The organism is Micromonospora sp. CNZ286 (assembly GCF_014207755.1).
The window spans coordinates 1137231-1367916 of sequence record NZ_JACHIZ010000001.1; the positions used below are offsets into that span (position 1 = coordinate 1137231).

General features: G+C 73.3%; 210 protein-coding genes, 1 other RNA gene and 2 pseudogenes (1 of these 213 running past the window's edge). 130 read left to right on the forward strand and 83 right to left on the reverse strand.

Annotation, left to right across the window (positions count from 1 at the left end; genetic code table 11):
* Positions 1–321 precede the first annotated feature (321 nt).
* The 3 genes from FHX31_RS05480 to FHX31_RS05490 all read right to left on the reverse strand — a co-directional run bounded on the left by FHX31_RS05480 (position 322) and on the right by FHX31_RS05490 (position 5114).
* Complete coding sequence (locus FHX31_RS05480) at positions 322–2034, reverse strand: ABC-F family ATP-binding cassette domain-containing protein (RefSeq protein ID WP_402883898.1); 1713 nt, start codon at positions 2032–2034, stop codon at positions 322–324.
* Positions 2035–2234: 200 nt separating this feature from the next.
* Entirely contained in the window at positions 2235–4082 is a 1848-nt protein-coding gene (locus FHX31_RS05485) for a glycoside hydrolase family 15 protein (protein ID WP_013287814.1), read from the reverse strand.
* A gap of 75 nt (positions 4083–4157) precedes the next feature.
* Positions 4158–5114, reverse strand: a complete 957-nt coding sequence (locus tag FHX31_RS05490) for an NAD(P)/FAD-dependent oxidoreductase (RefSeq protein WP_123111262.1) — start codon at positions 5112–5114, stop codon at positions 4158–4160.
* A gap of 79 nt (positions 5115–5193) precedes the next feature.
* Here FHX31_RS05490 and FHX31_RS05495 point away from each other — a divergent pair, with 79 nt between their 5' ends.
* Positions 5194–5778 carry a helix-turn-helix domain-containing protein gene (locus FHX31_RS05495; protein ID WP_013287812.1) on the forward strand — a complete coding sequence of 195 codons (585 nt, stop codon included), beginning with the start codon at positions 5194–5196 and terminating at the stop codon, positions 5776–5778.
* A gap of 52 nt (positions 5779–5830) precedes the next feature.
* Entirely contained in the window at positions 5831–6628 is a 798-nt protein-coding gene (locus FHX31_RS05500; protein WP_013475636.1) for an alpha/beta fold hydrolase, read from the forward strand.
* Between the two features lies 1 nt (position 6629).
* Here the strand turns inward: FHX31_RS05500 and FHX31_RS05505 are convergent, their stop codons facing one another.
* Together FHX31_RS05505 and FHX31_RS05510 are read right to left on the reverse strand one after the other, a co-directional pair.
* The gene (locus FHX31_RS05505) at positions 6630–8057 is read right to left on the reverse strand and encodes an MFS transporter (protein WP_184975327.1); all 1428 of its coding nucleotides are present in this window, start codon (positions 8055–8057) and stop codon (positions 6630–6632) included.
* Positions 8058–8131: 74 nt separating this feature from the next.
* Complete coding sequence (locus tag FHX31_RS05510; RefSeq protein WP_013287809.1) at positions 8132–8590, reverse strand: MarR family winged helix-turn-helix transcriptional regulator; 459 nt, start codon at positions 8588–8590, stop codon at positions 8132–8134.
* Positions 8591–8694: 104 nt separating this feature from the next.
* Here FHX31_RS05510 and FHX31_RS05515 point away from each other — a divergent pair, with 104 nt between their 5' ends.
* The 7 genes and pseudogenes from FHX31_RS05515 (at position 8695) to FHX31_RS05545 (ending at position 16180) form a co-directional block, all read left to right on the forward strand.
* A complete protein-coding gene (locus tag FHX31_RS05515; protein WP_013475639.1) occupies positions 8695–9570 on the forward strand; it encodes a universal stress protein in 876 nt (291 codons plus the stop codon).
* A gap of 421 nt (positions 9571–9991) precedes the next feature.
* Positions 9992–10723 (forward strand): NUDIX hydrolase, encoded by a 732-nt coding sequence (locus FHX31_RS05520; protein ID WP_114921093.1) that lies wholly within the window; start codon positions 9992–9994, stop codon positions 10721–10723.
* Positions 10720–11874: a 5'-methylthioadenosine/S-adenosylhomocysteine nucleosidase family protein gene (locus FHX31_RS05525; protein ID WP_114921092.1), complete on the forward strand. Its 1155-nt coding sequence runs from the start codon at positions 10720–10722 to the stop codon at positions 11872–11874. The genes FHX31_RS05520 and FHX31_RS05525 overlap by 4 nt, the downstream gene beginning before the upstream one ends.
* On the forward strand, positions 11874–12593 hold the full coding sequence (locus FHX31_RS05530) for a hypothetical protein (protein ID WP_402884451.1): 720 nt from the start codon (positions 11874–11876) through the stop codon (positions 12591–12593). The genes FHX31_RS05525 and FHX31_RS05530 overlap by 1 nt, the downstream gene beginning before the upstream one ends.
* A 105-nt stretch (positions 12594–12698) precedes the next feature.
* Positions 12699–13481: a transposase family protein gene (locus FHX31_RS05535; protein WP_091331585.1), complete on the forward strand. Its 783-nt coding sequence runs from the start codon at positions 12699–12701 to the stop codon at positions 13479–13481.
* A gap of 6 nt (positions 13482–13487) precedes the next feature.
* Positions 13488–14813 (forward strand): annotated as a pseudogene (locus FHX31_RS05540) (hypothetical protein); the annotation flags it as partial.
* Positions 14814–14965: 152 nt separating this feature from the next.
* Positions 14966–16180 (forward strand): ROK family transcriptional regulator, encoded by a 1215-nt coding sequence (locus tag FHX31_RS05545; protein ID WP_091331049.1) that lies wholly within the window; start codon positions 14966–14968, stop codon positions 16178–16180.
* Between the two features lie 146 nt (positions 16181–16326).
* Here the strand turns inward: FHX31_RS05545 and FHX31_RS05550 are convergent, their stop codons facing one another.
* Positions 16327–17259: a phosphotransferase gene (locus FHX31_RS05550; RefSeq protein WP_114921090.1), complete on the reverse strand. Its 933-nt coding sequence runs from the start codon at positions 17257–17259 to the stop codon at positions 16327–16329.
* Positions 17260–17300: 41 nt separating this feature from the next.
* Positions 17301–17876: a dihydrofolate reductase family protein gene (locus FHX31_RS05555; RefSeq protein ID WP_013475646.1), complete on the reverse strand. Its 576-nt coding sequence runs from the start codon at positions 17874–17876 to the stop codon at positions 17301–17303.
* 92 nt (positions 17877–17968) lie between these two features.
* On the opposite strand from FHX31_RS05555, the gene FHX31_RS05560 reads away from it, so the two are divergent.
* Positions 17969–18547, forward strand: a complete 579-nt coding sequence (locus FHX31_RS05560; protein WP_013475647.1) for a TetR/AcrR family transcriptional regulator — start codon at positions 17969–17971, stop codon at positions 18545–18547.
* Positions 18548–18621: 74 nt separating this feature from the next.
* The gene (locus FHX31_RS05565; protein WP_114921088.1) at positions 18622–19767 is read left to right on the forward strand and encodes a polysaccharide pyruvyl transferase family protein; all 1146 of its coding nucleotides are present in this window, start codon (positions 18622–18624) and stop codon (positions 19765–19767) included.
* Between the two features lie 9 nt (positions 19768–19776).
* On the opposite strand, the gene FHX31_RS05570 is transcribed toward FHX31_RS05565, so the two are convergent.
* The gene (locus tag FHX31_RS05570) at positions 19777–19983 is read right to left on the reverse strand and encodes a hypothetical protein (protein ID WP_114921087.1); all 207 of its coding nucleotides are present in this window, start codon (positions 19981–19983) and stop codon (positions 19777–19779) included.
* Positions 19984–20068: 85 nt separating this feature from the next.
* Between FHX31_RS05570 and FHX31_RS05575 the strand changes: the two genes are divergently transcribed.
* On the forward strand, positions 20069–20590 hold the full coding sequence (locus FHX31_RS05575) for a DinB family protein (RefSeq protein WP_114921086.1): 522 nt from the start codon (positions 20069–20071) through the stop codon (positions 20588–20590).
* Between the two features lie 4 nt (positions 20591–20594).
* Here FHX31_RS05575 and FHX31_RS05580 read toward each other — a convergent pair whose 3' ends face one another.
* Positions 20595–21455, reverse strand: coding sequence for a carbohydrate kinase family protein (locus tag FHX31_RS05580; RefSeq protein WP_114921085.1), 861 nt, complete (start codon positions 21453–21455; stop codon positions 20595–20597).
* Between the two features lie 85 nt (positions 21456–21540).
* On the opposite strand from FHX31_RS05580, the gene FHX31_RS05585 reads away from it, so the two are divergent.
* Positions 21541–24852 (forward strand): DEAD/DEAH box helicase, encoded by a 3312-nt coding sequence (locus tag FHX31_RS05585; RefSeq protein ID WP_184975330.1) that lies wholly within the window; start codon positions 21541–21543, stop codon positions 24850–24852.
* Positions 24849–25895 (forward strand): SWIM zinc finger family protein, encoded by a 1047-nt coding sequence (locus tag FHX31_RS05590; RefSeq protein ID WP_184975333.1) that lies wholly within the window; start codon positions 24849–24851, stop codon positions 25893–25895. The genes FHX31_RS05585 and FHX31_RS05590 overlap by 4 nt, the downstream gene beginning before the upstream one ends.
* Before the next feature lie 51 nt (positions 25896–25946).
* On the opposite strand, the gene FHX31_RS05595 is transcribed toward FHX31_RS05590, so the two are convergent.
* Positions 25947–26204, reverse strand: coding sequence for a DUF3040 domain-containing protein (locus tag FHX31_RS05595; RefSeq protein ID WP_018787065.1), 258 nt, complete (start codon positions 26202–26204; stop codon positions 25947–25949).
* Between the two features lie 450 nt (positions 26205–26654).
* Between FHX31_RS05595 and FHX31_RS05600 the strand changes: the two genes are divergently transcribed.
* The 5 genes from FHX31_RS05600 (at position 26655) to FHX31_RS05620 (ending at position 32911) form a co-directional block, all read left to right on the forward strand.
* Complete coding sequence (locus FHX31_RS05600; RefSeq protein ID WP_091331054.1) at positions 26655–28700, forward strand: DUF1800 domain-containing protein; 2046 nt, start codon at positions 26655–26657, stop codon at positions 28698–28700.
* Between the two features lie 14 nt (positions 28701–28714).
* Positions 28715–30088, forward strand: a complete 1374-nt coding sequence (locus FHX31_RS05605) for a DUF1501 domain-containing protein (RefSeq protein ID WP_402883839.1) — start codon at positions 28715–28717, stop codon at positions 30086–30088.
* Positions 30085–31500, forward strand: a complete 1416-nt coding sequence (locus tag FHX31_RS05610; protein ID WP_184975339.1) for a ferric reductase-like transmembrane domain-containing protein — start codon at positions 30085–30087, stop codon at positions 31498–31500. Before FHX31_RS05605 ends, FHX31_RS05610 begins: the two co-directional genes overlap by 4 nt.
* Positions 31501–31514: 14 nt before the next feature.
* Positions 31515–32108, forward strand: coding sequence for an FMN-binding protein (locus FHX31_RS05615; protein ID WP_013287793.1), 594 nt, complete (start codon positions 31515–31517; stop codon positions 32106–32108).
* Positions 32109–32182: 74 nt separating this feature from the next.
* Positions 32183–32911, forward strand: coding sequence for an FAD:protein FMN transferase (locus FHX31_RS05620; RefSeq protein WP_184975342.1), 729 nt, complete (start codon positions 32183–32185; stop codon positions 32909–32911).
* A gap of 480 nt (positions 32912–33391) precedes the next feature.
* Here the strand turns inward: FHX31_RS05620 and FHX31_RS05625 are convergent, their stop codons facing one another.
* Complete coding sequence (locus FHX31_RS05625; protein WP_091331058.1) at positions 33392–34063, reverse strand: bifunctional DNA primase/polymerase; 672 nt, start codon at positions 34061–34063, stop codon at positions 33392–33394.
* 217 nt (positions 34064–34280) lie between these two features.
* Here FHX31_RS05625 and FHX31_RS05630 point away from each other — a divergent pair, with 217 nt between their 5' ends.
* The 7 genes from FHX31_RS05630 (at position 34281) to mctP (ending at position 40958) form a co-directional block, all read left to right on the forward strand.
* The gene (locus tag FHX31_RS05630) at positions 34281–35510 is read left to right on the forward strand and encodes a helix-turn-helix domain-containing protein (RefSeq protein ID WP_013287790.1); all 1230 of its coding nucleotides are present in this window, start codon (positions 34281–34283) and stop codon (positions 35508–35510) included.
* Positions 35507–36088 carry a flavoprotein gene (locus FHX31_RS05635; protein ID WP_184975344.1) on the forward strand — a complete coding sequence of 194 codons (582 nt, stop codon included), beginning with the start codon at positions 35507–35509 and terminating at the stop codon, positions 36086–36088. The genes FHX31_RS05630 and FHX31_RS05635 overlap by 4 nt, the downstream gene beginning before the upstream one ends.
* 94 nt (positions 36089–36182) lie before the next feature.
* Positions 36183–37055 (forward strand): Nif3-like dinuclear metal center hexameric protein, encoded by an 873-nt coding sequence (locus FHX31_RS05640; RefSeq protein ID WP_013287788.1) that lies wholly within the window; start codon positions 36183–36185, stop codon positions 37053–37055.
* Complete coding sequence (locus FHX31_RS05645; RefSeq protein ID WP_047891550.1) at positions 37045–37782, forward strand: zinc ribbon domain-containing protein; 738 nt, start codon at positions 37045–37047, stop codon at positions 37780–37782. The genes FHX31_RS05640 and FHX31_RS05645 overlap by 11 nt, the downstream gene beginning before the upstream one ends.
* A 5-nt stretch (positions 37783–37787) precedes the next feature.
* Positions 37788–38936, forward strand: a complete 1149-nt coding sequence (locus tag FHX31_RS05650) for a bifunctional RNase H/acid phosphatase (RefSeq protein WP_013475660.1) — start codon at positions 37788–37790, stop codon at positions 38934–38936.
* Positions 38937–39063: 127 nt separating this feature from the next.
* A complete protein-coding gene (locus FHX31_RS05655) occupies positions 39064–39306 on the forward strand; it encodes a DUF3311 domain-containing protein (protein ID WP_047891548.1) in 243 nt (80 codons plus the stop codon).
* Positions 39306–40958: a monocarboxylate uptake permease MctP gene (gene mctP / locus FHX31_RS05660; protein WP_013475662.1), complete on the forward strand. Its 1653-nt coding sequence runs from the start codon at positions 39306–39308 to the stop codon at positions 40956–40958. Before FHX31_RS05655 ends, mctP begins: the two co-directional genes overlap by 1 nt.
* A gap of 55 nt (positions 40959–41013) precedes the next feature.
* On the opposite strand, the gene FHX31_RS05665 is transcribed toward mctP, so the two are convergent.
* Positions 41014–41481: a MarR family winged helix-turn-helix transcriptional regulator gene (locus FHX31_RS05665; protein ID WP_013475663.1), complete on the reverse strand. Its 468-nt coding sequence runs from the start codon at positions 41479–41481 to the stop codon at positions 41014–41016.
* Between the two features lie 56 nt (positions 41482–41537).
* Between FHX31_RS05665 and FHX31_RS05670 the strand changes: the two genes are divergently transcribed.
* Positions 41538–42761, forward strand: a complete 1224-nt coding sequence (locus tag FHX31_RS05670) for an MFS transporter (RefSeq protein ID WP_114921077.1) — start codon at positions 41538–41540, stop codon at positions 42759–42761.
* A 24-nt stretch (positions 42762–42785) separates the two neighbouring features.
* On the opposite strand, the gene FHX31_RS05675 is transcribed toward FHX31_RS05670, so the two are convergent.
* Positions 42786–43547, reverse strand: coding sequence for a sulfite exporter TauE/SafE family protein (locus tag FHX31_RS05675; RefSeq protein WP_030273139.1), 762 nt, complete (start codon positions 43545–43547; stop codon positions 42786–42788).
* Between the two features lie 213 nt (positions 43548–43760).
* Between FHX31_RS05675 and rnpB the strand changes: the two genes are divergently transcribed.
* From rnpB to FHX31_RS05695, 4 genes are all read left to right on the forward strand, one after another.
* Positions 43761–44169, forward strand: an RNA gene (rnpB, locus tag FHX31_RS05680) — RNase P RNA component class A.
* A gap of 415 nt (positions 44170–44584) precedes the next feature.
* Complete coding sequence (locus FHX31_RS05685; RefSeq protein WP_235437420.1) at positions 44585–44800, forward strand: hypothetical protein; 216 nt, start codon at positions 44585–44587, stop codon at positions 44798–44800.
* 123 nt (positions 44801–44923) lie between these two features.
* On the forward strand, positions 44924–45334 hold the full coding sequence (locus FHX31_RS05690; protein WP_047891545.1) for a tyrosine-type recombinase/integrase: 411 nt from the start codon (positions 44924–44926) through the stop codon (positions 45332–45334).
* Positions 45321–45935, forward strand: a complete 615-nt coding sequence (locus FHX31_RS05695; RefSeq protein WP_184975347.1) for a hypothetical protein — start codon at positions 45321–45323, stop codon at positions 45933–45935. Before FHX31_RS05690 ends, FHX31_RS05695 begins: the two co-directional genes overlap by 14 nt.
* Before the next feature lie 314 nt (positions 45936–46249).
* Here the strand turns inward: FHX31_RS05695 and FHX31_RS05700 are convergent, their stop codons facing one another.
* Complete coding sequence (locus FHX31_RS05700) at positions 46250–46627, reverse strand: ADP-ribosylation/crystallin J1 (protein ID WP_123111273.1); 378 nt, start codon at positions 46625–46627, stop codon at positions 46250–46252.
* Between the two features lie 99 nt (positions 46628–46726).
* On the opposite strand from FHX31_RS05700, the gene FHX31_RS05705 reads away from it, so the two are divergent.
* The 4 genes from FHX31_RS05705 to FHX31_RS05720 all read left to right on the forward strand — a co-directional run bounded on the left by FHX31_RS05705 (position 46727) and on the right by FHX31_RS05720 (position 49195).
* On the forward strand, positions 46727–47065 hold the full coding sequence (locus FHX31_RS05705) for an immunity 51 family protein (protein WP_013287779.1): 339 nt from the start codon (positions 46727–46729) through the stop codon (positions 47063–47065).
* Positions 47066–47250: 185 nt separating this feature from the next.
* Positions 47251–47595, forward strand: a complete 345-nt coding sequence (locus tag FHX31_RS05710; protein WP_013287776.1) for a DUF6331 family protein — start codon at positions 47251–47253, stop codon at positions 47593–47595.
* A 68-nt stretch (positions 47596–47663) separates the two neighbouring features.
* Positions 47664–48059, forward strand: a complete 396-nt coding sequence (locus FHX31_RS05715) for a VOC family protein (protein WP_047891543.1) — start codon at positions 47664–47666, stop codon at positions 48057–48059.
* Between the two features lie 179 nt (positions 48060–48238).
* Positions 48239–49195 carry a threonine/serine dehydratase family protein gene (locus tag FHX31_RS05720; protein WP_013287774.1) on the forward strand — a complete coding sequence of 319 codons (957 nt, stop codon included), beginning with the start codon at positions 48239–48241 and terminating at the stop codon, positions 49193–49195.
* Positions 49196–49398: 203 nt separating this feature from the next.
* On the opposite strand, the gene FHX31_RS05725 is transcribed toward FHX31_RS05720, so the two are convergent.
* Positions 49399–49884 carry a roadblock/LC7 domain-containing protein gene (locus FHX31_RS05725; RefSeq protein WP_013287773.1) on the reverse strand — a complete coding sequence of 162 codons (486 nt, stop codon included), beginning with the start codon at positions 49882–49884 and terminating at the stop codon, positions 49399–49401.
* On the reverse strand, positions 49881–50252 hold the full coding sequence (locus tag FHX31_RS05730) for a hypothetical protein (RefSeq protein WP_013287772.1): 372 nt from the start codon (positions 50250–50252) through the stop codon (positions 49881–49883). Before FHX31_RS05730 ends, FHX31_RS05725 begins: the two co-directional genes overlap by 4 nt.
* A gap of 238 nt (positions 50253–50490) precedes the next feature.
* Between FHX31_RS05730 and FHX31_RS05735 the strand changes: the two genes are divergently transcribed.
* Together FHX31_RS05735 and FHX31_RS05740 are read left to right on the forward strand one after the other, a co-directional pair.
* Complete coding sequence (locus tag FHX31_RS05735) at positions 50491–50817, forward strand: PadR family transcriptional regulator (RefSeq protein ID WP_013287771.1); 327 nt, start codon at positions 50491–50493, stop codon at positions 50815–50817.
* Entirely contained in the window at positions 50811–51776 is a 966-nt protein-coding gene (locus FHX31_RS05740; protein ID WP_235437417.1) for a hypothetical protein, read from the forward strand. Before FHX31_RS05735 ends, FHX31_RS05740 begins: the two co-directional genes overlap by 7 nt.
* Before the next feature lie 17 nt (positions 51777–51793).
* Here the strand turns inward: FHX31_RS05740 and FHX31_RS05745 are convergent, their stop codons facing one another.
* Positions 51794–52462 carry a M48 family metallopeptidase gene (locus tag FHX31_RS05745; protein WP_184975350.1) on the reverse strand — a complete coding sequence of 223 codons (669 nt, stop codon included), beginning with the start codon at positions 52460–52462 and terminating at the stop codon, positions 51794–51796.
* A gap of 143 nt (positions 52463–52605) precedes the next feature.
* Here FHX31_RS05745 and FHX31_RS05750 point away from each other — a divergent pair, with 143 nt between their 5' ends.
* The 4 genes from FHX31_RS05750 (at position 52606) to npdG (ending at position 55909) form a co-directional block, all read left to right on the forward strand.
* Positions 52606–52809 (forward strand): hypothetical protein, encoded by a 204-nt coding sequence (locus tag FHX31_RS05750; protein WP_030273123.1) that lies wholly within the window; start codon positions 52606–52608, stop codon positions 52807–52809.
* Positions 52810–52886: 77 nt separating this feature from the next.
* Positions 52887–53645 carry a histone gene (locus FHX31_RS05755; protein WP_221488015.1) on the forward strand — a complete coding sequence of 253 codons (759 nt, stop codon included), beginning with the start codon at positions 52887–52889 and terminating at the stop codon, positions 53643–53645.
* A gap of 62 nt (positions 53646–53707) precedes the next feature.
* The gene (locus tag FHX31_RS05760; RefSeq protein WP_184975355.1) at positions 53708–55144 is read left to right on the forward strand and encodes an RNB domain-containing ribonuclease; all 1437 of its coding nucleotides are present in this window, start codon (positions 53708–53710) and stop codon (positions 55142–55144) included.
* A 66-nt stretch (positions 55145–55210) separates the two neighbouring features.
* Positions 55211–55909: an NADPH-dependent F420 reductase gene (gene npdG / locus FHX31_RS05765; RefSeq protein ID WP_013287766.1), complete on the forward strand. Its 699-nt coding sequence runs from the start codon at positions 55211–55213 to the stop codon at positions 55907–55909.
* Between the two features lie 86 nt (positions 55910–55995).
* On the opposite strand, the gene panB is transcribed toward npdG, so the two are convergent.
* Both panB and FHX31_RS05775 read right to left on the reverse strand, forming a co-directional pair.
* Positions 55996–56841 (reverse strand): 3-methyl-2-oxobutanoate hydroxymethyltransferase, encoded by an 846-nt coding sequence (gene panB, locus FHX31_RS05770; RefSeq protein WP_013287765.1) that lies wholly within the window; start codon positions 56839–56841, stop codon positions 55996–55998.
* A 119-nt stretch (positions 56842–56960) separates the two neighbouring features.
* On the reverse strand, positions 56961–58721 hold the full coding sequence (locus FHX31_RS05775; RefSeq protein ID WP_123111276.1) for an NAD+ synthase: 1761 nt from the start codon (positions 58719–58721) through the stop codon (positions 56961–56963).
* Positions 58722–58925: 204 nt separating this feature from the next.
* Here FHX31_RS05775 and glnA (FHX31_RS05780) point away from each other — a divergent pair, with 204 nt between their 5' ends.
* The 6 genes from glnA (FHX31_RS05780) to FHX31_RS05805 all read left to right on the forward strand — a co-directional run bounded on the left by glnA (FHX31_RS05780) (position 58926) and on the right by FHX31_RS05805 (position 68562).
* The gene (gene glnA, locus FHX31_RS05780) at positions 58926–60275 is read left to right on the forward strand and encodes a type I glutamate--ammonia ligase (RefSeq protein ID WP_013475676.1); all 1350 of its coding nucleotides are present in this window, start codon (positions 58926–58928) and stop codon (positions 60273–60275) included.
* 80 nt (positions 60276–60355) lie between these two features.
* Entirely contained in the window at positions 60356–60781 is a 426-nt protein-coding gene (locus FHX31_RS05785) for a DUF350 domain-containing protein (RefSeq protein WP_071098227.1), read from the forward strand.
* Between the two features lie 32 nt (positions 60782–60813).
* Positions 60814–61506 (forward strand): helix-turn-helix transcriptional regulator, encoded by a 693-nt coding sequence (locus FHX31_RS05790; protein WP_013287761.1) that lies wholly within the window; start codon positions 60814–60816, stop codon positions 61504–61506.
* Between the two features lie 68 nt (positions 61507–61574).
* Complete coding sequence (locus tag FHX31_RS05795; RefSeq protein ID WP_184975358.1) at positions 61575–64922, forward strand: NACHT domain-containing protein; 3348 nt, start codon at positions 61575–61577, stop codon at positions 64920–64922.
* A 40-nt stretch (positions 64923–64962) separates the two neighbouring features.
* Complete coding sequence (locus tag FHX31_RS05800) at positions 64963–65328, forward strand: VOC family protein (protein ID WP_114921071.1); 366 nt, start codon at positions 64963–64965, stop codon at positions 65326–65328.
* Positions 65329–65535: 207 nt separating this feature from the next.
* Positions 65536–68562 carry a carbohydrate binding domain-containing protein gene (locus FHX31_RS05805; protein WP_184975361.1) on the forward strand — a complete coding sequence of 1009 codons (3027 nt, stop codon included), beginning with the start codon at positions 65536–65538 and terminating at the stop codon, positions 68560–68562.
* Positions 68563–68695: 133 nt separating this feature from the next.
* Here the strand turns inward: FHX31_RS05805 and FHX31_RS05810 are convergent, their stop codons facing one another.
* Positions 68696–69244 (reverse strand): hypothetical protein, encoded by a 549-nt coding sequence (locus tag FHX31_RS05810; RefSeq protein ID WP_013475680.1) that lies wholly within the window; start codon positions 69242–69244, stop codon positions 68696–68698.
* Positions 69245–69425: 181 nt separating this feature from the next.
* Between FHX31_RS05810 and FHX31_RS05815 the strand changes: the two genes are divergently transcribed.
* Positions 69426–70319 carry a Vgb family protein gene (locus tag FHX31_RS05815; RefSeq protein ID WP_184975364.1) on the forward strand — a complete coding sequence of 298 codons (894 nt, stop codon included), beginning with the start codon at positions 69426–69428 and terminating at the stop codon, positions 70317–70319.
* A gap of 66 nt (positions 70320–70385) precedes the next feature.
* Here the strand turns inward: FHX31_RS05815 and FHX31_RS05820 are convergent, their stop codons facing one another.
* Positions 70386–71267 (reverse strand): S66 peptidase family protein, encoded by an 882-nt coding sequence (locus FHX31_RS05820; RefSeq protein WP_221488452.1) that lies wholly within the window; start codon positions 71265–71267, stop codon positions 70386–70388.
* 112 nt (positions 71268–71379) lie between these two features.
* On the opposite strand from FHX31_RS05820, the gene FHX31_RS05825 reads away from it, so the two are divergent.
* Positions 71380–72147, forward strand: a complete 768-nt coding sequence (locus FHX31_RS05825; protein WP_123111279.1) for a type 1 glutamine amidotransferase — start codon at positions 71380–71382, stop codon at positions 72145–72147.
* 2 nt (positions 72148–72149) lie between these two features.
* On the forward strand, positions 72150–75173 hold the full coding sequence (locus FHX31_RS05830) for a bifunctional [glutamine synthetase] adenylyltransferase/[glutamine synthetase]-adenylyl-L-tyrosine phosphorylase (protein WP_071098238.1): 3024 nt from the start codon (positions 72150–72152) through the stop codon (positions 75171–75173).
* A 185-nt stretch (positions 75174–75358) separates the two neighbouring features.
* Here FHX31_RS05830 and FHX31_RS05835 read toward each other — a convergent pair whose 3' ends face one another.
* Entirely contained in the window at positions 75359–77083 is a 1725-nt protein-coding gene (locus FHX31_RS05835) for a hypothetical protein (protein WP_184975366.1), read from the reverse strand.
* Between the two features lie 36 nt (positions 77084–77119).
* Here FHX31_RS05835 and mptB (FHX31_RS05840) point away from each other — a divergent pair, with 36 nt between their 5' ends.
* Together mptB (FHX31_RS05840) and mptB (FHX31_RS05845) are read left to right on the forward strand one after the other, a co-directional pair.
* Positions 77120–78532, forward strand: coding sequence for a polyprenol phosphomannose-dependent alpha 1,6 mannosyltransferase MptB (gene mptB / locus FHX31_RS05840; protein ID WP_221488016.1), 1413 nt, complete (start codon positions 77120–77122; stop codon positions 78530–78532).
* 11 nt (positions 78533–78543) lie between these two features.
* Positions 78544–80025 carry a polyprenol phosphomannose-dependent alpha 1,6 mannosyltransferase MptB gene (mptB, locus tag FHX31_RS05845; RefSeq protein WP_184975369.1) on the forward strand — a complete coding sequence of 494 codons (1482 nt, stop codon included), beginning with the start codon at positions 78544–78546 and terminating at the stop codon, positions 80023–80025.
* On the opposite strand, the gene FHX31_RS05850 is transcribed toward mptB (FHX31_RS05845), so the two are convergent.
* Together FHX31_RS05850 and glnA (FHX31_RS05855) are read right to left on the reverse strand one after the other, a co-directional pair.
* Entirely contained in the window at positions 80015–80554 is a 540-nt protein-coding gene (locus FHX31_RS05850) for an ATP-binding protein (protein ID WP_013475688.1), read from the reverse strand. The two genes, mptB (FHX31_RS05845) and FHX31_RS05850, sit on opposite strands and share 11 nt — an antisense overlap.
* Positions 80555–80718: 164 nt before the next feature.
* On the reverse strand, positions 80719–82143 hold the full coding sequence (glnA, locus tag FHX31_RS05855; RefSeq protein ID WP_013287749.1) for a type I glutamate--ammonia ligase: 1425 nt from the start codon (positions 82141–82143) through the stop codon (positions 80719–80721).
* A gap of 183 nt (positions 82144–82326) precedes the next feature.
* Between glnA (FHX31_RS05855) and FHX31_RS05860 the strand changes: the two genes are divergently transcribed.
* Complete coding sequence (locus FHX31_RS05860; protein ID WP_041784213.1) at positions 82327–82728, forward strand: RDD family protein; 402 nt, start codon at positions 82327–82329, stop codon at positions 82726–82728.
* A gap of 61 nt (positions 82729–82789) precedes the next feature.
* Here the strand turns inward: FHX31_RS05860 and FHX31_RS05865 are convergent, their stop codons facing one another.
* Positions 82790–83479, reverse strand: a complete 690-nt coding sequence (locus tag FHX31_RS05865) for a DUF4191 domain-containing protein (protein WP_013287747.1) — start codon at positions 83477–83479, stop codon at positions 82790–82792.
* A gap of 213 nt (positions 83480–83692) precedes the next feature.
* Here FHX31_RS05865 and FHX31_RS05870 point away from each other — a divergent pair, with 213 nt between their 5' ends.
* Together FHX31_RS05870 and FHX31_RS05875 are read left to right on the forward strand one after the other, a co-directional pair.
* Positions 83693–83863 carry a hypothetical protein gene (locus FHX31_RS05870; protein WP_013475691.1) on the forward strand — a complete coding sequence of 57 codons (171 nt, stop codon included), beginning with the start codon at positions 83693–83695 and terminating at the stop codon, positions 83861–83863.
* 212 nt (positions 83864–84075) lie between these two features.
* Entirely contained in the window at positions 84076–87000 is a 2925-nt protein-coding gene (locus FHX31_RS05875) for an ATP-binding protein (RefSeq protein WP_486481652.1), read from the forward strand.
* A gap of 201 nt (positions 87001–87201) precedes the next feature.
* Here the strand turns inward: FHX31_RS05875 and FHX31_RS05880 are convergent, their stop codons facing one another.
* Both FHX31_RS05880 and lipA read right to left on the reverse strand, forming a co-directional pair.
* Entirely contained in the window at positions 87202–89085 is a 1884-nt protein-coding gene (locus tag FHX31_RS05880; RefSeq protein ID WP_486481653.1) for a DUF423 domain-containing protein, read from the reverse strand.
* A gap of 60 nt (positions 89086–89145) precedes the next feature.
* Entirely contained in the window at positions 89146–90135 is a 990-nt protein-coding gene (lipA, locus tag FHX31_RS05885) for a lipoyl synthase (protein WP_013287743.1), read from the reverse strand.
* Between the two features lie 412 nt (positions 90136–90547).
* On the opposite strand from lipA, the gene aspS reads away from it, so the two are divergent.
* Positions 90548–91834: an aspartate--tRNA(Asn) ligase gene (gene aspS, locus FHX31_RS05890; protein ID WP_184975377.1), complete on the forward strand. Its 1287-nt coding sequence runs from the start codon at positions 90548–90550 to the stop codon at positions 91832–91834.
* 439 nt (positions 91835–92273) lie between these two features.
* Here aspS and FHX31_RS05895 read toward each other — a convergent pair whose 3' ends face one another.
* The 3 genes from FHX31_RS05895 to FHX31_RS05905 all read right to left on the reverse strand — a co-directional run bounded on the left by FHX31_RS05895 (position 92274) and on the right by FHX31_RS05905 (position 95199).
* Complete coding sequence (locus FHX31_RS05895; protein WP_013475695.1) at positions 92274–92666, reverse strand: VOC family protein; 393 nt, start codon at positions 92664–92666, stop codon at positions 92274–92276.
* Positions 92667–92671: 5 nt separating this feature from the next.
* Positions 92672–93313, reverse strand: a complete 642-nt coding sequence (lipB, locus tag FHX31_RS05900; RefSeq protein WP_030273076.1) for a lipoyl(octanoyl) transferase LipB — start codon at positions 93311–93313, stop codon at positions 92672–92674.
* Between the two features lie 74 nt (positions 93314–93387).
* Positions 93388–95199: a DUF6311 domain-containing protein gene (locus FHX31_RS05905; RefSeq protein ID WP_184975380.1), complete on the reverse strand. Its 1812-nt coding sequence runs from the start codon at positions 95197–95199 to the stop codon at positions 93388–93390.
* A 173-nt stretch (positions 95200–95372) separates the two neighbouring features.
* Here FHX31_RS05905 and FHX31_RS05910 point away from each other — a divergent pair, with 173 nt between their 5' ends.
* Positions 95373–96614 carry an extracellular catalytic domain type 1 short-chain-length polyhydroxyalkanoate depolymerase gene (locus FHX31_RS05910; RefSeq protein WP_184975383.1) on the forward strand — a complete coding sequence of 414 codons (1242 nt, stop codon included), beginning with the start codon at positions 95373–95375 and terminating at the stop codon, positions 96612–96614.
* Between the two features lie 28 nt (positions 96615–96642).
* On the opposite strand, the gene FHX31_RS05915 is transcribed toward FHX31_RS05910, so the two are convergent.
* A complete protein-coding gene (locus tag FHX31_RS05915; protein ID WP_091331079.1) occupies positions 96643–97542 on the reverse strand; it encodes a TIGR01777 family oxidoreductase in 900 nt (299 codons plus the stop codon).
* A gap of 123 nt (positions 97543–97665) precedes the next feature.
* Between FHX31_RS05915 and FHX31_RS05920 the strand changes: the two genes are divergently transcribed.
* Both FHX31_RS05920 and FHX31_RS05925 read left to right on the forward strand, forming a co-directional pair.
* Positions 97666–98136 carry a helix-turn-helix domain-containing protein gene (locus FHX31_RS05920; protein WP_013475700.1) on the forward strand — a complete coding sequence of 157 codons (471 nt, stop codon included), beginning with the start codon at positions 97666–97668 and terminating at the stop codon, positions 98134–98136.
* Between the two features lie 11 nt (positions 98137–98147).
* A complete protein-coding gene (locus FHX31_RS05925; protein ID WP_030273069.1) occupies positions 98148–98696 on the forward strand; it encodes a PIN domain-containing protein in 549 nt (182 codons plus the stop codon).
* A gap of 28 nt (positions 98697–98724) precedes the next feature.
* Here FHX31_RS05925 and FHX31_RS05930 read toward each other — a convergent pair whose 3' ends face one another.
* The 4 genes from FHX31_RS05930 to FHX31_RS05945 all read right to left on the reverse strand — a co-directional run bounded on the left by FHX31_RS05930 (position 98725) and on the right by FHX31_RS05945 (position 102724).
* Positions 98725–99735 (reverse strand): aldo/keto reductase, encoded by a 1011-nt coding sequence (locus FHX31_RS05930; protein ID WP_114921060.1) that lies wholly within the window; start codon positions 99733–99735, stop codon positions 98725–98727.
* Positions 99736–99746: 11 nt separating this feature from the next.
* The gene (locus FHX31_RS05935) at positions 99747–100694 is read right to left on the reverse strand and encodes an LLM class flavin-dependent oxidoreductase (RefSeq protein WP_184975386.1); all 948 of its coding nucleotides are present in this window, start codon (positions 100692–100694) and stop codon (positions 99747–99749) included.
* 83 nt (positions 100695–100777) lie between these two features.
* Positions 100778–102112: a low temperature requirement protein A gene (locus FHX31_RS05940; protein WP_114921059.1), complete on the reverse strand. Its 1335-nt coding sequence runs from the start codon at positions 102110–102112 to the stop codon at positions 100778–100780.
* A gap of 45 nt (positions 102113–102157) precedes the next feature.
* On the reverse strand, positions 102158–102724 hold the full coding sequence (locus FHX31_RS05945; RefSeq protein ID WP_013475705.1) for a TetR/AcrR family transcriptional regulator: 567 nt from the start codon (positions 102722–102724) through the stop codon (positions 102158–102160).
* A gap of 147 nt (positions 102725–102871) precedes the next feature.
* Between FHX31_RS05945 and FHX31_RS05950 the strand changes: the two genes are divergently transcribed.
* A complete protein-coding gene (locus FHX31_RS05950; protein ID WP_013287732.1) occupies positions 102872–103807 on the forward strand; it encodes an SDR family NAD(P)-dependent oxidoreductase in 936 nt (311 codons plus the stop codon).
* 62 nt (positions 103808–103869) lie between these two features.
* Here the strand turns inward: FHX31_RS05950 and sucB are convergent, their stop codons facing one another.
* Both sucB and lpdA read right to left on the reverse strand, forming a co-directional pair.
* Entirely contained in the window at positions 103870–105711 is a 1842-nt protein-coding gene (sucB, locus tag FHX31_RS05955; RefSeq protein WP_184975388.1) for a 2-oxoglutarate dehydrogenase, E2 component, dihydrolipoamide succinyltransferase, read from the reverse strand.
* A 64-nt stretch (positions 105712–105775) separates the two neighbouring features.
* A complete protein-coding gene (lpdA, locus tag FHX31_RS05960) occupies positions 105776–107167 on the reverse strand; it encodes a dihydrolipoyl dehydrogenase (RefSeq protein WP_184975391.1) in 1392 nt (463 codons plus the stop codon).
* Between the two features lie 179 nt (positions 107168–107346).
* Between lpdA and FHX31_RS05965 the strand changes: the two genes are divergently transcribed.
* Positions 107347–107676, forward strand: a complete 330-nt coding sequence (locus FHX31_RS05965) for a hypothetical protein (protein ID WP_013287729.1) — start codon at positions 107347–107349, stop codon at positions 107674–107676.
* Between the two features lie 74 nt (positions 107677–107750).
* Here FHX31_RS05965 and FHX31_RS05970 read toward each other — a convergent pair whose 3' ends face one another.
* On the reverse strand, positions 107751–109319 hold the full coding sequence (locus FHX31_RS05970; RefSeq protein ID WP_184975395.1) for a leucyl aminopeptidase: 1569 nt from the start codon (positions 109317–109319) through the stop codon (positions 107751–107753).
* A gap of 166 nt (positions 109320–109485) precedes the next feature.
* Here FHX31_RS05970 and gcvT point away from each other — a divergent pair, with 166 nt between their 5' ends.
* Complete coding sequence (gene gcvT / locus FHX31_RS05975; RefSeq protein WP_184975398.1) at positions 109486–110610, forward strand: glycine cleavage system aminomethyltransferase GcvT; 1125 nt, start codon at positions 109486–109488, stop codon at positions 110608–110610.
* A 10-nt stretch (positions 110611–110620) separates the two neighbouring features.
* Here gcvT and FHX31_RS05980 read toward each other — a convergent pair whose 3' ends face one another.
* The 3 genes from FHX31_RS05980 to FHX31_RS05990 form a co-directional block, all read right to left on the reverse strand.
* A complete protein-coding gene (locus FHX31_RS05980) occupies positions 110621–111910 on the reverse strand; it encodes a DUF2314 domain-containing protein (protein WP_114921057.1) in 1290 nt (429 codons plus the stop codon).
* 63 nt (positions 111911–111973) lie between these two features.
* The gene (cobS, locus tag FHX31_RS05985) at positions 111974–112747 is read right to left on the reverse strand and encodes an adenosylcobinamide-GDP ribazoletransferase (RefSeq protein ID WP_091331087.1); all 774 of its coding nucleotides are present in this window, start codon (positions 112745–112747) and stop codon (positions 111974–111976) included.
* On the reverse strand, positions 112737–114710 hold the full coding sequence (locus FHX31_RS05990) for a bifunctional adenosylcobinamide kinase/adenosylcobinamide-phosphate guanylyltransferase (protein WP_184975401.1): 1974 nt from the start codon (positions 114708–114710) through the stop codon (positions 112737–112739). The genes cobS and FHX31_RS05990 overlap by 11 nt, the downstream gene beginning before the upstream one ends.
* Before the next feature lie 269 nt (positions 114711–114979).
* Between FHX31_RS05990 and FHX31_RS05995 the strand changes: the two genes are divergently transcribed.
* Both FHX31_RS05995 and FHX31_RS06000 read left to right on the forward strand, forming a co-directional pair.
* Positions 114980–115180 (forward strand): hypothetical protein, encoded by a 201-nt coding sequence (locus FHX31_RS05995; RefSeq protein ID WP_013287723.1) that lies wholly within the window; start codon positions 114980–114982, stop codon positions 115178–115180.
* Positions 115177–115971, forward strand: a complete 795-nt coding sequence (locus tag FHX31_RS06000; RefSeq protein WP_013475714.1) for a site-2 protease family protein — start codon at positions 115177–115179, stop codon at positions 115969–115971. Before FHX31_RS05995 ends, FHX31_RS06000 begins: the two co-directional genes overlap by 4 nt.
* 52 nt (positions 115972–116023) lie before the next feature.
* Here FHX31_RS06000 and FHX31_RS06005 read toward each other — a convergent pair whose 3' ends face one another.
* Positions 116024–117022, reverse strand: coding sequence for an aldo/keto reductase family protein (locus FHX31_RS06005; protein WP_184975403.1), 999 nt, complete (start codon positions 117020–117022; stop codon positions 116024–116026).
* Between the two features lie 44 nt (positions 117023–117066).
* Entirely contained in the window at positions 117067–117726 is a 660-nt protein-coding gene (locus FHX31_RS06010; protein WP_013287720.1) for a TetR/AcrR family transcriptional regulator, read from the reverse strand.
* A gap of 80 nt (positions 117727–117806) precedes the next feature.
* Here FHX31_RS06010 and FHX31_RS06015 point away from each other — a divergent pair, with 80 nt between their 5' ends.
* Entirely contained in the window at positions 117807–118286 is a 480-nt protein-coding gene (locus FHX31_RS06015) for a cupin domain-containing protein (RefSeq protein ID WP_184975406.1), read from the forward strand.
* Positions 118287–118367: 81 nt separating this feature from the next.
* On the opposite strand, the gene FHX31_RS06020 is transcribed toward FHX31_RS06015, so the two are convergent.
* Positions 118368–120233: a WG repeat-containing protein gene (locus FHX31_RS06020; RefSeq protein WP_184977752.1), complete on the reverse strand. Its 1866-nt coding sequence runs from the start codon at positions 120231–120233 to the stop codon at positions 118368–118370.
* 2433 nt (positions 120234–122666) lie between these two features.
* On the opposite strand from FHX31_RS06020, the gene FHX31_RS06025 reads away from it, so the two are divergent.
* From FHX31_RS06025 to FHX31_RS06040, 4 genes are all read left to right on the forward strand, one after another.
* On the forward strand, positions 122667–123251 hold the full coding sequence (locus FHX31_RS06025) for a hypothetical protein (RefSeq protein ID WP_141722606.1): 585 nt from the start codon (positions 122667–122669) through the stop codon (positions 123249–123251).
* 1152 nt (positions 123252–124403) lie between these two features.
* Positions 124404–125255 carry an ABC transporter permease gene (locus FHX31_RS06030; RefSeq protein WP_013287715.1) on the forward strand — a complete coding sequence of 284 codons (852 nt, stop codon included), beginning with the start codon at positions 124404–124406 and terminating at the stop codon, positions 125253–125255.
* A 28-nt stretch (positions 125256–125283) separates the two neighbouring features.
* On the forward strand, positions 125284–126084 hold the full coding sequence (locus tag FHX31_RS06035) for an ABC transporter permease (protein ID WP_184975409.1): 801 nt from the start codon (positions 125284–125286) through the stop codon (positions 126082–126084).
* On the forward strand, positions 126081–127058 hold the full coding sequence (locus FHX31_RS06040; protein WP_030273040.1) for an ABC transporter ATP-binding protein: 978 nt from the start codon (positions 126081–126083) through the stop codon (positions 127056–127058). The genes FHX31_RS06035 and FHX31_RS06040 overlap by 4 nt, the downstream gene beginning before the upstream one ends.
* On the opposite strand, the gene FHX31_RS06045 is transcribed toward FHX31_RS06040, so the two are convergent.
* The gene (locus FHX31_RS06045; protein ID WP_013287712.1) at positions 127042–127602 is read right to left on the reverse strand and encodes a helix-turn-helix domain-containing protein; all 561 of its coding nucleotides are present in this window, start codon (positions 127600–127602) and stop codon (positions 127042–127044) included. The two genes, FHX31_RS06040 and FHX31_RS06045, sit on opposite strands and share 17 nt — an antisense overlap.
* Positions 127603–127669: 67 nt before the next feature.
* Between FHX31_RS06045 and FHX31_RS06050 the strand changes: the two genes are divergently transcribed.
* Together FHX31_RS06050 and FHX31_RS06055 are read left to right on the forward strand one after the other, a co-directional pair.
* The gene (locus FHX31_RS06050) at positions 127670–128458 is read left to right on the forward strand and encodes an AzlC family ABC transporter permease (protein ID WP_013475720.1); all 789 of its coding nucleotides are present in this window, start codon (positions 127670–127672) and stop codon (positions 128456–128458) included.
* Positions 128452–128760, forward strand: coding sequence for an AzlD domain-containing protein (locus tag FHX31_RS06055; RefSeq protein WP_013475721.1), 309 nt, complete (start codon positions 128452–128454; stop codon positions 128758–128760). The genes FHX31_RS06050 and FHX31_RS06055 overlap by 7 nt, the downstream gene beginning before the upstream one ends.
* Before the next feature lie 69 nt (positions 128761–128829).
* Here FHX31_RS06055 and FHX31_RS06060 read toward each other — a convergent pair whose 3' ends face one another.
* The 3 genes from FHX31_RS06060 to nadA all read right to left on the reverse strand — a co-directional run bounded on the left by FHX31_RS06060 (position 128830) and on the right by nadA (position 132295).
* Positions 128830–129435, reverse strand: coding sequence for a DUF3043 domain-containing protein (locus FHX31_RS06060; RefSeq protein WP_013287709.1), 606 nt, complete (start codon positions 129433–129435; stop codon positions 128830–128832).
* Positions 129436–129549: 114 nt separating this feature from the next.
* Positions 129550–130905: a UDP-N-acetylglucosamine 1-carboxyvinyltransferase gene (murA, locus tag FHX31_RS06065; protein ID WP_030273035.1), complete on the reverse strand. Its 1356-nt coding sequence runs from the start codon at positions 130903–130905 to the stop codon at positions 129550–129552.
* 214 nt (positions 130906–131119) lie between these two features.
* Complete coding sequence (gene nadA / locus FHX31_RS06070; RefSeq protein ID WP_030273033.1) at positions 131120–132295, reverse strand: quinolinate synthase NadA; 1176 nt, start codon at positions 132293–132295, stop codon at positions 131120–131122.
* A 43-nt stretch (positions 132296–132338) separates the two neighbouring features.
* Here nadA and FHX31_RS06075 point away from each other — a divergent pair, with 43 nt between their 5' ends.
* The 4 genes from FHX31_RS06075 (at position 132339) to FHX31_RS06090 (ending at position 135710) form a co-directional block, all read left to right on the forward strand.
* On the forward strand, positions 132339–133499 hold the full coding sequence (locus FHX31_RS06075; protein ID WP_184975412.1) for a glycerate kinase family protein: 1161 nt from the start codon (positions 132339–132341) through the stop codon (positions 133497–133499).
* Positions 133500–133639: 140 nt separating this feature from the next.
* Positions 133640–134008 carry an iron-sulfur cluster insertion protein ErpA gene (gene erpA, locus FHX31_RS06080; RefSeq protein WP_013287705.1) on the forward strand — a complete coding sequence of 123 codons (369 nt, stop codon included), beginning with the start codon at positions 133640–133642 and terminating at the stop codon, positions 134006–134008.
* A gap of 179 nt (positions 134009–134187) precedes the next feature.
* Entirely contained in the window at positions 134188–135162 is a 975-nt protein-coding gene (locus FHX31_RS06085; RefSeq protein WP_013287704.1) for a carbohydrate kinase family protein, read from the forward strand.
* The gene (locus tag FHX31_RS06090; RefSeq protein ID WP_030273028.1) at positions 135159–135710 is read left to right on the forward strand and encodes a P-loop nucleotide/nucleoside kinase family protein; all 552 of its coding nucleotides are present in this window, start codon (positions 135159–135161) and stop codon (positions 135708–135710) included. The genes FHX31_RS06085 and FHX31_RS06090 overlap by 4 nt, the downstream gene beginning before the upstream one ends.
* 66 nt (positions 135711–135776) lie before the next feature.
* On the opposite strand, the gene FHX31_RS06095 is transcribed toward FHX31_RS06090, so the two are convergent.
* On the reverse strand, positions 135777–136004 hold the full coding sequence (locus tag FHX31_RS06095; RefSeq protein WP_030273026.1) for a sulfurtransferase TusA family protein: 228 nt from the start codon (positions 136002–136004) through the stop codon (positions 135777–135779).
* Positions 136001–137152: a cysteine desulfurase family protein gene (locus FHX31_RS06100; protein ID WP_184975415.1), complete on the reverse strand. Its 1152-nt coding sequence runs from the start codon at positions 137150–137152 to the stop codon at positions 136001–136003. The genes FHX31_RS06095 and FHX31_RS06100 overlap by 4 nt, the downstream gene beginning before the upstream one ends.
* Before the next feature lie 171 nt (positions 137153–137323).
* Here FHX31_RS06100 and ctaC point away from each other — a divergent pair, with 171 nt between their 5' ends.
* Positions 137324–138295 (forward strand): aa3-type cytochrome oxidase subunit II, encoded by a 972-nt coding sequence (gene ctaC / locus FHX31_RS06105; protein WP_030273023.1) that lies wholly within the window; start codon positions 137324–137326, stop codon positions 138293–138295.
* Positions 138296–138305: 10 nt separating this feature from the next.
* Positions 138306–138734, forward strand: a complete 429-nt coding sequence (locus FHX31_RS06110; RefSeq protein WP_013287699.1) for a cytochrome c oxidase subunit 4 — start codon at positions 138306–138308, stop codon at positions 138732–138734.
* 924 nt (positions 138735–139658) lie between these two features.
* Here the strand turns inward: FHX31_RS06110 and FHX31_RS06115 are convergent.
* The 4 genes from FHX31_RS06115 to FHX31_RS06130 form a co-directional block, all read right to left on the reverse strand.
* Entirely contained in the window at positions 139659–139868 is a 210-nt protein-coding gene (locus tag FHX31_RS06115; RefSeq protein ID WP_013287698.1) for a hypothetical protein, read from the reverse strand.
* 145 nt (positions 139869–140013) lie between these two features.
* On the reverse strand, positions 140014–141057 hold the full coding sequence (trpD, locus tag FHX31_RS06120) for an anthranilate phosphoribosyltransferase (RefSeq protein WP_184975418.1): 1044 nt from the start codon (positions 141055–141057) through the stop codon (positions 140014–140016).
* Between the two features lie 81 nt (positions 141058–141138).
* Positions 141139–141537: a response regulator gene (locus tag FHX31_RS06125; protein WP_123110991.1), complete on the reverse strand. Its 399-nt coding sequence runs from the start codon at positions 141535–141537 to the stop codon at positions 141139–141141.
* A 104-nt stretch (positions 141538–141641) separates the two neighbouring features.
* Positions 141642–142595 carry a cytochrome c oxidase assembly protein gene (locus tag FHX31_RS06130; RefSeq protein ID WP_013475726.1) on the reverse strand — a complete coding sequence of 318 codons (954 nt, stop codon included), beginning with the start codon at positions 142593–142595 and terminating at the stop codon, positions 141642–141644.
* A gap of 108 nt (positions 142596–142703) precedes the next feature.
* Here FHX31_RS06130 and ctaE point away from each other — a divergent pair, with 108 nt between their 5' ends.
* The 5 genes from ctaE (at position 142704) to FHX31_RS06155 (ending at position 147872) form a co-directional block, all read left to right on the forward strand.
* On the forward strand, positions 142704–143303 hold the full coding sequence (ctaE, locus tag FHX31_RS06135; RefSeq protein ID WP_013287694.1) for an aa3-type cytochrome oxidase subunit III: 600 nt from the start codon (positions 142704–142706) through the stop codon (positions 143301–143303).
* A 72-nt stretch (positions 143304–143375) separates the two neighbouring features.
* Complete coding sequence (gene qcrC, locus FHX31_RS06140) at positions 143376–144209, forward strand: cytochrome bc1 complex diheme cytochrome c subunit (protein ID WP_013287693.1); 834 nt, start codon at positions 143376–143378, stop codon at positions 144207–144209.
* Between the two features lie 67 nt (positions 144210–144276).
* Positions 144277–145365, forward strand: coding sequence for a cytochrome bc1 complex Rieske iron-sulfur subunit (gene qcrA / locus FHX31_RS06145; RefSeq protein WP_013287692.1), 1089 nt, complete (start codon positions 144277–144279; stop codon positions 145363–145365).
* Entirely contained in the window at positions 145362–146993 is a 1632-nt protein-coding gene (gene qcrB / locus FHX31_RS06150) for a cytochrome bc1 complex cytochrome b subunit (protein WP_013287691.1), read from the forward strand. The genes qcrA and qcrB overlap by 4 nt, the downstream gene beginning before the upstream one ends.
* A gap of 210 nt (positions 146994–147203) precedes the next feature.
* Positions 147204–147872 (forward strand): DUF4142 domain-containing protein, encoded by a 669-nt coding sequence (locus tag FHX31_RS06155; protein WP_013287690.1) that lies wholly within the window; start codon positions 147204–147206, stop codon positions 147870–147872.
* 61 nt (positions 147873–147933) lie between these two features.
* Here FHX31_RS06155 and FHX31_RS06160 read toward each other — a convergent pair whose 3' ends face one another.
* The 5 genes from FHX31_RS06160 to FHX31_RS06180 form a co-directional block, all read right to left on the reverse strand.
* Positions 147934–148221 (reverse strand): Lrp/AsnC family transcriptional regulator, encoded by a 288-nt coding sequence (locus tag FHX31_RS06160; protein WP_013287689.1) that lies wholly within the window; start codon positions 148219–148221, stop codon positions 147934–147936.
* Positions 148222–148273: 52 nt separating this feature from the next.
* On the reverse strand, positions 148274–149149 hold the full coding sequence (locus FHX31_RS06165; protein WP_091331094.1) for a nucleotidyltransferase family protein: 876 nt from the start codon (positions 149147–149149) through the stop codon (positions 148274–148276).
* Positions 149146–149673, reverse strand: a complete 528-nt coding sequence (locus tag FHX31_RS06170; RefSeq protein WP_013287687.1) for an NUDIX hydrolase — start codon at positions 149671–149673, stop codon at positions 149146–149148. The genes FHX31_RS06165 and FHX31_RS06170 overlap by 4 nt, the downstream gene beginning before the upstream one ends.
* Before the next feature lie 39 nt (positions 149674–149712).
* Positions 149713–151500 (reverse strand): RelA/SpoT family protein, encoded by a 1788-nt coding sequence (locus tag FHX31_RS06175; RefSeq protein ID WP_030273955.1) that lies wholly within the window; start codon positions 151498–151500, stop codon positions 149713–149715.
* A 129-nt stretch (positions 151501–151629) separates the two neighbouring features.
* Positions 151630–153384 (reverse strand): DEDD exonuclease domain-containing protein, encoded by a 1755-nt coding sequence (locus FHX31_RS06180; RefSeq protein WP_091331095.1) that lies wholly within the window; start codon positions 153382–153384, stop codon positions 151630–151632.
* Positions 153385–153511: 127 nt separating this feature from the next.
* Here FHX31_RS06180 and FHX31_RS06185 point away from each other — a divergent pair, with 127 nt between their 5' ends.
* The 4 genes from FHX31_RS06185 to FHX31_RS06200 all read left to right on the forward strand — a co-directional run bounded on the left by FHX31_RS06185 (position 153512) and on the right by FHX31_RS06200 (position 158002).
* Complete coding sequence (locus FHX31_RS06185) at positions 153512–154909, forward strand: NYN domain-containing protein (RefSeq protein ID WP_091331096.1); 1398 nt, start codon at positions 153512–153514, stop codon at positions 154907–154909.
* Positions 154910–155126: 217 nt separating this feature from the next.
* Entirely contained in the window at positions 155127–155348 is a 222-nt protein-coding gene (locus tag FHX31_RS06190) for a hypothetical protein (protein WP_013287683.1), read from the forward strand.
* Between the two features lie 273 nt (positions 155349–155621).
* Complete coding sequence (locus FHX31_RS06195; RefSeq protein WP_071098289.1) at positions 155622–156881, forward strand: M48 family metallopeptidase; 1260 nt, start codon at positions 155622–155624, stop codon at positions 156879–156881.
* A complete protein-coding gene (locus tag FHX31_RS06200) occupies positions 156878–158002 on the forward strand; it encodes a glycosyltransferase family 4 protein (RefSeq protein ID WP_013475732.1) in 1125 nt (374 codons plus the stop codon). The genes FHX31_RS06195 and FHX31_RS06200 overlap by 4 nt, the downstream gene beginning before the upstream one ends.
* A 141-nt stretch (positions 158003–158143) precedes the next feature.
* On the opposite strand, the gene FHX31_RS06205 is transcribed toward FHX31_RS06200, so the two are convergent.
* The 5 genes from FHX31_RS06205 to FHX31_RS06225 form a co-directional block, all read right to left on the reverse strand.
* Positions 158144–159820, reverse strand: coding sequence for a putative bifunctional diguanylate cyclase/phosphodiesterase (locus FHX31_RS06205; protein WP_225319615.1), 1677 nt, complete (start codon positions 159818–159820; stop codon positions 158144–158146).
* A gap of 76 nt (positions 159821–159896) precedes the next feature.
* Positions 159897–160709: an SAM-dependent methyltransferase gene (locus tag FHX31_RS06210; RefSeq protein ID WP_091331098.1), complete on the reverse strand. Its 813-nt coding sequence runs from the start codon at positions 160707–160709 to the stop codon at positions 159897–159899.
* A 196-nt stretch (positions 160710–160905) separates the two neighbouring features.
* The gene (locus FHX31_RS06215) at positions 160906–161574 is read right to left on the reverse strand and encodes a response regulator transcription factor (RefSeq protein WP_013287678.1); all 669 of its coding nucleotides are present in this window, start codon (positions 161572–161574) and stop codon (positions 160906–160908) included.
* Between the two features lie 7 nt (positions 161575–161581).
* Positions 161582–163276: a sensor histidine kinase gene (locus FHX31_RS06220; protein ID WP_013287677.1), complete on the reverse strand. Its 1695-nt coding sequence runs from the start codon at positions 163274–163276 to the stop codon at positions 161582–161584.
* 14 nt (positions 163277–163290) lie between these two features.
* The gene (locus FHX31_RS06225; protein ID WP_013475734.1) at positions 163291–165093 is read right to left on the reverse strand and encodes an AMP-dependent synthetase/ligase; all 1803 of its coding nucleotides are present in this window, start codon (positions 165091–165093) and stop codon (positions 163291–163293) included.
* A 166-nt stretch (positions 165094–165259) separates the two neighbouring features.
* Here FHX31_RS06225 and FHX31_RS06230 point away from each other — a divergent pair, with 166 nt between their 5' ends.
* The 6 genes from FHX31_RS06230 (at position 165260) to FHX31_RS06255 (ending at position 170805) form a co-directional block, all read left to right on the forward strand.
* Positions 165260–165715 (forward strand): SRPBCC family protein, encoded by a 456-nt coding sequence (locus tag FHX31_RS06230; protein ID WP_013287675.1) that lies wholly within the window; start codon positions 165260–165262, stop codon positions 165713–165715.
* 41 nt (positions 165716–165756) lie between these two features.
* Positions 165757–166392, forward strand: coding sequence for a hypothetical protein (locus FHX31_RS06235; RefSeq protein ID WP_013287674.1), 636 nt, complete (start codon positions 165757–165759; stop codon positions 166390–166392).
* A gap of 73 nt (positions 166393–166465) precedes the next feature.
* Entirely contained in the window at positions 166466–167413 is a 948-nt protein-coding gene (locus tag FHX31_RS06240) for an ROK family glucokinase (RefSeq protein WP_013287673.1), read from the forward strand.
* 1 nt (position 167414) lies between these two features.
* Entirely contained in the window at positions 167415–168113 is a 699-nt protein-coding gene (locus tag FHX31_RS06245) for an endonuclease/exonuclease/phosphatase family protein (protein WP_013287672.1), read from the forward strand.
* Positions 168114–168574: 461 nt separating this feature from the next.
* Positions 168575–169981 (forward strand): flavin-containing monooxygenase, encoded by a 1407-nt coding sequence (locus FHX31_RS06250; protein WP_013475736.1) that lies wholly within the window; start codon positions 168575–168577, stop codon positions 169979–169981.
* Positions 169978–170805: an alpha/beta hydrolase gene (locus FHX31_RS06255; RefSeq protein ID WP_145751774.1), complete on the forward strand. Its 828-nt coding sequence runs from the start codon at positions 169978–169980 to the stop codon at positions 170803–170805. Before FHX31_RS06250 ends, FHX31_RS06255 begins: the two co-directional genes overlap by 4 nt.
* A 15-nt stretch (positions 170806–170820) precedes the next feature.
* Here the strand turns inward: FHX31_RS06255 and FHX31_RS06260 are convergent, their stop codons facing one another.
* Both FHX31_RS06260 and FHX31_RS06265 read right to left on the reverse strand, forming a co-directional pair.
* Positions 170821–172239 carry an alpha,alpha-trehalose-phosphate synthase (UDP-forming) gene (locus FHX31_RS06260; RefSeq protein ID WP_013287669.1) on the reverse strand — a complete coding sequence of 473 codons (1419 nt, stop codon included), beginning with the start codon at positions 172237–172239 and terminating at the stop codon, positions 170821–170823.
* Between the two features lie 170 nt (positions 172240–172409).
* Positions 172410–173249 (reverse strand): DUF308 domain-containing protein, encoded by an 840-nt coding sequence (locus FHX31_RS06265; RefSeq protein ID WP_013287668.1) that lies wholly within the window; start codon positions 173247–173249, stop codon positions 172410–172412.
* 186 nt (positions 173250–173435) lie between these two features.
* Between FHX31_RS06265 and FHX31_RS06270 the strand changes: the two genes are divergently transcribed.
* Entirely contained in the window at positions 173436–174131 is a 696-nt protein-coding gene (locus tag FHX31_RS06270; protein WP_123110985.1) for a lysophospholipid acyltransferase family protein, read from the forward strand.
* Positions 174132–174133: 2 nt separating this feature from the next.
* Here the strand turns inward: FHX31_RS06270 and FHX31_RS06275 are convergent, their stop codons facing one another.
* Positions 174134–177601: an ATP-binding protein gene (locus FHX31_RS06275; RefSeq protein ID WP_184977753.1), complete on the reverse strand. Its 3468-nt coding sequence runs from the start codon at positions 177599–177601 to the stop codon at positions 174134–174136.
* A gap of 139 nt (positions 177602–177740) precedes the next feature.
* On the opposite strand from FHX31_RS06275, the gene FHX31_RS06280 reads away from it, so the two are divergent.
* Positions 177741–177983: a hypothetical protein gene (locus FHX31_RS06280; protein ID WP_013287665.1), complete on the forward strand. Its 243-nt coding sequence runs from the start codon at positions 177741–177743 to the stop codon at positions 177981–177983.
* A gap of 78 nt (positions 177984–178061) precedes the next feature.
* On the opposite strand, the gene FHX31_RS06285 is transcribed toward FHX31_RS06280, so the two are convergent.
* Complete coding sequence (locus FHX31_RS06285) at positions 178062–178754, reverse strand: Crp/Fnr family transcriptional regulator (RefSeq protein WP_013287664.1); 693 nt, start codon at positions 178752–178754, stop codon at positions 178062–178064.
* A 247-nt stretch (positions 178755–179001) separates the two neighbouring features.
* Between FHX31_RS06285 and FHX31_RS06290 the strand changes: the two genes are divergently transcribed.
* The 4 genes from FHX31_RS06290 (at position 179002) to proC (ending at position 182164) form a co-directional block, all read left to right on the forward strand.
* Positions 179002–179505 carry a polyadenylate-specific 3'-exoribonuclease AS gene (locus FHX31_RS06290; protein ID WP_013287663.1) on the forward strand — a complete coding sequence of 168 codons (504 nt, stop codon included), beginning with the start codon at positions 179002–179004 and terminating at the stop codon, positions 179503–179505.
* Positions 179506–179563: 58 nt separating this feature from the next.
* Positions 179564–180067 carry a pyridoxamine 5'-phosphate oxidase family protein gene (locus tag FHX31_RS06295; protein ID WP_013287662.1) on the forward strand — a complete coding sequence of 168 codons (504 nt, stop codon included), beginning with the start codon at positions 179564–179566 and terminating at the stop codon, positions 180065–180067.
* A 178-nt stretch (positions 180068–180245) separates the two neighbouring features.
* Positions 180246–181274, forward strand: coding sequence for a 6-phosphofructokinase (locus FHX31_RS06300; RefSeq protein ID WP_030273929.1), 1029 nt, complete (start codon positions 180246–180248; stop codon positions 181272–181274).
* 77 nt (positions 181275–181351) lie between these two features.
* Positions 181352–182164 carry a pyrroline-5-carboxylate reductase gene (gene proC / locus FHX31_RS06305; protein ID WP_091050175.1) on the forward strand — a complete coding sequence of 271 codons (813 nt, stop codon included), beginning with the start codon at positions 181352–181354 and terminating at the stop codon, positions 182162–182164.
* Positions 182165–182199: 35 nt separating this feature from the next.
* Here proC and FHX31_RS06310 read toward each other — a convergent pair whose 3' ends face one another.
* A complete protein-coding gene (locus tag FHX31_RS06310; RefSeq protein WP_236619233.1) occupies positions 182200–182928 on the reverse strand; it encodes a YoaK family protein in 729 nt (242 codons plus the stop codon).
* 137 nt (positions 182929–183065) lie between these two features.
* Between FHX31_RS06310 and FHX31_RS06315 the strand changes: the two genes are divergently transcribed.
* The 15 genes and pseudogenes from FHX31_RS06315 (at position 183066) to FHX31_RS06385 (ending at position 195317) form a co-directional block, all read left to right on the forward strand.
* A complete protein-coding gene (locus FHX31_RS06315) occupies positions 183066–184481 on the forward strand; it encodes a sugar porter family MFS transporter (protein WP_013475746.1) in 1416 nt (471 codons plus the stop codon).
* Between the two features lie 94 nt (positions 184482–184575).
* The gene (locus FHX31_RS06320; RefSeq protein ID WP_013287657.1) at positions 184576–184878 is read left to right on the forward strand and encodes an urease subunit gamma; all 303 of its coding nucleotides are present in this window, start codon (positions 184576–184578) and stop codon (positions 184876–184878) included.
* Between the two features lie 42 nt (positions 184879–184920).
* Positions 184921–185424: an urease subunit beta gene (locus FHX31_RS06325; protein WP_030273923.1), complete on the forward strand. Its 504-nt coding sequence runs from the start codon at positions 184921–184923 to the stop codon at positions 185422–185424.
* A 40-nt stretch (positions 185425–185464) separates the two neighbouring features.
* Entirely contained in the window at positions 185465–187183 is a 1719-nt protein-coding gene (locus FHX31_RS06330) for an urease subunit alpha (RefSeq protein ID WP_184975424.1), read from the forward strand.
* A 59-nt stretch (positions 187184–187242) separates the two neighbouring features.
* Entirely contained in the window at positions 187243–187806 is a 564-nt protein-coding gene (locus FHX31_RS06335; protein ID WP_013287655.1) for an urease accessory protein UreE, read from the forward strand.
* A gap of 18 nt (positions 187807–187824) precedes the next feature.
* Complete coding sequence (locus tag FHX31_RS06340; RefSeq protein WP_223201363.1) at positions 187825–188502, forward strand: urease accessory protein UreF; 678 nt, start codon at positions 187825–187827, stop codon at positions 188500–188502.
* A gap of 29 nt (positions 188503–188531) precedes the next feature.
* Positions 188532–189161: an urease accessory protein UreG gene (ureG, locus tag FHX31_RS06345; protein WP_013287653.1), complete on the forward strand. Its 630-nt coding sequence runs from the start codon at positions 188532–188534 to the stop codon at positions 189159–189161.
* Positions 189158–190075, forward strand: a complete 918-nt coding sequence (locus FHX31_RS06350; protein WP_184975427.1) for an urease accessory protein UreD — start codon at positions 189158–189160, stop codon at positions 190073–190075. The genes ureG and FHX31_RS06350 overlap by 4 nt, the downstream gene beginning before the upstream one ends.
* 18 nt (positions 190076–190093) lie before the next feature.
* Positions 190094–191128: an urea transporter gene (gene yut / locus FHX31_RS06355; RefSeq protein WP_030273918.1), complete on the forward strand. Its 1035-nt coding sequence runs from the start codon at positions 190094–190096 to the stop codon at positions 191126–191128.
* A gap of 13 nt (positions 191129–191141) precedes the next feature.
* A complete protein-coding gene (locus FHX31_RS06360; protein ID WP_184975429.1) occupies positions 191142–192782 on the forward strand; it encodes an ammonium transporter in 1641 nt (546 codons plus the stop codon).
* Positions 192783–192838: 56 nt separating this feature from the next.
* A pseudogene (locus FHX31_RS32535) lies at positions 192839–193210 on the forward strand (maleylpyruvate isomerase N-terminal domain-containing protein); the annotation flags it as partial.
* Complete coding sequence (locus tag FHX31_RS32540) at positions 193188–193625, forward strand: hypothetical protein (protein ID WP_402881403.1); 438 nt, start codon at positions 193188–193190, stop codon at positions 193623–193625. The pseudogene FHX31_RS32535 and the gene FHX31_RS32540, both read left to right, overlap by 23 nt.
* A 158-nt stretch (positions 193626–193783) precedes the next feature.
* Positions 193784–194134 (forward strand): DUF2203 domain-containing protein, encoded by a 351-nt coding sequence (locus tag FHX31_RS06375; RefSeq protein WP_041784221.1) that lies wholly within the window; start codon positions 193784–193786, stop codon positions 194132–194134.
* Between the two features lie 8 nt (positions 194135–194142).
* Positions 194143–194322 carry a hypothetical protein gene (locus tag FHX31_RS06380; protein ID WP_184975432.1) on the forward strand — a complete coding sequence of 60 codons (180 nt, stop codon included), beginning with the start codon at positions 194143–194145 and terminating at the stop codon, positions 194320–194322.
* Positions 194323–194513: 191 nt separating this feature from the next.
* A complete protein-coding gene (locus tag FHX31_RS06385) occupies positions 194514–195317 on the forward strand; it encodes an SGNH/GDSL hydrolase family protein (RefSeq protein WP_013287645.1) in 804 nt (267 codons plus the stop codon).
* Positions 195318–195380: 63 nt separating this feature from the next.
* Here the strand turns inward: FHX31_RS06385 and FHX31_RS06390 are convergent, their stop codons facing one another.
* Together FHX31_RS06390 and FHX31_RS06395 are read right to left on the reverse strand one after the other, a co-directional pair.
* Positions 195381–195743 (reverse strand): hypothetical protein, encoded by a 363-nt coding sequence (locus FHX31_RS06390; RefSeq protein WP_184975434.1) that lies wholly within the window; start codon positions 195741–195743, stop codon positions 195381–195383.
* A complete protein-coding gene (locus FHX31_RS06395) occupies positions 195724–197493 on the reverse strand; it encodes a hypothetical protein (RefSeq protein ID WP_184975437.1) in 1770 nt (589 codons plus the stop codon). Before FHX31_RS06395 ends, FHX31_RS06390 begins: the two co-directional genes overlap by 20 nt.
* A 342-nt stretch (positions 197494–197835) precedes the next feature.
* Between FHX31_RS06395 and FHX31_RS06400 the strand changes: the two genes are divergently transcribed.
* The gene (locus FHX31_RS06400; RefSeq protein WP_184975440.1) at positions 197836–198744 is read left to right on the forward strand and encodes a hypothetical protein; all 909 of its coding nucleotides are present in this window, start codon (positions 197836–197838) and stop codon (positions 198742–198744) included.
* Between the two features lie 31 nt (positions 198745–198775).
* Here the strand turns inward: FHX31_RS06400 and FHX31_RS06405 are convergent, their stop codons facing one another.
* Positions 198776–199264 (reverse strand): glutathione peroxidase, encoded by a 489-nt coding sequence (locus FHX31_RS06405; protein ID WP_013287644.1) that lies wholly within the window; start codon positions 199262–199264, stop codon positions 198776–198778.
* Positions 199265–199407: 143 nt separating this feature from the next.
* Here FHX31_RS06405 and FHX31_RS06410 point away from each other — a divergent pair, with 143 nt between their 5' ends.
* From FHX31_RS06410 to FHX31_RS06425, 4 genes are all read left to right on the forward strand, one after another.
* Positions 199408–201042: a glycosyl hydrolase family 18 protein gene (locus FHX31_RS06410; protein WP_184975442.1), complete on the forward strand. Its 1635-nt coding sequence runs from the start codon at positions 199408–199410 to the stop codon at positions 201040–201042.
* A 173-nt stretch (positions 201043–201215) separates the two neighbouring features.
* Positions 201216–201746, forward strand: a complete 531-nt coding sequence (locus FHX31_RS06415) for a hypothetical protein (RefSeq protein ID WP_184975445.1) — start codon at positions 201216–201218, stop codon at positions 201744–201746.
* Between the two features lie 57 nt (positions 201747–201803).
* Positions 201804–203210 (forward strand): class II 3-deoxy-7-phosphoheptulonate synthase, encoded by a 1407-nt coding sequence (locus FHX31_RS06420; protein ID WP_013475760.1) that lies wholly within the window; start codon positions 201804–201806, stop codon positions 203208–203210.
* Positions 203211–203314: 104 nt separating this feature from the next.
* Positions 203315–204289, forward strand: coding sequence for a threonine aldolase family protein (locus FHX31_RS06425; RefSeq protein ID WP_402881415.1), 975 nt, complete (start codon positions 203315–203317; stop codon positions 204287–204289).
* Between the two features lie 43 nt (positions 204290–204332).
* Here the strand turns inward: FHX31_RS06425 and FHX31_RS06430 are convergent, their stop codons facing one another.
* Together FHX31_RS06430 and pknB are read right to left on the reverse strand one after the other, a co-directional pair.
* A complete protein-coding gene (locus FHX31_RS06430; RefSeq protein WP_184975451.1) occupies positions 204333–205202 on the reverse strand; it encodes a deoxyribonuclease IV in 870 nt (289 codons plus the stop codon).
* A complete protein-coding gene (gene pknB / locus FHX31_RS06435; RefSeq protein WP_145751796.1) occupies positions 205199–207184 on the reverse strand; it encodes a Stk1 family PASTA domain-containing Ser/Thr kinase in 1986 nt (661 codons plus the stop codon). Before pknB ends, FHX31_RS06430 begins: the two co-directional genes overlap by 4 nt.
* 142 nt (positions 207185–207326) lie before the next feature.
* On the opposite strand from pknB, the gene FHX31_RS06440 reads away from it, so the two are divergent.
* Positions 207327–207707, forward strand: a complete 381-nt coding sequence (locus tag FHX31_RS06440) for an Rv2175c family DNA-binding protein (RefSeq protein ID WP_013287637.1) — start codon at positions 207327–207329, stop codon at positions 207705–207707.
* Between the two features lie 144 nt (positions 207708–207851).
* On the opposite strand, the gene FHX31_RS06445 is transcribed toward FHX31_RS06440, so the two are convergent.
* The gene (locus FHX31_RS06445) at positions 207852–208934 is read right to left on the reverse strand and encodes a polyprenyl synthetase family protein (protein ID WP_013287636.1); all 1083 of its coding nucleotides are present in this window, start codon (positions 208932–208934) and stop codon (positions 207852–207854) included.
* A gap of 62 nt (positions 208935–208996) precedes the next feature.
* Complete coding sequence (locus FHX31_RS06450; RefSeq protein WP_184975454.1) at positions 208997–210445, reverse strand: NsdA family TPR-like regulatory protein; 1449 nt, start codon at positions 210443–210445, stop codon at positions 208997–208999.
* A 226-nt stretch (positions 210446–210671) separates the two neighbouring features.
* Between FHX31_RS06450 and metF the strand changes: the two genes are divergently transcribed.
* Positions 210672–211589 carry a methylenetetrahydrofolate reductase [NAD(P)H] gene (gene metF / locus FHX31_RS06455; protein ID WP_013287634.1) on the forward strand — a complete coding sequence of 306 codons (918 nt, stop codon included), beginning with the start codon at positions 210672–210674 and terminating at the stop codon, positions 211587–211589.
* Between the two features lie 44 nt (positions 211590–211633).
* Positions 211634–212323 (forward strand): CDP-alcohol phosphatidyltransferase family protein, encoded by a 690-nt coding sequence (locus tag FHX31_RS06460; protein WP_013287633.1) that lies wholly within the window; start codon positions 211634–211636, stop codon positions 212321–212323.
* A 102-nt stretch (positions 212324–212425) separates the two neighbouring features.
* Here the strand turns inward: FHX31_RS06460 and FHX31_RS06465 are convergent, their stop codons facing one another.
* The 6 genes from FHX31_RS06465 to FHX31_RS06490 form a co-directional block, all read right to left on the reverse strand.
* The gene (locus tag FHX31_RS06465) at positions 212426–213913 is read right to left on the reverse strand and encodes a phytoene desaturase family protein (RefSeq protein WP_013475765.1); all 1488 of its coding nucleotides are present in this window, start codon (positions 213911–213913) and stop codon (positions 212426–212428) included.
* Between the two features lie 12 nt (positions 213914–213925).
* Entirely contained in the window at positions 213926–215053 is a 1128-nt protein-coding gene (locus FHX31_RS06470) for a glycosyltransferase family 2 protein (protein WP_184975457.1), read from the reverse strand.
* Positions 215050–215856 (reverse strand): carotenoid biosynthesis protein, encoded by an 807-nt coding sequence (locus FHX31_RS06475; RefSeq protein ID WP_114921034.1) that lies wholly within the window; start codon positions 215854–215856, stop codon positions 215050–215052. Before FHX31_RS06475 ends, FHX31_RS06470 begins: the two co-directional genes overlap by 4 nt.
* A gap of 117 nt (positions 215857–215973) precedes the next feature.
* Positions 215974–216528, reverse strand: a complete 555-nt coding sequence (locus tag FHX31_RS06480; RefSeq protein ID WP_013287629.1) for a GNAT family N-acetyltransferase — start codon at positions 216526–216528, stop codon at positions 215974–215976.
* On the reverse strand, positions 216525–217253 hold the full coding sequence (locus FHX31_RS06485) for a monooxygenase (RefSeq protein ID WP_013287628.1): 729 nt from the start codon (positions 217251–217253) through the stop codon (positions 216525–216527). The genes FHX31_RS06480 and FHX31_RS06485 overlap by 4 nt, the downstream gene beginning before the upstream one ends.
* Positions 217250–217738, reverse strand: a complete 489-nt coding sequence (locus tag FHX31_RS06490) for a YbaK/EbsC family protein (RefSeq protein ID WP_013287627.1) — start codon at positions 217736–217738, stop codon at positions 217250–217252. Before FHX31_RS06490 ends, FHX31_RS06485 begins: the two co-directional genes overlap by 4 nt.
* 562 nt (positions 217739–218300) lie before the next feature.
* Between FHX31_RS06490 and FHX31_RS06495 the strand changes: the two genes are divergently transcribed.
* The 9 genes from FHX31_RS06495 (at position 218301) to FHX31_RS06535 (ending at position 228843) form a co-directional block, all read left to right on the forward strand.
* Positions 218301–218804: an SAV_6107 family HEPN domain-containing protein gene (locus FHX31_RS06495; RefSeq protein WP_013475768.1), complete on the forward strand. Its 504-nt coding sequence runs from the start codon at positions 218301–218303 to the stop codon at positions 218802–218804.
* Positions 218805–218944: 140 nt separating this feature from the next.
* A complete protein-coding gene (locus tag FHX31_RS06500; protein WP_184975461.1) occupies positions 218945–219706 on the forward strand; it encodes a hypothetical protein in 762 nt (253 codons plus the stop codon).
* Positions 219703–221376 carry a Y-family DNA polymerase gene (locus FHX31_RS06505; RefSeq protein WP_184975465.1) on the forward strand — a complete coding sequence of 558 codons (1674 nt, stop codon included), beginning with the start codon at positions 219703–219705 and terminating at the stop codon, positions 221374–221376. Before FHX31_RS06500 ends, FHX31_RS06505 begins: the two co-directional genes overlap by 4 nt.
* Positions 221377–221394: 18 nt before the next feature.
* Complete coding sequence (locus tag FHX31_RS06510; RefSeq protein ID WP_013475771.1) at positions 221395–224745, forward strand: error-prone DNA polymerase; 3351 nt, start codon at positions 221395–221397, stop codon at positions 224743–224745.
* A gap of 96 nt (positions 224746–224841) precedes the next feature.
* The gene (locus tag FHX31_RS06515) at positions 224842–225021 is read left to right on the forward strand and encodes a hypothetical protein (protein WP_013287622.1); all 180 of its coding nucleotides are present in this window, start codon (positions 224842–224844) and stop codon (positions 225019–225021) included.
* A 31-nt stretch (positions 225022–225052) separates the two neighbouring features.
* Positions 225053–225784: a methyltransferase domain-containing protein gene (locus FHX31_RS06520; RefSeq protein ID WP_013475772.1), complete on the forward strand. Its 732-nt coding sequence runs from the start codon at positions 225053–225055 to the stop codon at positions 225782–225784.
* On the forward strand, positions 225781–226956 hold the full coding sequence (locus tag FHX31_RS06525; RefSeq protein ID WP_114921031.1) for an alkaline phosphatase family protein: 1176 nt from the start codon (positions 225781–225783) through the stop codon (positions 226954–226956). The genes FHX31_RS06520 and FHX31_RS06525 overlap by 4 nt, the downstream gene beginning before the upstream one ends.
* 110 nt (positions 226957–227066) lie before the next feature.
* Positions 227067–228326, forward strand: a complete 1260-nt coding sequence (locus tag FHX31_RS06530; RefSeq protein ID WP_184975468.1) for a DNA polymerase IV — start codon at positions 227067–227069, stop codon at positions 228324–228326.
* A gap of 115 nt (positions 228327–228441) precedes the next feature.
* Positions 228442–228843 (forward strand): DUF3040 domain-containing protein, encoded by a 402-nt coding sequence (locus FHX31_RS06535; RefSeq protein WP_013287618.1) that lies wholly within the window; start codon positions 228442–228444, stop codon positions 228841–228843.
* A gap of 805 nt (positions 228844–229648) precedes the next feature.
* On the opposite strand, the gene FHX31_RS06540 is transcribed toward FHX31_RS06535, so the two are convergent.
* Positions 229649–230686, reverse strand: partial view of a transglutaminase TgpA family protein gene (locus FHX31_RS06540; RefSeq protein ID WP_013475775.1) — the 3' end only. The gene runs 1428 nt beyond the window's last position; only the last 1038 of its 2466 coding nucleotides appear in the window; its start codon lies beyond the right edge, outside the window — the gene reads right to left on this strand; the stop codon is at positions 229649–229651.

Here is a 230686-nt window from a genome sequence, read left to right on the forward strand (position 1 = left end):
AGGCTAGGCGATTTGCGAGGGCAGCGTCGGCCGTCGCGGTGCGGCGTAGCGCGGGGTCAGCGGATGCGCGTGGTGGGCGCGGCTGACTCCGTACCCCTGCTGGCAGGTGGAATGGGCGACCAGCCGGCAGGCGCGGGCGGTCACCGCGCGGTTCCTGGAGGACGCGCGGTGACCACCCACGGCCCGGTCATGCCGGGTCTGGCCTTGCGCCGGCCGGCGCACTGCACCGCCGCTTCGTCGGGTGGACCCGGGAGGTCCGTCCGCACGAGCGATATGACTGAGAGGCATATTTATGCCTCTCAGTCATATCGCTCGAAGTCATCAACCTTCCGGCAGGCATGACCCTGTGTGACCGGACGGCCCGGCGTCGTCGGCGGTGAGGGGCAGCGTGGGCCAGGCCGCCAGGTCGTGGAGCATCTGCCGGTCGTGGGTGGCGACGACCACCGCGGCCCTGGTCGTCAGCAGGGCGGCGGTGAGGTCGTCGACCAGCGGCGCGGACAGGTGGTTCGTGGGTTCGTCGAGGATCAGCAGGTCGGGACGTTCGGCCAGCCGCAGCGCCAGGTTCAGCCGCCGTTGCTGTCCGTGCGACATCCGGCCGACCGGGGTACGCCGGGCCTCGGCGTCGAGCAGGTTCGTCGCGCCCAGCGGCAGGGCCGTGCCGGAGCCGAGGCGCCCGGTGGAGCGCAGCCGGCCCACGTGCTGCTCGTACAGGTCGTGGGCGAGCATCAGGGGCGGCCAGTCGGGCACCTCCTGGCCGAGGTACGCGACGCGCGCCCCGGACGGGTGACGGACCTCCCCGGTCGACGGCACGAGGTCGCCGGCCAGCACGGAGAGCAGCGTCGACTTGCCCGCGCCGTTGGGCCCGGTCACCAGCAGGCGGTCCCCGCCGTCGAGCGTGAGCGTGACCCGGGTACGCAGACGCCCGGTCACCGTCACGTCGTGGCACCGCAGGATCGGCAGTCCGGCCCGGGTGTCCAGCGGCGGCCAGCGCAGCGGCTGCGGTGGCTCCGGGAGGGTGATCCGGTGCTCGTCGAGCGCCTCCTGCCGGCGTCGCAGCGCCTGCACCAGGCCGGGGGCGCGGGACTGGCGCTGGTGCTTGCCGTGGCCCTTCTCCGGACGCCAGCCGGTGCTGAGCCGGCCCTGCGCCTCCCGTACCGCGTCGGCCAGCCGCTGGTGCTCGGCCTGCTGCGCCTCGTGGTCGCGTACCCAGTGCGCGAAGTCGCGTCGGCGCCCGTCCTGCCAGGCGGTGTAGTCCCCGGCGTAACGGCGCGGGCGCCCGTCCGCGCTGGGGTCGAGGTCGAGGAACTCCGTGGCCACGTCCCGCAGCAGGGCGCGGTCGTGGGTCACCAGCACCACGCCGCCCGGGTGCTCGCGCAGCCGCGCGGTGAGGAAGGCCAGGCTGGCCGCGTCGAGGTGGTTGGTCGGCTCGTCCAGCATCAGCAGGTCGACCCGGGCCCCGAGCAGGCACGCCAGCCGGACCCGGTAGCGCTGGCCGACCGACAGCGTCGCCAGCGGGCGGTCCCGGTCCGGGCAGGCGTCGAGACCGGCCAGCGCCACGTCGACGCGACGCTGCGCGTCCCAGGCGTCCAGCCGGGTCGCCGCGTCGAGCGCTGTGGCGTACGCGTCGTCCGCGCCCGTCCGGCCCTCGGCCAGCGCGTCGGCGGCGTCGTCCAGCGCCCGCAGTGCGCGTTCGGACTCCCGGATCGCCCCGTGGACGAGCGTGCCCACCGTCTCGCCGTTGCGCGCCTCCAGGTTCTGCCGGGCGACGCCGATCGTGCCCAGCCGTTCCACGGTGCCCTGGTCGGGCACGAGGATGCCGGCCAGCACGTGGAGCAGGGTGGTCTTGCCGCGGCCGTTCTCGCCGACGACCGCCAGGCGGGATCCGGCGGAGACGGTCACGCCGACGTCGGACAGCACGACCCGGCCGCCGCGGACGACGCGAACGCCGTCGGCCCGGACGTGCGCCCGGTGCCCGGCGGGCAGCGAACCGCCTGAGGTGGATGGGGATGAAGGTACGTGGTCGAGGTTGTTCACAGTCCGCTCTCGGCTCGTCGTGGAGCCGGGCAGCGCGAGGACACCGCCCGGCGGGAACGCCAGGACGGCGGAGCAGAGCTGGTACGTCAGAAGAAGCCGGTCACCCTGCCGCCGTCAGCGGAGGGACCAGGGCTTCATGACGGCGGCGTGGAACCTCATGCGGTGAAGGCTACCCGGGACCGGGCCGGAGATCACCGGAGTTACCGGCGGAGCCGGGCGTCGGCCTCCGCGTCGAGCAGGTCGTTCACCGCCAGCGCCGAGTTGATCAGCGCGAGGTGGCTGAACGCCTGCGGGTAGTTGCCGATCTGCTCACCGGTGGAGGCGATCTCCTCGGCGTAGAGGCCGAGGTGGTTGCTGAAGGTGAACATCTTCTCCAGGGTGAGCCGGGCGTCGTCCAGCCGGCCGGAGCGGGCCAGCGCCTCGACATACCAGAAGGTGCACATGTTGAACGTGCCCTCGTGGCCGGGCAGCCCGTCGGGGGAGTGCAGCGGGTCGTACCGGTGGACCAGGCTGTCCGAGACCAGATCCCGCTCGATCGACTCCAGGGTGGACAGCCACAGCGGGTCGCTGGGCGTGACGAAGCCGACCGCCGGCATGTAGAGCAGGGCGGCGTCGAGCACGTTCTCGTCGTACGCCTGCACGAAGCTGCCGCGTTCCCGGTGGAAACCGCGGGCCATGACCTGGTTGTAGATCCGGTTGCGTTGCTCGGTCCAGCAGCTCATGTCACCGGGCCGGCCGGTCCGGGTGGCCAGCCGGATGGCCCGGTCCAGCGCCACCCAGGACATCACCCGGCCGAACGTGTAGTTGCGGGGGTGGTGCCGGCTCTCCCAGATGCCGGCGTCGCGCTTGTCCCAGTTGTGGCAGAGCCAGTCGACCAGGCGCACGGTGCTCTTCCACACCTGGTGCGACACCCGGATGCCCTGCTCGTCGGCGAGGTGCATGGCGTAGAGCGCCTCGCCGTGGATGTCGAGCTGGAGCTGGTCGGCCGCGCCGTTGCCGATCCGAACCGGGCGGGAGCCCCGGTATCCCTCCAGGTGGTCGAGCACCTCCTCGTGCAGGTCCGAGGACCCGTCCACCCGGTACATGATCTTCAGCGGGTCCTGGTGGTCGCCTGCTTCGCGGATGCGCTCGTCCAGCCAGTCCATGTACCGGCTGACCTCCTCGGTGAACCCGAGACCGAGCAGCGCGTGCACCGAGAACGAGGTGTCGCGTACCCAGGTGTAGCGGTAGTCCCAGTTGCGGGAGCCGCCGACCAGCTCGGGCAGCGCGGCGGTCGGTGCGGCGATCATCGCGCCGGTCGGCGCGTACGTCATGAGCTTGAGCGTGATGGCGGAGCGCTCGACCATCTCCCGCCAGCGCCCGGTGTAGCGGGAGCGTTCGACCCAGCGCCGCCAGTAGTCCCGGGTCCACTCGAACATGCCCTGGACCTCTTCCGGCGGGATGATCCGGGGTTCCTCACTGCCGGTCTCCAGGATCACCCCGCCGGTGTCGCCCTCCTTCAGCGTGCCGTAGGCGATCAGGTCGCCGCCCTCCATGCGGATCTCGCCGGTCTGGGCCCAGAGCTGCCGCACCGGGTCGATCGGGTTGAAGGTGAGCGTCGCCGACGGGCTGCGGAACAGGTAGCCGTTGCGATGCCGCTCCAGGTCGTGGCGCTCGCGTGCGTAGTCGAACCGGGGCCGGCACTCCACCCGGAAGCGCATGCTGCCGCGCACCATGTTGACCATGCGAACGATGCGGTGCGAGTCGGTGACCCGTTCGCCGGTGACCGGCATGAAGTCCATCACCTCGGCGACGCCGTCCGCGCTGATGAACCGGGTGATCAGGATCGGCGTGCCGGGCAGGTAGAGCTGCTTGGTGACGTACCGGACCTCGTGCGGGGCGATCTGGAAGAAGCCGCCCTTCTCCTTGTCCAGCAGCGCGGCGAAGATGCTCGGCGAGTCGAAGCGCGGAGCGCAGAACCAGTCGATCGTGCCGTCACAGGTCACCAGCGCGGCGGTCTGGAGGTCGCCGATGAGCCCGTGATCCTCGATCGCCGGATAGCCCTTCACATCGCCCCCCAGGTTCCGACTGCCCTCTCCGACTCAACCTAGGGGAAGAATTGTCAGGTTAGGGGTGATTCGTGGTCACCCACCCGCCCGCGCGCCACGGTGCGCCTCGACCGCCCGCTGGGTCTCCGCCTGCACCAGGTCCGCGTTGATCATCGCCGCGGTCCAGGCGCCCGCCGCCGCGGCGGCGCCGACCTGCGCCGACAGGTTCGTCACGTTGCCCGCGACCCACACCCCAGGCACATCGGTACGCCCCGACTCGTCGGCCGGCAGGTACTCGCCCATCCCGCTGGGGTGCGGTTGCGGACGCAGGCCCAGCCCGGCCAGGAACCCGGCGCGCGCCACCATCCGGGGCGCGACTGTGAGCACCTCGCGGTCGACGGTGCGGCCGTCGCGCAGGCGTACCCCGGTCAGCCGGTCCCCGGCCGTCTCGACGGCAGCGATCTCGCCCTCGATCACAGGCACGCCGCGCGCGGCGAGCTGCTCCGCCTGCTCGTCGGTGAGCGGCGGCGCGGTGTGCCGCAGGTAGACCACGTCGTCGCTCCACTGCCGGAACAGCAGCGTCTGGTGCACCGACATCGGGCCGCTGCCGATCACCCCGATCGGCCGCTCGCGCACCTCCCAGCCGTGGCAGTACGGGCAGTGCACCACGTCCCGCCCCCAGCGCTCGCGCAGGCCGGGCACGTCCGGCAGCTCGTCGACCAGGCCGGTGGCGACCAGCACGTGCCCGGCACGTACCCGGCGGCCGTCCGCGAGCGCCACCGCGAACCCGTCGCCGTCGCGGTCCACCGTCTCGACCCGGCCCTCGGTCAGGTGCCCGCCGTAGCGGCGCACCTCGTCCCGGCCGCGCGCCAGCAGCTCGGCCGGCGGCACGCCGTCGTGCCCCAGCAGCGCGTGCACACCGTCGGCCGGCGCGTTCCGGGGCTCGCCCCCGTCCACCACCAGCACCGAGCGGCGTGCCCGGGCCAGCATCAGCCCGCCGTTGAGCCCGGCCGCGCCGCCGCCGATCACCAGTACCTCGTAGTTCTCGGTCATCGTGACCACCTCCGCGACCAGACTGCGGCCGGACCCGGCAGAACTGCAAACTCTGTTGCTGATGTGGCAAACTGGCGGCATGGACGACGACCTCGACCAGGCCCTCGACGCGGTCGGCCCCCGGCTGCGCGCGCTCCGCCGCGAGCGGGAGACCACACTCACCGACCTCTCCGCCGCCACCGGCATCTCGGTGAGCACGCTGTCCCGGCTGGAGTCCGGCGGTCGCAAGCCCACGCTGGAACTGCTGCTCCCGCTCGCCCGCGCGCACGGCGTCACGCTCGACGAACTGGTCGGCGCCCCACCCACCGGCGACCCGCGCGTCCACCTGCGGCCGGTCGCCGCGTACGGGATGACCATGCTGCCGCTCACCCGCCGCGCGGGCGGCATCCAGGCGTACAAGCTGATCATTCCGGCCGGCGGGCGGTCCGAACCCGAGCCGAAGACCCACGAGGGATACGAGTGGGTCTACGTGCTCAACGGGCGGCTGCGGCTCGTGCTCGGCGAGCACGACCTGGTGCTCGAACCCGGTGAGGCGGCCGAGTTCGACACCCGCGTACCGCACTGGTTCGGCCGCGCCGACAGCGAGGGGGTGGAGTTCCTCAGCCTCTTCGGCAGCCAGGGCGAACGCGCCCACCTGCGCGCCCGCCCCCGCGCGTCCCGCTGAGCGGCGTCCGCGAACGCGCCCGCCGCGGCGCCGGGGGCGCGACGATCGGCGGGTGACCTATGCGGACGTCGGCGGGCTGCGGATCTGGTACGAGGAGCACGGCACCGGCAAGCCGCTGGTCCTGCTGCACGGCGGATACGGCTCGACGGAGACGTTCGCGCCGGTACGGCAGGCGCTCGCCGCGCGCCGCCGGCTGATCGCCGTGGACCTGCGGGGCCACGGCCGCACCGGCGGTCTGGACCGGCCGCTGCGGTACGAGTCGATGGCCGACGACGTCGCCGGGCTGCTGCGTCACCTCGGCCTGCCGCGCGCCGACGTACTCGGCTACTCGCTCGGCGGCGGGGTGGCCCTGCGTACCGCGATCCAGCACCCCGCGCTGGTCCGCCGCCTGGTGCTCGTCTCCACGCCGTTCCGGCGGCAGGGCTGGTACCCGGAGACGCTGGCCGCGATGTCCGCCCACGACGAGCGCGCCGCCGAACGCATGCGCGGCACCCCGCCGTACGAGCGGTACGCGCGGGTCGCGCCCCGCCCGCAGGACTGGCCCCTGCTCTGGGCCCGCAGCGGGGACCTGCTGCGGCGCGACTACGACTGGTCCGCCGAGGTGGCCGCGCTGCCGATGCCGGTGCTGCTGGTCTTCGCCGACGCGGACGAGATCCCGGTCGGTCACGCGGCGGAGTTCTTCGGCCTGCTCGGCGGCGGCCACCGGGACGCGGGCGGCGACGGTGCCGCCCGGCCCGCGTCCCGGCTCGCGGTGCTGCCCGGGCTCACCCACTACGACGTGGTGGCCTCGCCCGCGCTGCCGGCGGCGGTGCTGCCCTTCCTCACCCATCCGGCGCGCGCCCCCGGCTGACTCACCCCACGAGCGCCGGAGCCTCGGCGCGCTCGGCCGTGCGGGGGCGCAGCAGCGCGTACGCGAGCACGACGGCGACCACCACGAGCCCCGCGCCGACCGCGAACGCCGCGTGGAAGCCGCTGGTCAGGGCCGTTGCTCTGTCGTCGCCGAGCGCGACCCGGTCGGCGGTACGGGCGGCGGCCAGCGTGGACAGCACCGCGACGCCGAACGCCATGCCGAGCTGCTGTGTGGTGTTGAACAGCCCGGAGGCGAGTCCGGCGTCCTCGGCGCGGGCGGCGGACATGCCGAGCGCGGTGAGCGCCGGCAGCACCAGCCCGAACCCGCCGGCGAGCAGCATCACCGGGAGCACGTCGGGCAGATAGCGGCCGTCCACCGGCACCCTGGCCAGCAGCGCGAACATGGCGGCGAGCAGCACCAGTCCGGCGATCAGCACGGCCCGCTCGCCGAAGCGGGCGTTGAGCCGGGCCGAGACGCCGAGCGACACCGCGCCGATGACGACAGCCGCCGGGAGCAGCGCCAGCCCGGTGCGGGTGGCGTCGTAGCCGAGCACCTGCTGGAGGTAGAGCGTGACGAGGACCTGGAACGCGAACGTCGCGGCCACGGTGAGGATCTGCACCACGTTCGCCACGGCGACGCCGCGCGAGCGCAGCAGCCGCAGCGGCATGAGCGGGCGGCGCGCGGTGGCCTGCCGGAGCACGAACCCGGCGACCAGCGCGGCGGCGAGCGCGCCCAGGCCGAGCGTGTGCGCCGACGTCGCGCCGTACCGCTCGATCGTGACCACCGTGTAGATGCCCAGCACGAGCCCGGCGGTGACCAGCAGCGCGCCCGCCACGTCGGCGCCGGCGGCCAGGCCCAGGCCCCGGTCGGCGGGCAGCGTACGGACCGCGAGCGCGATCGTGGCAAGTCCGATCGGCAGGTTGATCAGGAAGATCCAGTGCCAGCCCAGCGCGTCGGTGAGCAGGCCGCCGGCGACCTGGCCGATCGCCGCGCCGGCGGCGCCGGTGAACGCGAACACGGCGAACGCCCGCGCCCGCCCGGCGGCGTCGGGGAAGAGCGTGACCAGGATGCCGAGGCTCACCGCCGTGGCCGCCGCGCTGCCGACGCCCTGGAGGAAGCGGGCCGCGACGAGCGTGGCGCTGTTCGCCGCCACCCCGGCCAGCACGGAGGCGGCGGTGAACAGCGCGGTGCCGCCGAGGAACATCGTCCGGCGCCCGATCAGGTCGCCGAGCCGGCCGGCGAGCAGGAGCAGGCTGCCGAACGCGATCAGGTACGCGTTCACCACCCAGCTCAGGCCGGCCGGGGAGAAGCGCAGGTCGCGCTGGATGGCCGGCATCGCCACGGTGACGATGCTGCCGTCGAGGATGGTCATCAGGGCGCCGGTGGCGAGCACGCCGAGGGCGAGCCGCCGGGAGCGGGGAACGGACATGGAGTCCTCCTGTCGAGAGGTGCGACAGGAGAGACCGTAGCGGATAGTTCCGTTACAGACAATCTATTGAGGGACTATTGGCGGGCCCGGCGGGCCGGCTTCGGGCTCTGCACAGGCGTGGCCAGGTGGCCTGCGGTCAGGCGTTCCAGCGCGCGCAGGAAGACCTTCCGCTCGTCGTCGGGCAGGCTCGCCAGCGCCTCGGCGTGCACCCGGTCGACGATCTCCTGGCTGCGCGCGGCCACCCGGGCGCCCTCCTCGGTCACCGCGATGATCCGCGCCCGCCGGTCCGTACGCGACGGACGCCGCTCGGCCAGCCCGGCCTGCTCCAGAGCGTCCACCGTCACCACCATCGTCGTCTTGTCCATGTCGCCCATCTCGGCGAGCTGGATCTGCGTACGCTCCTCGGGCAGCGCGTGCGCGAGCACGCAGTGCATCCGTGCGGTCAGCCCGATCTCGGCGAGCGCCGCCGCCACCCGGGTACGCAACACGTGGCTGGTGTGGTCGAGGAGGTACGACAGGTCCGGGGTGCTCATCCGCCCAGCATACCGATGATTCCGTGGCGGATGATCCGGCTCGGATCCGGTCCGGGCCCGGATACGATCTTGTGAGATGTCGTCGGTGAGAGAGGTTGGGTGCGGTGAGCGACGAGCACGGCAGGCAAGTGGTGGTGGGTTACGACGGGTCTCCGGCCGCTAGCGCCGCCATCGAGGTGGGCGCGTTGCTGTTCCCCGGCGCGCACGCGTGGATCGGGCATCTGTGGACGCCTCCGTTCGCCAGCGAGGAACTGCGCAAGCGGCTCTGGACCGGCACCCGCAACATCAACGTGTTCGTGGAGGCGATCGAGCGCGAGGGCGGCCGGGAGGCCGACCGGATGACGGCGGTCGGCGTGATGCTGGGCCGGGCCGCCGGCTGGGACGCCGAGCCGCTCGTGTGCCGCAGCTACGGCGGCGAAGGGCTCCGGCTCGCCGAGCTTGCCGACGAGAAGCAGGCCGACGTGCTGCTGCTCGGCTCGCGGGGCCTCGGCGGCGCCCGCGCGGTGCTCGGCAGCGTCTCCGACATGGCCGTGCACTACAGCCCGCGTCCCGTGCTGGTCGTGCCGCACCCGCTGCTGACCGACGAGTACGACGCGCTCGCCGCCGGGCCGGTGGTGGTCGGCTGGGACGCCTCGGCCGGATCCGAGGCCGCGCTCGCCGCCGCCCGTCGCCTCTTCCCGGAGCGTGAGGTCGTCCTGGTCGCCGTCGATGGCGACGAGGGGGATGCGCCGGAGACTGTCGACGGGCAGCCGGTGACCACGGTGCGCGTCCGCGCCGGAGGCGGCGCCCCGGGCCGCGCGGTGGCCGACGCGCTCTCCGTCGTCGCCACCGAGCGCAAGGCGAGCGTGGTCGTCGTCGGTTCGCGCGGCCGCACGGCGGTCCGCAAGATTTTGCTCGGCAGCGTCGCCATGGCCACGCTGCACCGCGCCCACCGGCCGGTGATGGTGGTGCCGCAGAGCCCGGTCCGCGAAGCCGAGTAGCCCGCCGGCGCGCCCGTCCGCGCCGACTGGAACGTCACGGGTGTCTCCCGGTCCGGGAGATACCCGTGACGTTCCACCCGCCTCCACCGCCAGCCCAGCCGGCTTGCCGCTCGCTGCCATGCCCAATCCGGCAGTCAATGCGGTGGAGGTAGTGCCCGCCCGGCAGTCGGGTGCCCGTTGCGGCCAGCCCGGTGCCGGGCAGCAGTGCGAACCAGAGTTCATCTGTCTCGTGGCCGAGCCCGCCACCCATGCTCGTCTTGGCCTGGTAGGTCCGCGATCGGTTGAGGGTGGACGCCGATCGAGCGTCGACCCCCTTGCCCGCCATCGGCGTCGAAAGACGCAACCTCCCTCTCGGTGCCCCGCTGAAATCCGACAGTCGGCAGCCTTCCTGTCAGAGTGACAGTAAGTCTATGGTCGATTCATGTCTGGCGATCGCTGGGTTCCCCCGGCCGTTCTTCTTGCGGTTGACCTCGTCATCCTCACTTTGCGGAAATCCTGCCTACAGGTGCTGTTGATCGAGCGAGGGATCGAGCCCTACCAAGGTGCCTTGGCCCTGCCCGGCGGGTTCCTTAACCATGAGAAGGAAGATCTCGTAGAGGCTGCCCAACGAGAGCTTGCCGAGGAGGCTGGCTTGGGGCCGCATCAACTGCACCTCGAGCAACTCGGCGTCTATGGTGCGCCGGATCGTGACCCGCGAGGGCGGGTGATCTCGGCGGCTTACCTGGCCATCGCGCCTCGATTGCCCGAGCCGATTGCCGGCACTGACGCCTCACAGGCGTGTTGGATCCCTGTGGCGCAGGCGTTGTCAGATGAGACGCATCTCGCCTTCGATCATGAGCAGATCCTGGCCGACGGTGTCGAGCGGGCGCGCGAAAAGCTGGAGCGCTCCGCGATCGCCACTGCCTTCTGTGGCCCGACCTTCACGATCGCAGAGCTTCAGGAGGTCTACGAAGCGGCGTGGGGCGTGCGACTGGATCCACGGAACTTCTACCGGAAAGTGCAGAGCGTGGACGGCTTCATTGTCCCGGCCGGCCCGACTTACAAGAAGCCCGAAGGGGGCCGTCCCGCTCGGCTTTTCCGTCCCGGCCCTTGCACGACTCTCCACCCCCCGATGACCCGACCCCATGGTCTGGAAAACAAGGAGACAACGTGAGCGCGAACAGCGGCCTCGTCGTGATTCTCACGGCACTGGACCTTGAGTACGAAGCGGTTCGCGATCAACTGCTCGACCTCCGGGTGCGCCGCCATCCGGCCGGCACCCGCTTCGAGGTTGGCAGGATCGACCAGAGCGGCTGCCGGATCGCGCTGGGTTTGGTTGGGAAGGGCAATCATCCGGCTGCGGTGCTCGCGGAGCGGGCGATGGCCGAATTCTCCCCGGCAGCTGTGCTGTTCGTGGGAGTCGCCGGTGGTTTGTGGCCCAACATCCGGCTGGGTGACGTCGTCGTTGCCAGCAAGATCTATGCCTATCACGGCGGTACCAGCGAAGACGACGGCTTGAAGGCCAGGCCGAAGGCGTGGGAGATCCCACATGAGGCCGACCAGATCGCCCATCACGTCGCCAGGTCCAGCGTTTGGCGTCGGAGTCTTCCCCCAGGATCAGATCCTTTCGTCCATTTCGGCCCGATCGCTGCGGGAGAGGTGGTCCAGGACTCGGGCATCTCCGAACAGGCCCGCTGGATCCGTCAGCACTACAACGACGCTGTCGCAATCGAAATGGAGGCGGCTGGCGTGGCCCAGGCCGGCCATCTCAACCGTGCCCTGCCCGTGGTGGTCGTTCGTGGCGTTAGCGACCATGCCGACGGCAGCAAGGCAGCCACCGACGGGCAGGACTGGCAACGAAAAGCCGCACGTCACGCCGCCGTCTACGCCACCGCGTTGGCGCGAGAACTGATCATCGATGGATCTGCCAGCCAAGGCGGTTCCGAGAGGGACGGGAGCCCCACGATGTCGATCAACAATCGCAACGTCGCCACCGGCAACGCCCGTGTCGGGATACAGGCCGGGCAGATCAATGGCAACGTCACTATCGGCGGCGGGGCCGATGGGTCGATCGACCTGGCAGCCAGCATCGCGGAACTGCGAACCCGCCTCAAGCAGGCCCACCTTGACGGGCAACTGAACGAAGAGACCTATGCCGCAGCCGAGTCGGAACTGGAGACGGCAACCGCATGCGTCTCGGCAGGCACAACCGAGAAGAGGAGTGGCCTGATGGTCGCGCTCCTGCGGTTGCGGGGCCTGGTGGCCGACGTGTCTGAGTTGGCGGTGCGGCTTGCGGCGATCATCGCTGTGGTGCGGGGGATGTGATGACTGCCCCGACCACGACAAACGTCGCACAAGGGAATGCCCACGTCGGCGTGCAGGCGGGGGTAGTCCACGGCGACATCAACTTCTACCGGGTACCGCCGGGCTCCAGCCCTGAAGAGGAGTTCGCCCTCGGGCTGAAGTATCTCGACGGGCGGGTGCGTGACCGGGCACGGACGCTCATTGAGAAGGCGGTCGCCAGGGGCTATCTCACGACGGAAGTCCAGTTCTACCGGCTCATCGCCCTGTTGAGCGGACGCACGCTGCGTCAGCTGTCCGACCAGGAACTGGACCATCTCGAGGCCGTCTGCGCCGGTCTGTCCCGCCTCGACGATCATGATGAATGGGCAGCAGGCTCGAGTGTGATCATCCATCACCTCCTGGCTCCTGCTGGCGTCGCGGAGACGGATCGTGCAGTCAAGGAAATCGACGCGTTGAAGCAGCGTCAGCGCGACGAGATCTACGGTCATCTTGAGGCACTGCTCGACGGCGCGATGCAGGAGGCCATGTGGCGAAAGTCCGTGGCGCTGGCCGAATCGCAGCGCACAGCCGGGAACCGGCTCAACCGGGTTTGGAAATTCTTCCATCCCACACCCGCCCAACCTCGGACATTGCCAGTGCGGCCCGCTGCTGTCCCTCTTCGTGATCAGCTCCGCGCTGGTATCGGCGCCGCTGCGTTCACCCTCGCGGTAGTGCAGATGATTGAGCCATTTTCATCGTGACGGCGCAGGTCACGGGCGGTGTGGGAGGCCGGTGTCCAGGTAGGACGAGGCTCCCGGTAAGACAGCAATCGACCAAGATCAGATGCCCCAACCGGGAGCCTCGCTGTGCTGTCTTACCCTGCCGCGATTCCGTTGTCCACCCGCAGCCTGAACCACCTCGCCGCCCTCATCCGAACCCGCCGCCAGCAGCAACGGTCTCGGTGGCGACGCCTCGACCCCGGCCGGCAAGCCCTGCTCGCCCTGGCCCACCTGCGCAACGGCGACACCTACACCCGCCTGGCCGCCGGATTCGACATCGGCGTCACGACCGCCTGGCGTTATGTCCACGAGGCCATCGACCTGCTCGCCGCGACCGCCGACGACCTGGCCACGGCCATGACCAGGATCCGTCTGCTCGCCTACGCAATCCTCGACGGCACCCTGATCCCGATCGACCGGGTCGCCAACCAGAAGCCGTACTACTCCGGAAAACACAAGCGTCACGGCGTGAACGTGCAGGTCATCGCCGACGCGGCCGGGCGTCTCGTCTGGGCCTCGGCCGCGCTGCCCGCCTCGACGCACGACCTGACCGCCGCCCGCACCCACGGCATCATCGACGCCCTGGCCAGCACCGACGTGATGACCTTCGCGGACAAGGGCTATCAAGGCGCCCCCGGCAGCGTGCGCACCCCGTTCAAGCGGCGCCGCTTCCGGCCGAAGCTGTCACGCCGGCAGAAGGCCGTCAACCGAGCGCACGCGAAGATCCGCGCCCGCGGCGAACGCGCGATCGCCACCCTCAAGACCTGGAAAATCCTGGTCAAGCTGCGCTGCTGCCCACGCCGAGCGACCGCGATCGTGCAGGCCATCCTCGTCCTGCACCGCGTCGAAGCCGACCGCCACGCAGGATGAAAATGGCTCATTGTGCTCGTCGCGGCTCGCGGCATGCTCGACCCGCTGCTCGGGCTGCTCGCCGGCTTGGTCGGACTGGGCGCCTTCTGCGTCGGCGGGGCGGAGCGGTACTACCGCGCGGCGCGGCTGCGCGCGAAGGAAGCAGAGATCCGTCCACCCCGGCAACGGGGGCGAGAAGCGCCTCAGGGAGGCTTCGCCCGCAAGATGGACGTGCTTTTCAATCGCTATTTTGGTCGATATGTTCCCGATGGAACTGACCGGACCTACTGGCGCTCCCAGACAGCGGGCATCCAGCGGCACCTCCGCGACGAACTGGTCGAGCTTTACCGTGAGCAGCGTATCGACGCCAACCGCGTCGCCTGGCTCGTTCGGTATCTCGTAGGCGACGTGCGAAGGCAGTGGGAGCAAGACACTCTGACGGCCTATCGTCAGGCACTGCGCACGCCGGTCAAGGCCAAGGCGCTCCAGGTCGGCGGGCTGGCTCTGCTCGCCCTCGGAAGCCTCTGGTTCGTCCCGGCTGTCGTGACAAGCGCTCCTCTGGCGGGCGCAGGATGGATCCTGCTCGCGGTGGCGTCTGCCGTGCCGGCGGTGCGCTCCTCGTTCCGCATCGTCGCCGAGCGACGTAGGGTCGCCGACGATCAAGCGGAGAGGGAAGTCAAGGATGCGGCACGCTGGGCGGCGTACCACCGATGGTGCGAGAAGCTGTCCGACAAGCCGTCAGACACAGAGATGGCTGCCTGGTTGGAGAGCGACCGGAAAGTCTTGGTCGACAAGGCCATGCGGCAATACCGGCTCCACCCGAGCCAGATAATTGCACACGCCTTCATCGAGGCGCCTGCTCCCCCTTGTAAGAAGGCACGGTACCCGCAAGGGCCATGGCGTTACTCGCGATACCGTCTGCTGCTGTTCCTGCTGACAGACGACGGCGTGCGGCAAGTAAACATCGACCTCGACTTCGAGACGGTCGTCAGCCGCGTCACCCAACGGCTCAACTATCGTTTCGATGCCGTCGCCGCGGTCCGGATCGACGGAATCGCCAAGCAGCAGCAGGTATTCGAGCTGACGTTGTTCAGCGGAGAGCCGATCTCGCTCCGAGTGAGCGAACCCGAGAACGAAACCCTCCAGTACGACGAGAGCGCCACCAAGATCGCCGAGCTGTCGCTCGACGCCGCTGGGCTCGGGAACACCTTGCACGTACTCGAAGGTGTTGCTGCCGAAGGCAAAGAATGGGTGAAGCACCGACGCCGCCGTGCCGACGAGAGACTCGCGGAACTCGGCAGCGCTATCCGTGGATCCGATGACAAGGCTCGTCGAAAGCGCGGCACGAAATAGTCGAGTCTGTCAATGGGTCGTCGTGGGCTCCTTGGCCGTCGGAAGCAACTCCGACGTGCGGCGGGGCCGTACTCCGGGTACGCGCTGGCAGCGGTCGATGTATGGCCACTACCCTGGGGCCACGAGCCAGTCGCCATCCGACGGAGTTGTCGATGCTGAAAGGTCTGGCAGCAGACCGGCACGCGCAGGGGGACAGCCGCCGGCTCAACCTCGGCGCGCTGCTGCGGCGCGTCCACCTGACCGGCCCGGTCACGCGCGTCGAGCTGGCCGACTGGATGGGCGTCAACCGCAGCACGGTCATGGCGCTCACCGCGGAACTGGCGGCGGCCGGCTTGGTCCGCGAGGTGACGGCGGGTGGCAGCGGGCGGGCCGGGCGTCCCTCGCGTGTGGTGCGTCCCGCCTCCGACACCGTCTACGTCCTCGCCTTCGACATCGCCGTGGACCGGCTCGTGGCCGCCCGCGTCGGGCTCGGCGGTGTGGTGGCGGCGCGGCTGGAGGCCGAACGGCCACGGGCCGGCGCCGACCTCGACTCCGTTGTCTCGGTGCTCGCTGACTTCGGGCGGGCCCTGCACCACGCCGCGCCACCCGGATCGGTCTGCGTCGGAGTGGGCGCCTCCTACTGCGGCATGATCCGGCCGGGCGACGGGATGGTCCGCTTCGGACCGGACATGGGGTGGGTGGACCAGGCGTTCGGTGCCGAGCTGGCCCGGCGGCTCGATCTGGGCCTGCCCGTCCTGGTCGGCAACGAGGCGCACCTCGGGGCGCTGGCCGAGCATCAGCGCGGTGCCGGTGTCGGCGTCCAGAACCTCGTCTACCTGCACGGTGACGTGGGTGTCGGCGGCGGGATCATCGTGGGCGGCGAACTGCTCGACGGCGACGGCGGGTACGCCTCCGAGGTCGGGCACATGCTCGTGAACCCGTACCAGGGGCGGCCGTGCGGCTGCGGCTCGCGCGGGTGCCTGGAGGCCGAGGTCGGTGAGCGGGCGCTGCTCGACGTCGCGGGCCGCCCGGCACAGGAGAAGGGGCGCGAGGCGGTACGTGCGGTGGTCGCCGCCGCCGCTCAGGGAGAGCCGGCCGCCCGGGACGCGCTGCGGCACATCGGTGACTGGCTGGGCATCGGCGTGGCGAACGTGATCAACCTGTTCAACCCCGGCGTGGTGATCTTCGGGGGCACGCTCCAGGAGGTCTTCCCCGCCTCGGCCGCCCACGTACGCAGCCGGATCGCCGCGAACGTGCTGCCCATCTCCCGCGACAAGGCCCGCCTGCGCGTGTCCGCACTCGGCTACGACGCCACCTTGATCGGCGCCGCCGAACTGGGCTTCTCCCCGTTGTTCGCCGACCCCCTGGGCGTCCCCACTGCCGGGTGATCCGCGCCGTGCACCGCCGCGCCTCCAGCCCTCTCGATCGCGTTGATCTTGCAGTTCCGGCCCCGACAAAGCGCGCCAAAGCGGCGTCCCAGAGGCCGAAACTGCAAGATCGCCTGGCCGGGCCGGGCCGGGCCAGGGCGGGGCGGTCAGGGCTTCAGGCGGTGGGTCAGCCAGGGGAGCAGGGACTCGCCCTGTAGGCGTTGGAATGCCCGTACGGTCGGGATGCCGGGAGGCGGTGGCTGGCGGGCGCCGTCGAGGAAGAACCCGGTGAACCCGGCGAGCACTCCGGTCAGGTCGGCCGGGTCCACGTCGGCGGCCACCGCTCGGGCGGCCAGCAGGGCGTCCGGGTCGTGTCCGCCGTACACCTGCACGTTGACCACTGTGAGCAGCGTGTCCAGCCAGGCCGGCCCGCGGCAGGCCCAGGGCCAGTCGACCACTGTGACCGAACCGTCCGGGCCGAGCAGCAGGTTGTCGGCGCGCACGTCGACGTGGCAGAGCGTGTCGCCGTCGAGTGCGGCCAGTCCCCGGTCGGCGGCGGCGCACAGCTCGGGCAGGTGGGACCGGGCCCACGGGTCGAGGTCGGCCGGCGGGTCGGACGCGAGGCGCCGCCAGCCGCCGAAGTCGTGTGCGAGCCGCTCGGCGGCGGTGGGGGTGGGCGCGGCGGCCGGCGCCGGGGTGAGCGCGCCGGCCATCGTCTCCAGCGTGGACAGCACGGCGGCCAGCTCGTCGGCCCGCCACGGGGTGACCGGGTGCCGGCCCTCCACGTCGGTGAAGACCAGCGCGATCCAGTCGCCGTCGTCGTAGCTGCCGAGCAGCCGGGGCGCGGGCGTGTCCGGCGGCAGGGCCGTGGCGATCCGGGCCTCGGCGCGGTGCAGGTCGGGACTGCGGTCGTTCTGCGCCGGGCTGACCGCCTTGACGAAGGCCCGGCCACCACCTGCGGTACGGACCCGGTCGGCGGTGCCGGGGGAGAAGCCGCCCGACTGGGACCGCGCCGCCACCACCCGGTCGCCGAGGACGGCCTCGACGCCGTCGCGGACGTGTGCGGGCAGTTCGTGCCAGTGCAGCCGGGTCTTCGTCACCGCTCCACGGTGCGTGCCGCCCGCCGTCCGGGGCAACCGGGTTAACCGTTGCGCGTGTAGTGCAGGACGACCACGCCGGCGTCGAACGGCCGCGCCGAGGTGAGCGTGAGCCGGCGCGGATCGAAGCCGCTGTCGACGAGCTTGATGCCGCTGCCGACGACCACCGGGTTGAGCTTGACCACCAGCTCGTCGATCTCGTCGAGGAGCTGACCGGCGAGCTGCCCGCCGCCGCAGAGCCAGATGTCGCGTCCGGGCCGGGTCTTCAGCTCCCGGACGAGGGCGGCCGGGTCGCCGTCGACGACGTGCACGTCCGGGTAGTCGGCAGGGGGCAGGGAGCGGCTGAACACGTACTGCTCGAGGTGGGCGTACGGGCTTGTCACGCCGAGCTGCAGACCCGGCTCGTAGCTGCCGCGGCCCATCAGCACGGTGTCGAAGCGGCCGTTCGGCGGGGAGTCGATGCCGAGCTGGGCGTGGGCGAACGTGGGCAGCGTCTGGGGCCACTCGGCCACCAGGTGGGGCGCCAGGTCGGGTGTGAGCGGGAGGAAGTCGAACGACCCGTCGGGTGCGGCGATGAAGCCGTCGAGGGTGCTGGCGACGAAGTAGACGAGCTTGCGCAAACCGGCTCCGATGTCCGAGGTGATCCACGACGGCTGTCGTGGTTCGGCGATGAATGTACAACACCTGTCGTGGTTATTGCTAGTGTGTTCGCGTGGCCAGGAATCCGGAACGCCGTACCCTGCTCGCCGACGCCGGCCTGCGGGTGCTCGCCGAGGCGGGCGCGCGCGGGCTGACCCACCGGGCGGTCGACGCCGAGGCGGGCGTGCCCACCGGCACCACCTCGAACTACTTCCCGTCCCGCGCGGCGCTGCTCGCCGGACTGGCCGAACGCATCTTCGACCGGATCGCGCCCGACCCGGCCGTGCTGGCCGACCTCGGCCGCCGCGAGCCGTCGCTCGCGCTGATGACCGACTACCTGCGCGACATCGTCGCCCGCACCACCCGCGAACCGGGCCTCACCCGGGCGCTGTTCGAGCTGCGGCTGGAGGCCGCCCGCCGCCCGGAGCTGCGGGCCGCGCTCGGCGGCGTGCTGCGCCAGGGGTACGCCGACGACGTCGCCCACCACACCGCCGCCGGACTGCCGGGCGGGGCGTACGAGGTGGCGCTGCTGCACTTCGCGGTCGACGGGCTCCTGCTCGACCTGCTCACCACCTCGATCGACGCCGGGTTCGACACCGATCAGGTGGTCTCGGACCTCGTCTCCCGTCTGGTCGGCGAAGCCACCGGTTGAGCCTCCTCGCCGTGCGTTAACCCGGGGCGGCCAGCGGGAACGCTGGCGCGGACGCCCCTGGGAAGGAGCAACGGATGAGGGAACGCACCGGACTGACCATCGGCGTGCTCGGCTCCTACGGCGGTCGCAACCTCGGCGACGAGGCGATCCTCACGGGTCTGCTGGACGATCTGCGCCGCCACGAGCCCCATGCCCGGATCATCGTCTTCTCCCGCAACCCGGCGCACACCGCGCTGGCCCACCCCGAGGTCGAGGCGGTGCCGTGGGAGGGCGTCAGCCGGGTCGACTCGTCCCCGGTGCTCAACCAGCTCGACCTGCTCATCCTCGGCGGCGGCGGGATCCTCTACGACAAGGAGGCCCGGCGCTACCTGCGGGTGGTCCGGGTCGCCCAGGAGCGCGGGCTGCCGCTGATCACGTACGCGGTAGGGGTCGGCCCGCTCACCGACACGCTGGACAGCGGCATGGTGCGCGAGACGCTGGCGCAGGCCGTCGAGGTGACAGTCCGCGACCAGGAGTCCCGGATGGTGCTGGAGGAGGCCGGCCTGGTCAACCCGATCACCGTCACCGCCGACCCGGCGTTCCTGCTCGAACCGGAGGAGTTCCCCCAGCAGTGGCTGCGTGAGGAGGGCGTACCGGCCGGCTCCCGGCTGGTCGGGCTGAGCGTGCGCGAGCCGGGCCGGGCCGCCGAACGGCTCGACGTGGACGGCTACCACCGCCTGCTCGCCCAGATCGGTGACTTCCTGGTGCACCGGATCGACGCGTACGTGCTGTTCGTGCCGATGGAACGCGACGACATCCGGCACTCCCACGGCGTGCTGTCGCACATGACCGCCGCCGATCGGGGCCGGATCCTGCACGGCGACTACCGTCCGGCGCAGATCCTCGGCCTGATGCGCCACTTCGACCTCGCGGTCGGCATGCGCCTGCACTTCCTGATCTTCGCGGCCATGATGGGCACGCCGTTCCTGCCGCTGCCGTACGCCGGAAAGGTCTTCGACCTGGCCCAGCGCCTCGGTGTGCCGGCGCTGCGCGGCGTGGAACGCGAGGTGGAGGGCCCGTTGCTGGCCGAGGTGGACCGGCTGTGGGACGAGCGGGAGGCCCGGGCCGACGCGACCGCGCGCCGGGTCGCTGAGGTGTGCGAGCAGGCGCGCGGCACCTCGCAGGTGACCCGCAGCGTGCTGGACAGCATCCGGGCCCGCACGCTGACGCACGCGCTGTGAGCCGGGCCGTCAGACCGCCGGGCCGCGCCAGGCGTAGACCCACTCGCGGCCCGGCTGGTCGCTCGACTCCAGCTCGTAGATCTGCGCCTCCGCGAGCCCCTGCGGCCCGAGGTGGTGGTGGGTCAGCGGCGGGCGGCCGTTGACGTCCAGCTCGACGGTGACGGTCTCGCCGTCGGCCGCGCCGCCCACCAGGGGGATCTGCACCGTGGAAGCCATGCGCCCATCCTGCCCCGGCCGGCCCGCCCGCGCAGGGGATCACGCGGGGCAGCGGGGCTAGCACACCGCGTACTAGGGTCCGGGGATGGCGCACCCGACGATCGATCCGACACTCGGTCCGGTCCTCGCCCGCACGGGCGGCGAACGGGCGATCCTCGACGCGTTCCTCGACTTCCACCGGGGCACCGTGCTGCGCAAGACGCGCGGCCTGACCGACGCCGACGCCGCCCGGCGCCTGGTGCCCTCGCTGACCACCCTGGCCGGGCTGCTCAAGCACCTGACGGTGGTCGAGGGGAACTGGTTCCGCTGCCTGTTCGACCCCGAGCCGGGCGACGTCTACGTCACCTCCCAGGCCGACGCCGACGCCAGCTTCACGCTGGGCGCCGGCGACACCGTCGAGTCGCTCGTCGCCGCGTACGAGGCGGCGTGCGACGAGTCCCGCCGGGTCGCCGCCCGGTTCGACCTCGACCACGTGGTGCCGCACCCGCAGCTCGGCGAGGTGTCGCTGCGCTGGGTGCTGGTGCACCTGATCGAGGAGACCGCCCGGCACGCCGGGCACGCCGACATCCTGCGCGAGCTGACCGACGGCGAGACCGGCGCGATCTGACGGGTCACTCGCGGGGCAGCAGCCCGTCCGGATACTCCATCCCGTCGTGGGTGCAGGCGGCGGCCGCCACCCGGGCGGCGTACCTGGCCGCGTCGAGGACGCCCGCGCCACGCAGCCGGGCGGCGATCACCCCGGCCGCGAACGCGTCCCCGGCACCGTTGGTGTCCACCACCGGTCCGGGCGGGGTGGCGGCGGGCACGTGCGTCGGTGGCACGCCGGGCGTGTGCAGCGTCGCGCCCGCCGCCCCGCCGGTGACCAGCACCGTGCGCGGCGCCAGCTCCGCCGCCTCCTTGGCGGCCCGCTCGCCGAGCCGCGTGTCGCTGACGAAGACCAGGTCCGCGATCCGGGCGAACGGGCGGTGGTAGTCGTTCTCGCCGTCCCAGTCGTGCAGGTCGGTGGAGACCGACGTGGCGGCGCGCAGCACCGGAAGTGCGTCCCGGGCCCAGTCCATGATCGACAGGTGGACGTGGGTCGCCTCGGCGACGAGAGCGGCCAGCTCCGCCTCGCCGAACGGCGCCGGCCCCGACCAGGGACGCGGGTCGTGCAGCGACATTCGCCGCCCCGCCGGGTCGACCAGGTTCACCGAGCGGCGGGTACCGGCCGGCGCGTCCGCGAGCGTGGTCCGGATCGAGGTACGCGCCAGCGCCGCCCGCACCACGTCCCCGGCCGCGTCGGCACCGAGCACGTCGACGAGCGCCACCCGCAGGCCGAGCGCGTGCGCGGCCAGCGCGACCCCGGAGCCGGTGTTGCCGATCCGCAGGTCGATCGGCGGCACCAGCAGCGAGTCGGCGACGGGCGGCGGCAGCGCGGACACCTGGACGCGGATGTCCACGCCGAGCCCGCCGATCACGAGAAGGTCGACCATGGCGCCGACGATAGCGGCGCCCGGCGGCCTATCCTGACTCCCCGGGCGCCGTCTTCCGGCCCCGGGGCGTCGTCGAGGGGGAGCAGTGCTGGTCATCCACGGGTTGTGGCTGCCCGGCGCTGGGCTCGCCCTGTGGGCCGAGGACAGCACGCTCCCGGCCCGCGCGCCCCGCCGCCCCGGCCGCGTACCGCGCGAACGCCCGCACCCGTTCGCCGCCGACCACGCCGCGCTCGCCGCCGCGCTCGACGGCCCGCCCGGCGAGCCGATCTCCGTCCGGCTGGACCTGCCGACCCGGGCCGGCTCGCCGCTGGACTCGCCGGAACTGGTCCGGGCCACCGTCGGGGAACCGGTCCGCGGCCCGGTCACCCGCGCCGGATGGCGCGCTCCCGCCCTGGGGTACGCCCCGGACGACGCGTACGCGCTGCTGCGCGCCCCGATGCCGGGCCCGGTCGGGGCGAGCCTGCGTCACCTGTGCGAGCTGGCCGGCTTCGCCGCCGACCTGGTCGTACGCGGCCGGCTGCTGCCGGTCGTGCTCGAGGCGTACCCCGGTGGTGGTGGACCCGACAGCGGATCGGCCGCGACCGGCGGGCGGACCTCGGCGCGGCGGTCACCGGCGGCCTCGGGCGCGGGTGTCGCGGGGGCCGGGCGGCGGCTGCGGGCCGTTGGGGTGGACGACGTGGCGACCGGGTGGGCGCTCTGGCGGCCGCTGCTCACCGGCACCGATGCGGGCTGGGCGCGTGACCTGGCGACGGCGTTGCCACCGGCGGCCCGCGCCGCCCGGGAGTGGCAGCCCGAGCCCGGGGATGCACCTGCCGCCGTCGCGGCGGCGTCGGCCGGTGCGGGCGGTCCGACGGGCGGCGCGTGGGCCGGTGCGGGCGGTCCGACGGGCGGCGCGTGGGCCGGTGCGGGCGGTCCGACGGGCGGCGCGTGGGCCGGGCGGGCCGACGACATCGGGGCCGGTGAGCTGGTCGCGGAGGCGCTGGACGCGCTCGTCGACGCCGCCGCCCGGGTGGCGCTGACCGACACCCGGCTGCACCGGGGGATGCGCCCGGTCGGCGCGGTGCCGCGCTGGCTGGCCGCGCTCACCGGCCCGGAACGCGCCTTCCCGGCCGAGCCGGACGCGCTGGCGACGCTGCGCGACGAACTGGACGCCTGGCAGCGCGACGCCGCGGGCGGCGCGGTACGGGCCACGTTCCGCCTCGTCGAGCCGGCCGTCGACCCGGTCGCCGAACTGGTCGAGGACGCCGCCTGGCGGGTCGAGTTCGGCCTGCACCCGGCCGACGAGCCGGGACTCGTGGTCGACGCCGCACACATCTGGCAGCGGCCCGCACCGGCGCTCGCCGCCCGGGGCGTGGAACCCCAGGAGACGCTTCTCGCCGAGCTGGGCCGGGCCAGCCGGCTGTGGCCCGAGGTGGACGCCGCGCTGCGTACCGCCGCGCCCGAGGGAATGGAGCTGGACGCCGAGGGCGCGCACCGGTTCCTGCGCGAGGGCGCGCCGGTGCTGCACGCGGCCGGGTTCGGGGTGCTGCTGCCCTCGTGGTGGCGGCGCTCCTCGTCGCGGCTGGGGGCGCGGTTGCGGGCACGCAGCCGTACCGCCCCGGGCGCTGTCGCCACCACCGCCGGGAAGCTGGGGCTGGACGCGCTCGTCGACTACCGCTGGGAGCTGGCGCTCGGCGACGAGCCGCTGACCGCCGAGGAACTGGCGTCGCTGGCCGACCTGAAGTCGCCGCTGGTCCGCCTGCGCGGCCGGTGGGTCGAGCTGGACCCGCAGCGGCTGGAGGCCGGGCTGAAACTGCTGCGCTCCTCCGGCGAGCTGACAGTGGCCGACCTGCTGCGGATGGGACTGTCCGGTGACGACCGGGCCGGTGAGCTGCCGGTGCTGGACGTGGTCGCCGACGGCGCACTCGGCGACCTGCTCGCCGGTGAGGCGGAACGGCGTCTCACCCCGGCCGACCCGCCGCCGGGGTTCACCGGGACGCTGCGGCCGTACCAGCGGCGCGGGCTCGCCTGGCTGGCGTTCCTCCAGTCGCTCGGACTCGGCGGGATCCTCGCCGACGACATGGGCCTCGGCAAGACCGTGCAACTGCTCGCGCTGCTCGCCGGTGACCCGCCGGAAGCCGGGCCCACACTGCTGGTCTGCCCGATGTCGCTCGTCGGCAACTGGCAGCGCGAGGCGGCGAAGTTCGCGCCCGGGCTGCGCGTCCACGTGCACCACGGCGCCGAGCGCACCCGGGGCGAGGGCTTCGCCGCCGCAGTGGGCGAGGCGGACCTGGTGCTCACCACGTACTCGGTGGCCGCCCGGGACGCGTTCGAGCTGGCCGGCGTCGACTGGCACCGGGTGGTGGTGGACGAGGCGCAGGCGATCAAGAACGCCGCCACCCGCCAGGCCGAGGCGGTCCGGTCACTGCCCGCGCGGCACCGGGTCGCGGTCACCGGTACGCCGGTGGAGAACCGGCTCGCCGACCTCTGGTCGATCATGCAGTTCGCGAATCCGGGGCTGCTCGGCCCGGCCGCGACGTTCCGCAAGCGCTTCGCCGAACCGATCGAGCGGCACGGCGACGCCGAGGTGGCCGAGCGGCTGCGCCGGATCACCGGACCGTTCGTGCTGCGCCGCCTCAAGACCGACCCGACGATCATCACCGACCTGCCGGAGAAGCTGGAGATGGAGGTGGTCTGCAACCTCACCGCCGAACAGGCCGCCCTCTACCAGGCCGTGGTCGACGACATGATGGCGAAGATCGAGTCCAGCGACGGCATCGAGCGGCGCGGGCTCGTGCTCGCCACCATGACCCGGCTCAAGCAGGTCTGCAACCATCCCGCCCAGCTGCTGCACGACGGCTCCGTGCTGGACGGCCGGTCCGGCAAGCTGGAACGCCTCGACGAGATCGTCGACGAGGTGCTCGCGGCGGAGGAGAAGGCGCTGCTGTTCACCCAGTACGCCGAGTTCGGCGGCATGCTGCGCGGGCACCTGTCGGCGCGTACCGGCCGGGAGGTGCTGCTGTTGCACGGCGGCGTCGGCAAGGCCGAACGGGACGCCATGGTGACCCGGTTCCAGACGCCGCAGGGTCCGCCGCTGTTCGTCCTGTCGCTCAAGGCCGGCGGCACCGGGCTCACCCTGACCGCCGCCAACCACGTGGTGCACGTGGACCGGTGGTGGAACCCGGCCGTCGAGGACCAGGCCACCGACCGGGCGTTCCGCATCGGACAGCGCCGCCGCGTGCAGGTACGCAAGTTCGTCTGCGCCGGCACCGTCGAGGAGAAGGTGGCCGCGATGATCGCCGACAAGCGCAGCCTGGCCCGGTCGGTGGTGGGCAGCGGCGAGCAGTGGGTCACCGAGCTGTCCACCGACACGCTGCGCGACCTGTTCCGGCTGGAGTCCGGGGCGGTGGTCGAGTGAGCCCCGGTTTCGACGACTACGGCCCGCCGGTACGCGTCGAGGGCGGCCTCCGGGCGCGCAGCACCCGGGGCGCGATCGGGCAGTCCTGGTGGTCCCGGCGGTTCGTGGAGGTGCTGGAGTCGTTCGCGCTCGGCTCCCGGCTCACCCGCGGCCGGGCGTACGCGCGCCGGGGCCAGGTGCTCCGGCTGGACGTGTCGCCGGGCGAGGTCACCGCCGAGGTGCAGGGCTCCCGGCCACGGCCGTACCCGGTGCGGATCGGACTGGCCGCGTACCCGTCGAAGGTGTGGCGGCGACTGGAATCGGAGCTGGCCGGGCAGGCGTTCTTCAGCGCCCGGCTGCTCGCCGGTGACCTGCCGGCCGAACTGGAGGAGCTGTTCGCCGAGGCGGGCGCGCCGCTGTTCCCGGCCGAGATCGGCGAGCTGGACCAGCGCTGCGGCTGCCCGGATTTCGCGGTGCCGTGCAAACACCTGGCGGCCACGTTCTACCTGCTCGCCGAGGCGTTCGACGCGGACCCGTTCCACCTGCTGCACTGGCGTGGGCGGTCCCGCGCCGAGCTGCTGGACCGGCTGCGTACGCTGCGCGCCGCCGACGCCGGCAGCTCAGGTGGAACCGGCGGTGCCGGCGGAGCCGGTGGTGCGAGCGGGGCCGGTGGTGCGGGCGGAGCCGGTGGCGCGGGCGGAAACGGCGGTGCGGGCGCGGAGCCGGGCCCGGGTGCCGGGCCGGAGTCGGGCGCCGGGCCGGAGCCGGCCGGGACGACCGGTGTGCCGGTGGTCGGCGCGGCGCGGGCCCTGGCCGGGTTGCCGCCGGTCGAGGCGGAAGCCGAACCGGACCGGTTCTGGCTGTCACCGGTGCCGCTGCCGGACCGGCCGCCCACGCTCGCCACCGGCTCGGAGCTGCTGTTGCGCCAGCTCGGTTCACCCGGTGCCATGATCGGTGGGCCGGGCCTGGCCGAGCGGCTGCGCCGGGCGTACCGGGAGTTCGGTCGCGGCGAAGCCGCGTCCCCCAGGGAGTTCAGCCGCGGCGAGGCCGCAGGCGAGCGTTAATAAGGGGCCCTTCCTCTACCGGAAGCGTTAATAAGGGGCCCTTCCTTGCACCTAAAGGAGGCGGCGGCGGAAGCGCCACATCACTGCGGCGTTGGCGACGAGCACCACCGCGCAGATCGCCCCGGCGAGCCGTCCGACGAGCACTGTCATCGCCGGCAGCGACGCCCACAGCACGATCGTCAACAGCATCATGTACCGGCCCCGGCGGCCCTTGATCCGGCTGTCCAACCGGGCGAAGAAGCGTGGATCACTCTCCCGCAGATGACGGGTGATCTGTTCGAACCTGCGCTGATCCTCTTGGCTGAGCATGGCGGTGCCCTTCCCCTCACGGCTTCAGCGGTTCGGCGGCATACCCGGATCGGAGGCCGGTCACGCGCCGCCGCTGCTGCTGTTTCGCCGGACCGGACAGGCGGAACGAGGTTCTCAGCGCAGGCTTATCCGTACCTTAATTTTCGGTGAGGCGATGAACGCCCCCGGCGGCGTCGCCGCTGTGCGAAACCTCGCATCCGGGCAGTGCGCGTCCGGGTCGGCCCTGCTCCGGACGCCGCCGCGCCCCTGCCGCCGCGACGGGCCCTCCGCGGCGGGCCTGAGCACCGTCTTAAGTGCGCTCACGAGCGCGTTCGGCGCGCCTTGAGCGGCCGGGACGGCATGGCTACTTTCCCGTAGGCAACTTCTCCGGCAACCGTCGCCGCCCCTGCGCCACCCCGACCCCCATCGGGTGGCAGGCGTGCCGGCGCTCGAAGAAAACGGGATAGGTACATGGCCGACCTGAACGTGCCACCGCGTCGACCCCGGGACGACCGCGGCTGGGACGGATACCAGCACCCCCATCCGGACGGGTACCGCGACCCGCACGCGCCGCACCCCGGCGCCCACCCCGCCCAGGGCCCGCAGTGGGTCGGGCCGAACGGCTTCGCCCCCGCCGCGCCGGCACCCGCCGGCTACCCCCAGTCCGGCGGTTACGCCCAGCCCGCCGGCGGGTACGGCCCGCCGCCCGGTGGCGGACTGCCCGACCTGGACGACGACGGCGACGAGGCCCCGAAGCGGGGCCGGCGCCGGGCGCTGGCCACCCTCGGCGGTGCCGTGGTGGTCGCCGGTGGCGCCGCCCTGGCCATGTCCCCGCAGGTGCGCGGCCTGTTCAGTGACGCGCCGGCCGGTGACGCCACCGGTACGGTGACCACCGACGGCAACGCGGCCCGGCCCAGCGGCCAGCAGCCCAGCACGGTACGGACCTACACCGAGCAGAACGAGAGCTACATGGGCTCCCGGGCCGGCGAGGCGCTCAAGCGCAACGCGCCGTCCGGTGGCCGGCTCTACGGCAGCCCGGCCGCCGCCGCCGAGGCGACCAAGGTGACTGTGAAGACGGTCCTCGCCAAGGACCCGATCCGGCACCTCGCCACCCGCACCACGTTCGCCGCCACCCCGAAGGTGATGGCCGACATCAAGCGGCTCGGCATCGACGACTGGCTGCGCCAGCAGCTCGAACCGGAGAAGATCGCCCCGACGAAGGCCGAGCTGAAGCTGGCCGAGCTGCAGTCGCTCAAGCTCAGCCCGACGCAGCTGCGCGACCAGCGCGAGCAGCTCAACGAGAAGGGCGTCGACCCGGCCCGGGAGACGGTGGACGCCACCATCGCCCGGCAGATCTGGTCGGACCGGCAGCTCTTCGAGGTGATGGTCGACTTCTGGAACGACTTCCTGCACGTCGCCGCCGACTTCGACGGCGGGGAGAACTACCGCAACGCGTTCGACCGGGACGTCATCCGCAAGCACGCGTTGGGCAGCTACCCGGAGATGCTCGTCGCCGCGAACAAGCACCCGGCGCTGCTGCTCTACCTGAACCAGGTCGACTCGCGTAAGGACGCGGTCAACGAGAACCTGGCCCGGGAGAACCTGGAGCTGTACTCGGTCGGCGTCGACGGCGGCTACACCGAGAAGGACGTCCGCCAGGCCGCGCTGCTCCAGACCGGACGCGGTGTCGCCGACGGCAAGTACAAGTTCTTCGCCGAGCGGCACTACCTCGGCAAGGTGAAGATCCTCGGGTTCAGCCACGCCAACAACTCCGACGACCCGGTGGCCGCCGACAAGGTCATCGACTCGTACATCCGCTACATCGCGATGCACCCGTCGACCGCCCGGTACGTGGCACAGAACCTCGCCACCCGGTTCGTCTCCGACACCCCGCCGAAGTCCGTGGTGGACCGGCTCGCGAAGGCGTACACCACGAACAAGGGGCAGATCCGGCCGGTGCTGGCGACGCTGTTCAGCTCCTCGGAGTTCTGGGCGGCGATCGGCCAGAAGGTACGCCGCCCGATGGAGTACCTGGTCGCCACGTACCGGGTGCTCGGCGTCTCGCCGGACGCGGCCCCCGGCTTCACCGGCGACAACCGGCGCACCCCGTTCGCGCAGGGCCTGCGGCAGATCCAAGACAAGATGCGCGAACTCGGCCAGTACCCGATGGGCAAGCCCACCCCGGACGGCTACGCCGACGTCTACCTGGCCTGGACCTCGGCCGGGACGATGATCGACGGCTGGAACGAGGCCGGTGACCTGATCGGCGGCTGGCGCAAGCAGTTCACTTTCGTCAAGCCGGAGAAGCTGGTCGCGAAGCCGCCGGCCACCGCCGGGGCGTACGTGGACGCGCTGGCCCAGCGGCTGGTGCAGCAGAAGCTCAGCGCCAAGGAGAAGAAGCTCGTGCTCGCCGTGGCCGGTGTGGCCGAGAGCGCCAAGGTCGACGCCACCTTCAACGGGGCCATCGCCGCTGTCGCGCGGACGATCCTCGCGTCCCCCCAGCACCACCTCCGGTGAGGCATTCGATGGAGATGACCGTGAACCCGTACCCCCTGCACCCCGAGTGCCCCGACCTGCAGCGGCTGGCCGACAACCCGGCCGAGGCGCTGCTGCGCGCGGAGGCGGACATCGTCGCGGCCGAGAACGCGGCCGAGACCGACCGGTACCGCCGGCTGGAGGAGATCGAGGAGGCGCAGCAGGACGGCCGGGGCGTCACCCGGCGTACCTTCGTCGCCGGCGCCGCCGCGACCGCGACCGCGCTCGCGACGGCGCAGTTCGTCACCACCTCGGCGTCGTTCGCCGCGACCAAGACCGGCACGCTGATCCACGTCTTCCTCTACGGCGGGCTGGACGGGCTGAGCCTTGTCGCACCGGCCGACGACCCGGTGCTCGCCAAGGCGCGCCCCGACCTGCTGCTCGGTGACGACTCGCTGGCGCTGGCCCGCGGCTTCAAGCTGACCAGCGCGTTCGCGCCGCTGGAGAAGTGGCTCAAGGCCGGGCAGCTCGGCTTCGTGCCGGCCGTGTCGGACCCGCGGCTGTCCCGCAGCCACTTCCAGGCCGCCGACGCGTGCAACCTGGGCGGCCTGCCCGGCGAGACCGGCGGCCGGGGCTGGCTGGACAGCCTGGTCGACTCGCTCGGCAAGGGCACCGCGTTCCGCAGCGTCGGCATCGGCAGCACGCTGCCCCGCTCGCTCGTCGGCGTGAACGGCGCGATCTCCCTCAACAGCGTCGGCGACCTGCGGCTCAACGGCGACGACAAGTTCCGCGCGGCCACCGAGAAGGCGATCCGCGGCCTGTTCACCGGCATCAACCACCCGGTCGAGGAGGCGGTCATCGAGGGCATGGGCGCGCTCGCCACCGCCCAGAAGCTCGCCGCCAAGCCGTACGCCGCCGCCGAGGGCGTCGAGTACCAGGGCGTCGGGAACGCGTTCAAGCAGCTCGCCCAGCTCATCAAGGGCGGCGCGAACGTGCGGGTGGCGACGGTCGGCATGGGCGGCTACGACACCCACGAGAACCAGGGCACCCGCGAGGGCGGCCAGCTCTGGCGGCGGCTCAACGAACTGGCGAACGCGATGGCCGCGTTCTTCACCGACCTGGGCGACCGGTCGGCGGACGTGACCATCATGGTGTCCAGCGAGTTCGGCCGGCGGGTCGGCTCGAACGGCGGCGGCACCGACCACGGGCACGGCGGTGTGGTCACCGTGCTGTCCGGCCGCAAGCTGGCCGGTTCGCTGCTCGGCACCTGGAACGGACTGGACAAGCTGGACAGCGGCGACGTGCCGGAATACAACAACATGTTCAACGTCTACGGATCGGTCGCGCAGGGACGCTTCGGCCTGACCACCGCCCAGGTGGACAAGGTCTTCCCCCGGCAGAAGTTCACCCCGGTCAAGATCTACGCGTGACGTACCAGGACACCCGCGCCGCCGGCCGTCGTACCGGGCATCCCGCCCCGTACGGCGGCCGTCCGGCTGCCCCCGTACCCCCGGGTCGTCCGCGCCGCGGACCCGGCGGCCGGCGGGCGCTCGCCGTGCTCTTCTGGCTGGGCCTGGTCGCCGCGGTCCTGCCGTGGTGGCTGGACACCCCGGCCGGATCGCTCGCCGACACCGCCGACCTGCTCACCGCCGGTGGCCGGATCACCGGGCTGCTCGCCGGCTACCTGCTGCTGGTCCAGGTGCTGATGATGAGCCGGCTCGGCGTGCTGGAACGCGCGCTCGGCGGCGAGCGGATCTCCCGGCTGCATCGGGACCTCGGCGCGACGCTGCTGGTGGCGGTGCTCGCGCACATGTCGCTGCTGGTGGTCGGCTACTCCCGCCAGGAACGCAAGACGGTGCTCGGCGAGGTCGGCGCGCTGCTGACCGACTACGAGGACATGGTCTCCGCGTTCGTCGCCGCGGGCATCCTGGTCGCTGTCGCGTTCACCGCGGTACGCGCGGTGCGGCGCCGCCTGCCGTACGAGCTGTGGCACCTGCTGCACGCCGCCAGCTACCTCACGCTGCTGCTCGGGTACGCGCACCAGTTCAGCAACGGCGCGCAGCTCTACGAACCCGGTCCGGTGCGTACCGGCTGGATCGCCGCGTACCTGCTGGTGGTGGCCGCGCTGGTGTGGGGCCGGATGCTCGCCCCGCTGGTGTTCAACGTGCGGCACCGGCTGCGCGTCGCCGACGTGGTGGCGGAGAGCCCGGACACCGTCTCGGTCTACCTGACCGGGCAACGGCTCAACCAGATCGACCTGCTCGGCGGCCAGTTCTTCCGCTGGCGCTTCCTCAACCCCGGCTGCTGGTGGCAGTCGCACCCGTTCTCCGTCTCCGCCGCCGCCAACGACAGGTGGCTGCGGATCACCGTCAAGGTCGTCGGCGGGTACACCGCCGAGCTGCGCGACCTCACGCCCGGCACCCGGGTCTGGGCGCAGGGCCCCTCCGGTACGTTCACCGCCGCGCACCGCACCCGGGAACGGGCGCTGCTCATCGCCGGGGGCAGCGGCATCGCGCCGCTGCGGGCGATGCTGGAGGAGCTGCCGCCCGGCGCGGCGCTGATCTACCGGGCGCGTACCCCCGCCGACGTGCTGCTGCACCAGGAGCTGGACTGGCTCGCGCAGGCCCGGCAGACCTCCGTCTGGTACGTCGTCGGCCGCCGTGACGACCCCGGCCCCCGCCAGGTGATGAACCCCGACGGCCTGCGCCGGCTCGTGCCCGACCTGATCCGCCGCGACGTCTACCTGTGCGGCCCCGGCGGTCTGGTCGACGAGGCAGTCGCCGCGCTGCGTGCGGCAGGCGTGCCCCGCCGCCAGATCCACCTGACCGCGTTCGAGCTGTAGGAGAGGCACCGCCCATGCGTCGCGCGCTGCTCGCGATCACCGGACTGGCCGCCGGCACCACTGCACTGGTGGTGCTCAAGGGCGCGCCGGGCGCCGGGCAGGCCGGAGCGGACGTACCGGCCGCGCTGGCCCCGGTCGCCCCGGGCGGCTCCGCCGCGCCCGAGCCGCCCTCGCCCACCGGCTCCGCGCCCGGCGTCACCCCGTCGCCGCGCGCCTCGTCGAAGCCGACCCCGAAGCCGTCCGCCGACCGCAGCGCGGCCAGCCGCGGTGGCACCCGCACGCGCACCACACCGGCCGCGCCCCGCACCACCACCAGCGCGCCCAAGGCCACCACCCGCACGGTGACCGGGCCGTCGGTCACCTACGAGTACGGCTCGCTCCAGGTCCGGATCACGCTCAGCGGAAGCCGGATCGTCGACGCCACGGCGATCGGACTGCCGCTGGGCGGGCAGTCCGGGCAGCGCAGCGACGACGTGCAGGCCCGCTACAGCGGCACCTCCGGCGAGGTCGTGGCCCGGCAGAGCGCCAACCTGAGCACCGTGTCCGGAGCCACCTACACCAGCACCGCGTACAAGCAGTCGTTGCAGGCCGCGCTGGACAAGGCGTGACCGTGCCGGCTCATGCCGGTGCCGTCGGTCCCGGTCCGTTCGCCCGGCGCGGCCTTCGCCGGGTCGAACACATCATGGGTACGGCGATCAGCCTCGACCTGGCCGACGACCTGCCCCCGGAGACCCTGCACGAGCTGGCCGAGGACACGTTCGGCTGGCTGCGCGAGGTGGACGCGCGGTTCAGCACGTACCGCGACGACAGCGAGGTGTGCCGGATCGACCGGGGCGAGCTGCGGGTCGCCGACGCCTCCGCCGACCTGCGGGCCGTGCTGGCCGCCTGCGCCGACCTGTGGACCGCCACCGACGGGTTCTTCGACGCGTACGCGACCGGTCGTCTCGACCCGTCCGGCTACGTGAAGGGCTGGGCGGCGCAGGTCGCCTCGGACCGGCTGGTCGCCGCGGGCGCGCCGAACCACTGCGTGAACGCGGGCGGCGACGTGCGCGTACGCGGCCACGACGCGGCCGGTGAGCCGTGGCGGATCGGGGTGCGGCATCCGTGGGACGCGGGGGCGACCTGTCTGGTGCTGACCGGCACCGACATGGCGGTCGCCACCTCCGGCGTGTACGAGCGCGGCCACCACGTGGTCGACCCGCGCCGGGGCGTACCGGCGACGGGCTTGCGGTCGGTGACTGTGGTGGGTCCGGACCTGGGCGTGGCCGACGCTTATGCGACAGCGGCGGTGGCGATGGGCGCATCGGGCCTGCCCTGGCTGGACCGCCTACCGTCCCCGTGGCAGCACGCCGTGGTCACGGACGAGGCACACCAACACCACTCCCGAACCCTCCCCACCCTCCCCACCTGACCCGCTGCCCCGGGCCCCTGCCCCTGCCCCGTCGATCATGAAGTTAGCGGCACCGACGCCCGGCGTGTCGCACCGCCAACTTCATGATCAACGGTGCGTTGAGCGGGCTGGGGGAGAGGGAGGGGAGTGGGAGGGGAGAGACAGGGGTGGGTCAGCGGAGGGGGCGGTGGAGGATGGCGGGGCGGGAGCCGGTGGGGCGAGGACGGCCGGGGCGCACGCCCAGCGGTCGGGTGAAGGCCCACGGGTGCAGGCGGCGGCGGGGCCGCGCCGGCTCGGTACCGCCGGTGTGGCGGGCAGCGTCGTCCCTGGACATGGTCAAACCCCCGCTCTGGCGCGGACGCGCCCTCGCCAGGAACAACGAGCCCGGTGCCGGGGAGGTCGCTGTCGGCCACCCGTCCGGGTCACCGGACCCGCTGTGACCAGGGAGAACGCTCGGCGTCGGAGCACGCGTTGCGGAAGCACCGGCCGGGTGCTGGGAGGTCAGCGGCCGCGGCGGGGCAGCGGGAGATGACCGGGCAGCAGTTCCGCGCCGAACGTGACGCCGGCCGCCCGTAACGCGGCGATCAGCGCGTTCTGCACCAGGTACGAGTCGGGTAGCTGCCACCGGGCCTGCTCGGGCGCGACCACCCAGCGCACCGTCCCCTCGGGCAGCCGGGTCGGTGGCGCCGGGATCCACGAGCCGGGTCCGTGGCGTACCACGTGGAAGCAGTGCTCCAGCTCGGGCCGCAGCGGGTCGCCGGGGCGTACCAGGAACATCCAGCGGCCGGTCGGGGTGACCAGCGCAGGGCCGCGTACGCCGAAGCCGGCGGGGTGGGTGGCGACCGCTTCCAGGACCTGCCGGCCCAGGTGGGCGGCGACCTCCAGGACGTCGAAGGCGCGGCCGGTGGGCAGCAGGATGCCGTGCGGGCGGCTGCGCCACCAGGTGGCCACCCGGGCCGGGTCGGCGCTGGCGGCGTGTTCCCAGTCCTCCAGCGCCGGGTGGCAGCCCACTGTGGGACAGCCGGCCCGCCCGCAGACGAAGCGGCTGTTCGCCAGGCAGGCGCCGGGGGTGACCGGCCAGCCGTGCAGCGCGTACCGCACCGCGACGCGGCGCAGCCGGACCCGTTCCAGCGGCGAGAGGTGAGCGACGCGCGGTCGGACGTTCCTCCACATGTCTGTCGTCCCCTCTGGTCCCGCCGAACCGTCCACAAGCCACACGTCGAAAGCCGTCACTGCCGTAACCCACGCTCGTTGAGGTGACTAACGGTCGGTGCAACTTGCACGAAAACTACGAGAACTGGCTGGACGGTGGACGCACAACCTGTGCGATCGGCGCGAGCCTGAGGGACGTGGGGGGACCGGCCGGCGCCGTGAGGGGGAGGGAGCGGGAATGGACGAACTGCCCATAGGCCGGCGGGTGGCGTACTGGCGGAGCCGCCGCAAGATGTCCCAGCAGGTCTTCGCCGACCGGCTCGGCAAGTCCAAGAGCTGGGTGGACAAGGTGGAGCGCGGCGTCCGCCGGCTGGACAAGTTCTCCGTGCTCTACGAGATCGCCGACATCCTCCAGATCGACGTGCAGTTGCTGCACGGCAAGGACCCGGAGCGGCGTACCGACGCGCTCAACTGCATCGACCAGGTCGAGGTGGAGGAGATCCGCACCGCCCTGGAGCGGTACGACTCGATGAGCGCCTACTTCGACGCGGCGCCCTACCCTCCGCCGCTGGCCGACATGCGCAAGGCCGTGAACCACGCCTGGCTCACCTACCAGTACGGCCGCTACGGCATGCTCACCCGCGCGCTGCCCAAGCTGCTGCGCGACGCCCAGGCGGCGGACGCCGGCTACGCCGCCGGCGACCAGGTACGCGAGGCCGCCCACCTGCTCGGGCAGGTCTACCAGATCGCCTCCTCGGTGCTGCGCAAGCTCGGCGAGTGCGACCTCGCCTGGCTCGCCGCCGACCGGTCGATGGCGGTGGCCCAGCGGGCCGACGACCCGCTGCTGGCCGGCATCGCCACCACGCGGGTCTGCAACGCGCTCGTCGCGATGGGCCGCCCCCGCCCGGCGCTGGAGCTGAACGTCCGCATCGCGGGGCGGCTCGCGCCCGGCGGCGACAACGACGTCCGGCCGGAACGGCTCTCCGTGTACGGGATGCTGCTGCTCCAGGGCGCGATGGCCGCCGCCCGGATCGGTGACTCGGCGACAGTGGACGACCTGCTGGCCGGCGCGGGCGAGGCGGCCACCATGCTCGGCGGCGACCACAACCACTACTGGACCTCCTTCGGCCCGACCAACCTGGAGCTGCACCGCGCGGCGGCCGCGGTCGAGCTGGGCGACGGCGGCCGGGCGGTGGAGACCCACATGCGGCTGTCCGAGCCGGCGTTCAATGCGCTGCTGCCGGAGCGGCGCGCGCACCACCTGCTCGACCTGGCCCGCGGCTACTCCCAGATCGGTGACGTCGCCAACGCCGGGGACATGCTGCTGCGCGGTGACCGGCTCGCGCCCTCCGAGATCCGGTGCCGGCCGATAGCGCACGAATTGATGTCCGAGATTCTCCGTCGCACACGTGGTGCGCCGCCTCCGCCGATCGCGGAGTTGGCTGAACACATGGGAGTCGGAGTATGAGCGGTCCGAAGACCGCCAACGGGCACCGGCGGGTGCTCTACGTCATCGCCTGCGGTTCGCCGCTGGCCCGTCACGTCGGCCGGCTGGTCGACCTCGCCCAGCGGGAGGACTGGACGGTCTGCGTGGTCACCACGCCGGACGGCGCGAAGTTCGTCGACCGGACGGAGCTGGCCCGGCAGACCGGCCACCCGGTCCGTACGCACTACAAGAACCCGGGTGACCCGGACGTGCTGCCCCCGGCCGACGCCATGCTGGTGTGCCCGGCCACCGTCAACACGATCAACAAGTGGGCGGTCGGCATCACGGACACCCTGGCGCTGGGCCTGCTGATCGAGGCGCAGGGGATGGGGGTGCCGATCGCTGCCGTCCCGTACACGAACGAGGCGATGGCCGCGCACCCGGCGTTCCGGGCCAGCCTGGACCGGCTCGTGCAGTGGGGCGTCCGGATGGTCTTCGGCGACCACGTCGTACGCCTGCACCCGCCCGGCACGGGGGACCGGAGCGCGGACGCCTTCCCCTGGGACGCCGGCCTGGCCGCCCTGCGCGGCGCGGACCGGCCGGTCGCCCCGGTCGGCTGAGAGGCGCGGTGGGCACGGCCCTCGGCGGACGCCGGGGGCCGCGCCCGGCGACGGTCGGCGTGTACCGGCCCGGACGCCGGTAAGCTGGCCGCCCGTGAGCACAACCGGATCGCCGCACACCGTCGCCGACGTGGTGGCCGCCCTGGACCGCCGTTACCCGCCCGCGTGGGCCGAGGAGTGGGACCGGGTCGGCCTGGTGCTGGGCGAGCCCGACCACCCGGTACGCCGGGTCGCCTGCGTGGTGGACGTGGTCCCGGAGACCGTGGACGAGGCGCTCGACGCCGGTGCGGACATGATCGTCGCGCACCACCCGCTGCTGCTGCGTGGCGTCTCCTCGGTGGCCGCCACCACGTACAAGGGCCGGATCGTGCACCGGTTGATCAAGGCGGACGTCGCGCTGCACGTGGCGCACACCAACGCCGACGTGGCCGACCCGGGGGTCTCCGACGCGCTCGCCGCCCGGTTCGGGCTCACCGGGCTGCGTCCGCTGCACCCGCCCCGCCCCGGCTCGCCCGCCGCCGGGCCCGGCCGGGGCATCGGCCGCATCGGCGAGCTGCCCACCCCGATGACGCTCGCCGAGCTGACCCGGCTGGCCGCCGCCGTGCTCCCGGTCACCGCCTGGGGAGTTCGCGCCGCCGGGGATCCCGGGCGTATGGTTCGTACCCTCGCCGTCAGCGGCGGCTCGGGGGACGGCTTCCTCGCCGAGGCGACCGCGGCCGGGGTGGACGCGTTCCTCACCGCGGACCTGCGCCACCACCCGGCCGGGGAACACCTCGCCGCCGGCGGCCCGGCGCTGCTGGACGCCGCCCACTGGGCGACGGAGCGACCCTGGCTGGACGACCTGGCCGCCTACCTGGCCGCCGAGCTGGACGTCGAGACCGTGGTGTCCGACCTGGACACCGACCCGTGGACCGTGCACGCCGCCGCGCCCCGGCCGGACGACAAGGAGCCCCGACGTGAAGGCTGACCCGAAGGTGCAGCGCCGCCTGCTCGACCTCCAGGCGATCGACACCGCGCTGGCCCAGCTCGCGCACCGCCGCCGCACCCTGCCGGAGCGTGCCGAGCTGGAGGCCCTCGCGCGTGAGCTGTCCGCGCTGGAGGACGAGCGGGTCCGCGCCCAGGTGGCAGTCGACGACCTGGACCGGGACATCGCCCGGATCGAGAAGGACGTCGACCAGGTGCGCGCGCGCAAGAGCAAGGACGAGGCCCGGCTGGCCTCGGGCAGCGGCCCGGCCCGGGAGCTGGAGGCGATCCAGCACGAGCTGGTCTCGCTGAACCGCCGGCAGAGCGACCTGGAGGACGCCGAGCTGGAGCTGATGGAGCAGCGGGAGACCGCGCAGGGCGTGCTCGACGGCATCGAGAGCCGGCTCGCCGAGGCCCGTGAGCGCCGCGCCGCGACCGAGCAGCGCCGCGACGAGACCCTGGCGGAGATCGCCAAGGAGGAGGAGTTCAAGCGCACCTCCCGCCAGCCGCTCGCCGGTGACCTCCCGTCGGACCTGGTCGGTCTCTACGACAAGATCCGTGAGGACACCGGCATGGGCGCCGCGCTGCTCACCGGAGGCCGCTGCGGCGGCTGCCGGCTGGAGCTGTCCGGCGCCGACCTGGCCCGAATCCGCAAGGCCGACCCGGACGACGTGGTCCGTTGCGAGGAGTGCCGGCGGATCATGGTCCGGACCAACGAGTCGGGACTGTAGCCGTCGTGGCGGCGCGCGCGGTCGTGATCGAGGCCGACGGCGGCTCCCGGGGCAATCCCGGCCCGGCCGGCTACGGCGCCGTGGTCCGCGACCCGGAGACCGGTGAGGTGCTGGCCGAACGGTCCGAGTCGATCGGTACGGCGACGAACAACGTGGCCGAGTACCGGGGCCTGATCGCCGGGCTGGAGGCCGCCGCCGAGCTGGGCGCGGCCGAGGTCGAGGCGCGGATGGACTCCAAGCTGGTGGTCGAGCAGATGTGCGGCCGCTGGCAGATCAAGCACCCCGGGCTGCGTCCGCTCGCCGCCCAGGCGGCCGGGCTGGTCAGCCGGTTCGCCGCCGTACGGTTCACCTGGGTGCCCCGGGAGCGCAACCGGCACGCCGACGCGCTCGCCAACGCGGCGATGGACGCCGCCGCGTCCGGCGCCGCACCGGCAGCGGCGGCGGCCGAGGCGCGGGAGGCGACTGTCGTGCGCGCCACCGGCACCGACCCGGCCACCACGCCCGCCTCCTGGGAGCCGCGCCCGACCGAGGAGGCCACCCGGCTGATCCTGGTGCGGCACGGCGAGACCGAGCGCACCGTGCAGAAGCGCTACTCCGGCCGGGGCGACGTGCCGCTCACCGGGCGCGGCCGGGCCCAGGCCCGGGCCACCGCCGCCCGGGTGGCCGCGCTGGCGCCGTCCGTCGCCGCAGTGGTCAGTTCCCCGCTGTCGAGGTGTACGGCCACCGCCGAGGCGGTCGCCGCGCAGGTCGGCAACCCGCCGGTACGCACCGACGACGACCTGATCGAGTGCGACTTCGGCGTCTGGGAGGGGCACACGTTCGCCGAGGTACGCGAGGGCTGGGCGGCCGAGCTGGACGCCTGGCTCGCCTCCACCCGGGTCGCGCCGCCGCGGGGCGAGTCGTTCGTGACAGTCGCCGAGCGGACCGGACGGGCGGTCGACCGGCTGCGGTCGGCGTACCCGGGGGAGACGGTCGTGGTGGTCTCCCACGTCTCGCCGATCAAGCTGGTGCTGCGCGACGCGCTCGCCGCCGGCGACGCGTTCCTGCACCGGCTCTACCTGGACACGGCCGGCATCTCGGTGCTGGACCTGTACCCGGACGGCGGCGTCGCGGTCCGCTCGGTCAACGACACCTCCCACCTCGCGGACGTCTGACGGCCGCTCGGCGCATGCCGGCGGCCGTTCGGCGCATCGACATCACCCGATCGGACGTGACCCCCGTCACAGGGTCGTAGCCTCCGGCCGTCACATGGCCCGCTACGAATGCCCGGAGGGGTGTCACATGTCCGCACCGGAACCGGAGGCGCTCGACACGGCGCGATCCAGGGCGAAGGACAAGAGTCCCTGGAACTGGTTGCTCTTCATCCCGATCGTGGTGCCGCTGATCCCGGCACTGTTCAACGCCGACTCGCCCCGGCTGTTCGGCTTCCCGCGTTTCTACTGGTTGCAACTGGCCTGGATCCTGCTCGGCGTCGGCACCACCACGCTGGTCTACCAGATGACCAAGAAGCGGGGTGACCGCTGATGTGGCGGGACCACCTCACCGAGATCATCGTCTTCACGCTGCTGTTCCTGCTGGTCAGCGCCATGGGTTTCGTAGCTGCACGGTGGCGCAGACCGACCGACATGGCCCACCTGGACGAGTGGGGACTGGGCGGGCGCAGCTTCGGCGGCTGGATCACCTGGTTCCTGGTCGGCGGTGACCTCTACACCGCGTACACGTTCGTGGCGGTCCCGGCGCTGATCTTCGGGGCCGGCGCGGCGGGCTTCTTCGCGGTGCCGTACACGATCGTCATCTACCCGCTGGTGTTCCTGGTGCTGTGCCGGCTCTGGTCGGTCTCGCACCGGCACGGATTCGTCACCCCCGCCGACTTCGTCCGCAACCGGTTCGGTTCGCCGATCCTGGCGCTGCTGGTCGCGATCACCGGCATCGTCGCCACGATGCCGTACATCGCGCTGCAACTGGTCGGCATCGAGGCGGTGCTCAAGACCATGGGCGTCACAGGGGACAGCGCGCTGGCCCGGCACCTGCCGATCATCATCGCGTTCGCGATCCTGGCCGCGTACACGTACCAGTCCGGGCTGCGCGCCCCGGCGCTGATCGCGTTCGTCAAGGACTCACTGATCTACATCGTGATCCTGGTCGCGGTGATCTGGCTGCCGTACAAGCTCGGCGGCTGGGGCGCCATCTTCGACGCGGCAGACGCGAAGTTCCAGGCGTCACCCGCGCCCGGCGACGGCATCCTGCTCAACCAGAACAACCAGATCCAGTACGTGACGCTGGCGTTCGGCTCCGCGCTGGCGCTGTTCCTCTACCCGCACAGCATCACCGGTGTGCTGGCCAGCCGGAACCGCGACGTGATCAAGCGGAACATGTCCGCGCTGCCCGCGTACAGCCTGCTGCTGGGGTTGATCGCGCTGCTCGGCTACATGGCCATCGCGGCGAACGTGAAGCCGTTGCCCGGCGCGAAGGAGGGTACGACCGACGGCAACACTGTGGTGCCGCTGCTGTTCGACCAGCAGTTCCCGGACTGGTTCGCCGGGGTGGCGTACGCCGCAATCGGCATCGGCGCACTGGTCCCTGCGGCGATCATGTCGATCGCGGCGGCGAACCTGTTCACCCGCAACATCTACAAGGAGTACCTGAAGCGGGACGCCACCCCGGCGCAGGAGGCGAACGTCTCGAAGATCACCTCGCTGGTGGTGAAGGTCGGGGCGGTGGCCTGCATCGTCTTCCTCGACCCGCAGTTCTCCATCGACCTCCAGCTCATCGGCGGCGTGATCATCCTCCAGACGCTGCCCGCGGTGGCGCTGGGCCTCTACACCCGCTGGTTCCACAGGGGCGCGCTGATCGCGGGCTGGGCGGCCGGCATGGGCCTGGGCATGTGGATGCTCTACCAGATCGGCAACCCGGCGACCGGAAAGAAGCACTTCGCCGGATCGGCGTTCCCGCTGGAGAAGTTCGGTCTCGACACGCCGAAGACCATCTACGTGGGCATCGTTGCGGTGCTGGTGAACCTGGTGGTGGCCGCGCTGCTCACGCTGGTGCTGCGCGCCGCCAGGGTGGCCGACGGGCCGGACGGCACCACGCCGGACGACTACTTCGCCGACGAGGGCGACCCGCGCGTGACGGCGACCGCCGACCGCGGAGACTCCGCGCGGGAGCCGGTGGCGTGAAAGGAAGGGCCCCTTATTAACGCATACTGCATAATAAGGGGCCCTTCCTAACACCTCAGCGGCGGCGGTTGCGCGTGTCGAGCGCCTCGTTGAGGCGGTGCAACATGTCCGCCAGTGTCTCCCGGTCCGCCTCGGGCCAGGCGGCGAGGATGTCGCCGTACAACCGGGTGCGGGCCGCCCGGACGGCGGCCATCCGCTGGAGCCCGGCCGCCGTCGCGGAGATCACCGTGCCGCGCCCGTCGGCCGGGTCGGGGGTACGCGAGATCAGCCCGTCGCGCTGGAGCGCGGAGACCTGCCGGGTGACGGTGGAGCCGTCCAGGTTCAACCGCGCGGCGAGCGCCGAGACGTTCTGCGGGCCGGCCGCGTCGAGGTGCCGCAGGATCACGTACGCGGCGCGGTCCAGCAGCCGGTGCTCCATCGTGCCGGTGCCCCGGCGGGTGGCCTCACCCAGGCGCATCAGCAACGCGACCTCGGTTTCGATCCGGCCGAGGGTGACCTCGGGAGCGTGGACGTCGTCACTCATAGCTGTATGATACAAGAAAAATACCTGTACGATACAGCTATCTGGGAGGTTGCGGAGTGGATCGCCGATCCGAGCCCAACCGCAGTGCCATCTACGCCACCACGCTCGTGGCGTTCCTCGCGATCGCCGGCATCGCCGTGGTCGACCCGATCCTGCCCGCCATCGGCGAGGCGATCGGCGTCACCGCCTGGCAGGTCGAGCTGCTCTTCACCGCGTACATCGCGGTCATGGCCGTCGGCATGATCCCGGCGACGCTCGCCAGCGGGCGGTTCGGTTTCAAGCCGGTGCTCGTCACCGGCGTCTCGGTCGTCGGCCTGGCCGCCATCGGAGCCTCGTTCAGCAACGACATCGTGCAACTCTCCGTGCTGCGCGGCGTCTGGGGCCTGGGCAACGCGATGTTCTTCGCCACCGCCATGGTCGTGCTGGTCAACCTCGCGAACGACAGGGAATGGGTGGTCGGCCTGTTCGAGACCGCCCTCGGGCTCGGCTTCGCGGTCGGCCCGCTGATCGGCGGCCTGCTCGGCGAGGTGAGCTGGCGGCTGCCGTTCTTCGTCTGCGGCGTGTTCATGGTGCTGGCGCTCGGCGTCGCCGCCCGCAAGCTGCGCGAACCGGCGAACAAGCAACAGCCGGTACGCCTCGGCCAGATCTTCGCCACCTACCGCAGACCCGCGTTCGTGGCGCTGTGCGTGGTCACCGCCGCGTACAACTTCGTCTTCTTCGTCGTGCTCGGCTACACGCCGCTGTTCCTGCGCCTCGACGTCATCCCGCTGGGCCTGGCGTTCACCGGCTGGGGCCTCGGCCTGGCCGCCGGCATCCTGCTGATCGGGCACCGGCTGGCCCACCGCATCGGCGCGGTGCAGACAGTCGGCGTCGCACTGCTCGGCCTGCTGGTCTGCATGGTCCTGTTCGCCACCTCCACCGGCACCGCCATGTCGCTCGTCGTCCTCGTCGTCGCCGGCCTGTTCATGGGCCTCGCCAACGCCAACCTGACCGACCTGGCGCTCGGGCTCGGCTCCGCCGACCGGCGCGTCGCCACCGGCGCGTTCAACCTGGTCCGCTGGGGCGCCGCCGCGCCCGCGCCGATCATCTCCGGCAAGCTGGCCGAACACAGCCTCGCGCTGCCGTTCTGGGTCGGCTTCGGGGTGCTCGCCGCCGGCGTGCTCGCGTACCTCGCGTTCGGGCACCTGATGGCGGCCGGCTACGGCGAACGGGTCATCTGGAACCGGGCCGCCCGCCGCGCCGAGCACGCACCGGAGGAGCCGGTGGGGGAGGCCTACTGACGGGTCCGGTCTTGCCGGGTGGCGTCAGGTCAGCGCGCGCCACAGCAGGTAGAACCCGATGGCGGTGCCGAACACCACGATCACCGTCTTCAACACCACCTGCGGAAGCCGGCGGGCCAGCCGCGCACCCGCGTACCCGCCGAACAGGGTGGCCGGCGCGACCACCGCGACGGCCGCCCAGTTCACCGGGCCGAACAGGGCGAACACCACGAGCGTGGTCAGCCCCACCACTGCCGAGAGCAGGTTCTTCACCGCCGACACCCGGGCCAGCGTCGCGTCGAGCACCAGCGCCAACCCGGCCACCAGCATCACCCCGAGGGCCGCGCCGAAGTAGCCTCCGTACACCGTGCCGAGCGCGACCATGGTCTGCACCGTGACGGTACGGCGGCGCGCGCCCAACCGTTCCGGATGGCCGACCAGCCGGCGCAGCGGACCCTGGAACGCGAGTACGGCGGTCGCGCCCAGCACGAGGAACGGCACCACCAGCTCGAACGCGCGCGCCGGAGTCGCCAGCAGCAGCGCGCACCCGGCGATCGTGCCGAGGACGGCGGTGGGCAGCAGCGACCACAGCTCCCGCCCGCGCGGCAGGTCCACCCGGCTGCCCGCCACGCTCGCCACGTACCCCGGGAAGACCGACACCGAGTTCGAGACGTTGGCCGCCACCGGCGGCAGGCCGGTGGCGATCATCGCCGGGAACGTGATCAGTGAGCCCCCACCGGCCACCGCGTTCACAGTGCCCGCGGCGAGACCGGCGGCGAGCAGGAGCGCGGCGTCGGAGAGATCCATGGTCCCCCGAGGCTAGTCGGTCGGGGCGGCGAGCGCGCACCGCGCCAGTTCGGACGCGCACCGCGCCCGTTCGGGCGCGCATCGCGCCAGTTCGGGGAAGTGGCGGTATCCCGGGCCGGTTGATGCCGCCACCTCCCCGAAGTGGCGGACGAGATGGTGGGCGGGGTGGAAATGGGCGCGGCGGGTCCGTCGTTAGGATGAGGGCGCGACGGACGAGTCGACCGGGCGGTCGCGTCGACGGGCTCCGGCCCGTCGCCGAGGAACGTCCGGACTCCACAGGGCAGGGTGGTTGCTAACGGCAACCCGGGGTGACCCGCGGGACAGTGCCACAGAAAACAGACCGCCGGCCCGTAACGGGACGGTAAGGGTGAAACGGTGGGGTAAGAGCCCACCAGCACCCCGGGTGACCGGGGTGGCTCGGTAAACCCCACCCGGAGCAAGGCCAAGAAAGGGCCGTCACCGCAAGATGACGACCCGCGCAGACGCTTGAGGGCTGCCCGCCCGATGTCTGCGGGTAGGCCGCTGGAGCCTGCCGGCAACGGCAGGCCGAGATGGATGGCCGCCGCCGGTGCGCCTACGGGCGTGCCGGGCACAGAATCCGGCGTACAGGTCGACTCGTCCGTCGCCCACCAGCTCAGAGACCTGATCAAGGCTCTGGGCTGGTTCTTTGTCTGGTGCCGTTGGTTGACCTTGGTCATCGTTGGGTGGCGTTTGACGGCCTGGCCACGGCCTGGGACGGCCTGGAGACGGCCTGAGTGCTGGCTCAGCTGGCCTCGGCTTCGGTCCGGTCGCTGTGACGTCGTGGCCATCTCCCGGCCTGGGCTCGATGGTCTCGGGAGTCGAGCCGGCGGCTGTGGGGGAGGGGCGGGCACCTCCTGGCGGTGGAGATGGCGCCGCGACCCGGTGACTCGGTGGCAAGCCAGTCCCGGGGTTGGACTGGCGCGGCAGCCGGAAGCCATGACGCACGACCAGGCCGACCCGCTGGCTTCCGTAGCGGCCTCTGGTGGTCCCATTCGTGGATGCGGTGGGATGAGTGCGTGCCGGAGCTGCTGGAGCACCTGGGGGAGATGGGTCTGGTCGGGCTGGTCAAGATTGATGGCGAGCGGGAGCGCAAGCCCTGGACCGTGGTGATCTCGGGTCAGCGGCTCGCTGGTGCCTCGATCAGGGTCGACGGTCACAGCCTCGACTACTGCCTGAAGCATGCGGTTGCCGCGCTACACGAGCGCTTCCCGGACGAACTCGCGCTGAGCTGAGATCTCCGACCCGTGGGGCGGTGTCCCGGCGGCTGTCGGTGGCTCACCGCCCCGGCGCCGTAGGCGGCCGGGGCGGCTTGCCGCCGGCCGGGCTTGCCGCCCCGCACCGCGCGGCGCGGTGCCTTGATCACCCTGCCCTGGGAGGACCCGTTCAGCGACGAGAGGGCGACGGTGCCTCTGATCTTCACCACCACCCGACGAGGTGCGATCAAGCGGGCCACCTTCGACGGCAAGAGCTGGCGTCCAGCGGTGGAAGCGGCCGGCATCGTCCCGACCCGGGCGACCGGGATGCACGCGCTTCGCCACTTCTACGCCTCGGCGCTGCTCGACGCGGGGGAGAGCATCAAGGCCCTCGCCTCCTACCTCGGGCACTCCGACCCCGGCTTCACGCTCCGGGTCTACACCCATCTGATGCCGCCAGCGAGGAACGCACCCGGAACGCGATCGACAGCCTGTTCGGCTCGGCTGCTGGGGAAACGCGTCCGTGACAGCGGCCTACCCCGGGCCCAGACTCATCCGGGTGGAACTCGTTGAGTTGGGCGCCATCGCGGCCCCATCCGGTGTGCTGGTTCTCGCGACGGTCAGTCACCTCGACTACATCTGGCCGGACGTCGCAGAGCGGCTCTCCGATCGCGCAAGGGCTGTCGCTGCCACCGGTGGTGGTCACATCCACGAATGGCTGTTCGAAGCGGTCGCCGTACCTGTCGACCCCGGGCGTCGTCTCCCCGTGCTGGCGGCTACCCAGCCGTCTCCGTGGTTCGGCGCGCCGGCCATCACGATGCTTGAGGTTCGGCTCGGCGGAGATACGTCCAGCCGGCTGCTCGGTGACCTGCCGGCCGATCGATGCGGCATGGTCCTGGGCGACGCCGTCGCCTTGGATTCGTGGGTCGACCGGGACTTCGACAACTTCGTTCGTTCCGCCGCAAACCATCCGCTGCGTGTCGTCCCGATCGAGGTTTCCGGCTGCACCGTCCTCGGGGTCGGCTGGGAGGAGGGCGACCACTCGATGCGGCACCGAGGTGAGCGGGCCTACGGTCACGTCTACCCGGTGACGGTCGTCGGCGATCACCCGTTCGGCAGCGCTCTCCGGTGGGACGTCGACCCCGCCGAGGTCCGGCCGTCGGCGGCTCGATGATGGCTTCGAGGTGGCTCTGACGGCCTAGCGACGGCCTACAGCGGCCTTCGCCAGGCTCCGCCCCTGGTCAACGGGGGTGCGATGATCTTAATCCGGCGTACAGGTCGACTCGTCCGTCGCCCACCAGTCCAGAGCTTTGATCAAGGTTCTGAGCTGGTTCTAGTAACGTCGACGGTCGTCGTTGGTCAGCAAGCTCTCGCTGTGCCGACGTCGCCCGTCGTCCCGGCGGTGCTGCCTCCGCGCGGCGTCGTCCAGCCAAACCGGCCGCACGTCGTCGGGATCCTCCGATGGCCGCCGTCTGTACCGGTCACCCGCTATCGGAACTCGTGGATGACCTCGATCGAACCCACGATGTGCGCGTTGAACTCGTCGAGTTCGTCGGCTGCAACCCACAGCATCGGAGCGGCGGATCCACCGAAGGACCGTGTCGAGTAGCGGCCCAGGAAGCCCGTCTCGACGTGGAAGCGGGCCACGTAGCGCACGGGTCCGAACAGGTTCCAGTTCTGCGCAGCCCTGACCGCGAAAGCCTCGTCGAGCATCGGGAAGAAGTGAGTTTGCTCCGGCGAGAGTGGCGGCCACCTGCGCCCCCCTGCCTCGCGGACGAGGTCGAGTTCCTGCTGTCCCAGGGGGCGCCACAGCACTGTGGTTACGTCGCTGCTCACGTCGCCCCCGCTGCCTTGATCGGTCGTCATACCGGACAGTCCCGCCGGATCGAATGGAGGAGCGGAACTGAGCGCGTGACGGAGACTTCGGATCTTGCCACGAGTACCGACCACTGTCAGGCTTCGAAGATGACCTTGCTCAGACTGATCGAGACCACTCCCGGACAGTATTCGCTGCTGCTGGATGCCGGGACCACTCCAGTCGACAGTGTGATCGGGGAGCTTGGTCACGAGCCCAACGGTTACTTCTGGGCAGGCGTCGCGGAGGTTCTTGTCAGCACCGAGGCCCCGACGCTCGAAGGTCGATTCGCCTACGACCCTGAGGCCGGCATGTTCTGCGCCTACGGCACCGATCGAGGCGCGCTGCAAGAGCTGGAGGCCTTGATGAAGGTGGTAGCCACCGGCGGCGAACGTATGCGGCGGCTGGTCAACGACGCCGAAGCGCGCGGGTTCGAGTTCGACGACTGACAGCGGAAGCGGGCGGTTGACGAGGGAGACGTAGCGCTCCACGCGGTGTCCACCCCGGCAACCTCCTCGACGATCGCGAGACTCTGGCTCCGGAGTGGCCGCCGAATTCGCAGGAGTGCCAGGCGGTCGTGGCGCTAGCATCGGCCACCCGTCACTGTCGCGGCGGGCTCAGGGGAGGAGAGGCGATGGCGGACGTATCGGTCGATGTGCCGTCGCCCCTGCGTACGTGCATCGCCTTCTGCGAGGTCGAGTGCGTTGTCGGATGCTGCGGGATCGATGCCGTCTCCACGGACCCCGACCTGATCGAGGAATGGTGTCGCCAGGTGGGCTCGGCCGCGGTGATCGAGGCTCGGCTTCAACTCATCGAGCTGATCGAGGTGGTCGAGGACCGCTCCCGTTGCGTCGCGTCGGACGTCCTGAACCACCGCACGCATGACGAGGCCGCGCGGCGTGAGTTGCTGGACTTCCTGGCCGCGCTCGACGCCGGACTGGCTGCCGGGGATGCGTCCGTGAGCGGTGCTGACACCTAGGCAGCCGGTGGCCGGTCCGGGAACGGCTGGGTAGCCCGGGGGCCATCAGGACTTGCGATGATCCGGTGATGACCTCCTACGTGTCCCACACCACCGTGGACTGTGCCGACGCCTACGCCCTGTCCCGCTGGTGGGAAGCCGTCCTCGACTACCGGGAGGACCCGGACGATCCGAACGAGCCCGGCCACGAGGAGTGCATGATCTACTCGCGGGACGGGCGGCACCGCCTGCTCTTCATCGAGGTGCCGGACGCCAAGCAGGTCAAGAACCGCATCCACCTCGACCTGCGCCCGGTCGAGGGGACGCGCGACGAGGAGTTGGCCCGGCTGACCGGGCTGGGCGCGGCGGTGGTGGCCGACCGGCGTGAGCCTGACGGCACCGGCTGGGTGGTGCTCGCCGACCCGGAGGGCAACGAGTTCTGCATGCTCCGCAGCGACGCCGAGGTGGCCGCCAGCCGACCGTGACAGGTCCGTCCCACTCCGGCGATCTTGGAGTTGTGGCGCCCGGAACGGCCCTTCCGCGCAGTTTGCGAGGTGCCACAACTCCAAGATCGACGAGTGCCGGAGCGCGGGGCGGCGGAGCGGCGGGGCGCCGCGCGGCGGGACGGCGCGGGGCACGGGGGCCGGTGTGGGACGCTGCGGGGGTGATCGAGCTTGCGGACATCCAGGCGGCCGCCGACCGGATCGCCGACGTCGTCGTACACACCCCGACCGTGCCCAGCCCGGGACTGACCGAGCTGCTCGGCGTACCGGTCACCGCCAAGCTGGAGCTGCTGCAACGTACCGGCTCGTTCAAGGCCCGTGGTGCGGCGGCCAAGCTGCTCGCGCTCGACGACGCGGAGCGGGCGGCCGGGGTGGTAGCGGTCAGCGGTGGCAACCACGGCATCGCGGTCGCGGTGATGGCCGGCGCGCTCGGGGTGGCGGCGACAGTGGTCATGCCCCGGACGGCGCCCGCCCGCGCGGTCGAGGTGGCCCGCGCCGCGGGGGCGGACGTCCGCCTGACCGAGGACATGGCCGGCGCGTTCGCGCTGATGAACCGGCTGCGGGATGAGGGCGTCACGCTGCTGCACCCGTTCGACGACCCGATTGTGCTGGCCGGGCAGGGCACTGTCGGGCTGGAGTTCGCCGACGACGCCGGTGAGCTGACCGACGTGCTGGTCAGCATCGGCGGTGGCGCGCTGATCTCGGGCGTGGCGGCGGCGCTGCGGGCGCGGCGGCCGGGGGTACGGATCTGGGGCGTCGAGACCGAGGGCGCGCAGGCGATGTCGCAGGCGCTGGCGAAGGGCGGCCCGGTCGAGGTGCCGCTGTCGTCGATCGTCACCACGCTCAGCGCGCCGAGCGTCTCGCAGCTCACCTATGACCATGTGACCGCGCTGGTCAGCGACGTCCTCGTGGTGTCCGACGCCGAGGCGGTGCGGGGCACGCTGGAGCTGGCCGAGCACGCCAAGGTGTGGGCCGAGCCCGCCGCCGGGTGCCTGCTGCCTGCCGCCCGCCGGGTGGTCGAGCGGGTGGGCGCCGACGCCCGGATCGGCCTGGTGGTCTGCGGCGGCAACGCCACGGTGGCCGACGTGACCGCGTGGGCCGGCCGCTTCGGCCTCTGACCCGCCGCGCCGCGGCCGCCGCGCCGCGGCCGCCGCGCCGCGACCGCCGCGCCGCGACCGCCGCGCCACGACCGCCGCGCCGCGACCGCCGCGGCAAGCGCGCGACCGCGCCGCGCGACCGCCGCGCCACACGAACGACAGAACCCGGGGGTACGCCGGCCGCCTCCGGTCCGGACGGGTGGGACCGGGACGACCGGCGTACGTCAGGACGTGGCCGGGCTGACGCCGTCGAGCAGTTCGGCGAGCCGGGCCGCGGTGGTCGGGGCGTGCAGGTGCAGCCGCGCCACGTTGATGCTGTCCGTGCCGACCACGGCGAGCAGCGCCTCTCCGTTGATCGCGTACACGCTGAGGTAGCCGCCGGCGTTGCGCACCGTGGACTGCTGGAAGTCGCCCTGTCCGAGCCGGAACCCGACCTGGCGGCCGAGTCCGTACGTGGTGGCGGCGAGCGCGGCCAGGTCGTCCGGGTCGGCGCCGTTCTGCAGGTTGTGCGTGACGAGCAGGCCGTCGACGCCGCCGAGGACGCAGCCGTGCACGCCGGGGATCTGCAACCGCAGCGCGGAGAGTTCCTGGGCGATGGCCGGGTACGGCAGCGCCGGGTTGCCGGCCAGCGACTGTGGAAGCGCCCGTGGTGGCGGCAGGGTGCCGGCTTGGGCGCGCGTACGGCGGGGGAGGTCGTCCACCCGGCTCACAGTTCCAGGCTCTCCTCGATCGTGCGCAGTTGGTGCCGCGCCATCGCGAGGTTGGCCCGGCTCTTGCTCACCATCAGGTAGAGGAACAGGCCCTTGCCGGTGCGGTTGCTCAGCGGGCGGATCAGGTGGTACTGGCTGCCGAGCGTGATCAGGATGTCCTCGATCTCGTCGTCGAGCTTGAGCATCTCGATGGTGCGCAGCTTGGCGCGTACGACGTCGGTGTTGCCGGCGGCGGCGACCGTCAGGTCGATCTCGCCGGTGCCGCCGGCGACGCCGAGGGTCATGCCACTCGTGTAGTCGACGAGCGCGGCCCCGATCGCGCCGTCGATGTTCATCGCGTTCTTCAGCGCGATGTCAAGGTTGCCCACGATTTTCTCTCCCCAGCTCGGGTCGCTGTCCGCTGGAAGCGCGACAGCGGATTCGTCCGTCGAGGCTCGCATATGGAGTCGTGCGATGCACCCGGGCCACCGGTGATCCACCTGAGCGGGCCCTGCCGGACCGGCCACCGGTTCCGCCGAAGGGGACACACCGTCCCATTGTCGATCACCGTTCGTCCTGCTACCTCGGGTGCACCCGCCCTATGTAGAGTTCCGATAGAGTGCCGCTGTGCGACTGACCATCCCGGTGGCGAAGGTGCTCTCGGCGCTGCTCGCCGAGCCCGAGGCGCCGCGTTACGGCCTCGACCTGATGCGGCTCACCGGCCTGCCCAGCGGGACGCTCTACCCGGTGCTGCACCGTCTCCAGGCGGCGGGCTGGCTCGCCGCCGACTGGGAGGACGTCGACCCGGTGACCGCCGGCCGCCCGGCCCGCCGCTACTACCGCCTCACCGGCGAGGGCATCCGGTCGGCCCGGCTGGCGCTGGCCGAGCTGCGTGCCCTCGTACCCTCCGAACGTGCCGGCGGCGCGGACCCGGCCGGGGCGCCGGCGTGGTGACCCGGCGGGTGGCGGCGCTGCTGCTGCGGGTCGCGGTACGCCGGTGGCCGGCGGAGCTGCGTGCCGACCTGGCCCGGGAGTGGGCCGCCGAACTGCACGAGCTGGCCCGCACCGGCCGCCGCTGGGGGATGCTCCGGTTCGCCGCGAGCCTGGCGGCCCGCCGGGCGGCCACACCACTGACCGGGCGGGCCGGGTCGCGGCGGCTGGGGCGTACCGCAGGGGTGTTGCTGCTCGCGCCGCCGGCCTGCGTCGCGGTGCTCGTGCTCGCCGGCGCGGTGATGGCCCTGACCCACGGGTGGCTGGAGATGCGCGTGCCGTGGGCCGCAGCCGCGCAGCTGCCGACCTGGTCGGCGCTCACCGCGCTGCTCGGCACGGCGCTCGCGCTCGGAGTCACCCGGGCCGCACGCCGGACCGTACGCGTGGGGGCGCTGCCCACCGCGCTCGGCGTGGTGCTGCCGATCGCCGCGACGGTGACCGCGACGCTCGCGCTGCTCGCCGCGCGAGGTGAGAGCCGGGTGTGGGAGACGGTGCCCGGGCTGCTGCTCTGGCTGGCGCTGCTGACGGCGGCGCTCTGGACCGCCGGGGCGCTGGCCCGCCGGGGCCGGGTCCGGCTCGCGTGGTCGGCCGGGCTGCTCGGCGCGCTTGTGGCGGCCGACGCGGCGGTGGTGCTCGCGGTGGTCACCTCGATCCCGGCCACCGCGCCGGTGGCGGACGGCCTGCCGCCGGACGCGGTGGACCGGATTTCCGCGCCGCTCTGGCTGTTCACCTGCTGGACCGACTCGTCGTTCGGGCTGCCCCGGCCGACCGGGTGGGAACGGTTCCTCATCACCGACCGGGTGCTCGTCGAGCCGATGTTCCATCTGGCCTGCACGCCCTACGCCCTGGCGTACGCGATCGCGGCGGCCCGCCCGGCGCCCGCCGCCGTACCCGGTCCGGAGCCCGTCCCGGCACCCGCCTGAGCGTCAGGCGTTCCAGCTCAGCGCCCGGCCGGCCCGCTCGTAGTGCCCGGCCAGTTCGGCGTCGAGCCGCGCGGCGCGCGTCCCGTCTCCACCCGCCAGGTGCCCGGCCCGTGGCCGCCGCGTACCGCGTTGCGTACCGCCGTGGCCACCGAGCCGGTCCGCAGCAGCGTGTCCAGCAGCCGCGACAGCGCCCAGGACGCCAGGTGCCCCAGCCACTCGCCGACCATCACCAGCAGCCCGCCGCCGTCGGACCCGCCCCGGGGCCGGAACAGGTCGGCGGCGTTGCCGAGCATGGTCAGCGCCGGCTGGGTCACCGGCCCACGGCGGACGTCGCCGTTGACGAAGTGGCCCAGCTCGTGGCCGAGCAGCGCGACCCGCGCCGGCCCGTCCAGGGCGCCCCACAGCGGCAGCCCGAGGCCGAGCACACGCCGCCGGCGCAGCCCCACCGACGTCGCGTACGCGTTGATGCCGCCGTCGACGCCGATCACGTGCGGCATCGGCGCGCCCATCGCCGTGGCCACCTCCCGGACCAGGGCGTGCAGCTCCGGCGCATCCCGTTCGGTGAGCACGTCCAGGTCGCGGTCGAGCCGGCCGAAACGCGGCCGCAGCGCCACCGCCAGCGCGATGAGCGCCACGCCGCCGACCACCGCGAGGTTCGGGAAGGGGTACGCGATCCGCAGCCACACCCCGTTCGGACGAGGGCGGGCATGTCCGGGGTCTTCCGCCGTTCCCCGCCGCAACCGCCCCGACCAGGTCTAATGTGGAGAAGGACGTGACTATTTGTGCCGTTCCGGTGGCGGCCGGGCGGTTCCCGGTGCACAGTGATCGCATGAGCGACGACGGAAGTGGTGGGCACTACTACTGGTGCACGCGACACCACCGGGTCGAGACCGATGCCGACGTGTGCCCCGCCAAGCACGTTCTCGGACCGTACGCCTCAGCCGCCGACGCGGACAACGCCCTGCAGACAGTGCGGGAGCGTAACGACGCGTGGGACGCCGAGGACGCCCGTTGGGCCGGGGAGGGCCGCTAGACGGCGCGGGAGGGCCCGCGTCGAGGTGATCCGTGCTCCGCGAGGGCGAGAGCACGTCCCCAGGAAAGGGAACCGAGATGGCCGAAGCACAGCAGGCCACCCGCCCGGCCGCGAAACGGACGACCGCGAAGAGGACCGCCGCGGGCAGGACGACGACGGTCACCAAGGCGTCGCCGAACGCCTCGGGCGCCGGCGCCGGACGGACACCGGCGAAGAAGGCGGCGGCCAAGAAGGCGGCCGCCAGGAAGGTCGTGTCGGCGGCTCGTAAGGCGCCGGCCACCAAGGCCACCACCAGCAGGACGACGGCGAAGAAGACCGCCGCTCGTACGGCGCCGGCCGGCCGGGCCACCGCCAAGACCGCTCCTGCGAAGAAGACCACGGCGAAGAAGGCGACCGCGACGAAGACCACAGCGGCCAAGAAGACGGCGGCGAAGAGGACCACAGCGGCCCGGAAGACCACGACGCCCCGGACCACCGCGACGCCCCGGACCACCGCGACCGCGAAGAAGGCGCCGGCCCGCAAGACGACGACGGCGGCGAAGAAGACGACGGCGGCGGCGGCGGCCAAGAAGACCACCGGCGCGCGGAAGGTCACCTCGGCGGCGAAGAAGACGACCGCCGCCAAGAAGACCACAGCGGCGAAGAAGACCACAGCCTCGACGCGTCCCACGGCGCGCAAGGCGGCGGCGAAGAAGGCGCCCGCCCGCAAGACCACCACCGCGCGCAAGACCACCACGACGGCGAAGAAGACCACCGCCGCGAAGAAGGCGCCGGCCCGCAAGAGCACCGCAGCCAAGAGCACCACCGCACGTAAGGCGCCGGCCCGCCGCGCCTGACGCCGCGGACACCGCTCCCTCCCGGGGAGCGGAACGTGCGGGGCGCTGTCAGGATTGACCGCGTGGTGATCCGACGCGTACTGGCGCCCCGTATCGACTTCGGCGCGCTGCGCCGCGAGCTGGGACTGCCCGAGGGCTTCCCGGCCGCGGCGCAGCGCGAGGCCGACCTGGCGGCCGCCGCGCCGCCGCCCGCAGTCGCCGACCGGACCGACATCCCGTTCGTCACCGTCGACCCGGCGACCTCGCGCGACCTCGACCAGGCCATGCACCTCACCCGCCGTCCCGGCGGCGGCTACCGCGTCCGGTACGCGATCGCTGACGTCCTGACCCACGTACGCCTCGGCGGTGACCTGGAGGCCGAGACGTGGCGCCGCGGGCAGACGGTCTACCTGCCCGACGGCAACGTGCCGCTGCACCCGCACACGCTCAGCGAGGGGGCGGCCAGCCTGCTGCCCGACGTCGACCGGGCCGCCGTGCTCTGGACCGTCGACCTGGACGCCGACGGCGGCACCGCCGCGGTCACGCTGGAGCGGGCGCTGGTGCGCAGCCGGGCCAAGCTCGACTACGGCGGCGTGCAGCGCGACGCCGACGCCGGCCGGCTGCCCGAGCCGATCGCCCTGCTGCCCGAGATCGGGGTGCTGCTCACCGCGCGGGGCCTGAGCCGGGGCGCGATCAACCTGCCGCTGCCCGAGCAGGACGTCGAGCCCGACGGCGACGGGTGGCGGCTGGTGCTGCGCGGCCCCGGCCCGATGGAGGAGCACAACGCGCAGATCTCGCTGCTGACCGGGATGGCCGCGGCCGACATCATGCTGGCCGGCCGGATCGGGCTGCTGCGCACCATGCCGCGCCCCCGCCCGGAGGCGGTCGAACGGCTGCGGCTCGCCGCCGGCCCGCTCGGCGTGCCCTGGCCGGACGGCACACCCGTGGGTCAGGTGCTAGACGGGCTGGACACCTCCCACCCCCGGGTGGCCGCCTTCGTCGACCAGGCCGCCGAGCTGATGCGCGGCGCCGCGTACACCGCGTTCGACGGTGACCTGCCCGAGCAGCCCGAGCACGGTGGGGTGGCGGCCGCGTACGCGCACGTCACGGCGCCGCTGCGCCGCCTCGCCGACCGCTACGCCACCGAGGTCTGCCTGGCGCTGCACGAGGGCCGCGAGGTGCCCGAGCAGGTATGGGCCGCGCTGCCGAAGCTGCCCGAGGTGATGGCCGCGACCGACCGCACAGCGGGCGCCGCCACCCGCGGCGCCGTGGAACTGGCGGAGGCGGTGCTGCTCGCGCACCGGGTGGGGGAGACGTTCGAGGCGGCGGTGCTCGACGTGGACGAACCGCGTCCGGCGGGTAACGGCCGTCCCGGCCGTCCGCCCGGCGGCACGATCGCGCTCGACGAGCCGCCGGTGCGCGCCCGCTGTACCGGTGAGCTGCCGCTGGGCGAACGCGTCCGGGTACGCCTCACCGCCGCCGACCCGGCCCAGCGCCGGGTCGCCTTCGAACGGGCGTGACCAGCGCGGCGATTGTCACAGCATCGGGATGCACCGCTCGCGGCCCCGCTTTGCGAGGATGAGCGCATGGCTTACGACGCGACCACGCTGCCCGACGTCTCCGGGCTGACCGTCGGCATCATCGGTGGCACCGGCGACCAGGGACGGGGTCTCGCCTACCGGTTCGCCCGGGCCGGGCAGACCGTGCTGATCGGCTCCCGCACCGCCGAGCGGGCCACCCAGGCCGCCGCCGAGATCGCCGCCCTGCCGTACGTACCGGAGGGTGCCGTCGTCTCCGGCGGCGACAACGAGGACGTCGCCCGGCGCAGCGACGTGGTGATCGTGGCGGTGCCGTGGGACGGGCACGCTGCCACAGTCGCCGCGCTCGCCGGACCGCTGGCCGGCAAGATCGTGGTGGACTGCGTCAACCCGCTCGGCTTCGACAAGCAGGGCCCGTACGCGCTCACCGTCGCCGAGGGCAGCGCCGTTCAGCAGGCCGCCGCACTGCTGCCCGAGTCCCGGGTCTGCGCCGCGTTCAACCACGTCAGCGCGCCGCTGCTGGCCGACCCGGAGATCGACCGGATCGACCTGGACGTGCTGATCTGCACCGAGGACCGGGAACTGGTGGGCGTGGTCGGCGCGCTGGCCGCGCGGATTCCCGGCATGCGGGGCATCTACGCCGGGCGGCTGCGCAACGCCCACCAGATCGAGGCGTTCACCGCGAACCTGATCGCGATCAACAAGCGCTACAAGGCGCACGCCGGCATCCGGGTCACCGACCTCTGACGCGTCGCGCCGCCGTCGCGGCGGCGCGTGTTAAAAAGGGGCCCCTTCTCTACGCCAGGCGTTAAGAAGGGGCCCTTCCTTACACCTCAGAAGGTGTGCTCGGCCGCGGGGAACTCGCCGCCGCGCACCTCGTCGGCGAACCGGCGGGTGGCGTCGGTCAGCGCGCCCGCCAGGTCGGCGTACCGCTTCACGAAGCGCGGCGCCCGGCCGGTCCGCAACCCGGCCATGTCCTGCCAGACCAGCACCTGCCCGTCGGTGTCCGGGCCGGCCCCGATGCCGACGGTGGGGATGGGCAGCTCGGCGGTGACCCGCTTGGCCACCTCACCCGGCACCATCTCCAGCACCACCGCGAACGCGCCCGCCTCGGCCACCGCCCGCGCGTCGGCGAGCACCTCCTCGGCGGCCTCGCCCCGGCCCTGCACCCGGTAGCCGCCGAGCGTGTGCTCGCTCTGCGGGGTGAAGCCGATGTGCGCCATCACCGGGATGCCGGCACCGGTGATCGCCTCGATCTGGGCGGCGCAGCGTCGCCCGCCCTCCAGCTTCACCGCGTGGCAGCCGCCCTCCTTCATGAACCGCACAGCGGTGCGCAGCGCCTGCGCCGGCCCCTCCTCGTACGAGCCGAACGGCAGGTCACCGACGATCAGCGAGTGCTTCGTGGCCCGTACCACGGCACGCACCAGCGGCAGCAGCTCCTCGGCGGTCACCGGCAGCGTGGTCTCGTAGCCGAAGACGTTGTTCGCCGCCGAGTCGCCGACCAGCAGCACCGGGATCCCCGCCTGGTCGAAGATCGAGGCCGTGTACTGGTCGTACGAGGTCAGCATCGCCCACCGCTCGCCGCGCTCCTTGGCGGCGATCAGGTCGCGGGTGCGTACCCGCCGGGTGGCCGGCCCGCCGTAGAGGGCGGCCACCTCGGCCGGGGTGGACTCCACCATGACAATCTCCTTCCTCGAGGCCGCGCACGCGGTCCCCGGGTTCCCCGCGATCGTCGCACCGGGCGGCGGGCCGCGGGCAGGTCGGAGTGGAGGATGTCACTCCCCGGCCGGGGGAGCGGTCAGCCGTCCTCGCGCCACCGGTTGGTGATCGGCAGCCGCCGGTCCCGCCCGAACGCCTTCATGGAGATCTTGGTGCCGGGCGCGGACTGCCGTCGCTTGTACTCGGCGGTATCCACCATCCGCAGCACCGTGTCCACCACGGCCGGGTCGTGGCCGGACTCGACCAGGCCGTCACGGCCCAGGTCGCCGTCGACGTAGCCGATCAGGATCGGGTCGAGCACGTCGTAGTCGGGCAGCGTGTCGCTGTCGAGCTGGCCGGGGCTCAGCTCGGCCGACGGCGGCTTGCCGATCGAGTTCTCCGGGATCGGCGGCGTCTGCCCGCGCCGCACCGCGTCCGTGTTGCGCCACTTCGCCAGCCGCCACACGAGCGTCTTCCAGACGTCCTTGACCGGGTTGTATCCGCCCACCGAGTCGCCGTAGAGCGTCGAGTAGCCCACCGCCAGCTCGCTCTTGTTGCCGGTGGTGAGCACCAGGTGGCCCTCCTGGTTCGACAGCGCCATCAGGATCACGCCGCGTACCCGGGCCTGGAGGTTCTCCACCGCCACCCCGGACAGCGACATGTTCGCCAGGAACGTGTCCACCATCGGCTGGATCGGCTCGACCCGGTAGTCCAGGCCGGTGCGCTTCGCCAGGTCCTCGGCATCGGTGCGGGAGTGCTCGGAGGAGTGCTGGCTGGGCATCGAGACGCCGACGACCCGCTCCGGGCCCACCGCGTCCACCGCGATGGCCGCCGCCACCGCCGAGTCGATGCCGCCGGACAGGCCCAGCACCACCGAGGGGAAGCGGTTCTTGTCGATGTAGTCGCGCAGGCCCAGCACCAGCGCGTGCCACACCTCGGCCTCGTCGGCGACCGGCTCGATGATCCCGCCGTCCGCAGCCGGACCGGACGGCGCGGCCGGGATCGCCGGGATCTCGTGGCGGGCCACCCGCATCCCGTCGGCCGGCGCGACGGTCCCGCCCGGCGCCCCGGTCGCCGCCGGCAGTTCCAGGTCGTGCACCAGCAGGTGCTCGACGAACTGCGGCGCCCGGGTCAGCAGCGTGCCGTCCGCGGCGACGACCATCGAGTCGCCGTCGTAGACCAGCTCGTCCTGGCCGCCGACCATGTTCACGTACGCGATGGCGGCCCCGGCCTCGGCGGCGCGCCGGCGCACCAGCGGCAGCCGCACGTCGTCCTTGTTCAGCTCGTACGGCGAGCCGTTGATGCTCAGCACCAGCCCGACGCCCGCCTCCCGGGCCACCGCGAACGGCCCGCCGGCCTGCCACAGGTCCTCGCAGATGGTCAGCGCCACGTCCACCCCGCCGACGCGCACCACTGTCAGCGTGTCACCGGAGACGAAGTAGCGGTCCTCGTCGAAGACGCCGTAGTTGGGCAGATGGTGCTTGAAGTAGGTGGCCACCACCTCGCCCCGGTGCAGCACCGCCGCCGCGTTGCGGGCGCCCCGGCCCGGTTCCGCGTCCGAGCTGACCTGCGGCGGGCCGTCCGCGTCCAGGTAGCCGACCAGGACCGGCAGGTCACCGAGGCCGTCGGCGGCCAGGTCGGCGGCGAGCCGGTGCAACGCGGCGCGGGACGCGGCCACGAACGAGCGGCGGAACACCAGGTCCTCGACGGGGTAACCGGTGAGCATCAGCTCGGGGAACAGGACGAGCTGGGCGCCGGCGTCGGCGGCCTGACGGGTCCACGAGCGGACCAGGCCGGCGTTTCCGGCGAGGTCGCCTACCGTCGGGTTGACCTGGCACAGGGCGAGACGCAGGGTGGGCATGCGTTTATCTTCCCCCAGCCGTCCGGGCCGAATCCGACAGGTCGCGGGAGACCGGGGCGGCGCAGCGCGCGTCCCGCCCGTCCGGACACGGCGGGACGGCCGGCCGGGGAAGGCGTAACGTCGGCGTAACGAGCCCGGTGGAGACTGGGCGGTCAGGCCGGGCCGGCCCGACCGGTGCGGACGTACGTGTCACGAGGGGTGGAAGTGGACCGTCAGCAGGAGTTCGTCCTCCGCACGCTGGAAGAGCGGGACATCCGTTTCGTCCGGCTGTGGTTCACCGATGTGCTCGGCACGCTCAAGAGCGTCTCGGTGGCCCCGGCGGAGCTGGAGGCGGCCTTCGAGGAGGGCATCGGCTTCGACGGCTCAGCGATCGAGGGCTTCGCCCGGGTGTTCGAGTCGGACATGGTGGCCATGCCGGACCCGACCACGTTCCAGGTCTTCCCGTTCGAGGGCGGGGTCAGCGGCGAGAGCGCCCGGATGTTCTGCGACATCATGCTGCCCGACGGCAGCCCGTCCTGGGCCGACCCGCGGCACGTGCTGCGCCGGATGCTCTCCCGGGCGGCCGACAAGGGCTTCACCTTCTACACCCACCCGGAGATCGAGTTCTTCCTGCTGGAGAACGGTCCGCAGGACGGCTCGGTGCCCACCCCGGTGGACACCGGCGGCTACTTCGAGCACACCACGCACGCCGTCGCGCGGGACTTCCGCCGCCAGGCCGTGCTGGCGCTGGAGCGGATCGGCATCTCGGTGGAGTACAGCCACCACGAGGTCGCCCCGGGCCAGCAGGAGATCGACCTGCGCTACGCCGACGCGCTCACCACCGCCGACAACATCATGACGTTCCGGCACGTGGTGAAGGAGGTCGCGCTCTCCACCGGCGTGCAGGCCAGCTTCATGCCGAAGCCGTTCACCGACCAGCCGGGCAGCGGCATGCACACGCACCTGTCGCTGTTCGAGGGGGAGCGCAACGCGTTCCACGACGCCGGCGACCCGATGAAGCTCTCCAAGGTCGCGAAGTCGTTCATCGCCGGGCTGCTCACCCACGCCCGGGAGTACACCGCCGTCACCAACCAGTGGGTCAACTCGTACAAGCGCCTGTTCCCGCAGGCGCTGCCGGACCGGATCACCGAGAGCCCCGCGTACGTCTGCTGGGGTCACCTGAACCGGTCCGCGCTGGTGCGGGTGCCCGCGTACGGCAAGCCGAACTCGGCCCGGGTCGAGGTCCGCTCGCTGGACTCCGCGACCAACCCCTACCTCGCGTTCGCGGTGATGCTCGGCGCCGGCCTCAAGGGCATCGAGGAGGGCTACGAGCTGCCCCCGGGCGCCGAGGACGACGTCTGGTCGCTGAGCAGCGCCGAGCGCCGCGCCATGGGGTACGAGGCGCTGCCGGAGAACCTGGCCGAGGCGATCGACGTGATGGCCGGTTCCGAGCTGGTGGCCGAGGTGCTCGGCGAGCACGTCTTCGACTTCTTCCTGCGCAACAAGCGCTCCGAGTGGGAGCAGTACCGCCGCGAGGTCACCCCGTACGAGCGGCAGCGCTACCTCTCGCTCTAGATCACGCTGGCGCGGTGCCGCTATCGTCTGCGGCACCGCCCCGGCACCACCGCCGGGCGGCGTGAGCCGGGGAGGCGTTGGTGCTGGGAGATCTGCTCGACGGGGCGTGGCAGAGCATCGTGTTCGGGATGGTCGGGGTCGCCCTGATGGCCGCCGGATTCCTGCTCGTCGACCTGCTCACCCCGGGCAAGCTGCGGGAGCTGATCTGGGTGCGCCGCAACGGCAACGCCGCGCTGCTGCTCGCCGCCAACCAGCTCGGCATCGCCGGCATCGTCTTCACCGCCGTGCTGACCAGCTACAGCTCGTTCGCCAAGGGGCTCGCGTCCACTGTGGTGTTCGGGCTGGTCGGCCTGCTGGTGATGGCGCTGGCGTTCCTGGTGCTGGACCTGCTCACCCCGGGCAAGCTGGGCGACGTCATCGCCGCCGACGAGCCGCACCCGGCGGCCCGGGTCAGCGCCGCCACCCACTTCGGCGCCGCGCTGATCGTCTGCGCCTGCATCGCCTGAGGGGTGTCGTACCCCCGGGTTAGCGTCCGGGGGTGAACCGCACCGACCGCCTCTACGCCCTGGTCGAGGAGCTGCGGGCGGTCTCGCCGCGCCCGCGCAGCGCGACCTGGCTGGCCCGCCGCTTCGAGGTGAGCACCCGCACCGTCGAGCGCGACATCTCCGCGTTGCAGGGCGCCGGGGTGCCGATCTGGGCCGAGCCGGGCCGCACCGGCGGCTACGTGGTCGACCGGGCGCGCACGTTGCCGCCGGTCAACCTGACAGCGGCCGAGGCGGTGGCGATGGCCGTCGCGCTGCACCGCCTCGGCGGCTCACCGTTCGCCCCGGCGGCCGGCGCCGCGCTGCGCAAGCTGGTCGCGGTGATGCCGCCGGCCGCGGTGGCCGAGGCGCACCGGCTCGCCGGCCGGGTGCATCTGGTCGGCGACGGGCCGGGCACACCCGTCCCGGCCGCCGTCGCCGACGCGGTCGCCGCCGGGCGGGTGCTGCGCCTGCGGTACGCCGACCGCGGCGGTGCCGATTCGGCGCGCGACGTGGAGCCGCTGGCCTACCTGGGCAACTCGGTGCACTGGTACCTGGTCGCCTGGTGCCGGCTGCGCGACGGTCTGCGCTGTTTCCGCACCGACCGGATCCTGTCGGTGCATCCGCTGGCCGAGCCGGTGACCCGGGAGTTGCGTCCCGGCGACCTCGACGTGCCGGTCGACCGGGTGCGCCCGCTCACCCTGGTCTGAAACCCGACAGCGCGGGTCGCCTGCCTCGGCGATCCTGGTGGGTCTGCCGTCCCTGGGGAGGAACGCCGGTGCCCGACACGCTCAGCTATGCCGACGCCGTGCGCCTGCTCGGTGGCGAGAAGAGCAGGGTCGTCGACTGGTTCGACAAGCTGACCGGGGGCGCCTTGCTGGTCGCGTCGGTGCCGGTGCCGGCGCTGCTGGGCATCTTCGACGCCAAGGCGGAGTTCGTCCGGCTCGGCCACGAGCTGGTGCGCACGGCGTCCGAGAAGCGCTCCGGACTGTCCCGGTACGGGCGGACGCAGCGGCTGGAGGCCGCGCACGCCGTGATCGCGGTGACCGCGTTCTTCGAGGCGCTCGACGGCTTGGGCCTGCCGTTCGACCTCGGGGATCTGGCGATCGACCGCGCCGACCAATTGCATCTGGCCGGCGTCCGGCACGCCGCGGACGACCTCACCGCGGCATTGTTCGCCACGACGGCGCCAGCACCCGGCCCGCACCTGCCGCAGCCGGCGCTGCGAGCGGCGCTCGTCGACTGGTACGCGCGCCAGGCCGACGCGTTCCTCCGCTTCCTCCGCGGGCTGGCGACCGGAGACGCGCTCTCCGACGCGAGCCGGCGGATCACCAAGCGGGCCCTTGCCGGTCTCCCTGCGGTCGCCGTCGACCGGTACGTCGACCTGCTGCACCGGCTCGCCGTGGACTTTCCCGAGGTGTCCTTCTGGATCGAACTGCACGAGCACGAGGCCACCCGGGTCGAGGTCCGCCGGTTGTCACTGGGCCTGGCCGACCTGCACCGGGCCCTGGCTGAGCTGTCCACCGGTTCGGCTCCGGAGGGGCCGCGGGTCGGCCTCACCGCCGCGTACACCGCCGAGCTGGCCCGGCCGATCATCCGCTCCGGCGATGTGCCGGCCGGGCTGACCGTGCCGACGCTGGGCGAGGCGTATGTGCCGCCGCTGTGCCGGATCGCCGACCTCGACCGGGCCGCGCGGCCCAGCGACGAGAGCTGGTGGGACGACCGGCCGGACCGCGACGACCTCTGGCAGGCGCTGGTCGTTCACTTCACCTCGCCCGGGGCCGTCCGGGCCCCGTTGCTGGTGCTCGGGCAACCCGGTTCGGGCAAGTCGGTGCTCACCCGGATCATCGCCGCCCGGCTGCCCGCCGCCGACTTCCTGGTAGTTCGGGTGGTGCTCCGCGACGTGTACGCGGCCGGCCAGATCCAGGAGCAGATCGAACAGGCGGTGCACGCCGACATTGGCGAACGCGTCGAGTGGCCGACGCTGGTCCGCTCGGCCGGCGGCGCGCTGCCGGTGGTGCTGCTCGACGGCTTCGACGAGCTGTTGCAGGCCACCGGCGTCAGCCAGACCGACTATCTGCGGCGAGTGGCCGAATTCCAACGGCGGGAGGCCGACCAGGGGCGGCCGGTGGTGGTCGTGGTGACCAGCCGTACCAGCGTGGCCGACCGCGCCCAGCCGCCGGCCGGCACAGTGGCGGTACGCCTGGAACCGTTCGATGCGCCCCGCATCGACGCCTGGGTGGGGACCTGGAACCGGGTCAACGCCATGGCGTTCCGGGCACCGGGTACCCGGCCGCTCGACCCGGCCACCGTGCTGTCGCACCGGGACCTCGCCGGGCAGCCGCTGCTGCTGCTGATGCTGGCGCTCTACGACGCCGAGGGCCACGACCTGCGCCAGGCCGGCGAGCTGCGCCGCAGCGAGCTGTACGAACGGATGCTGCGCCGCTTCGCCCGGCGGGAGGTGGTCAAGCAGCGCGCCGGCCTGCCCGAGCCGGAGCTGGACCGGGCGGTCGAGGAGGAGCTGTCCCGGCTGGCGGTGGTGGCCTTCGCGATGTTCAACCGGGGCGTGCAGTGGGTGAGCGCCGCCGAGTTGGACGCCGACCTGGCCGCGCTGCCCTTCGGCGGGTCGACGGCGGGTCGGCGCGACGAGCTGCGCGCCCCGCTGGGGCCGGCCGAGGTGGTGCTGGGCCGGTTCTTCTTCATCCATCGCGCCCGGGTCAGCGACGAGGAGCGGCGCCGCGAGACGTACGAGTTCCTGCACGCCACGTTTGGCGAGTACCTGGTGGCCCGGCTCACCGCGCAGGTGGTCGACGATCTGGTCAAGCGGCGTGGGGCGGCCAGTCTCCCGCTGACCGGCGAACCGATCGAGGACCACCTCCTGCACGCCTTGCTCTCGTACGCGGTGCTCAGCAGCCGGGCCACCGTGCTCGGCTTCATCGAGGAGAAGCTGCGCGACGATCCCTACCGGGTCGCCTGGGTCGACCTGCTGGCGGGATTGTTCCGGGCCGCGCCCTACGTGAGCGGCCGCCGTCTTTTCGACGACTACCGCCCCCGTCGGCTGCGGCAGCCCGCGCGGTACGCCGCCTACACCGCCAACCTGTTGCTGCTGGTCCTGGTGGCGGCGCGGGAGACCGTCGGACGCAATTTGTTCCCAGAGGATTCGGTGGCCGAGTGGCGGGCCCAGGTGGGGTTGTGGCGGTCCCAGCTCGCGCCTGAAGAGTGGCAGAGCGTCAGCGACCTGCTGGCGCTGGAGCGGCTCGGGACGGGGTCGGACCGGGACGTCCGGCTGTGGCTGGACGGCGGGCTCACGGTGCCGCCGGACGCCGACCCGGTCTGGGCGCTCGGCGCGTCGCGGGAGGCGTATGCGGATGGCCTCGGACTGCCGGCCGAGCTGCTGACCCGGGTCCGCCGCGCCGCCCACCTCGCCTGTGACATCGACGGGGCGGTGCTGGTGGGCGCGCTGGAGCCGGTGTTCGACAAGCTCGTTACGGCGCTGGCCCTGGTCGCCGGTCCGGACTCGGGCGGCGCGTCGTCCGCCGCGCACGCGTTGCTCGATGCGTGGCTGCTGCCGTTGCGCGCGGCGTCAGATCAGGAGCGGCGGCGGGTGTATTTGCGGTGTGTGTTCCTGGCCGAGCGCGGCGCGGACGTGGTGCCCTACTGGGACCGCGGCGCCTTCCTCCGCCTGCTGCTCGACCGGGTAGCCGGCGACCGCGAGGCGTCCGCCGAGGTGGTGGCCGACGTGTTGGAGGCAGTCTGTCGGCTGGATCTGCTGCCCTTCACCGACATCTCGGCAGTGCTGCTGTCCTGCGTGCACCGGGTGCTCGGCGTGGACCGGCGGGTCGACCGGCGGCTCGTCGCGGTCGTCGAGGCGGCGGCGAGGATTCCCCTGCCGCCGCACGAGTCCCCGCTGGACGAGGTGGCTGCGGAGATAGCCGTTCGGCTGCACGAGACCGGCGTGGAGACCATCCCGATCGGGGCGGCGCTGCTCAACGACGTCGACCTCCGATACGGAGAGCGGCGGCCCGACCTGGTGCGCCGCCTGGTCCCGCTGGTGGAGGATCCGCCGAATCTGACGCCGAAACTCCGACAGCACGTTGTCGGGGACACCCCCGAGGCTGATTCCTGACGACGCCGGCCGACCGCCGGCGCGAACCTCAGGAGGATGCATGTCCAGCACGCCCGTGACCTGGTTCGAGATCGGCTCCGACCGCCCGGACGAGGCGCAGCGGTTCTACTCCGAGCTGTTCGGCTGGAGTTTCGACGAGCAGGGCGGCCCGGGCCTGTCGTACCGGCAGACGACGGCCGGCGGTGAGCGCGGGATCGGCGGCGCGATCCGGGACACGGACACCGGCAACTACGCGATCTTCTACGCCGAGGTGACGGACGTGCCGGAGACCTGCCGCCGGGCGGAGGCGACCGGCGGCACCGTTCTGACGGCCCCGGTGACCACGCCGACCGGTCTGGTGCGTGCCCTGCTGCGCGACCCGTCGGGCAACCTGCTCGGCGTGTTCACCCCGCCCGCCGAGGGCTGAGCGCCGCGCCCCTGCTCCCGGCCCGGCCGGTCGCCGGCCGGGAGCAAGTCGTTGCGGGCCGTGCAATCCGTTACGCCCGTGTCTACTGTGAACCACTGGTTTCGTGGAATCGAAGCTGGTAACTTCCTGGCACCACGCGTCGCAAGTTCTTGCAACGCCTTCATCCCCTTGCGCCCGTCGTGCGGGCGTGGGTGTCAGGAGAGCGCCATGAGGGGCACCACCACCAACCGCCGCCGGTGGGGAGCGCTCGCGCTCGCCGCCGGCGTGCTCGCCGCGCTGCTGCCGTTCACCGCCGCCGCGGCGGCGAACACCGTCACCGTCTACTACCAGTCACCGGCCGCCTGGGGCGCGTCCGTCAACATCCACTACGGCGTGGACGGGCAGGCATGGACGCCGGTGCCCGGCGTGCCGATGGACACCGCCTGCGCCGGCTGGCGTCGCAAGACCGTCGACCTGGGCGCTGCCACCGGCGCCCAGGTCGTCTTCACCAACGGCAGCGGCGTCTGGGACAACAACAACGGCGCCAACTACCGCCTCGGCGCCGGCACCGTGACCGTCGCCGCCGGCCGGATCGGCACGGGCGACCCGTGCGCCACCCCGTCGCCGTCCGGCACCCCGACTCCGAGCCCGTCCGCCACTGTCGCGCCGAGCCCGACGCCGGGGAACACCGCCGAGGTCTGGTACCACCTCACGCCGCGCGGCTGGACCGCCGCGAACCTGCACTACCGGCCCACCGGCGGCGCCTGGACCACCGCGCCGGGCGTCGCCATGGAGGCGCGCTGCGCCGGCTGGGCCCGCCGGATCGTCGACCTCGGCACGGCCACCGGCCTGACCGCCGCGTTCAACAACACCGCCGGCGCCTGGGACAACAACGGCGGCGCGGACTACACCCTGGGCGCGGGGCGCAGCGTCGTCGACAACGGTCGGGTCACCGCCGCCGCCGCGGACCCGTGCGCGCCGGTCGCCCCGGACACCACCCCGCCGTCCACGCCGGGCGGCCTCACCGCCGTCGCCGACGGTCTGGCGGTCACCCTGACCTGGACCGCCGCCACCGACGACCGGGGCGTCACCGGGTACGAGCTGACCCGCACCGGGGGAGCCGGCGGCACCACGGTCACCAGCGCCACCACCCGGCACGTCGCGTACGACCTGCGGCCCGGCACCGCGTACACCTGGACCGTGCGGGCCCTGGACGCGGCCGGCAACCGGTCGGCGGCGAGTGCGCCCGCCTCCGCGACCACCGGCGCCCCGCAGACCGGCGGCACCCCGCTCGGCGGCGACCCGCGCGAGGACACCATCTACTTCGTGATGACCGCCCGGTTCGCCGACGGCGATCCCACGAACAACCGCGGCGGCAGCCAGCACGTCGCCTCCGGCAACGCGGCCAACGACGACCCGATGTTCCGGGGCGACTTCAAGGGGCTGGTCGACAAGCTCGACTACATCAAGGCGCTCGGCTTCTCAGCGCTCTGGATCACCCCGGTCGTGCTCAACCGGTCCGACTACGACTTCCACGGCTACCACGGCTGGGACTTCTACCGGGTGGACCCGCGGCTGGAGAGCGCGGGCGCCTCCTACCAGGACCTGATCAACGCCGCGCACGCCAAGGGCATCAAGATCTTCCAGGACGTGGTCTACAACCACAGCTCCCGGTGGGGTGCCAAGGGCCTGTTCACGCCCACCGTCTACGGCACCCGCGACGACCAGTGGAAGTGGTACTACGACCAGCCGCAGGCCGGCCGGGAGTACGACCCGATGGTCGAGGCGACCGGGAACGACCCGGCGCTCACCCCGGCGCAGAACGCCAAGGCCAAGGGCCGGCCCTACAACGGCGACGTGTGGTCGTCCGCCGCGCCGGCCGGCAACCAGTGCCTGAACTGGGGTACGCCGACCGGCGGGCGCAGCCCCGAGGGCTACACGCTCTACCAGTGCCAGTGGCCGGTCCCGACCAGCAAGCTCTTCCCCGCCGACAAGTACCACCAGTGCTGGATCGGCAACTGGGAGGGCGAGGACTCACGCAGCTGCTGGCTGCACGAGGACCTGGCCGACTTCAACACCGAGAACGCCGCCGTGCAGCAGTACCTGATCGACGCGTACAACCGGTTCATCGACATGGGCGTGGACGGCTTCCGGATCGACACCGCCGTGCACATCCCCCGGGTCACCTGGAACCGGCGTTTCCTGCCCGCCATCCAGCAGCACGCGGTCGCCCGGTTCGGCGAGAAGGGCAAGGACTTCTACGTCTTCGGCGAGGTGGCCGCGTTCGTCAACGACAAGTGGAACCGCGGCTCGGTCAACCACTCCGCGCAGTTCTTCACCTGGAAGGAGCGCAAGGAGTACAGCCCGGACGACGTCCGCGCCGCGATCGAGCAGTACGACCACGAGCAGCTGCTCGGCCCGAACGGGCAGCCGACCACCGACAACGCGTTCCTGCGCGGCAACACGTACCACGCGCCGGACCGCTCGCAGTTCTCCGGCATGAACGTCATCGACATGCGGATGCACATGAACTTCTCCGACGCCGGCAACGCGTTCGGCAACGGGAAGGACTCCGACGACAGCTACAACGACGCCACGTACAACGTGGTCTACGTCGACAGCCACGACTACGGGCCGAACAAGTCCTCCACCCGGTACACCGGCGGCACCGACGCCTGGGCGGAGAACATGAGCCTGATGTGGACGTTCCGCGGCATCCCGACGCTCTACTACGGTTCGGAGATCGAGTTCCGCAAGGGCGCCCGGATCGACTGCGGGCCGACCTGCCCGCTCGCCACCACCGGGCGGGCCTACTACGGCGACCACCTGGCCGGCAGCGTCACCGCCGCCGACTTCGGGGTGGTCGGCTCGGCCGGCGGGGCGGTGGCCACCACGCTCGCCCAGCCGCTGGTCAAGCACGTGCAACGGCTCAACCTGATCCGGCGGGCAGTGCCGGCCCTGCAGAAGGGGCAGTACTCGACCGAGGGCGTGAGCGGCGCGATGGCGTACAAGCGGCGCTTCACCCAGGGCGCGGTGGACAGCTTCGCGCTGGTCACCGTGTCCGGCGGCGCCACGTTCCGCGGGGTGCCGAACGGCCGGTACGTGGACGCGGTCACCGGCGACGTGAAGACGGTCACCGACGGCACGCTCACCGCCGCGGCCGGCGGCAAGGGCAACCTCCGGGTCTACGTGCTCGACCTCCCCGGCAACCCGGCGCCGGGCAAGATCGGCGCGGACGGGCCGTACCTGCGCTGACACGGGCGCGGCGGGGTGGCGGTGCGAGTGCACCACCACCCCGCCGCGGTCCGAGGGGATCAGGCGTGGGTGGCCCCGCCGGGCGCCGGCCAGGAGGAGGGAACGGCCGGTGAGGGGCGGCGGGGCCACCGCGTCACTTGCCGCCCTGGCCCTCCTGCTCGGCCTCGGCGCCCTGGTCGGCCTTGCCCTCCGGGCCGCCCTTGTCGCCACCCTTGCCGTGGTGGCCGGGCCTGCCGTCCGGGCCGCCCTTGCCCGGGCCCGGGAACACGCCTGCCTCGGCGGCCTTGAGCACCGCGTCGGCCTGCTCCTGGGTGAGCTTGCCGTCGGTGACGGCCTGGTCCAGCCGCTCCTTCAGCGCGGCCTGCCGGTCCTCGGTCGACGGCCGCTCCGGCCGCTCCGGGCGATCGCCCTGGCGCTGCTCGTGCAGCTTCTCCAGCGCCGCGGTGACCTTGTCGGTCGAGACGCCCAGCTCCTTGGCGAGCGCCTCGGCGAACTCGGCCTGCCGGTCGGCGTGCTTCTGGCGGCGGTCGTCACCCTGGTCGGTGGTGCTGCTGGCGCTCGAAGACGGGTTCGGGCTCTTGTCGTCGGCGAGCGCCACCGTCGGGGCGGCGATCCCGACGCCGAGCACGCCGGCGGCGGCCAGGCCGGCCAGCAGGTGCTTCTTCGACATCGTGCGGATCATGCGATTCTCCTGTTCGGTGGTGGTGCGATGACGTCACCGACAGTGGTCGCCGGAACTGAGGGCCACCCGTGGCGAACCTGTCAGCGAGCTGGCAATCCCGTCCGGAAAGCCCGAATTATTCGTGTTGCCGGGGCGTCGGAGCGCCCGCCAGGCTGGGCGAAACCCGACGGAAGGCCACTCGATGACACAGCCCGCCATCCGCGAGATCCCGCTCACCGGGCCGGGCTCCGGGCCGTACTCGATCACGGTCGGGCCCGACGGCGCGCTCTGGCTGGCGCTGGCCGGCTCCGGCGGCGTCGCCCGGCTCGGCCTCGACGGTGAGGTACGGACCTACCGCGACGACCCGCCCGGCAGCCGCCCGCTGATCATCGTCGGCGGCCCCGACGGCGCGCTCTGGTACACCCGCTCGGGCGACGACCGGCTCGGCCGGATCACAGTCGACGGCGAGACCGGCTCGGTGGCGCTGCCGCCCGGCTGCGGCCCCTGCGGGCTGGTGGTCGGTGCGGACGGCGCGCTCTGGTACGCCGGCATGAGCGACGACACGATCGGCCGGGTGAGCGTCGACGGGGAGGTGACGTCCTTCCCGCTGCCGGTGACCAGGGGTTTCCCGTCGATGCTGGCGGCCGGGCCGGACGACGCGCTCTGGCTCACGCTCAACCAGGCGAACGCGATCGCCCGGGTCGGCCTGGACGGGTCGGTGACTGTGCATCCGCTGCCCACCGAGGCGGCCGGGCCGGTCGGCATCACCCAGGGCGGTGACGGCGCGCTCTGGTTCGTCGAGATCGTCGCCGGGCAGATCGGCCGGATCACGCCGGACGGGCGGATCGACGAGTTCCCGCTGCCGGACCGGGCGGCGCGCCCGCACGCGATCGTCGCCGATCCGGCCGGTGGTTGCTGGTTCACCGAGTGGGGCGCCAACCGCATCGGCCACGTCGACCCGGACGGCCACATCACCGCCCACACCCTGCCCACCCCGGCCTCGGAACCCCACGGCCTCACGGTCACCCCCGACGGCGCGGTCTGGGCGGCCTTGGAGATCGGCGCCGTGGCCCACCTCACGCCCTCGCCGCGTTGATCATGAGGTTGGCGGCAGTAGTGGATCTCTGAACTGCCGCCAACCTCATGATCGCCGGGGTGGGCCTCAGCCTTGGCGGACGGCGGCGGTTGCCGTCAGGGTGCCTGTGGTGGCGTCCAGGGTGGCGGGGGTACCCACCGGGACGGTGAGCTGGTTGGGGCCGTGGCCGATGGGCAGGCCGCCGAGGACCGGCACGCCCAGGTCGCCCAGGCGGTCGGTGAGCACGTCCACGACTGTGGTGTCCCAGCCGTCCGCGCACTCGGTGAACTGGCCGACAGCCACCCCGGCGATCCCGTCCAGCGCACCGCAGCGGCGCAGGTGGGTGAGCATCCGGTCGATCTTGTACGGCGGCTCCTGCACCTCCTCGACCAGCAGGATCGCCCCGGTCAGGTCGGGCATGTCGGGGGTGCCGATGGACGCGGTGATCAGGCACAGGTTGCCGCCGAGCAGCCGGCCCTCGGCCCGGCCGGGCACCCGCACCGGGAACGTCTCCTCCGCCTCGACCGCCGTCACAGTCACCGGCTCGGCGCTGGTCAGCGCGGCGTGCAGCGACTCCGCCGAGCGGATCGGCGTGCGCTCGTCCCGCCACGCGGCGCCCGGCCCGTGCACCCCGGCCAGGCGGGCGCCCCGCCAGAGCGCGAACTGCAACGCGGTGATGTCGGAGAACCCGGCCACCACCTTCGGATCCCGGCGTACCGCCGCCATGTCGATCAGGTCGACCACCCGCTGCGCGCCGTAGCCGCCCCGGGTGCAGATCACCCCGCGGATCTCCGGGTCGGCGAACGCCGCGTTCAGGTCCGCGGCCCGCAGCGCGTCGTCGCCGGCCAGGTAACCCCGCCTGGCGTACGCGTTCGGCGCGGGCACCGGCCGCAGCCCCCAGCCGGTGAGCAGCTCGATGCCGCGGGCCACCCGTTCGGGACGGGTCGGCCCGGACGGGGACACCAGCATCACCGCGTCGCCGGGACGCAGGGCCGGTGGGCGCAGGCAGTCGTCAGGCACGATCGGAGCCTAGGGCCTGCCGGACCGTGCCCTGTCGGGCGTACCGGTTAGCCTCGACGTCGTGGCGACCGCGCTGGTGATCGAGAACGACCCGACCGACGACCTCCGCCGCCTGGGGGAGTGGCTCACCGAAGGGGGCCTTGAGCTGCGCGTGCTGCGTCCGCACGCCGGTGACCCGCTCCCCGGCGACCTGGAGGGGTACGCCGCGCTCGTGGTGCTCGGCGGCGACCAGCAGGCATACCCGGGGCCCGACGGCGGCCCCGGCGCGCCCTGGTTCCCGGCGCTGGAGGGGCTGCTGCGCAAGGCGGTCCGCGGGCGCGTGCCCACGCTCGCCGTCTGCCTCGGCGCGCAACTGCTGGCCACCGCGCACGCGGGCCGGGTCGAACGCAGCCCGTCCGGTCCGGAGGTCGGTCCGGCGCTCGTCGGGCGGCGCGACGCCGCCGAGGACGACCCCCTGTTCCGGTACGTGCCGCTGATGCCCGACGTCCTCCAGTGGCACGCCGACGAGATCACCGAACTGCCGCACGGCGCGACGCTGCTCGCCGCGTCCACCCGCTACCCGCACCAGGCGTTCCGCCTCGGCGACCGGGCCTGGGGCCTGCAGTTCCACATCGAGTGCGACACCGCGATGATCGCCGAGTGGTCCCGCGACTCGGCCGTGCTGGCCGAGCTGGGCTACGACCCGGAGCTGGTGGTGGCGGCCTGCGACCGGGTGATGGCCGACGTCGAGGAGGCGTGGCAGCCGTTCGCGATCCGGTTCGCCGCGCTCGCGCTCGGCGAACTCGGCGACGACAACCCGCGCCGCAGCCTGCCGCTGCTCGGGGCCTGACGGTGACCCGGCCGGCCCGCGGGCGCCTGGCCCGCTACGGATTCGCCGAGGGCGACGGCGCCACCCGCGCCGCGGACCTGCTCGGCCCGGACGGGCTCGCCCTGTGGCGGCCCGACACCCAGGAACCCGCCGACGAACGCGCCGCCGAACTGCTCGCCGCGCTGTCCCGCGCCGCCGACCCGGACCTGGCCCTGCGTCAGCTGCACCGGCTGGTCGAGTCCGAGCGGCGCTCCGGCGACGAGGTGGCCGTACGCGACGCCCTGGCCGCCGACCCCGGGCTGCGCCGCCGGCTGATCGCGGTGCTCGGCGCCTCGTCCGCGCTCGGCGACCATCTGGTCGCCAACCCCGGGCAGTGGGCGGTGCTGGCGACCGAGCCGGACGGGCTCGCCCCCACCGCGGAAGGGCGGCTCGACCTCGGCGTCGCCGCCCGGCTCACCACCGTCACCGGCGCGGTCCCGCTGCTGCGGCAGGCGTACCGGCTCGCGCTGCTGCGGATCGCGGCGGCCGACCTGACCGGCGGGCGCGGCCTGGAGCAGACCATGGCGGCGCTGTCCGGGCTGGCCGACGCCACGCTGGCCGCCGCCTACGACATCGCCGCCGACGAGCTGCCGGAGGGCACGCCGCGCCCCCGGCTGGCAGTGGTGGCGATGGGCAAGTGCGGCGGCGACGAGCTGAACTACGTCTCCGACGTCGACGTCATCTTCGTCTCCGCCACCGACGACGACCTGCCCGCCGCGACCCAGATCGCCACCCGGCTGATCCAGATCTGCGGGCTGGTGGCCTGGCCGGTCGACGCGGCGCTGCGTCCCGAGGGCAACCGGGGGCCGCTGGTGCGCACGCTCGCCAGCCACCTCGCCTACTACAAGCGCTGGGCGCGCACCTGGGAGTTCCAGGCGCTGCTCAAGGCCCGCCCGGCCGCCGGGGACCTGGAACTCGCAAAGGAGTGGATCGACGCGCTGGCCCCGCTCGTGTGGACCGCCGCCGAACGCCCCGAGGCGGTCGAGGACGTCCGGTCCATGCGCCGCAAGATCCTCGACAACGTGCCGCCGAAGGAGCTGGAACGCGAGATCAAGCGCGGCCCGGGCGGGCTGCGCGACATCGAGTTCGCCGTCCAACTGCTCCAGCTCGTGCACGGCCGGGGCGACGAGTCGCTGCGGGTGCCGGGCACCGTGCCGGCGCTGCGCGCGCTCGTCGCCGGCGGCTACGTGGGCCGCGCCGACGGGGAGGCGCTCCTGCGCGGCTACCGCTTCCTGCGCGCCGTCGAGCACCGGCTCCAGCTCCAGGCCCTGCGCCGCACCCACACCGTGCCGACCGAACCGGCCGCGCTGCGCTGGCTCGCCGCCGCGCTCGGCTACGCGGCCACGCCGGGCCGCAGCGCCGTCGAGGAGTTCCGCGCCGAGTGGGTCACCCACGCCACCGAGGTACGCCGGCTGCACGCCAAACTGCTCTACCGGCCGCTGCTCGAATCCGTGGCCCGCGTACCGGCCGAAGGGCTGCGCCTCACGCCCGAGGCGGCCCGGCACCGGCTGGAGGTGCTCGGCTTCGCCGACCCGGCCGGCGCGCTGCGGCACCTCCAGGCGCTCACCGGCGGGGTCAGCCGGACCGCCGCCATCCAGCGCACGCTGCTGCCGGTGCTGCTCGACGAGTTCGCCGACGCCCCCGAGCCGGACCGCGGACTGCTCAACTACCGGCAGGTCTCCGACAAGCTCGGCAGCACCCCCTGGTACCTGCGCCTGCTGCGCGACTCCGGCCCGGTGGCGCGCCGGCTGGCCCGGGTGCTGTCCTCGTCCCGGTACGCGGCCGACATGCTGGCCCGCGAACCGGAGGCGCTGCGGCTGCTCGCCGAGGACAGCGAACTGACCCCGCGTCCACGGGAGACGCTCGTCGACGGCTTCGCCGCCGCTGCCGCCCGCCACGACGACCCGGTCGAGGCGATCCGGGCGGTCCGCGCGCTGCGCCGCCGGGAACTGGTCCGGATCGCCGCCGCCGACGTGCTCAGCCGCGCCGGTTCGCTCGCCCCGCTCACCCCGCGCCCGGTCGGCGGCGGGGAACGCCGGCCCACAGTGGTGGACGTGACGGCTGTCGGCACCGCGCTGTCGCACGTCGCCGACGCCACGCTGGCAGCCGCGCTGCGCGCCGCCCGTACCGTCCACCCCGGACCGCCCGGCCTGCGCTTCGCGGTGATCGGCATGGGCCGGCTCGGCGGGTACGAGTCGAACTACCTCTCCGACGCCGACGTGCTGTTCGTCTACGACCCGCCGCCCGGGGTGGAGGAGAGCGCGGCGAGCGCAGCAGCGCACGCCATCGCCGAGGAGTTGCGCCGGCTGCTGTCCGCGCCCGCCCCCGACCCGCCGCTGGGCGTCGACGCCGACCTGCGCCCCGAGGGCCGGCAGGGCCCGCTGGTCCGCAGCCTGGCCGCGTACGCGCAGTACTACGCGCGCTGGTCCCGCGTGTGGGAGGCGCAGGCGCTGCTGCGGGCCCGGTTCGTCTGCGGCGACGCCGACCTGGGCGCCGAGTTCGAGGCCATGATCGAGCCGGTGCGCTACCCGGCCGAAGGGCTGAGCCGCGAGCAGGTGGTCGAGATCCGGCGGATCAAGGCGCGGGTGGAGACCGAGCGGCTGCCCCGGGGCGCCGACCCGGCCACCCACACCAAGCTGGGCCGGGGCGGGCTCGCCGACGTCGAGTGGGCGGTGCAGTTGCTCCAGCTCCGCTACGCCGGTCAGGTGCCCGCCCTGCGCGGCACCCGTACGCTCGACGCCCTCGCCGCCGCCCGCGACGCCGGGCTGCTCGACGCCTCCGACGCCGCCGAGCTGGCGGCCGGCTGGACGCTCGCCGCCGAGGTGCGCGACGCGCTGATGCTGGTACGCGGCCGGGCCGGTGACCAGTTGCCCCGGCACGGGGTGGAGCTGGCCGGTGTGGTGCGGCTGCTGGGGCGCGAGGACCAGGGCGAGTTCCTCGACGAGTACCTGCGCACCGGCCGCCACTCCCGCACAGTCGTCCAGCGAATCCTGGAGTCCCCCCTCTAGACCCGAGTCCGGATGCCGGCCCGGGTGCCACGGCGTGCCGGGGCCTCGCTGACCTCCTTCGCTGCTCCTCTACCGAGGCTTGTCCCGACACGCGAGCCATGCGTTCCGCATCTCGGGAGCGCCGAGAGATCTTGGTAGCAAACGGCCCCTATGAGGGCCTTTTCGTACCAAGATCTCTAGCCGGGTCAGCTCGTGAGGGTGTAGGTGCCGGGTTGGGGGACCGTTACGGTGGTCCACTTACCGGCTCGGGTGACCGTGGCGCCGTTGGAGACGGTGAGCCAGCGGTCGTGGCGTACCCGGATCGGGATCGGGCCGGGGGCGAGGGCGCGGAACGTGATCGAGGCGCCGTCCTGGCTGATCAGCTCACCGGGCGCGCCGACGATCGGGGTGGGTTCGGCCACCGCGTACAGCTTCCAGTGCCGGTTCGACCAGACCTCGGTCAGGTACGGCTGGCCCAGCTCGACCAGCTTCGCCTCGGATCGCCCCACCCAGGAGAACTCGGCATCGGGCACTGCCACGTACTGCACCGCGTTGTCGGCCAGCCAGTCCCGGTAGGTAACGGAGGTCAGCGGAATGCCGGTGCCGTCCGCGCCGGGCACCGTGGTGAAGAACAGCGGGTTGCGGTCGATGTCGGCCTGGCGTAGCCAGCCCCGGGCCAGCGGCACCTCACCCATCCGGGCCGCCTCCCAGTAGTTGCGGGTCGGCGGCACCTCCACCCGTCCGGTGAGCCCGCGCCGGGCCAGTTCCGCGCGCAGCGGAGCGAAGTACGCCGGGTCGGCCGTCGGATCGTCGGCGCTGCGCAGGTCGGCGGTGACCACCGGCGGCTGCCACCAGCAGACGACGGCGAGCAGGGCGGCAAGCCCGGCCGCTCCGACAGCGCGGCGGGACCGACCCTGGCCGAGCCGGCCAATGCCATGCGCGTCGCTGTCGGGACGGCCCGCACCGAGTCGGCCCGCGCCGAGTCGGCCGCCGAGGCGGCTCGCGGTGAACCATGCGGGGGGCGTCGCCGCGGCGGCCAGCAGCGGCAGCGCGAACATCACCACCAGGCGGGTGGCGTTCAGCCCGACCGGTGTGTGCAGCAGCGCCGACGCCAGCACCCCGGCCGCGGACAGCAGCGCGCCCACCCGCACCGGCCGGTACGCCACGAGAGCCGCCACGACCAGGCTCGTCACCACGGCGTGCACGGTGTCGGCCGTGCTGATGTTCATCCAGCCGCCCTCGCCGAACAGCAGCCCGGTCACCGCCAGCGGCACCGCGGCCGGTACGGCGAGCAGCAGGCCGTCGGCGTACCGGCGGGACAGCAGCAGCGCGACGCCGGCGAGCCCGACGAACAGCCCGGCCACCGGGCTGGCCGCCGATGCGAGCAGCGCGGCGGCACCGGCGGCGACGGCCGCCCAGACGTTCCGGCCGCCACCGGCAGCGCCGGGACCGGCCGGCCCGGCAGCGACACCATCGGCAGCGGCGGCGGCGAATCGGGTGCGGCGGGCGGGGACCGTGAGCGCGAGCAGCGCGGCCAGGCCGAACGCGACGCCGAGGGCGTACGTGACCCGGCCGGACACCAGGTTGCCGGCGATCGTGACCACGCCGACCAGGCTGCCGAGCAGCGGGCGGGGCACCCGGGTGCGCACCAGCAGGGCGGCGAACGCGGTGGCGGAGGCGAGCAGGGCGAGCGCGCCGGTGACGCGTACCCCGAGCAGTGCCATCAGCGGCGGCGAGACGAGGCTGTAGCCCCATGGGTGCACGCCGCCGTACCAGCGCAGGTCGACCAGGGCGGCCCCGTGGTCGGCGAAGAAGCCGGCGCGGGCGACCTGCGCGGACAGGTCCGAACCGGTGGCCGGCAGCGTGAGGTAGAGCACGGCGAGGACGAGCGCCGACACGGCGGAGACCGCCACCACCCGACCGCCCCGCATGCCCACCTCCTGATCGCGAACCACCGTACTGGCAGCATGTCCGACGTGCCTCACCACCTCTCGCGCTGGATCGGCCTGGCGGGTTCGGTGCTGCTCGCCGTGGCCGCGTTCCTCGGTGGCGCCCTGCCCGACGGCGAGTTGCGTCCCACCCCGGTCAGCATCTGGCAGGGCCCGAACGGGCCGCTGATCATCGGGTTGTGGCTGATCGGCACCGCGCTGCTGGCGTGGGCGTGGTGGTCGCTGCGGGACCGGGTGCCGTCGTCCCGCTGGGTGCTGGTCACAGTCGCGCTCTGGCTGGCACCGATGCTGGTCGCGCCGCCGCTGGGCAGCCGCGACGTGTACGCGTACGCCTGCCAGGGCGCCAGCTTCTCGGCCGGAATCAACCCCTACGAGCAGGGCGTGTCGGCGCTGCCCTGCCCCTGGCTGGACACCATCTCCTACATCTGGCGGGACACCCCGGCGCCGTACGGGCCGCTGTTCGTGCTGCTCGCCGGTGCGGTGGTGGAGGCCGCCGGTTCGCTGCTCGCCGCCGTCGCGCTGTTCCGGGTACTCGCCGTGGCCGGGGTGGCGCTCACCGCGTGGGCGCTGCCGGTGCTGGCCCGCCGGTGCGGGGTGCCGCCGCGGCGGGCGCTCTGGCTGGCGCTGGCGAGCCCGCTGGTGCCCGTGCACCTGGTCTCCGGCGCGCACAACGACGCGCTGATGATCGGCTTACTGGTCGCCGGGCTGGCGGTGGTGGCGGCCCGTCCGGGCCGGCCCGGACCGCTGCTCGCCGGTGGGGTGCTGCTCGGACTCGCCGCCGCCGTCAAGGTCACCGCGCTGGTCGTGATGCCGTTCGCCGCGCTGGCCGCGATCGTCGGGGCGTACCGGATCAGGACGCTGGTGCGCGACGGCGGGTGGGTGGTCGGCGGCTCGCTCGCCGCGCTCGCCGCCGTGACCCTCGCCTCCGGGCTGGGGCTGGGGTTCGTCGGCGGGCTGGAACAGGGCGGGCTGGTGGTGGCCTGGACGTCGCCGCCGACGGCGGTGGGGCAGACCGTCGGCTACCTGCTCGCGCCGTTCGGCGTGCACGTCGACGCGCTGCCGGTGACCCGGGCGATCGGCATGGTCGTGCTGGTCGCCGTGCTGATCTGGCTCTGGTTCCGGTCGTTCCGTCGCGGTGAGCCGTTCTGGCACGCCGGGCTGGCGCTGACCGCCACCGTCGCGCTCTCCCCGCTGTTCCACCCTTGGTACTGGCTGTGGCCGCTGGCCGTGCTCGCCGCCACCGCGCACCGCACGCTCTGGTTCTCGATCGTCACAGTGGTGTCGTCGTTCCTGGTGCTGGCCGACGGCACCGGTTTACCCCGGTACACCAAGATGCCCGGTGCGCCCTTGATGACCCTGTTCGTGATCGGGGTGGTCGTGTGGTTGGTACGGTCGGCTCGCAAGGGCCGGCAGCCGGTTCCCGTGGACTGAGGAGTGTGCCGGTGAGCGAGCCCGACGGACCCGTCCGGCCGATCGCCGCCGGTCTCGCCCGCTACACCGGCCTCGCCGGTGCCGTACTGCTCACCGTCGCCGGATGGCTCGGCGGCGCGCTACCAGCCACACCACCGCGCGGCACGCTCGCCGCGATCTGGGCCGCACCGCACGGGCCGGTGACGCTCGGCTGCTGGCTGGCCGGGACGCTGCTGCTGGTGGGTGCCTGGTGGTCGCTGCGGTGGGGCGCCCCGTCCGGCCGGTGGGCGTACGTGACCGCCGGGCTCTGGTCGCTGCCGCTGCTCGCCGCGCCGCCGATCGGCAGCCGCGACGTCTACTCGTACGCCTGCCAGGGCTGGACGTGGACGCAGGGGCTCAGCCCGTACCGGGTGGGGGTCGCGGCGGCCGGCTGCCCGTGGACCGACTCGGTGTCGCCGATCTGGCGGGACACCCCGGCGCCGTACGGGCCGTTCTTCGTGCTGCTGGCCGGGCTCGCGGTTCTCGCCGGTGGCGGCCTGATCGGGACGATCGTGGCGCTGCGGCTGGTCGCGGTGGCCGGGGTACTGCTGGCCGCGCTCTGCCTGCCCGGCCTGGCCCGCGCCGCCGGGGTGCCCACCCGCCGCGCCGCCTGGCTGGTGCTCGCGTGCCCGCTGGTCGGGATCCACCTCGTGGCGGGCGCGCACAACGACGCGCTCGCGCTCGGGCTGCTCCTGCTCGGCCTGCTGGTGCTGGTCCGCCTGCCGGGCAAGCCGCGCGCGCTGCTGGTGGCCGGCGTGCTGCTCGGCCTGGCCGTGGCGGTGAAGGCGGTCGCCGTCGTGGCGCTGCCGTTCGCGGCGCTCGCCGCCGTGCTCGGCCGCTACACCTGGCGGGCGCTGCTGCGCGACGGCGGGCAGCTGGCCGCCTCGGTGCTCGGCACGCTGCTGGTCGTGTCGCTCGCCACCGGCCTCGGGCTGGGCTGGGTGGAGGGGCTCGGCCACAGCGGCGACTCGCAGCAGTGGACCTCCCCGCCCACGGCCGTCGGGTTCGTGATCGACTACGCCGGTGAGCTGGCCGGGCTACAGCCGCAGGCGGTGCCGGTGGTCCGGGCGGTCGCGCTGGTGCTGCTCGCCGGGACGCTCGTCGCCCTGTGGTGGCAGGCGTGGACGGCGCTGCGGCGGCTCAACGACACCCGGCAGCGGGTGGCCCGGCTGACGCTGGCCCGCCCCCGGGTGGCGCTGCTCGGCGCGGGGCTGGCGCTCGCCGCCACGGTGCTGCTCGCCCCGGTCTTCCACCCCTGGTACGCGATCTGGCCGCTGACAGTGCTCGCGGTCGCGGCGGTGCCGCTGGCCCGGCAGGTCTGGTTCGTGGCGCCCTGCGCGGTCGCGTCGGCGCTCACCCTGCCGGACGGATCCAACCTGGCCCGGTTCAGCAAGGCGCCGGGCGCGGTGCTGATGACGGTGCTGGTGGTGGTCGTGGCGGTCGTGTGGACGTTCCCACGCGGTTCTAGGAGATGAAGGCAGGCCAGCGGTGCCTGCGCCACTCGTCCCAGGTGGCGAACCCGGCCGGTGGATCGTCGACAGGTTCACTGCCGTCCAGTTCCCCCGGCGTCGGGATGCTCATGACGGCAGCCCACGTGGCGAGTTCCTCGTCGGACATGTGCCAGGTCGTGTGCGGCTCCTCGGCCTGCCGCCGGTCAAGCCGTTGCCGCTGCTCGGCCGGTGTGAGCTGGAAGTAGCGCATCGTCACCGACGCTCCGAGGTCGGCTGCTGCCTGTCGTAGAGCCGAGCGCTCATCTCGGCCCCAGAGGCCGAAGTCGATGACGACGTTGACGCCGAGTTCGAGCGCCCGCAGCGCGATCTCGATGAGCCGTCCCTCGATGACGTCCGAAGCCGACGGCGGGTTCGCCAGCCCGTAGAGGGCCTTCACCCACTCGTCCTTCGTCAGACGAAGGGCCTTCTCCTCGACCTCTATGCGCCGCGCCTCTGTGGTCTTCCCGGTGCCCGGCAGTCCTACGGTAAGGAACAGCGTCGGTCGTGTTGTCATCACTACCCCTACGAGCGGTCGCCTCATCATCGCTGACATCCGGCCATGCCACGATCAGCACGCGACCGCTCGACACGAAACGGCGGCCACGCCGGCTGTGAGCCGGCATGACCGCCGTCCGTCAGGTCGGACCCGATTCGTGCGGGTCGGCGCCTTGATCTACCTCAGCAGTCGAAGTACATCGCGAACTCGTGCGGGGTCGGGCGCAGACGCACCGGGTCGACCTCGTTGGCCCGCTTCCAGTCGACCCAGGTCGAGATCAGGTCCGGCGTGAACACGCCGCCGTCGAGCAGGTAGTCGTGGTCGGCCTCGAGCGCGTTGAGCACCTCGGGCAGCGAACCCGGGACCTGCTTGACGTCGCCCCACTCCTCCGGCGGCAGGTCGTACAGGTCCTTGTCGATCGGCGCCGGCGGCTCGATCTTGTTCTTGATGCCGTCCAGGCCGGCCATCATCATCGCCGAGAATGCCAGGTACGGGTTGCTCGACGGGTCCGGCACCCGGAACTCGACGCGCTTGGCCTTCGGGTTGCTGCCGGTCACCGGGATGCGGGTGCACGCGGAGCGGTTGCGCTGCGAGTAGACCAGGTTCACCGGCGCCTCGAAGCCCGGCACCAGACGACGGTAGGAGTTCACCGTCGGGTTGGTGAAGGCGAGCAGCGACGGGGCGTGGTGCAGCAGGCCGCCGATGTACCAGCGGGCGGTGTCGGACAGGCCGGCGTAGCCGGTCTCGTCGTAGAACAGCGGTTCGCCCCCACGCCACAGGCTCTGGTGGGTGTGCATGCCGGAGCCGTTGTCACCGAACAGCGGCTTCGGCATGAACGTGGCGGTCTTGCCGGCGGCCCAGGTCTCGTTCTTGACGATGTACTTGAACAGCTGGAGCTGGTCGGCGGCGTGCAGCAGCGTGGAGAACTTGTAGTTGATCTCCGACTGGCCGGCGGTGCCGACCTCGTGGTGCGACCGCTCGACCGTGAAGCCGCCGTCGACGAGACGCCGCACGATCCGGTCGCGCAGGTCGGCGTAGTGGTCCACCGGCGGCACCGGGAAGTAGCCGCCCTTGTACGCGGTCTTGTAGCCGCGGTTGCCGCCCTCCTCGATCCGGCCGCTGTTCCAGGCGCCCTCGATCGAGTCGATGTAGTAGAACGACTGGTGCGCCGAGGTCTCGTGGCGGATCGAGTCGAAGATGTAGAACTCCGCCTCGGCGCCGAAGTAGGCGGTGTCGGCGATGCCGCTGGCCGCCAGGTACGCCTCGGCCTTCTTCGCCACGTTGCGCGGGTCGCGGGAGTACGCCTCGCGGGTGAACGGGTCGTGGATGAAGAAGTTGAGCGCGAGCGTCTTCTGGGCCCGGAACGGGTCGATGAAGGCGGTGGCGACGTCCGGCAGCAGGAGCATGTCGGACTCGTGGATGGCCTGGAAGCCGCGGATCGAGGATCCGTCGAAGGCGAGGCCGTCGGTGAAGACGCTGTCGTCGAACGACTCGACCGGCAGGTTGAAGTGCTGCATCACGCCGGGCAGGTCACAGAAACGTACGTCGACGAACTTCACGTCCTCGTTGGCGAGGTATCGCAGGAGTTCCTCGGAATTGGCGAACACACGTCCTCCTGGCAGGTCCACTCCGTTAGCTGGCTACTGGCGACGCTATGGCCGGGGGGTTGCCCGGCCGTGTCTCGTCTGTTTCCGCCGTGTTACGTCGCTTGCGGAGCGTCATCCCGGCACCCTCTGGTGCCGAATGTCGTATTTTTCGTCAGGGGTCGCGGCGGCGCTACCCTGGCCGCTGTGACCGATACCGCCGCCACACCGGTGCCGCCCGCCACCGACCCCGCGTTCACCCCGCCCAGCCTCGGCCGCCGCTTCGGCGCCCTGATCATCGACTGGGTGCTGTGCCTGATGGTCGCCCGGGCCTTCTCCGACCCGGTGCGCGACGGCTGGCCGCCGGTCCTGGTGCTGATCCTGGAGTACGGCTTCTTCATCGGCCTGTTCGCCCAGACCCCCGGCATGTACCTGACCCGGCTGCGCTGCGTGTCCTGGGCCGACGGCGGCCGGATCGGGCCGCTCCGCGGACTGCTGCGCGGCTTCCTGCTGGCCCTCGTGGTGCCGGCGCTGCTGATGGACGAGCACCGGCGCGGCCTGCACGACCGGCTGGCCGGGTCCGTCGTCACCGACGCCCCGCGCCGCTGACCCGCACGAGAAAGGAGCCGGCCCCGCACGGGACCGGCTCCTTTCTCGCGTACGCCGGAGGTCAGCGACCCCGGGTCTGCCGGAACGCGCCACGCGCCGGCCGCATGTTCTTCGGGATCGCGCCCTTGGGCATCTGCGGCCGCGCGGTGAGCGCCTTGAGCCGCTTGTCGAGCGCGTTGACGTCCTTCGGGGACAGGGCGCGGGGCAGCCGCATCAGCGTCATCCGCAGCTTGCGGACCGGCAGCTCACCCTCGCCCTGCCCGATCACGTAGTCGTGCAGCGGGGCGGTGCCGATCACCTTCGCCAGGCGGCGCTTCTCCTGGCCGAGCAGGCCGCGTACGCGCTGCGGGTTGCCCTCGGCCAGCAGGATCACGCCCTGCCGGCCCACCACCAGGTGCACCATGTCCATCTGGGTGGTGGAGCTGACCGCCGGGGTGACCCGCCAGTCGCCGCGCATGCTCTCCATGATCTGCGCCGCCGCGCCCGGCTGCCCCTCGGCGGCGTTCATCATCGCCTTGTTGGACCGCAGGTTGAGCACGATCAGCACGGCGAGCAGGGCGAGCAGGATGCCGATCGGCAACCAGATCCAGCCCCAGGCGATCACCGCGACCACGGTGAGCGCGAGCGGGATCAGCACCGCCGCCGCGGTCAGCGGCGCGAACCACTTGTCCTGCTTGGCGGTGAACCGGAACACCATCCCGATCTGCTTCAGCCGCTGGCCGAACGAGACCTTCTCCTGGGGCTTTGCCATACCGCAGAGTCTAGTGGTCGGCGCGCACCCCGTTGATCCGTGGCCGCCCCCTGCGCCGAGGGCTGAGTACCTTACCGCCGCGCCGTCCCGAATCGGCCCGCCGGTAAGGAGGCCGGACGGCCGAAGATCAGGCGGCGTACCCATGCCCCGGGGGCACCTTCGCGCGGAGAGTCGATCTCGACAGGGACACACCGCACGACAGGGAGATCCGAGATGTTCGGCAACGACGCAGACCTCATCCTCAGCATCCACCGCAGCCACGCCGCCGAGCTGCAGGCCGACGCGGCCCAGGACCGGCTCGCCCGGTCGCTGCCCCGTCGGCACCCGCGCGGCTGGCTCAGCCGCCGCCAGCACAACGCCCACCCCGCCGACGCCCGCCGGTGACCGCACCGGCGGCCGTCGCCGGGCTCGCCGGTGCGGCCGGTGCTGTGGGTCGTGGGGAGTTCACCGGTCCGGCCGTCCCCGGGAATGTGGGCGCGGCCGGTGCCGTGGGGGAGTTCGCCGGTCCGGCCGTCACGGGGGCGGCCGGACCGGCGGCCATCCGCCGTCCGATCGGCCCGGTAGGGCCGTCGGAGGGCCGTGGCATGCTCGACGGCGTGACCGTACGCGCCGCCAGCACCGTCCTCGTCGGCCGCCGGCCCGAGCTGGCCGCGCTCGGCGACGCGCTGGCCCGGTCCCGGACCGGCGAGCCGGCGACGGTGCTCGTCGGCGGCGAAGCGGGCGTCGGCAAGACCCGGCTGCTGGAGGAGTTCGGCACGCAGGTGGACGCCGCCGGCGCGCGCCTGCTCGTCGGCCAGTGCCTGGAGCTGGGCGAGGCGGGCCTCCCGTTCGCCCCGTTCGCCGCCGCGCTGCGCGACGTGCTGCGCCACGACGGGCCGGCCGCCTTCGCCGGCTACGAGGCGGAGTTCGCCCGGCTGCTGCCGGAGCTGGCCCGGATGCCCGCAGGCGTCGCCGCGCCCGCCGGGCCGGCCCTCGCCGACACCCCGCGCGGCTATCTGTTCGACCTGGTCGCCGAGCTGTTCCGGCGGATCGCCGAGGAACGCCCGCTGGTGCTGGTGATCGAGGACCTGCACTGGGCCGACCGGTCCACCCGGGATCTGATCGGCTTCCTGGTGCGGGCCGCCCGCGCCACCCGCCTGCTGGTGGTCTGCACGTACCGCACCGACGAGCTGCACCGGGGGCACCCGCTGCGGCCGTTCCTCGCCGAGCTGGACCGGGTCCGCGGCGTGGACCGGATCGAGCTGGGCCGCCTCGACCGCGACGGCACCGCCGCCGTGCTGGCCGACCTGCTCGGCACCGAGCAGGTCGCCCGGACCGTCGACGACGTGCACGAACGCACCCAGGGCAACCCGTTCTTCATCGAGGAGCTGGCCGCCGCCGGTGGCCCGGTCGGCTGCGCGGCCATCCCGGAGACGCTGCGCGACCTGCTGCTGGCCCGCGTCGACCGGCTGCCCGAGCCGGCCCAGCGGGTGCTGCGGATCGCCGCCGCCGGGGGCACCCGGTTCGCCCACCAGCTCCTCGCCGAGGTGGCCGGCCTGCCCGAGGCCGAACTGGAGGACGCGCTGCGCGCCGCCGTCGCCGGTCAGCTCGTGGTGGCCGACCCGGACGGCGACTACGAGTTCCGGCACGCGCTGGTCCGCGAGGCCGTGCACGACGACCTGCTGCCCGGCGAGCACGCGCGGCTGCACGCCCGGTACGCCGCGGCGATCGAGGCTCAGCCGCACCTGGTCGCCGCCGGTCGCGCGCCGGCCGAGATCGCCCACCACTGGTACGCGGCACACGACCACCCGCGCGCGCTCACCTCGGCCCGGGTCGCCGCCGAGGCGGCGGCCGAGCGGTACGCGTACGCCGAGCAGAGCCGGCTGCTGGAGCGCGTCCTCGAACTCTGGGAGCAGGTGCCCGACGCCGCCGACCGGCTCGGCATGGACCATCTGCGGGTGCTGGAGGACACGCTCACCGCGGCGGTGACCGCCGGTGACCTCAGCCGGGCGCTCACGCTCACCCGGGCCGCGCTGGCCGAGGTCGACTCCGACGCCGAACCGCTGCGCGCGGCGCGCCTGCTCGACCACCGGGGCCGGTTGTTCGCGCTGCTCGGCAAGAGCGACGGCGCGGCCGAGCTGCGCGAGGCGTACCGGCTGGCGGCGGGTGCGCCGCACGGCCCGGAACGGCTCGGCGTGCTCGCCGACATCGCGTCGCACCTGATGAAGGTCGACCCTCGGGAGGCCGCCTCGGTCGCCACCGAGGCCGCGGCCGGCGCGTCCGAGGTCGGCACCGACCTGGTGCTGCTGCCCACCCGGATTGCCCTGCTGCACCGCATCGACGGCACGCCGGAGCTGGGGCTGGCCGAGCTGCGCCGGGTGGAGGCGCGGGCCCGGGCGGCAGACGACTCGTGGGCCCTGGTCAGCGCACTGGTCTTCCTCTCCGACGTGCTCTACGAGCTGGGCCGCTACGACGAGTCCGAACAGGCGGCCGCGGCCGGGGTGAGCGAGGCGCGCCGGGTCGGCATCAGCCGCTCGATCGGGGCGTACCTGCTGTCGAACCGGGCCGAGGCGCTGATCGCGCTGGGCCGCTGGGACGAGGCGGACGCCACCTGCGCCGAGGCGGCCCGCATCGACCCGCCCGGCGTGTCCGGGCTGCACTGGCTGCAACTGCGCGCCGGGCTCCACCTCGCCCGCGCCCATCCGGGCGCGGACGAGGTCGTCGGGCGGGCGCTGGCGTTCCTCGGCCGGCCGTACCTCTGGCCGAACCACCGGCTGCCGCTGCACGAGCTGCGCGTGGAGGCGGCGCTCGCCGCCGACGACAAGCCCGAGGCGGTACGCGCGGCGCGCGCCGCCCTGGCCGACGCGCACCTGGCCGACCTGCCCCGCGAGGGCTGGCCGGTGCTGAACGCGCTGGCGCGTACCGCCGCGCTGACCGGTGACGCGACGCTCGCCGCCGACGTGTCGGCGGTGGCCGCCGCGCTGCCGGCCCGGCACCCGGCCGAGCACGCCCACGCCGCCCACGTCACCGCGATCCTCGGCGGGACGGCGCCCACCGGTCCCGCCGACGCGCTCGCCGCGTGGCGGGCGACGGTGGCGGCGTGGCGGACGGCCGGGCAGCCGTACCCGCTGGGCCGGGCGCTGCTCGGGCTGGCCGAGGCGGCCGCGGCAGCGTGCGAGCGGGACGAGGTGGCCGCCGCGGTACGGGAGACGGCCGAGCTGGCCGCCCGGCTGGGTGCCACCCCGCTGGGCGAGCAGGCGGCGACGCTTGCCCGCCGGGTCGGGCTGCGCGGCACCGGGCGACCCGGGCCGGACCTGCTGACCAGCCGGGAGCAGGAGGTGCTGCGGCTGGTCGCCGAGGGGCACAGCAACAGCCGGATCGCCGAGCGCCTGTTCATCTCGCCGAAGACGGCGAGCGTGCACGTCTCCCGGATCATCGCCAAGCTCGACGTGACCAACCGGGTGGAGGCCGCCGCGCTGGCCCACCGCCTCGGCCTGCTCGACCCCCAGCCACCCGTCCCGGCACAGCGCCGCGCCCGGTAGCGCGCCGAACCATCCCGCTTCGCGTCAGGACGCGTCAGGCCGGTCGAGCGTCGGGCCGGTCGGGCGCCGGGCCGGTCGGGCGCCGGGCCGGTCGGGCGCCGGTCGAGCGTCGGGCCGGTCGGGCGCCGGGTCGGCCGGGCGCTGGGCCAGCGAGCGCCACAGCCGAGCGCCGGGCCGGGCCGGTAGCCGGCCGGGCCTGCGTCAGCGGCGCGGCAGGTAGATCCGCCAGCCGGCCACGGTGACGACGTCGAGCGTCCCCGATTCGGCGCCGACGCGCTCGTCCAGCCGCGCGGCCAGCGGCGAGCCGGCCGGTGCCACCCACGCCGCGTCCGGGTCGGCCGACACCTCCCGCCGGTACGCGGGCAGCCTGTCGAAACCGGGGGTCAGGTCGTCGTCGACCACGCCGCAGAGCACGTTCTCGCCTGTCGCGTAGGTGAGCCGGTTGCACGTCCAGTAGCCGCCGCGGACGTTCCGCACGTCGAGCGCGCCGAGCGTGTCCACGAGCGACCGGTGCCGGTCCGCCTCGGCGTGCACGCCCGGTGCGGTCCGCGCCACGTCCACAGTGGCCGCCACGCCGGTGCCGAGCATCCCCGCGATAACCGCCAGCGCCCCGACCGCCGCCATCCGGGCCCTCCGCCCGGCCGGCCGCCCGCCCGCCGCCTTGATCGACTCCACTTCGGGGAGATGGCGGTATCCACCCTCCTCCGATGCCGCCACCTCGCCGAACTGGCGTTCAGCGGGCCGGTCCGATGCCGCCACCTCGGCGAACTGGCGTTCGGCGGGCCGGTCTGATGCCGCCACCTCGGCGAACTGGCGTTCGGCGGGCCGGTCCGATGCCGCCACCTCGCCGAGCTGGCGTTCGGCGGGCCGGTCTGATGCCGCCACCTCGGCGAGCTGGCGCCGCGCCGTCAGCCGGTGAGCAGCGAGCGGGCGGGCGGCCTGCCACAGTGGCCAGAGCAGGGCCGGCACGGCGACCGCCAGGCACGACAGGTAGCGGCTGCTCTCGATCGGCGTCTGCCCGGCCGCGTTGCTCACCGCGTACGCGGCGAGCACACCCGCCGCGCCGCCGAGCAGCGCCAGCCGCACCCCGGCCGGCACCCGCTCCGGCGAGCCCGGCCCGCCCGAGGTACGGCGAAGCGTGTGCCACGCGGTGAACGCGGCGAGCACCAGCAGCACCGGGAAGACGACGGCCCACCAGAGCTGCCAGGTGGCACACCGGCCGGGGGAGCAGAAGCCCATCGCCAGCGGCGGCCCGAGGACCAGCGCGCCGTGCAGCCGGTCCGCCCAGTCGGCCGGTGTGCCCGTGCCACCGGCCGCCAGTACCGCGGTCACCGGGTTGCGGCCGTGCCGGATGCTGTCCACGAGCATCGGCGCCGCGCCCAGCAGCAGCGCGCCGGCCAGCACCACCCCGGCCCGGCCGACCAGCTCCCGCCACCGGCGGGCCACGAGCAGCGCGCCGAGCGTCAGCACGTACGGCAGGATCAGCGGGTCCACCCAGAGCAGCACCCCGGCGACCAGTCCCCAGGCCGCCCAGCGGGGCAGCCGCGCGCCCGCCCCGGTCACGCAGAGCCCGACCGTCAGCAGCGCCAGCGCGGCACCGGCCGGGTTCAGCTCCGGGTAGCCGCCACCGGCGATCAGCTGGTTCTTCACCACCCGGTCCGCGCCGAGCGCCAGCACGGCGACCACCAGCAGGGCGTACCAGCGGTCACCGCCGAGCCGCCGGGTCAGCCGCCAGGACAGCAGCAGGAACAACGCGTACAGCGCCAGCGTGGGCACCCGCAGCACGAGCACCGACGGCCCGGCCAGCGCGACCAGCGGCGCGGCCAGGTACGCCTCCAGCGTGCCCATGTACGCCTGGCCGTAGAACCACACCGGGAAGCCGTCACCGCGGGCGATGTGCAGGGCGGTCAGCCCCATCGTCGCCTCGTCGCTGTTGGTGGGCGGCGCGTCGGCGAACAACAGCGCCAGCCGGTAGCCCACACCGGCGAACCCGACGAGCAGGGCGAGCAGCGTCGGCAACGGCAGCCGCCGGGGCGTACGAGGGCGCACGGCTTCGCGTGGCTCCTCGCGTACCCCGGCGGTCATGCCTGTGATCATGGCATCCGGCAGGCGGCCGGCGGCGGGTGACGCGGTGGTCGGCCGGCCTCAGCCGGCGACGGTGACCTCCCGGCGGGCGTCGAGCGCCTGCTGGTAGAGGCGGCCCGCGCGGTACGACGAGCGGACCAGGGGACCGCTCATCACGCCCGCGAAGCCGATCTCCTCGGCCTCCTCGCGCAGCTCGACGAACTCCTCCGGCTTGACCCAGCGGGTCACCGGGTGGTGCCGGGGGGAGGGACGCAGGTACTGCGTGATGGTGATCAGTTCGCAGCCCGCCTCGTGCAGGTCGCGCAGCGCCTGGGACACCTCGGCGCGCTCCTCGCCCATGCCGAGGATCAGGTTGCTCTTGGTGACCAGGCCGTCGGCCCGCGCCTGGCGGATCACGTCCAGCGAACGCTCGTAGCGGAACGCCGGGCGGATCCGCTTGAAGATGCGCGGCACGGTCTCCACGTTGTGCGCCAGCACCTCGGGCCGCGAGCCGAAGACCTCGGCGAGCTGCTCGGGCACCGCGTTGAAGTCGGGGATCAGCAGCTCGACACCGCAGCCGGACTGAAGCGCGTGGATCTGCCGGACCGTCTCGGCGTAGAGCCAGGCCCCGCCGTCGGGCAGGTCGTCGCGGGCGACACCGGTGATGGTCGCGTAGCGCAGACCCATCGCGGCGACCGACTCGGCGACGCGCCGCGGCTCGTCGGCGTCGAACTCGGCCGGCTTGCCGGTGTCGATCTGGCAGAAGTCGCAGCGCCGGGTGCACTGGTCACCACCGATGAGGAAGGTGGCCTCCCGGTCCTCCCAGCACTCGTAGATGTTGGGGCAGCCGGCCTCCTGGCACACGGTGTGCAGCCCTTCGCGCGAGACGAGCCCGCGCAACTGGGTGTACTCCGGGCCCATCTTGGCCTTGACCTTGATCCACGGCGGCTTGCGCTCGATCGGCGTCTCGGCGTTGCGCGCCTCGATCCGCAGCATCCGCCGCCCCTCCGGGGCGACAGTCGCGGTGCGCGCTGGCTGCTCAGTCGTCGGCGCGGATTGCTCGATCGTCACAAAACCGAGCGTACGCCGGTCGGTGCCGGTCGATGAACGAGGGCGACGGCCGTCACGCCGGAATGGCTGTGACACCGGACACCAAGGGCGAAAAAACCCGGTCACAGCGCGGCGCGTGCGGTGCTAGCGTGCCGGGCAGAGCTGTGACGGAGCCGAGTAACGGGCCGATCCGCCAGTCGAGAGAGCCGCCGGTTGCTGTGAGGCGGTCTGGCGCCGGTCCGTGAAGACCCTCCCGAGCTGCGGGAAGAACGGCGTTTCGCGCCCAGTAGAGCCCGCCCGGCCGGCCCCGGTGAAAAGGCGACGAACGAGGCTCCCGCCCTGGCGGGGGCGAAGGTGTGGTGGCACCGCGAGGTTCCCGCTCGCCCACACCTCCCTGGGGATCGCGTTGCGATTGGTCAAGGAGGTAGTCGTCGTGCAACGCATCCTGTCCACAGAACTCCCCGCCCGTGTGGGCGCCACAGTGCGGCTCGCCGGCTGGGTCCACCGCCGCCGGCTGCTCAAGTCGGTGGCCTTCCTGATCGTCCGGGACGCCGCCGGGCTCGCCCAGGTGGTGGTCGCCGCGCCCGCCGTGCGGGAGCAGGTCGAGGCGCTCACCGAGGAGACTGTCGTCGAGGTCGTCGGCACGGTGGTCGCGAACCCCACCGCGCCCGCCGGGGTCGAGGTCGTCGAGCCGACGGTACGTCCGCTCGGGCCGCCCGCCGTCCCGCCCCCGTTCGACCTGTACCGGCCGGTGCTCACCGCCACCCTGCCCACCCAGCTCGACCACGCGCCGGTCGCGCTGCGGCACCCGGTCCGCTCCGCCGCGCTGCGGATCTCGGCGGCGGCCGTGTCCGGCTTCCGGGCCACGCTCGACGGGCGGGGCTTCGTCGAGGTGCACACGCCGAAGGTGGTCGCCTCGTCCACCGAGAGCGGAGCTAACGTGTTCGCGCTGGACTGGTTCGGGCGGCCGGCCTACCTGGCGCAGTCGCCGCAGTTCTACAAGCAGCTCATGGTCGGCGTCTTCGAGCGGGTGTACGAGGTGGGGCCGGTGTTCCGCGCCGAGCCGCACGACACGGTGCGCCACCTGGCCCAGTACACGTCGCTCGACGTGGAGCTGGGCTTCGTGGCCGACCACCGGGACGTGATGGCGGTGCTGCGGGAGACGCTGGCCGGGATGGTGGCGACGGTCGGCGAGCGGGCCGGTAACGCGCTGGCGACGCTCGGCGTGACGGTGCCGGAGGTGCCGGCCGAGATCCCGGCGGTGCACTTCACCGACGCGCTGAAGATCGCCGGAGCGCCGGCGGACGAACCCGACCTTGCGCCGGCGCACGAGCGGGCGCTGGGGGAGTGGGCGCTCCGCGAGCACGGCAGCGACTTCCTCTTCGTCACCGGGTACCCGATGGCGAAGCGCCCCTTCTACACCCATCCGGACCCGGCCCGGCCCGCGTACTCTAACGGTTTCGACCTGCTGTTCCGGGGTGTGGAGCTGGTGACCGGCGGGCAGCGGCTGCACCGGCACGCCGACTACCTGGCCGCCCTGGCGGCGCGCGGCGAGCCGGTGGAGCCGTACGCCGGGTACGTGGACGCGTTCCGGCACGGCATGCCGCCGCACGGCGGTTTCGCGATCGGGCTGGAGCGGTTCGTCGCCCGGCTGACCGGGGCGGCGAACGTCCGGGAGGTGACCGCCTTCCCGCGCGACCTGCACCGCCTCACGCCCTGACTGCGGGGCGCGGGCTCGCCATCGGGACCGTCGGTCTCGCCGCCGATCTCCGGAATCGGCTCGGATCTGCCACTGAGCGTGACGAGAGGTCGCTCGGCCTTGCGGTCACGCTCGGTGAGGGTTGTTTCGGGGTGGTCGAGCTGCCCTCAACGCCGGTGGATTGCGCTGAGCTGGGGTTATGGCGAACAGCCCTCGGGAGGGAGGGAAGGGGTTTCTGCGCCCTTTGCTCTGCAGCCACTGGCGCAGCGGTTGACCGGGAGTGACCGTTGCGGATCCGGCTGCAGAGCAAAGTCGGCGGGAGGCCACATGCTGCGGGCGCAGCCTTGTGGCTCACCGTGACCGACGGCGAGGCGGGGCCTGGGTGGGCGGCGGGTCTGGGCGGGCGGTGGCCCTGGGCGGGCGGCGATCCGGACCGGTCGCACACCGCGCCGCCGAGCGGTCAGGCCGGGCCGAGCAGGTCCCAGGAGTTGCCGGCGATGTCGCGGAAGACCGCGACCCGGCCGTACGGCTCGGTGCGGGGCGGCCGGACGAACTCGACGCCCGCGTCGACCATCCGCCGGTACACCGCCTCGAAGTCGTCGACCTGGAGGAAGAAGCCCACCCGGCCGTGGGTCTGGTCGCCGACCGCGCCGGCCTGGTGCTCGCCGTCGGCGCGGGCCAGCAGCAGGCCGGTGCCGCCGCCCGGCGGGCGTACGACCACCCAGCGCTTGGGCCGGCCGTCGTTCGTCAGCGACGGCTTGTCCTCGGCCAGCTCGAACCCGAGCACCTCGGTGAAGAAGGCGATCGCGGGGTCGTACTCGGTCACGACGAGCGTGACCAGGTCGAGCCGCACCGGGCTCAGACCTGCGTCAACGTCGGCAGGTGCCGCTCGACCACCGGCAGCACGTCGGCGACGGTGATCGGCCGGCCCAGCTCGGCGGTCAGCGAGGTGACCCCGGCGTCGCGGATGCCGCAGGGCACGATCCGGTCGAAGAAGCCCAGGTCGCAGTCGCAGTTGACGGAGAAGCCGTGCAGCGTGACGCCGCGGGCCACGCGGATGCCGATGGCTGCGACCTTGCGGGCCGGCCCCCGGTCGTCCTCCGGCACCCACACGCCGCTGCGTCCCTCGACCCGGCCGGCGGACAGCCCGAACTCGGCGCAGACGTCGATCAGCAACTGCTCGGTGCGCCGGACGTACGCGACCACGTCGACCGGGTCGGGCAGCCGGACGATCGGGTAGCCGACGAGCTGCCCCGGACCGTGCCAGGTGATCTTCCCGCCGCGGTCCACGTCCACCACCGGGGTGCCGTCCATCGGCCGGTCCCACGGCTCGGTGCGCTTGCCGGCGGTGTAGACGCTGGGGTGCTCCAGCAGCAGCACCGTGTCGCCCTGCTCGCCGGCCACCACCGCCTCGTGCAGCCGGCGCTGCTCGTCCCAGGCGGCCTGGTAGTCGAGCAGGCCTGCGCGGACGGCGGTCAGCCCGGAAGTCGTCACGCTCACCCGTCCAGCCTAGTCCCGCCCTCCGGGAACCGGACCCGTGAGCCTCGTCGCCATCGCGGGGGACACGGCGACGGTCAGGCCGGCACCCGCCACAGCCAGACGTCCTCCACCCGCTCGGGCGGGCCGAGCAGCGCGGTGGCGGTGCGCCGCAGCGCCTCCTCGTCGACGTCGAACTTGGCGCCGTGCACCCGGTCCGGCAGCACCACCGCCTGGACCCCCCAGTAGCGCAGGTCCGCCCGGGACTCGCGGATGCTGCCGTCGGTGATGATCGGCACCAGCCCGGTCCGGCCCGCCTGGTCCATCAGCGAGTCGAAGGTGCGCGGCACCGGGCCGATCCGGCCCCGGCCCTCCGGCCCGCCGGGCCCGAGGAAGAAGCCGGACGGGATCCGGAACTCACCCTGCCGGTGGGCGAGCGCGTACGCCTGCCAGCGCTGCCCGTCCGGGTAGACGTCCACGGTCAGCGGCAGCGGCGTCAGCACCCCGTCGGGCGGGACGTAACGCTGCCAGGCGCCGCTGGTGATGAACTGCGGGATCGGCTCGCGGACGCTGGTCAGCAGCGGCGTGGGCACCAGCGGCAGCAGCGCCGCGGCGAAGCCCAGCGCCCAGGCGAGCCCGCTCACCCGGCGCCGGGGCGGCCGGGCACGCAGCGAGTCGATCGCGTACGCAAGCAGCAGACCGATGACCGGCGCGACCACGAGCGCCAGCCGGGACGGCAACGCCGCGTTGATCACCGGCAGGTTGTCCAGCACCCCGAACGGCAGCGTCTGGTCGAAGCGGCGGCCGTTCCACTTCACAGTGGGCCCCCACGACAGCACCGCGAAGACCACTGCGGTCACCCCGAGCGCCGCGAGGGTGGCCCGGAACGCGCGGTCCGCGCGCCGCCACAGCAGCGCGAAGCAGGCGGCGGCGAGCAGGAGCAGCGGTACGCCGAAGAACGAGTTCTCCTCCGTCGGGTTGGGCGCGAGCGAGGTGCCCCACCCGGCCCAGCCGGCCAGCGACCGGCGCGGATAGGACCCGTACGCGGCGATGTCCTCGGAGTGGATCAACGGGTCGAACCCGGTGCCGTGGAACCGTTGCGGTCCGAGGAAGTGCAGCCACAGCGGGTACGCCAGCAGTGCCCCGGCGACGAGCGCTGTCACGCCCAGCCCGGCCGCCATCCGGGGCAGCGCGGCGCGTACCTCGGACCGGCGGGCCGGGTGCAGCGCCCACACCACGAGGAACACGCCGAGCGCCAGTGCGGTGAAGAACAGACCCTCGGCGGCGATCGAGAACGCGACAGCCACCAGCAGGCCGAGCACGATCCCGCCGGTGACCGCCCGGCCCGGCCGGCGCAGCCGGAACACGCCCCAGATCAGCAGCGGCACCAGCCAGCCCGCGGTCCAGTTCAGGTGCGCGTTGGCGTGCGACACCATCGCCGGGCAGAAGGCGATGAACAGCGCGCCCACCCCGGCGGCCAGCCGGCTGCGGACCAGATGCCGGCTGAGCAGCCAGTACCAGGCCACCGCCGTCGCGGCCAGGTTGAGCGTGAGGATCACCAGGAACGTCGCGGGCGGCCCGATCAGGTACGTCAGCGGCGCGAAGACCGCCGCGTACACGGTGATCGAGGTGTTGACCGCGAGGTTCACCCCGTCCGGGACGTTGATCAAGGTGGTGTACAGCGGGTTCTGCCCGTGGGTCAGCGCGTGCCCGCCGAACGCCAGCAGCCACTCGAACAGCGCCTGGTCACTGGAGTTGACGGTGATCGCGCGGCTGTTCGGATCCCGCCACATGCCACTCGTCACCCAGAGGGCCAGGGCCAGCGCGGCGAGCGTGACCAGCAGGTCGGCGCGCCGGTCGCGGACGCGCGTCGGCGCCGGGCCGGCGGCCGGGGACGGGGAGGAGGGCACGCAGCGGACGTTACCAACCGGACCTGGGCAGACCGCCCGGACACGGAACTCGCCGCACACTTCGGTGACCGTGAATGTGTGAGCGGCGGCCATTCCGGTGTGACGAAACGCGGCCGTAACGTCTCGGCAACTCGGAGGTGATTCAGTTCACATTCCACGATCGGGAGGTCCCCGTGCCCCGCTCCTCATCCCTCATCGCCCGCGTCGCCGGGGCGGCGGCCGGGGTCGTGCTGGCCGCGGCCACCGCGCTGGTCGCCGCCCTTCCCGCCCAGGCCGCCTCGCTGACCCAGGTCACCGGTTTCGGCTCCAACCCCGGCAACCTGGCCATGTACGCGTACCGCCCGGACGGCCTGCCCACCGGCGCGCCCGCCGTGGTGCTGCTGCACGGCTGCGTGCAGAACGCCTCGACGTACGTCACCAACTCCGGCTGGCAGAAGTACGCCGACCAGTGGAAGTTCACGCTCATCGCGCCGCAGCAGCCCAGCGGCAACAACGCCAACTCCTGCTTCAACTGGTTCGAGACCGGTGACACCGCACGCGGCCAGGGCGAGGCGCTGTCGATCAAGCAGATGGTCGACTACGCCAAGACCACCTACGGCACCGACGGCGCCCGCGTCTACGTCAGCGGCCTCTCCGCCGGTGGCGCGATGAGCGCGGCCATGCTCGCCGCCTACCCCGACGTCTTCGCCGGCGGCTCGATCATCGCCGGCATCCCGTACCGCTGCGCCACCAGCACCGTCACCGCGTTCAGCTGCATGAACCCGGGCGTGGACAAGACCCCGGCGCAGTGGGGCGACCTGGTCCGCGGCGCGTACGCCGGATACACCGGCAAGCGCCCCCGCGTGGCGATCTGGCACGGCACCAGCGACACCACCGTGGCGACCGCGAACGCCGCCGAGTCGCGGGACCAGTGGACGAACGTGCTGGGCGTGTCGACCACACCGACCAGCACGTCCACGCTGCCGGCCGGCACGAGCCTGGAGGTCTACGGCACCGACCAGGTCCGCCTCTACCGGGTCTCCGGGATGGGCCACGGCACCCCCGTCGACCCGGGTACGGGCGCGGATCAGTGCGGCACCGCCGGGGCGTACTTCCTGGACACCATCTGTTCGACGTACCGGGACGCGGTCTTCTTCGGGCTCGGCGGTGGCGGCGCCTCGCCGAGCCCGACCCCGACGGCGACTGCGTCACCCACGCCGACGGCCTCGCCCACGCCGACCGCCTCGCCCACGCCGACCAGCGCGCCGGTCTGCGTCACCGCCAGCAACTACGCGCACGTGGTGGCCGGGCGGGCCTACCAGTCCGGCGGGTACGCCTACGCGCTCGGCAGCGGGCAGCGGATGGGCCTCTACAACACCTTCTACACGAGCAGGCTGAAGCAGACCGGGCCCGCGTACTGGGTGATCGGCTGCTGATCCGCCGCGTCGCGCCGCCCTCGGCCGGTCACTCGGAGAGGGCGGCGCGCAGCGCGCCCGCCAGGTCCGGGTGCGCCCAGGAGAAGCCGGCCTTGTCGAGCACGGCGGGCAGCACCCGCGCGCTGGTCAGCGCCTCCTGCGCGAAACCGCCGAGCGCCACCTTCAGCGCCACCGCCGGGATCGGCATGATCGCCGGGCGGTGCAGCTGGCGGGCCAGTTCCCTGGTGAACTCGGCGTTGGTGACCGGCGCCGGGCCGACCACGTTCACCGCGCCGGCGATGCCGTCGTGGTTCAGCAGGAACGTCGCGGCGTCGAGCCAGTCCCGCATCGAGATCCACGGCAGCCACTGCCGCCCGTTGCCCAGCTTGCCGCCGACGCCGAGCCGGAACGGCAGCAGCTGCGGCTTGAGCAGGCCGCCGTCGCGGTGCAGCGGCAGTCCGGTACGCAGGCGCACCACCCGTACGCCGGCGTCCTCGGCCGGGCGGGTCGCGGCCTCCCAGACGCGGCAGACGTCGGCGAGGAACCCCTCACCCGCAGGTGCCTCCTCGGTTACCGTCCGGTCGCCGGTGTTGCCGTACCAGCCGACGGCGGAGGAGTTCAGCAGCACCGTCGGCCGGTCGGCGGCGGGCAGGCCGGCGATCGTGATGGCGAGCGTGGTGGTGCTGTCCACCCGGCTGGTCCGGATCACCTTCCGGTACTCGTCGTTCCAGCGCTTGTCGCCCACCCCCGCGCCGGCCAGGTTCACCACCGCGTCGGCGTCGGCGACGCACTGCGGGTCCAGCTGTGCGGCGGACGGGTTCCACTGCCGTTCGACGGGTGTGCGTGGCGGGCGGCGGACCAGGCGGGTGACCTGGTGGCCGTCCGCGGTGAGGCAGTCGACCAGTCGGGTGCCGAGGAAACCGGACGCGCCGGCCATGAGGATCCGCATGCTCACATCTTCGAGTACGCGGCGCGATTCGGATGCGTTGAGCGAAATCACTCACTCGTCACGCCCGCCGGTCACGCACGCTAAACGCGTTGCGTTTTTTTCGAATAGAGATACGCTTGCGTCATGAGCAACGCCCTGCGTGAACGTACGGTCCTTCCCCCGGACGACCCGGCTGAGCTGGCCCGGTTCGTGCAGGAACTGCGGAGCGCCGGCGGTCGTGCGCGGGCCAGGCTGGTCGGGCCGGACGGGTCCGAGATCGAGATCCCCGACGAGTTGTACGGCGTGCTGCGGGACGTGGTGACGGCACTCTCCGAAGGGCTCGCGATCTCCATCGCGCCGCACAACACGATGCTGACGACCCAGGAAGCGGCAGACCTGCTCAACATCTCCCGGCCCACGCTGGTCCGGTTGCTGTCCGAGGGCGAGATGCCGTACACGATGCGCGGCCGTCACCGGCGAGTCATGCTCCGGGACGTTCTCGACTACCAGGAGCGGACCCGGCAGGCGCGCCGCCGGACACTCGACCGGATGACCGCCGAAGCCGAGGAAGACGGCCTGTACGACGCGACGGCCACACCGCGCAGGACGAGATGAGCGTGACCTGAGTGGCGTTCCCGGCGTTTCTCGACACCTGCGTCCTCTACCCGGCGCATCTCTGCGACACCCTGCTGCGGCTGGCCGAGGTCGCCGCCTACCGACCTCTCTGGTCCAAGGACGTCCTGGACGAGCTGCGACGCAACCTGATCGTACGAGGCATCGCGGAGGAGCGGGTCGACCGCCGAATCGGCCAGATGGCCGAAGCCTTTCCGGACGCCATGGTCAGCGGGTACGAGTCGCTGATCGACGGCATGTCCAACGATCCCAAGGACCGGCACGTGCTGGCTGCCGCCGTCCGGGCGAACGCGGAGGTGCTGGTCACGTTCAACGTCGGTGACTTCCCCGAGCCGTCGCTCAAGTCCTTCGACATCGTGGCGGTGCATCCGGACGACTTCCTGCTCGATCAGCTGGACCTCTATCCGGGGCAGACACTCGACGTCCTGCACCGGCAGGCAGCGGCCTACCGCAGGGAGCCGACGACCGTACCGGGTCTGCTCGTACTGCTGGGACGCACCGGCCTGCCCCGGTTCGCCGCGGAGGTCCGCCGACACCTCTGAGGCGTCCCCCGCGGCGAGACCCGGGCGGTCAGGCGTCGGCGGGGGCGGTGCGCAGGTCGGCGAGCAGGCGTTCGACCTCGGCGAACGCGTCCTGCGGCAGCGGCCCGTACGCCAGCGCGCCGAGATTCTCCTCGGCCTGCCCGACGGTCCGGCAGCCGGGGATCGGCAGGGTGTGCGGGCTGCGGGCGAGCAGCCAGCCCAGCGCGCCCTGGGCGAGCGTGCGGCCGTCGGCGGTCAGCGCCTCACGGACCCGGGCCACCCGCTCGGCCCACTCGGCGCGCGGTACGCCGCCGGTGAACCAGTCCAGCCACTCCGGGGCCATGCCGCGCACGTCGTCGTCGCCCCGGGCGGTGGGAGCATCCTGGTACTTCGCGGTGAGCAGGCCCATCGCCAGCGGCCCCCGGTTCAGGGCGGCCAGGTCGAACTCAGCGCAGACCGCGAGCATGGCGGCGTTGTCCCGCAGCACCGACTGGTCGTGCTGGATCGCCGCGCAGTGCGGTCCGGCCTCGGCGAAGGCGCGCGCCGAGGCGGGGTCGTCGGTGCTCCAGCCGTACGCCCGGATCTTTCCCTCGGCGACCAGGTCCTCCAGGGTGCCGACGAGGTCCAGCGCTCGCGGCACCGGCAGGCCGCCCAGGTGGAGCTGGTAGAGGTCGACGTGGTCGGTGCCGAGCCGGCGCAGCGAACCCTCCAGGCTGCGCCGTGCGTACTCGGGGCTGGCGTCCTCGCCGAGCGCCTGGCGGGTCGCCTCGTCGGTGGGATAGCCGAACTTGGTGGCGATGACCGCGCGGTCCCGGCGGCCGGCGAGCGCGCGCCCGAGCACCCGCTCGCTGTGCCCCGCGCCGTAGTTGCTGGAGGTGTCGAACAGCGTCGCGCCCAGATCGAGCGCCCGGTGGACGGTACGCACCGACTCGTCGTCGTCCACCTCGCCCCAGCCGAGCGGTTGGGTGCCGTCCCAGAGCGGGCCGCCGATCGCCCAGCAGCCCATACCGATCGCGCTGACCTCGATGCCGCTGCGGCCCAGCCGTCGTGTCGTCGTCATGCGCCCAGTGTTCACTTTCGAGTGTGCTCGAAGTCCAGCTCTTTTCCCGCCAGCCGGGGCAGGAGCGGGGCGAGCGCGTCGACGGCCCCGGCGCGTACCACGAAGCGGGTGACGCCCCAGCGGCGCCGGTGCCCGGCCACGGCCGAGACGATCTCGTCGGGCGTCCCGGCCAGCACGAACGGGGTGGCCAGCACCTCCGCCGGGGTGAGCCCGGTCTCGGCGGCCGTCCCGGCGGCGGCCGCCTCCGCGTCGTCGGTGACGGCGACGTGCTGGACCAGCGCCTCCAGGACCGGCGGCGTCTCCCGGCCGGCCGCTCCGGCCGCCACGTGCGCGAGCTGCGCCTCGATCTGGTCGGCCCGCCACCGGACGGTGTGCTGGTGGCCGTCGGGCAGCGTACGGCCGAAGCCGGCCAGGCCGACCACGTCGGCGTGCCTTCCCGCCCAGCGCAGCAGCGTCGAGTTGGAAGCGCCGACGGTCAGCGGGATCCGGTCCTGGACCGGGCGGGGCCGGTCGAGCCGTGCCGCGTACGCGGTCAGGTCCCCGGTGTCCACGGTGACCTCGTCGCCGGCCAGCAGCGCCCGGACCGCGTCGGCCACCTCGACGCAGCGGCGTACCCGGCCGGCGACGTCCGGTCGCTCGCGCCCGACGGCCCGCCACTCGGCCGGCGTGTGGCCGGCGCCGACGCCGAACCGGGCCCGTCCGCCGGAGACCACGTCCAGGGTGGCCACGTCGGCGGCGAGCAGGATCGGCTCGCGGACGCCGGCGTTCGAGACGTACGAGCCGAGGCCCAGCCTGCTGGTCACGGCCGCCGCGGCGGCCAGCGCGACGAACGGCGACGCGCAGGAGCCGGGGTGGTCGGCCGCGAACAGCGCGTCGAAGCCGGCCGCCTCGACGGTACGGGCCAGCTCGGTCCAGCTTGCCGCGTCGGTGGGCTGCGCCTGTACGGAGAAGGTCGCCATCGCCTCAGCATCGGCGCACGCCGCGCCGCCGGCCACCCCGCACGCGCCGATTCTGCCGACGGCCGAACGTCACACGGCGGGGTTCATCCGTTCGCGTCGCGGTCCTCGGGTTGCTCGTGCCACCGGGCCCGCCAGGCCGCCTCGTGCGCCTCGTGGCTGGCGCGCTCCTCGAAGACCAGCTTGCGCAGCGCCTGCCGGCCCTCGGCGAAGACGATCACCTCGACGGCCACCATGCCCACTGTGAGGGCGGTCAGCATGCCCAGCGCGGCCAGCCCCGGCACCCGCTCCGCGACCGGGATGGCCACGCCGAGCAGCAGCACCGTCCCGACCCGGGTCCAGCTCACCGTGCGCAGGGTACGCAGCTGGAACAGCATGTTGCCGCACAGGTAGCAGATCACGCCGCCGTACAGCAGCGGCACGCCCGGACCATGGGCCGGCTCGCTCGGCGGCACGTTCGGGTCGGCGATCCCGTGCACGATCGTCTCGGCGCCGAGCGCGAACAGGATGATGCCCGCGATCATCGGCAGGAACAGGTACGCGTACGCGTCCCGGGCCATCGCCACCCGGGGACCGTCCTGCGCGACGTGCAGGGCGATCCGGGCGGCCGGCCCGACCATGTCGTAGTGCGCCCACCAGAGCGCGGCGGTGAAGAAGATGCCGAGCACCGCCGCCGCCACGGCCGGCCAGGTGGGCGGCTGGCCGAGCAGGTTGCTGCCCACGCCGACGGAGATGACCGACTCGCCGAGCGCGATGATCAGGATGAGGTCGTACCGCTCGGTCCAGTGTTCGGCGGACGCGACGCCCCAGCCCCATGTGCCGGCGAGGATGCCGGTGCCGTACTGGAGCAGGATGACGCCGGCCCACAGCACGTCCCGCAGCACCGCCGCCGAGAACAGGTCGTCGATCCTCGGCGGCAGCAGCGCGGCGACCAGCAGCAGCGCGGTGCTGCCGACCACCTCGGGGGCGAACCGGATCAGTTGCCGGCGCTCGTTCGGGCTGTCCCGGACGGCGTGCCGGTAGAGCAGCAGGTGCACCAGCCGCAGGACGGTGTAGCTGAGCGCCGCGACCATCGGCCCGGCTTCGTTGCCGCGCGGGTCGCGGAACGCGTGCGGCAGCGACAGCGCGAACGTGAACAGCGCGGCCATGCCGACTGTCATGAGCACCGGGACGAAGCCCTCGCCGAGGCGTACCCGGGTGGCGACCACGCTGTGCACCACCCACGACCACCAGAGCACGGCGAGGACCAGCAGCGCGTGCAGCAGCGCCCCGCCGGTCACCTCGAGCGCGGTGGCCCGGGTGATGATGAAGAACGAGAAGACGAAGACCAGGTCGAAGAAGATCTCGAACCGGTCGACCCGGGCGCCCGGGGCCACCGGCACGGCCGGCCCCAGGCGTCCCCGCCACCCGTACGAGCCCACCGGCCGAGTCTGTCAGCGCCGGTCCGGGCCGCGGGCCGATTCCGGTCAGCCCGGCCGGTGGCGCAACCCGTCCATCAGCAGGTCGAGCAGGCGTCCGGCCTGGGCACGCTGGTCCGGCTCGCCCGCCACCAGGGAGACCCCGCTGAGGCTGGCGAGCACGTCGGCGGCGGCCACGTCGGCGCGTACGACGCCCGCTGCGGCGCCCGCCGCGAGCAGCGCCCCGAGCGCGGCGAGCAGCAGGTCGCGGCTCTGCGCGTACGGGTTGGCGCCGGAGGCGATGACCAGCCGCAGCGCGTCGGCCATGCCCCGCTTGGTGGCGAGGTAGTCGACGAACCGGTCCATCCAGGCGCGTAGCGCCGCGTCGGCGGGCTGGGCCGCGAGCAGCGCCGGAGCGGCGTCGCAGAGCTTCTCCAGCTCGTTGCGGTACGCCGCCTCGATCAGTGCCTCCCGGCTCGGGAAGTGGCGGTAGAGCGTGCCGATGCCGACGCCGGCGTCCTTGGCGACCCGGTCCAGCGTTACCTCCGGGCCGTCCTGGGAAAACGCCTGGACCGCGGCGTCCAGCAGCCGCTGCCGGTTGCGCAGCGCGTCCGCGCGCAGCTGTCGGTCGGGCACGGGCACTCCTCCCTCGACCGGGTCGCCGGCCCGGCACGATGGTAACCGGAGCCCCCTCCGATTATGCTGGCGGAGTAACGGAGGATCCTCCGCTTCTCATCGTAGCGGGCGGACATCGGTCCGCGTCGCCGTCGACAAGGATGGACCATGACCAGCTCGACACCAGTCACCACCCCGTTCTCCGCCGAGACAACAGCCCTGGAGGTGGTCCGCGACCTGGACCTGACCGACCGGCGGGCCGTCGTCACCGGCGGCGCCTCCGGGATCGGCGTGGAGACCGCCCGCGCGCTCGCCGCCGCCGGAGCCGACGTCACACTCGCCGTCCGCAACACCGAGGCCGGGCAGCGCGCCGCCGACGACATCATCGGCACCACCGGCAACGACCGGATCCTGGTCGCCCCGCTCGACCTAGCCGACCTCGCCTCGGTGGCCGCGTTCGTCCGCACCTGGGACGGGCCACTGCACATGCTCGTCGACAACGCCGGGATCATGGCCTCGCCCGAGATGCGCACCGAGCAGGGCTGGGAGATGCAGTTCGCGACCAACCACCTCGGGCACTTCGCGCTCGCCACCGGGCTGCGCCCGGCGCTCGCCGCGGCCGACGGCGCGCGGATCGTCTCGGTCAGCTCGGCGGCGCACCTGCGCTCGCCGGTGGTGTTCTCCGACATCCACTTCCGGCAGCGGCCGTACGACCCGTGGCTGGCGTACGGGCAGTCCAAGACCGCGAACGTGCTGTTCGCGGTGGAGGCGACCCGCCGCTGGGCCGACGACGGCATCTACACCAACGCGCTGATGCCGGGCGCGATCCGGACCAACCTCCAGCGCTACATCAGCGAGGAGGAGCTGGCGCGGATGCGCAGCGGCAACGCGGCCGCCTTCAAGACCCCGGAGCAGGGCGCGGCGACCTCGGTGCTGGTCGCCACCTCGCCGCTGCTCGACGGCGTCGGCGGCCGGTACTTCGAGGACTGCCAGGAGGCCGGGCCGAACCAGCCGGGCACCCGCACCGGCTGGGCCGAGTACGCCCGGGACCCGGAGGCCGCCGAGCAGCTCTGGACCGTCTCCGAGGCGCACCTGCGCGGCTGACCCGCGGAAACGAGGAAGGGGGCGCGCGGCATGTCGCCGCGCGCCCCCTCGCCGTCTCGGATCTACAGACCCAGCTCGGCCTCGAAGTTGCCGCCCTCCAGCCGCTCCTTCACCGCGGTGAGGAAGCGGGCCGCGTCGGCGCCGTCGATCAGCCGGTGGTCGTACGACAGAGCCAGGTAGACCATCGAGCGGATCGCCACGACCTCGCCCAGCTCAGCATCGTTCACCACGACCGGACGCTTCACCACGGCACCCGTGCCGAGCATCGCCGACTGCGGCGACGGCACGATCGGGGTGTCGAACAGCGCGCCCCGGCTGCCGGTGTTGGTGAGCGTGAACGTCGCCCCGGCCATCTCGTCCGGGGTGATCTTGTTGGCCCGGGTGCGCTCGGCCAGGTCGGCGATCCGCTTGGCCAGGCCACCCATGTTCAGGTCACCGGCGTTGTGGATGACCGGCGTGAGCAGCCCGCGCTCGGTGTCCACCGCGATGCCCAGGTGCTCGGCGCCCGGGTAGGTGATCGTCCCGCCGTCCAGGTCCATGCTGGCCTGGATGATCGGGTACGTCTGGAGCGCCTCGATCGCGGCCACCGCGAAGAACGGCAGGAAGGACAGCTTCACGCCGTGCTTGGCCTGGAACGAGTCCTTGGCCCGCGCCCGCAGCTTGGCGACCTTGGTGACGTCGACCTCGACGACGGTGGTCAGCTGCGCCGTCTCGTGCAGCGACTGCTGGAGACGCTTGGCGATGATCGAACGGATCCGCGGCAGCTTCTCCGTGGTGCCCCGCTTGGCGCTCGGCTCCGGCTTGGCGGCCGGCTTGGCCGGGGCGGGTGCGGACGGGGCAGCGGCGGCGGCCGGCGCGGGCTTGGCGGCCTTCGCCTTCTCGGCCGCCTCCAGCACGTCCTGCTTGCGGATGCGGCCACCCACGCCGGTTCCCTTGATCGAGCCCAGGTCCACGCCGTGCTCGGCGGCGAGCTTGCGCACCAGCGGCGTCACGTACCCGGCGGCGTCCTCGCCGTACTCGGACGGAACGCTCGGGCGCTGCGCGGCGGCCGGCGCGGCCGGCTGGGCCGCCTGCTCGGCCTTGGCCGGCTGCGCGGCCTGCTCCGCCTCGGCGGCCGGCTCGTTGTAGGACGCGCCCGGCGTGGGCTCCTCGACCTTCGGCTCCGGCTTCGGCTCGGGCTTCGCCTCGGCCTTGGGCTCCGGCTTGGGCTCGGGCTTCGGCTCCGCCTTCGCGGGCGCGGCGCCGGCCACCCCGACGATCGCCAGCACGGCGCCGACGTCGGCGGTCTCGTCCTCGGCGACCTTGATCTCCTGCAGCGTGCCGGCGACCGGCGACGGGATCTCGGTGTCGACCTTGTCGGTGGAGACCTCCAGCAGCGGCTCGTCCACCTCGACGGTCTCGCCGACCTGCTTGAGCCAGCGGGTGACAGTACCCTCGGTGACGCTCTCGCCCAGGGCCGGCATGGTCACCGGCGTGCCCTCGACCGACGGCGCGGCGGGCTCGGCCGGCTCCTCGACGGCTGGCTGCTCGGCCTCGGCGCCCGGCTCGGCGGCGGCCTCCTCGGCCTCCTGGGCCTGCTCCGGCTCGGGGCCGGTGCCCTCGGCGGCGGCCGTCGGCTCGGTGGCCGGCTCGGCCTTCTCCGTGGGAGCCGCGCCCGCGTCCTCGCCCTCGCCGGCGATGACCGCCAGCTCGCTGCCGACCTCGGCGGTCTCGTCCTCGCCGACCACGATCCGGCTCAGCACGCCCGCCGCGGGGGACGGGATCTCGGTGTCGACCTTGTCGGTCGACACCTCGAGCAGGGGCTCGTCGACCTCGACGGTGTCACCCTCCTGCTTGAGCCAGCGCGTGACGGTGCCCTCGGTGACGCTCTCGCCGAGCCGGGGCATGGTGACCGATACCGGCATGTTCTCCAGACTCCTTTTCCCCTGGTGGGATCATCGCCCGTCGCCGGACGCCGCGGTTGTCGTGTCAGGCGTGCGCGTGCAGCGGCTTGCCGGCCAGGGCCAGGTGCGCCTCGCCCAGAGCCTCGTTCTGCGTCGGGTGGGCGTGCACGAGCTGCGCCACCTCGGCCGGGTACGCCTCCCAGTTGTAGATGAGCTGCGCCTCGCCGATCAGCTCACCGACCCGGGCGCCGACCATGTGCACGCCGACCACCGGGCCGTCGTCCACCCGGACCAGCTTCACGTGGCCGGCGGTCTTGAGGATCTGGCTCTTGCCGTTGCCGCCCAGGTTGTAGTTGTAGGTCTTGATCTTGTCGGCGCCGTACTGCTCCTTGGCCTTCGCCTCGGTCAGGCCGACCGACGCCAGCTCCGGGTCGCAGTAGGTGACGCGCGGGATGCCGGCCTCGTCGATCACGGCCGGGTTCTTCCCGGCGATCTCCTCGGCGACGAAGATGCCCTGCTGGAAGCCGCGGTGCGCGAGCTGCAGGCCGGGCACGATGTCGCCGACCGCATAGACGTTCGGCACGCTGGTGCGCAGCCGCTCGTCGGTCAGCACGTAGCCGCGGTCCATCTTGACGCCCTGCTCCTCGTAGCCGAGGCCGGCGGTGTTCGGACCGCGGCCCACGGCGACCAGCAGCAGCTCGGCCTCGACCGTGTCGCCGCCCTGAATGGTCAGCTTCACGCCCTTGTCGGTCTTCTCGACCCTCTCGAACGGCTTGCCGACCTTGAAGTTGATCTTCCGCTTGCGGAACGCCCGCTCCAGCGCCTTCGACGACTCCTCGTCCTCGGCGGCGACCAGGCGGGGCAGCGCCTCGACGATGGTCACGTCCACGCCGAAGGACTTCCAGACGCTGGCGAACTCGACGCCGATCACGCCGCCGCCGAGCACGATCGCCGACGACGGGACGCGGTCCAGGGTCAGGGCGTGGTCGCTGGTGATGATCCGCTCGCCGTCGACGTCCAGGCCGGGCAGGCTCTTGGCGTACGAGCCGGAGGCCAGCACGACGTTGCGGCCGGTGTAGCGCTTGCCGTCGACCTCGACGACGTTCTTGCCGACCAGCTTGCCGGCGCCCGCCACGAAGGTGATCTTCTTGTTGCCGCCCACCAGGCCCTGGAGGCCCTTGTACAGGCGGGAGATCACGCCGTCCTTGTACGAGTTGACGGCCTTCATGTCGATGCCGACCAGCTCGGCCTTCACGCCGAATTGCTCGGACTCGCGGGTCTGGTCGGCGATCTCGGCGGCGTGCAGCAGCGCCTTGGTCGGGATGCACCCGTTGTGCAGGCAGGTCCCGCCCAGCTTGCTCTTCTCGATGAGGGCGACGGAGAGGTCCAGCTGGGCGGCACGCAGCGCCGCCGCGTAGCCGCCGCTACCACCTCCGAGGATGACGATGTCGAAGGTCGTGTCGTTCGGCTCGCTCACATCCAACTCCCAGGTCGCGTCACTGCATCGGGGGTTACGGCGGAGTAACAGGCACACCCCACCTCGGTCATCTTGTCACCACCACGGACCGAGCGCGTACCGAGGTGCCCAACGACACGTCGGTGACACGTACCCTTGGCACCGTCTTCGATGACGGCGCTGGGGGAGGAGTGGATTCGGTGGGGCTGTTCCGACGACGTAAGCGGGCGGCCCCGGCGAGCCGCGACCGCGCCGCCGACCGCGCCGATCTGGACCATCTGGAGAACTTCGTCCGGACCCGCAAGGGCGTCGAGGCGTACATCGAGCCCCGTACGACGGTCACCGAGACCACGATCATGCTGATCGCCGACGACGGCGAGTGGACCCGGCGGCGTGTCGGCGGGCCGGACGAAGCACGCCGCTGGGCGCACCGGATCGCCATCCCGATCTACGACGTGCGGCTGATGGGCTATCCGCAGCGCATGCGCGACTACAACGAGCGCCGCAAGCGCCGCCCCGAGCTGTTCTGAGCTATCTGCGCGCGGGTGTTAAAAAGGGCCCCTTCTACAACGCGAGGCGTTAAGAAGGGGCCCTTCCTTACCCGTCAGCCGTTGGTGGCGACGTCCTCGACCAGGTGCACGAGCGTGCGCACCGGCACGCCGGTGCCGCCCTTGGTCCAGTAACCGGTCGCCTCGCCCGAGTGGTAGCCCGGACCGGCGATGTCGATGTGCGCCCACGCCACGTCGTCGGTCACGAACTCGCGCAGGAACACGCCGCCCTGGAGCATGTGCCCGGCCCGGTCCATCCCGGCGTTGACCTGCGAGATGTCCGCGACGTCCGACTCCATGCCCTTGCGCACGTCGTCGGGCAGCGGCATCGGCCAGGCCGGCTCGCCGGTCGCGTCACCGGCCACCCGCACCCGCTCGCACAGCTCCGGGGTGCCCATCACACCGGCGATCCGCTTGCCCAGCGCGATCACCTGGCCGCCGGTCAGCGTGGAGGTCTCGAACAGGTAGTCCGCGCCGTCCGCGCAGGCCCGCGCCATCGCGTCGGCAAGCACCATCCGGCCCTCGGCGTCGGTGTTGAGCACCTCCACCTTCTTGCCGTTGAACATGCTGATCACGTCACCCGGCCGGTAGCTGGTGCCCGACGGCATGTTCTCCGCCATCGGCAGGTAGCCGGTGACGGTGACCGACGGCTTGAGCGCCGCGACCGCCAGCATGGCCGCGCCGACCGCCGCCGCGCCGGCCATGTCCGACTTCATCTCCCACATGCCCTGCGCCGGCTTGATCGAGATGCCGCCGGTGTCGAACGTGATGCCCTTGCCGACCAGCGCGACCCGCTTGCCGTTGCCACCACCGGCGGGCGTGTAGGTGAGCTTCACCAGCCGCGGCGGGGCCTCGGAGCCCTGGCCGACGGCGAGGATGCCGCCGTAGCCGCCGGCCTTCAGCGCCGCCTCGTCCAGCACCTCGACCTCCAGCCCCGCCTCGCGGGCGGCGGCGGAGACGACGTCGGCGAACGCCGGGGGACGCAGGTCGTTCGGGGCGGTGTTGATCCAGTCCCGGCTGGTCCGCACCGCACCGGCCACCGCCTGTGCCCGCGCGATCTCGGCCTGGGCGGTCGCGTCGGCCGCGTCCGGCACCGCCACCAGCACCTCGGCCACCGGCTCGCGCCGGGCCGGCTGCGGCTTGGTCTTGTAGCCGGCGAACCGGTAGCCGCCCAGCAGCGCGCCCTCGGCGACCGCGCGCAGCGCGGCCGCGGCGTCGGCGTCGTCGGGCAGAGGCAGGGCCAGGGCGACGCGCGGGGCACCGGCCAGCGCCCGCACCGCGGCACCGGCGGCCCGGCGCAGCGACTCCGGGGCCGGAGCGGCGCCCGAGGGCTCCGAGCCGAGGCCGACCGCCACGACCAGCGGCGCGGTCACGGTACCCAGCGTGGCCAGCTTGATCACCTCGCCCGGGCCACCGGTCGCGCCGAGCAGGGCCAGCGTCTCGGTCAGCTTTCCGTCGAACGCGGCGGCGATGCTCTCCCCGCCGGTGGCCAGCAGCAGGGCGTGGGCGGGTGCGCCGTTGCCCGGCTCGGTGGTCTGGCTGTGCACGCCGATCACGATCGCGTCGACGGCGAGTTCGGCGGGGTCGGTGTCGACCAGGCTGAGGGTGGTGCGGGGCGATGTCACGAAAGCTACTCCGGGCGGGCCGGGCCGGCCGCGTCGTCGCGTACCGGCGATGAAGGTCTCTCCGGCGGCAACCTACCCGCCGGGAGGCGTGGCTGTCCCGCCGATGCGTGCCGACGGGATCCCGCCGATGCTAACCACAGCGGTCCGGGCCGGTAAGTTGCCACCCATGACCGAGGTGACCTCCGACGCCGCCGAGACCCGGCTGCGCCGATCCCCGCTGCACGAGCGGCACACCGCGCTCGGCGCGAAGTTCGCCCCCTTCGGGGGCTGGCAGATGCCCCTGGAGTACGCCGGTGGCGGCGTGCTCAAGGAGCACACGGCAGTCCGCGAGGGTGTCGGCGTGTTCGACGTCTCGCACCTGGGCAAGATCCGGGTCACCGGGCCGGGCGCGGCGGACTTCGTCAACGCCTGCCTCACCAACGACCTCGGCCGGATCACACCCGGCCAGGCGCAGTACACGCTCTGCTGCGACGACGCCACCGGCGGCGTGGTGGACGACATCATCGCCTACCTGCACGCCGACGACCACGTCTTCCTGGTGCCCAACGCGGCCAACACCGCCGAGGTGGCCCGCCGGCTGCGCGCCGCCGCGCCCGAGGGCGTCACAGTAACCGACGAGCACGAGGCGTACGCGGTGCTCGCCGTGCAGGGACCGCGCTCGGCTGAGTTGCTGGGCGCGCTCGGCCTGCCCACCGGGCACGACTACATGAGCTTCTCCACCGCCACGCTCGACGGGGTGGAGCTGACCGTGTGCCGCACCGGCTACACCGGCGAGCTGGGCTACGAGCTGGTCGTGGCGTCCGAGCACGCGGTCGCCGTCTGGGACGCGCTTTTCGCCGCCGCAGACGACGTACGCGCCTGCGGCCTGGCCGCCCGGGACACGCTGCGCACCGAGATGGGCTACCCGCTGCACGGGCAGGACCTGTCCCCGGAGATCACCCCGGTGCAGGGCCGCTCCGGCTGGGCGGTCGGCTGGGACAAGCCAGCGTTCTGGGGCCGCGACGCGCTGCGCGCCGAGAAGGCCGCCGGCCCGGCCCGTACGCTGCGCGGCCTCACCGCCGTCGACCGGGCCATCCCGCGCCCCGGCATGGCCGTGTACGCGGGCGACCGGCAGGTCGGCACCGTCACCAGCGGCACGTTCAGCCCGACGCTCAAGCACGGCGTCGCGCTGGCGCTGGTCGACACCGACCCGAAGCTGGCCGACGGCGACGAGCTGGAGGTGGACATCCGGGGCCGCCGTGCCCGGATGCGCCTGACCAGGCCGCCGTTCGTCAAGCCCTCGGTGCGCTGAACCGCGCGGGTCAGTCCTCGCCGCGCTCCCCGGCGTCGAGGACTGCCTGCGTCCAGCCGCCCTCCAGTACGCCGGTGCCGTCCAGCACGGCCCAGTCGACCACGTCCGACGCCTCCACCACCACCGGCGAGCCGATCCGCACGCCCGGGTCGGTGTTGGCGTCGCTGGCGCTGGCGCCGACGATCCGTTCCGGGGTGTCCCACGAGGTCACTCCGGCCCAGACGTACTCGGGGCCGTCGTCGCCGGGCAGGCCGTACTTGACCACGAGCTGGCTCTCCTCGGGCAGCCGCCCGGCCAGGAACCGGGCCCGGATGTCGCCGAGCGCCTCTCGGGCGGTCTCCACCGCGCGGCTCATCGCGTCCCCGGTGCGGGTGTAGCGCACGTCCGGCTGGATGCCGTTGAACAGCGTCGCGCAGGCGGCGGCGAAGTAGCGGCCGGGCGGACCCGGATGCCCGGGCGGCGGGTTGAGGCTCAGGAACGAGTCGGCGTCCGGGTCGGTGGCCGGGTCCAGCTCCAGCCGCAGCAGCACCGGCGCGGTCGCGCCGTGCTGCTCCGGATTGCCGTACGCCACGGCGATGTCGTGCCCGGTCACCGTGGCCAGCACCGGAAGCTGTACGAACGCCGGCACCTCCTCGCCTGCCAGCCCGTCGGTCCAGTCCCGCAGCAGCCGCCGGGCCGCGCCCGTCATCACCGCGCCCCACGCCCGGGTCAGGTGGTCCGGTACGCCCTGGGCCTGCAACTCCAGCAACCCGAACCGGCGCAGTCCCTTCGTGGTGAACCAGAGCCCGTCGGAATCCGAGGAGTAGGGCACCAGCACCCAGTCGACGAGCCGGATCCGGCCCTGCTCGTCGGGCAGCGAGCGCAGCGCCGCCGCCGGGTCGAGGAACTGGAGCCCGAAGACGTCCACCACGTCCCCGCCGACCGTCTCGGCCACCGCCGCGGCCACGGCGCGGGCGGCCCACTCGTGCGCGGGCGGCCAGCCCGGCCGGTACTCGGCCTGCACCACCACCAGGTGGGTGGCGGCGGCCAGCCGGGCCAGCTGCTCCTCGGTGGCGCCGAACGCGGTGAGCAGGTCCGGCGGCAGCTCGGGGAACTCGTCCACGGTGCGGGTGTCCACGGTCATCAGCGGACTGTCGAGCATCTGCTTGGCCAGCCCGTGCACCGGCTCGGAGAGCCGGCCGGCCAGCCCTTCCACGGCTGTCTTCGGGCTCACCTTGGGCAGCCCGGTGATCGGTACCAGGTACGTCGCGTCGAGCGACTCGGGCACCGGTACCGGCAGGAAGTCGTCCGTGATGAGCATGCCGTCCCCCTCGACCGCGCCGGTGCACTCGCCCCGAACGCTACCCGCCCGGACCGGTGACGCTCAGCCGGTCAGCACCAGTCCCAGGTAGGACAGCGTGGTGACGATCTCCACGAGCGCTCCGAGCACGTCGCCGGTGATGCCGCCGAAGCGGCGTACCAGGTGCCGCAGCAGCCCGGCCGCGACGGCGAGCGCGGCGAGGACGGCGAGCGGCCCCTGCCACGGACGGTCCGGCACCGCGGGCACCGCCGCCAGCGCGACGGCGACCGCGCCGAGCGTCAGCGCGGTCCACCCGACAGTGCCGGCGACGAGCGCGCCCAGGCCCTCCGGCCGCGCGGCCGGCACGCCGCGCCGGCAGGCCAGGCCGACGGCCAGCCGCCCGGCCGCGGTCGCGGCGACCACGGCGGCGAACGCGGCGAGCGCGTCCCGGCCGGCCAACTCCGCGAGCACCGCGCTCTGGAGCAGGAGTACGACCACGAGCGCGACCACCCCGAACGGGCCGACGTCCGGCTGCTTCATGATCTCCAGCGCGGCCGGACCACGCCGGTACGAGCCGAGCGCGTCGACGGTGTCGGCCAGCCCGTCCAGGTGCAGGCCCCGGGTGAGCAGCGCGCCCAGCCCCACTGTGACCACCGCGGCGACGAGCGGTGGCGCGAGCGCGCCGGTGAGCAGCAGCACCCCGCCGAGTACGGCGCCGAGCAGCGCCCCGACCAGCGGCGCGAGCGCCATCGCGATGCCCGCGGCGGCCCGGTCGACCCGTCCGGCGCGTACCGGGAGGGTGGTGAACGTGGTGAGCGCCAGCCGGATGCCGTCGGCGAGCCGCGCCTCAGTCGGCACGTCGGCCGGGGGAGACCGGCTCGTCCGACCCGATCGTGGTCGGTCCCGGCCCGGCCGGCTCCGGCTCGGCGAAGTCCGGTTCGTCGTCGCCGGTGGGCTCGCCGGTGCCGGTGCCGGTGCCGGTGCGGTCGCCGGCGGTGTCGTCGGTGCCGCTGTCGTCGTCGATGCTGCTGTGGTCGGGGCCGCCCAGCGACGGGTGCACCGGCAGCGTGGCGGCGAGCGTCAACGCGGAGCGCAGCAGCGGCAGCGCGGCCAGCGCGGTCGCCCCCTCGCCCAGGTCGAGCCGCAGGTCCACCAGCGGGGTCAGACCGAGCACGTCGGCGGCGAGCCGTACGCCCGGACGGCCGCCGTGGTCGGGCAGCAGGCACCAGTGCCGGGCCTGCCCGGCCAGGTCGCGGCTGACCATGGCGGCGGCGGTGCCGACCGGCCCGTCCAGCAGCACCGGCACCTTGCGGGCGGTGGCGCCCAGCAGTACGCCGGTGGCCAGCGCGATGTCGCCGCCGCCCAGCTCGGCCAGGACGTCCTTGGCCTCCCGGGCGGAGCGCCGGGTGCGGTGGAGCGCGTCCCGCACCGCCGCGCAGCGGACCATCCAGGCGGTGTCGTCGATCTCGCCCTGCTCGGTGACCACCCGGCCGAGCACCGTCGGCGGCTCCGCGCCAGCGGTGGCCGCGAGTACCGCCGCGGCGGCGGCCTCGGCCCCCGCACCGCACGCGGCGAGCACCAGCAGCTGCACCCCCGCGTCGGCGGCCTGCTCGGCGAGCCGCCAGCCGTAGCGCAGCGCCGCCTCGACCTCGTCGGCGGACAGGGCCGGGCCGTCCTCCATCGGCGCCGCGACGGGCGCCTCGACGATCTGCAGGCCGGCCCGGTTCTCGGCGGCGAGCCGGGCCAGTGCGCCCCGGCCGGCGCGGGCCTGCCGGGCGCGGCGCGCCGACTCACCGGGCGTCGCGCCGGCCGACGCGCCGCCCTCGTGGTCGCCCTGGATCAGCAGGACGCGCACCGAGTCCCACGGACGCGGCGTCGAGGTGCCCTGGGTGGCGGCCGCGAAGCCGACCACCTGCTCCAGCACGCCGAGACCGGCGCCGGGGATGTCGAGGGTGGCGAGCCGGTCGACCGCCTGCGGCCCGGTGTAGTCGTCGGGCATCGGCAGTTCCATGCCCGGCTGGATGACCAGGCCGGTGGCGATCATCGGCAGCGCCATGGTGGGGGCGGCCCAGTCGCCCGTACCGGGCTCGTCGGATGTGGCCGGGGCGGGCACCGGGGCGGCGGCCGGGGTGAGCACCTCGGGCAGCGTCACGTCCCCGGCCCCGAGGTCGGCCGGTACGGCCTGGGCCGCCGCGTGATGGGGCGCGGCGGCGCGGCCGGGCTCGGTCTCGGGCGACGTGGCCGCGGGCGGCACGGCGTGCGCGGGGGCCGAAGTGGCCGGCTTCAGCCACGCCGTCTGACCGGCCACCACGAGCGCGACCGCGTCGCAGGCGTCGGCGACCGCGCGGTTGGTCGCGCCGAGCGCGTCGGTGAACGCCCGGCCCAGGGGCGTGGTGGGCACCAGGGACAGGCCCACCTCGGGGCTCACCAGCACCAGCCGGGCCGTGCTGGAGCGCACCGCCGCTGCCAGCTCGGCGATCGTCGCGGTGTCGTCGGCCGGCTGGTGGGCCGGGTCGAGCAGCACCGTCACCCAGCCGCCCAGGTCGTCCACGAGAAGCGTCTCGTTCGGCCCGGCGGCGGCGATCACCTCGACCAGCCGGCCCGGATCCGCCGCGGTCTCCTCGGTGCTCCAGCTCCCCGGGCGGCGGGCGCGGTGCGCCGCGAGGCGGGTCGCCCACTCGGTGTCCTCCGGATCCCCGGCCGGGGCGGTGGCCACGTACCGGACCGTGGGCGCGTCGGCGACCAGAGACTCGGCGAACTCGGACTTGCCGGAGCGGATACCGCCGAGCACCAGGAGGGTGTGCCACCCGTCAACGGACATGCCCGTACCTTAGTTCGCCCGCCCGCGTTCCGGGCAGCTCGCCCCTCCCCGCCCGCGCCCCGCCCTCTCGCGGCGCTGATCTTGCACTTGTGGCCCCCGGGATGCCGGGAATGACCGCTCTGTCGGGGCACTAACCGCAAGATCGCGGGTGCGGCCCGGCGGTGGGGGTGGGCATGATCCATGTGGTGGCGGGCCGTCGTCGGCGGGGCCGACTAGGCTTGCGGAGGTTTGGCGTCCCACGGGACGACGGCGGCGAGGGGAGACGCGGCATGGCGTGGAGCTGGCGGTACGAGGGCACGAACGGCGACGCGGCCGACGGGCCGGCCGAGTCGTTCCCGAGCCAGGCGGACGCCGAGTCGTGGATCGGCCAGGCCTGGCGGGAGCTCGCGGCATCCGGCGTCACCACAGTCGTGCTGGTCGAGGACGACCGGGTGGACTACCGGATGAGCCTGCAACCCCCGGCCGAATGACGGGCTACGACCGCCCGGGCGAGCCGCTGATCCTCGGCGTGCCCCGGGCGGCGTTCCGGCCCAGCCCGATCTTCCTGGCCCTGGTGGCACTCTTCGTCGCCTCCGGGGTGATGACCTGGAACCGGTACGGCAACGTCGGCTTCGACGTGTTCCTCTTCGTCGTCTCGGGCTGGCTGGTCTCGCTGTGCCTGCACGAGTACGCGCACGCCGTGGTCGCGTACCGGTCCGGTGACCGGGACATCGCGCACCGCGGCTATCTCACGCTCAACCCGCTGAAGTACACCAGCCCGCTGCTGTCGATCGTGCTGCCGGTGGTCGTGGTGCTGCTCGGCGGCATCGGCCTGCCCGGCGGCGCGGTCTGGGTGGACCGGCACGCGATCCCCGGCCGGCTGCGGCACACGCTGGTCAGCCTGGCCGGGCCGGCGACGAACGTGCTGTTCACGCTGGTGCTGGTCGCGGCGGTGGCGTGGGGGCCGGAACTGGGCGGGCCGCTGGAGTTCTGGGCCGGCGTCGGGCTGCTCGCGTTCCTCCAGCTCACCGCCAGCGTGCTCAACCTGCTGCCGGTGCCGGGCCTGGACGGCGGCAACATGCTCCAGCCCTGGCTCAGCCCCGCCTACCGGCGGATGTACGACCTGTTCGCCCCGTACGGCTTCATTCTGCTCTTCGCGCTGCTGTGGAGCCCGCAGATCAACCGGGTGTTCTTCGGCGCGGTCTTCGCCGTCGGCGACGCGCTCGGCCTGCCGCGCGAGCTGTACCAGATCGGCTACGCCCTGATCCGCTTCTGGGAGTAGCCGGCCCGGTCGTTCCCGGGCCGGTCCGAGCCGGCCCGGGAACGACGCGACGTCACGGGCGCTGAGCCGGGCTCTCGGTCTTCGCCGGATCCCGCTCGGTGACCGGCTCGACGATCTCGTCGATCGCCTTGAGCAGGTCGGCGTCGAGCTTCACGCCCGCCGCCTTCACGTTGTCGTGCACCTGCTCCGGCCGGGACGCGCCGACGATCGCCGAGGAGACGTTCGGGTTCTGGAGCACCCAGGCGACGGCGAGCTGCGGCATGGTCAGCCCGGCCTGCTCGGCCAGCGGCTTGAGCCGCTGCACGCGGGTGAGCACGTCGTCGGTCATGAACCGGGCGATGAACCCGGCGCCGGACTTCTCGTCGGTGGCGCGGGAGCCCGCGGGCGGCGGCTGGCCCGGCAGGTACTTGCCGGACAGCACACCCTGGGCCATCGGCGACCAGACGATCTGGCCGATGCCCAGCTCCTCGCTGGTGGGGATCACCTCGGTCTCGATGACCCGCCACAGCATCGAGTACTGCGGCTGGTTCGAGATCAGCGAGATGCGCAGCTCACGGGCGAGCGCGTGCGCCTCGCGCAGCTGGGACGCCTTCCACTCGGAGACGCCGATGTAGTGCGCCTTGCCGGAGCGTACGACGTCGGCGAAGGCCTCCATCGTCTCCTCCAGCGGAGTGCTGTAGTCGTAGCGGTGGGCCTGGTACAGGTCCACGTGGTCGGTCTGGAGGCGGCGCAGCGAGCCGTCGATCGATTCCATGATGTGCTTGCGGGACAGACCCCTGTCGTTGCGGCCGGGACCGGTCGGCCAGTAGACCTTCGTGAAGATCTCCAGCCCTTCGCGACGCTCGCCCTTGAGCGCGCGGCCGAGCACCGACTCGGCGCGGGTGCCCGCGTACACGTCGGCGGTGTCGAAGGTGGTGATGCCGCTGTCGATCGCGGCGCGGACGCACGCGACCGCCGCGTCCTCCTCGACCTGCGAGCCGTGGGTGATCCAGTTGCCGTACGAGATCTCGCTGACCATCAGGCCGGAGCGGCCCAGGTGACGGAATTCCATGCTCCCGACCCTAGACCCGCCCGGTCGCGGACGCCGTCCGGCGTTCACGCCCCCAGCAGCGCGTCGCGCATCCGGACGGCGAGCCACTGCCGGAAACTCTCCTCCGTCCACCCGCACCGCTGCACCAGCGCCGCGTAGTGCGCCGGGTCGTTGTAGAACCACAGCGCGTCGACCGCGCGGTCGGTGCCCGCGTCCGGCCGGAGCGGGCCGTCCAGGGTGAGCAGCCGGTCGACCACCATGGCGGCGCCCGCGCGGCGGTTGCGCAGCAGCGTCTCCCACAGTTCGGCCACCTCGGGCGCCTCGTCCGCCGCGCGGCGGACCGTCTCGAAGGCGCCGGCCGCGCGGTGGCCGATCAGCGTGCAGACCCCGGCGTACGCGTCGAGCACCGCGCCCTGGTCGGACGCCTCCCAGACCGGCTGGAACCAGGGGCGGCGCGCCACCGGCACCGGCTCGTCGTCACCGGCGAGCGCCTCGTCGAGCACCTGGCGCAGCAGGGCGGCCTTGGAGCCGAATGCGGCGAACACGGTGGGCCGGGCGACGCCCGCCTCGGCGGCCACGTCGGCCAGTGACGTCGCCGCGTAGCCGCGCGTCACGAACAGGTCGGTCGCCGCCCGCACGACCGCCTGACGGGTACGCCGGGCGCTCTCCTCGCGCACCGCCGAGCGGTAGGGGCGCGTCGACTTGCCGTCCTTGACTCCAGCCATGACCTCGCGATACTAACAATCTATTCACTAGACTCCTGGCTATCGAATGTTCTCACATTCACTGAAATCGGAGGCCACCCATGTCCGTCCGCCCCTACCTGCTCGGCCCCGACGACGGCGAGGCGTACTGGTTCCTCGGCAACCTGTGCACGTTGAAGGCCGGTGGCCGGCACACCCAGGACCGCCTCACCGTCGCCGAGTTCGTGAACCCGCCGGGCTTCGCCCCGCCCCTGCACCGCCATCAGGTCGAGGACGAGATGTTCTACCTGCTCTCCGGCACCGCCCGGTTTCACTGCGACGGCGAGACGCTCACCGCCGGCCCCGGCGACTTCGTCCTGCTGCCGGTGGGCCTGGCGCACACGTTCGTGGTCGGCCCGGACGAGCCGTTGCGCGCGCTCCAGATCACCACCCCGGCCGGGTTCGAGCGGTTCGCCGCGGAAGCAGGCGTACCGGCTCCGCACCGCCGGCTGCCCGACCCTGCGCCGATCGACCCGGCAGCGCTCGGGCACGCCGCAGCCCGCAACGGCATCGAACTGCTGGGCCCTCCGCCGACGGCGTGAGCGGCCGAGCCGGGGTCGCCGGGGCGGCCAGACGCTGACGGGCCGGGTCGCCGCCGCTCGAGGTGGCGTGCCGGGCGCGGGTCAGAGCACCGGGCTGGCGTCGGCGAGCAGCCGGTCGATCTCCGCGACCACCGCCGCGCGCCCCGGATGCACCGGGTCGATGAGCGGCTCGCCGCGCCGGTCCAGCGCGCCCCACCGGCCCGACTCGGTGGCGACCAGGAACGCCACCGGATGCACCACCACCGTCGGGTACGCCGGTGGCACCACCACCCGGCCGGCCCGGTCCACCAAGCCCCGGCGACCGGCCAGCTCGACCACCGCCAGTCCGTCGGCGGTGAACCCGTCGACCTCGCGACCGTCCGCGAGCGGCGTGCCGAGACGGTGGTACCGGGTCGGCACCACCACCTCGCCGGTCAGGTCCACCGCGCCCCAGCCGCCGTTCTGCCGTACCGCCGCCAGGCCGCTGCGGAACGGCCTGGCCTCCTCGTACCCGGGCGGGATCTTCACGATGTTCATCCGGTCGACGGCCATCCACCGGCCCTTGCCGTCCATCGACACCCAGGACAGCCCTTCCGAGAAGGGCACCACCGCCCGGTAGCCGTTGTTCGCCTCGATCAGCGCCGCGCCGGACGTGTCGATGAGCGCCCACCGGGACGCCTCCGGCCGGCGTACCCAGGCCAGACCCTCGTGGAACGGCTGCGCCTCGGCGTACCGGTGCGCGATGACCATCTCGCCGTCGGCGTCCGCGTACCCCCAGAGCTGTTGCTCCTCGTCGAACGTCGCCACCGGCGGACGCGGCGTGCCGAGCACCTCCTCGGGCCGGCGCGGCGCGGGCCCGAAGCCGTCGGCGGCGGCCCGCTCCGCGACCGCGTCCAGCGCGACCTCGACCCGGGCGTTGAGCTGCGCGTCCTCGCCGTGACGCAGGTCCAGCGCCCGCTCGAAGTGCAGGCACGCCTCGGTCAGCCGGCCCTGGTCGTAGCAGCACCGCCCGGCGTGCTCGTGCAGCAGCGCACGCAGCCGGTCCGGCAGCTCCGGCGAGTTCGCCTCCGCGAAGAGCCGGTCCGCCTCCGCGTGGTCACCCCGCCACCGCAGCGCCTCGGCGAGGCGCGCGCGGGCCAGCGCGGTCCGCCGGAACTCGCCGGTGGCCTCCGCGTACGTGACGGCGAGCCGCGCGTCCCCGAGCGCGTCGTCCAGGTCACCGAGGACCCGGGACGCCACCGCGCGCAGGCTGAGCAGCCGGGCCCGGCTGCGGTTGTCGAGCGTGGTGTCGAGCTTGCCGGTGAGCCCGTCCCGGATGACCCGCAACTGGGCCGGGTCGGGGGCCTGCTCGCGCAGCGTACGCGGATCCAGCTCCCAGCCGACCGCGGCGAGGGCCTGCTCCGGGTCGACAGGAGGCGGCGGCTCGGCGTCCGCCGCAGGTTCGGCGCCGTCGTCGGTTCCGGCTTCTTCGGGGGTACGCCGATCCTGCGCGTCGTCGGCGTCGGCGTGCTCGGTGCTGTTGGGGTGCTCGGCGCCGCCGGCGTGGTCGGCGTCGTGCTCGGTGCTTGTCGGCGTCGGTTCGGCGTCGTCGGCCTGCGTCTGTTGCGCGGGTGCGGCAACGGTGGCGTCCGTATCAGCGGCCGTGTCGACCGGCTCCGGGGTGGACGGTGCGGGCGCGGAGTGGCCGGTGCCGTCGGCCGCCGCTGGTCCCTGGGCTGTGCCGTCGGCGATGGTCTCGCGCGTCGTCTCCTCGGCAGTGCTCTTCGGTGCCGCGTCGTCCTGCCGGGTCTCGGTGGTGCCGGAGGCGGCGACATCGTTCGGAGTGCGCTCCGGCGCAGGGCTGAGCCGCTCGGGTGCGGCAGCCATCGCGCCGTGCGGCTCGGGCTCGGCGCGCGGACCGTCGGGTACGGGAACGCTGGTGTCCGCCGTCGTCGGCTCGGCCGGCGGCGGGGTGATCGGCGCGTGCACGGGTACGGCCGGTGCGCCGGTGGTCGTTGCGGCATCGACCGATGCGCCGACGGTCGACGCGTCCACGGCGGAGGCGGTGACGATAGGTGCCGGTGCCGGTGCCGGTGCGGGTGCCTGCGTCAGTTCGGGTGCCGGCGGTGCGTCGAGGGTGCCCGCGGGTTCGCTGGTGCTGGTGGATGCGGGTGCGTTCGCATCGGCAGTGGACGCCGGTGCTGGACCGCCGCTCGCACCGGGCACGGCGAGCACGGCAGCGCCTGGCGGCACCGCGGCATCGAGTTCCGGCGCCTTCCTCGCGTCCGCTGCGTTCGTCTCCACTGCGGTCGTTGCGGCTTCCGGCCCCTTCGCCGCCGCTTCCGGAGCCTCCGCCGCCGCTGGAGACCCGTCGTCAACGGTCGGGTGCGTGCCCAGCGTTGGCGCGCCGAGGGATGCCGTCGACGTCTCGACGGACGGCACCCCACTGCGCTCGCCACCCGAGGTCGCGTGGCCGGGTAGAGATCTTGGTACGAAAGGGCCCCCAGAGGGGCCGAAATCGTCCAAGATCTCCGGCGGTTTCGGGGCTTCCGCGGGCTGGTTCGGGCGGAACCACGCCTCGGCGCCGGGGGACGGTGGAGGCGTCTTCTCCGCCGGTCGGCCGTTCTCCGACGGCATGTCGCTCCGGACAGAGGACGTGCCGGCTCCGAGGCGGTCCGTGCCCTGTGTGGGCCGGGTGTCCGCGTCGGCTTCCGGACGGACGAGGTCCGCCCCGGACACAGCTTGGATGTCCACTCCGGCATCGGGCCGGCTTCCGTCCGAGCGGGACTCGGGCCGCATGCCTGCGTCGGCTCCCCGGACGCCTTCCTCTGCTGGGACGTCCACATCGGCCTGCGGCCGGCCGGTGGTCGGCGTGGCGTGGGCGGCGGTCCGGGACGTCGTCCCGGCGTGCGCGTCGACCACCGGACGGTCGACCACCGGACGGTCGACCACCGGACGGTCGGCGTCCGTGCTCGGCGTGATCGGGGTGCCGGGCGTGGTCCGGGGACGCGGGTCGGCTACGGGGCGATCGGCGTCCGCGCCCGAGACCGCACGGGTGCTCGTGCCGGGCGTCGCTCCGGAGTACGCGCCGGATCCGGGACCGTTGGTGCCCGCGCCCGCGCCCGCGCCCGCGCTCGTGCCCGTGGTGCCGGTGCCCGTGGTGCCCGTGGTGCCCGTGCCCGTGCCCGTATCCGTGCCCGTGCCCGTGCCCGTATTCGTGCCCGTGCCCGGCGCGGGTCGGATGCCTACTCCGGAGGTCGCTCCGGCGTCGGCTTCGAGACGGTTGGCGTCCGTGTGCGGAGCGGGACGGCTGCCCGTGCCTGTCATGGGCCGAGCCGCCTGTGCTTCCGGGGCGGCAGGGCCCATCGCCGGGACGACCGGTGGTGGCGTGGTCGGCCGGGCCGGGGCAGGGCCCGGATAGGTGGGCGGTGCGGGACGAGCCGGCGCGGCCTCGGTCGGCTGGACGGGACCGGCCGAAGGAGGCTCTTGACGTTCCTCGGTCCGCCCATGCGGCGGCGTGGGGTGGACGGGCTCCGCTCGTCCCGTGCCGGTCGGAGCCTGCGCATCGCCTCTGGGCGTGCCGACAGCCGGCGCGGGGGGAGTGACCCCGCCGGAGACCGGTGCGCCGGAAACGGGCGCACCCGAGGCGGGCGCACCCGAGGCGGGCGCACCGGGCTCGTCTCGGACGGGAACGGCCGGTGCGGAACCGCCGTCGGCGACGCGTCGGTCGGGCTCGGTCACCGGCGGACGGGTCGCCTCGTACCGACCCGGCGCCGGCATCCGGTGCTGCTCGTCCGTACCAGCTGGTGGCACGGGCCGCAGCGGGGCCTGGCCGGTCGACGGCGAGCCGTCACCGGAGTGCGCGGGCGTGCGCGGTGTCGACAGCGGATCCGGCACCGCCGGGACAGGGCGGGGACGGTCGTCGGGGCGCGGGTGCCCGGCCGACCCGGCCGTGCTCCTGCCCTCGGCGCCTCGGACCGGATGAGCATCGGGCCATCGCCCAGGCCGCGTCGTCCCCGGTGCGTCCGGCGGCGTCCGGCGCTCGTCCGGCCGCGCCGTCCGGGAATCGTCGGAACGCGCGGCGACCTCGTCCGGCCGGCGACGGTCCTGCTCCGGCTGCGCTCGACCGGCTTCCGGGCGCGACAGGGCGGCGTCGGGGCGCGACGGGGCGGCGTCGGGGCGCGACGGGGCGGCGTCGGGGCGCGACGGGGCGGCGTCGGGGCGCGACGGGGCGATGGGCGGCCGGGTGGCGTGGGGACGCGGACCGGTGCCGTCGGGCTGCGCGCCCGGACCGGCGGGCCGAGCGTCGCGTGGGTCCGGACGGACGGGACCGTCCTGCTCGGGACGGCGCGCGTCGGGGCGTGGACCGTCGGGGGGCGGCATCGGGTGCCGGGGCGGCATCGGCCGGTCCACGGGTGGGCGGTGCCGGTCGTCCGGCCGGTACGCGTCGGGTTCCGGCCGGGGGCGGGGCTCGATGACGGGCCACTCGCCCTGGTGCGGGCGGGGACGATCGGCCGGCGGGCGCTGCCAACGCTGGTCGGCGCCCGGCCGCACGGGGGCGGAGGCTTGCGGGTCAGCCGGACGGTGCCCCTGCGCGCCGTACCGGCCGGGTTCGCCCTGCTGCGCGGGCCGCCCGTTCTCGGGTGCCCGGCGCTGGGTCTCGGGGTACGCGGCGGCCTCGCGGCCCGGCGCACGATCGTCCCACCGGCCACCGGCCGGGTCGCGCCGGTCCGCCGGGGGACGTGGGCCGGGCTCGCGCCAGCTGTCACGCCCGGGCTCACGCCGGCCGTCGTGGCCCGAACCGGCCCGACCGGGTTCACGCCGGCCGTCGTGGCCCGGCTCGCTCCAGCCTGGTTCGCGCCGACCGTCGCGGCCGGGCTCGGCCCGGCCTGGCTCACGTCGGCCCGGCTCGCCCCGGCCGGCAGTGCTCCGCTCCGACGGCGGCACGGCCTGGTCACGCCCGTCGACGCCGGGACCGCGCCGACCACGGGCCGGATCGTCCGGTGACGGCTCCACGAAGGGGCCGCGACGACCATCGGGCAGGGGTTCGCGGCGTCCGCCGGGGGAGTGGTCCTGGCGAGCGTCGGGTGGCGTGCCCCATCGTTCACCGGAAGCCGCCGGACGACCGTCGGCCGGGGCGTGCCTGCGCGGAGCGGGGTGCGGGGTCTCGTTCGGCTCCGGCATCCAGCCCGGTTGGACGGCCTGGCGCGGTGGGCCGTCGGGGCGTACCCAGCGTTGGTCGAGCCGCTCCGGAGGCGGACCGGGGCGGTGGGGCCGACGGCCGTCCGCGCCGGGGCCGTCGGGATGCCCGCGCCGCTCGTCCGGCCCCGCGGGGCGCTGTCCGCCGGAACTGGCGGAACCGATCGGGTACGCCCCGCGCGAGGCGGCCGGCCCGTCCAGGTACGTGCCGCGTGGTCCTGCCGGCCCGTCGGAGTGCCCGCCGCGCGGCCCTGCCGGTCCGCCCGGATGCACGCCGCGTGGCGCTGGCGTGTTCGAGTGCCCGCCGCGTGGCCCGGCGGGGCTGGTCGGGTGCACCCCGGGCGGGGCCGCGGGACTGATCGGGTACCCAACGCGCGGGACCGCCGGGCTGACCGGGTATGCGCCGTGCGGACCGGCCGGGCTGACCGGGTATGTGCCGTGCGGGCCGGCCGGACTGACGGTCTCACCGCCGCGCGGGCCGGCCGGGCTGACCGGATGACCGCCGGCCGGGCTGACCGGGTAGGCGTCGCGTGGGCCGGCCGGACCCGCCGGGCGTCCGCCCTCGTGCCCGGGGGGCCGGAAACCGGCGGGGCTCACCGGGTACGTGTCCTCGTCCGGCGCGGGGCTGACCGGCCGTACCTCGGCGCGGCCGACAACGGGGCGCGGACGCGGCGTCAGGTTCTCGATGCCGATGTCACCCGGGTAGCGCTGCCCGGGGAACTGCGGCTGCCACTCGTGGGTTGGCTCGGCGGCCCAGGCCGGTTCGGCCGGCTCGCGCCAGCTGCCCCAGCCACTCATCGGCAACCCCTCCGGCCGCTCGCGCGGGACGGCCCCGGGGCCGGCTCGCGTCGCTCGCTCACGGCGGTGTCACCTCATTGGAAATTCTCGCGCTGGGGCGCCGGACGTGCCGGTACAGTCGCCCGGTCCAGCACGTCGTGGCTGCGGAAGGAGGGTAACGGCGTGGGCTCGGTCACCGCCACTGTGGCACCACCCACCGGCGCACACGTTACCCCATGGTTTCGGACATTCGGCGCGATCGCGGCGGCCGGGTTCCGGCGGCACGCGACCTACCGGCAGGCCGCCGTGGCGGGGTTGTGCACCAACACCGTGTTCGGCTTCCTGCGCTGCTACATCTTCCTCGCGGCGACGGGTGCGGCGGGCACCGTGGCCGGCTACGACAGGGCGCAGCTCGCCACGTTCGTCTGGGCCGGCCAGGGGCTGCTGGCGGTCATCGCCATCTGGGGCTGGACCGATCTGGCCGACCGGATCCGTACCGGCGAGGTGGCCGCCGACCTGCTGCGGCCGGTGCATCCGGTGACCAGCTACCTCGCCACCGACCTGGGCCGGGCCGGGTTCGCGTCGCTGGCCCGGCTGGTGCCGCCGCTGGTGGTCGGGCCGTTCTTCTTCGCGGTGTACGTGCCCCGGCACTGGGCCACGGTGCCGCTGTTCCTGCTCTCCGCGCTGCTCGCGGTGGTGGTCTGCTTCGGCTGCCGCTACCTGGTCAACGCCACCGCGTACTGGTTGCAGGACGTGCGGGGCCCGATGATCCTGTGGACGCTCGGCTCCGGCGTGCTGGCCGGGCTCTACTTCCCGCTCGGTTTCCTGCCCGGCCCGCTGGAGACCGTCCTGCGGTACGCCACCCCGTTCCCCAGCATCCTCCAGGTGCCGCTGGACGTGCTCGTCGAGCGGGAGCCGATGGCCACCGGTCTCACCCTGGTCGCGGTGCAGGCCGGCTGGGCGGTGCTGCTGCTGGCGCTGTGCCGGCTGGTGCAGCGTCGCGCCGAGCGCCGCCTGGTGGTCCAGGGTGGCTGAGCGCGCGAGCGCCCCCAGGGTGGCTGAGGTGGGTGAACTACGCGCGTACCGGGCGCTGCTCGGTGCGCAGGCGCGCTCGCAGGCGGCGTACCGCACGTCGTTCGTGGTGGACCTGGTCGGCAACGTGGGCGCCACCGTGTTCGACGTGGTCACCGTCCTGGTGATCTTCGGCGTGACGCGGGAGCTGGGCGGCTTCACGCTGCGCGAGACGCTCGTCGTGGTCGGCCTGTCGTCGTGCGGCTTCGCCACCGCCGACCTGCTGGTCGGCAACATCGAACGGCTTCCCCGGTACGTGCGCACCGGCCTCTTCGACGCCGTGCTGGTACGCCCGCTCGGTGCGCTGCCGCAGCTGCTGCTGATGGACCTGCCGCTGCGCAAGCTGTCCCGGGCCGTGTTCGGGCTCGCCGTGCTGCTGTTCGCGCTCGTCTCGGCCGGAATCGACTGGACGCCGGGGCGGGTCGCGCTGGCGGTGGTCGCCCCGCCGGCCGCCGTGGTCTTCTTCGGCTCGGTCTTCGTGCTGACCGCGACCGTGTCGTTCTACTGGGTCGACTCGGGCGAGCTGGCGAACGCGGTCACCTACGGCGGGCGCGACTTCACCTCGTACCCGATCACCGTGTACGGCGGCTGGTTCCGCGCGCTGTTCGCGTACGGGATGGGGTTCGCCTTCGTCAGTTACCACCCGGCGCTGGCGCTGCTGGGCCGCGCCGACCCGCTCGGCCTGCCGCAGTGGACGGGGTGGGCCGCGCCGGGCGTCGCGGTGGTCGCGGCGGCGCTGGCCGCCCTGGCCTGGCGCGTCGGGGTCCGTCACTACCGGAGTACGGGGTCATGAGCGTCATCGAGATGGACGGGCTGCGCAAGGAGTTCACGGTACGGGTGAAGGCCGGGCCGCTGCGGCGCGAGAAGCGGACGGTGACCGCCGTCGACGGGGTCGACCTGCGGGTGGAGCGCGGCGAGATGCTCGGCTACATCGGTCCGAACGGCGCCGGGAAGTCGACCACGCTGAAGATGCTCACCGGCGTGCTGACGCCGTCGGCGGGGCGGGCCCGGGTGTGCGGGCTGCGTCCGGTGGCCGACCGGACCCGGCTGGCGCTGCGCATCGGGGTGGTGTTCGGGCAGCGCTCGCAGCTCTGGTGGGACCTGCCGTTGCGGGACTCGTTCGACCTGTTGCGGCACGTCTACCGGGTGCCGGCCGGCGAGCACGCGGTCCGGCTGGCCCGCTGCCGGGAGCTGCTCGACCTGGACGGGTTCCTGGACACGCCGGTCCGGCAGCTCTCGCTGGGTCAGCGGATGCGCGGCGAGCTGACCGCGGCGCTGCTGCACGGCCCGGAGGTGCTGTTCCTGGACGAGCCGACGATCGGCCTGGACGTGGTGAGCAAGCAGGCGGTGCGCGGCTTCCTGGCCGAGCTGGGCCGGGCCGGGGACACCACGCTCGTGCTGACCACGCACGACCTGGCCGACATCGAGCGGCTGTGCCGGCGGCTCGTGGTGATCGACCACGGGCGGGTGGTGCACGACGGGTCGATCGCGGAGCTGCACCGCCGGTACGGCTCGCGCCGCATGGTGGTCGCCGAGCTGGACGCGGCGCTGCCCGAGCCGCCGGTGCTGCCCGGCGCGCCGGTGCAGCGGGTGGAGGCGGACGGGCGGCGGCTGGTCTTCGCGCTGGAACGGGCGAGCGTCGCCGAGGTGGTGGCCGGGCTGGCCGGCCTGACCACGCTGCGGGACATCTCGATCGTGGAGCCGGACATCGAGGAGGTGGTGACCCGGCTCTACCGCGCGCCGTCAGCGGTCACGGGTGCTCCATGACGAGTACGGCGAAGGTGCCGGGGGCCAGCGCCTCGTACCGGTGCGGGGTGTCACCGGGGAAGGTGGCGTAGTCGCCCGGCTCCAGCTCGACCAGGTCGGTCTCGGGGCCGACCCGCATCCGCCCGGCGGCTACCACGACGTGCTCGACGCTGCGCGGGGTGTGCGCCTCGGCGAGCCGTACCGCGCCGGGTTCCAGCTCCATCACGTAGACGTCGCGCCGGGCGTGCGGCGCCCCGGCCGCGAGCAGGGTGGCCGAGAAGTCGGCGTGCTCGGACCGGATCCGGGGCCCCTGCCCGGCCCGGACCACGCGGACGGCGGCGGTGGGTGGTTCGACCAGGCGGCTGAACGGTACGTCCAGCGCCACGCCGAGCGCCCAGAGCGTCTCCACGCTGGGGTTGCCGGACCCGGACTCCAGCTGGGACAGGGTGGACTTGGCGATCCCGGCGCGGCGGGCCAGCTCGGTCAGCGACAGGCCCGCGCGTTCGCGCTCGCGGCGCAGCGCGGCGGCGATGGTGGCGAGCGGGGGAGCGGGGTCGATCGCCATATGTTCGCTCCATCGGTCGGTTTGTTCGGTTTGACGAACCAGCGTGCTTCCGTTCAGGATAATGGACATGCGTACGGCATACCGAACGGGCGACGCCCGGGTGCTCCGCGACGTCGCCGCCATCGGCGCGGCGATGCTCGCCGTGGGCGCGTCGTTCGGCGCCGTGGCGGTGGCCGCCGGCCTGCCCGTCTGGGCCACGCTCGCCATGTCGGCGGTCGTCTACGCCGGTGGCGCCCAGTTCATGGCCGTCGGGCTCGTCGCGGCCGGCAGCCCGCTCGCGGCGGTCCTCGCCGGTCTGCTGCTCAACGCCCGGCACCTGCCGTTCGGCCTGGCCCTCGGTGGTGCGCTCGGTTCGCGGCGCGCGCATCGGCTGCTCGGCAGCCATCTGATGACCGACGAGGCCACAGCGTTCGCGCTGGCCCGCCCGGCCGGGCCGGAGCGGCGCCGGGCGTTCTGGCTCGCCGGGGTGCTGCTGTTCCTGGCCTGGAACGCCGGCACCGCGCTCGGCGTGCTCGCCGGCGGCGCGGCCGGCGACCCGGCGACGCTGGGACTCGACGCCGCGTTCCCCGCCGGGCTGGCAGCACTGCTGCTGCCCAGCCTGCGCGACCGGGAGACCCGCCGGGTGGCGCTCCTCGGCGCCGGCCTCGCCGTGCTGGCGACCCCGCTGCTGCCGGCCGGGCTGCCGGTGCTGCTCGCGCTCGCCGCGCTGGCCCTGCCGCTGCTGGCCCGCCGCCGGCTACCCGCCGCGCCGTCCGATGTGACGGCTGCGTCGCCCGATCCGGATGCCGCGCCGGACGGGACCGCTGACGAGGCGGCTGACGGCCGGAGTGTGCGGGCCGGGGAGGTCTCGTGCTGATCGCCGTGATCCTCGCGCTGGCCGCCGGCACCTACGGGTTCCGCGTCGCCGGGGTGCTGCTGCGGGACCGGCTGGACCTGCCGGAGTGGTCCCGTCACCTGCTGCCGATCGGCGCTGCCACGTTGCTGGCCGCGCTCGCCGCCACCGCGGCGCTCACCGAGGCCGGCGGCTTCGCCGGCTACGCCCGGCCCGCCGGTGTGCTCGTCGGCCTGCTGCTCGCCTGGCGCCGGGCGCCGTTCGTGCTGGTCGTGGTCGCGGCGGCGGCCACCACCGCGGTGCTGCGCCTGCTCGGGGTGGACTGAGGCCGGTCCTCGCACGAGAACGGCCCCTCACCGCCGGGGCGGGGAGGGGCCGAGTCGGGGCCGGTCCGGTCAGACCTTGTCGCCGATGTTCACCCGGGGTGCGGGAGCGCGCATCCGGCGGAACGTGATCGACCGCATGATCGCGTAGAAGTAGAGCGAGCCGAGCTTCTCGGTGCTCTTGGGGAAGCGCTCGCGGACCAGCCGCTTGATCTTCCGGGAGATCAGGATCGAGTCGATCAGCACGCCGAGCGCCAGCGCACCCCAGAGCACGTTCGACAGCAGCCGCACGATCGGCGGCATGGCCTGGTTGGAGCCGAACAGCACGATCAGCGCGCCGCCGAAGAACCAGGTGCCGATCGTACGGCGGGAGTCGACCACGTTGCGGGCCAGCAGCCGCTCGGGGCCCCGGTCACGCGGGCCGCCCTCGCGGCGGAACTCGGCGGCGGCCTCGGCGCGGGCGGCGCGGCGCTGCGCGCGGGCCTCCTCCTTGGTCAGCGGCTTCGCCGGCGCGGTCGGCCGGCGACCGGCGACCGGACGCTTCGGCGTGACCTGCCCGAGTTCCTTCTTGCTGGGCGTGTAGCCCCGAGGGCGGGCGGCGGACTCCTCGTCGGTCGTCACAGTGGTGACGGAATCCTCGACGAGGTCGGCGGGCTTGCGGCGAAACAGCGACGGCACGCGGCAAGGGTAGCCAACCGGCCGCGTCCGGTGCACATCACGGGTGCACCGGGCGCGGCCGCTTCCGGTCGCGGCGCCGCGACAGGGGCGCTGTCGCGACGCGGAACGGGACGGTCAGGGACGCTCGACGTGGGCGCCGAGGTCGGCCAGCTTGGCCTCGAAGTCCTCGTAGCCGCGGTTGATCAGGTCCACGCCGTACACCCGGGAGGTGCCCTCGGCGGCCAGCGCCGCGATCAGGTGGCTGAACCCGGCCCGCAGGTCCGGGATGACCAGGTCGGCCGCGTGCAGCTTGCTCGGCCCGGCGATCACCGCGGAGTGCTTGAAGTTGCGCCGGCCGAAGCGGCACGGGGTGCCGCCGAGGCAGTCCCGGTAGACCTGGATGTTGGCGCCCATCGTGTTCAGCGCCTCGGTGTAGCCGAGCCGCTGCTCGTAGACCGTCTCGTGGACGATCGACAGGCCCCGGGCCTGGGTGAGCGCGACCACCAGCGGCTGCTGCCAGTCGGTCATGAAACCGGGGTGCACGTCGGTCTCCAGCGCCACCGCGTTCAGCTCACCGCCCGGGTGCCAGAACCGGATGCCGCCCTCCTGGCCCGGGCTGCCGCCGCGCGGCGGACGCAGGTCGGTGACCTCGTACTCGCCGCCGACCGACCGGAAGATGTTCAGGAAGGTCATCATGTCGGCCTGCTGGGCGCCCAGCACCTCGACGTGACCGCGGGTCGCCAGCGCCGCCGCCGCCCAGCTGGCCGCCTCGATCCGGTCCGGGATCGGCCGGTGGGTGTAGCCGTGCAGCTTCTTGACGCCCTGGATCTCGATCACCCGGTCGGTGTGCACCTTGATGATCGCGCCCATCTTCTGGAGCACGCAGATGAGGTCGATGATCTCCGGCTCGACCGCCGCGTTGCGCAGTTCGGTGACGCCCTCGGCCATCACCGCGGTGAGCAGCACCTGCTCGGTGGCGCCCACGCTCGGGTACGGCAGCGCGAACTTCGTGCCGTGCAGCCCGTTCGGGGCGGACAGGTGCAGGCCCTCCGGGGTCTTCTCGACCGTGGCGCCGAACTCGCGCAGCGCCTGGAGGTGGAAGTCGATCGGGCGCGGGCCGATGTGGCAGCCGCCCAGGTCGGGGATGAAGGCGTGGCCGAGCCGGTGCAGCAGCGGGCCGCAGAACAGGATCGGGATCCGGCTGGACCCGGCGTGCACGTTGATCTGGTCGGTGCTGGCGCTCTCGACGTTCGTGGGGTCGAAGACGAGTTCGCCCTCCTCCACGCCGTCGCTGACCTTCACGCCGTGCAGGCCGAGCAGACCGCGGACCACCTCGACGTCACGGATACGCGGCACGTCGAACAGCCGGCTCGGTGTGTCGCCCAGCAGGGCGGCCACCATCGCCTTGGACACCAGGTTCTTCGCGCCGCGCACGCGGATCCGCCCTTCAAGCGGAGTGCCTCCGTGTACGACCAGGACGTCGTCGGTCAACGCAACCTCCAGCGCGTTGGGTGCTGCCGTGTCTAGTGATGGGTGCACGAAGTTCATCGCTACCCGGAACGCGGTCATGGGAAAACGGGCCGCGTGTGTCGTCGCCCCGGCAGCATAGCCCTCCGTGACGGGAATGGAATCGGTCACATCGCCAGCGAGGGCACGAACCGGGGTGTCCGGTGCGTTTCCGTGCCAGCGGGGTCACCGACGGTGATCAGGCTCCCGGAAGGGCGAGCATCTGGTCCAGCGCCGACCGGGCGTGTCGGGCGGTCTCCGGGTCGACGGTGATCTGGTTGACCACGCGCCCGGCGACCAGTTCCTCCAGCGCCCAGACCAGGTGCGGCAGGTCGATCCGGTTCATCGTCGAGCAGTAGCAGACCGCCCGGTCGAGGAACATGATCTGCTTGTCCGGGTGGGCCAGCGCGAGCCGGCGCACCAGGTTCAGTTCGGTGCCCACCGCCCACGCCGAGCCGGCCGGGGCCGCCTCGATGGTCCTGATGATGAACTCGGTCGAGCCGACCAGGTCGGCGGCGTTCACCACCTCGTGGCGGCACTCCGGGTGCACCAGCACGTTCACGCCCGGCACCCGCTCGCGTACGTCGTTGACGCTGTCGAGCGTGAAACGGCCGTGCACCGAGCAGTGACCCCGCCACAGGATCATCTTCGCGTCGCGCAGCTGCTCCGGGGTCAGCCCGCCGTTCGGCTTGTGCGGGTCGTAGAGCACGCAGTCGTCGAGCGAGAAGCCCATCTCCAGCACCGCGGTGTTGCGGCCGAGGTGCTGGTCGGGCAGGAACAGTACCTTGCGGCCCTGCTCGAAGGCCCAGTCCAGGGCCCGCTTGGCGTTCGACGAGGTGCAGACCACGCCGCCGTTGCGGCCGACGAAGCCCTTGATGTCCGCCGAGGAGTTCATGTACGTCACCGGCACGGTCTCCGCCGCGATGCCCAGATCGGTGAGCGTGTCCCACGCGGCCTCGACCTGCGACAGCACCGCCATGTCGGCCATCGAGCAGCCGGCGGCGAGGTCGGGCAGGATCACCTTCTGCGCGTCCGAGGTGAGGATGTCCGCGCTCTCGGCCATGAAGTGCACGCCGCAGAAGACGATGTACTCCGCGTCCGGGCGGGCGGCCGCCTCCCGGGCCAGCTTGAACGAGTCGCCGGTCACGTCGGCGAACTGGATCACCTCGTCGCGCTGGTAATGGTGGCCCAGGACGAACACCTTCGTGCCGAGCGCGGCCTTCGCGGCGGCGGCACGGGCCACCAGGTCGGGGTCGCTCGGCGCAGGGAGATCACCCGGACACTCCACGCCACGCTCGGTGGCGGGGTCGCTGCCGCGGCCGAGGAGCAGCAGCGCCGTGGCGGTGTTGGACGGCTCAACCCAGGTCGAAGTCACGCCCCCATGGTCCCACAGCGCGACCACCGCGCAGCCGTCCCCGATGTGGCCTGCCACACTGCTGCGCATGCGCGTGCTGCTCTGTCCGGACAAGTTCGCCGGCACGCTGTCGGCCCCCGACGTGGCCGCCGCGGTGGCCGACGGCTGGCGTGACGTCGCGCCCGGCGACGACCTGCTGGCCCGGCCGCTCGCCGACGGCGGGCCGGGGTTCGTCGACGTGCTCGCCGGGGCGCTCGGCGGACGCCGGGTGCCGGTGCCCACGGTCGACCCGCTGGGCCGCCCGGCCGCCGGTGAGATCCTGCTCACCGACGACGGCACGGCGTACCTGGAGAGCGCGCAGGCGTGCGGACTGCACCTGCTCACCGCCGCCGAACGCGACCCGAAGGCCACCACCTCGTACGGGCTGGGGCTGCTCGTCGCCGCCGCGGTCGAGGCGGGCGCGCGGACGGTGGTGGTGGGGCTGGGCGGCTCGGCCACCAACGACGGGGGTGCCGGGATGCTCGTCCCGCTGGGCGTCACGCCGCTGGACGGCGCCGGCCGGGCCCTGCCGTACGGCGGCGCGGCGCTCGCCGAGGTGGCCGCGCTCGACGGGGAGCCCCGGCTGCGCGGCGCGACGCTCGTCGCCGCCACCGACGTGGACAACCCGCTGCTCGGGCTGCACGGCGCGAGCAGCGTCTTCGGCCCGCAGAAGGGCGCCGGCCGGGCCGACGTGCTGCTGCTGGACGCCGCCCTGACCCGCTGGGCGGAGGTGCTGACCGAGCGCCTGCCCGGCTGCCCGTCCGGGCTGGGCGCGCTGCCCGGCGGCGGCGCCGCAGGCGGCCTCGGTGCGGCGGTGCTGGCGCTCGGCGGCCGGTGCGAATCCGGCATCGGCCTGGTCACCCGCGCGGTGGGGCTGGACGCCGCGCTCGACGCCGCCGACCTGGTGATCACCGGCGAGGGCTCGTTCGACCACCAGTCACTGCGCGGCAAGGTGGTCGCCGGTGTGGCCGGGGCGGCCCGGGACCGGGGCGTGCCCTGCGTGGTGCTGGCGGGACGGGTGAGCACCGGGCGGCGGGAGGCGGCAGCGGCCGGTGTCACCGAGGCGCACAGCCTCGTGGAGCACTTCGGCGGCGAGGAGCACGGGGGAGTGGACGCGGCGATGGCCCGCCCGGCCGAAGGGCTGCGCGCGCTCGGCGCCCGCCTGGCGCGGCAATGGAGCCGCTGACCGGTTCCGCTGGTCACGCCGCGGGGTGGTGACGCCGGAGGCGGCGTACGATCGAAAGACGGACCACACCGGGAATCACTGGCGGACGTGCGGCGTTGGCCAGGACGTCCGGACCTCATACCGCGCAGGGAGACTTCCACGTGACCACGCCAGCGCAGACCGAGTCGACCGAGGCCAAGGCCCCCAGCACCGTCGTCCTCACCGACGTCGCGGCGCAGAAGGTCAAGGCCCTGATCGAGCAGGAGGGCCGCGACGACCTGCGGCTCCGGGTCGCCGTGCAGCCGGGTGGCTGCTCCGGCCTGCGGTACCAGCTGTTCTTCGACGAGCGCTCGCTCGACGGTGACGTCGTCACCGACTTCGACGGTGTCGAGGTCGTCGTCGACCGGATGAGCGCCCCCTACCTGGCCGGCGCCACCATCGACTTCGCCGACCGGATCGACGCCCAGGGCTTCACCATCGACAACCCGAACGCGGGCAACTCCTGCGCCTGCGGCGACTCCTTCAGCTGAGTCGACAGACCGACCGACAACGGCGGGCCGTCCCGGGTGGGGCGGCCCGCCGTTTCGTCGTACCCCCTGCGCGTGACGTCCGGATGTGCGCCGATCGACCGGTTGGTGACCGACCGCCGTCCGTGCGGCCCGGGGGCCGGTAGGCTGACCGCGCCGTGCTCCCGACCCCGAGGGTTGACATGAAGATCGCCGTGACCGGCTCGATCGCGACCGACCACCTGATGAGCTTCCCCGGCCGATTCGCCGACCAGCTCATCGCCGACCAGCTCGACAAGGTCTCGCTGTCCTTCCTCGTCGACGAGCTGGTGCTCCGCCGCGGCGGCACCGCGGCGAACATCGCCTTCGGCATGGCCCAGCTCGGGCTGCGCCCGGTGCTGCTCGGCGCGGTCGGCGCCGACTTCGCCGACTACCGCTCCTGGCTGGAGCGCCACGGCGTCGACTGCGACTCGGTGCACGTCAGCGAGGTCGCGCACACGGCACGCTTCGTCTGCACCACCGACACCGACATGTGCCAGATCGCCTCCTTCTACGCCGGGGCGATGAGCGAGGCCCGCAACATCGAGCTGGCCCCGGTGGCGCAGCGCCTCGGCGGTCTGGACCTGGTGCTGGTCAGCGCCAACGACCCGGCCGCGATGATCAGGCACTCCGGCGAGTGCCGGGACCGCGGCTACTCCTTCGTCGCCGACCCGTCGCAGCAGCTGGCCCGGATGGACGGCGAGGACGTGCTCGGCCTGATCGACGGTGCCGACTACCTGATGACCAACGAGTACGAGAAGTCGCTGCTCCAGAGCAAGGCCGGCCTTACCGACGAGCAGCTGCTGGACCGGGTCAAGGTGCGGGTCACCACGCTGGGCAAGCAGGGTGTGGAGATCGCCGGCCGGGAGATCGGCACGATCCGGGTGCCGATCGCGCGGGAGATGCAGGCGGTCGACCCGACCGGTGTCGGCGACGGCTTCCGGGCCGGTTTCTTCGCCGCGCTCGACTGGGGCGTCGGCCTGGAGCGGGCGGCCCAGGTCGGCTGCCTGCTGGCCACGCTCGTGCTGGAGAACTTCGGCGGCCAGGAGTACGAGGTCCGCCGCGACCTGTTCGTGAAGCGACTCGCCGAGTCGTACGGTGACGCGGCCGCCGAGGACGTCCGGCCGCACCTGCTGTGACCGGCCCGGCGGCCCCGGCCGGAGGGGTGGACCCGGAGGTCCGCCCCGGCGGCGGCGGTCCGGTGCTCGTCGCGTTCGCCGGGCTGCCGGGCGTGGGCAAGACCACGCTCGCCGCCCGGGTCGGCGCCGCCCTGCGCGCCCCGGTCCTGCCGGTCGACCCGGTCGAGCGCGCCCTGCACCGCTACGGTCTCACCGGCGACGTACCCGGCATGGCCGCCTACGGCGCGGTCGCCGGGCTGGCCGAGGTGCAGCTCGGCCTCGGGCTCAGCGTGGTGGTCGACGCGGTGAACCCGGTCGCCAGCGCCCGGGGCCTCTGGCACGACGTGGCCGAACGGGCCGGCGTGCCGCTGCGGGTGATCGAGGTGCACTGCGGCGACGAGGAGGAGCACCGCCGCCGGGTCGAGGCCCGCCCGCCCGAGGAACACGGCACCTGGGAGCAGACGCTGCGCCGCCGGGCCGAGTACGAGCCGCTGATCGGCCCGCGCCTGGTGGTCGACACCGCCGTGGCCGCCGACCCGCTGCCGGGCATCCTCGCGTACCTGCGCTGACTGCTGGTCGGCCGGCGTTAAGAAGGGCCCCTTCCTCTACCTGAGGCGTTAAGAAGGGGCCCTTCCTTACACCCGGACGTCGTAGGCGGGCCCCGGGCGCTCGGCGAGGAACTCGTGGCCGCGCATCCGGCACCACGCCGGGATGTCCACCGCCGCCGCCGGGTCGTCGGCCAGCACCCGTACCACCGCGCCGGCCGGCAGGCCGGGCACCAGCCGGGCGAGATTGATCACCGGTAGCGGGCAGCGCTGCCCCCGGCAGTCCAGCACCTCGTCCGGCTCGCTCCTCGCGCTCACAGGTCCGCCACCCCCGCCTCCGCCCGCAGGTCCGCCACGATCCCGGGCAGCTCGGCCAGGAACCGCTCCACGTCCGCCTCGGTGGTCTCCCGGTGCAGCGACACCCGCACGTTGCCGTGCGACAGCACCCCCATCGCCTCCAGCACGTGTGACGGGCGCAACGTCGACGACGTGCACGACGAGCCGGAGGACACCGCGAACCCGCGCCGGTCCAGCGCGTGCAGCAACGCCTCGCCGTCGACGTACAGGCAGGAGAACGTCACCAGGTGCGGCAACCGGTCCACCGGGTCGCCGACCACCTCCACGTCCGGCACCTCGGCCGGCACCCGCGCCCGGATCCGGTCGACAAGCGGACCCAGCCGGGCCGCCTCCGCCGCCGCGTCGGCCGCCGCCGCGCGCAGGCTGGCCGCCGCCGCGACCACCGCCGGCAGGTTCACCACCCCGGGGGTACGCCCCGACTCCCGCTCGTCGGCCGGGTACGGCGACTCCCACCGGGTGCCCTTGCGCACCACGAGCAGTCCGACACCGGGCGGTCCGCCCCACTTGTGCGCGCTGGCGGTCAGCACCGACCAGCCCGACGGCAGCGGCGCCCGCCCGGCCAGCTGCGCCGCGTCCACGTACAGCGGCACGCCCGCCTCGGCGCACAGCTCCGCCGCCGCGGGCACCGGCTGCACAGTGCCCACCTCGTGACTGGCCCCGATCAACGCCGCGAGGGCCACGCCAGGCGCGGCCACCGCCGCCGCCCAGGCGTCCAGGTCCACCCGGCCCGACCGGTCCACGGGTACGGACACCGCCGCGCCGCCACCTGCCGTGTGCCGCTCCGCGGCGTGCAGCACCGCCGAGTGCTCGATCGCCGAGTGCACCAGCGTCGCCCCGGCCCGCCGCCGCCCGGCCAAGCCTCCGAGTACGGCGGCGTGCGCTGCCGCCGTACCGCTGGGGGTGAAGGACAGCTCGTCGGCGCGGACGCCGAGCGTCTGCGCGGCGGCCTCGCGCGCGGCGTCGAGGAGCTGGCGGGCCCGGCGGGCCGCCGAGTAGAGCCGGGCCGGGTCCGCCCAGCCGTCGTCCAGTGCGGCCAGCATCGCCTGCCGCGCGACCGGATGCAGCGGCGCCGCGCTGGCGGCGTCCAGGTAGACCGGGGAGACGCTCATGAGGCTCCACGCTATCGCCCGGTTACGCCCAAGATCCCCCCGATGGGGGTGGACAGCGACCCCAAGACGGCCTGGCCGGTCATGGTCGAGTAATCTGCGACCGTCGGTGACGCCTTTGCCGTCGGTGTCAAGGAGAACAACCGCCGCGGCGCGCTAGGGAGGCAGGACCAGGTGGTCGCAAGGAGTTCGGAGGTACGGCGCTCGGCCGTACGGCACAGCGCTTCCCCGGGGGCCGGTGGACGCCGGCGGCGTGGTGCTGGTCGAATCGCCGGGCTCGGTCTCGGCGCGGCGGCGCTGCTGGTCTCGCTCACCGGCTGTGACGTCGGTAAGGCGTTCGGCGGGTTCGGCTGGCCGCAGGGCGGCATCACGCCCGAGTCGCACCGCATGTACGACCTGTGGATCGCGTCCTGCATCGCGGCGCTCGCCGTCGGCGTGTTCGTGTGGGGCCTGATCTTCTGGTGCGTGGTCCGCTACCGCAAGCGCGGCAACGAGCTGCCGGTGCAGACCCGCTACAACCTGCCGATGGAGTTCCTCTACACCATCGCGCCGATCCTCGTGGTCTCCGTGCTCTTCTACTACACGGCGGTCGTGCAGACCGACGTGAACAAGCAGTCGAAGAACCCGGACGTCACCGTCGAGGTCGTCGCGTTCAAGTGGAACTGGCAGTTCAACTACCGCGACGGCCAGGGCCCCGAGGCCAACACCGTCGCCTCGGTGCTCGGCACCAGCGAGGTCATCCCGGTGCTGGTGCTGCCCAGCGGCCGCTCGATCCGCTTCGAGGAGACCAGCCGCGACGTCATCCACTCGTTCTGGGTGCCGGAGCTGCTGTTCAAGCGGGACGTCATGCCGGGCAACGTGCGCAACACGTTCGAGGTCTCCAGCATCGACCAGGAGGGCGCGTTCGTCGGCCGCTGCGCCGAGCTGTGCGGCAGCTACCACGCCTTCATGAACTTCGAGCTGCGGGTCGTCTCGCCGGAGAAGTACGACCAGTTCCTGGCGGCCAAGAAGGCCGGCAAGTCGACCCAGGAGGCGCTCGGCGCGATCGGTGAGGAAGAGTACGCCACCGAGACGAAGCCGTTCGACACCCGGCGCGACGTGAACAACTTCAACCCGTCCGACGCGACGGCCGGCGCGGGAAGCTGAGGGGTCCGGCATGAAGACCGAGTGGAAGATCTTCCTGACCATCGCTACGTTCCTCCTCGGCGCGACGATCCTCTACGGCGCCTGGACGTACGCCGACAGCGGCGGTCACGTCGAGTGGATCGGCACGGTGGCGCTGCTGCTGTCCTTCCTGCTCTGCGCGATGTGCGGCGGCTTCTTCTGGTTCGTCTCCCGCCGTATCGACCTGCGCCCCGAGGACCGGCCGGACGGCGAGATCGCCGACGGCGCCGGTGAGGTCGGCTTCTTCAGCCCTGGCAGCTACTGGCCGTTCGGGCTGGCGCTGGCCGCCGCGATCGCCGGTCTCGGCCTGGTGTTCTGGCAGTTCTGGCTGCTGGGACTGGGCCTGGTGGCGGTTGTCCTCGCCACCTGCGGGCTGCTGTTCGAGTACTACTCGGGCACCCGCCGTACCGCCGAGCACTGACAGACCCACCGCCGCAGGCCCGCCACCCCCACCGGGGGAGGCGGGCCTGCCGCTTTCCCCCCACCCTCCGCCTCCCGCCCTCCGCCTCCCGCCCCCCGCCCGTCCCCGTCGATCATGAAGTTGACGGCGCTGGCGGTCCTTTTTGTCCCCGCCAACCTCATGATCGCCGCCCGTGCGGTCGGCCTGGTGCCCGCTCCACCTCCGACACGCACCACCCGGGTTCTCGCTCACCGGGCCGTTCCATTCACCGGAAGCGCCGTTCCACTTGCCAGGACCACAGGAGATCTTGGAAGGAAAGCGCCCTCATAGGGGCCCTTTCCTTCCAAGATCTCGCTCACCGCACCGCTCGTCCGCGTTCAAGGCCGGGTGCCGTGACGGGGGCAGGGCCGACACTCACGCCCGAAGGCCCGACGCCCGCCCTCACGCCTTACGCGCACCGCCGACCGCCCAGGCGAGCGCCGGCCACCGTGCGCTCCCGCGCCGGCCCGGCCTCGTTGATCAAGGAGTTTGAGGCACTTTCGCGCGCCGTCGATGACACAAACCCCTTGATCACCGGTTCGGCCGGGGAGAGCCCTCGCCACCCCGGCCACCAAGCGGTGATCAAGGAGTTTGGGTCCACCGGGGCGACCGTGGGGGACACAAACTCCTTGATCACGAGCGGCGGACGGTTGGGCTGTCGGGCGGGGTGGAGTGGGGCGGGGTGGAGTGGAGAAGGGTGGGCGGCCGCGCGCGGCACGGGGGCGCAAAGAGGCGCGAGGGCGCAAGAGGCGCGGACAGGCGCGGAGGCGCAAAGAGGCGCGGACAGGCGCGGGGGCGCAAAGAGGCGCGGACAGGCGCGGGGGCGCAAAGAGGCGCGGACAGGCGCGGCGCGCGGACGGGCGGAAGGGCGGGAGGGCGGGATGGCCGGAGGGGAAGGAGCGGCGGTCAGGCGGCCCGGGGGTGGGACGGCCGGCGGGGTGTGCGGCGGCTCGCCAGGCGGGTCTCGCGGAACGTGAACGTGGCGATCACCACTGCCGCGCCGCAACCGGTGCAGATCAGCTCCGGGCAGTCGGCGCCGTGCCCGTCGCCGCACGGCGGCGCCTCGAACAGCACGACGCCCTCGCAGGTGTCACAGTGCAGCTCGCGGTCAGACACGGGAGGCTCCTCTCGCTCCGGGCACCGGCCCAGGCGGTGAGACGCCGGCCGGCGGACCAGAGACCGAAAACGAAAGACCGAAAACGGAAAATAACTCCCGTGTAGTTTGGCACGCGGGTACGACAACACCCGCGCCAGGCCGCCGTCAGGCGGCGCGCGCCACCTCGAGCCAGCGCTCCAGCGCGGCCGCGGCGGCGCCCGAGTCGACAGCCTCGGCGGCCCGGTCCAGGTTGGCCCGCAGCACCTCGTGCAGATCACCGTCGAGCGGACCCTGGGTGGCAAGCGCGACAGCGGCGTTGACCAGCACCGCGTCCCGCACCGGGCCGGTCTCACCGGCGAGCAGGCGGCGGACGACGTCGGCGTTGTAGACCGCGTCCCCGCCGCGCAGGTCGGCCAGGGTGGCCCGGGGCACGCCGAGGTCCGTCGCGTCCAGCACGGCCTCGGTGACGCTGCCCTGCTGCGCCACCCAGACCCGGGTGGGGGCGCCGGTGCTGAACTCGTCCAGGCCGTCCTCGCCGCGTACCACGATCGCGGAGTCGCCACGGGCCGCGAAGACGGCGGCCATCACCGGGGCCATCCGCTTGTCGAAGCAGCCCACCGCGCCCGCGCGGGGCCGCGCCGGGTTGGTCAGCGGGCCGAGGAAGTTGAACGCGGTGGGTACGCCGATCTCGCGCCGGACCGGGCCGGTGTGGCGCATGCCGGGGTGGAAGCGGGCGGCGAAGCAGAAGCCGATGCCGGCCTCGGTGACGCAGCGGGCCACCTGCTCCGGTGCCAGGTCGAGGGGTACGCCGAGCTGCTCCAGCACGTCGGCGGTGCCACACGAGGAGGAGGCGGCCCGGTTGCCGTGCTTGACCACGCGGACCCCGGCCCCGGCGACCACCAGCGCCGCCATGGTGGAGATGTTCACCGTGTGCGCGAGGTCTCCACCGGTGCCGACCACGTCCAGCGCGGTCGCGCGTACGTCCTCGGGCAGGTGCACCGGCACCGCGCGGGTCAGCATGGCCTCGACCAGGCCGCCCAGCTCGGCGGGGGTCTCACCCTTGGTGCGCAGCGCCACGGCGAACCCGGCGATCTGCGCCGGGGTGGCCGAGCCGGCCATGATCTCGCCCATCGCCCACGCGGTGTCGGCGGTGGAGAGCTCCTCGCCGCGCAGCAGCGCGTTGAGCAGAAGCGGCCAGGTCCGTTCCATGGCGGGCCTCCCGAGCGGCGTGAGGAATGCGGTTGGGGCGCGCCACGGCCGCGTCGCCGTGGCGCGCGAGGACCGGAGGGATCAGGCCGCGGCGTGGGTGTGGCGCAGCAGCTCCGCCACGGTGCTGCCGGCGACCACCGGGTCCAGCGGGTGGGTCAGCGTGGCGTCGACCTCGGCGTACGCGGCCAGCCAGCGGTCGGCGGCGCGAGCCAGCACCACGCAGGTCGGCGGCGCGTCGTCCCGGTCGTCCTTGATCTGGCGGGCGATGCCGATGCCGCCGCCCGGGGTCGCCTCGCCGTCGAGCAGGAGCAGGTCGATCTCGTAGTCGTCGACCAGCCGGATGCAGGCGTTGTAGTCGTCGGCCTCGACGAACTCGATCTCGATCCCGGGCGCCGGCCGAGTGCCCACGGCGAGCCGCATCCGGTCGCGGACCTTCGGGTCGTCGCTGTAGAGCAGGACGGTGCAAAGACGATCGCTCATCGTGACGTGGCTCCCACCTCGTAGCTGCCCGCTGATCGTAGCGGTCGTCACATCCGGGCCGTCGCCCCGCCCGGCGGGCTCGGGGCGTACCCCGGAACGTGCCGTCAGGTGCTCGCCTCCGCGGCGCGCTGGCGGGCCTCCTGGCGGTCCAGCTCGCGGTCGAGCCGGCGGGCCTCGCGCTCGGACTGCTTGACCCACTGGACGACCAGGACGGCGAGCATGGTGACGCTGACGAATTCGCCGCCGGCCCACAGGATGCCGCCGGCGACCACCTGGTCGTTCCAGGGGTCGGACCAGGACAGGTTGAGCGACGGGTACCAGTCGCCGCCGAACAGCGTGGTGCTCTGCATGATGGTCAGGCCGAGGACGGTGTGGAACGGCACCGAGAGCAGCATGAGCAGCGCGCGCCCCGGGTACGGCCAGCGGCCGGGCAGCGGGTCCAGGCCGAGCAGCGGCCAGAAGAAGACGCAGCCGGTGGCGATGAAGTGCGCGTGGACCAGTTCGTGCGCCCACTCGTGGCGCAGGGTGAACTCGTAGAGGTCGGTGAAGTACAGCGCGAACGGGTTCACCACGAAGATGGCGAACGCCACGAGCGGGAAGCTGTAGATCCGGATCACCTTGCTGTGCACGATCGCGAGCAGCCGCTTGCGGGGCCGCACCGGCAGCGTGCGCAGCGCCAGCGTCACCGGGGCGCCGAGCGCCAGGAAGATCGGCGCGATCATGGACAGCACCATGTGCTGCACCATGTGCACCGAGAGCAGGGCGGTGTCGTACGCGCCGAGGCCGGTGAGCGTGACCAGGGCGATGCCGCCGAGGCCGGGGCCGAGGAACGACACGGTACGGACGACCGGCCAGCGGTCGCCGCGCAGCCGCAGCCGGTGCACCCCGTAGAGGTAGAGGCCGGCGGCCAGGACGATGCCCAGCGTGAGCCAGCTGTCCAGCCGGGTCTCGGTGAGGACCCGGGTCACGGTGAACGGCGGCGGGGCGCCCTCGCCTCCCGCCGCCAGTGTCGCCGGAACAGCCGAGGTGACGGCGCGGATCTGATCGACGTGCAGCACGCTTTTCAGGGTAGGTCAGGCGAAGCGGACCACCACGATCGGGCCACGGAAGGGACCGGTTTGGCACCCCGCTGATCGTCGGTCCCGGTCAGGGGCAATAATGACCGCGTGACTGCGGCCCCAGCCATTGACAAGAGCCGGATCCACTCCCTGACCCGACCCAACATGGTCAGCGTCGGGACGATCGTGTGGCTCTCCAGCGAACTCATGTTCTTCGCGGCGCTGTTCGCGATGTACTTCTCCATCCGCGCGGCGGCGCCGGAGCAGTGGGAGAAGCACACCGAGGTGCTGAACATCCCGTACGCGACCACGTTCACGGTGATCCTGGTGCTCTCCTCGATCACCTGCCAGATCGGCGTGTTCGCGGCCGAGCGCGGTGACGTCCACGCTCTGCGCCGGTGGTTCACGATCACCTTCGTGATGGGTCTGATCTTCGTGCTCGGTCAGCTGAACGAGTACCGGACCCTGGTGCACGAGGGTGTGAAGATCAACGAAGACGGTTACGGGTCGATGTTCTACCTCACCACCGGCTTCCACGGTCTGCACGTGACCGGCGGCCTCATCGCCTTCGTGATCTTCATGATCCGTACCACGATGGGCCGGTTCACCCCCGCCCAGGCGACCTCGGCGATCGTCGTGTCCTACTACTGGCACTTCGTGGACGTCGTGTGGATCGGGCTCTACGCCATGATCTACTGGCTCCAGTGATCTTGGCGCGTCACGAACCGCGCCGCTGCTCCGTCCCCTGAGACAAGGTCCAACCGGTTAAGGACACAGGTCATGACTTCTGACAACGACCGCCGACGCGGTCTGCTCGCGCGGCTGCGCGGGCGGCCCGTAGCGCGCAGCAGGGGCCGCCGCCGGCTGGGTGCCGCGGTCCGGCTGTTCGCCGCGCTGATGCTGGCCGGCGGTGCCTACACCGTCTTCGCCCCCGGCGTGCAGGCGCAGGACAACCCTCCGTTGACCGCCGCAGGCAACGAGGGTAAGGCGCTGTTCGACGTGAGCTGTGTGACCTGTCACGGTCGCAACGCCCAGGGCGTCGAGGGCCGCGGTCCGAGCCTGATCGGCGTCGGAGCGGCCTCGGTCGAGTTCCAGGTCAGCAGCGGTCGCATGCCGATGGCCCGGCAGGAGGCCCAGGCCATGCGCAAGCCGCCGCAGTTCACCGACGAGCAGGTGCGCCAGCTCGGGCAGTACATCCAGGAGCTCGGCGGCGGCCCGGAGGTCCCCAACGGCGACCTGCGTGAGGGCGCCAACCTGTCCACCGGTGGTGAGCTGTTCCGGATCAACTGCTCGCAGTGCCACGCCTTCAGCGGCGGCGGCGGCGCGCTGTCCTCCGGCAAGTACGCGCCGAGCCTTGCGCCGGCCAGCGACCGGCAGATCTACGCCGCGATGCTGAGCGGCCCGCAGAACATGCCGGTGTTCGGCGACAACCAGATCACGCCCGAGGAGAAGGCGGACATCATCGCCTACATCCAGGAGACGCTGAAGCACGACGGCGATCCGGGCGGCTTCAACCTGGGCCGCTACGGCCCGTCGACCGAGGGTCTCGCGATCTTCCTGGTCGGCATCGTCGCGCTGGTCTTCGCGAGCCTGTGGATCGCGGGCAAGTCGTGACCGGACGGATCAATGCTTCCAGTGCTGTGGCGCCGACCCCCGGCGTCACCCGTAGCGAGGTGACGGCATGAGCACCCACACCGAGCACCAGGCCCAGCAGGGCCCGGAGCCGCTCGACGTGAACGACCCCCGGCTCTCCCGGTTCGACATCGTCCAGGAGGGCGCGCGGCGGGACGACATCGAGATCGTCCACTACGAGCCGCAGGTGGTCCCGGGCAGCAAGGCCGAGCGCCGGCTGACCCGCACGGTCGCCCTGATGTTCCTGCTGACCGGCGTCTTCGCGACCGCCTTCCTGGTGGTCTACATCTGGTGGCCGTGGCAGTGGGAGCCGGGTACCGGCGGCGACAAGCTCTACACGCCGCTGCTCGGCGTGACGCTGGGCCTGGCGCTGCTGGGCATCGGTTTCGGCATCCTGACCTGGGGCAAGAAGCTGCTGCCCAAGGAGGTCTCGATCCAGGACCGGCACGACCAGGCCGACGACCCGGAGGGTCGCAAGATCACCGGCGAGACCATGCTCTACCTGGCCGACGAGATGGGCGTCCGTCGCCGGCCGCTGCTCGGCATCTCGCTGCTCGCCGGCCTGGCGCCGGTGGGCGCGGTGGCCGCGGCCCCGCTGATCGGTGGCCTGATCGAGCAGCCGCACAAGAACAACCAGATGTTCACCACCGGCTTCCAGCCGGGCGAGGGCGGCAAGAAGATCCGGCTGATCCGTGAGGACGGCCGCCCGATCCGCCCGGCCGACGTCAGCGTCGGCGGCCAGCTCACCGTGTTCCCGGGCATCGACGGCGGCGTGAGCAACCTGCACGCCGACTCGCCGACCCTGCTCATCCACCTGCGGGAGGACGACGCGCAGAAGTCGCGCGCCGCGAACGAGCGCAAGGGCCACGGCGACTACATGTGGGGCAACTACGTCGCGTTCTCCAAGATCTGCACGCACGCCGGCTGCCCGGCCAGCCTCTACGAGCAGCAGACCAACCGCCTGCTCTGCCCCTGCCACCAGTCGCAGTTCCTCATCACCGACAACGCCAAGCCGATCTTCGGCCCGGCGAACCGGCCGCTGCCGCAGCTGCCGATCGAGGTGGACGAGGAGGGCTTCTTCGTGGCGAAGTCCGACTACACCGAGACCATCGGTCCCGACTTCTGGGAGCGGCCATGAAGCGCCGAAAGTTTGATGCAGCAGCGCTGCCGGCCAAGAGCGCGCGGGCGGTGGACGACCGCTTCCAGGTGGCCACGCCCCTGCGCAAGCTGCTGAACAAGGTCTTCCCCGACCACTGGTCGTTCCTGCTCGGCGAGATCGCGCTGTTCTCGTTCATCGTCCTGCTGCTCACCGGCGTCTTCCTGACGTTCTTCTTCGAGCCGGCGATGACCGAGGTCATCTACAACGGCAGCTACGCGCCGCTGCGGGGCACCCCGATGTCGGCCGCCTACGCCTCCAGCCTGGACATCTCGTTCGATGTCCGGGGTGGTCTGATCATGCGGCAGATGCACCACTGGTCGGCCCTGCTGTTCATGGCCGCCATCGTGGTCCACATGCTGCGGGTCTTCTTCACCGGCGCGTTCCGCAAGCCCCGTGAGACCAACTGGATCATCGGCTCGCTGCTGTTCTGGGTCGGCTTCCTGGCCGGCTTCACCGGCTACTCGCTGCCGGACGACGGCCTGTCCGGCACCGGTCTGCGGATCGCCTCCGCGATCATCCTGTCGATCCCGGTGATCGGCTCCTGGGTCAGCTCGTCGATCTTCGGCGGGGAGTTCCCCGGCACCATCATCATCAGCCGCTTCTTCATCGCCCACGTGCTGCTCGTCCCGGGTCTGCTGGTGGCGCTGATCAGCGTGCACCTCGGCCTGGTGTTCAAGCAGAAGCACACCCAGTGGCCCGGCCCCGGCCGGACCAACTCCAACGTGGTCGGCGAGCGGATGTTCCCGCGCTACGCGCTCAAGCAGGGCGGCTTCTTCATGGTCGTCTTCGGCGTGATCGCGCTGATGGGCGGCATGTTCCAGATCAACCCGATCTGGCTGTTCGGCCCGTACGAGGCGTGGGTGGTCTCTGCCGCCAGCCAGCCCGACTGGTACGTCATGTTCCTCGACGGCTCGACCCGCCTCATGCCGGGCTGGGAGATCCACATCCCGATCGGCAACGGGTACGTCATCCCACCGTTGTTCTGGCCGACTGTGGTGCTACCCGGAATCCTGGTCGGCCTGTCGACGATGTATCCGTTCCTGGAGGCGCGCCGCCTCAAGGACTACAAGCACCACAACCTGCTCCAGCGGCCCCGGGACGTTCCGGCCCGGACCGCCGTGGGCGCCATGGCGCTCGCCTTCTACGTCGTGCTGACCCTCTCCGGCGCCAACGACGTCATCGCGGACAAGTTCCACATCAGCCTGAACGCGATGACCTGGGGTGGCCGGATCGGCCTGCTGATCCTGCCGCCGATCGCGTACTACATCACGTACCGGATCTGCCTGGGTCTGCAGCAGCACGACCGGGAGGTGCTGGCCCACGGCGTGGAGACCGGCATCATCAAGCGGCTGCCCGACGGCCGGTTCGTCGAGGTCCACCAGCCGCTCACCTCGGCCGACGGCCACGACGGTCACCCGCCGGCGCTGGACTACGTCGGCTGGGTGGTGCCGAAGAAGATGAACCGGCTCGGTGCCCTCGGCCCGGCGATCCGGGGCTTCTTCTACCCGATCGAGAAGCCGGCCGAGGCGCCGGTCTCGCCGGGGCACCCGCCGGTCGAGGCCCGGCCGGAGCGGGAGGAGATCGGCAGCGGCGAGAGCCGTCGCTGACCCTCCCCGGTACGACTGACAGTGGCGCCCGCCGGATCTTCCGGCGGGCGCCACTGCCGTTTCCGCACCGGTCGTCCCGTTCCCTCCCGCGCACGCCGGGAGGCCGGTGCGCCGACGGCCGTCGCCCCCGACACGGACGGGTGGAATCGCAGGAATAACCCCGGTCAGCCGGGTATCCGTGCGGTCCGACGTCTCATGGGGGAGGAACGAATGTTGGGAATCAAACGCCTGGGCCTGCTGGCCGCGCTGGTGGTCGTGGGGCTGGCGCCCGCCGCCGCGGCGCAGGCGGCGGCACAGCCGTCGACGCAGGACACGCAGTACCTGCAGGCGGTTCACCAGGTCAACCTGTTCGAGATCACCGCCGGTAACCTGGCCCAGCAGAAGGGTCAGAACCAGCAGGTCAAGGACCTGGGCAAGATGTTCGTGACGGACCACACCCAGCTGGACCAGACGGTGCAGTCGACCGCGCAGCAGCTCAACGTGCAGTTGCCGGCCGACCCGACCGCCGACCAGCAGAAGGTCCTGGACAAGCTGAACAACCTCAGCGGGGCCGAGTTCGACAAGGCGTGGGTGACCGCGCAGCTCGCCGGCCACGTCCAGGCGATCCAGGCCACCCAGACCGAGATCTCGCAGGGCTCGGAGCAGTCGGTGGTGCAGATCGCGCAGGACGCGCTGCCGGTCCTCCAGGCGCACTACGACGCGCTCGTGGCCCTGGCCCAGACCCTGGGCGTCCCGGTTCCGCAGACCAGCGCCAGCGGCACGCCCAGCCCGGGCGGCACCACGTCCCCGGGTGGCACCGAGTCGCCGGCTCCGGGCGGTACCGAGACCGAGGAGCCCGCTCCGGGCACCACGGAGACCCCGGTGCCCAGCCAGAGCTGACGTACCGCACGGTCGACGGTGGCCGGTCCGCCCGCGAGGGCAGGCCGGTCACCGGCTCGTGTCAGTCGGCGTTCGCCAGTCCGATCGCGAACGCCTCCTCCAGGTCGTGCTGGGAGTAGGCGCGGAACGCGATGTGCGACTCGGTGTTGAGCACGCCCGGCACCTTCGAGATGCTGCCGGCGATGACCTGGGCGATCTGCTCGAACTCCCGGACCCGGACCATGGCGATCAGGTCGACGTGCCCGGCCACCGAGTAGACCTCGCTGACGCCGGGCAGGTTGGCCAGGGTCTCGGCCACCTCGGGGATGGAGTCGGTGGCGCAGTCGATCAGCACGATCGCGGTGATCACGGGACGGTTCTCCGTTCGTCGGCGACGAGGCCCATGCTAGAGCCCGCGCCCCTCACCGCGCCGCCGGGACGGTCAGGTCGTCCCCGGCCCGGATCACCTCGCGCAGGCGTTCCCCGGCCGCGACTGTCGCACCAGGCCACACCACCGACCGGTCCACGTCGCCGTGCACCCGCGCGCCCGCGCCGATCACCGAGCCGGTGACCCGGCCGTCCACCGTCGCGGCCGGGTCCACCAGTCCGTCCGGTCCGGCCGCGTGCAGGTTGGCGGCCAGGTAGTCGGCCGGGGTGCCGGTGTCGTAGAACGTCCCCCGGTAGGGCACGACTGTGAGCGCCCCGGCGGCCTCCGCGGGCCGCCACACCGCCCGGACCAGGTCGCCGAACGTGGGTGGCAGGTCGCGGACCAGCCGCCAGGGCAGCAGCGAGAAACCCACGAACTCGTGGCCGTCGAAGGTCCCGGGGGCGTGCGGGTCGTCGGCGGGACGGCCGAGCAGGCGTACGCCGTGCCCGTCCCACCCGTCCAGCAGCGCGGCGATGTCCGGCCCGGGCGGGGCCTGCGGGTCGGCCAGGTATGCGTCGGCGTTGCCGACCAGCACGCCCCGGCCGTCGATCCAGTCCCGCAGCCGGCCCACACCCCCGGCGGTGCCGAGCGGGGCGTCCGGCTCGACCGACAGGTGAGCCCGTCCGCCCACCCGCGTGACCACCTGGTTGCCCAGGTAGCAGGCGTTCACCGCGACCCGCTCCGGGCCGGTCAGGCCGAGTCCGGCCAGCCGGGCCAGCGCCCGGTCCAGCAGCGGGACGTTTCCCACCGGGCAGAGCGCCTTCGGCACCCGCTCGGTGAGCGGGCGCAGCCGGGTGCCCTCGCCCGCGGCCAGCACCACCGCGCACACCTCGACCCCGGGTGCCGTAGTGCCCGCGTACGGGGTGCTCACGCGGCCGGTGGGTGCTCGCCGGCGCGCGGGCCGATGCCGTAGTAGCCGAGCAGGTTGGCGGTGGCGCGGCTGAGCCGGGGCAGGTCGTCGAGCGGATGGAAGGCGGCCTCGAACACCTCGGCGCCGTCCACCTTCAGCTCGGTGGTCGACGCCGGCACCTCCGCCTCGAAGACCACGTCGACCCAGCCCTTGGCGTGCACCACCGCGTTCGGCACCGCCGGGCGCAGCGCGTCGGGGGACAGACGGACGCCTGATTCCTCGTACAGCTCGCGGGCGGCGCCGACCACCGGGGCCTCGCCGCGTTGCAGCAGCCCGGCCGGCAGCGTCCAGCTGTACCCGGGCGGCTGGCGCAGCAGCAGGATCCGGCCCGCGCCGGTGGCCTCCGTGTCCTTGACCAGCGTGACCGCGCCGACGATGTACTTCGGTACGGCCAGCCGGACCAGCCGCCGTCGCAGCGGGACCGGAAGCCGGTAGAAGATCTGGTAGCCGAGGGCCCGTCCGGTGGCACGCGCGCGGGGGATCATGCCGTCCAGGCTAGTGGTCCCGGCGCGGACCGGCTCCGTCTACTGCCTGTGGTCGACCAGATCGATCAACTGCTGGACCACGGTGTCCGGCTCGACAGTGCGGTCGAAGACCGCCACCAGCAGCGTCTCCAGGTCGGGGTAGCCCAGTTCCTCGGACAGCCGCAGCAGCGGCAGGTCGCTGGCCAGGCCCCGGCTGTGCTTGCGCAACGCCAGGCCGATCGAGGCCCGGCCGAGCCGGACCTTGTCGGCGATCGAGATGCCCGGCTCGGTGTGCTCGGCGAACCAGCGGTTGATCTGCATCTGGGCGTGCGGGGACTTCACGAAGCCCAGCCACTCCCGGCGCGGGCCGCGCGGGGCCACGTCCGCCTCGAAGCCGCTCTCCGCGTCGTTCTCGGTGAAGATCTCCACCACGTCGCCCTCTTCCAGTTCGGAGGAGAGCGGCGCGAGCCGGCCGTTGATCCGGGCGGCCAGGCAGTGGTCGCCGCGCTCGGTGCCCAGCTCGTACGCGAGGTCGACAGGTGTCGCCCCGGCCGGCAGTACGACCTGCCGCCCGTCGGCCACCACCTGGATCTGCGCCTCGGACAGGTCACAGCGCAGCGACTCCATGAACTGGGTCGGGTCGACCGTCTCCTGCTCCCAGTCGAGCACCCGGCGCAGCCAGGCCAGCTCGTCCGCCCGGTCGGCGCCCCGGCCCGCGGCCCGGGGGAAGCGGTAGTGGGCGGCCACGCCGTACTCCGCGGAGCGGTGCATCTCGGTGGTGCGGATCAGCACCTCGACCGTGCGGTCCTGCGGGCCGCAGACGCTCGTGTGCAACGACCGGTAGAGGTTGTTCTTCGGGGAGGCGATGAAGTCCTTGAACCGGCCCGGCACCGGCCGCCAGAGCCCGTGCACGGCGCCCAGCGCGGCGTAACAGTCGGTCGCCGGACCGTCCACCACGATCGCGATGCGGGGCAGGTCGAACGGGGCGGCGTGGTCGCCGGCGACCGTGTCCTTCCAGATCGAGTAGAGGTGCCGGGGGCGGGGGGAGACGTCGGCGTCGACCCGGTTGCGGCGCAACGCCGCCCGGGTGCGGGCCACCACGTCGGCCAGGTAGGCGTCCCAGCCGGGCCGGTCGTGCACGAACCGGGCGATCCGCGCGTGCTCCTCCGGCCGCAGGTGCAGCAGCACCACGTCGTCCAGCTCGCGTTTGAGCGTCTGGATGCCCAGCCGGTCGCAGAGCGGGACCAGCACCTCCTGGGTCTTGCGGGCGATCCGCTCCCGGGAGGCGGCCGAGCGGACGCCGAGCGTACGCATGTTGTGCAGCCGGTCCGCCAGCTTGATCACCAGCACCCGGACGTCCTTGCCGGCCGCCACGATCATCTTGCGGACGGTCTCCGCCTCGGCGGCCTTGCCGTAGAACGCCTTGTCGAACTTGGTCACGCCGTCGACCAGGTGGGCGACCTCGCGGCCGAAGTCCTCCTGGAGCGCCTGGAGCGTGTAGCGGGTGTCCTCCACCGTGTCGTGCAGCAGCGCGGCGACCAGGGTGATGGTGTCCATGCCGAGGTCGGCGCAGATCTGCGCCACCGCCAGCGGGTGGGTGATGTACGGCTCGCCGCTCTTGCGGAACTGGCCGCGGTGCATGTTCTCGGCGATCGTGTAGGCCCGGCGCAGCACCGAGGCGTCGGCGCTCGCGTGGATGCCACGGTGGGCGCGGACCAGTGTGGTGACCGGGTCGCCGTCGGCCGTCGGCCAGGTGAGCAGGGAACGCAGGCGGCGGGTGAGCGGTAGTTCGCCCTGGGTCGGGAGCGCGCCACCCAGGGCGGCGCCGTGTCCGGCGTCGACGTCCACCTGGGACACCTCCTCACCCCGGCCCTCGGCCACCGGGAACCGGCGACCGGGAGCAGAGCCCGCGAATCGGGCAGGTCTGCACTCCTTTAACAGACTAAGGGAGTCGAGGTAGTCCGATCGGTCAGTTGGTCATGAGCGTTCGGTCGAGAGTTTGGCGGATCCGCCGTTCTCCGCCTTCGTCAGCAGTTCGCGGAAACGCCCCGCGCCGGCCACCGGCGAGGCCCAGCCGTCTGTCGACTCGACCAGCCGGGTCTCCGGTCGTTCCAACCAGGACAGGATCCGCTCGGTCTCCTCGGCGGTCGCGGCCGGCACCGGACCGTGCCCGGGCAGCACCGTCTCGGCGGTGGCGCGGATCGCCGCGATGGTGGGTCGCGGGTGGACACCCGGCGGGGACACCCCGGCCCCGGCGAGCCGGCCGTGCCGCACCAGCGCCAGCTCCCAGCCGCCCCGGGCGGCCGGACGGGCGGCGGCCAGCTCGGCGATGCCGGTCAACGCGGCCAGCCGTTGCATCCGGACCGCCGCGCGCAGCACCGCCACCAGCCGGCCGCGGACCACAGCCGCCTCCTCGTACCGCTCGGCGGCCGACAGCACCTCGATGCGGGCGAGCAGCGCGTCCACCACCACTCCGGGGTCGTCGCTGGTGGCGGTGCGGAACGGCGTCGCCGCTGCGTCGTCGTACTCCTCGGGGGTGATCTTGTGCTCGCAGGGCGCCGGGCAGCGACCCAGCTCGGCCAGCGCGCAGGCCGGCATGGTGGTACGCCGGGAGAGCCGGTGTGTGCACTGCCGCAGCGGCACGGCGTCGTGGAAGCCGGCGGCGGCCAGCTCCGCCGCCTGCCGGGACCGGAACGGCCCCAGGTAGGCCGTGTCGGTGGGCGCGATGTCGCGCACGATCGACAACCGGGGGTACGCCTCGTCGGTGAGCTTCAGCCACACCTGGCGCTCCGGATACTTCGACCTGCGGTTGTACGGCGGCGCGTGCGCCGCGATCAGCCGCAGTTCACGGACCTCCGCCTCCAGCGAGTGGGCGCACTCGACCGCCTCGACGCGCTCGGCGGCGGCGAGCATCTCGGAGATCCGGGCCCGCTTCTCCGCGGCGGTGAAGTAGCTGCGGACCCGGGTGGCGATGTCGCCGGACGTGCCCACGTAGAGCGGCCGGTCGTCGGCGGCCCGGAAGATGTAGACGCCCGGCACCTTCGGCAGCCCGTCGGCGAGGTGCCGCTTGCGGCGCTGGGTGGGGGTGACCGCGCGGGCGAACTCGATCGCCTCGCCGACCGTGCCGACCCCGTGCCCGCCGAGGCGGCCGATCAGCCCGTGCAGCACGTCGACTGTGGCCTTCGCGTCGTCGAGCGCGCGGTGGGTGGGCTGGGTCGCGGTGCGGAAGTAGGCGGCGAGCGTGCCCAGCTTGCGGTTGGGCACCTCGTCGCGGGTGAGCACCCGCCGGGCCAGCGCGGCCGTGTCCAGCACCCGGGGGTTGGGCCAGCGGTAGCCGTGCTTCGCGCAGGCCGCCTTGAGGAAACCCACGTCGTACGGCGCGTTGTGGGCGACGAGCACGGCGTCGCTGACGAACTCCAGGAAACTCGGCAGCACCTGCTCGATCGGCGGGGCGGGCAGCAGCATGGCCTGGGTGATGCCGGTGAGCACGGTGATGAACGGCGGGATCGGCACGCCCGGGTTGACGAGCGTGGCGAGCACGCCCAGCTCCTCGCCGCCACGGACCTTCACCGCGCCGATCTCGGTGATCCCGCCGCCGTCGGGAGCGCCGCCGGTGGTCTCCAGGTCGACCACCACGAAGGTGGTCGCGTAGAGCGGCAGCGCCGGGTCGACACCGCTGCCCGCCGGGTCCAGGCCGGCCAGCGACTCCTGGACGTACTCCGCTCGTGTCACCCGCGGGACGCTAGCGGCACGGTCCGACACTCCTGTCACTGCCGCCCCAGGAGATACCACGGGGGTACGATGAGAGATCGGCTCACTCACCGGGCGGTGGGCCCGTTCGGGGTGGGAGACTTGCCTCATGCCCCTCACCGAGCCGTACGACGACCACTCCTCCGTGGAGGAGCCGGTGGTCGGCGTGCCCGCCGATGAGGACGCGCCACCCGCGATCGAGCCCGAGCCCGTGCTGCCCGAGCCGGTCCGGCAGCGGATCGTCACGCTGACCGCCGCCGTGCTGCCCGGCCTGCCCGCCGACGAGGTGCCGGTGCCGCTGCGGCGGGTCGCCAAGTTCGCCCCCAACCGCCGCGCCCGCCTCGGCGCGCCCGCGATCGCCGCGCAGCTCACCGCCGACCCGCTGTTCCGGCAGCGGATCACCGCCCGGGTCCTCGCCGACGCCGGTGACCTGGGCGCGGCTGTGGTCGAGGGCACCGCACCGGCCGCGGCCGACCCGGTCGAGGTGGCCGCCCTGGCCTACCTGGCCCGGCCCCGCGGCTGGCGGGAACTCATCGACGCCAGCGGCGAGGCGGTACGCGCCGAGGCAGACAGCGCGGTAGTGGCCGAGCTGGTCCGCGAGGCCGAGCAGCGGGCCGCCCGCGCCGAGCACGACCGTGCGGTGGCCCGGGTCGAGGCGGAGAAGCTGCGCGACGAGCTGGCCCGGGTCCGGGAGGAACTGGGGCAGCTCCGCGAGGAGGCCCGCCAGCTGACCCGTACCCTGCGGGAGACCCAGGCCCGGGAGCGCAAGGCCACCGAGATGCTCGCCACCGAGCGGGGGCGGGCAGCCCGCGCCGCCGCCGATGCGGACGCCGAACTGCGCCGCACCCGGGCCCGGCTGGCCGAGGCGGAGGCCGCCGCCGGAGTGGCCCGGGCCAGCGCCAAGGAGGCCCGCTCGGTCGACGACGCGCGGCTGTGGCTGCTGCTGGAGACGATCGGCCAGGCCGCCGTGGGGCTGCGCCGCGAGCTGGCGCTCGACCCGGTGGACAAGCTCCCGGCCGACTTCGTCGCCGACGCGTTCGCCGAGCAGCCGGGCGCCGCACCGGCCGGCCCGTCGACGCGGGCCCGCGACACCGACGACCCGGCCCGCCTCGACCAGTTGCTCGCGCTGCCGCGGGCGCACCTGGTGGTGGACGGCTACAACGTGACCAAGCGCGGCTTCGGCGAGATGTCGCTGGAGCAGCAGCGCAAGCGGCTCATCACCGGGCTGGGCGGGATCGCCGCGCAGACCGGGGACGAGGTCACAGTCGTCTTCGACGGCGCCGAGCGGATCCACGGCCTGCCACCGGCGCCGCGCGGCGTGCGGGTGCTGTTCTCCCGCAAGGGGGAGACCGCCGACGAGTTGATCCGCCGGCTGGTCCGTGCCGAGCCGGCCGGGCGGCCGGTGGTCGTGGTCTCCTCGGACCGCGAGGTCGCCGACGGGGTACGCCGGCACGGCGCGTACCCGCTGGGTGCGGACTCGCTGCTGCGGCGCCTGGCGCGTTCCTGAGCTTCTCCGCGTCGCCTCCCGCCGCTTGATCGACTCCAGTTCGGGGACGTGGCGGGGTCGCGCGCGTGCTGATCGCGCCACTTCGGCGTACTGGTTCGGGTTCGCGGCGGCTGCTGCCTCGTTGTCCGGTTCTGTCGTACCCGAGCGTTAGCGTCGTGGTGACCGACGGTGGTGGCTCCTTCCCCGGCCGCCACCGGCGACCCGTCAGGAGGCGTTGATGCTGATCGACTGCGACACCTGCGGCAACCGTGGTGCCGGCTGCTCCGGCTGCCTGGTGACCGCCCTGTTCGACTCCGGCCCGGCCGACCTGGGCCCGGCCGAGCACCGGGCGATCGAGGTGTTCGCGCGGGCCGGATTCGACGTGGAGGTGCTGCCGTCCCCACCGGCTGAGACACGGGCACCGGCGCCCCGCCGTGGCGGCCGTCGCCGAATCGCCTGACACTGCCTGCCTGCCCGGGCTCTGTCGACCCTGAGCTCTGTCGGCCGTTCGCTGCCCGGCCCTCGGCCCTCGGCCCTCGGCCCCGGCCCTCGGCCCCGGCCCGGGCTCCGGCCCCGGTGCCGTGCCTGAGCCCTGCCCGACTGATGCCGGGCCACGCTGTCGGGTCGCGCGTCGGGCACGGCGGTCCCGATCGAGGGCCGGGCAATAGGATGGGCGGTCACGGCGGGAGGGGAGCGGCATGACGCGGACGGGGCACGACGGCGGGGTGGGTCGGTGACCCCGCGCGCCTGGGCGCTGCTGACCCTGGGCGGCCTGGTGGTCGCGCTGCTCGTGGCGGTGGCGCTGCTGGTGCCGTGGAGCCGCCCGCCGGCGCCCCGCGCCGACCAGCTCGCGGCACTGCGAGACCTCCCGGCCGAGCAGGTGACCCGGGGCCGGGCGTTCCACGGCGCGCTGCGCCCGGCGGCCTGGTCGGCGCTCGCAGTAGGGCTGGTGGTGGCGCTGCTGCTCGGGCTGACCCCGCTGGGCGGGCGCCTTGTCGAACTGGCCGGCCGGCCCTTCGGCGGGCACTGGATCGCGCAGGCCGTGCTCGGCGGGCTCGCCGTCATGTTCCTCGCCGACCTGCTCACGCTGCCGTTCGCGGCCTGGCGCCGGACCGTGCTGGTCCGCTACGGGCTGAGCACCCAGACCTGGGGCGGCTGGGCGGTCGACCTGCTCAAGTCGTACGCGGTCAGCGCGGTGATCGGCGCGCTGGTCCTGCTCGGCTTCTACACAGTGGTACGGCTCGCCCCGCGCTGGTGGTGGGCGTTCGGCGCGGCCGGCGCGGCGGTCCTGGTGGTGGTGCTGTCGTTCGTGCTGCCGGTGCTGGTCGAGCCGGTGTTCAACCGGTTCACCCCGATGGAGCCGGGCCCGCTGCGCAGCGAGCTGACCGCGATGGCCGCCCGGGACGGCGTACCGGTGCGCGACGTGCTCGTCGCCGACGCGTCCCGGCGCACCAGTGCGGTGAACGCGTACGTCTCCGGGCTCGGCCCGACCCGGCGGGTGGTCGTCTACGACACGCTGCTGCGCGAGGCGGAACCGGCCGAGGTGACAAGCGTGGTCGCCCACGAGCTGGGGCACGCGAAGGACCGGGACGTGTGGACCGGCACGGTGCTCGGCGCGCTCGGTGCCGCCGCCGCGGTGGTGGCGCTCTACCTGATCGGCTCGTGGACGCCGCTGCTGCGGCTCGCCGGCGTCGACTCGATCGCCCAGCCGCGGGCGTTCCCGCTGCTGATCGTGCTGGTCACGGTCGCCGGCCTGCTCTCCACCCCGGTGCAGGCGCTCGTCTCCCGCCGGATCGAGGCCCGCGCCGACGCCCACGCGCTGGCGCTCACCGGCGACCCGGCGACGTTCGAGGCGATGCAGCGGCGACTGGCCGGGGTCAACCTGGCCGACCCCGACCCGCCGCGCTGGGAGCGCCTCTGGTCGGCGACCCACCCGTCCACCGTGGAGCGGATGGCCGCCGCCCGCGCCTACGCCAGGGAGTCCGGCCGATGAGCCGTACCTTGCTGATCACCAACGACTTCCCGCCGCGCCCCGGCGGCATCCAGTCGTTCGTGCACAACCTCGCGGTACGCCAGCAGCCCGGCTCGGTGGTGGTGTACGCGTCGAGCTGGCGCGGGGCGGAGAAGTTCGACGCCGACCAGCCGTTCGAGGTGGTCCGGGAGCGGACCCGGGTGCTGCTGCCCACCCCGCTGATCGCCCGGCGGGCGGCGCGGCTGGCGCGCGCGTACGACTGCGACACCGTGTGGTTCGGCGCGGCGGCCCCGCTGGGGCTGCTCGCCGCGGGCCTGCGGCGGCGGGCCGGGATCCGCCGGGCGGTGGCGCTGACCCACGGCCACGAGGTCGGCTGGGCGGCGCTCCCAGGCGCCCGGTCGGCGTTGCGCCGGATCGGGCGGGGCGTGGACGTGACCACCTACCTCGGCGAGTACACCCGGGCGCGGCTGGCCCGCGTGCTGGACGGGTTCACCGAGCTGCGGTGGCTCGCGCCCGGCGTGGACGTGGACACCTACCACCCGGACGTCGACGGCGGGCGGGTCCGGTCACGGCTCGGGCTGGCCGACCGGCCGGTGGTGGTGTGCGTGTCGCGGCTGGTGCCCCGCAAGGGCCAGGACATGCTGATCCGCGCGCTGCCGGAGATCCGCCGCCGGGTGCCGGACGCCGCGCTGCTCGTGGTCGGCGGCGGCCCGTACCGCTCGACGCTGGAGAAGCTGGCCCGGCAGGCCGGGCTGGAACGCGACGTGGTCTTCACCGGCTCGGTGCCCTCGGCCGAGTTGCCCGCCCACTACGCGGCCGGCGACGTGTACGCGATGCCGTGCCGCACCCGCAACCGCGGACTGGACGTGGAGGGCCTCGGGATCGTCTACCTGGAGGCGAGCGCGACCGGGCTGCCGGTGGTGGCCGGAGACTCCGGCGGCGCGCCGGACGCGGTCCGCGAGGGGGAGACCGGGTACGTGGTCGGGGGCCGGGACGTGGCCCAGCTCGCCGACCGGGTGGCCACGCTGCTCGCCGACCGGGATCTGGCCCGGCAGTTCGGCGCCGCCGGCCGCGCCTGGGTGGAGCGGGAGTGGCGCTGGGAGACGCAGGCACAGCGGATGGCCGCCCTGCTGGCCGGCTGAGGGTAGGTCAGGCGAAGCGGACCACCACGATCGGGCCACGGAACCCCGCGCGGGCCGGGCCGGGAGGCCGCGTGCGGGCCGGATCAGGGCAACTGCGGGCCGGCCGGGTCAGGCGGCGGCCGGGTCAGGGCGGCGGCCGCGTCAGGAGGCCGCGTCGACGTGGGCGGGCACCCGGCCCAGGTGCGGCGCGGCCGGGCCGGGACGGCCGAAGTGCCAGCCCTGCCCGGCGTCGCAGCCGATCGCGCGCAGCCGGTCGGCCTGGTCGGCCGTCTCCACGCCCTCGGCGGTGACTGTGAGGTCCAGCGCGTGCGCCAGCGAGACGAGCGAGGCGAGGATCCGCTCGTCGGTGCCGCTGCCCGGCGCGCGCAGGCCGGTCACGAACTCGCCCGCCACCTTCAGCTCGTCGACCGGCAGGTCCCGCAGGTACGCGAGGTTGCAGTAGCCGGTGCCGAAGTCGTCGATGGCGACCCGGACCCCGAGGTCACCGAGCACCCGCAGGGCCCGCACCGGCTCGACCACTGTGCTCATCATGGTGCTCTCGGTGATCTCCAGTTGCAGCCGGTGCGGCGGCAGGCCGGTGCGCCCGAGCACACCGCGTACCTCGGTCACCAGGTCGGTGCGGTGCAACTGCCGGACGGCGAGGTTGACGCTGACGAACGGCGCGTCGCCCTCCGCGTCCGGCCAGGTGCCCGCCTCGCGGCACGCCTCGGCCAGCACCCAGCTGCCGAGCCGGACGATCAACCCGGTCTCCTCGGCCAGCGGGATGAAGCTGTCCGGCCGCAGCACACCCAGCTCCGGGTGACGCCAGCGCACCAGCGCCTCCATGCCGAGCACCCGCCCGTCGCGCAACGACGTCAGCGGCTGGTAGTCGAGGTAGAACTCGCCCCGGTCCAGCGCGGCGGGGATCGCCGCGGACAGCGCGTACCGGGCCAGGTCGCGGCGGTTGCGGTCGGCGTCGAACAGCGACCAGCGGGCCCCGCCGGCGGCCTTGGCCCAGTGCAGCGTGCTGTCGGCCGCGCGCATCAGGTCCATCGGCGAGGTGCCCGCGACCGGGCGTTCCACGATGCCGATGCTGGCGGAGACGGTCAGCTCGTGGCCGTCGACGAGCGCCGGTTCGCGTACCGCGGCGAGGGCCGCCTCGGCGACCTTCACCGCGTCGTCGGTGCCGGCGGTGCGTTCGACCAGGATCACGAACTCGTCGCCGCCGAGCCGGGCCACCAGGTGCTCGCCGAGCGCCCGGTGCAGGCGCTGCGCCACCGTCACCAGCAGCGAGTCGCCGATCTGGTGGCCGAGGGAGTCGTTGACGACCTTGAACCGGTCCAGGTCGAGGAAGCAGACACCGACCCGGTCGGCGCCCCGCCCCGGCGCGGTGATCGCGGCGGTCAGCCGTTCGGTGAACAGCGTGCGGTTCGGCAGGCCGGTGAGCGGGTCGTGGGTGGCCTGGTGCCGGAACCGGGCCTCGCTGTCGCGCAGCGCCCGTTCCGCCTGCGCACGGGCCATCATGGCGGCCCGGCGGATGGACTCCTGCTCGTCCAGCGTGCGGTCGCGCAGGGCGCGGGCGTAGCCGGTGGCGACCGTGGCGAGCAGCCGGGCCATCCGGTCCTCGACGTCGTCGACGACCAGGTCGAGGTCGCGGACCAGGCGCAGCTGGATCACCTCGACGGTGCGGCCCAGCCCTTCCGCGGAGGCGATGTGCGCCTGCACCAGCTCCGCGCCGACCTGCTGGCCGATCCGCAGGTCGAACGGTTCGGCGCGCAGCGCCTGGGCCAGCCGGTCGGTGAGCCGTTGCAGCATCTCCTCCAGCTGCGACTGGGTCATCGGCAGGTAGCTGGTGCCGGACACCGCCTTGGCCCAGGCCCGGGCGAAGACGCCGGGCCTGCTGCGGGCCGCGTCGTCACCCACCGAGCCGCCCGACCCCACCCATGAAGACGGCCCGCTCGGCATTCTCCGCCTGGTCGGGGGAGTCCGGCCGCCACTGCGGCACCCACACCACGCCCGGGTCGACCAGCTCGAAGCCGTCGAACAGCGCGGTCATCTCGGCCCGGCTGCGGATCCAGAGCTGGCTGTCGGTACGCCGGTAGACCCGCTCCGCCTCGGCCCGTTCGCCGGTGCCGGCGCGGCCGTCCTCGCTGGCCTGGGAGAGCACCAGGTGACTGCCGGGCGCCAGCGCCCCGCGCAGCGTCCGCAGGATCTCCTCCGGGCGGTCGGCGTCCGGGATGAAGTGCAGCACCGCCACGACCATCACGGCGACCGGCCGGGTGAAGTCCAGCAGCCGGGTGACCTCCGGGTGAGCGAGGATCGCCTCCGGGTTGCGCAGGTCCTCCTGGAGCACCGCGGCGTGCGCGTTGCCGGCCAGGATCTCCTGGCTGTGCGCCACCGCCACCGGGTCCACGTCGACGTAGACCACGCGCGACTCCGGGTCGATCCGCTGGGCGATCTCGTGCACGTTGCCGACGGTCGGGATGCCGGAGCCGATGTCGAGGAACTGCCGGATGCCGGCCTGGGCGAGGTACTGCACCGCCCGGCGCAGGAACGCGCGGTTGGCCTGCGCCATCAGCGGCGCCTCCGGCACCGCCTCCACCATCGCGCGGGCGGCCGCCCGGTCGGCGGCGAAGTTGTGCGAGCCGCCGAGGTAGTAGTCGTACATGCGGGCGACGCTGGGGCGCTCGATGTCGATCGTCTCGGGTGCCCAGTCCGGCCGCTGCATGTCCTGCCCCTCGGGTGTCGGCGACACGCGGTCGTCACCGCCGCGCGGATCACCCGGGTATTCTGCCCCTCCGCCGTCGCGGTGCAAAGACCGCCGTCGCTACGCGTCCGGCTGCTCACCGTACGCGACCACACGTGGCCGGGAACGCCGAGAGGCCCGCGTCCGTGGTGGACGGGGCCTCTTCCGGCGGTACGCCTCAGAACTTCGGGGCGTCCGGGGCCTCCAGCAGCCCCAGCCGCAGCGCGGTCATCAGCGCCTGCGCCCGGTTGGCGGCACCCAGCTTCTCGTAGAGCTTGGAGATGTGGGTCTTGGCGGTCGACTCGCTGACGAACAGCTGCTTGGCGATGCCGGCCACGCTCATGCCGTCGGCGAGCAGCCGCAGCACCTGGCCCTCACGGGGGGACAGCTGCGGGCCGGACGGCGCCAGCCGGCGCTTCATCGCCTCGGCCAGGTCGGCGGCGGTGAACGCGCTGGGGGAGGAGGCGGCGTGCCGGGCGGCGGCCACCACCTCGTCGGCCGGGGCGGTCTTCGGCACGAACGCGCTCGCACCCGCCTCCAGGGCGCCGAAGAGCTGGTCGTCACCGGCGTACATGGTGAGCACGACGATGCCCATGGACGCACTGGACTTGCGCAGGGCGCGGGTGGCCTCCAGGCCGCTGCCGTCGGGCAGGCGGAGGTCCATGATCACCACGTCGGGCTGGAGCGCGCCGGCCTGGCGCACGCCCTCCGCAGCGGTGGCCGCCTCGCCCACGACCTCGAACTGACGGTCGCGCTCGAACGCGTGACGCAGCCCCTTGCGGATGAGGTCGTGGTCGTCGACCAGGAGAACCTTGGTACGGGTGGCCGGTGTCGGACTGCTGGTCATCCTCGGGTTACTCCCCTTCTGCTGCTGCGGCGCTGCCGCGCACCTTATCGCGCCGGGGCGACGAACCGAGCACCACCGCCACAGTCGTCCCACTCGGCTGCCGCGGCCTGATCTCCAACCGGCCTCGGATACGTTCCGCCCTCTCGGCCATGATCGCAAGGCCATAGTGCCCGTCCGGGCGCTGGTCACCGATGCCGTGACCGTCATCCGACACTTCGATTCGGGTGTACGGGGGATCCACCTCGCACGTGACCCACAGGTTCGACGCGCCGGCGTGCTTGCGCGCGTTCGTCACCGCCTCCTGCGCGATGCGCAGCAACTCGGCCTCGGTGGCGGCCGGCAGCCGGGCGGTGGACTCGTCCAGCGACAGGTGCACCCGCAGGCCGCCGGACGCGCCGACGGTGCGGGCGTACTCGGCGATGGCGGCGGCCAGGCCACCGTGCCGGTCCACCTCGCTGCGCAGCTCGAACAGGCTCAGCCGCAGCTCGGTGATCACCCGGGTGACCTCCTGGCGCAGCGTGCGCAGCGAGTCGGCGGTCTCCTCCGCGTCCTCGTGCACGGTGGCGAGCGCGTTGTCGATGCCGTACCCGACCATGACCAGCTCCTGGGCGACCCCGTCGTGGATCTCCCGGGCCAGCCGCTGCCGCTCCTCGTTGGTCGCCAGCGAGCGCACCTCGTCGAAGAGCAGCGCGGCTTCGAGCCGCAGCGCCGCCGGGCCGGTCAGCGCCGTCACCCGGGACACCACGGGCGGCGGGTACGCGGCGGCGGTGTCCGCCTCGATCACCACCAGGCCGACAGTGCGTACGCCCGCCACCAGCGGGACGATCAGCGCGGAGACCTCGCCGGAGCGCCGGGACCGGGCCTGCGAGCGGGCCGAGACGGTCGGCTGCTGGCTGGCCCAGGCGTCGGCGATGGCGGAGTCGGCGTCGAGCGTGGTCTCCCAGTCGACCCGGTCCGCGCCGATCTGCGCGAGCACCACGAGCCGGCCGCCGCCGCTGGCGGACAGCACCGCGCCCCGGTCGGTCTTGGCCACCACCCGCAGCTCCTCCAGCAGGTGCTCGGAGATGCCGCCCGGGTCGAGGGTGGCGCCGGGCAGCTGGCGGGCGACCGTACGGAGCTGGGTGAGCAGGCGGGTCGCCTCGGCGTACGGCTGGGGTTTGCCCTCGCCGCGCACCCGCATGACGCGCTGGAGCGTGCCGGCGGTGTAGAGGCCGAGCCCGGCGAGGATCAGCCACTGGGCGCAGACCGCGAGGTAGCCGACCTGGCCGAGCTGCGGCCCGCCGTCGACCTGCGTGAACGCGGCGCTGGCCAGCAGCGTCGCCGCCGCCACGGCGAGCAGCGCGGCGCCCTCGCGGAACCGGCGGCTCAGCGCGGTCACGGTGACCGGCACGGCGAGGTACGGCAGTACCGCCGAGGCGCCCACCCCGCCGGTCACGCCGGACAGGTGGGTGTCGGCGGCGACCTGGCTGGCGGCCAGCCCGAGCACCACCACCTCGGCGAAGCGGCTGATCGGGGCGAGCAGCCGGTGTTGGGGGGCGAGCACGGCGGGCAGGCCGGCGACGCCCAGCAGCGCGATCCACCAGAGCTGGGTGGCGTCGCGGGTGGCGAACAGGGTCAGGGCGGCGACCAGCGCGAGGAGGACCGCGCGAGCCGCCGCCGCGAGGGGCTGCGTCGACGGCTGGCGGGATGTGGAGGCGGGCACGTGACGGATGGTAGTCAGCCCCGGTAGATCTCGGCGATCTCCGAGGCGTACGTCTTGTGCACGACCTGACGCTTGACCTTCAGCGACGGGGTCAGCTCGCCGGTGGTCTCGGTGAAGTCATGCGGCAGGATCCGGAACACCTTGATCGCCTCGGCCTTGGAGACCGCCTGGTTGGCCTGGTCGATCGCGGACTGCACCTCGGCGCGCAGCGCCGCGTCGTCGCGCAGCTCGGCCATGCTCGTGGTCTCCGGACGCCCCTGCCCGGCCAGCCACTTCGGCAGCGCCTCCTCGTCGATGGTGACCAGCGCGGCGATGAACGGCTGCCGGTCGCCGACCACCACACACTGGCTGATCAGCGGGTGCGCCCGCACCTGGTCCTCCAGCACCGCCGGGGCGACGTTCTTGCCGCCGGCGGTCACGATGATCTCCTTCTTGCGGCCGGTGATGCTCAGGTAGCCGTCGTCGTCCAGGTGCCCGAGGTCGCCGGTGCGGAACCAGCCGTCGGTGCTGATCGCCTCGGCGGTGGCCGCGTCGTTGTGCCAGTAGCCCTGGAAGACGATGTCGCCGGCGATCAGAACCTCGCCGTCGTCGTCGATCCGGATGGTCACGCCGGGCAGCGGTCGGCCGACGGTGCCGATCCGGGTGCCGGTGGGCAGGTTGGCGGCGGCGGCCGGCGAGGTCTCGGTGAGGCCGTACCCCTCGCAGATGGTCACCCCGACGCCGCGGAAGAAGTGCCCGAGCCGCGCGCCCAGCGGCGCGCCGCCGGAGATGGCGTCGCGGCACCGGCCGCCCATCGCCGCCCGCAGCTTGCGGTAGACCAGCTTGTCGAAGAGGGCGTGCTGCGCGCGCAGCCCGAGGCCGGGACCGCCCGGCAGCTCCTGGGCCTCGCTCCACGCGATGGCGACCTTCTCCGCGCGGTCGAAGATCTTGCCCTTCCCCTCGGACTCGGCCTTCTGCCGCGCGCCGTTGTAGACCTTCTCGAAGACCCGGGGTACGGAGAGCACGAACGTCGGCTTGAAGTCCTGGAGCTCGGCGACCAGGTTCTTGGTGTCCGCGCAGTGCGCCATGGTGGCCCGCGCGTGCACGACGCCGACCTGGATGAGCCGGGCGAAGGCGTGCGCGAGCGGCAGGAACAGCAGGGTGGAGGCGCCCTGGCGGAACAGGTTCGGCAGCACCGGCACCGCGTTGGCGATGTCGGAGTAGATGTTGCGGTGGGTCAGCACGCAGCCCTTGGGCCGGCCGGTGGTGCCGCTGGTGTAGATGATCGTGGCGACGTCGTCGGCCTTGAGCAGCGAGCGGCGGGTCTCCACCTCGGCCCGGTCCACCGACGCACCGGCGGCGACCAGGTCGTCGACGGCGCCCAGGTCGATCTGCCACACCTCGCGCAGCTCGGGCAGCCGGTCCCGGACGCCGGCGACCATGGTGGCGTGCGCGGTGCTCTCCACCACCACCGCCACGGCGCCGGAGTCGCCGAGGATCCAGGCGGCCTGCTCGGCGCTGGAGGTCTCGTAGATCGGCACGGTCACCGCGCCGGCCGCCCAGATCGCGTAGTCGAACAGGGTCCACTCGTAGCGGGTGCGGCTCATCAGGCCGACCCGGTCGCCGGGGGAGACGCCTGCGGCGATCAGGCCCTGCGCCACCGCAACCACCTCGTCGCGGAACTGGCGGCAGGTGACATCCTCGCGCGCGTCCGTTCCCGCGCCGGGGCGGACGAACTGCACGGTGTCCGGGGCGACCTCGGCGTTTTCCCAGACCGGGTCGGTCAGGTTGGCCGCGTCGCCGACGGTGACGATCGGCGGGACGGAGAACTCGCGCACCTGCACTCCCTCGTGCTCTACCGGCGGGGGCCGGCCTGGTCGGCTCTGTCGAAACCTACCCGCACACCCCGGGGGGTCTGCCAGGGAGGTTGCCCGCCCGGCTGGTGGGACGCCGTCCGGCGGGTGGAGCGGGACCGGCCGGGAGGCGGCCGGGTAGCCTCCCCACATGGCGGACTCCTCCACCCAGTCGATCATCGTCGGCGCGTCACCGGACCGGGTGGCGGCCGTCATCTGCGACTTCCCGAGTTATCCCGAGTGGGCCGAGGCGGTACGCCGGGCCGAGGTGATCGAGGAGTACGAGGACGGCTACGCCAGCCAGGTCCGGTTCACCCTCGACGCGGGCGTGATGGCCGACGAGTACGTGCTGGCCTACGAGTACGCCGAGGACATCTCCCGGATCGAGTGGCACCTGGTCGCCCCGTCGAAGATGCAGCGCTCCCAGCGCGGGTCGTACGACCTGGTGGGCAACCCGGACGGGACGACCACGGTGACGTACACCCTTGAGGTGGAGCTGTCCGTGGCGATGCTCGGCATGTTCCGCCGCAAGGCCGAGAAAATGATCATGGACGCGGCGTTGAAGCAGCTCAAGCGCCGGGTAGAAGCACCCGGTGCGGCGCAATGACCCGACCGTCGTCCCGGTAGTCACGCTGGAGGAGCCGAACCATGGGCACCACTGATCCGGGTTCGGCCCGGGAAGAGGCCGAGCGCCTCGTCGCCACACTGCTCGCCGGCGCGAAGATGGCCGCCGCCGCACCCGGCTCCGGCGCCTGGGGTCCGCTCGGTGGGATCCTCTCCGGTGTCCTCGGTCACACCCCGCCCGGCGCCGGCCCCGCTCCGGAGACGCCCGCGCTCGCCGGTTTCGCCACCGGCTCGCCGGAATGCTGTGTCTGCCCCGTCTGTCGCGGTATCGCCGCGTTGCGGGATCCAAGTCCCGAGTTCGCCGAGCGGCTTGCCACCGGCGCCGGGGACCTGGCGGCCGGGGTGGCCAGCCTGCTGCGCGCGTTCACCCCGGCCGAGCCGGAGCGAACCGCCGACGCCGGCACCGCCGCACCGGCCGGATCCGGGGACCACGTGTGGCGCGAGGCGACCCGTACCGGGCATGATTCTCAGCCGGCACCCGAGCAGGACGTGTGGTCCGCCGCCACCCGGGGGGAGGGCGCGGCCGATTCGGGTGCCACCGCCGACGCCGCCGGGCCGCCGGAGCCGGACACGAGCCGGACACCGGCCGGCCGTCCCGTGGTGCCCGCCTCGCGGGCGTCCGGAGAGGTGGGCGCGGACGCACCAGGCGACGGGGCCTGACCACCGGACATCCCGGGACCGTACGGCCGGTTCGGCCGGTCCCCGGGCAGCACAGCAGAGGGGAGTGGCAGCGGTGACGCTGACCATCGGAGTCGACGTCGGTGGCACGAAGGTGGCCGGCGGTGTCGTGGACGACGCCGGCACGGTACTCGTGCAGACGCGACGGGACACCCCCGCCGACGACGTGGCCAAGACCCGCGACGTCATCATCGAGGTGGTCACCGAACTGGCCGCCGGTCACGCCGTGGAGGCGGTCGGCATCGGCGCCGCGGGCTGGATCGACGCCTCCCGCTCCACCGTGCTGTTCGCTCCGAACCTGGCCTGGCGGGACGAGCCGCTGCGCACGTACGTCGGCGACGCCACCGGCCTGCCGGTGATCGTGGAGAACGACGGGAACGTGGCCGCCTGGGCGGAGTTCCGCTACGGCGCGGCCCGCGACGCCGACGACTCGATGGTCATGTTCACCATCGGCACCGGTGTCGGCGGCGGCATCGTGCTCGGCGGTGGCCTGGTCCGCGGCGCCAACGGCATCGCCGCCGAGCTGGGCCACATGCTCACCGTGCCGGACGGCCACCAGTGCGGCTGCGGCCGGCTGGGCTGCATCGAGCAGTACGCGAGCGGCAGCGCGCTGGTCCGCTTCGCCCGCGCCGCCGCCCGGCAGGAGCCGCATCGGGCGGCCGCGTTGCTGGAGCTGGCCGGGGGCGAGGCCGAGACGATCACCGGTCCGATGGTGACCGCCGCCGCGAAGGGCGGCGACCCGGTCTCCACCGAGGCGTTCGCCCAGGTCGGCCGCTGGCTCGGCACCAGCCTCGCCGACATGGCGCAGATCCTCGACCCGCAGGTGCTGGTGGTGGGCGGTGGCGTGATCGACGCCGGTGACCTGCTGCTCGGCCCGACCCGGCGGTCGTTCGCCGACGCGCTGGCCCAGCGCAGCCGCCTGCCCGTCGCCGAGGTGCGCCCGGCCGAGCTGGGCAACACCGCCGGTGTGATCGGTGCCGCCGACCTGGCCCGGCGGATCTGACATGACTGATGCGGGTGTGCCGCTGCGGGTCGTGTCGTACAACATCCACAGCCAGCGCGACGACACGGCCGCGCTGGCCGAGGTGGTCCGGACGGCAGCCCCGGACGTGGTGATCGTCCAGGAGGGACCGCGCCGGTTCCGGTGGCGGCAGAAGACCGCCGCGCTGGCCGAGTCGTTCGGCATGGTGGTGGCGGCCGGTGGCCTGCCGTCGCTGGGCAACGTGCTGCTGACCAGCCTGCGGCTGCGGGTCGTCGACACCAGCTGCCAGCGGTACCCGCTGACGCCGGGACGGCACATGCGCGGCGCCGCGTATGCGCACTGCCGTGTGGGCGGCGTCGACGTGCTGCTGGCCGGCTCGCACCTGTCCACCGACCCGGCCGAGCGGCCCGCCCAGGCGGCGGCGTTCAAGCGTGAGCTGGCCGCGTCCACGCTGCCCGTGGTGGCCGGCGCGGACATCAACGAGGGCCCGGATGGGCCGGCCTGGCAGACGCTCGCCGAAGGGCTCACCGACACGGCGCTCGCCGCCGACCGGGCCGACCGGCACACGTTCTCCTGCGCCGACCCGCGCCGCCGCATCGACGCGCTGTTCGTCGACCCCCGGATCACGGTGGTCGACTACGACGTGGTGGACACGCCGGCGGCCCGCCGGGCCAGCGACCACTTCCCGGTCCTGGTCGACCTGCTGCTGCCCACCGCCTGACCGGCGAGGACCGCCGGGCCGCACCGTGCCCGGCGGGCCGCCAGCGCCCAACGCCTGCGCCGCGTCCGCCCGCGCTTGGGCAGCGGCCGGACCGCCGGGCCGTGACGCACGGTCAGGTGCCCGACGGCCGGCAGGACCACCGCTTCGCCGCCTTTGCTCTGCCGCCATATACGCACCCGCTACCCGCCGTGACCGGTGGGCCGTGTCCCGGCCGGACGGCCGCGAGACATCGGCGCAGCTCCCGGGGGTGCTGCGTCCGTGGCTGCAGAGCAAAGGGCCAAAGAGGGTACGCCTCCCGCGCCGCCGATCCACTCACGTTCGGTGACCGGCTCTGCGGTGACGCTGAGTCAGGGGAGCCGGGCGGGCGCCGGGTGCCGGATCCGGTGGCTGGACAACGGCGGGCATTCTCGGCAGGATTTCGCTCCGACCCGGCACGCGTGCCGCACAAAGGAGAATTCGCGGTGTCCTCCTCCACCGACCCCGGCCGCCCCGATCCGGACCGGACGGACGTCCCGGTCCGCGACGACCGCCCGGTCTCCGACCGGGGCGACACGGTCTGCGTGATCGGCGCCGGCGCCAGCGGCCTGACCGCCGTGAAGAACCTGCGCGAGGCCGGCTTCGGCGTGGACTGCTACGAGCGGGAGACCGGCGTCGGCGGCGCCTGGAACTGGCGGCACGACCGCAGCCCGGTGTACGCCAGCACCCACCTGATCTCGTCCCGGCCGTTCACCCAGTTCCCCGACTTCCCGATGCCCGACGACTGGCCGGACTACCCGCACCACAGCCAGCTGCTGTCCTACTTCGAGCGGTACGCCGACCACTTCGACCTGCGCCAGCACGTCTGGTTCGGCACCGAGGTGGTCCGCGTCGAGCCGGTCGAGGGGGACCGCTGGGACGTGACCACGCGCAGCACCGGCGGCTACGGCCCCGAGCGCACCTCCCGGTACGCCGCCGTGGTGCTCGCCAACGGCCACAACTGGTCGCCCAAGCTGCCCCGCTACGAGGGGCTGGAGGAGTTCCGCGGCGAGGTCATGCACGCCTCGTCCTACAAGGACCCGGCGCAGTTGCGCGGCAAGCGGGTGCTCGTGGTCGGCGCGGGCAACACCGGCTGCGACATCGCGGTGGAGGCGGCCCAGCAGGCGTCGCACTGCTGGCACTCCACCCGCCGCGGCTACTGGTACGCCCCGAAGTACGTCCTCGGCCGCCCTGCCGACCAGGTGAACGACACGCTGCTGGCGCTGCGGGTGCCGTTGCGCGTACGGCAGTGGCTCTACCACTGGACGCTGCGGCTGACCGTCGGCGACCTGACCCGGTTCGGCATGCCCAAACCGGACCACCGGGTCTACGAGACGCACCCGATCGCCAACAGCCAGCTCGTCTACTACGTCGGCCACGGCGAGGTCACCCCGGTGCCGGACGTGGCCCGGTTCGACGACCGCGCGGTGGAGCTGACCGACGGCCGCCGGATAGACCCGGAACTGGTCGTCTTCGCCACCGGCTACCTGCCGCGCTTCGAGTTCCTCAAGGGCCGGGTGCTCGGCGACGAGGACGGCTCCGGGCGGCCCCGGCTGTGGCTCAACGCGTTCACCGCCGGTCACCCCACGCTCGCGGTGGTCGGCCTGGTGCAGCCCGACTCCGGCATCTTCCCGATCTCGCACTGGCAGAGCGTGCTGTTCGCCCGGCTGCTCACGCTGCGCGCCACCCGGCCGGAGCGGGCCGCCGCGTTCGACCGCAAGGTCCGGGCCGGCCTGGGCGAGCGGTACTCGGCGAAGGTCAAGGACAGCACCCGGCACTGGTTCGAGGTCGGGCACGCCGACTACCTGCGCGCGCTCCAGCGGGCGCTGCACGAGCTGGAGGAGGGTAAATGACGGCGGCCGAGCAGGTGCGGGTGGTCCGGTCCTGGGAGTGGGCCCGCCCGGAGCGGCCCGCCCGCCGCGAGGTGCTCGCCGCCCTGCCGGAGCGGGAGGAGGCGAAGCCGCCGCTGCTGTTCGTGCCCGGGTTCGGGCACGGGGCGTGGGCGTTCGCCGAGCACTGGCTGGGGCACGCCGCCGGTCGCGGCTTCCCGGCGTACGCGCTGAGTCTGCGCGGGCACGGCGGCAGCGAGCCGGCGCCGGAGGCGACGCTGCGGTCGTACACCCATGACGTGACGCAGGTGGCGGCGAGCCTGCCGCGGCAGGCGGTGCTGGTGGGGCACGGCGCCGGCGCCCGGGTCGTGGCGCACGCGATGGCCCGCTACCCGGCGCGGGCCGCGGTGCTGGTGGCGCCGGTGCTCGGCGGCTGGGGGACGTTCGGGACGGCGTTGCGGCGCAACCCGGTCGGCACGGTGCCTGCGGTCTTCGGCGCCGGACTGCGACTCAACCGGCGGCAGTTGTTCAGCCGGGAGCTGCCGGACGCCGACGCGCGGCGGCACCTGGCCCGGCTGGGCCGGGCCGGGCGGCGGGCGCAGTGGCAGCTGCTGACCGGCCGGTCGCCGGAGCCTGCGGTGGGCCGCCCGCCGGTGCTGGTGCTCGGCAGCCCGGACGACCGGGTGCTGCCGGCCACGGCGCTGACCAGGGCCGCCCGGCGATACGCCTCGGCGCCGCTGCTGTTCCCCGGCATGGGGCACGACCTGATGCTCGACGCCCGCTGGCGCGAGCCGATCGACGCGATCCTGGACTGGCTGGACAAGGACCCGGCGCCCGCCCAGGGGTGAGCGCCGGGGCTCGGGTCACCGGGTGGCGGGGCGGCGGCCGACGAGCGTTCCGCTCTCCTCCAGTGCGCTGAGGTAGGACGCCGCCCAGGCGTGGATGTCGTTGTGGGCCAGGTGTTCGCGCATCGCGCGCATCCGGGCCGCGACGTCCTCCGGGCCGGCGCGCAGCGCGGCCAGCAGCCCCTGCTTCAGGCCGTCGAGGTCGTGCGGGTTGACCAGGTACGCCTGCTCCAGTTCGGAGGCGGCGCCGGCGAACTCGCTCAGCAGCAGCGCGCCGGTGCCGTCGACCCGGGCCGCCACGTACTCCTTCGCGACCAGATTCATGCCGTCGCGCAGCGGCGTCACCGCCATCACGTCCGCGACCCGGTAGAGCGCCACCAGCTCGGCGCGGTCGAACGGCTGGGTGAGGTAGTGGATCGCCGGCTCGCCGACCCGGCCGAACTCACCGTTGATCCGGCCGACCTGGTGCTCCACCCGGTCGCGGAGGATCTGGTACTGCGCCACCCGGTCGCGGCTGGGCACCGCCACCTGGACCAGCACCGTGTCGCGGACCTTGATGTCGCCGTTGGCGAGCAGCTCCCGGTACGCCTTGAGGCGTTGCTCGATGCCCTTCGTGTAGTCCATCCGGTCGACGCTGAGGATCACCTGCTCGGGCCGGCCGAGGTCCTGCCGCAGCCGGCGGGCCCGCTCGGCGACCTCGGGGCGGGCGGCGAGCGCGGACATCTCGGCGGTGTCGATGGCGACCGGGAAGGCGCCGATGCGCACCACCCGGCCGTCCACACCGATCCGCCGGTCGGTGGCGGGCAGGCCGAGCACCTTGGCGGCGAGCTGGGCGAAGTTGTGCGCGGCCTGGGCCCGCTGGAAGCCGACCAGGTCGGCGCCGAGCATGCCGCGCAGCAGTTCGGCCCGGCGGGGCAGCTGCATGAACAGTTCCGGCGGCGGGAACGGCACGTGCAGGAAGAACCCGATCCGCAGGTCGGGGCGCAGCTCGCGGAGCAGACCCGGCACCAGCTGGAGGTGGTAGTCCTGCACCCAGACCAGACCGCCCGGCTCGGCCACCCGGGCCGCGGCCTCGGCGAACCGCTGGTTGACCCGCTGGTACGCCTCCCACCAGCGGCGGTGGTACTCCGGCTGCTCGACGGCGTCGTGGTAGAGCGGCCAGAGGGTGGCGTTGGCGAAGCCCTCGTAGTGGTCGCGGAAGTCCTCGGCGCTCAGCGGCACGGTGTGCATCCGGACGCCGTCCACGTCCGGCAGGTCGGGCGCGGGACCGGTGCCGCCGGCCCAGCCCACCCAGGTGGCGGGTGTGTGCCGCAGCAGCGGGTGCAGGGCGCTCACCAGGCCGCCGGGGCTGCGGCGCCACTCGAAGGCGCCGTCGGGCGCCACGCTGTCGTCGATGGGGAGGCGGTTGGCCACCACCACGAGGGGGCTCTGTCGCATCTCGGGCATTCCGCTCAGCAGGGGACCGGCAACCCGGAGGAGTCGCAAGCCGGACAGCCGGTGCGGGACGTGACGTTCGGCCTATTCCTACTGACTGTAAGTTACACGCTTGTTACGCCCCCGCCCAGGGCGGGCGGCGTCCCGCCATCCGGGCAGCGTCCGGTGCGCCGTCAGACGACCGCGCCGTCGTCCGGGTCGTGGTCGTCCCGGTCGCCCGGGCGCAGCCGCCAGATCAGCATGACGAAGCCGGCCAGGATGCCGGTGAAGCCGAGCAGCGTGACCACCGACGGGTCGACCAGCGACACCACGGTGGGGGACAGGAACAGCAGGAAGCCGAGCACGATGCAGGCCACGCCGAGCACCGCGTACTTGGAGAAGCGGGGCAGCGGGGGCGGCGGGGGCGGGGTGTAGTGCTCCTCGTCCGACGCCTCGTCGGGCAGGTTCGCGCCGAACGTGTCCAGGCCGTCGAGCAGCGAGGGCTCGTCGTGCCGGTCCCGGCTGAGCGAGACACCGGAGACGTCGGCGGCGTACGGCAGCCGGCGCACGTCGGTGGCGGTCGGGCCGGCGGGCTCCTCGGCCCGGCCGCCGGCGGCGGTGCCCGGCGCGGGCGGGTCGTCCACGTCCTCGGCGGCGGGCCAGGGGTGGCTGCCGGCGCTCGGCGCGGTGTGGAAACCGGCGACGATCTTCGCCCACTCGGCCTCGATGTCCGGCTCGTCGGCGCGCGGCGGGTCGCCCCCGCCCTCGTCGGCGAGCTGGGTCAGGTAGTCGCGGGCGGTGGTCAGGTGCGACCTGTCGACGTAGAGCCGGTCGACCGGGCGGGCCGGGACGGTGGTGGTGCGGGTCACCGGGTTCAGGTCGGCCGAGGGCTGGAGGTAGGCCGCGATGCCACCGGCGGCGAGCACGTCGAGCAGGTGCTCGCCGACGCGTGGATCGACGTCGCCCGCGATCGCGTACTCGGCCGCGTCGAGCCCGTTGTCCCGTCGTCCCCGACGGGGCCCGCCCCCTGACACCGGACACCCCCTTCGCCGATCCCTGCCCGTGCCCTGAATCGTGACACGTCGGCACCCGGTTCCGGGAGTGCGTTGTGGCGTGCCGCTCGTCGTTCGTACCCTCTTCCCGGACTCCCGTGGGCGCCGCCGGCGCCTCCGGGGCCACGCGGCGACCCGTCCGCCGCCACCGACACGGGAAGGACGCCGGTGCTGTACTGGCTGCTGAAGTACGTCGTTCTCGGCCCACTGCTGAGGTTGATCTTCCGCCCGCAGGTCGAAGGGCTGGAGCACGTTCCGGAGACCGGGCCGGTGATCCTGGCCAGCAACCACCTCTCCTTCTCGGATTCGATCTTCACACCGCTGATCGTCAAGCGAAAAGTCACATTCATCGCGAAAGCCGAATACTTCACCGGTAAGGGCCTCAAGGGCCGGCTCACCAAGATGTTCTTCGTCGGCTCCGGCACCATTCCGGTCGACCGCTCCGGCGGACGGGCCGCCCGGGCCGCCCTCGACACCCAGCTCTCCGTGCTGCGCGCCGGTGGCATCGCCGGGATCTACCCGGAGGGCACCCGGTCGCCCGACGGCCGGCTCTACCGGGGCAAGACCGGCGTGGCGCGGCTGGCGCTGGAGAGCGGCGCCCCGGTCGTCCCGATGGCCATGCTCAACTCCGACGCGATCCAGCCCACCGGCCAGATCGTCCCGAACCTGGGCCGGGTGCGGATCCGCTTCGGCCCGCCGCTGGACTTCTCCCGCTACGCCGGGATGGCCGGCGACCGGTTCGTCGAGCGGGCGGTCACCGACGAGATCATGTACGAGCTGATGGAGCTGTCCGGCCGCGAGTACGTCGACACGTACGCCCAGAAGGCCAAGAGCACCGCGGTGGGGCAGCCGGTCCCGGCCTGACCTCAGCCCGCCCCGGCGATCCGGAGCAGCCCGGTGGCGGCGTGCCGGCCGGCGAACGCGCGTACCCGGGCCAGCGTCGCCGCCGCGGCCGGCGGGTCCGCCTCGGTCAGCGGCCCGACCGCCAGCGCGGACGCGATCATCTGGTCGGTGACGTCGGTCATCTCCGCGTACCCCTCGGCGGCGGAGGTGAGCAGCCGGCCCGCCCGCGCGGCGTCCCCGTCGCCCCGGGCCAGCGCCGCCTCGGCCGCCCGCCCGGCCTCCCGTGCCCAGCGGGTCACCCGTGGCGCGTGGGCCAGCAGGTCGCGCACCAGCACCGCGGCGTCGCCGCCGAGCAGCGCGGCGACGTGACCGACCGCCGGCACCCACTCGGCGAACGGGATCATCTTGGTCTGCCGCCAGTCCTCGTCCAGCTCGGTCAGCAGCGCCATCGCCTCGTCCCGGCGGCCCTGCACCGCGCGGCAGAGCGCGGCGTGCGCCAGCGTGGAGCGCAGCACGCGCTGGAAGCCGCTGCGCCGGGCCGCGACGAGCGCCTGGTCCACCAGGTCCTCGCCGGTGCCCGGCCCGGCCGGGTCGTCGCCGAGCGCCCGGATCCAGCCGGACACGGCCACGATGTGCAGGTCCCACTCGTCGGTCGGGCGCCGCGTCGACCCCTCGGCCATCCGCAGCGCCGACGTCCAGTCCCCGCTGTAGTACGAGCGGGCCCACTGGTCGCTGAAGCTCACCGTGAGGGCGTGCTCGCCGGCCAGGTCCAGCGAGCGCTGCTCGTCGACCAGCCGGGCCGAGCCGGTCAGGTCGCCCTCCTCCTGGAGCACCCAGGCCAGGTTGTGCACCGCGCGGCGGCGGCTGGTCAGCCGCTCCACCCGGCACTCCTCGGTCACGTCGGCCAGCTCGGCGTACGCCTCCTCGGCGCCGGCCTGGTAACGGACCACCGCCAGCGTGATGCGCGCGTTCGCCCGCGCCTCGCGCAGCTCCAGCCGCTCGGCCAGCTCGGCGGCGGTGCGCGCGGCCACGCACGCCGGCTCGGTCTCCGCGTCGAGCATGTGCGCCCGCGCCAGCTCCAGCAGCACGCCCACCTTGTCCTCGCTGTCCGGCAGCGTGGCGTGCAGCCCGATCGCCCGGTCCAGGCAGCGCATCAACTCCGAGCGGTCGGCCCGCGCGAAGGCGGCAGTGGCCAGCAGCCGCCACGCCTTCGCCGCACCGGGCCGGTCACCCGCGCCGGCCAGCCGGCCGGCCAGGGTGGTGAGCAGCGCCGTCCCGCCGCCGTCGAGGAAGCCGTCCCGGTCCCGGTAGAACGCCAGCTCGGCCTGGAACAGCTCGAGCGCCGGGTCCGGACCGCACTCCACGCTCAACGCGCGGTCCACCAGCGTGGCCGCGGTCTCCAGCGCGTGCAGGTCGTACGCCCGGCGTGCGGCCCGGTGCAGCGCGGACCGGGTCGCGGCGGCGTGCGGGGTCTGGTCCAGCCCGACCGTACGGGCGATCTCGTGCGCCGCCCACCTGTGGTTGGCCAGCACCTCGGCCAGGTCGTGCTGCCGGCCGTCGGCGAGCTGCTCCAGCCAGTCGGCGGTGCGCTGGTGCCGGGCGACCCGCTCGGCCCGGGGCAGCCGCTGATAGCAGACGTCCCGGACCAGCACGTGCCGGAACCGGTACTCCGCCTGTCCGGGCATTGTCGACACGGGCAGCTCGTAGACGAGGTCACGGCGCTGGAGGTGGTGCAGCGCGCGTTCGACCCACTCCGCCGGGCGGCCGAGCGCCAGCGCCACCGGCGCGGCCCAGAACTGCACGCCGACGACGGAGGCGGCCTGGAGCACCGCGCGGTCGGCCGGGTCGAGCAGGTCCAGCCGGTTGGCGATGACCGCCTGCACGGTACGCGGCATTTCGGCGCCCCCGGCCGGGTCGACGAGCGCCAGCCCGGCGGTCCGCTCGGCCAGCCCGCCGTCGAGCAGCATCCGCGCGTACTCCTGGGCGTAGAGCGGGTTGCCGTCGGCGAACTCGATCAGCGGCGCCCGTGCGTCCTGCGGCAGCGTGGCCTGGCCGAGCAGCAGCGAGTAGAGCGTGTCGATGTCCCCGTCGTGCATCGGCGGCACCGAGATGGACATCGCCCCGCTGATCGTGCCGGTCCAGGCCGGGTGCCGCTCGCGCAGTTCCGGCCGGGCGGTCGCGACGACCAGCAGCGGCACGTTGCGGGCCGCCGCGCCGAGCTGCTCGACGAAGGACAGCATCGCCTCGTCGGCCCAGTGCATGTCCTCGAAGACGAGCACCGTGGGGCCGGTCGCGGCCAGGGTGAGCAGGAAGCGCCGCCACGCCGCCTCGGTCTCGGCCGAGGTGAGCCGTTCGCCGGAGACGCCGACGAGCGGGCCCAGCGCCTCGGCCAGCCGTATCGCGTGCGGGTCGGCGAGGTGGCCCAGTCGCTCGCGCAGCCGGTCCCGGATGGTGGCCGGGTCGTCGGCGCCGGTCAGCCCGGCCCAGCTCCGGACGATGTCGGCCAGCGCCGCGTAGGTGACGTTCTCGCCGAACGGCGGGCACTGGCCGGTCAGCCAGGTGACCCGGGTGCCGGGCAGGCTGGCGGCGTGCCGGGCCAGCTCGCGCAGCAGCCGGCTCTTGCCCACCCCGGCCGGGCCGAAGACGGTGAGCAGCTGCGAGGTGCGCTCGGTCAGCGTGCGGTGCAACGCGCTGACCAGCAGGCCCCGCTCGTGGTCCCGGTCGACCATCGGGGTCAGCTCGGCGGTCTGCCCGTCGCGCCGGGGCCGCGCCCGTACGGCCAGCCAGATCCGGCTCACCGACGACCGGCCGCGCAACGTCACCGGTGGCTGGTCGTCGTACTCCATCTCGCGCCGGGTGGCCGCCCAGGTGCTCTCGTCGACCACCACGCCGCCGACCGGGGCGAGCCCCTGCAACCGGCTGGCGGTGTTCACCACGTCGCCGGTGACGAACGCCTGGCCGCCGTCGCGCGCCGCGGCCAGGTCGACCAGGGCCTCGCCGGTGGCGATGCCGACCCGGAACCCGAGCGGCGGATGCGGTCCGGCCGGCTGCCGGGCCAGGCTGCGTTGCAGCTCCAGCCCGGCGCGTACGCAGCGCAGCGCGTCGTTGTCGGTGGCCACCGGCGCGCCGAACAACGCCATGACCGCGTCGCCGATGTACTTCTCCACCACGCCGCCGTACTGGTGCACCAGCCGGCGCACCGTGGCGAAGTAGACCTGTTGCAGGCTGCGGGCCTGTTCCGGGTCGGCCCGCTCGGCGTATGTCGTGAAGTCGACGATGTCGATGAAGAGCACGCTGACCTGGCGGCGGTCCTCCTGCACAGTGACCGCGTGGTCGCGCAGCGGCTGACCGCAGTTGGTGCAGAAGTTGGCGCCGCTGTCGTTGGCGTGGCCGCAGCCTGGGCAGGCCGCGGCCAGCGGACGGCCGCACCCACCGCAGAAACGGTCGTCCGGCCCGGCGGTCCGGGCGCAGTGTCCACAGGTGAGGTCGATGTCCGGCTCCGTACGCGTGAGGTCCCCAGTGTCCCGCGCGGCCGCGCAGTCGGGTACCCGACGGGTCGGCGGGACGTCACGGCTGTTCGGCCGGGTCTAGTCTCCCCTAGCAGGAAGTCCCGTCGACAGGGAGATTGCCGTGCACGTCCGGCTGTCCGCCTCATGGACCGATCCACGGGGGACGGTGTGGGCCGTCGGTGACACGGTCGACGTGGACGCTGTCACCCTCGCCGAACTGGAGGAAAAAGGCATGGTGGAGCAGCCCGCGGGTAGCGGATCGACCGAGACCACGACCACCACGACGACCCCGCCGAAGAAGACCGACCCGTCGAAGATCGGCCCGGGGCCGAGCTCGCCCCCGGCCGACACCACGAACGACTGACCGGGCGTACGACTAACGGGCGTACGACGAACGCGGCGGGGGCCGGCGGGACGACCGCCGGCCCCCGCCGTCGTCGTGTCAGCGGTCGTTCATGCCGGCCCGGCGGCGCAGCGCCGCCACGTCGGTGACCACGATGCGGCGTCCCTCGGTCCGCAGCCAGCCCCGGCTGGCGAACGAGCCGATGGCCTGGTTGACGCTCTGCCGGGAACCGCCGGCCATCTCGGCGAGCTGGCTCTGGTTCAGCTCGATCGTGATCATCGGGGCCTGGCTCTCGCCGGCCAGCCGGACCAGCGTCTTTGCGACCCGGCCGGGCAGGTCGAGGAAGACGTGGTCGGCGTTCTGCTCGGTGAGCCGGCGGATCAGCTGGCCCAGCGAGCGCATCACCGCGTCCAGGATGCGCGGGTTGGAGTGCACCAGCTCCATGAACGCGGGCCGCGACAGCGCGAGCGCGGCGCAGTCCTCGATCGCCTCGGCCGACGCCGAGCGGGTGGAGGCGTCCAACAGGGACACCTCGCCGAGCACGTCCGGGGGTCGGATCACCGACAGCACCGCGCGCTCGCCGGTCGGGGCGGTGCGGAACACCGCGACCGCGCCGCGGCGCAGCACGATCAGCGACTCGCCGGGGTCGTTCTCGACGAAGAGCAGCTGGCCCTTGCGGTAGGTGCGCGGTACGGCCGCGGCGATGACACGCTGCCGCACCTCCGGCTCAAGCCCGGCGAACATCTCCACACCCGTGAGCGCGTCACCCGGCTCCGGCAGGCGAGACTCCACGGCTCAACCCCTCCCCGGTCAGAAGTCACGACTCGCACACCGGGTGAAGCTGTCAGTCCCGGTACGAGGCAGCTCAACCGGTTCGGCGCCCGACGGCGGTACACATCAGATCATGACGCTCTCGTCGCGTGCTGTACACCCCCGGAAACACTTCCGTGACCATGCCCGGCCGCCGACGGCACGCCCGCCGACCTCGGCGGACGCCCCGGCGACCGGCGCATGCCGGTGATGGGTGAGGATGGGGGCGATGGTCTACCGCTATTTCTACGACTGCGAATTCATCGAGGACGGCCGCATCGTCGACCTGGTGTCGATCGGCGTCGTCGACGAGTACGGCCGCGAGTTCTACGCGGTCTCCACCGAGTTCGACGACTCCCGGGCGGTGCCCTGGGTGCGGCGCAACGTGCTGGACAAGCTCCCGTCGCCGGCCGACCGGGCCTGGCGCTCCCGCGCGCGCATCCGCGACGACCTGCACGAGTTCCTGCTGGAGCCGGTGCGGGACCGGCCGGGCGAGCAGCTGGAGCTGTGGGCCTGGTACGCCGCCTACGACCACGTCGTGCTGGCCCAGCTCTGGGGCGCGATGCCGGCGCTGCCGCGGGAGATCCCCCGCTTCACCAAGGAGCTGCGTCAGCTCTGGGACGACCGGGGACGCCCCCGGCTGCCGGACGCCGAGGCCGACCGGCACGACGCGCTGGTCGACGCCCGGCACAACCTGGCGCGGTGGCGGGCGATGACCGCGCGGGAGGTTTGACCGGTTCCGCCCAGGGCACCGGAGCGGCATCTGCGCCGATCCGAGACAGGAGTGCCCCATGAGCAATGAGCCGACCAACGCCGCGGACGCCCGCCGCCGGGTCACCGAGCTGATCCGGGACGCCCGGATCTGCCTGCTCACCACCACCGGCGTGGACGGGCGTCTGGTCAGCCGCCCGATGGGGTTGCAGGAGGCGGACTTCGAGGGCGACCTGTGGTTCTTCGCGTACGCCGACTCGGCGAAGGTCCGGCAGATCCGGGTGAACCCGCAGGTGAACGTCGGTTTCTCCGACCAGCGTCACCACGCCTGGGTGTCGGTGGCCGGCACCGCCACCGAGGAGTGGGACGCCGGCCGGGCGAAGGAGCTGTGGAGCCCGCTGCTCAAGGCGTGGTTCCCGGACGGGCTGGACACGCCCGGGATCACCTTGATCAAGGTGCACGCCGGGTCGGCGGAGTACTGGGACTCGCCCGGCAGCACCGTGGTCAACCTGCTCGGCTTCGCCAAGGCGGCGGTGACCGGCAAGCCGCCGAAGGCGGGGGAGAACCACGAGGTCGGCTACTGACGGGTAGCCCGTCCGCCGTCCGGAACGGCCCGGGGTGCGGTGCCGGCGTACACCTGCGCCGACTACAGTGCGCAGTGACGGCCCGCCCCGGGCCGGCAACGGCGCCGATGGTCTGATCTGACACATATCCTGGGGCTTATCCGGGCTTCACCTGATGCTCCAGGAGGATGAGCAGATCATGCGTATCGGCGTGCTCACCGGCGGCGGCGACTGCCCAGGTCTCAACGCGGTGATTCGGGCGGTGGTCCGCAAGGGCGTCGCCACCTACGGTCACGAGTTCGTGGGCTTCCGCGACGGCTGGAAGGGCCCGCTCGAGGGCCTGACCAAGCCGCTCGGCATCGCCGAGGTGCGCGGCATCCTGCCCCGTGGCGGCACCATCCTCGGCTCGTCCCGCACCAACCCGTTCAAGATCGAGAACGGCGTGGAGCGGATCAAGGACAACCTCGCCGCCCAGGGCGTGGACGCGCTGATCGCGATCGGCGGCGAGGACACGCTCGGCGTCGCGACCAAGCTGCACGAGCTGGGCGTCAACGTCATCGGCGTGCCGAAGACGATCGACAACGACCTCGGTGCGACCGACTACACGTTCGGCTTCGACACCGCCGTCAACATCGCCATGGAGGCGATCGACCGGCTGCACACCACGGCGGAGAGCCACCACCGCACGCTCGTGGTCGAGGTCATGGGCCGGCACGCCGGCTGGATCGCCCTGCACGCCGGTCTCGCCGGTGGCGCCAACGTGATCCTGCTGCCGGAGCGGCAGTTCGACGTCGAGCAGGTCGCCGGCTACGTCGAGAAGCGCTTCCAGCACCAGTACGCCCCGATCGTCGTGGTCGCCGAGGGCGCCCAGCCGCTGGACGGCCAGATGGTGCTGCACAACCAGGAGCTGGACGCGTTCGGTCACGTCCGTCTCGGCGGCATCGGCCAGTGGCTGGCCGAGCAGCTGGAGGCGAAGACCGGCAAGGAGGCCCGCACCGTGGTGCTCGGCCACATCCAGCGCGGTGGCACGCCGACCGCGTTCGACCGGGTGCTGGCCACCCGGCTCGGCCTGCACGCGATCGACGCCGCGCACGAGGGCGACTGGGGCAAGATGGTCGCGATGCAGAGCACGGACATCGTCCGCGTCCCGCTCGCCGACGCCACCCGCGAGCTGAAGACCGTGCCGCTGGAGCGGTACGCCGAGGCCGAGGTCTTCTTCGGCAGCTGATGTGTAAGGAGGGGCCCCCGCTTAACGCCTCGTGCATAGCAGGGGCCCCCTTTTAACAGTCGGAGAAGGGGGCACGGGTGGGCGGGCACACGGTCGCGGTGATCGGCGCGGGCAAGATCGGTGAGCTGATGCTCTCCGGGCTGCTGCGTTCCGGCTGGCCGGTGGAGCGGCTGCTCGCCACCGCGCGACGGCCGGCGCGCGCGCAGGAGCTGACCGACCGCTACGGCGTACGGGTGGTGGACAACCTGACCGCAGTGACCGAGGCCGAGGTGCTGGCCGTGTCGGTCAAGCCGCAGGACGCCGCCGCGCTACTGGACGAGATCGGCCCGAAGGTGCCGGCCGACAAGCTGGTCATCTCGCTCTGCGCCGGTCTGCCGACCGCCTTCTTCAACCGCCGGCTGCCCGAGGGCACCCCTGTGGTCCGGGTCATGACGAACACCCCGGCGCTGGTCGACCAGGCGATGAGCGCCATTTCGGCGGGCGCGTACGCCACCGGCGAGCACCTGGCCCTGGCCGAGGAGATGTTCTCCCCGCTCGGCGCCACCGTCCGGGTGCCCGAGTCGCAGCAGGACGCGGTCACCGCGCTGTCCGGCTCCGGCCCGGCCTACTTCTACCTCCTGGTCGAGGCGATGATCGACGCGGGCATCCTGCTCGGCCTGCCGCGCCAGGTGGCGCACGAGCTGATCGTGCAGACCGCGATCGGCTCGGCGGTGATGCTGCGTGACTCCGGCGAGCACCCGGTGAAGCTGCGCGAGGCGGTCACCTCGCCGGCGGGCACCACCATCTCGGCGATCCGCGAACTGGAGAACCACGGCGTACGCGCGGCCATGCTGGCGGCGCTGGAGGCGGCCCGGGACCGGGCGCGGGAACTCGCCGCCCAGGCCGACTGACGCCCAGGCGGACTGACGCCCAGGCGGACTGACGCTCAGCCGGGCCGCGACGCCGGTCCTGGTCGCCGGTGCCGGCGCAGCAGCAGGATCAGCACGGCCAGCGCGAGCGTCCCCCACAGCGGCACCCAGCGAGGCCGGTGCTGGGCGAGTGTGCCGACCGCGCCGCCGACGCTGTAGCTGACCAGGGCGAGCAGTCCGAGCAGGGTGCCCCGCCGGGCCCGGCCCCGGCCCGCGGTGGGGCCGAGCAGCCAGCGGGCGGCCCGCTCACCGGTCTTCGTCGTGGTGTCCGACTGGTACGTGATCGGCGTCGCGATGCCCGCGGTCCGGCTCGCCAGGGTGGTGAGGCTGCCCATGGCTACCGCGCCCGCGGCGGCGAGCAGCACCCGGGACGCCGTGCCGTGCCGGCCGTACGCGAGCACCAGGTTGAGCACCGCCCAGACGATCATGGCGGCCTCGGTGACCGCGATGTCGACGAGCGGCGCCACCGTCGGCCGGGTTCGGCGGCGGAGCAGATTCACCAGCCCGGCGGCGGTGGCGAACGCGACGATCGAGGCCGCCGAGACGGGCCACGTGGGGTGCCCGCCGGCCGGTCCCATGCCGAGGAAGATGGCGTTGCCGGACTGGTTGGCGACGAACGCGCCGTACCGCAGGAAAGCGAAGGCGTCCAGCGCGCCGGCGGTGACGACGGCGAGTACGAGCGCTGCGAGCGGGTGCCGGAACTCGCGGTAGGAGTCCGCGGGGCCGTACGGCGCCGACCGGTTCACCCTTCCCCCGTCCGTGTGCAGAAGCGACCACGGCAGCGTCATCGTTTCGCTGTCGGGCCGCTGCGGCGAACCTACTATATGTCGCATATGTAGGTTTTCGGCCGTTTCGGTGGGCGGTCGCCGGCGGACGGGGTGACATGGCGGCGAGCGGACGCGCGGCCGGCCGGCCGCCCCGCCACAACCTCGTGGCGATCGTGTCGATCGTCGTCCTGTCCGGCGCGTTCTTCGGCTACAACCAGGGCGTCATCAGCGGCGCGCTGCACGACATCCGGCACACGTTCGACGTGGACACCTTCGAGGTGGAGGTGGCGGCGAGCTGGGTGACACTCGGCGCGCTGGCCGGCGCGCTCGCCGGTGGTCACCTCGCCGACCGGATCGGCCGGCGGGGCGCGCTGTGGGTCGCCGCCGGGGCGTACGTCGTCGGCACGATCGTGCAGGCTGCGGCGCCGACCATCGGCGCCCTGCTCGGCGCGCGGCTGCTGCTCGGCGTGGGCATCGGCGTGGCCTCGGTCGCCGGGCCGATGTTCGCGGCCGAGGCGGCGCCGGAACGGATCCGCGGCGGCCTGCTCGCGGTCTACCAGTTCTCGACCACCTTTGCGATCTTCATCGGCTACCTGGCGGACGAGCTGTTCACCGGCGGCGAGTCGTGGCGCTACCTGCTCGGCGCGGCGGTCGTGCTGGGCGTGGCGCTGATCCTGGTGACAGTGGTGGTGCCGGACTCGGCGGTCTGGTACCTCAAGCGGGGCGACCGGCGCCGCGCCCGGGAGTCGCTGCGCCGGACCGTTCCCGAGCAGCGGGTGGAGCAGCGCCTCGGCGAGATCGAGAAGAGTCTGCACGGCCGCACGGCGAGCTGGCGGGAGCTGCTGTCACCGCAGTGGCGGCGTCCGCTCGCGCTCGGCGTCGGGCTGGCGCTGTTCCAGCAGACGACAGGGATCAACGGCATCATCTACTACGCCGACTCGATCTTCTCGGCGGCCGGATTCCGTACCCCGGAGGCACAGCTCTCCGCGACCACCTGGGCGATCGGCGCGGTGGACGCGGCGTTCGCGCTCGTCGCGGTGGGCCTGCTCGACCGCGTCGGCCGCCGGCCGCTGCTGCTGGTCGGCCTGGCCGGGATGGCGGTCTCGCTCGCCGTGGTGAGCGTCAGCTTCCTGGGCGCGGGCACCGGGCGCGGCGACGGCCGGATCACCACCTCGGGCCTTTTCCTGCTGGTCGGAGTGGTCTTCTTCGTCGCGTTCTACGCGGTGTCGATCGGGCCGGGCGCGTGGACCGTGATCAACGAGATCTATCCCGGTCCGATCCGCGGCCGGTGCGTGGCGATCGCGTCCGCGACCCACTGGGGCACCGAGTACCTGATCACGCAGTTCTTCCTGAGCCTGCTCGACGCGCTGGGCCGGTCGGGCGTGTTCGCGCTCTTCGCCGGGCTGTGCGTGCTCGGCTTCCTGTTCGTCCGGCGCTACCTGCCGGAGACCAAGGGCCGGACGCTGGAGCAGATCCAGCAGATGTGGGTCGCCGACTACCACCGGCGCGAGCGGGCCCACACCGGTTCCTGAAATCTCCCTGAACGGGCTGCGGGCGGACCAAACCGCTCTTACCGTGACGCAATAGCTGAAACCGTACATAAGGTGCGGACGAAGGGATCGCGAAGTGCATCTCACGCCGAAGGAATTCGACAAGCTGACGATCCACTCGTTGGCGATGGTGGCAAACGCCCGCAAGGCGCGCGGGGTCAAGCTCAACCACCCCGAGGCGGTGGCGGTCATCTGCGCCGCGGCGCTCGAAGGCGCGCGCGAGGGCAAGACCGTCGAGGAGGTCATGAACGACGCGAGCCACGTGCTCACGGCCGACGACGTGATCCCCGGCGTGGCGGACATGATCCCGATGCTCCAGGTCGAGGCGGTCTTCACCGACGGGTCACGGTTGATCACCGTCCACTCACCCATCCAGTAGAGCACGACCGGAGGCCACGGTCTCCGGCAGAGCGGGGGCGACATGGCGAAGCAACACCCGGGACCGAACTCCAAGCACCTTCGGCCCATCGGCGGCTACAAGCTCAGCGACCAACCTCTGGAGCTCAACGCCGGGCGGCCGGTGACCGAGGTGGTCGTGCACAACACCGGTGACCGGCCCATCCAGGTCGGCTCCCACTTCCACTTCTTCGAGGCCAACCGCTTCCTGGAGTTCGACCGTCCGTCGGCGTTCGGCAAGCGGTTGAACATCCCGGCCACGACCTCGATCCGGTTCGAGCCCGGCGACCGCAAGACCGTCCAGCTCGTCCCGTACGGCGGCTCCCAGCGGGTGTACGGCTTCAACGGCCTGGTCCAGGGCTGGACCGGCGACGGGCCGATCCCCGGCTACCGGCCGGACCGGGCCGAGGCGCTCCACCAGGCCCAGACGCGCGGCTTCAAGACCACGTCGCAGCAGCAGGACCAGGGCAAGGGCCAGAGCAAGGGTCAGGGCAAGGGCCAGGACAAGAGCGGCAAGGGCGACAAGTAGCCGGCAATCCTTCGACGCGCCAGAGCTGGAGCGACAACGCATGAGTCAGATCTCACGGCAGGAATATGCCGGAATATACGGCCCGACCACGGGCGACCAGATCCGTCTGGGTGACACCGACCTCTACATCGAGATCGAGAAGGACCTGCGGGTCCTCGGCGACGAGGTCATGTACGGCGGTGGCAAGACCCTGCGCGACGGCATGGGCAGTGCCAGCCAGGCCACGAGCGCCGAGGGCGTGGTGGACCTGGTGATCACCAACGTGACAGTCGTGGACGCGCTGCTCGGCGTGGTCAAGGCGGACGTGGGGATCAAGGACGGCAGGATCGCCGGGATCGGCAAGGCCGGCAACCCCAACATCATGGACGGGGTGACCCCGGGCCTGGTGACCGGTCCGGGCACCGACGCGATCTCCGGTGAGCACCTGATCCTGACCGCCGGCGGCATCGACGCGCACGTCCACCTGGTCACCCCGCAGCAGGTGTACGCCGCGCTCAGCAACGGCGTCACCACCCTCTGGGGCGGCGGCACCGGGCCCACCGACAGCACCAACGGCGTCACCATCACGCCCGGTCCCTGGAACATCCACAACATGATGCGGTCGTTCGAGAACCTGCCGATCAACATCGGCCTGCTGGGCAAGGGCAACAGCAGTGGCCGGGCGCCGCTCGTCGAGCAGATCATGGCCGGGGTGCCCAGCTTCAAGATCCACGAGGACTGGGGTGCGCCGCCCGCGGTGATCCGGTCCTGCCTGGCCGTCGCCGACGAGTACGACGTCCAGATCAGCATCCACACCGACACGCTCAACGAGAGCGGCTACATCGAGGACAGCATCGCCGCCTTCGAGGGCCGGACCATCCACACCTTCCACACCGAGGGTGCCGGCGGCGGGCACGCGCCGGACATCATCAAGGTCGCCGGCCAGATGAACGTGCTGCCCGCCTCGACCACGCCGACGGTGCCGTACGGCATCAACAGCCAGTCCGAGCTGTACGACATGATCATGGTCTGCCACAACTTCAACCCGAAGGTGCCCTCGGACGTCGCCTTCGTGGAGAGCCGGATCCGCACCGAGACCATCGCCGCCGAGGACGTGCTCCTCGACGAGGGCGTCATCTCGATGATGCAGAGCGACTCGCAGGCCATGGGCCGGGTGGGCGAGACCTGGCTGCGCACCGTCCAGCTCGCCGGGCAGATGAAGAACGTCCGCGGCAAGCTGGCCGAGGACTCCGACGCCAACGACAACTTCCGCGTCCTGCGCTACGTCGCCAAGATGACCATCAACCCGGCCATCACCCAGGGCGTCTCGCACGTCATCGGCTCGGTCAGTCCCGGCAAGCTCGCCGACCTGGTTCTCTGGGAGCCCGCGTTCTTCGGCACGAAGCCGAAGATGGTGCTCAAGGGCGGCATGATCGCCTGGTCGATCATGGGCGACCCGAACGCGTCGCTGCCCACCCCGCAGCCGGTCTACTACCGGCCCATGTTCGGCGCCACCGGCTCCCAGGTCGCCAAGAACTGCGTGACGTTCGTGTCCCGGGCCGCGCACGAGGCGGGGGTGGCCGAACAGCTCGGTCTGCAACGGCAGGTCATGCCGGTCTACGGCTGCCGCAACCTGACCAAGCGCGACATGGTGCGCAACGACCGTACGCCGAAGCTCGAAGTCGACCCGGAGACCTTCGCCGTGAAGATGGACGGCGTGCACGCGACAGTGCCGGCGGCCAAGAACCTCCCCCTCAGCCAGCTCTACTTCTTCAGCTGACCCGGCGCGGTGCCCGCCCCCGGCCGGGCCGGTGGCGGGGTCGCGTGAAAGGAGAACACATGCTCGTCGAAACGGTACTCGGCAACGTGAACGAGCCGGCCTGGACCGAGCGGCTCCGGGAGGCCAAGGTCGACGACCTGGTCCTCGACCAGTGGGACGCCCAGAAGAGCCGGCTGCGCCGGACCACAAGCCTCGGCACCGAACTGGCGCTGTCCCTGGCCCGCGGCGTACGGCTGCGCGACGGCGACGTGCTGGCCTGGGACGACGCCACCGCGACCGCGGTGGTGGCCCGGATCGCGCTCGGCGAGGTGATGGTCGTGCACCTCGACACGCTGCACGGGGAGTCGCTGGACATGGTGATCCGCTCGGCCGTCGAACTGGGCCACGCGATCGGCAACCAGCACTGGCCGGCGGTGGTGAAGGGCACCAAGATGTACGTCCCGCTGACTGTGGACCGCAAGGTCATGGACTCGGTGATGCGGACCCACGCGTTCACCGGTCTCACCCACGAGTTCATGCCCGGCACCGAGATCATCGCGTACCTGGCCCCGCACGAGTCGCGGCGCCTGTTCGGCGGGGCCGACTCGACCCCGCACACACACCTGCCCGCCGACCTGAACTGAGGGGCCGGGGTGTCCACGGTGACCGAGGCACTGAAACTGCTCCAGTTCGGCGACTCGGTCTTCCCGGTCGGCGCCTTCTCCTTCTCCAACGGGCTGGAGACGGCGGTCGAGCAGGGCGCGGTGCACGACCGGACCACGTTGCAGGAGTTCGTGCGTACCGTCACGCGCGCCGCCGCCACCGGCGACGGGGTGGCGCTGCTCGTGGCGCACCGCGCCGCCCGCGCCGGTGACCTCGACCGGATCCGGGCGGCCGACGAGGCCGTACACCTGCGCAAGATCAACGAGGAGACGCGGACGATGACCGTCCGCATGGGGCGCAAGCTGGCCGAGGCCGCCGAACGGGTGGTGGGGGAGTCCCTGCTGCGCAAGCGCGTCGCGGAGAGCGGCGGCGGCGTCCCGGTCACCTACCCGGTCGCGCTCGGCGTGCTCTTCGCCGAACTCGGCGTGGGCGAGGCGGACGCGTTCGCCGCCCACCAGTACGGCGCGGCCTCCATGGTGCTCGGCGCGGCGGTCCGGCTCATGCGGGTGGACCACCTCGACACCCAGTCGATCCTCTTCGCGGTCAACGAGCGGGTCGGCGAGGACTACGAGGAGGTGCGCACCGCCGGGCTCGACGACATGCAGAGCTTCGCGCCGCACCTCGACGTGCTGGCCGGCGCGCACCAGCACGCACACGTACGGATGTTCATGAGCTGAGCGCTCACCCACCTGAAGGGCTTTCGGAAATGAAATCAGCGAGTCGGATCGGCGTCGGCGGCCCGGTGGGCAGCGGCAAGACGGCCATCATCGAGGCCGTCGTGCCCCGCCTGGTCGAACAGGGCCTGCGCATCCTGGTCATCACCAACGACGTGGTCACCACCGAGGACGCCAAGCACGTCCGCCGCGCCCTGACCGGCGTGCTGGTGGAGGAACGCATCGTCGGCGTGGAGACCGGCGCCTGCCCGCACACCGCTGTTCGCGAGGACCCCAGCATGAACCTCGCCGCGGTCGAGGACATGGAGGCGCGGTTCCCGGACAGCGACGTCGTGCTCATCGAGAGCGGCGGCGACAACCTCACGCTCACCTTCAGCCCCGCGCTGGTCGACTACTTCATCTACGTGATCGACGTGGCGGCCGGCGACAAGATCCCGCGCAAGAACGGCCCGGGTATCTCCAAGTCCGACATCCTCGTGATCAACAAGACCGACCTGGCCCCGTACGTCGACGCCGACCTGGACGTGATGGCCCGGGACGCCGAGCTGATGCGCGGCGGCAAGCCGTTCGTCTTCACCAACTGCAAGACCGGCGAGGGCATCGACGACCTGGTGGACCTGGTCCGCCGCAACGCGCTCTTCGACGCCGAAGTCCTCGCATGACCACTCTGGACTCCGTCCGGGAACTCGCGCCGTACCAGGATCAGCCGGCGCAGCTGCCGGCCGCCGCGAACGGCAAGGTGGGCATCCTCCGGCTGGGGTTCGAACGGCGCGAGGACCGGACCATCATGCGCGACGTCTTCCGGCAGTCCCCGCTGCTGGTGCAGCGCGCGCTGTACTGGGACGAGGAGATGCCGGGCCTGCCCTGCGTCATGATCCTCACCACCTCCGGCGGCGTGCTCCAGGGCGACCGGCTGCGGATGGACGTCGACCTGGGGCCGGGCGCGCAGGCGCACCTGGTCACCCAGGCCGCCACCAAGATCCAGGAGATGGACGCCAACTACGGCACCCAGGCCCAGAGCTTCACCCTGGCCGAGGACGCCTACCTGGAGTTCCTGCCCGAGCCGGTGATCCCGTTCCGGCGCAGCCGGTTCGTCTCCGACACCGTGGTCCGGCTGCCGGAGACCGCCACCATGCTGTACGCCGAGGTGCTCCAGCCCGGCCGCAAGTACTACCGCGACGGCGAGATCTTCGCGTACGACCTGTTCTCCACCACCCTGCGGGCCGAACGGCCCGACGGACGGCCGCTGTTCGTCGAGAAGTTCGTCATCACGCCCGGCCGCTTCCCGGTGTCGCGGATCGGGATGATGGACCGCTTCCACGTCTTCGGCAACGTCGTGCTGCTCACCGACCCGGACCGGGCGGCCCGGGTCTTCGAACGGACCGCGACGCCGGTGTGGGACGAGCAGACACCGCTGGCCACCGCGGTCAGCCGGCTGCCGAACGACGCCGGCCTGGTGTTCAAGGTGCTCGGTCAGGAGACCGAACCGGTCCGCGCCGCGGTACGCGCGTTCTGCACTGCCGCCCGCGAAGAGGTGACCGGCTGCACCTTCCCGCCGGTCTTCAGCTGGCGTTGAGGCGAGGAGGGCAGCGACATGGCCGACATCGGACGAGGCTGGCGCCACCTGGCCGACCGGAACCCGCTGGTCCGGTTCGTCGACGCCGGCCTGCGCGGCGCCGCGCAGGTGGTGCTCCAGAACAACCCGCTCAGCGGCCTGCTCATCCTGATCGCGCTCGCCTGGGGCGCGTTCGAGAACGGGACGCCCCGCGTGTTCGGCGGCGGCGTGCTCGGCCTGGTCGTGGGCACCGCGACCGCGCTGGCGCTACGGGTCGACATGTCCAGCTGGCGCAAGGGCCTGTTCGGCTTCAGCCCGCTGCTGACCGGGCTCGCGGTGCCCACGTTCCTCGACCAGCGCCCGCTGATGTGGCTCTACCTCGTGCTCGGCGCGATCGGCACGGTGGTGGTCACGCTCGCCCTCAACGCCGTCTTCAAACGCTGGAACCTGACCGCCTACACGTTCCCGTTCGTGCTCACGACCTGGTTCCTGCTGATGGCGGCGTACCAGTTCGACAGGTTCACAGTGCTCACCAAGCTGACGCCGAAGTTCCCCGGTGAGGGATCGCTGACCGGCGGCACGTTCGACTGGGGCCTCATCCCCGTCTTCTTCAAGGGCGTGTCCCAGGTCTACCTGATCGAGAGCTGGGTCACCGGCCTGCTCATCCTCGTCGCCCTGCTGATCAACTCCCGGTGGTCGGCGCTGTTCGCGGTGATCGGCGCCGTCGGCGCGACACTGCTGGCGCTCTGGTTCGGCGCCGACGGCGCGTCCCTGGACAAGGGGCTGTTCGCCTTCAACGCGGTGCTGACCGCGATCGTGGTGGGCGCTGTCGCGAACCGCCCCGGCGCGCTGGTGACCGTCTACACGCTGTTCGGCATCGCGCTGACGCTGTTCGTGCAGATGGCGCTGACCACCATGCTCACGCCGCTCGGCATCCCGGTGCTGACCGGGCCGTTCAACATCGCGACCTGGCTGTTGCTGCTGCCGGACCGGCACTTCGCGCCGGTGCCGAACCACGAACGGGTGAAGGACACCGTGCTGCACACCGTCCGCGACTCCGTCAACCTGCGATAGAAGGAGGGAAACCGTGTCCGCTCCGAACGCGGGTGACACCGCCTGGGTGCTCGTCTGCGCCGGCCTCGTCCTGTTCATGACGCCGGGGCTCGCCGCGTTCTACGGCGGCATGGTCCGAACCCGCAACGTGCTGGCGATGCTGCAACAGAACATGATCGCGCTCGGCGTGGTCAGCCTGACCTGGGTGCTCGTCGGCTACACGATCGCCTTCGGCGACGACGCCGGCAGCGGGCTGTTCGGCAACCTGGAACTGTTCGGGCTCACCGACCTGAAGGTGCCGCCCGCACCCAACCTGCACGTGGTCGACGGCCGGATCACCATCCCGACGCTGGCGTTCGTGCTGTTCCAGATGATGTTCGCGGTGATCACACCCGCGCTCGTCACCGGCGCCACCGCGGGCCGGCTGCGCTTCGGCGGCTGGGTGCTGTTCCTCGCGGTCTGGTCGATAGTGGTCTACGCGCCGATCGCGCACTGGCTCTGGCACCCCGGCGGGTGGCTGGCGAAGTTCGGCACCCAGGACTGGGCCGGCGGGCTGGTCGTGCACGCCAGCGCCGGCGCCGCCGTCCTCGCCGTCCTGCTCGTCGTCGGCCGACGCCGGGACTGGCCGCACACCGCCGCGCCGCCGAACTCGATCCCGCTGACCATCGTCGGCGCCGGCATCCTCTGGTTCGGCTGGTTCGGCTTCAACGGCGGCGACGGCCTCCAGGCCAACGGCCTCGCCGCCCAGGCCGTCCTCAACACGCACCTGGCCGCCGCCGCGGCGATGCTCGTCTGGCTGGCGCTGGAACGCGTCACCGACGGACACAGCACAGTCGTGGGCGCGGTCTCCGGCGCGGTCGCGGGCCTCGCCACGGTCACCCCGACCGCCGGGTACGTCAACGCGGCCTCGGCCGTCGCGATCGGCGCGCTGGCCGGCCTGGTCTGCCACTTCGCGCTGAAGCTGAAGTACCTGCTGCGCCTCGACGACGCGCTCGACGTGCTCGCCGTGCACTTCGTCGGCGGCATGCTCGGCACGCTCCTGCTCGGCCTGTTCGGCAACCGCGGGGTCAACCCGCTCGGCGCCGACGGGCTGTTCCTCGGCGGCGGAGGCGGCCTGCTGTGGCGCCAGCTCGTCGGCGTGGTGAGCGTGGTCGCGTTCTCCTTCGTCCTGACCTGGCTGATCGCCGCCGGGGTGCAGGCGCTCATCGGCCTGCGTGTGCCGCCGGCCGACCAGGAACGCCTGGACCAGGCGCAGCAGGGCGCCGACGCGTACCACCTTGGCGGCGTGACCAGCCTGACCGCGCCGGGCGCGCCCCGGCGTCGTACCGCCGCGGCGCCGGCCGGCGAACCGTCCGTGCCACCCGGACAGCGGGTACGGGTGGTCACCGCGCTGCTGGAACCGGACCCGGCCGCGAACAGCGCCGACCTGCGCGACGCGCTGCTGCGCGCGGGCGCGATCTCGGTCATCGTCAGCGACGCCGCCGTGGCGACCACGACGCCGCAGGCGAGCCTGCTGCCGCGCGGCTACTGGCAGGACCAGCCGTTGTCGGCCCGGCTGCGCGTCACAGTGCTGGTGGGTGCGGACGGGGTGGGTGCGGTGCTGGACGAGCTGGACCGGATGGGGGCGCGCCGGAGCGACACGTTCGTGCAGGAGGCGGAACGGGTTCAGTCCTGACAACCTGGCTGCGAAAACCGCTGTCCGGTCGCCGGGCGCACTGGTAGAAAGCCGACGTGCACAAGACGTTGACGTTCTCCGATCATCTGCGGCTCATCGACGAACGGTCGACCGCCTTCCGTATCGCGGTCGCCGCGGCGCCCAGCCTCGACATGAAGGTTCCGACCCATCCGGAGCGGACCCTGTTCGATCTCGTCCAGCACGTGGGTACGGGCCGCCGCAAGACAGCCGCGATCGTCGCCGCGGGGCCTGCGGACGGGCCTCCGGAGAAGTCGGCCTGGGAGGACGGCAAGGGTGCGCCCCGGGAACGCGAGGCATTGCTTGCCTGGTGGACCGAGTCCGTCGAGCAGTTGACGAGGGCGCTGGGTGAGGCCGGCCCGGATCGCGGATGTTGGACGTGGTGGGATGACTCGCCGTCACCGCAAACCGCTGGTGCCTGGGCGCGGCGCCAGGTTCCCGAGATCGCGGTGCACACCTACGACGCCCAGCTCACGGTGGGCACCCCCCCAGCCGCTGTCGGAGGAGGTCGCCCTCGACGGTTTCGACGACTGCCAGTTCACCCTCTGCGCGACGACTGTCGCCTGGCCACACCAGCCCGCCGTCGTCGATTACCACGCCATCGAGGGCCGCTCCTGGCGCCTCCGGCTGTCCGCCGACGGGGCGCAGGTCGCCCACCTCACGCCCGCTGCCGGCGAGGTCCCGGACACGGCCGACGTCTCCGCCCGGGGCACAGCCAGTGACCTGGTCCTGTTCTTCTACGGCCGCATACCGCTGGATTCCCTGAAGTTCGAAGGCGACCGTCGCATCTTCGATCAGCTCATCGCCTGGGATCCGTCCGTGTAACCGCGTCCACAGCTGATGTCAGCACGCAACTCTCGGTGGCCACGCCGCAGAACACCAGATCGGTCCAGCCCTCCCGGGCAGTCAGGTCCGCGCCCTCGCTCGTGACGTGCGGCTGGGCGGTGACCCGGACGACACGGGTCGTGCCGCATACTGGCCCGGTGTTCACTCTCGCCCAGGCGCGTCACCTGGTGGCCACGTTGCGGCCGCGCGTCGACGAGCTGATCCGGCTGCGGGCCGACCTGGCCGAGTTGCGGGTCGACCTGGCCGACCACGGCGTCAGCGCGCTCGGCGGGCTCGCCGAGGTGAAGGCGCTGGAGGCGCGGCTGCACGTGGTGGTGGACGAGTTCCACCAGCATGAGATCGCGGTCAAGGGGATCGCCCCGGTGCTGCTCGACTTCCCCGGTGAGCGCGACGGCCGGGCGGTGCTCTGGTGCTGGCTGGAGGGGGACACCGACATCCGGTGGTATCACCGGGTCGAGTGCGGGTTCGCCGGCCGCCGTCCGGTCTGAGCCGGCCCGTGGGACACGCGCGCCGGGCGGTGCCGTCCGACGCCGACGAGCTGGTGCGGTTGCGCGGGCTGATGCTCCGCGGCATGAGCGGGTCGTCGGTGCTCCGCGGCATGAGCGGGTCGTCGGCGTCTTCGACGTCAGTACCGACCCGGCGTACCGGTGGCGCGGACACAGTCGAGCCTGCCTGACCGCCCTGCCGACCTGGCGATGCGCCTGACGTTCCCGGCGGAACAATCCTTCATCCCGGTCCGCGAAACCGGCAACGATTTGTAGGCGTAAGTCGCTATGCGCGCCCGACCGCAAATCGGTGATCTTCCATGCGGTGTGATCTTATTGATATCTATCTCTCACCACCACTTCACGCCTCCAGGAGTGCGACGTGCGGAGATCCCGTCTTGCCACCCTCGCCCTGACTCTGGCCGCCTCGGTCGGGGTCACTCTGTCTCTGGCCGCCCCCGCCCAGGCGGCCCCGTCCGACCGCTACGTCGCGCTCGGCGACTCGTACGCCTCCGGCGTCGGCGCCGACAGCTACACCTCCGAGAGCGGTAACTGTCTACGCAGCACGAACGCCTACCCGGCGCTCTACAACACCAATATCAAGCCCGCGTCGTACCGTTCGGTCGCCTGCTCCGGCGCCACCACGGCGGACGTCATCAACAGTCAGCTCTCCGCGCTCTCGTCGACCACCACGCTGGTCAGCGTCACTGTGGGCGGCAACGACGTCGGCTTCGCCAACATCATGAGCACCTGCGTGCTCCAGGGGGAGACCCAGTGCGTGGCGGCCGTGCAGTCCGCCATGAACGTGGCCCGTACCTCGATGCCGGGCCGGCTCGCCAACGTCTACAACGGCATCAAGAGCCGCTCGCCCTCGGCCCGCGTCGTGGTGGTCGGCTACCCGGTCTTCTACCAGCTCGGCACTCCCTGCGTCGGGCTCAGCGCGACGTCCCGGGCGAAGATCAACGAGGGCATCAACCTGCTCGACGACATCACCCGCACGGCCGCCGTCTCGGCCGGCTTCACCTTCGCCGACGTCCGCTCCATCTTCGTCGGCCACCAGCTGTGCAGCTACGGAACGAAGTGGCTGCACGCGCTGAACGTGCTGAGCCTGAGCAAGTCGTACCACCCGACGGCCGCCGGGCAGTCCGGCGGCTACTACCCGGTCTTCCGGGCCGCCGCCGGCTGACCCCGGTCCGCCCGGCTGTGCTTTGTCCTCGGTGAGGCCGGAGCACAGCCGGGCGCCGGACTGTCAGCGAAGGAACTGCGTGATCAACTGGCTCAGACCCCAGGTGCCCCCGGCGATGCCGCCGATGGCACTGAGGCGGTTGACCAGCCGGTCCACCTTGGCCATGATCCGCTTACGGTCCGGCTGGTCCTGCCGGATCAGGTCCGCGATGTCGTCGACCTCCTCCAGTGCCAGCTCCGGTTCGTTCAGCTGGGACCGGTTCTCCTCGATCAACCGCCGGGTCCTCCGCAACTCCTCCAGGATCGCCGGCAGCGAGGCATCACCGGTCTGGTTGATCTGATTCGCGGTGGCGTTCTGCCCGACCGCCACCGGCCCGATGGACGATCCATGGATGACCACCCCCCGGTTACCGTCCTCCTGCGTCATTGCTCTTCGCCTTTCGCTTGCCGCCGCCGTTGTCCAGCAGCGCCGTGGCTCCGGGGCCGGCGGCTGCGGGCCCGTGGTTGTCGCCGCGGATGAAGACGCCGTGGTTGTTGAAGACGTTCATCCGGGTCTCGTACTCGGAGGTGTCGATGCCCTGGCCGGCCAGGTAGCCGAGCACTGCCTCGCTGACCCGCCGCTCCATCAGCTTGCTGTACTTCTCCGCGTCCAGCCGTTGCAGATAGGTCACCGGCCGGCTGGCGGAGGCGAGCTGCCGGACCTCGGCCCGGGCGCCGAAGTCGTACCGGGGAAGCTGTTCGGTCTCCCGGTCCGCCCGGGTCATCCGGCGGTTGGCGCCGATGGCGCGGACGACGGTGCGCACCAGCCGCACCGGGGCGGTCAGGATGGCGGCGCCGAACAGTCGCAGGGCCTCGCGGAACGGCTCCCACCAGGTGCCGTCGCTCGCGACGTGCTGATCCAGGTCGAGGAACTTCTCCCGGATCGGCCCGAGGACCGTCGAGACGCTCTCCACGTAGAGCATGCCGCCCTCGACCGCAATGTGTGTGAAGGTCGAGACCACGACGTTCTGGTACTCGGCCGGCATGATGACGTCTCCGGCGTTCCCGGTCGCCTCACGGATGTCGGCGCCGACGCTCGCCCGCAGGAAGTGGCGAACGCTCGGCTGCGGCGCACGGATGATCGCCTCGACTGCCTGTGGCGAGGCATGCGAGAAGGGCTGCCGGCCTCCCGCGTCGATGAGGGGATAGTTCCGCCACTGCGCGCCCGAGGCCACAACCTGGTCCCGCAGCACGAGGCCGGTCATGCGTTCGTGCGCCGGCAACTCCATCGAGCCGAGCGCCGCCAGGCGTCGTTTGACGTGCCGGTTCAGCGCCACCGGGTCCACGGCGACAGGGTCAGTGACGGTCGGCCGGTGCCCGTCGGGCCCTCGGTCCCGCTTCAGCTCCATCGCCACCGACCAGGCGCGGACCACATGGCCACTGCCGAGGAACGGGTCGTAGCCTGAGTGGAGGACGACGTTGCCGTGCTGTGCGATAGCGACGGTCTTCATCCGGCGGAGGATCGCCGGGTTGGTCACCTCGGGCGGTTCGTGACGTGCGCCGGGTGCCAGGTCGCGAGTGAAGATCCGCAGGACGGTCGCGCGGGCGAGGGCGACGACGGCCAGGACGCTCAGGCCGAGCCCGATCAGCCACCAGAGCACGGGCCAGTACGACGTGGTGAGCTCCGACGGCGCCGACGTGTCCGGCGGAGTGCCGCTGGACAGGCCGAGCAGGACCAGCAGCGGTGGGCCGATCGTCCATACCAGCGCCGCTAGTGCGAGGCCGCCGAGCACGAGGTATGCCGTCGACCGGTCCGCCCGTTCGGCGGGCGGGCTGAGGAAGTTCGCCAGGAACGCGATGCCGGCCAGCAGGACCGTGGACCAGGTCGCAGCGAAGAATCCCACCAGCAGGATCGCCGAGACGAGCGCGTTCTGGAGTAGCCAGAGATGCCGTGCGTGGTAGCAGTGACGCAGGATCGGCTCCAGGTCGTACCCGATGGTCGGCACGACGGCCCGATGGCCGTCGTCGATCAGTTCGGCGATTACTCCATCGGCGAATCGCTCACTGCGGTATGCCGCTCCGCACAAATAGCGGGTGGTCGGCGACATCGGAGCCTGTTGTCGTTCGCGCGGCGGATTATGCGTGAAGAATCGCGTCGTTTCTGTCGGGTTCCTGTCACCGTCGATCGTGCTCGTCATGTGATCACCAATCGATGACGATGGTCCGGGGTCAGCCACGTTATGAGTTCCCGCCCTCTGCGGGAAAGTGGCCGTAGGTACCGCTCGCCGGGTTCGACGGGCCGATCCGTTCGTACGGCCGGACGGAGTTGCGGTCGAACAGGACACAGTCGCGATTCGGTGTTGCGCGACGACAACCGTTTCCGATTCACTCGGGCGAATTCTTTCTCCCGAGGACGCGGGGAGCTGCCGATGTCTGTTCGAGAATGCGCGGAATGCGGTTCGGTCGTTCCGTCTGCCGCGTCGCTCTGCCCGGTCTGCGCCGCGCCTTTCGCCCCGTTGGCAAGCGGCAGGTCCAAACCGGTGGGCCGTGACGAGCCCACGACGTCCGAGAGCGACGTCACCGCGCCGGCCCGGAGCCCCGGCACCGTGCTGGGCTTTGGCCCCGAGCCGTTCGAATTGCCGGTGCCCGTCGACGACGAGCGGGTCGCTGTGACCGGACCGGAGGTGGTGATCGAGCCGGACCGGGTCGCCGAGCTGGATCGCCTCACCGAGCCGGACGACGGCCACGGGTCGGACGGTCCCAGTACCGGGCCGGAACCGCGGCGGGCGTTCCTGCGCGCCATGCTGGTCGCCGCCGTCGTCAGCCTGGCGATCGCACTCGGGGCCGGTGGCGTCCTGTGGTTGGTGCGGGACGACGCCGACGTGCCGGGCGCCGACCCGTCGCCCGGGCAGACGCACAGGATTGAGGACGACCCGGGGGCAGGCACGGATGCGCCCTCGTCCGACCCGGCGAGCGCCGATCCGTGGGAGCTGACGCCGTCCCCTTCGGAGTCACCGGCCGTGGTCGGCCTCGTGACGATCGAGGCGGGCGTGGTGGACGCGCGAGCGGCTGAGGTCGCCCGCACCTTCGACGCCTACTTCAGCGCCGTCAACAACCGAAACTATCCGGCGGCCGCGGCCATGTTCGATCCGGCCGGGGACGTCCTCGACCCGGACGACGGCGGGGCCGTGGAACGGTTCGGGCGTCAGCTCGTCACCACGCACGACTCCGACGTGGTGCTGCGCTCGCTGACCGACGTCGGCCAGGGAGTGGTCGCGGCCGTGGTGACCTTCCGGAGCACTCAGGACCCCGGCTACGGGCCGAAGAACCGCCCGCAGGAGACCTGCACGCTGTGGCAGGTCCGGTACGAGCTCTCAACTACCTCGTCCGGGACGTACCGGATCCTGCGGAGCAAGTCCGCGGTGCCGTCGCGGCCCTGCGCGGCGTAGCCGGGGCGGCAGCCGGCCCCGGCTGCGCCCGTCAGGCCGGCAGGACCTTCTCGATCGCCGCGCGCAGCTCGGGATCCTCGGGCGTGACCTGCGGGCCGAACCGGGCGGCCACCGTGCCGTCCGGCGCGACGAGGAACTTCTCGAAGTTCCAGCGCACGTCGCCGGTGTGCCCCTCGGCGTCCGGCGTGGACACCAGCTCCGCGTAGAGCGGGTGCCGGTCCGGCCCGTTGACGTCGACCTTTTCCGTCAGCGGGAACGTCACGCCGTAGTTGACCTGGCAGAACTCCTCGATCTCGGCGGCGCTGCCCGGCTCCTGGCCGGCGAACTGGTTGCACGGCACCCCGAGCACCGTCAGCCCGCGTCCGGCGTACGTGTCCGCGAGTTCCTGAAGGCCCGCGTACTGCGGGGTGAGGCCGCAGCGGGAGGCCACATTGACCACGAGCAGGGCGCGGCCGCGGTAGCGGCCGAGGTCGGCCGGGCCGCCGGTGAGGGCGTCGATCTGGACGTCGAAAACGGTCATGGGACGAGGCTACGACCCCTCGCGCCCACCGTCCCGCGTCACCCGTGAAATCGATGCATCTACATCTTGACGAAGTGGTGACGGCGTGAGTAGCGTCTCAGCAATCAATTTGGAAAGTTTCCTAACTATTGGAGGGACGCCGTATGAAGAGATCGCTCCGCCGGGCCCTGTGGGCCACCGGCGCCGTGGTCGCGCTCGCGGTCGCCGCGGTGCCCATGACCACCGCGTCGGCCGCCGGCAGCGTCACCGCCACGTTCGCCAAGGTGCAGGACTGGGGGACCGGCCACGAGGGACGGGTGACAGTCACCAACGGCACCAGCTCCACCCTCAACGGCTGGCGCATCGAGTTCACGCTGCCCTCCGGCACCTCGATCAGCAGCTCCTGGGACGCCGACATCACCCGCAGCGGTGACCGCTACGTGGCGGTCAACAAGAGCTGGGCGTCGACGCTCGCCCCCGGCGCCAGCTTCAGCTGGGGCTACAACGGCACCGGCGCGTACAAGGCACCGGTGAGCTGCACGATCAACGGCGGCTCCTGCACCGGCGGCGGCACGCCGACGACCACCGCGCCGACCACGGCGCCGCCGACCACCACGCCACCCACCACCACGCCGCCGACGACCACCCCGCCGACCACGCAGCCGCCGACCACGCCGCCGCCCGGCGGCAAGAAGATCGTCGGCTACTTCGCCGAGTGGGGCGTCTACGCCCGCAACTACCACGTCAAGAACATCCACACGAGCGGCTCGGCGGCGAAGCTGACCCACATCCTGTACGCCTTCGGCAACACCACCGGCGGCCGGTGCAGCATCGGGGACAGCTACGCCGACTACGAGAAGGCGTACACCGCGGCGGACAGCGTCGACGGCGTCGCCGACACCTGGGACCAGCCGCTGCGCGGCAGCTTCAACCAGCTGCGCAAGCTGAAGAAGATGTACCCGAACCTGAAGGTGCTCTGGTCCTTCGGCGGCTGGACCTGGTCCGGCGGCTTCACCCAGGCCGCGCAGAACCCGGCCGCGTTCGCCGACTCCTGCTACTCCCTGGTCAAGGACCCGCGCTGGGCGGACGTCTTCGACGGCATCGACATCGACTGGGAGTACCCGAACGCCTGTGGCCTCCAGTGCGACAGCAGCGGCCCGAACGCGTTCAAGAACGTGATCTCGGCGCTGCGGGGCAAGTTCGGCTCCAGCTTCCTGGTCACCGCGGCGATCACCGCCGACGGCAGCAACGGCGGCAAGATCGACGCCACCGACTACGCCGGCGCCGCGAACAACCTCAACTGGCTGATGCCGATGACGTACGACTACTTCGGCGCCTTCAACGCCCAGGGGCCGACCGCGCCGCACTCGCCGCTCTACTCCTACGCGGGCATCCCACAGCAGGGCTTCTGGTCGGACGCGGCGATCCAGAAACTCAAGTCCAAGGGCGTACCGTCCAGCAAGCTGCTGCTCGGCGTCGGATTCTACGGACGCGGCTGGACCGGTGTGACCCAGGCCGCACCCGGCGGCAGCGCCACCGGCGCGGCCCCGGGCACCTACGAGGCCGGCATCGAGGACTACAAGGTGCTCAAGAACAGCTGCCCGGCCACCGGCACCGTCGGCGGCACGGCGTACGCCAAGTGCGGCAGCAACTGGTGGAGCTACGACACCCCGTCGACCATCGGCGGGAAGATGAGCTACGCCAACAGCCAGGGCCTCGGTGGCGCGTTCTTCTGGGAGCTCTCCGGTGACACCAGCAACGGTGAGCTGATCGGCGCCATCAAGGGCGGTCTCGGCTGAGCCGAGGGCCGACGCACCACCCACCCGGCGGGGAGGGGCCGCACCGGCCCCTCCCCGCCCGCGTGCCGTCCTGGCCGAGCGCGCCGATCCGGGTCAGGATGGGGAGTCACCCGGCCGATCTGGCCGGATGTGGCACACTCGCCGCTCGACGAGTCCACGCGACGGGAGGACAGATGGGTCGCAGCAACCGGGGCCGGTTCACCGGGCTCGCCCTCCTCGCGCTCCTGCCGGCCGCCCTGACCGCCTGCGGATCCGGGAGCCAGAGCGGCGACACCCCGCCCACCGGGAAGGCTCCGGCCGAGGAGGCGGCGGCCAAGAGCCGGGAACGCGTGCAGGCGTACCTGGACGCGCTGACCGCCCGCGACGCCGCCGCCGGCCGCAGCCAGCTCTGCGCGCCCATGCATGCCGCCTTCGACTCCGCCGCCACCGGCCCGAACGGCGACTTCGCCGACCACTTCACGGTGCCCGAGGCGACGATCACCGAGGTCCGCTCCGGCCCGAACGGTCAGGAGGTCAGCGCCTCGATCACTGTTGCCGCCGGCTCGCGCAAGGCCGCCCGGTCGCTGCTGTTCACCGTCACCCGTAACGGCGCGGACTGGTGCATCTCCGGCGAGGCGCCCGGCGAGCGCGCGGTCGAGCCGACCGCCGACCCGGCGGGGCCGCCGCCGCCGGCGATGGCGCCCTCGCCGGTGTCCTCCCAGTGACCGGAACCATCCCCCTCGGCGGTGAGTGATCGCGACGGTCGCCGTACGCTTTCCTTCATGCGCCATGAGTGGCATCAGCTGAGTCACCCCGCCGTGGGCAGCCCTGGTCTGCAGACCAGCCGCCCGACCGCCGACTCCGCCGAGGACGCGGCCCTCGGCCTCGACCGATGGCGGGAGCTGCCGCGCGCGCAGACCCCGCCCTGGGACGACCCGGCCCAGGTCGCCGAGGTCTGCCGGGTGCTGGACACGGTGCCCTCGGTGGTCGCGCCCTACGAGGTCGACCAGTTGCGGCAGCGGCTCGCGCTGGTCTGCGAGGGCAAGGCGTTCCTGCTCCAGGGCGGTGACTGCGCGGAGACCTTCGCCGACAACACCGAGAGTCACCTGCTCGCCAACGCCCGCACGCTGCTCCAGATGGCCATCGTGCTCACCTACGGCGCGTCGCTGCCGGTGGTCAAGGTCGCCCGGGTCGCCGGCCAGTACACCAAGCCCCGGTCCCTGCCGACCGACGCCCGGGGCCTGCCGGCCTACCGCGGCGACATGATCAATTCCCTGGAGGCCACGCCGGAGGCGCGGGTCGCCGACCCGCAGCGCATGATCCGGGCGTACGCGAACTCGGCCGCCGCGATGAACATGCTCCGGGCGTACCTGGCCGGTGGGCTGGCCGACCTGCACGCCGTGCACGACTGGAACAAGGACTTCGTCCGGCGGTCCCCGGCCGGCGAGCGCTACGACGCGATCGCCCGCGAGATCGACCGGGCGCTGGCCTTCATCCGCGCCTGCGGCATGACCGACGACGAGGCGCTGCGCACCGTCACGCTGCACTGCTCGCACGAGGCGCTGGCGCTGGAGTACGACAGGGCGCTGACCCGGATCTCCAACGGCAAGGCGTACGGCCTGTCCGGGCACTTCCTCTGGATCGGTGAGCGGACCCGGCAGATCGACGGGGCGCACATCGACTTCATCTCCCGCATCGCCAACCCGATCGGCGTCAAGCTCGGCCCGACGACCACCCCGGACGAGGCGATCGAGCTCTGCGAGAAGCTCAACCCGGACAACATCCCCGGCCGGCTCACGCTGATCAGCCGGATGGGCAACCACCGGGTCCGCGACGCGCTGCCGCCGATCGTCGCCAAGGTCACCGCCGCCGGGGCGAAGGTCGTCTGGCAGTGCGACCCGATGCACGGCAACACGCACGAGTCCTCGAACGGCTACAAGACCCGGCACTTCGACCGGATCGTCGACGAGGTGCTCGGCTACTTCGAGGTGCACCGGGGCCTGGACACCCACCCGGGCGGCCTGCACGTCGAGCTGACCGGCGAGGACGTCACCGAGTGCCTCGGCGGTGCCCAGGGCATCGAGGATCTCGACCTGCCCGACCGGTACGAGACCGCCTGCGACCCCCGGCTGAACACCCAGCAGTCGCTGGAGTTGGCGTTCCTGGTGGCGGAGATGCTCCGTGGCTGACGCGAGGAGTGAGCTTGCGAGCCCCGCAGTCGGCAGCCGGAGGAGGCACAGTGGCTGACGTCATCGATCTGCGGACGGACACCGTGACCCGGCCGACGCCGGGGATGCGGGAGGCGATGGCCGCCGCCGAGGTGGGCGACGACGTCTACGGCGAGGACCCGACGGTCACCGCGCTGGAGGCCGAGGTGGCCGCGCTGTTCGGCCACGAGGCGGCGCTGTTCGCCCCGAGCGGCTCGATGGCCAACCAGATCGCGCTCCAGCTGCACGTACCACCCGGCGACGAGCTGCTCTGCGACGCCGACGCGCACGTCGTCACGTACGAGGTCGGCGCCGCCGCCGCGTACGGCGGGATCTCCTCGCGGACCTGGCCCGCGGTGGGCGCGGAGCTGGACCCCGACGTGGTCGCCGGGATGATCCGGCCGGACGGCTACTTCGCGGTGCCCACGCGGGCGATCGCCGTGGAGCAGACCCACAACCGGGGCGGCGGTGGGGTGATCCCGCTGCCGACGCTGCGCCGGATGCGTGAGGTCGCCGACGAGCACGGGGTGGCCCTGCACTGCGACGGCGCGCGGATCTGGCACGCGCACGTGGCCGACGGGGTGCCGCTGGCCGAGTACGGCGTGCTGTTCGACACGCTCTCGGTGTGCCTCTCCAAGGGCCTCGGCGCGCCGGTCGGCTCGCTTGTGGTGGGCAGTGCCGAGAAGATCGCCCGGGCGCGGTTCCTGCGCAAGCGGATGGGCGGCGGCATGCGGCAGGTCGGCATCCTCGCCGCCGCCGGCCGGTACGCGCTGGCGCACCACGTCGAGCGGCTCGCCGACGACCACGTGAAGGCGGCCCGGCTGGCCGAGGCGGTCGCCCCGCACGGCGTGCTCGCGTCGGTGGTGCGGACCAACATCGTGCCGCTGGACCTGACCAAGCACCCGTTGGACGCGCACGCGCTGGCGGCTGCCGCGCGGGCGGAGGGGTTGCTGATCTCGGTGCTCGGCCCGCGTACCGCCCGGCTGGTCACCCACCTGGACGTCACCGACGCGCAGATCGACCGCACCGCCACCATCCTGAACACCGCCCTGCGCGCCTGACCCGCGGGCCCCACTGCGCCCCGCGAGGGGGCGGGCGGACCCGTCAGGGGTGGAGGCGCTTCAGGGTGGCGATGTCGGCGGCGTGGCCGATGTGCTTCTCCGTGGGGGTCTCCACCAGCACGGGCACCCCGGCGGTCGCCGGGTGGCGCATCAGCTCGGCGAACGCCGGCTCGCCGATGGTGCCCTTGCCGATGTTCTCGTGCCGGTCCCGGGTGGAGCCGCACAGGTCCTTCGAGTCGTTCGCGTGCACCAGCCGCAGCCGGTCCGCGCCCACCGTGGCGACCAGCGTGTCGAGCGTGGCGGTCATGCCGCCCTCGGCGGCCAGGTCGTGACCGGCCGCCCAGGCGTGACAGGTGTCGAAGCAGACCCCGAGCATCGGGTGCCGGTCGACCGCGTCCAGGTAGGGGCCGAGGTGCTCGACCCGGGACGCCAGTGACCGGCCGCCCCCGGCGCTCGGCTCGACCAGCAGCATCGGCCCGCCGGTGGCGGCGATCTCGTCGAGCAGCGGGAGCAGCGCCGCGCGGACCTGCCGCAGGGCCGCATCGGCGTGACCGGCGTCGACAGCGCTGCCGGCGTGGAACACCACGCCCTCGGCACCGATCGCCCGGCCCCGCCGCAGCGCGTGCGCCAGCGTCTCCGCCGACCGGGTCACAGTCGCCGGGGTGGGGGAGCCGAGGTTGACCAGCAGCGAGGCGTGGATGAACACGGGCAGCCCGCGCTCGCCGCACCCGTCGCGGAACAACGCGTCCTGCGCCGGGTCGCCGGCCGGCAGCGCCCAGCCGCGCGAGTTCGAGACGTAGACCTGCACCACCTCGGACTCGGCCGCGTCCGCGTACGGCAGGGCCGCCCGAGCCAGACCGCCGGAGGTGGGGGTGTGCGACCCCACCCGCCGGCGTCCGTCACATCCGCTCACAGGCACGTCACAGTGATCGTCGTACCCGGCGGCACCGGCGTGTTCTCGACCGGGTTCTGGATCCGGACGATGCCGTTCGGGTTGAGCTGGACGTTGACCGGGAAGCCCTGGCTCTCCAGCGTCTGCTTGGCCTGCTGGCAGGGCATGTCGACCACCCGGGGGACGGCCACCTGCGGCGGGCCCTTGCTGATCTCCAGCTTGACCTGGGCGCCCTTCTCCACGCCGGTGCCGTCGGCCGGACTCTGGCCGAGGATCTCGTCCTTCGGCTTGTCGGAGTCCTTGACGTTCTCCACCGGCTTCAGCCCGAGCTGCGCGAGGATGGTGCGCGCCTCGGCGAGGCTCTTGCCGACCAGGTTGGGCACCGTCACCGGCGCGCGACCCTTGCTGAGGATCACCGTCACCTTCGCCCCGGGCTTGACCACTGTGCCCACCTTCGGGTCGGTGGCCAGCACCACACCCGCGGGCAGCGTGTCGTCGTACCGGGAGGAGCCCTTGGCCACAACCAGGTTGGCGCCCTCCAGCTCGGCCTGGGCCAGCGCGTAGTCCTTGCCCACCACGTCCGGCACCGGCAGCCGCTCCGGACCGAGCGACAGGGTCAGCGTGATCGTGCCGCCCTTGACGATCCGCGCGGCCGAGCCCGGGGACTGCCCGAGCACCGTGTCCTTGGGGACGTTCTCGTCGTGGCGCGGAGTGGCGTACTTCAGCGTGAAGCCGCCGCGCTGGGCCTGCGCCTCCGCGTCGGCCTTGGTCAAGCTGACCATCTGCGGCGCCACCGTGTAGCGGCCCACGCCGAACCACCAGCCACCCACCGCGGCGACCAGGCCGAGCACCACCACCGCCGCGGCGACGGCCAGCCGTCCGCGCGGCGAGCCCATGATCCGGGTACGCAGGGCGGCGAACCCGGTCCCCGGGCCGTCCTCCTCGACGGCGCGGCGCCGGTGCGGGCGCTGCGCGGCGCCGCTCTCGGGCAGCCGTGCCCACGCCGGGCGCTCGACCGGCTGGAGCGCGGCCACCACCTGGGTCGGCTGGCTCAGGACCGCCGTGTCGTCGCTGAGCTGCCGCAGCACAGTGGTGTGCGCGTGCGGGTTGCCCAACTCCTCGCGGGCCGCCTGCACCTCGCTCAGCAGCGCCGCGGCGTCGGCCGGCCGGCCGGCCGGATCGCGCCGGGTGGCCCGGGCGACGAGCGCGTCGAGAGCCGGCGGCAGCGTCGGCACCAGCGTCGACGGCGCCGGTACGTCCCGGTCGACGTGTTGCCACGCGACCTCCACCGGACGGTCGCCGTCGTAGGGCACCCGGCCGGTGAGCATCTCGAACAGCACGATGCCGGCCGAGTAGACGTCGGTGCGAGGGTCCGCGTGGCCCTGGGTGACCAGTTCCGGCGCCACATACGCCACCGTCGCCATGAGCTGGTTGCCGTTCTCGTCCTCGGCGCTGGCCTCGACGGCCCGGGCCAGCCCGAAGTCGGCCACCTTGACCACGCTGTCGACGAGGTTGCGGCTCCCGCCGGTGGGCACCTCGGCGACGAGCACGTTCTCCGGCTTGACGTCGCGGTGCACCAGGCCGGCCCGGTGCGCGGCGGCGAGCGCGGCGAGCATCTGCTCGGTGATCGCGAGCGCCTCGTCCGGGTTCAGCCGGCGGCGCTCGGCGAGCACGTCGCGCAGCGTGCGGCCGCGGACGTACTCCATCACCAGGTACGGCAGGCCGGCGTGGATGCCCTGGTCGTAGACCGCCACCACGTTCGGGTGGGTGAGCCGGGCGATCGTCTTCGCCTCGTCGGTGAAGCGTTCGACGAAGCCGGCCATCCGGGCCTTGGCCTGCGGCGCCTGAGTCGGGTGAATGATCTTGACCGCCACGGTGCGCTCCAGGCGCTCGTCGGTGGCGGTGTACACGGTCGCCATGCCGCCACGGGCGACGCGCCCGCGAATGCGGTAGCGCCCCTCGATCAGCGAGCCCAGCAACGTGTCGGCGACCTGTGTGTCCATCGGCAGGCAGTCTATGTGTCGGAGGGATGAAGGTAGAACAGGATGCTACCGCCGGGTTGCGACAAGGGGGGACCGCCGCGCTCCCGGCGGCGGTGCGGGGTGCCGTGCACCGGGTCCGGCGGGCACGTGGCAGGGTGGTCGGGTGACCGATTCCGTACCCGCCGAGACCGGCCCCGAGCTGGCCGGACCGGCCGACCCGGCCGGATGGCTGACGCTGCCCGACGTGGCCGAGCGCCTGGACCTGTCGATCAGCAAGGTGCACCAGATGATCCGCGACCGTGAGCTGATCGCGGTGCGCCGCGACGGCGTCCGCCGGATCCCGGCCGACCTGGTGGCCAACCGCACCGTGCTCAAGCACCTGCCCGGAGTGCTCAACCTGCTCGCCGACGCCGGTTACGACGACGAGGAGGCGCTGCGCTGGCTCTACCGGGAGGACCCCACTCTTCCCGGCACCCCCGCCGTAGCCCTCGGCGGCGACCTGGCCCGAGAGGTGAAACGCCGAGCCCAGGCAGTCGCCTTCTAACCCCGAGGACCGCCTCACCGTTCTCGTTGATCATGAAGTTGGCGGCGGAGTCGATCTCCGAAACTGCCGCCAACTTCATGATCGACCGCTTCGGGGGCGGGGGCGGGGCGGGTGGGGCAGGTGGGCGAGGGGGCGAGGGGGCGGTCAGGCGGGGCGGCGGGTGGCGGCGATGGCCAGGTCGACCAGGGCCTGGCGGGCCTCGGTGTCCAGGTCGACAGCGGTGAGCGCGGCCAGGGCGCTCTCGGTGAGCGCGGTGATGTGCCGCTCGGCCCGATCCAGCGCGCCGCTCGTCGTGATCAGCTCACGTAGCCGGTCCACCCCGGCCGCGTCCAGGTCCGGTACGCCGAGACCGGCCAGCAGTGCCTCCCGGCCGGCCGGGTCGAGCGCCTCCAGTGCGGCCGCCACCAGGTACGTCCGCTTGCCCTCGCGCAGGTCGTCGCCGGCCGGCTTGCCGGTGCGCTCCGGGTCGCCGAACACCCCCAGCACGTCGTCGCGGAGCTGGAACGCCTCACCCAGCGGCAGCCCGTACGCCGAGTACGCGGCGTGCACCTCGGGCGGCGCGCCGGCCAGCGCGGCACCGAGCAGCAGCGGGCGCTCGACCGTGTACTTCGCCGACTTGTACCGGGCCACCTTGGCGGCCCGGTCCAGCGAGGTGTCCCCGGTGGCCTGGGTCAGCACATCCAGGTACTGCCCGACGGTCACCTCGGTACGCATCTCGTCGAAGACCGGCCGGGCCCGGGCCACGGTGGCCGGCGGCAGGCCGGAGGAGTGCAGCAGCTCGTCGGACCAGACCAGGCACAGGTCGCCCAGCAGGATCGCCGCGGCGTCGCCGAAGGAGTCCGCGTCGCCGCCCCAGCCGGCCGTGCGGTGCCGGGCGGCGAACCGCCTGTGCATCGCCGGCTCGCCGCGCCGGGTGTCCGACCGGTCCATCAGGTCGTCGTGGATCAGCGCGCTGGCCTGCACGAACTCCAGTGCGGCAAGGGTGGCGACGACCTGGTCGGAGTCGACCCCGCCGGCGCCCCGGTAACCCCAGTAGCCGAACGCCGGACGCAGCCGCTTGCCGCCGCCCAGCACGAACGCCTCGATCGCCTCGGCGACGGGCAGCAGGCCGTCGTCGACGGCGGTCAGCCAGCCGCGCTGGCCGGCGAGGAACTCGGTGAGCGCCTTGTCGATCCGCTGGCGCAGGCCGGCACGGTCGACGGGGGATACGGGAGCAGCGTGGGTCACGCCACGACGCTAGCGGTTCGCACCCGTTCCCGCCGCGCCCCCGCCCCGGCGTGCCTCGTGGCTCACCGGCGCGGACTGTCGCGCAGGTGGCGCGGCACGCCGGACGGCAGGTAGGGGCGGGCCGCGGTGACCAGTCGCGCGTACCCCCGGGTGGCCGGACCGGGCGGCGCGTGCGCCAGGCCGCGACGGAACGCGGTGAGCTGGCCGACGGCCCGCGGGGATCCGGACCGGACCGCGTCGAGCAGCGCCTCGCCGGCCACCGCGCACGCCTCGGGCACCGCGCCCAGGCCCAGGTGCCCGCGGGCCAGCCAGCCGCCGTACACGGCCGACCGGCGCGGGCGGCCCCGCGCGCCCACCACCGGCGTCAGCAGCGGCACTGCGGCGGCGTGACGGCCCAGCGCGACGAGCGTGCGCCCGGTCATCGCCGCCAGTTCGGCCGCGTCGAGCCAGTAGAGCCAGGGCGGCTCCCGGCCGGGCTCCGGCGTGCCGGCCCGATCGGCACCGGCCAGCGCCTGCCCGGCCGCGCGGGGACGCCCGGCGAGCGCGGCGGCGAGCGCCACCCGGTGCAGCAGCAGCGCCCGCAGGCCGGGCGAGGCGGTGGCACGGCCGGCGGCGTACCCGATCCGGGCCAGGACCAGCGCGCCGGCCGGGTCGCCGGCGTCGGCCAGCAGGTGACTGGCCGACGCGAGCACGTGCCCGGCCAGCGGCGCCTGCCCGGCGGCCACCGCCGCCCGCAGCGCCAGCCGGTACGCGACCAGGCCCCCGCCGAGGTCGCCCGCGTCGGCGGCCAGCCACCCGGCGAGCTGCGCCGACTCGGCGAGCGCGGGCAGCATCGCGCGACGGCCGGCGGGCCCGGCGCGCCGGTAGCCGCGGACCGCCTGCCGCAGCCGGCGGGCGCCGTGCCCGGCGAGGTCGCCGCCGCCGAGCAGGTCGTCCCAGCGCCGCAGCGTGGCGAGCGTCACCCCGTCCGCCGGGTGACCACGACCGGAACCGGTGGGCTCGTCGTCCGGCCCGCGCAGGACGTGGACGCCGAGCGGCCCGGACTCGTCCGCGACGGACATGCGCGGGGCGGGACGGCCGGTCCGGTGCTCGTCGTCCCGTCCGGGACGGCCGGGCAGCGGCGTTGGCGCGGCGGCGAACGGGCCGGCCGGCGTGCGGCCGCCCGGGTCGGCCGCCCAGCGGTACGCGAGCGTGAGCAGGGCCAGCCGGGCCCTGGACCCGGCCGGGTCGACCACCGCAGGCGCCACGCCCAGCCGGCGGCTGCGCGCGGCGGCCCCGGCCAGCACCTCGCCCGGCACCCCCAGGACCGTCGCCAGCCAGGCGGACCAGAAGTCGCCGGGAAGCCGCAGCTGGCGCTCCCAGCGGGACACCTCGTTGCGGGTCAGCGTGGGCACGCCGGAGGCGGCGCACAGCTCGGCGGCCAGCCGCTGCTGGCTCCAGCCACGGGCGGCCCGCAACTCGGCCAGCAGCGGCCCGAGCAGGCGCGGGCCCGGCGGCGGGGACGGGATCATCGGAACCTCCGGGGCGACGGCGCGGATGGCGACGCGGACGCCCGGCCAGTGGTGGCGCCGGCGCGTCGCCGTCGTGGCGACCCCCGCGCGGGCCCCCGGAACGGCCGTCGGCCGCCCCACCGCGCTGCCGCATTTCTACCCCCGGGGTACGACGTCGCGCCGGGACAGGTGTTCGCGGGCTGGGAAGATTCCCGATGCGGCGTGCCGTCCCGGTTACAGTCGGTCCGTGGCGCTCGGTCTTCCCTCGGTCCTTCCCAATCCCCAGCCGGCCATCGGGGAGCTGATCCGTGACGGCCGCCCCACGTTCTCCTTCGAGTTCTTCCCGCCGAAGACCCCGGCCGGGGAGAAACTGCTCTGGCAGGCCATCCGCGAGCTGGAGTCGCTGCGGCCCTCGTTCGTGTCGATCACCTACGGCGCGGGCGGCTCGACCCGCGACACCACTGTCGCGGTGACCGAGCGGATCGCCACCGAGACGACGCTGCTGCCGATGGCGCACCTGACCGCGGTGAACCACTCGGTGGCCGAGCTGCGGCACGTGATCGGCCGGCTGGCCTCGGTCGGGGTGCGCAACGTGCTGGCCGTGCGGGGTGACCCGCCGGGCGACCCGGGCGGCGAGTGGATCGCCCACCCCGAGGGCGTCCGGTACGCCGAGGGCCTGGTCCGGCTGGTCCGCGACAGCGGCGACTTCAGCGTCGGCGTGGCCGCGTTCCCGTACAAGCACCCGCGCTCGCCGGACGTGGACAGCGACACCGCGCACTTCGTCCGCAAGTGCCGGGCCGGCGCGGAGTTCGCGATCACCCAGATGTTCTTCGACGCCGACGACTACCTGCGTCTGCGCGACCGTGTCGCAGCCGCCGGCTGCGACACGCCGATCCTGGCCGGGGTGATGCCGGTGACCCAGATCGGCACCATCGAACGCTCGGTGCAGCTGTCCGGCGCGCCGTTCCCGCCGGCGCTGGCCGAGCGGTTCGAGCAGGTGGCCGACGACCCGGAGGCGGTCCGCCGCCTCGGCGTCGAGCAGGCGAGCGAGATGTGCGAGAAGCTGCTCGACGAGGGCGTGCCGGGGATCCACTTCATCACGCTCAACCGGTCCACTGCGACCCGGGAGGTGTGGCAGCGGCTGCGCGCCGCCGCACGGGTGTGACCACCCGCCACACGACACCCGCGCCGTGCTTCTACGGTTGATCCGTGGTGGGCACACAGCTGAACTGGGACCAGTACGCGACCGCGTGGGCGCGGCTGCACGGCGGCTTCGATCCGCGTACCGCCGCGCCGGTGGTGCGCGCCTGGCTGCGCTTCGCCTACCACGTGGGCTACGTGCTGGGCCGGCTGCGCGTCGGCCCGACCCCGGTGACCGTGTTCGGGGTGCTGCTCTGCTTCTGCGTACCCCTGTTCGTGGAGCGGCCCGGCAACGGGCCGTTCCTGGGCGCGTTGTTCGTGCTGCTGGCGGCCGTGGCCGACAGCGTCGACGGCGCGGTGGCGGTGGCGACCGGCCGCACCACCCGGCTGGGCTACGTGTACGACTCGGTCGCCGACCGGCTCGGCGAGGTGGCCTGGCTGGTCGCGTTCTGGCTGCTCGGCGCGCCGGGCGCGCTGGTCGCGGCGGCCGGTGGGCTGTCCTGGCTGCACGAGTACGTGCGGGCGCGCGCGGTCTCGGCCGGGATGCGGGAGATCGGCGCGGTGACTGTGGGGGAGCGGCCGACCCGGGTCTGCGTCGCGCTGGTCGGGCTGCTGGTCGCCGGGCTCACCGGGCTGATCGACGCCGACCTGACCGCCGGCACCATCACCATGGCCACCACGGTCTGGGTGCTGCTCGCCGGGTTCGGCCTGGGGCAGTTGCTCTCCGCCGTCCGCCGCGCCCTGGTCGACGCCGGCTGACCGCCGCGCCCGCGCCCGCGTAGCCGGCGCGGCGGTCAGCCCGTGTTAAGAAGGGGCCCTTCCTCTACCGGAGGCGTTAAGAAGGGCCCCCTCCTTACACCCTCACCAGGCCGGGCCGACCGCCTCGGCGACGATCTCCGCGGACAACGTGACCATGGGCAGCCCGCCGCCCGGGTGGCTGGAGCCGCCGACCAGCCAGAGCCCGGCCGCCGGACCCCGGTTGGCCGGGCGCAGCAGCCCGCCCGCGGTGCCGTAGATCGCCCCGCCCGGCGCGCCGGTGGCCGCGTCCAGGTCGGCCGGGGTGCGGATCTCCCGGAACACCAGCCGGTCCCGCACGTCGGCACCGCGTTCGGCCAGCACGTCGAGGATCCGGTCCGCGTACGCCTCGGCCAGGCCGGGCCGCCGCCAGTTCACGGCGCTCGCGGCGGTGCCGTGCCGGGGCGCGTTGACCAGCACGAACCACGCCTCGTGGCCGTCCGGGCGGACCGCCGGGTCGTCGGCGGCGGTGACGAACACGGTCGGGTCGGGCGCCGGGCGGGCACGCACCCCGCGACCCGGGTCACCGAACACGGCGTCGAACTCGGCGTCGTAGTCGCGGGGGAAGAAGACGGTGTGGTGGGCCAGCCCGGAGTCGCCGCGTACGCCCAGCAGCAGCACGAACCCGGCCAGGCTGCGGTCGGTGAGCGCGGCCAGGCGACGCGGGTCGGGCAGCAGGTCCCGGTAGACGGTGAGCGCGTCCACGTTTGCCACCACCACGTCGGCCGGGATCGGTGCGGCCGCCCCGGCCACGCGTACCCCGTGCACCCGCCCGCCCGCGGCGTCGATCCGGGTGACGGTGGCGTCGGTGCGCACCACCACGCCCAGGTCCAGGCAGCGCGACAGCAGCGCGTCGGCGAGCGTGCCCAGCCCGCCGCGCAGGTACCAGCCGCCGTACGCCAGCTCGGCGTAGGGGACGGCGACGAGCGCGGCCGGGGCGCGGCGCGGGTCGGCGCCGGTGTACGTGGCGTACCGGTCCAGCAGCATCCGCATCCGCGGGTCGGACAGGTGCCGGCGGCCCAGCCCGCGCAGGCTGCGGCCGGGGCCGATGGCGGCCAGGTCGCCCAGCCGCCAGGCCAGCGCCGCCAGGTCGCGGGGCGAGTCGACGGTACGGCGCAGGATGTCCCGGTGCGAGGCCGCCCACACCCGGTCGGCGCGCCGCCACAGCCCGCGCCAGTCGGCGGCGGACCGGTCCCCGAACGCGGCGCCGATCCGGGCGGCGAACTCGTCCGGGTCGGCGCAGGAGTCGAGCGCCTGCCCGCCGCCGGGGAAGACGTGCCGCACGATCGGGTCCAGCGGGACCAGGTCGAGGTATTCGTCGAGCTTCGCCCCGGTCGCCTCGAACAGGTCGTGGAAGACCTGCGGCAGGGTGAACAGGCTCGGCCCGGTGTCGAAGTGCCACACCCCCTCCGGGGTGTGGTGGGCGTACCGGCCGAGCTTGCCCCCGACCGTGCCGGCCCGTTCGAGGACGGTGACCTCGTGCCCGGTGACCGCGAGCCGGGCGGCGGTGGCGAGCCCGCCCACCCCGGCGCCGATGACCACGATGCGCGCCATGGCGTGCCCCTCCTAGGTGACCGGGCGACCCCGCCAGGTGAGCCGGCGTCGCTTCCGCAGATGGTACGACCGGACGGTCAGCCAACCGAGGACCACGACCGACACGGGGTGGCCCAGCGCGTCGGGCCACGCCCGCCCGCCGGTGGCGCGGGCGCTGACCACCCGCCCGGCGACGCCGGCCAGGTAGGCCAGGAACGCCACGGCGGCCACCGCCGGCGTGCCGGCGAGCAGCGCCCCGGCGGCCAGCAGCGGCGGCGCGACGTAGAGCGCGACCAGCAGCGCCAGCACGGCCGCCGCCGCCGTGGGGTGCCCGAACGTCGCCCACAGCGACTTGGTGTAGCCGTCGCGCAGCTGCGGCCAGGTGTCGTACATCCGGCAGGACGCCAGCCGGGATCCGTCAGCCAGCGCGATCCGCCCGCCGGCCCGCTTCACCGCCCGGGCCAGCTCGATGTCCTCCAGCACCTTGTCGGCCACCGCCGCGTGCCCGCCGGCCCGCAGGTAGCCGGCCCGGTCCACGACCAGGAACTGCCCGCCCGCCGCCGCGAGGGAGGGCCGCCGCGAGCGCTCCATCGCGCGCAGCGGCAGGAACGTGAGCCACAACCACTGCAACAGCGGCTGCACCAGCCGGTCGCCCACCGTCCGCACCACGATCCGGGGGTACGGCGACAGCAGCGCCGCGTCAGCCGCGCGCAACTCGGTCACGGCCGCCGCAACCGCGTACGGGGTGAGCACCACGTCGGCGTCGACGAAGGCCAGCACTGCCGGTTCCGGGCCGGTACGGGTGGCGAGCTGCCAGCAGGCGTGCGGCTTGCCCAGCCAGCCCGGCGGCGGGGCGACGCCGGTGAGCAGCGTGACCCGGGGATCGTCACCGGCCACCGCGCGGACCACGTCGGCGGTGCCGTCGGTCGATCCGTCGTCGAGCACCACGATCCGCAGGTCCGGTACGCCGCGCTGGGCCAGCAGCGCGCGCAGGCACGGGGTGACCCGTTCGGCCTCGTCGCGCAGCGGCAGCAGCACCGCCACCGGCTCGTCCACCTCGGCCGGGCCGGTGGCCGGGCGGCGCAGCCAGGCGAGCGCGTTGACGAGCGTGTGCCCGGTGAGCGCGGCGACCGCCACGGCCAGCGCGAGGGCGGCGATCATGCCGGGGCGTCGACGCGCGGCGCCGGCTCCGGCGTGCCGGTCCGGTCCTGACGGGCCCGCCACAGCGTCACCGCCAGCGGCACCGCCGCCACCGCCATCCCGGCCGCGCCCCACAGGGCCGACGCGGGCAGCCGCAGGAACACCGCGTGCGCCAGCACGCTGGAGGCGTACGTCCAGAGGTAGAGCGCGAACATCGGGGCGTCCCGGCCGTCGACCCGGTCCGCCGACGGCCCGGCGAGCGGGCGCAGCGCGACTGCGAGCAGCACCGCGAAGCCCAGCCAGCCGAGGTAGTTGCTGACCGGGATGCCGGGTAGCCCGGGCAGCGCCGGGGTGGCGTCGAGCCAGGTCCAGTAGCCCTCGGCCACCATCTGCGGGTCGAGGAACAGGTCCCAGGCGGCCAGTCCGACCGCCGAGAGCGCGATCCGCGCGATGCGGGAACGGACCAGCCGGACCGCGGTGAGCCAGGCCGGCCAGGCCATCCAGGTCCAGGCGAGCGGGATGATCAGCGGCACCCCGGCCAGCTTCGGGCCCAGCTCCCCGGAGTAGTCGTAGCTGCCGAACGGGAACCCGGTGGCCACGCCGATCGCCTCGACCGCGAACCCGCCGCCGGTGACGACCGCGACCAGCGCGACGGCGGTACGGACGCCGCGGGTGAGCAGCGCGTGGCCGACCGAGAGCAGCCAGCCGAGCACCACGGTGGCCACCGTGAGCCCGGCCCGGGTCGCGCCGCCGGTGAGCGGGTAGCAGATCTGGGCGAGCACCAGCGCGGCCAGCAGCGCCCAGGGCAGCCGGGCGGCTTTCACTGTGCCGCCTTTCGTTCGCGACTGCGGGGCTCGCAAACCCGGCTCACTCCTCGCGCTCACGGTGTCGCCCTTTCGTTCGCGACTGCGGGGCTCGCAAACCCGGCTCACTCCTCGCGCTCACGGGGCATCCGGCGGGGGCAGCGGCAGGTCCCGGCCGAGCACGCCGAACGGCCGCTCGTCGCCGGGGAAGTGGAAGTGGCGCAGGACGTCGACGAAGCCGAACCGGCGGTACAGCCGCCAGGCCCGGGACTTCTCCTCGTCGGCCTCCGGCGTGGACAGCAGCGTGGTGTCGCCCTCGGCCACGGCGAGCAGCGCGCGCAACTGGCGGGCGCCCAGGCCGTGCCCCTGCGCGGGCGGGCGGACGTGCAGCTCCACCACCTCGAACGGGTGAGCCAGCCAGCGCTGCCGGGCCTGCGCGTTCAGCGCCCGGTGCACCTGGTCGTGCCACCACTGCCCGGTGGCGCCCCGGTAGCCGTACCCGAAACCGGCCAGGTGTCCCTCGTTGGTCAGGCTGGCGACGGCGCGGAAGCCGGGCCGGCGGACGTGGGTGGCGATGTAGCCGCGGCGGGCCTCCAGCAGGTCGGGCCGGTAGCCCATCGCCTCGCCGTAGACGGCCACCACGTCGTCCAGCCGCCGGACCAGGTCGTCCGGTGTCCACCGCACCAGCCTCATGCGTGCCCTCTCGCCGTCTCCGGGGCGCCCTCGGCGGCCCAGCCCAGCACCGTACGGTCGCCGACCACGTCGCCCACCGCGAACCGCGCGAACAGTTCCTCCGCGTACCAGCCCTCGGTGGGGGTACGGGTGATCGCGGCGCGGTGCTCCGGGGAACGGTACGCGAACGCGACCAGGTCCGCCGGGTCGCGCCACACGCTCACAGTGCCCTGCCAGCCCAGCGGCGCCTCGCCGACGCCGAACCGGGCGAGCAGGCCGGGCGCGGCGTGCAGGGCGCCGGCGACCGGCGGGATCGCCCGCCAGAACGTGGCCGCGCGGCGGGCCCGCAGCCGGGCCCGGGTCAGCGCCAGCACCGGCCCGGTGACCCGTCCGCCGGACGGCGTGCCGAACGGCTCGCGGCCGGACCACCGGCCGCGGCTGGTCAGCGGGCGCAGGTCCACCCGTACCGCGGCGCGGGCGATCCGGGCCCAGGAGCGGGCGACCGGGGAGGCGTCGAAGCCGGCCGCGTCGGCGGGGGAGTCCCAGACCACGAGTGCGGCCCACCGGGTCAGGTCGGCGTCGCCGGGGCCGAAGCCGGTGCCGGTCCCGGTGCCGAGCAGTTTGGCGAAGCGGACGCCCGGCAGCCGGCGCAGCCGTGCCGGGTGGGTGGCCATCCGGCCCAGCACACCGGGTACGGCCCGGCGGGGCACACGCCACACGTGCAGCGTGACGAGTCCGGGGTTCACGCCACCTCGGCCGGGGTGCCGGCGGTGATCCGCAGCAGTTCCGCGTACGTGGTGGGGAACACCGCCCGGGGTACGCCGCCGGCGGCCCACACCTCGTCGTACCCGGCCAGTGCGGTGTCCACGACGGTGCGCAGCGGAGCGGGGTGGCCGACCGGTGCGACGCCGCCGATCACCTGCCCGGTGTGCTGCTTGACGAACTCCGGGGTGGCCCGGCGCAGGTGGGTCACGCCCAGCGTGGCGGCCAGCCCGGCGGTGTCCACCCGGTGCGCGCCGGAGGTGAGCACCAGCAGCGGCGCGTCGTCCGCGTCGAAGATCAGCGAGTTGGCGATGGCGCCGACGGCGACGCCGAGCGCCTCGGCCGCCGCGGCGGCGGTGTGCACCGCGTCGGGCAGCAGTCGGACGAGGCTGGCCTCGCCCGATCCGTTCCGCGCGCCCGCGTCGTCGAGCGCGCGCTGCACCGCCTGCACGTTCGGGTGTGGCTGCATGCACCCATTCTTCCCTCACCCCGCGACGGCCCCGCCGGGGGCCGTCGCCCTCCCGTGCGTCCCCGGCGCGTCACACGTTGCGTTTTCGTCGGTGGGGAGGTGTACTGTCAGGGTAGTTAGAACGAGTGTTCGATTCCGGCTCGAAGTCAGGTTCGGCTCGAAGTCAGGTTCGCTCGACGTTCGGTTCGACCCGAACGGCAAGCGGCTCAGCTCCCCGGCTGGCCCGGCCTGATCCGAGCCGGTCGCGCACTCGTCGAACGCTCCGGAAGCGGTGTTTCGCGGCACCGGCTTCCGGGAGGTGCGGCACCGCGGGCCGCACCGGGTCTCGGACAGTCGCGAGTCCGGGCCCGTCAGGCAGGTCGTCGCCCGCCGCCCACGACCCCCGGGCGGCGGGCGACGGACCCGCCGGCACGCCGGCCGGGTGTGGGTGTGGGGAAGCGTCCACATCCGGCCGGCCGCCACCTGAAAGGTGCGTCTTCCTCCGCACCGACCGCTCCGGGCGACCGGGCGACGTTCCCCGTCGCGCGACCGCCCGCCCCGGCCACACGCGGAGGAGAGACCCATGCCGACCAGTCCGGCCCAGGCGCCCACGGTGCCCGCGCACGTGCTGCCGCACCGCACCCCCGCCCAGTTGCTCGCGGTGGCCCGCGACGGGCTGGCCGAGGCCGCCCGCACCCGCCCCGACGGCCTCCGGTACGCCGCCGCCCACCTGGCGGCGCTGCGCGCCGCCGCCGCCGTGCTCGCCGCCCGGGCCCGTCCCGCGCCCACCCGCCGGCACCGGATCACCAGCGTCTGGGTGCTGCTCGCCACCGTCGCCCCCGAGCTGGACGAGTGGGCCGCCTACTTCGCCGCCGGCGCGAGCAAGCGGGCCGCCGCCGAGGCCGGCATCCCCCGCGTGGTCACCGCCCGCGAGGCCGACGACCTGCTGCGCGCCGCCGAGGAGTTCGTGACGGTGGTGGAGACCGCCCTCGGCCTGGCCCACCAGCCGGCACTCGACGGCCTGCCCCGCCCGCTGCGGCTCGGCGCCTCCGACTCACCGCCCCGGCCCGGAGCAGCCGCCGCCTGATTCGTGGCGCCCGGCCACCACCGGCGGGACCCCGGGTGGCCGGGCGCCGCACCCACGGCACACGCGTGCCGCGCACGACACGATCCACAGCACCATCCACGGGCGAGGCCCGTGGCGAAACACGACGGGGGGTTGGTCCGATGGCGGGCCGCATGGTGGTCGGTTCCGCCGCCCTGGCCGATCTGGTCCGTCCGGCGAGCGCGCCCGACCCGGCCGGCGGTCACCGGGTGCTGCCCGTCCGGGCCGAGCTGACCGGGCTGCTGCCCAACCGCGGCCTGCGGCGTGGCAGCACCGTGGCGGTCGGCGCCGGCCAGCCCCGGCGCAGCGGCGCCACCTCGCTGATCCTCGCGCTGCTCGCCGAGGCGTCCCGGGCCGGCTCGTGGTGCGCCGTGGTCGGCGTACCCACATTCGGGGCGGGCGCCGCGGCTGAGGCGGGCATCGCCCTGGACCGGCTGGCCCTGGTGCCCGACCCCGGCCCGGAGTGGCCCACGGTGGTCGCCGCGCTCATCGACGGGGTCGACGTGGTGGTCACCGCCGTGCCGGCCACCGTCTCCGCCTCGGTCGCCACCCGGCTGGCCGCCCGCGCCCGGCAGCGCGGAAGCGTGCTCGTCCCGTACGGACGGTGGGACGGCGCGGACGTCACACTCCAGGTGGTCCGGGGCGTCTGGCAGGGGCTCGGCGCCGGTCGCGGGCGGCTGCGCCGCCGCGAGGTGACCGTCTCGGCCCGGGGCCGGGGCGCCGCCGCCCGTCCCAAGGAGATCAAGGTGTGGCTGCCCGGCGACGAGCTGACCCGGGTGATCCCCCGCTCGGCCGGGCTCGGCGCCCCGTCCGCCGCGCCGTCGCGCCGGCTGCGCGTGGTCGCCCCACCCGCCTGTACGCTCGCCGCGGCCGGTCCGGCATGAGCGGCGTGCCGCAGCGGACGCTGCTGCTCTGGTGCCCGGACTGGCCGGTCCTCGCCGCCGAGATCGTCGACGGGGTGCCCGCCACCGACCCGGTCGTGGTGCTGCACGCCAACCGGGTGATCGCCTGCTCCGAGCGGGCCCGCGCCGAGGGGATCCGGCGCGGGCTGCGCCGCCGCGAGGCGCAGGGGCGCTGCCCGCACCTCACCGTGGTCGACCACGACCCCGGCCGGGACGTGCGCGCGTTCGAGCCGGTGGTGGCCGCCGTGGAGGAGGTGGTCGCCGGCGTCGAGGTGATCCGGCCCGGCGCCTGCGCGACGGCGGCCCGGGGGCCGAGCCGCTACCTCGGCGGTGAGGAGGCGGCGGCCGAGCGGATCGTGGAGCACGTCGCGCAGAGCTGCGCGGTGGAGAGCCAGGCCGGTATCGCCGACGGGGTGTTCGCGGCCGGGCTGGCCGCCCGGGAGGGCCGGATCGTGGCCCCCGGCGGCACCCGTGAGTTCCTGGCCGCCCGGCCGGTCGAGGCGCTCGGCCGGCCCGCGCTGGCCGACCTGCTGCGCCGGCTCGGCGTCCGTACCCTCGGCGAGTTCGCGGCGCTGCCGGCCGGGGACGTGCTGGCCCGGTTCGGTTTCGACGGGGCGCTGGCGCACCGGCTCGCCGGTGGCCGGGACGACCGTCCGCTGGCGGTCCGGCAGCCGCCCGCCGACCTGACCGTCACCGCCGACTACGACGAGCCGGTCGACCGGGTCGACGCCGCCGCGTTCGCCGCCCGCATGCTCGCCGAGCGGCTGCACGAGCGGCTGGCCGGGTACGGGCTGGCCTGCACCCGCCTCGGCATCGAGGCGGTCACCGCGCACGGCCAGGAGCTGCACCGGGTCTGGCGGCACGACGGCCTGCTCACCGCCGCGGCCATCGCCGACCGGGTCCGCTGGCAGCTCGACGGCTGGCTCTCCGGCAGCAACGGCCGGGGCGGGACGCGTCCGGCCCGGCCCACCGCCGGGATCGTCCGGTTGCGACTGGTGCCGGACGGGGTGCTCGCCCAGGCGGGCCTGCAGCCCGGGCTGTGGGGGGAGACCGGTGAGGAGCGGGAGCGGGCGCACCGGGCGCTGAGCCGGGTGCAGGGCATCCTCGGCCCCGAGGCGGTGGTCACCGCCGTGCTCGGCGGCGGGCGGTCCCCGGCCGACCAGGTGCGCCTGGTCCCGTGGGGCGACGAGCGGGCGCCCGCACGTCCCGGCCCGCCACCCCTGCCGCCCGCCGGGGCCGCTCCGGGTGCCGCGTCCGCCCCTGTCGTCGTACCCGCCGGGGGTGGTGCGGGGCGGCGGGCCGGGCGGGGCCGGGCGGTGGCCGAGCCGCCGTGGCCGGGGCGGATCCCGCCGCCCGCGCCGGCCGTGGTGCTGCCCACCCCGTTGCCGGCCGACGTGCGCGACGCCGCCGGGGAGCCGGTCGTGGTGAGCGCGCGGCTGACGGTCAGCGCGGCGCCGGCCCGGCTCACAGTCGGCGACGGCCGCCCGGCCGAGATCACCGGGTGGGCCGGCCCGTGGCCGGTGGACGAACGCTGGTGGGCGCCGGCCGAGGCGCGCCGCCGGGCCCGGTTCCAGGTGTGCCTGGCCGACGGCGCCGCCCTGCTGCTCGCGGTCGAGGGCGGGCAGTGGCTGGTGGAGGCGATCTATGACTGAGCGCCGGGGGAGCGCGGGGTGAGCTTCCACAACCCGAAGATGCCCTGGTCGAAGCTGGAGCAGGTGCTCTCCGGCCGGGCCGGGGGCGAGCGGCACCTGCACGTGGTCGACCCGCTCGCTGTCGACGCCGACGGCGGTGACTCACCGGCCTGGAGCCGCAAGCGCCAGGAGTACCGGCCGCCGGAGCTGGCCCGCCCGGACGGCGTGGTGCCCTACGCGGAGCTGCACGCGCACTCCAACTTCAGCTTCCTCGACGGGGCCAGCCACCCGGAGGAACTGGCCGAGGAGGCGGCCCGGCTCGGGCTCACCGCCCTCGCCGTCACCGACCACGACGGCTTCTACGGCGTGGTGCGCTTCGCCGAGGCGGCCCGCGCGCTGCGGCTGCCGACGATCTTCGGCGCGGAGCTGTCCCTCGGGCTGCCCGGCCCGCAGAACGGCGAACCCGACCCGCTCGGCCGGCACCTGCTGGTGCTCGCGCACGGCCACGAGGGGTACGCGCGCCTGGCCGCCACCATCTCCCGGGCCCAGCTGCGCGGCGGGGAGAAGGGCCGCCCGGTCTACGGCGAGCTGGAGGAACTCGCCGCCGAGCTGCGCGACCACGTGCTGGTGCTCACCGGCTGCCGCAAGGGGCACGTGCCCGCGGCGCTGCTCACCGAGGGCGTCGACGCGGCGGCCCGGGAACTGGACCGGCTCACCGCGCTGTTCGGCGCGGAGACGGTGGCGGTGGAGCTGACCGACCACGGCCATCCGGTCGACGCCGACCGCAACGACGCGCTCGCCGACCTGGCCGCCGCGGCCGGGCTGCCCACCGTCGCCACGAACAACGTGCACTACGCCACCCCGGGACGGCGTCGGCTGGCCACCACCGTGGCGGCGGTCCGGGCCCGGCGCAGCCTCGACGAGATCGACGGCTGGCTGCCCGCCGCGGCCACCGCCCACCTGCGCAGCGGCGCGGAGATGGCGGCGCGGTTCGCCGCGTACCCGGGCGCTGTGGCGCGGGCCGCCGAGTACGGCGCGGAACTCGCCTTCGACCTTCAGCTGGTGGCGCCGAGGCTGCCGGCGTACCCGGTGCCGCCCGGGCACACCGAGATGAGCTGGCTGCGCCGGCTGACCATGGACGGCGCCCGCGAGCGCTACGGCCCGCCCGAGGCGCACCCGGAGGCGTACGCGCAGCTCGAACACGAGCTGCGGATGATCGAAGACCTCGGTTTCCCCGGCTACTTCCTGGTGGTCTACGACATCGTCGCCTTCTGCCGGGCGCAGGACATCTACTGCCAGGGCCGGGGCTCGGCGGCCAACTCGGCGGTCTGCTACGCGCTGCGCATCACCAACGTGGACGCGGTCCGGCACCGGCTGCTGTTCGAACGCTTCCTCGCCCCGGAACGCGACGGCCCGCCCGACATCGACGTGGACATCGAGTCCGACCGCCGGGAGGAGGTGATCCAGCACGTCTACGCCCGCTACGGCCGGGAACACACCGCCCAGGTCGCCAACGTCATCTCGTACCGGCCCCGGTCGGCGGTGCGGGACGTGGCGAAGGCGTTCGGCTTCTCACCCGGCCAGCAGGACGCCTGGAGCAAGCAGATCGACAGGTGGGGTTCGGTCGCCGCGGTCGACGTGGCGGACATCCCGGAGCAGGTGGTCGCGTACGCCAACGAGCTGCAGACGTTCCCCCGGCATCTGGGCATCCACTCCGGTGGCATGGTGATCTGCGACCGGCCGGTGATCGAGGTGTGCCCGGTGGAGTGGGGCCGGATGCCCGGCCGCAGCGTGCTCCAGTGGGACAAGGACGACTGCGCCGCCGTGGGCCTGGTCAAGTTCGACCTGCTCGGTCTCGGCATGCTCTCGGCGCTGCACTACGGCTACGACCTGATCGGTTCCCGCCTCGACCTGGGCGACATGACGCTGGACGACCCCGAGGTCTACGACATGCTCTGCCGGGCCGACTCGGTGGGCGTGTTCCAGGTGGAGAGCCGCGCCCAGATGGCCACGCTGCCCCGGCTCAAGCCGCGCGAGTTCTACGACCTGGTGGTGGAGGTGGCGCTGATCCGGCCCGGCCCGATCCAGGGCGGCTCGGTGCACCCGTACATCAGGCGCAAGAACGGCCAGGAACCGGTCACGTACGCGCACCCGCTGATGCGCAACGCGCTGGAGAAGACGCTCGGCGTACCGCTGTTCCAGGAGCAGCTCATGCAGCTCGCCATCGACCTGGCCGGGTTCGACGCGGCCGGCGCCGACCAGCTGCGCCGGGCCATGGGGGCGAAGCGGTCTGTGGAGCGGATGGCGCAGATCGCCGACCGGCTCTACGCCGGGATGGCCGAGCGGGGCATCACCGGCGAACTGGCCGACGACGTCTACCGCAAGCTCACCGCGTTCGCCAGCTACGGCTTCCCGGAGAGCCACGCGATGAGCTTCGCCTACCTGGTGTACGCCAGCTCGTGGCTCAAGCGCTACCACCCCGGCCCGTTCCTGGCCGCGCTGCTGAACGCCCAGCCGATGGGCTTCTACTCGCCGCAGACGCTCGCCGACGACGCCCGCCGGCACGGCGTCGAGGTGCGCCGGCCGGACATCAACGCCAGCGGCGCCAAGGCGGTGCTGGAGTCCACCCCGGAGACCCGGTGGGGCAGCGTGCCGGGCGAGCCGCCGCACGCCTGGGGGCTGGGCGGCCCGGCGGTACGGCTCGGGCTGGGCAGCGTCCGTACCCTCGGCGAGGACGTGGCCGAGCGGATCGAGGCGGAACGCGCCGCGCACGGGCCGTACCGGGACATGCCGGACCTGGCCCGCCGCGTCGGTCTCACCGCCGCGCAGCTGGAGGCGCTGGCCACCGCCGACGCGTTCGCCTGTTTCGGGCTGACCCGGCGGCAGGCCCTCTGGGCCGCCGGCGCGGCGGCTCAGGACCGGCCCGGCCGGCTGCCCGGCACGGTGACCGGCGCGGACCCGCCCACCCTGCCCGGCATGGCCGCGGTGGACCGCCTGGTCGCCGACGTCTGGGCCACCGGCCTGTCCCCGGAGAGCCACCCGGCCCGGTTCATCCGGGACCGCCTCGACGAACTGGGCGCGGTGCCGATCGCCCGCCTCGGCCAGGTGCCACCCGGGCAGCGGATCCGGGTCGGCGGGATCGTCACCCACCGGCAGCGCCCGGCGACCGCCGGCGGCGTCACGTTCCTCAACCTGGAGGACGAGACCGGGATGCTCAATGTCACTTGCTCCCCGGGGTTGTGGCAGAGATACCGTCGAGTCGCCCGCACCAGCGGAGCACTTGTGGTGCGGGGCCGGCTGCAGCGGCACGAGGGCGTCACGAACCTCACCGCGGACCGGCTGGACGCGATCGAGCCCCCCGTCACACCGGCATCCAGGGATTTCCGTTGATGTAGTGATCCACATTACGGTTTCTCCGAGCCGGAGGCGGGAGACTCCCGACGCGGGTGGGCAGAGTGGCCCACCCGGGGTATGGGGGATGAATCGATGACCTTCCACCGCACGAACGCCGGTGGCGTGGCGAACGCCCGACGGACCCGCCTCGGTGCCGACTGGGCACCCACGCACGAGGCCGAGCCGCGGGAATACCAGGTGACCGACGGCCCGGTGGCCAACCACCAGCGTTCCCGCGCCGAGGACGACCCCGCCGGCGGCGGCGAGTCCTGAACCCGGGCCGGGGGGTGACTAGGCTCGGCGCGTGGAGCAGATCCGAACCCTCACCCCCCGCACCGCCGTCATCTGGTCGGTGCTCCGGGCCGAGCTGGACCGGCGGGCCGGCGAACGACTCTCCGTGCTCGACGTCGGCGGCGGGACCGGCGGCTTCGCCGTCCCGCTTGCCGAGGCCGGTCACCGGGTCACAGTGGTCGACGCCAGCCCCGACGCGCTCGCCGCGCTGACCCGCCGGGCCGCCGAGGCCGGGGTCGCCGATCGGGTACGCGCGACGCAGGGCGACGCCGACGCGCTCACCGGACTCGTCGAGCCGGCCACCGTGGACCTGGTGCTCTGCCACTCCGTCCTCGAGGTGGTCGACGACCCGGAACCGGTGATGTCCGCGCTGGTCACCGCGTTGCGCCCGGATGGCGCGGCGAGTGTGCTGGTCGCCGGCCGGGCCGCCGCCGTGTTCGGCCGGGCGATGAACGGGCAACTGGACGCCGCCGCCGCGCTCGCCGCCGACCCGCACGGCACCACCGGCGGCCGGGACACGCTGCGCCGCCGCTACGACGCCGCCGACGCGAGCGCGCTGCTCACCGCCGCCGGCCTCGTCGTGGAGGAGATCCACGGGGTACGGGTGCTCGCCGACCTGCTCCCGGCCGCGGTCGCCGACGGCCAGCAGGCTGCACTGGTGGAGCTGGAGCGTGCCCTCGCCGCCCGGTCCCCGTACCGGGATCTCGCCGCCCAGTTGCACCTGTTCGCCCGCCGCCCGGCATGACCGGCCCGGCTCCCGATCCGACGCCCGGTCCGCTCGACCGGGTGGCGCCGCGCTACGACGGCGGCAGCATGATCGACGTGCTGCCCAGCGCGCTGGCGCTGCTCGGCGTACCGGGCGCGACCGACCGGCTCGGCCTGGCCCCGCGCCTGGCCGGGGTACGCCGGATCGCGGTGCTGCTCGTCGACGGCCTCGGCTGGTACCAGATCCCCACCGCCGCCCCGTACGCCCCGACGCTCGCCGGCCTCGCCGCCACCGTCGGCCGGCCGCTCACCACCGGCTTCCCGTCCACCACCCCGACCAGCCTGGTCAGCCTCGGCACCGGCACCCCGTCGGGCGCGCACGGCGTGCTCGGCTTCACGGTCCGGGTGCCCGGCACCGATCGGGTGCTCAACCACGTCGACTGGACCGGCGACCCCGATCCGGCGAGCTGGCAGCCGGTGCCCACCTGGTACCAGCGGGCGCGCGCCGCCGGGGTCGCGGTGACTGTGGTCAGCCGACCCGAGTTCGCTGGCAGCGGCCTCACGCTCGCCGCCAACCGGGGCGGCGACTACCGGGGTGCGGCAGGCGTCGACGCGCTCGCCGCCCGGATGCTGGCGGCGCTGGCCGCCGGGGACGGGCCCGCACTCGTCTCCGGCTACCACCCCGACCTGGACCGGCACGGGCACCTCAGCGGCGTCGACTCCGCGCCCTGGCGGACCGCCGCCGCCGAGGTGGACGTACTACTGGCCCGGCTCGTCGACGGGCTGCCGCCGGACGCCGCGCTGCTGGTCACCGCCGACCACGGCCAGCTCGACGTGCCCGCCGGGCACCGGATCGACCTGGACACCGACCCCCGGCTGCGCGCCGGGGTACGGGTGGTCGCCGGTGAGCCCCGGGTCCGCTACCTGCACGTCGAGCCGGGCGCCGAGGCCGACGTGGTGGCAGCCTGGACCGAGGTGCTGGGCCCGGCCGCGCAGGTGCTGACCCGGGCCGAGGCGGTGGCGACCGGCTGGTTCGGGCCGGTGCCCGAGGCACACCTGACCCGGATCGGCGACGTGGTGGTGGTCTGCCGGGACACGTACGCGGTGGTCGCCACCCGCTCCGAACCGCCGATGGCGTCGCGGCTGGTGGCGTACCACGGCGCGGACACCGCCGCCGAGATGACGGTCCCGCTGCTGGTGGTCCGGGGCTGATCCCGGTTCGTCCGTGCTGGTGCGCTGGTGGCCGCGGGTCCGGGTCGGCCCCGCCTCGTGCGGGGTCGGCGGGCGGTGGGGTTGTCGGACCGGCGGGCTAGCCTGCTGGCATGGGCCGCAGCCAGTCGTTGCCCCGAGGCGGTGACCCCCGCTTCGGGCCGGACGCCGACGACACCGGCTGCACCATCCTGCACGTCGACATGGACGCGTTCTACGCCTCCGTGGAGGTGCGCCGCCGCCCCAAGCTGGGCGGCCGGCCGGTGGTGGTGGGCGGCGTCGGCCCGCGCGGCGTGGTCAGCTCCGCCAGCTACGAGGCCCGGCGGTACGGCGTCCGCAGCGCGATGCCCACCGCCCGCGCCCGGGCGCTCTGCCCCGGCGCGGTCTACCTCCCGCCCGACTTCACCGCCTACACCGAGGCGTCGCGGGCGGTCATGCGGATCTTCCGGGACGTCACGCCGCTGGTCGAGCCGCTGTCTCTGGACGAGGCGTTCCTCGACGTGGCGGGCGCCCGACGGCTGTTCGGCCGGCCCGCCGACATCGCCGCGCTGATCCGCCGCCGGGTCGCCGAGGAACAGCGGCTGACCTGTTCGGTGGGCGTGGGGCCGAGCAAGTTCGTGGCGAAGCTCGGCTCCACCCGGGCCAAGCCCGACGGCCTGCTCGTGGTCCCGGCCGCACAGGTGCTGGAGTTCCTGCACCCGCTGCCGGTGTCCGCGCTGTGGGGCGTGGGGGAGCGGTCCGCGGACGCGCTGCGCCGCCTCGGTCTGCGCACCGTACGCGACCTCGCCGAGGCACCGGCCGGCCTGCTGCGCCGGGCGGTGGGCGAGGCGTCCGCCGCCCACCTGCACGAGCTGGCCTGGGGGCGTGACCCGCGCGGGGTCACGCCCGAGCAGGTGGAGAAGTCGATCGGCGCGGAGGTCACGTTCGACACCGACGTGAGCGACCCGGACGAGATCCGGCGGTCCCTGCTCGCGCTCGCCGACAAGGCCGGCGCTCGGCTGCGGGCGGCCGGGCAGGTGGGCCGTACCGTGTCGCTCAAGGTCCGTTTCGCCGACTTCCGGACGATCAGCCGCTCCCGCACGCTCGCCGTGCCCACCGACACCGCCCGGGAGATGTTCGACACGGCCTGGGCGCTGTGGGGCGCGCTGGCCCCCGGCGAGCCGGTTCGGCTGGTCGGGGTCCGGATGGAAGGTCTCGCCCCCGCAGGGGAGACCCCTCAGCAGCTCACCCTGGGTGCGCCCGAGCGCGGCTGGCGCGAGGCGGAGGCGGCGGCCGATGCGGCGGCTGCCCGATTCGGGCGGTCCGTCATAGGTCCGGCCAGTCTTCTCGGCCGTCGTGATACACGACAAGTCGAAAAACCGACCCGGCCGTAGGTCGTCCCGCTTTCCGACGCGCGGGGGCCCTCGTAGACTTGCGGGTAAGCAGCCGGTTGGCTGCCACGGTCTGTCGGCCCGCCCGGGCCGACCAACGTGACCGGGGAGGAGTGCCGTGCCGCTCTCGGAGCACGAGCAGCGGCTGTTCGAGCAGATCGAGCGGTCGCTTGCCGAGGACCCCAAGTTCGCCTCGGCCGTGCGCGCCAGCGACCCGCGTTTCCACGCGCGGCGTCGCGTGCTCGTCGCTGCCGGCGTGGTCGTCGCTGGTCTGGCCCTGTTGATCTACGGTGCCGTGATCAAGATTCCCGCGGTGGCCGTGGCGGGTTTCGTCGTCATGCTGGGCTCGTTGGGCTACGCGGTGCAGTCGCACCGCCGATCCCAGTCGCCCGACCTGCACGTGGTCGGCGGCACAACGAGCCGGCGTCGTCCCCGTGGCCGCAGTGGTGGTGGTCGCCGGGGCTCCTTCCTCGACCGGATGGAGGACCGCTGGCGGCAGCGCCCGGAGGGCCACCGCTGACCGCGTCCCGCCCCTGACCCGGGGAGGGAAACCGGCGGCGCCTCCGTAACAGACCGGCAAGCGCCGCCGGGGCGACCTGCTGCCGGTCGCCGTGGCAACGCGGGCGAGAGCCCGCGCTCAACCGTGCCCGCAATCGGTCCCACCGTCCGCCACTCACCGTCCGGACCGCCGCTCGGCGCGCCCCCGGCGGTCCGCCTCCTCTGCACACCGCCGGCGCCTCCGTCAGCACATGGTGCCCGGATCGCCCCGCACGTGAGCGTGTGCACCGCGCCCGGGTCGCGCCGCACGTGAGCGTGTGCACCGCGCCCGGATCGCCCCGCCACGTCAGCATGTGCACCGCGCCCCGGGTCGCGGCAGGGCAGCTCACCCCCTCGTGCCCAAGCCTCCCCGCCTCAGCGCACGGCGAGCACCTCCCGCCGCTCACCAGCAGGCGCACACCCGCCCTTCACCCGCGATCTTGCACTTTCGGCCCGAGCGGTGCCCAGAATGTCCCGTTCACCCGGGCACGAACTGCAAGATCGCCGAGACGGGGCGGTGTGCCCAGCTCACCTGATCAGCCCTGCTCGCTCGGCAGGCGGGATTCGCTTCCCGTATCCCGGGAGCCGCCGTAGATCTTGGAAGGAAAGTGCCCCTATGGGGGCCATTTCGTACCAAGATCTCGGGCGCATCCGGTCCAGAAGCGGTGATCAAGGAGTTTGTGTCTTCAGCAGGGCTGGATTTGGACACAAACTCCTTGATCAACGCCGTGGGGGTGGGCGGGGAGGGACGGGGAGGGGAGGGCAGGAAGGGGTGGGCGGGGGGTGGGTCAGCGGGCGGGGCGGTGGGCCAGGAGGCGGCGCGGGCTCCAGCGCGACATGCGCTGCCGGACCTGGCCGCTCGTGGTGACCACCCTCGCCGACCGCTCGGCCAGGCCGGTACGCCAACGCTGCAGCACCGACGGGGGCAGCAGCGCGGCCAGCAGCCGGGTACGGCGGTCCGCGCCCGCCGCCAGCGCGCCCCGGACCGTACGCAGCGCCGGCTGCAACTCCGTGTCGGTCAGCGGGTCACGGGCGTAACGGGCTCGTTCCTCGGCGCGGCCGAGCAGGCGTACCCCCGTTGCGGCGTCCCCCCTCTCGGCGAGCGCCTCCCGGGCCAGCCGCTCGGCGGTGGCCCGTGGGGTCTCCGTGCGGTCCACCCGGACGTGGAAGTCGACGAGCGTGTCGAGCAGCTCGTCCCAGGCGGCGTGCGCGTCGGCGCGGGCCGCCTCGGCGTCCACACCGACGACGACCTGCCGTGTTTCGCCGCGCTGGCCCGGCACCGGCAGCGCGGTGGCCGCGGGCGTGACCGCCCGGACGCGCCGGCGGCGGCGCAGGGCGGAGCGGCGCAGGGCCGGTACGGCGAGCAGCGCCAGCAGCGCCAGCGCACCGGCCAGCCACCACGGCCAGACCGGGCTCTCCTCGGCCGGGCCGCCCTGGTTCAGCGTCAGGCCCTGGTCGGTGTCCTTGTCGAGCCGGTCCGCCTCGTTCGGCCCGGCCGACGGGCCGGCCGCGTCGGGAGCGCTGGTGCTGCCGGTCGAGGGGGTGACCTCCTCGGGGGCGTCGATGTCCGGCGCCCAGGCCGAGCGGACCGAGCCCGTCACGGCCGCCGCCGGGGTGGCGTCGAACGGCACCCAGCCGATCCCGCTGAAGTTGACCTCGGTCCAGGCGTGCAGGTTGCGGTTGGTCAGCACGTACGTGCCGCTGTCGGCCTTGCTGCCGTTGGTGAACCCGACGGCGACCCGGGCCGGGATGCCGGCGGCCCGGACCAGCCAGGCCATCGCCGCGGCGTACTGCTGGCAGTAGCCGACCTTGGTGGCGAGGAAGTC

Bases quoted from the DNA above. Each gene is read 5' to 3' on its own strand.
- FHX31_RS05490 (WP_123111262.1), bottom strand. From the start codon at position 5,114: ATGACCGAGAACTACGAGGTACTGGTGATCGGCGGCGGCGCGGCCGGG.
- FHX31_RS05495 (WP_013287812.1), top strand. From the start codon at position 5,194: ATGGACGACGACCTCGACCAGGCCCTCGACGCGGTCGGCCCCCGGCTG.
- FHX31_RS05505 (WP_184975327.1), bottom strand. From the start codon at position 8,057: ATGTCCGTTCCCCGCTCCCGGCGGCTCGCCCTCGGCGTGCTCGCCACC.
- FHX31_RS05510 (WP_013287809.1), bottom strand. From the start codon at position 8,590: ATGAGCACCCCGGACCTGTCGTACCTCCTCGACCACACCAGCCACGTG.
- FHX31_RS05520 (WP_114921093.1), top strand. From the start codon at position 9,992: ATGTCTGGCGATCGCTGGGTTCCCCCGGCCGTTCTTCTTGCGGTTGAC.
- FHX31_RS05530 (WP_402884451.1), top strand. From the start codon at position 11,874: ATGACTGCCCCGACCACGACAAACGTCGCACAAGGGAATGCCCACGTC.
- FHX31_RS05545 (WP_091331049.1), top strand. From the start codon at position 14,966: ATGCTGAAAGGTCTGGCAGCAGACCGGCACGCGCAGGGGGACAGCCGC.
- FHX31_RS05565 (WP_114921088.1), top strand. From the start codon at position 18,622: ATGAGGGAACGCACCGGACTGACCATCGGCGTGCTCGGCTCCTACGGC.
- FHX31_RS05570 (WP_114921087.1), bottom strand. From the start codon at position 19,983: ATGGCTTCCACGGTGCAGATCCCCCTGGTGGGCGGCGCGGCCGACGGC.
- FHX31_RS05575 (WP_114921086.1), top strand. From the start codon at position 20,069: ATGGCGCACCCGACGATCGATCCGACACTCGGTCCGGTCCTCGCCCGC.
- FHX31_RS05580 (WP_114921085.1), bottom strand. From the start codon at position 21,455: ATGGTCGACCTTCTCGTGATCGGCGGGCTCGGCGTGGACATCCGCGTC.
- FHX31_RS05595 (WP_018787065.1), bottom strand. From the start codon at position 26,204: ATGCTCAGCCAAGAGGATCAGCGCAGGTTCGAACAGATCACCCGTCAT.
- FHX31_RS05600 (WP_091331054.1), top strand. From the start codon at position 26,655: ATGGCCGACCTGAACGTGCCACCGCGTCGACCCCGGGACGACCGCGGC.
- FHX31_RS05605 (WP_402883839.1), top strand. From the start codon at position 28,715: ATGACCGTGAACCCGTACCCCCTGCACCCCGAGTGCCCCGACCTGCAG.
- FHX31_RS05615 (WP_013287793.1), top strand. From the start codon at position 31,515: ATGCGTCGCGCGCTGCTCGCGATCACCGGACTGGCCGCCGGCACCACT.
- FHX31_RS05620 (WP_184975342.1), top strand. From the start codon at position 32,183: ATGGGTACGGCGATCAGCCTCGACCTGGCCGACGACCTGCCCCCGGAG.
- FHX31_RS05625 (WP_091331058.1), bottom strand. From the start codon at position 34,063: ATGTGGAGGAACGTCCGACCGCGCGTCGCTCACCTCTCGCCGCTGGAA.
- FHX31_RS05630 (WP_013287790.1), top strand. From the start codon at position 34,281: ATGGACGAACTGCCCATAGGCCGGCGGGTGGCGTACTGGCGGAGCCGC.
- FHX31_RS05635 (WP_184975344.1), top strand. From the start codon at position 35,507: ATGAGCGGTCCGAAGACCGCCAACGGGCACCGGCGGGTGCTCTACGTC.
- FHX31_RS05655 (WP_047891548.1), top strand. From the start codon at position 39,064: ATGTCCGCACCGGAACCGGAGGCGCTCGACACGGCGCGATCCAGGGCG.
- mctP (WP_013475662.1), top strand. From the start codon at position 39,306: ATGTGGCGGGACCACCTCACCGAGATCATCGTCTTCACGCTGCTGTTC.
- FHX31_RS05665 (WP_013475663.1), bottom strand. From the start codon at position 41,481: ATGAGTGACGACGTCCACGCTCCCGAGGTCACCCTCGGCCGGATCGAA.
- FHX31_RS05675 (WP_030273139.1), bottom strand. From the start codon at position 43,547: ATGGATCTCTCCGACGCCGCGCTCCTGCTCGCCGCCGGTCTCGCCGCG.
- FHX31_RS05700 (WP_123111273.1), bottom strand. From the start codon at position 46,627: ATGACGACCGATCAAGGCAGCGGGGGCGACGTGAGCAGCGACGTAACC.
- FHX31_RS05705 (WP_013287779.1), top strand. From the start codon at position 46,727: ATGACCTTGCTCAGACTGATCGAGACCACTCCCGGACAGTATTCGCTG.
- FHX31_RS05710 (WP_013287776.1), top strand. From the start codon at position 47,251: ATGGCGGACGTATCGGTCGATGTGCCGTCGCCCCTGCGTACGTGCATC.
- FHX31_RS05715 (WP_047891543.1), top strand. From the start codon at position 47,664: ATGACCTCCTACGTGTCCCACACCACCGTGGACTGTGCCGACGCCTAC.
- FHX31_RS05750 (WP_030273123.1), top strand. From the start codon at position 52,606: ATGAGCGACGACGGAAGTGGTGGGCACTACTACTGGTGCACGCGACAC.
- FHX31_RS05755 (WP_221488015.1), top strand. From the start codon at position 52,887: ATGGCCGAAGCACAGCAGGCCACCCGCCCGGCCGCGAAACGGACGACC.
- npdG (WP_013287766.1), top strand. From the start codon at position 55,211: ATGGCTTACGACGCGACCACGCTGCCCGACGTCTCCGGGCTGACCGTC.
- panB (WP_013287765.1), bottom strand. From the start codon at position 56,841: ATGGTGGAGTCCACCCCGGCCGAGGTGGCCGCCCTCTACGGCGGGCCG.
- FHX31_RS05775 (WP_123111276.1), bottom strand. From the start codon at position 58,721: ATGCCCACCCTGCGTCTCGCCCTGTGCCAGGTCAACCCGACGGTAGGC.
- FHX31_RS05800 (WP_114921071.1), top strand. From the start codon at position 64,963: ATGTCCAGCACGCCCGTGACCTGGTTCGAGATCGGCTCCGACCGCCCG.
- FHX31_RS05805 (WP_184975361.1), top strand. From the start codon at position 65,536: ATGAGGGGCACCACCACCAACCGCCGCCGGTGGGGAGCGCTCGCGCTC.
- FHX31_RS05810 (WP_013475680.1), bottom strand. From the start codon at position 69,244: ATGATCCGCACGATGTCGAAGAAGCACCTGCTGGCCGGCCTGGCCGCC.
- FHX31_RS05815 (WP_184975364.1), top strand. From the start codon at position 69,426: ATGACACAGCCCGCCATCCGCGAGATCCCGCTCACCGGGCCGGGCTCC.
- FHX31_RS05820 (WP_221488452.1), bottom strand. From the start codon at position 71,267: ATGCTGGTGTCCCCGTCCGGGCCGACCCGTCCCGAACGGGTGGCCCGC.
- FHX31_RS05835 (WP_184975366.1), bottom strand. From the start codon at position 77,083: ATGCGGGGCGGTCGGGTGGTGGCGGTCTCCGCCGTGTCGGCGCTCGTC.
- mptB (WP_221488016.1), top strand. From the start codon at position 77,120: ATGTCCGACGTGCCTCACCACCTCTCGCGCTGGATCGGCCTGGCGGGT.
- FHX31_RS05850 (WP_013475688.1), bottom strand. From the start codon at position 80,554: ATGACAACACGACCGACGCTGTTCCTTACCGTAGGACTGCCGGGCACC.
- FHX31_RS05865 (WP_013287747.1), bottom strand. From the start codon at position 83,479: ATGGCAAAGCCCCAGGAGAAGGTCTCGTTCGGCCAGCGGCTGAAGCAG.
- FHX31_RS05870 (WP_013475691.1), top strand. From the start codon at position 83,693: ATGTTCGGCAACGACGCAGACCTCATCCTCAGCATCCACCGCAGCCAC.
- FHX31_RS05880 (WP_486481653.1), bottom strand. From the start codon at position 89,085: ATGACCGCCGGGGTACGCGAGGAGCCACGCGAAGCCGTGCGCCCTCGT.
- FHX31_RS05915 (WP_091331079.1), bottom strand. From the start codon at position 97,542: ATGCGGATCCTCATGGCCGGCGCGTCCGGTTTCCTCGGCACCCGACTG.
- FHX31_RS05920 (WP_013475700.1), top strand. From the start codon at position 97,666: ATGAGCAACGCCCTGCGTGAACGTACGGTCCTTCCCCCGGACGACCCG.
- FHX31_RS05930 (WP_114921060.1), bottom strand. From the start codon at position 99,735: ATGACGACGACACGACGGCTGGGCCGCAGCGGCATCGAGGTCAGCGCG.
- FHX31_RS05935 (WP_184975386.1), bottom strand. From the start codon at position 100,694: ATGGCGACCTTCTCCGTACAGGCGCAGCCCACCGACGCGGCAAGCTGG.
- FHX31_RS05950 (WP_013287732.1), top strand. From the start codon at position 102,872: ATGACCAGCTCGACACCAGTCACCACCCCGTTCTCCGCCGAGACAACA.
- sucB (WP_184975388.1), bottom strand. From the start codon at position 105,711: ATGCCGGTATCGGTCACCATGCCCCGGCTCGGCGAGAGCGTCACCGAG.
- gcvT (WP_184975398.1), top strand. From the start codon at position 109,486: ATGACCGAGGTGACCTCCGACGCCGCCGAGACCCGGCTGCGCCGATCC.
- FHX31_RS05980 (WP_114921057.1), bottom strand. From the start codon at position 111,910: ATGCTCATCACGGACGACTTCCTGCCGGTACCGGTGCCCGAGTCGCTC.
- FHX31_RS05990 (WP_184975401.1), bottom strand. From the start codon at position 114,710: ATGTCCGTTGACGGGTGGCACACCCTCCTGGTGCTCGGCGGTATCCGC.
- FHX31_RS05995 (WP_013287723.1), top strand. From the start codon at position 114,980: ATGGCGTGGAGCTGGCGGTACGAGGGCACGAACGGCGACGCGGCCGAC.
- FHX31_RS06000 (WP_013475714.1), top strand. From the start codon at position 115,177: ATGACGGGCTACGACCGCCCGGGCGAGCCGCTGATCCTCGGCGTGCCC.
- FHX31_RS06005 (WP_184975403.1), bottom strand. From the start codon at position 117,022: ATGGAATTCCGTCACCTGGGCCGCTCCGGCCTGATGGTCAGCGAGATC.
- FHX31_RS06010 (WP_013287720.1), bottom strand. From the start codon at position 117,726: ATGGCTGGAGTCAAGGACGGCAAGTCGACGCGCCCCTACCGCTCGGCG.
- FHX31_RS06015 (WP_184975406.1), top strand. From the start codon at position 117,807: ATGTCCGTCCGCCCCTACCTGCTCGGCCCCGACGACGGCGAGGCGTAC.
- FHX31_RS06040 (WP_030273040.1), top strand. From the start codon at position 126,081: ATGAGCGTCATCGAGATGGACGGGCTGCGCAAGGAGTTCACGGTACGG.
- FHX31_RS06045 (WP_013287712.1), bottom strand. From the start codon at position 127,602: ATGGCGATCGACCCCGCTCCCCCGCTCGCCACCATCGCCGCCGCGCTG.
- FHX31_RS06050 (WP_013475720.1), top strand. From the start codon at position 127,670: ATGCGTACGGCATACCGAACGGGCGACGCCCGGGTGCTCCGCGACGTC.
- FHX31_RS06075 (WP_184975412.1), top strand. From the start codon at position 132,339: ATGTGGCCTGCCACACTGCTGCGCATGCGCGTGCTGCTCTGTCCGGAC.
- FHX31_RS06085 (WP_013287704.1), top strand. From the start codon at position 134,188: ATGAAGATCGCCGTGACCGGCTCGATCGCGACCGACCACCTGATGAGC.
- FHX31_RS06100 (WP_184975415.1), bottom strand. From the start codon at position 137,152: ATGAGCGTCTCCCCGGTCTACCTGGACGCCGCCAGCGCGGCGCCGCTG.
- FHX31_RS06110 (WP_013287699.1), top strand. From the start codon at position 138,306: ATGAAGACCGAGTGGAAGATCTTCCTGACCATCGCTACGTTCCTCCTC.
- trpD (WP_184975418.1), bottom strand. From the start codon at position 141,057: ATGGAACGGACCTGGCCGCTTCTGCTCAACGCGCTGCTGCGCGGCGAG.
- FHX31_RS06125 (WP_123110991.1), bottom strand. From the start codon at position 141,537: ATGAGCGATCGTCTTTGCACCGTCCTGCTCTACAGCGACGACCCGAAG.
- qcrC (WP_013287693.1), top strand. From the start codon at position 143,376: ATGACTTCTGACAACGACCGCCGACGCGGTCTGCTCGCGCGGCTGCGC.
- qcrA (WP_013287692.1), top strand. From the start codon at position 144,277: ATGAGCACCCACACCGAGCACCAGGCCCAGCAGGGCCCGGAGCCGCTC.
- qcrB (WP_013287691.1), top strand. From the start codon at position 145,362: ATGAAGCGCCGAAAGTTTGATGCAGCAGCGCTGCCGGCCAAGAGCGCG.
- FHX31_RS06155 (WP_013287690.1), top strand. From the start codon at position 147,204: ATGTTGGGAATCAAACGCCTGGGCCTGCTGGCCGCGCTGGTGGTCGTG.
- FHX31_RS06170 (WP_013287687.1), bottom strand. From the start codon at position 149,673: ATGATCCCCCGCGCGCGTGCCACCGGACGGGCCCTCGGCTACCAGATC.
- FHX31_RS06185 (WP_091331096.1), top strand. From the start codon at position 153,512: ATGCCCCTCACCGAGCCGTACGACGACCACTCCTCCGTGGAGGAGCCG.
- FHX31_RS06190 (WP_013287683.1), top strand. From the start codon at position 155,127: ATGCTGATCGACTGCGACACCTGCGGCAACCGTGGTGCCGGCTGCTCC.
- FHX31_RS06200 (WP_013475732.1), top strand. From the start codon at position 156,878: ATGAGCCGTACCTTGCTGATCACCAACGACTTCCCGCCGCGCCCCGGC.
- FHX31_RS06205 (WP_225319615.1), bottom strand. From the start codon at position 159,820: ATGACCCAGTCGCAGCTGGAGGAGATGCTGCAACGGCTCACCGACCGG.
- FHX31_RS06210 (WP_091331098.1), bottom strand. From the start codon at position 160,709: ATGCAGCGGCCGGACTGGGCACCCGAGACGATCGACATCGAGCGCCCC.
- FHX31_RS06215 (WP_013287678.1), bottom strand. From the start codon at position 161,574: ATGACCAGCAGTCCGACACCGGCCACCCGTACCAAGGTTCTCCTGGTC.
- FHX31_RS06230 (WP_013287675.1), top strand. From the start codon at position 165,260: ATGGCGGACTCCTCCACCCAGTCGATCATCGTCGGCGCGTCACCGGAC.
- FHX31_RS06235 (WP_013287674.1), top strand. From the start codon at position 165,757: ATGGGCACCACTGATCCGGGTTCGGCCCGGGAAGAGGCCGAGCGCCTC.
- FHX31_RS06245 (WP_013287672.1), top strand. From the start codon at position 167,415: ATGACTGATGCGGGTGTGCCGCTGCGGGTCGTGTCGTACAACATCCAC.
- FHX31_RS06255 (WP_145751774.1), top strand. From the start codon at position 169,978: ATGACGGCGGCCGAGCAGGTGCGGGTGGTCCGGTCCTGGGAGTGGGCC.
- FHX31_RS06260 (WP_013287669.1), bottom strand. From the start codon at position 172,239: ATGCGACAGAGCCCCCTCGTGGTGGTGGCCAACCGCCTCCCCATCGAC.
- FHX31_RS06290 (WP_013287663.1), top strand. From the start codon at position 179,002: ATGGTCTACCGCTATTTCTACGACTGCGAATTCATCGAGGACGGCCGC.
- FHX31_RS06295 (WP_013287662.1), top strand. From the start codon at position 179,564: ATGAGCAATGAGCCGACCAACGCCGCGGACGCCCGCCGCCGGGTCACC.
- FHX31_RS06300 (WP_030273929.1), top strand. From the start codon at position 180,246: ATGCGTATCGGCGTGCTCACCGGCGGCGGCGACTGCCCAGGTCTCAAC.
- FHX31_RS06315 (WP_013475746.1), top strand. From the start codon at position 183,066: ATGGCGGCGAGCGGACGCGCGGCCGGCCGGCCGCCCCGCCACAACCTC.
- FHX31_RS06325 (WP_030273923.1), top strand. From the start codon at position 184,921: ATGGCGAAGCAACACCCGGGACCGAACTCCAAGCACCTTCGGCCCATC.
- FHX31_RS06330 (WP_184975424.1), top strand. From the start codon at position 185,465: ATGAGTCAGATCTCACGGCAGGAATATGCCGGAATATACGGCCCGACC.
- FHX31_RS06335 (WP_013287655.1), top strand. From the start codon at position 187,243: ATGCTCGTCGAAACGGTACTCGGCAACGTGAACGAGCCGGCCTGGACC.
- ureG (WP_013287653.1), top strand. From the start codon at position 188,532: ATGAAATCAGCGAGTCGGATCGGCGTCGGCGGCCCGGTGGGCAGCGGC.
- FHX31_RS06350 (WP_184975427.1), top strand. From the start codon at position 189,158: ATGACCACTCTGGACTCCGTCCGGGAACTCGCGCCGTACCAGGATCAG.
- yut (WP_030273918.1), top strand. From the start codon at position 190,094: ATGGCCGACATCGGACGAGGCTGGCGCCACCTGGCCGACCGGAACCCG.
- FHX31_RS32540 (WP_402881403.1), top strand. From the start codon at position 193,188: ATGACTCGCCGTCACCGCAAACCGCTGGTGCCTGGGCGCGGCGCCAGG.
- FHX31_RS06390 (WP_184975434.1), bottom strand. From the start codon at position 195,743: ATGACGCAGGAGGACGGTAACCGGGGGGTGGTCATCCATGGATCGTCC.
- FHX31_RS06395 (WP_184975437.1), bottom strand. From the start codon at position 197,493: ATGACGAGCACGATCGACGGTGACAGGAACCCGACAGAAACGACGCGA.
- FHX31_RS06405 (WP_013287644.1), bottom strand. From the start codon at position 199,264: ATGACCGTTTTCGACGTCCAGATCGACGCCCTCACCGGCGGCCCGGCC.
- FHX31_RS06410 (WP_184975442.1), top strand. From the start codon at position 199,408: ATGAAGAGATCGCTCCGCCGGGCCCTGTGGGCCACCGGCGCCGTGGTC.
- FHX31_RS06415 (WP_184975445.1), top strand. From the start codon at position 201,216: ATGGGTCGCAGCAACCGGGGCCGGTTCACCGGGCTCGCCCTCCTCGCG.
- FHX31_RS06420 (WP_013475760.1), top strand. From the start codon at position 201,804: ATGCGCCATGAGTGGCATCAGCTGAGTCACCCCGCCGTGGGCAGCCCT.
- FHX31_RS06425 (WP_402881415.1), top strand. From the start codon at position 203,315: ATGCGGGAGGCGATGGCCGCCGCCGAGGTGGGCGACGACGTCTACGGC.
- pknB (WP_145751796.1), bottom strand. From the start codon at position 207,184: ATGGACACACAGGTCGCCGACACGTTGCTGGGCTCGCTGATCGAGGGG.
- FHX31_RS06450 (WP_184975454.1), bottom strand. From the start codon at position 210,445: ATGATCCCGTCCCCGCCGCCGGGCCCGCGCCTGCTCGGGCCGCTGCTG.
- FHX31_RS06465 (WP_013475765.1), bottom strand. From the start codon at position 213,913: ATGGCGCGCATCGTGGTCATCGGCGCCGGGGTGGGCGGGCTCGCCACC.
- FHX31_RS06470 (WP_184975457.1), bottom strand. From the start codon at position 215,053: ATGATCGCCGCCCTCGCGCTGGCCGTGGCGGTCGCCGCGCTCACCGGG.
- FHX31_RS06480 (WP_013287629.1), bottom strand. From the start codon at position 216,528: ATGAGGCTGGTGCGGTGGACACCGGACGACCTGGTCCGGCGGCTGGAC.
- FHX31_RS06490 (WP_013287627.1), bottom strand. From the start codon at position 217,738: ATGCAGCCACACCCGAACGTGCAGGCGGTGCAGCGCGCGCTCGACGAC.
- FHX31_RS06495 (WP_013475768.1), top strand. From the start codon at position 218,301: ATGCCGACCAGTCCGGCCCAGGCGCCCACGGTGCCCGCGCACGTGCTG.
- FHX31_RS06500 (WP_184975461.1), top strand. From the start codon at position 218,945: ATGGCGGGCCGCATGGTGGTCGGTTCCGCCGCCCTGGCCGATCTGGTC.
- FHX31_RS06505 (WP_184975465.1), top strand. From the start codon at position 219,703: ATGAGCGGCGTGCCGCAGCGGACGCTGCTGCTCTGGTGCCCGGACTGG.
- FHX31_RS06515 (WP_013287622.1), top strand. From the start codon at position 224,842: ATGACCTTCCACCGCACGAACGCCGGTGGCGTGGCGAACGCCCGACGG.
- FHX31_RS06525 (WP_114921031.1), top strand. From the start codon at position 225,781: ATGACCGGCCCGGCTCCCGATCCGACGCCCGGTCCGCTCGACCGGGTG.
- FHX31_RS06530 (WP_184975468.1), top strand. From the start codon at position 227,067: ATGGGCCGCAGCCAGTCGTTGCCCCGAGGCGGTGACCCCCGCTTCGGG.